The organism is Serratia sp. 1D1416 (genome assembly GCF_003641105.1).
Lineage (GTDB): Bacteria > Pseudomonadota > Gammaproteobacteria > Enterobacterales > Enterobacteriaceae > Serratia > Serratia ficaria.
In genome coordinates this window covers 5003257-5233942 of the sequence record NZ_CP032738.1, presented here as the reverse complement: position 1 = coordinate 5233942, position 230686 = coordinate 5003257, and the positions used below count along the sequence as shown (strand labels likewise).

205 protein-coding genes, 2 tRNA genes and 10 pseudogenes (1 of these 217 cut by a window edge) are annotated in these 230686 nt (G+C 56.8%); 111 read left to right on the top strand and 106 right to left on the bottom strand.

The window, feature by feature from the left end; translation table 11 throughout:
• Positions 1 to 42 precede the first annotated feature (42 nt).
• The gene (locus D7I37_RS25355; protein ID WP_129544630.1) at positions 43 to 939 is read left to right on the top strand and encodes a LysR substrate-binding domain-containing protein; all 897 of its coding nucleotides are present in this window, start codon (positions 43 to 45) and stop codon (positions 937 to 939) included.
• Positions 940 to 1059: 120 nt separating this feature from the next.
• Here the strand turns inward: D7I37_RS25355 and D7I37_RS25350 are convergent, their stop codons facing one another.
• Positions 1060 to 1971 carry an NmrA/HSCARG family protein gene (locus D7I37_RS25350; RefSeq protein ID WP_129544629.1) on the bottom strand — a complete coding sequence of 304 codons (912 nt, stop codon included), beginning with the start codon at positions 1969 to 1971 and terminating at the stop codon, positions 1060 to 1062.
• 128 nt (positions 1972 to 2099) lie between these two features.
• Here D7I37_RS25350 and D7I37_RS25345 point away from each other — a divergent pair, with 128 nt between their 5' ends.
• Both D7I37_RS25345 and D7I37_RS25340 read left to right on the top strand, forming a co-directional pair.
• Entirely contained in the window at positions 2100 to 2534 is a 435-nt protein-coding gene (locus tag D7I37_RS25345; RefSeq protein ID WP_129544628.1) for a helix-turn-helix domain-containing protein, read from the top strand.
• A 99-nt stretch (positions 2535 to 2633) separates the two neighbouring features.
• Positions 2634 to 3125, top strand: coding sequence for a DinB family protein (locus D7I37_RS25340; RefSeq protein ID WP_129544627.1), 492 nt, complete (start codon positions 2634 to 2636; stop codon positions 3123 to 3125).
• A gap of 188 nt (positions 3126 to 3313) precedes the next feature.
• Here D7I37_RS25340 and D7I37_RS25335 read toward each other — a convergent pair whose 3' ends face one another.
• Together D7I37_RS25335 and D7I37_RS25330 are read right to left on the bottom strand one after the other, a co-directional pair.
• Positions 3314 to 4060 carry an SDR family oxidoreductase gene (locus D7I37_RS25335; RefSeq protein WP_129544626.1) on the bottom strand — a complete coding sequence of 249 codons (747 nt, stop codon included), beginning with the start codon at positions 4058 to 4060 and terminating at the stop codon, positions 3314 to 3316.
• Between the two features lie 61 nt (positions 4061 to 4121).
• Positions 4122 to 5216 (bottom strand): NADH:flavin oxidoreductase/NADH oxidase, encoded by a 1095-nt coding sequence (locus D7I37_RS25330; RefSeq protein ID WP_129544625.1) that lies wholly within the window; start codon positions 5214 to 5216, stop codon positions 4122 to 4124.
• 181 nt (positions 5217 to 5397) lie between these two features.
• Here D7I37_RS25330 and D7I37_RS25325 point away from each other — a divergent pair, with 181 nt between their 5' ends.
• A complete protein-coding gene (locus D7I37_RS25325) occupies positions 5398 to 6315 on the top strand; it encodes an AraC family transcriptional regulator (RefSeq protein ID WP_165283124.1) in 918 nt (305 codons plus the stop codon).
• A gap of 421 nt (positions 6316 to 6736) precedes the next feature.
• Here the strand turns inward: D7I37_RS25325 and D7I37_RS25320 are convergent, their stop codons facing one another.
• The gene (locus tag D7I37_RS25320; protein ID WP_129544624.1) at positions 6737 to 7621 is read right to left on the bottom strand and encodes a LysR family transcriptional regulator; all 885 of its coding nucleotides are present in this window, start codon (positions 7619 to 7621) and stop codon (positions 6737 to 6739) included.
• A gap of 89 nt (positions 7622 to 7710) precedes the next feature.
• Between D7I37_RS25320 and D7I37_RS25315 the strand changes: the two genes are divergently transcribed.
• The 3 genes from D7I37_RS25315 to D7I37_RS25305 all read left to right on the top strand — a co-directional run bounded on the left by D7I37_RS25315 (position 7711) and on the right by D7I37_RS25305 (position 11448).
• Complete coding sequence (locus D7I37_RS25315) at positions 7711 to 8631, top strand: NAD-dependent epimerase/dehydratase family protein (RefSeq protein ID WP_129544623.1); 921 nt, start codon at positions 7711 to 7713, stop codon at positions 8629 to 8631.
• A 3-nt stretch (positions 8632 to 8634) separates the two neighbouring features.
• Positions 8635 to 9375 carry an SDR family NAD(P)-dependent oxidoreductase gene (locus tag D7I37_RS25310; protein WP_129544622.1) on the top strand — a complete coding sequence of 247 codons (741 nt, stop codon included), beginning with the start codon at positions 8635 to 8637 and terminating at the stop codon, positions 9373 to 9375.
• A 537-nt stretch (positions 9376 to 9912) separates the two neighbouring features.
• Positions 9913 to 11448: an FAD-dependent monooxygenase gene (locus D7I37_RS25305; RefSeq protein ID WP_129544621.1), complete on the top strand. Its 1536-nt coding sequence runs from the start codon at positions 9913 to 9915 to the stop codon at positions 11446 to 11448.
• 142 nt (positions 11449 to 11590) lie between these two features.
• Here D7I37_RS25305 and D7I37_RS25300 read toward each other — a convergent pair whose 3' ends face one another.
• Both D7I37_RS25300 and D7I37_RS25295 read right to left on the bottom strand, forming a co-directional pair.
• Entirely contained in the window at positions 11591 to 11884 is a 294-nt protein-coding gene (locus D7I37_RS25300) for a DUF1330 domain-containing protein (protein ID WP_061795916.1), read from the bottom strand.
• A 2-nt stretch (positions 11885 to 11886) separates the two neighbouring features.
• Positions 11887 to 12564 carry a GntR family transcriptional regulator gene (locus D7I37_RS25295; protein WP_061795918.1) on the bottom strand — a complete coding sequence of 226 codons (678 nt, stop codon included), beginning with the start codon at positions 12562 to 12564 and terminating at the stop codon, positions 11887 to 11889.
• 493 nt (positions 12565 to 13057) lie between these two features.
• Between D7I37_RS25295 and D7I37_RS25290 the strand changes: the two genes are divergently transcribed.
• The 7 genes from D7I37_RS25290 to D7I37_RS25260 all read left to right on the top strand — a co-directional run bounded on the left by D7I37_RS25290 (position 13058) and on the right by D7I37_RS25260 (position 20661).
• On the top strand, positions 13058 to 13660 hold the full coding sequence (locus tag D7I37_RS25290) for an amino acid synthesis family protein (RefSeq protein ID WP_061795920.1): 603 nt from the start codon (positions 13058 to 13060) through the stop codon (positions 13658 to 13660).
• Entirely contained in the window at positions 13632 to 14477 is an 846-nt protein-coding gene (locus tag D7I37_RS25285; protein WP_061795922.1) for an alpha/beta fold hydrolase, read from the top strand. The genes D7I37_RS25290 and D7I37_RS25285 overlap by 29 nt, the downstream gene beginning before the upstream one ends.
• Positions 14464 to 15384: a flavin reductase family protein gene (locus D7I37_RS25280; protein ID WP_061795924.1), complete on the top strand. Its 921-nt coding sequence runs from the start codon at positions 14464 to 14466 to the stop codon at positions 15382 to 15384. Before D7I37_RS25285 ends, D7I37_RS25280 begins: the two co-directional genes overlap by 14 nt.
• Before the next feature lie 19 nt (positions 15385 to 15403).
• Positions 15404 to 16441: an LLM class flavin-dependent oxidoreductase gene (locus D7I37_RS25275; protein WP_129544620.1), complete on the top strand. Its 1038-nt coding sequence runs from the start codon at positions 15404 to 15406 to the stop codon at positions 16439 to 16441.
• An 11-nt stretch (positions 16442 to 16452) separates the two neighbouring features.
• Complete coding sequence (locus D7I37_RS25270) at positions 16453 to 17919, top strand: aldehyde dehydrogenase (protein ID WP_129544619.1); 1467 nt, start codon at positions 16453 to 16455, stop codon at positions 17917 to 17919.
• 207 nt (positions 17920 to 18126) lie between these two features.
• On the top strand, positions 18127 to 19530 hold the full coding sequence (locus D7I37_RS25265; RefSeq protein WP_061795928.1) for a cytosine permease: 1404 nt from the start codon (positions 18127 to 18129) through the stop codon (positions 19528 to 19530).
• A 231-nt stretch (positions 19531 to 19761) separates the two neighbouring features.
• On the top strand, positions 19762 to 20661 hold the full coding sequence (locus tag D7I37_RS25260; protein ID WP_061795929.1) for a LysR family transcriptional regulator: 900 nt from the start codon (positions 19762 to 19764) through the stop codon (positions 20659 to 20661).
• Here the strand turns inward: D7I37_RS25260 and D7I37_RS25255 are convergent.
• The 3 genes from D7I37_RS25255 to D7I37_RS25245 form a co-directional block, all read right to left on the bottom strand.
• Entirely contained in the window at positions 20636 to 21442 is an 807-nt protein-coding gene (locus D7I37_RS25255; protein ID WP_129544618.1) for a substrate-binding domain-containing protein, read from the bottom strand. The genes D7I37_RS25260 and D7I37_RS25255 overlap by 26 nt on opposite strands.
• A 14-nt stretch (positions 21443 to 21456) precedes the next feature.
• Positions 21457 to 22731 (bottom strand): MFS transporter, encoded by a 1275-nt coding sequence (locus D7I37_RS25250; protein ID WP_129544617.1) that lies wholly within the window; start codon positions 22729 to 22731, stop codon positions 21457 to 21459.
• Between the two features lie 387 nt (positions 22732 to 23118).
• Entirely contained in the window at positions 23119 to 23913 is a 795-nt protein-coding gene (locus tag D7I37_RS25245; RefSeq protein WP_095098422.1) for a helix-turn-helix transcriptional regulator, read from the bottom strand.
• A 77-nt stretch (positions 23914 to 23990) separates the two neighbouring features.
• On the opposite strand from D7I37_RS25245, the pseudogene D7I37_RS25240 reads away from it, so the two are divergent.
• From D7I37_RS25240 to D7I37_RS25230, 3 genes and pseudogenes are all read left to right on the top strand, one after another.
• Positions 23991 to 26035: pseudogene (locus D7I37_RS25240) on the top strand (FUSC family protein).
• Positions 26025 to 26240 (top strand): DUF1656 domain-containing protein, encoded by a 216-nt coding sequence (locus tag D7I37_RS25235; RefSeq protein WP_095098416.1) that lies wholly within the window; start codon positions 26025 to 26027, stop codon positions 26238 to 26240. Before D7I37_RS25240 ends, D7I37_RS25235 begins: the two are co-directional and overlap by 11 nt.
• Positions 26237 to 27100, top strand: coding sequence for an HlyD family secretion protein (locus D7I37_RS25230; RefSeq protein ID WP_095098412.1), 864 nt, complete (start codon positions 26237 to 26239; stop codon positions 27098 to 27100). The genes D7I37_RS25235 and D7I37_RS25230 overlap by 4 nt, the downstream gene beginning before the upstream one ends.
• Positions 27101 to 27301: 201 nt before the next feature.
• On the opposite strand, the gene D7I37_RS25225 is transcribed toward D7I37_RS25230, so the two are convergent.
• Both D7I37_RS25225 and D7I37_RS25220 read right to left on the bottom strand, forming a co-directional pair.
• Complete coding sequence (locus D7I37_RS25225; RefSeq protein ID WP_061795984.1) at positions 27302 to 28333, bottom strand: methionine synthase; 1032 nt, start codon at positions 28331 to 28333, stop codon at positions 27302 to 27304.
• Positions 28334 to 28359: 26 nt separating this feature from the next.
• Entirely contained in the window at positions 28360 to 29337 is a 978-nt protein-coding gene (locus D7I37_RS25220) for a DUF1852 domain-containing protein (protein ID WP_061795933.1), read from the bottom strand.
• A 432-nt stretch (positions 29338 to 29769) separates the two neighbouring features.
• Here D7I37_RS25220 and D7I37_RS25215 point away from each other — a divergent pair, with 432 nt between their 5' ends.
• Positions 29770 to 32544, top strand: coding sequence for an autotransporter domain-containing protein (locus D7I37_RS25215; protein WP_129544616.1), 2775 nt, complete (start codon positions 29770 to 29772; stop codon positions 32542 to 32544).
• A gap of 220 nt (positions 32545 to 32764) precedes the next feature.
• On the opposite strand, the gene D7I37_RS25210 is transcribed toward D7I37_RS25215, so the two are convergent.
• Positions 32765 to 32840 (bottom strand) — tRNA-Asn (locus D7I37_RS25210).
• Positions 32841 to 33305: 465 nt separating this feature from the next.
• Here D7I37_RS25210 and D7I37_RS25205 point away from each other — a divergent pair.
• From D7I37_RS25205 to D7I37_RS25185, 5 genes are all read left to right on the top strand, one after another.
• Positions 33306 to 34424, top strand: a complete 1119-nt coding sequence (locus D7I37_RS25205) for a branched-chain amino acid ABC transporter substrate-binding protein (protein ID WP_061795935.1) — start codon at positions 33306 to 33308, stop codon at positions 34422 to 34424.
• 162 nt (positions 34425 to 34586) lie between these two features.
• Complete coding sequence (locus D7I37_RS25200; protein ID WP_061795936.1) at positions 34587 to 35501, top strand: branched-chain amino acid ABC transporter permease; 915 nt, start codon at positions 34587 to 34589, stop codon at positions 35499 to 35501.
• An 11-nt stretch (positions 35502 to 35512) separates the two neighbouring features.
• The gene (gene livM / locus D7I37_RS25195; RefSeq protein WP_061795937.1) at positions 35513 to 36799 is read left to right on the top strand and encodes a high-affinity branched-chain amino acid ABC transporter permease LivM; all 1287 of its coding nucleotides are present in this window, start codon (positions 35513 to 35515) and stop codon (positions 36797 to 36799) included.
• A complete protein-coding gene (locus tag D7I37_RS25190) occupies positions 36796 to 37671 on the top strand; it encodes an ABC transporter ATP-binding protein (RefSeq protein ID WP_061795939.1) in 876 nt (291 codons plus the stop codon). Before livM ends, D7I37_RS25190 begins: the two co-directional genes overlap by 4 nt.
• Complete coding sequence (locus D7I37_RS25185) at positions 37668 to 38384, top strand: ABC transporter ATP-binding protein (RefSeq protein ID WP_061795940.1); 717 nt, start codon at positions 37668 to 37670, stop codon at positions 38382 to 38384. The genes D7I37_RS25190 and D7I37_RS25185 overlap by 4 nt, the downstream gene beginning before the upstream one ends.
• A 4-nt stretch (positions 38385 to 38388) precedes the next feature.
• Here the strand turns inward: D7I37_RS25185 and D7I37_RS25180 are convergent, their stop codons facing one another.
• Entirely contained in the window at positions 38389 to 39075 is a 687-nt protein-coding gene (locus D7I37_RS25180) for an aspartyl/asparaginyl beta-hydroxylase domain-containing protein (RefSeq protein ID WP_095098385.1), read from the bottom strand.
• A gap of 44 nt (positions 39076 to 39119) precedes the next feature.
• Positions 39120 to 40154 (bottom strand): LacI family DNA-binding transcriptional regulator, encoded by a 1035-nt coding sequence (locus D7I37_RS25175; protein WP_129544615.1) that lies wholly within the window; start codon positions 40152 to 40154, stop codon positions 39120 to 39122.
• 341 nt (positions 40155 to 40495) lie between these two features.
• Here D7I37_RS25175 and D7I37_RS25170 point away from each other — a divergent pair, with 341 nt between their 5' ends.
• From D7I37_RS25170 to D7I37_RS25155, 4 genes are all read left to right on the top strand, one after another.
• The gene (locus D7I37_RS25170) at positions 40496 to 41674 is read left to right on the top strand and encodes a Gfo/Idh/MocA family protein (protein ID WP_061795946.1); all 1179 of its coding nucleotides are present in this window, start codon (positions 40496 to 40498) and stop codon (positions 41672 to 41674) included.
• A gap of 276 nt (positions 41675 to 41950) precedes the next feature.
• Positions 41951 to 43141 carry a sugar transporter gene (locus tag D7I37_RS25165; protein ID WP_061795950.1) on the top strand — a complete coding sequence of 397 codons (1191 nt, stop codon included), beginning with the start codon at positions 41951 to 41953 and terminating at the stop codon, positions 43139 to 43141.
• A gap of 172 nt (positions 43142 to 43313) precedes the next feature.
• Positions 43314 to 44711, top strand: a complete 1398-nt coding sequence (locus tag D7I37_RS25160; protein WP_061795951.1) for an MFS transporter — start codon at positions 43314 to 43316, stop codon at positions 44709 to 44711.
• A gap of 204 nt (positions 44712 to 44915) precedes the next feature.
• On the top strand, positions 44916 to 45974 hold the full coding sequence (locus D7I37_RS25155; protein WP_095098382.1) for a nitronate monooxygenase family protein: 1059 nt from the start codon (positions 44916 to 44918) through the stop codon (positions 45972 to 45974).
• A 398-nt stretch (positions 45975 to 46372) separates the two neighbouring features.
• On the opposite strand, the gene katG is transcribed toward D7I37_RS25155, so the two are convergent.
• Positions 46373 to 48571 carry a catalase/peroxidase HPI gene (gene katG, locus D7I37_RS25150; RefSeq protein ID WP_129544614.1) on the bottom strand — a complete coding sequence of 733 codons (2199 nt, stop codon included), beginning with the start codon at positions 48569 to 48571 and terminating at the stop codon, positions 46373 to 46375.
• 368 nt (positions 48572 to 48939) lie between these two features.
• On the opposite strand from katG, the gene D7I37_RS27500 reads away from it, so the two are divergent.
• A complete protein-coding gene (locus D7I37_RS27500) occupies positions 48940 to 49209 on the top strand; it encodes a hypothetical protein (protein WP_242502744.1) in 270 nt (89 codons plus the stop codon).
• Here D7I37_RS27500 and D7I37_RS25140 read toward each other — a convergent pair.
• From D7I37_RS25140 to D7I37_RS25125, 4 genes are all read right to left on the bottom strand, one after another.
• Complete coding sequence (locus D7I37_RS25140) at positions 49153 to 50439, bottom strand: histidine-type phosphatase (protein ID WP_129544613.1); 1287 nt, start codon at positions 50437 to 50439, stop codon at positions 49153 to 49155. The two genes, D7I37_RS27500 and D7I37_RS25140, sit on opposite strands and share 57 nt — an antisense overlap.
• A gap of 20 nt (positions 50440 to 50459) precedes the next feature.
• Complete coding sequence (locus D7I37_RS25135) at positions 50460 to 51818, bottom strand: MFS transporter (protein WP_129544825.1); 1359 nt, start codon at positions 51816 to 51818, stop codon at positions 50460 to 50462.
• A gap of 102 nt (positions 51819 to 51920) precedes the next feature.
• The gene (locus D7I37_RS25130; protein ID WP_129544612.1) at positions 51921 to 52730 is read right to left on the bottom strand and encodes an inositol monophosphatase; all 810 of its coding nucleotides are present in this window, start codon (positions 52728 to 52730) and stop codon (positions 51921 to 51923) included.
• A gap of 125 nt (positions 52731 to 52855) precedes the next feature.
• Positions 52856 to 53836, bottom strand: coding sequence for a LacI family DNA-binding transcriptional regulator (locus D7I37_RS25125; protein WP_129544611.1), 981 nt, complete (start codon positions 53834 to 53836; stop codon positions 52856 to 52858).
• A gap of 150 nt (positions 53837 to 53986) precedes the next feature.
• Between D7I37_RS25125 and D7I37_RS25120 the strand changes: the two are divergent.
• Together D7I37_RS25120 and D7I37_RS25115 are read left to right on the top strand one after the other, a co-directional pair.
• Positions 53987 to 54420 (top strand): annotated as a pseudogene (locus D7I37_RS25120) (arylamine N-acetyltransferase); the annotation flags it as partial.
• A 99-nt stretch (positions 54421 to 54519) separates the two neighbouring features.
• A pseudogene (locus D7I37_RS25115) lies at positions 54520 to 54804 on the top strand (O-methyltransferase); the annotation flags it as partial.
• A gap of 139 nt (positions 54805 to 54943) precedes the next feature.
• Here D7I37_RS25115 and D7I37_RS25110 read toward each other — a convergent pair.
• A complete protein-coding gene (locus tag D7I37_RS25110) occupies positions 54944 to 56008 on the bottom strand; it encodes a LacI family DNA-binding transcriptional regulator (protein WP_095100214.1) in 1065 nt (354 codons plus the stop codon).
• 235 nt (positions 56009 to 56243) lie between these two features.
• Between D7I37_RS25110 and D7I37_RS25105 the strand changes: the two genes are divergently transcribed.
• On the top strand, positions 56244 to 59363 hold the full coding sequence (locus D7I37_RS25105) for a beta-galactosidase (protein ID WP_129544610.1): 3120 nt from the start codon (positions 56244 to 56246) through the stop codon (positions 59361 to 59363).
• Between the two features lie 181 nt (positions 59364 to 59544).
• Positions 59545 to 60810: an oligosaccharide MFS transporter gene (locus D7I37_RS25100; protein WP_095098366.1), complete on the top strand. Its 1266-nt coding sequence runs from the start codon at positions 59545 to 59547 to the stop codon at positions 60808 to 60810.
• Positions 60811 to 60966: 156 nt separating this feature from the next.
• Here the strand turns inward: D7I37_RS25100 and D7I37_RS25095 are convergent, their stop codons facing one another.
• The 5 genes and pseudogenes from D7I37_RS25095 to D7I37_RS25075 all read right to left on the bottom strand — a co-directional run bounded on the left by D7I37_RS25095 (position 60967) and on the right by D7I37_RS25075 (position 67147).
• A complete protein-coding gene (locus tag D7I37_RS25095; RefSeq protein WP_129544609.1) occupies positions 60967 to 61527 on the bottom strand; it encodes a DJ-1/PfpI family protein in 561 nt (186 codons plus the stop codon).
• 109 nt (positions 61528 to 61636) lie between these two features.
• Complete coding sequence (gene ompL, locus D7I37_RS25090) at positions 61637 to 62332, bottom strand: porin OmpL (protein WP_129544608.1); 696 nt, start codon at positions 62330 to 62332, stop codon at positions 61637 to 61639.
• A gap of 431 nt (positions 62333 to 62763) precedes the next feature.
• Positions 62764 to 63954 carry a glycoside hydrolase family 88 protein gene (locus D7I37_RS25085; RefSeq protein ID WP_129544607.1) on the bottom strand — a complete coding sequence of 397 codons (1191 nt, stop codon included), beginning with the start codon at positions 63952 to 63954 and terminating at the stop codon, positions 62764 to 62766.
• A 47-nt stretch (positions 63955 to 64001) separates the two neighbouring features.
• A pseudogene (locus tag D7I37_RS25080) lies at positions 64002 to 65278 on the bottom strand (oligosaccharide MFS transporter).
• A gap of 36 nt (positions 65279 to 65314) precedes the next feature.
• Positions 65315 to 67147, bottom strand: coding sequence for a DUF2264 domain-containing protein (locus D7I37_RS25075; RefSeq protein WP_129544606.1), 1833 nt, complete (start codon positions 67145 to 67147; stop codon positions 65315 to 65317).
• Between the two features lie 221 nt (positions 67148 to 67368).
• Between D7I37_RS25075 and D7I37_RS25070 the strand changes: the two genes are divergently transcribed.
• The 7 genes from D7I37_RS25070 to D7I37_RS25035 all read left to right on the top strand — a co-directional run bounded on the left by D7I37_RS25070 (position 67369) and on the right by D7I37_RS25035 (position 76236).
• Positions 67369 to 68217 carry an AraC family transcriptional regulator gene (locus D7I37_RS25070; protein ID WP_129544605.1) on the top strand — a complete coding sequence of 283 codons (849 nt, stop codon included), beginning with the start codon at positions 67369 to 67371 and terminating at the stop codon, positions 68215 to 68217.
• A 1511-nt stretch (positions 68218 to 69728) separates the two neighbouring features.
• Complete coding sequence (locus D7I37_RS25060) at positions 69729 to 69992, top strand: helix-turn-helix transcriptional regulator (RefSeq protein WP_129544604.1); 264 nt, start codon at positions 69729 to 69731, stop codon at positions 69990 to 69992.
• Between the two features lie 140 nt (positions 69993 to 70132).
• Positions 70133 to 71185, top strand: coding sequence for a hypothetical protein (locus D7I37_RS25055; protein WP_129544603.1), 1053 nt, complete (start codon positions 70133 to 70135; stop codon positions 71183 to 71185).
• 24 nt (positions 71186 to 71209) lie between these two features.
• Positions 71210 to 71623: a hypothetical protein gene (locus D7I37_RS25050; RefSeq protein WP_129544602.1), complete on the top strand. Its 414-nt coding sequence runs from the start codon at positions 71210 to 71212 to the stop codon at positions 71621 to 71623.
• Positions 71624 to 72104: 481 nt separating this feature from the next.
• Positions 72105 to 72479 carry a hypothetical protein gene (locus D7I37_RS25045; RefSeq protein ID WP_129544601.1) on the top strand — a complete coding sequence of 125 codons (375 nt, stop codon included), beginning with the start codon at positions 72105 to 72107 and terminating at the stop codon, positions 72477 to 72479.
• 606 nt (positions 72480 to 73085) lie between these two features.
• Positions 73086 to 74822, top strand: coding sequence for an ATP-dependent endonuclease (locus D7I37_RS25040; protein ID WP_129544600.1), 1737 nt, complete (start codon positions 73086 to 73088; stop codon positions 74820 to 74822).
• A complete protein-coding gene (locus D7I37_RS25035; RefSeq protein WP_129544599.1) occupies positions 74812 to 76236 on the top strand; it encodes a UvrD-helicase domain-containing protein in 1425 nt (474 codons plus the stop codon). Before D7I37_RS25040 ends, D7I37_RS25035 begins: the two co-directional genes overlap by 11 nt.
• A 58-nt stretch (positions 76237 to 76294) precedes the next feature.
• On the opposite strand, the gene D7I37_RS27770 is transcribed toward D7I37_RS25035, so the two are convergent.
• From D7I37_RS27770 to D7I37_RS24995, 7 genes are all read right to left on the bottom strand, one after another.
• Entirely contained in the window at positions 76295 to 76687 is a 393-nt protein-coding gene (locus D7I37_RS27770) for a 3-keto-5-aminohexanoate cleavage protein (protein ID WP_207205548.1), read from the bottom strand.
• A 579-nt stretch (positions 76688 to 77266) separates the two neighbouring features.
• Complete coding sequence (gene astE / locus D7I37_RS25020; protein WP_129544598.1) at positions 77267 to 78292, bottom strand: succinylglutamate desuccinylase; 1026 nt, start codon at positions 78290 to 78292, stop codon at positions 77267 to 77269.
• Positions 78293 to 78304: 12 nt separating this feature from the next.
• Positions 78305 to 79645 carry an N-succinylarginine dihydrolase gene (astB, locus tag D7I37_RS25015; RefSeq protein WP_129544597.1) on the bottom strand — a complete coding sequence of 447 codons (1341 nt, stop codon included), beginning with the start codon at positions 79643 to 79645 and terminating at the stop codon, positions 78305 to 78307.
• 11 nt (positions 79646 to 79656) lie between these two features.
• Positions 79657 to 81132 (bottom strand): succinylglutamate-semialdehyde dehydrogenase, encoded by a 1476-nt coding sequence (gene astD / locus D7I37_RS25010; RefSeq protein ID WP_129544596.1) that lies wholly within the window; start codon positions 81130 to 81132, stop codon positions 79657 to 79659.
• Positions 81132 to 82160, bottom strand: a complete 1029-nt coding sequence (astA, locus tag D7I37_RS25005; protein WP_129544595.1) for an arginine N-succinyltransferase — start codon at positions 82158 to 82160, stop codon at positions 81132 to 81134. The genes astD and astA overlap by 1 nt, the downstream gene beginning before the upstream one ends.
• Before the next feature lie 15 nt (positions 82161 to 82175).
• Positions 82176 to 83390 carry an aspartate aminotransferase family protein gene (locus tag D7I37_RS25000; protein WP_129544594.1) on the bottom strand — a complete coding sequence of 405 codons (1215 nt, stop codon included), beginning with the start codon at positions 83388 to 83390 and terminating at the stop codon, positions 82176 to 82178.
• Positions 83391 to 84185: 795 nt separating this feature from the next.
• The gene (locus D7I37_RS24995) at positions 84186 to 85109 is read right to left on the bottom strand and encodes a LysR substrate-binding domain-containing protein (RefSeq protein ID WP_207205547.1); all 924 of its coding nucleotides are present in this window, start codon (positions 85107 to 85109) and stop codon (positions 84186 to 84188) included.
• A 338-nt stretch (positions 85110 to 85447) separates the two neighbouring features.
• Between D7I37_RS24995 and D7I37_RS24990 the strand changes: the two genes are divergently transcribed.
• The 8 genes from D7I37_RS24990 (at position 85448) to D7I37_RS24955 (ending at position 92861) form a co-directional block, all read left to right on the top strand.
• The gene (locus D7I37_RS24990) at positions 85448 to 86629 is read left to right on the top strand and encodes an FAD-binding oxidoreductase (RefSeq protein WP_242502743.1); all 1182 of its coding nucleotides are present in this window, start codon (positions 85448 to 85450) and stop codon (positions 86627 to 86629) included.
• Positions 86532 to 86906 (top strand): (2Fe-2S)-binding protein, encoded by a 375-nt coding sequence (locus D7I37_RS24985; RefSeq protein WP_371415243.1) that lies wholly within the window; start codon positions 86532 to 86534, stop codon positions 86904 to 86906. Before D7I37_RS24990 ends, D7I37_RS24985 begins: the two co-directional genes overlap by 98 nt.
• The gene (locus D7I37_RS24980) at positions 86903 to 88306 is read left to right on the top strand and encodes an NAD(P)/FAD-dependent oxidoreductase (RefSeq protein WP_129544592.1); all 1404 of its coding nucleotides are present in this window, start codon (positions 86903 to 86905) and stop codon (positions 88304 to 88306) included. The genes D7I37_RS24985 and D7I37_RS24980 overlap by 4 nt, the downstream gene beginning before the upstream one ends.
• Positions 88307 to 88511: 205 nt before the next feature.
• A complete protein-coding gene (locus tag D7I37_RS24975; protein WP_129544591.1) occupies positions 88512 to 89285 on the top strand; it encodes an ABC transporter ATP-binding protein in 774 nt (257 codons plus the stop codon).
• 65 nt (positions 89286 to 89350) lie between these two features.
• A complete protein-coding gene (locus D7I37_RS24970) occupies positions 89351 to 90202 on the top strand; it encodes a lysine/arginine/ornithine ABC transporter substrate-binding protein (protein ID WP_129544590.1) in 852 nt (283 codons plus the stop codon).
• Between the two features lie 82 nt (positions 90203 to 90284).
• Positions 90285 to 90995, top strand: a complete 711-nt coding sequence (locus tag D7I37_RS24965; RefSeq protein ID WP_129544589.1) for an ABC transporter permease — start codon at positions 90285 to 90287, stop codon at positions 90993 to 90995.
• Positions 90995 to 91720 carry an ABC transporter permease gene (locus tag D7I37_RS24960; RefSeq protein ID WP_129544588.1) on the top strand — a complete coding sequence of 242 codons (726 nt, stop codon included), beginning with the start codon at positions 90995 to 90997 and terminating at the stop codon, positions 91718 to 91720. Before D7I37_RS24965 ends, D7I37_RS24960 begins: the two co-directional genes overlap by 1 nt.
• Positions 91721 to 91874: 154 nt before the next feature.
• Complete coding sequence (locus D7I37_RS24955) at positions 91875 to 92861, top strand: LysR family transcriptional regulator (protein WP_207205546.1); 987 nt, start codon at positions 91875 to 91877, stop codon at positions 92859 to 92861.
• Positions 92862 to 92969: 108 nt separating this feature from the next.
• Here D7I37_RS24955 and D7I37_RS24950 read toward each other — a convergent pair whose 3' ends face one another.
• Together D7I37_RS24950 and D7I37_RS24945 are read right to left on the bottom strand one after the other, a co-directional pair.
• Positions 92970 to 94961, bottom strand: a complete 1992-nt coding sequence (locus D7I37_RS24950; protein WP_129544587.1) for a hydantoinase B/oxoprolinase family protein — start codon at positions 94959 to 94961, stop codon at positions 92970 to 92972.
• A gap of 3 nt (positions 94962 to 94964) precedes the next feature.
• Positions 94965 to 97001: a hydantoinase/oxoprolinase family protein gene (locus D7I37_RS24945; protein ID WP_129544586.1), complete on the bottom strand. Its 2037-nt coding sequence runs from the start codon at positions 96999 to 97001 to the stop codon at positions 94965 to 94967.
• 657 nt (positions 97002 to 97658) lie between these two features.
• Here D7I37_RS24945 and D7I37_RS24940 point away from each other — a divergent pair.
• The 3 genes from D7I37_RS24940 to D7I37_RS27765 all read left to right on the top strand — a co-directional run bounded on the left by D7I37_RS24940 (position 97659) and on the right by D7I37_RS27765 (position 99213).
• Positions 97659 to 98108 carry a hypothetical protein gene (locus D7I37_RS24940; RefSeq protein ID WP_129544585.1) on the top strand — a complete coding sequence of 150 codons (450 nt, stop codon included), beginning with the start codon at positions 97659 to 97661 and terminating at the stop codon, positions 98106 to 98108.
• Positions 98109 to 98207: 99 nt separating this feature from the next.
• A complete protein-coding gene (locus tag D7I37_RS24935; protein ID WP_129544584.1) occupies positions 98208 to 98603 on the top strand; it encodes a hypothetical protein in 396 nt (131 codons plus the stop codon).
• A 373-nt stretch (positions 98604 to 98976) separates the two neighbouring features.
• Positions 98977 to 99213, top strand: coding sequence for a glutaminase (locus D7I37_RS27765; RefSeq protein ID WP_129544821.1), 237 nt, complete (start codon positions 98977 to 98979; stop codon positions 99211 to 99213).
• A 79-nt stretch (positions 99214 to 99292) separates the two neighbouring features.
• Here D7I37_RS27765 and mobH read toward each other — a convergent pair whose 3' ends face one another.
• Complete coding sequence (gene mobH, locus D7I37_RS24925; RefSeq protein WP_129544583.1) at positions 99293 to 101131, bottom strand: MobH family relaxase; 1839 nt, start codon at positions 101129 to 101131, stop codon at positions 99293 to 99295.
• Between the two features lie 335 nt (positions 101132 to 101466).
• On the opposite strand from mobH, the gene D7I37_RS24920 reads away from it, so the two are divergent.
• The 5 genes and pseudogenes from D7I37_RS24920 to D7I37_RS24900 all read left to right on the top strand — a co-directional run bounded on the left by D7I37_RS24920 (position 101467) and on the right by D7I37_RS24900 (position 103876).
• Complete coding sequence (locus tag D7I37_RS24920; protein ID WP_129544582.1) at positions 101467 to 102093, top strand: integrase; 627 nt, start codon at positions 101467 to 101469, stop codon at positions 102091 to 102093.
• A 15-nt stretch (positions 102094 to 102108) separates the two neighbouring features.
• A pseudogene (locus D7I37_RS24915) lies at positions 102109 to 102719 on the top strand (RES family NAD+ phosphorylase).
• 119 nt (positions 102720 to 102838) lie between these two features.
• Complete coding sequence (locus D7I37_RS24910; RefSeq protein WP_129544581.1) at positions 102839 to 103072, top strand: AbrB/MazE/SpoVT family DNA-binding domain-containing protein; 234 nt, start codon at positions 102839 to 102841, stop codon at positions 103070 to 103072.
• Positions 103065 to 103475 carry a PIN domain-containing protein gene (locus D7I37_RS24905; protein WP_242502742.1) on the top strand — a complete coding sequence of 137 codons (411 nt, stop codon included), beginning with the start codon at positions 103065 to 103067 and terminating at the stop codon, positions 103473 to 103475. Before D7I37_RS24910 ends, D7I37_RS24905 begins: the two co-directional genes overlap by 8 nt.
• A 29-nt stretch (positions 103476 to 103504) precedes the next feature.
• Positions 103505 to 103876, top strand: coding sequence for a DUF3742 family protein (locus D7I37_RS24900; RefSeq protein ID WP_129544580.1), 372 nt, complete (start codon positions 103505 to 103507; stop codon positions 103874 to 103876).
• Positions 103877 to 103889: 13 nt separating this feature from the next.
• Here D7I37_RS24900 and D7I37_RS24895 read toward each other — a convergent pair whose 3' ends face one another.
• The 5 genes from D7I37_RS24895 to D7I37_RS24875 are packed head-to-tail and all read right to left on the bottom strand — an operon-like array spanning position 103890 to position 108569.
• Complete coding sequence (locus tag D7I37_RS24895) at positions 103890 to 105407, bottom strand: conjugal transfer protein TraG N-terminal domain-containing protein (RefSeq protein WP_129544579.1); 1518 nt, start codon at positions 105405 to 105407, stop codon at positions 103890 to 103892.
• A 10-nt stretch (positions 105408 to 105417) separates the two neighbouring features.
• Entirely contained in the window at positions 105418 to 105777 is a 360-nt protein-coding gene (locus D7I37_RS24890; protein WP_129544578.1) for a hypothetical protein, read from the bottom strand.
• Positions 105774 to 107165: an integrating conjugative element protein gene (locus D7I37_RS24885; RefSeq protein WP_129544577.1), complete on the bottom strand. Its 1392-nt coding sequence runs from the start codon at positions 107163 to 107165 to the stop codon at positions 105774 to 105776. The genes D7I37_RS24890 and D7I37_RS24885 overlap by 4 nt, the downstream gene beginning before the upstream one ends.
• 7 nt (positions 107166 to 107172) lie before the next feature.
• On the bottom strand, positions 107173 to 108120 hold the full coding sequence (locus D7I37_RS24880) for a TIGR03756 family integrating conjugative element protein (protein WP_129544576.1): 948 nt from the start codon (positions 108118 to 108120) through the stop codon (positions 107173 to 107175).
• Entirely contained in the window at positions 108117 to 108569 is a 453-nt protein-coding gene (locus D7I37_RS24875) for a TIGR03757 family integrating conjugative element protein (RefSeq protein WP_242502741.1), read from the bottom strand. Before D7I37_RS24875 ends, D7I37_RS24880 begins: the two co-directional genes overlap by 4 nt.
• A gap of 449 nt (positions 108570 to 109018) precedes the next feature.
• Between D7I37_RS24875 and D7I37_RS27760 the strand changes: the two genes are divergently transcribed.
• Entirely contained in the window at positions 109019 to 109453 is a 435-nt protein-coding gene (locus D7I37_RS27760; RefSeq protein ID WP_371415242.1) for a YkgJ family cysteine cluster protein, read from the top strand.
• 83 nt (positions 109454 to 109536) lie between these two features.
• Here D7I37_RS27760 and radC read toward each other — a convergent pair whose 3' ends face one another.
• The 11 genes and pseudogenes from radC to D7I37_RS24815 all read right to left on the bottom strand — a co-directional run bounded on the left by radC (position 109537) and on the right by D7I37_RS24815 (position 118679).
• Positions 109537 to 110040 (bottom strand): DNA repair protein RadC, encoded by a 504-nt coding sequence (gene radC, locus D7I37_RS24865; RefSeq protein ID WP_129544574.1) that lies wholly within the window; start codon positions 110038 to 110040, stop codon positions 109537 to 109539.
• A gap of 197 nt (positions 110041 to 110237) precedes the next feature.
• Positions 110238 to 110984, bottom strand: coding sequence for a thioredoxin domain-containing protein (locus tag D7I37_RS24860; RefSeq protein ID WP_165283123.1), 747 nt, complete (start codon positions 110982 to 110984; stop codon positions 110238 to 110240).
• A 10-nt stretch (positions 110985 to 110994) separates the two neighbouring features.
• Positions 110995 to 113862 (bottom strand): conjugative transfer ATPase, encoded by a 2868-nt coding sequence (locus D7I37_RS24855; RefSeq protein ID WP_129544573.1) that lies wholly within the window; start codon positions 113860 to 113862, stop codon positions 110995 to 110997.
• On the bottom strand, positions 113862 to 114269 hold the full coding sequence (locus D7I37_RS24850; protein WP_242502930.1) for a TIGR03751 family conjugal transfer lipoprotein: 408 nt from the start codon (positions 114267 to 114269) through the stop codon (positions 113862 to 113864). The genes D7I37_RS24855 and D7I37_RS24850 overlap by 1 nt, the downstream gene beginning before the upstream one ends.
• Positions 114270 to 114285: 16 nt before the next feature.
• A pseudogene (locus D7I37_RS24845) lies at positions 114286 to 115718 on the bottom strand (TIGR03752 family integrating conjugative element protein).
• The gene (locus D7I37_RS24840; protein WP_129544571.1) at positions 115708 to 116604 is read right to left on the bottom strand and encodes a TIGR03749 family integrating conjugative element protein; all 897 of its coding nucleotides are present in this window, start codon (positions 116602 to 116604) and stop codon (positions 115708 to 115710) included. The pseudogene D7I37_RS24845 and the gene D7I37_RS24840 overlap by 11 nt, the downstream one beginning before the upstream one ends.
• Positions 116601 to 117281, bottom strand: coding sequence for a PFL_4703 family integrating conjugative element protein (locus tag D7I37_RS24835; protein ID WP_129544570.1), 681 nt, complete (start codon positions 117279 to 117281; stop codon positions 116601 to 116603). The genes D7I37_RS24840 and D7I37_RS24835 overlap by 4 nt, the downstream gene beginning before the upstream one ends.
• The gene (locus D7I37_RS24830; RefSeq protein ID WP_207205575.1) at positions 117278 to 117697 is read right to left on the bottom strand and encodes a TIGR03750 family conjugal transfer protein; all 420 of its coding nucleotides are present in this window, start codon (positions 117695 to 117697) and stop codon (positions 117278 to 117280) included. Before D7I37_RS24830 ends, D7I37_RS24835 begins: the two co-directional genes overlap by 4 nt.
• A gap of 12 nt (positions 117698 to 117709) precedes the next feature.
• Positions 117710 to 118048 (bottom strand): TIGR03745 family integrating conjugative element membrane protein, encoded by a 339-nt coding sequence (locus D7I37_RS24825; RefSeq protein ID WP_371415267.1) that lies wholly within the window; start codon positions 118046 to 118048, stop codon positions 117710 to 117712.
• Positions 118049 to 118086: 38 nt separating this feature from the next.
• Positions 118087 to 118320, bottom strand: coding sequence for a TIGR03758 family integrating conjugative element protein (locus tag D7I37_RS24820; protein WP_129544567.1), 234 nt, complete (start codon positions 118318 to 118320; stop codon positions 118087 to 118089).
• On the bottom strand, positions 118317 to 118679 hold the full coding sequence (locus D7I37_RS24815; protein WP_129544566.1) for an RAQPRD family integrative conjugative element protein: 363 nt from the start codon (positions 118677 to 118679) through the stop codon (positions 118317 to 118319). The genes D7I37_RS24820 and D7I37_RS24815 overlap by 4 nt, the downstream gene beginning before the upstream one ends.
• Before the next feature lie 135 nt (positions 118680 to 118814).
• Here D7I37_RS24815 and D7I37_RS27755 point away from each other — a divergent pair.
• From D7I37_RS27755 to D7I37_RS24800, 3 genes and pseudogenes are all read left to right on the top strand, one after another.
• Positions 118815 to 118967 (top strand): annotated as a pseudogene (locus D7I37_RS27755) (IS110 family transposase); the annotation flags it as partial.
• A 201-nt stretch (positions 118968 to 119168) separates the two neighbouring features.
• Positions 119169 to 120167, top strand: a complete 999-nt coding sequence (locus D7I37_RS24805) for a DUF4238 domain-containing protein (RefSeq protein ID WP_129544565.1) — start codon at positions 119169 to 119171, stop codon at positions 120165 to 120167.
• 35 nt (positions 120168 to 120202) lie between these two features.
• Positions 120203 to 121210, top strand: a complete 1008-nt coding sequence (locus D7I37_RS24800) for a DUF4238 domain-containing protein (protein ID WP_129544564.1) — start codon at positions 120203 to 120205, stop codon at positions 121208 to 121210.
• A gap of 208 nt (positions 121211 to 121418) precedes the next feature.
• On the opposite strand, the gene fhuE is transcribed toward D7I37_RS24800, so the two are convergent.
• Positions 121419 to 123638, bottom strand: a complete 2220-nt coding sequence (gene fhuE / locus D7I37_RS24795) for a ferric-rhodotorulic acid/ferric-coprogen receptor FhuE (RefSeq protein ID WP_129544563.1) — start codon at positions 123636 to 123638, stop codon at positions 121419 to 121421.
• A gap of 368 nt (positions 123639 to 124006) precedes the next feature.
• On the opposite strand from fhuE, the gene D7I37_RS24790 reads away from it, so the two are divergent.
• From D7I37_RS24790 to D7I37_RS24770, 5 genes are read left to right on the top strand one after another with little or no spacing between them, the layout of a single operon-like run.
• Entirely contained in the window at positions 124007 to 125512 is a 1506-nt protein-coding gene (locus D7I37_RS24790) for an SAVED domain-containing protein (RefSeq protein ID WP_129544562.1), read from the top strand.
• Between the two features lie 5 nt (positions 125513 to 125517).
• Positions 125518 to 126663, top strand: coding sequence for a hypothetical protein (locus D7I37_RS24785; protein ID WP_129544561.1), 1146 nt, complete (start codon positions 125518 to 125520; stop codon positions 126661 to 126663).
• A complete protein-coding gene (locus D7I37_RS24780) occupies positions 126660 to 127115 on the top strand; it encodes a hypothetical protein (RefSeq protein WP_129544560.1) in 456 nt (151 codons plus the stop codon). Before D7I37_RS24785 ends, D7I37_RS24780 begins: the two co-directional genes overlap by 4 nt.
• Entirely contained in the window at positions 127079 to 128461 is a 1383-nt protein-coding gene (locus tag D7I37_RS24775; protein ID WP_129544559.1) for a ThiF family adenylyltransferase, read from the top strand. Before D7I37_RS24780 ends, D7I37_RS24775 begins: the two co-directional genes overlap by 37 nt.
• A complete protein-coding gene (locus tag D7I37_RS24770) occupies positions 128403 to 128885 on the top strand; it encodes a Mov34/MPN/PAD-1 family protein (protein ID WP_129544558.1) in 483 nt (160 codons plus the stop codon). The genes D7I37_RS24775 and D7I37_RS24770 overlap by 59 nt, the downstream gene beginning before the upstream one ends.
• A gap of 479 nt (positions 128886 to 129364) precedes the next feature.
• Here D7I37_RS24770 and D7I37_RS24765 read toward each other — a convergent pair whose 3' ends face one another.
• The 8 genes and pseudogenes from D7I37_RS24765 to D7I37_RS24730 all read right to left on the bottom strand — a co-directional run bounded on the left by D7I37_RS24765 (position 129365) and on the right by D7I37_RS24730 (position 135376).
• Positions 129365 to 130114 carry a TIGR03747 family integrating conjugative element membrane protein gene (locus tag D7I37_RS24765; RefSeq protein WP_129544557.1) on the bottom strand — a complete coding sequence of 250 codons (750 nt, stop codon included), beginning with the start codon at positions 130112 to 130114 and terminating at the stop codon, positions 129365 to 129367.
• A pseudogene (traD, locus tag D7I37_RS24760) lies at positions 130111 to 132266 on the bottom strand (type IV conjugative transfer system coupling protein TraD). The gene D7I37_RS24765 and the pseudogene traD overlap by 4 nt, the downstream one beginning before the upstream one ends.
• A gap of 15 nt (positions 132267 to 132281) precedes the next feature.
• Positions 132282 to 132809, bottom strand: a complete 528-nt coding sequence (locus tag D7I37_RS24755) for an integrating conjugative element protein (RefSeq protein ID WP_129544556.1) — start codon at positions 132807 to 132809, stop codon at positions 132282 to 132284.
• Positions 132806 to 133351, bottom strand: coding sequence for a lytic transglycosylase domain-containing protein (locus D7I37_RS24750; protein ID WP_371415241.1), 546 nt, complete (start codon positions 133349 to 133351; stop codon positions 132806 to 132808). The genes D7I37_RS24755 and D7I37_RS24750 overlap by 4 nt, the downstream gene beginning before the upstream one ends.
• A gap of 41 nt (positions 133352 to 133392) precedes the next feature.
• On the bottom strand, positions 133393 to 134127 hold the full coding sequence (locus D7I37_RS24745; RefSeq protein WP_371415240.1) for a TIGR03759 family integrating conjugative element protein: 735 nt from the start codon (positions 134125 to 134127) through the stop codon (positions 133393 to 133395).
• A gap of 3 nt (positions 134128 to 134130) precedes the next feature.
• Positions 134131 to 134448, bottom strand: coding sequence for a hypothetical protein (locus D7I37_RS24740; RefSeq protein ID WP_129544554.1), 318 nt, complete (start codon positions 134446 to 134448; stop codon positions 134131 to 134133).
• A 20-nt stretch (positions 134449 to 134468) separates the two neighbouring features.
• Positions 134469 to 134783, bottom strand: coding sequence for a hypothetical protein (locus D7I37_RS24735; protein ID WP_129544553.1), 315 nt, complete (start codon positions 134781 to 134783; stop codon positions 134469 to 134471).
• Complete coding sequence (locus tag D7I37_RS24730) at positions 134780 to 135376, bottom strand: PilL N-terminal domain-containing protein (protein ID WP_129544552.1); 597 nt, start codon at positions 135374 to 135376, stop codon at positions 134780 to 134782. The genes D7I37_RS24735 and D7I37_RS24730 overlap by 4 nt, the downstream gene beginning before the upstream one ends.
• A 157-nt stretch (positions 135377 to 135533) precedes the next feature.
• On the opposite strand from D7I37_RS24730, the gene D7I37_RS24725 reads away from it, so the two are divergent.
• Together D7I37_RS24725 and D7I37_RS24720 are read left to right on the top strand one after the other, a co-directional pair.
• A complete protein-coding gene (locus D7I37_RS24725; RefSeq protein ID WP_129544551.1) occupies positions 135534 to 136241 on the top strand; it encodes a hypothetical protein in 708 nt (235 codons plus the stop codon).
• Positions 136232 to 136708 carry a hypothetical protein gene (locus D7I37_RS24720; RefSeq protein ID WP_129544550.1) on the top strand — a complete coding sequence of 159 codons (477 nt, stop codon included), beginning with the start codon at positions 136232 to 136234 and terminating at the stop codon, positions 136706 to 136708. Before D7I37_RS24725 ends, D7I37_RS24720 begins: the two co-directional genes overlap by 10 nt.
• A 166-nt stretch (positions 136709 to 136874) precedes the next feature.
• Here the strand turns inward: D7I37_RS24720 and D7I37_RS24715 are convergent, their stop codons facing one another.
• From D7I37_RS24715 to D7I37_RS24565, 30 genes and pseudogenes are all read right to left on the bottom strand, one after another.
• On the bottom strand, positions 136875 to 137270 hold the full coding sequence (locus D7I37_RS24715; RefSeq protein ID WP_129544549.1) for a VOC family protein: 396 nt from the start codon (positions 137268 to 137270) through the stop codon (positions 136875 to 136877).
• A 310-nt stretch (positions 137271 to 137580) separates the two neighbouring features.
• The gene (locus D7I37_RS24710) at positions 137581 to 138408 is read right to left on the bottom strand and encodes a DUF932 domain-containing protein (RefSeq protein WP_129544548.1); all 828 of its coding nucleotides are present in this window, start codon (positions 138406 to 138408) and stop codon (positions 137581 to 137583) included.
• A 337-nt stretch (positions 138409 to 138745) separates the two neighbouring features.
• Positions 138746 to 138994: pseudogene (locus tag D7I37_RS24705) on the bottom strand (DUF3275 family protein); the annotation flags it as partial.
• 79 nt (positions 138995 to 139073) lie between these two features.
• Positions 139074 to 139622 carry an STY4534 family ICE replication protein gene (locus D7I37_RS24700; RefSeq protein WP_129544547.1) on the bottom strand — a complete coding sequence of 183 codons (549 nt, stop codon included), beginning with the start codon at positions 139620 to 139622 and terminating at the stop codon, positions 139074 to 139076.
• A gap of 489 nt (positions 139623 to 140111) precedes the next feature.
• Positions 140112 to 140453 (bottom strand): hypothetical protein, encoded by a 342-nt coding sequence (locus D7I37_RS24695; protein WP_129544546.1) that lies wholly within the window; start codon positions 140451 to 140453, stop codon positions 140112 to 140114.
• 103 nt (positions 140454 to 140556) lie between these two features.
• Positions 140557 to 140922, bottom strand: a complete 366-nt coding sequence (locus D7I37_RS24690) for a DUF3085 domain-containing protein (protein ID WP_129544545.1) — start codon at positions 140920 to 140922, stop codon at positions 140557 to 140559.
• Between the two features lie 322 nt (positions 140923 to 141244).
• Positions 141245 to 142057 carry a GTPase gene (locus D7I37_RS24680; protein WP_129544543.1) on the bottom strand — a complete coding sequence of 271 codons (813 nt, stop codon included), beginning with the start codon at positions 142055 to 142057 and terminating at the stop codon, positions 141245 to 141247.
• Positions 142058 to 142347: 290 nt separating this feature from the next.
• A complete protein-coding gene (locus D7I37_RS24675) occupies positions 142348 to 142623 on the bottom strand; it encodes a uridylate kinase (RefSeq protein ID WP_129544816.1) in 276 nt (91 codons plus the stop codon).
• Between the two features lie 219 nt (positions 142624 to 142842).
• Positions 142843 to 143598, bottom strand: a complete 756-nt coding sequence (locus D7I37_RS24670; RefSeq protein ID WP_165283122.1) for an ABC transporter substrate-binding protein — start codon at positions 143596 to 143598, stop codon at positions 142843 to 142845.
• Between the two features lie 330 nt (positions 143599 to 143928).
• Positions 143929 to 144213: a HigA family addiction module antitoxin gene (locus D7I37_RS24665; RefSeq protein ID WP_129544542.1), complete on the bottom strand. Its 285-nt coding sequence runs from the start codon at positions 144211 to 144213 to the stop codon at positions 143929 to 143931.
• 13 nt (positions 144214 to 144226) lie between these two features.
• Complete coding sequence (locus D7I37_RS24660) at positions 144227 to 144505, bottom strand: type II toxin-antitoxin system RelE/ParE family toxin (RefSeq protein ID WP_129544541.1); 279 nt, start codon at positions 144503 to 144505, stop codon at positions 144227 to 144229.
• A gap of 112 nt (positions 144506 to 144617) precedes the next feature.
• On the bottom strand, positions 144618 to 145175 hold the full coding sequence (locus tag D7I37_RS24655) for a hypothetical protein (RefSeq protein WP_129544540.1): 558 nt from the start codon (positions 145173 to 145175) through the stop codon (positions 144618 to 144620).
• 920 nt (positions 145176 to 146095) lie between these two features.
• On the bottom strand, positions 146096 to 148063 hold the full coding sequence (locus D7I37_RS24650) for a DNA topoisomerase III (RefSeq protein ID WP_129544539.1): 1968 nt from the start codon (positions 148061 to 148063) through the stop codon (positions 146096 to 146098).
• A 390-nt stretch (positions 148064 to 148453) separates the two neighbouring features.
• Positions 148454 to 148849, bottom strand: coding sequence for a single-stranded DNA-binding protein (locus D7I37_RS24645; protein WP_129544538.1), 396 nt, complete (start codon positions 148847 to 148849; stop codon positions 148454 to 148456).
• The gene (locus tag D7I37_RS24640; RefSeq protein WP_129544537.1) at positions 148846 to 149361 is read right to left on the bottom strand and encodes a DUF3158 family protein; all 516 of its coding nucleotides are present in this window, start codon (positions 149359 to 149361) and stop codon (positions 148846 to 148848) included. The genes D7I37_RS24645 and D7I37_RS24640 overlap by 4 nt, the downstream gene beginning before the upstream one ends.
• Complete coding sequence (locus D7I37_RS24635; protein WP_129544536.1) at positions 149358 to 150131, bottom strand: PFL_4669 family integrating conjugative element protein; 774 nt, start codon at positions 150129 to 150131, stop codon at positions 149358 to 149360. The genes D7I37_RS24640 and D7I37_RS24635 overlap by 4 nt, the downstream gene beginning before the upstream one ends.
• 262 nt (positions 150132 to 150393) lie before the next feature.
• Positions 150394 to 151536, bottom strand: coding sequence for an STY4528 family pathogenicity island replication protein (locus D7I37_RS24630; RefSeq protein WP_371415239.1), 1143 nt, complete (start codon positions 151534 to 151536; stop codon positions 150394 to 150396).
• 1 nt (position 151537) lies between these two features.
• Complete coding sequence (locus D7I37_RS24625) at positions 151538 to 152098, bottom strand: DUF2857 domain-containing protein (protein ID WP_129544534.1); 561 nt, start codon at positions 152096 to 152098, stop codon at positions 151538 to 151540.
• 13 nt (positions 152099 to 152111) lie between these two features.
• Positions 152112 to 153809 carry a ParB family protein gene (locus D7I37_RS24620; RefSeq protein WP_129544533.1) on the bottom strand — a complete coding sequence of 566 codons (1698 nt, stop codon included), beginning with the start codon at positions 153807 to 153809 and terminating at the stop codon, positions 152112 to 152114.
• On the bottom strand, positions 153802 to 154062 hold the full coding sequence (locus D7I37_RS24615; protein ID WP_129544532.1) for a type II toxin-antitoxin system HicA family toxin: 261 nt from the start codon (positions 154060 to 154062) through the stop codon (positions 153802 to 153804). Before D7I37_RS24615 ends, D7I37_RS24620 begins: the two co-directional genes overlap by 8 nt.
• A complete protein-coding gene (locus D7I37_RS24610; protein ID WP_129544531.1) occupies positions 154055 to 154345 on the bottom strand; it encodes a ParA family protein in 291 nt (96 codons plus the stop codon). Before D7I37_RS24610 ends, D7I37_RS24615 begins: the two co-directional genes overlap by 8 nt.
• 14 nt (positions 154346 to 154359) lie before the next feature.
• Positions 154360 to 154572, bottom strand: coding sequence for an AlpA family phage regulatory protein (locus D7I37_RS24605; RefSeq protein WP_129544530.1), 213 nt, complete (start codon positions 154570 to 154572; stop codon positions 154360 to 154362).
• A gap of 467 nt (positions 154573 to 155039) precedes the next feature.
• A complete protein-coding gene (locus D7I37_RS24600) occupies positions 155040 to 155939 on the bottom strand; it encodes a LysR family transcriptional regulator (protein ID WP_129544529.1) in 900 nt (299 codons plus the stop codon).
• Between the two features lie 219 nt (positions 155940 to 156158).
• The gene (locus D7I37_RS24595; RefSeq protein ID WP_129544528.1) at positions 156159 to 157574 is read right to left on the bottom strand and encodes a sucrose-6-phosphate hydrolase; all 1416 of its coding nucleotides are present in this window, start codon (positions 157572 to 157574) and stop codon (positions 156159 to 156161) included.
• A gap of 80 nt (positions 157575 to 157654) precedes the next feature.
• Complete coding sequence (locus tag D7I37_RS24590; RefSeq protein WP_129544527.1) at positions 157655 to 158590, bottom strand: aminoimidazole riboside kinase; 936 nt, start codon at positions 158588 to 158590, stop codon at positions 157655 to 157657.
• A 174-nt stretch (positions 158591 to 158764) separates the two neighbouring features.
• Positions 158765 to 159844 (bottom strand): porin, encoded by a 1080-nt coding sequence (locus D7I37_RS24585; protein ID WP_129544814.1) that lies wholly within the window; start codon positions 159842 to 159844, stop codon positions 158765 to 158767.
• A gap of 635 nt (positions 159845 to 160479) precedes the next feature.
• Entirely contained in the window at positions 160480 to 161541 is a 1062-nt protein-coding gene (locus D7I37_RS24580) for an aldose 1-epimerase family protein (RefSeq protein ID WP_129544526.1), read from the bottom strand.
• Positions 161534 to 162388 (bottom strand): inositol monophosphatase family protein, encoded by an 855-nt coding sequence (locus D7I37_RS24575; protein ID WP_242502739.1) that lies wholly within the window; start codon positions 162386 to 162388, stop codon positions 161534 to 161536. Before D7I37_RS24575 ends, D7I37_RS24580 begins: the two co-directional genes overlap by 8 nt.
• Positions 162369 to 163172, bottom strand: coding sequence for a glycerophosphodiester phosphodiesterase family protein (locus D7I37_RS24570; protein ID WP_129544525.1), 804 nt, complete (start codon positions 163170 to 163172; stop codon positions 162369 to 162371). Before D7I37_RS24570 ends, D7I37_RS24575 begins: the two co-directional genes overlap by 20 nt.
• Positions 163173 to 163284: 112 nt before the next feature.
• Complete coding sequence (locus tag D7I37_RS24565; protein ID WP_129544524.1) at positions 163285 to 164043, bottom strand: DeoR/GlpR family DNA-binding transcription regulator; 759 nt, start codon at positions 164041 to 164043, stop codon at positions 163285 to 163287.
• Between the two features lie 433 nt (positions 164044 to 164476).
• On the opposite strand from D7I37_RS24565, the gene ugpB reads away from it, so the two are divergent.
• The 5 genes from ugpB (at position 164477) to D7I37_RS24540 (ending at position 170562) form a co-directional block, all read left to right on the top strand.
• Positions 164477 to 165793 carry a sn-glycerol-3-phosphate ABC transporter substrate-binding protein UgpB gene (gene ugpB, locus D7I37_RS24560; RefSeq protein ID WP_129544523.1) on the top strand — a complete coding sequence of 439 codons (1317 nt, stop codon included), beginning with the start codon at positions 164477 to 164479 and terminating at the stop codon, positions 165791 to 165793.
• Between the two features lie 61 nt (positions 165794 to 165854).
• Positions 165855 to 166742, top strand: coding sequence for a sn-glycerol-3-phosphate ABC transporter permease UgpA (ugpA, locus tag D7I37_RS24555; protein ID WP_129544522.1), 888 nt, complete (start codon positions 165855 to 165857; stop codon positions 166740 to 166742).
• Positions 166739 to 167584, top strand: coding sequence for a sn-glycerol-3-phosphate ABC transporter permease UgpE (gene ugpE, locus D7I37_RS24550; RefSeq protein WP_129544521.1), 846 nt, complete (start codon positions 166739 to 166741; stop codon positions 167582 to 167584). The genes ugpA and ugpE overlap by 4 nt, the downstream gene beginning before the upstream one ends.
• Positions 167585 to 167587: 3 nt before the next feature.
• Positions 167588 to 168664: a sn-glycerol-3-phosphate import ATP-binding protein UgpC gene (locus tag D7I37_RS24545; RefSeq protein WP_129544520.1), complete on the top strand. Its 1077-nt coding sequence runs from the start codon at positions 167588 to 167590 to the stop codon at positions 168662 to 168664.
• Positions 168665 to 168930: 266 nt separating this feature from the next.
• Entirely contained in the window at positions 168931 to 170562 is a 1632-nt protein-coding gene (locus tag D7I37_RS24540; protein ID WP_129544519.1) for a Na/Pi cotransporter family protein, read from the top strand.
• 248 nt (positions 170563 to 170810) lie between these two features.
• Here the strand turns inward: D7I37_RS24540 and D7I37_RS24535 are convergent.
• The 3 genes and pseudogenes from D7I37_RS24535 to dpiA form a co-directional block, all read right to left on the bottom strand.
• A pseudogene (locus D7I37_RS24535) lies at positions 170811 to 172106 on the bottom strand (tyrosine-type recombinase/integrase); the annotation flags it as partial.
• 228 nt (positions 172107 to 172334) lie between these two features.
• Positions 172335 to 172410 (bottom strand) — tRNA-Asn (locus D7I37_RS24530).
• A 261-nt stretch (positions 172411 to 172671) separates the two neighbouring features.
• The gene (gene dpiA / locus D7I37_RS24525; protein WP_095098355.1) at positions 172672 to 173358 is read right to left on the bottom strand and encodes a two-component response regulator DpiA; all 687 of its coding nucleotides are present in this window, start codon (positions 173356 to 173358) and stop codon (positions 172672 to 172674) included.
• A gap of 311 nt (positions 173359 to 173669) precedes the next feature.
• Here dpiA and citC point away from each other — a divergent pair, with 311 nt between their 5' ends.
• The 11 genes from citC to dhbA all read left to right on the top strand — a co-directional run bounded on the left by citC (position 173670) and on the right by dhbA (position 184742).
• Positions 173670 to 174740, top strand: coding sequence for a [citrate (pro-3S)-lyase] ligase (gene citC / locus D7I37_RS24520; RefSeq protein WP_129544517.1), 1071 nt, complete (start codon positions 173670 to 173672; stop codon positions 174738 to 174740).
• The gene (gene citD, locus D7I37_RS24515; protein WP_061797545.1) at positions 174740 to 175048 is read left to right on the top strand and encodes a citrate lyase acyl carrier protein; all 309 of its coding nucleotides are present in this window, start codon (positions 174740 to 174742) and stop codon (positions 175046 to 175048) included. The genes citC and citD overlap by 1 nt, the downstream gene beginning before the upstream one ends.
• On the top strand, positions 175032 to 175952 hold the full coding sequence (gene citE, locus D7I37_RS24510) for a citrate (pro-3S)-lyase subunit beta (RefSeq protein ID WP_129544516.1): 921 nt from the start codon (positions 175032 to 175034) through the stop codon (positions 175950 to 175952). The genes citD and citE overlap by 17 nt, the downstream gene beginning before the upstream one ends.
• Positions 175952 to 177457, top strand: a complete 1506-nt coding sequence (gene citF, locus D7I37_RS24505) for a citrate lyase subunit alpha (RefSeq protein WP_095098346.1) — start codon at positions 175952 to 175954, stop codon at positions 177455 to 177457. Before citE ends, citF begins: the two co-directional genes overlap by 1 nt.
• Before the next feature lie 3 nt (positions 177458 to 177460).
• On the top strand, positions 177461 to 178009 hold the full coding sequence (gene citX / locus D7I37_RS24500) for a citrate lyase holo-[acyl-carrier protein] synthase (protein ID WP_061797541.1): 549 nt from the start codon (positions 177461 to 177463) through the stop codon (positions 178007 to 178009).
• Entirely contained in the window at positions 177990 to 178868 is an 879-nt protein-coding gene (gene citG, locus D7I37_RS24495; RefSeq protein ID WP_061797570.1) for a triphosphoribosyl-dephospho-CoA synthase CitG, read from the top strand. The genes citX and citG overlap by 20 nt, the downstream gene beginning before the upstream one ends.
• Positions 178869 to 178886: 18 nt before the next feature.
• On the top strand, positions 178887 to 180350 hold the full coding sequence (locus D7I37_RS24490; protein WP_095098343.1) for an anion permease: 1464 nt from the start codon (positions 178887 to 178889) through the stop codon (positions 180348 to 180350).
• Positions 180351 to 180496: 146 nt separating this feature from the next.
• Positions 180497 to 181726 carry a bifunctional glucose-1-phosphatase/inositol phosphatase gene (agp, locus tag D7I37_RS24485; RefSeq protein ID WP_129544515.1) on the top strand — a complete coding sequence of 410 codons (1230 nt, stop codon included), beginning with the start codon at positions 180497 to 180499 and terminating at the stop codon, positions 181724 to 181726.
• 104 nt (positions 181727 to 181830) lie between these two features.
• The gene (locus D7I37_RS24480; protein WP_129544514.1) at positions 181831 to 182523 is read left to right on the top strand and encodes a 4'-phosphopantetheinyl transferase; all 693 of its coding nucleotides are present in this window, start codon (positions 181831 to 181833) and stop codon (positions 182521 to 182523) included.
• A 188-nt stretch (positions 182524 to 182711) separates the two neighbouring features.
• Positions 182712 to 183899: an isochorismate synthase MenF gene (locus D7I37_RS24475; protein ID WP_061797536.1), complete on the top strand. Its 1188-nt coding sequence runs from the start codon at positions 182712 to 182714 to the stop codon at positions 183897 to 183899.
• A gap of 84 nt (positions 183900 to 183983) precedes the next feature.
• On the top strand, positions 183984 to 184742 hold the full coding sequence (dhbA, locus tag D7I37_RS24470; RefSeq protein ID WP_061797535.1) for a 2,3-dihydro-2,3-dihydroxybenzoate dehydrogenase: 759 nt from the start codon (positions 183984 to 183986) through the stop codon (positions 184740 to 184742).
• 2 nt (positions 184743 to 184744) lie between these two features.
• Here the strand turns inward: dhbA and rarD are convergent, their stop codons facing one another.
• Complete coding sequence (rarD, locus tag D7I37_RS24465) at positions 184745 to 185626, bottom strand: EamA family transporter RarD (RefSeq protein WP_129544513.1); 882 nt, start codon at positions 185624 to 185626, stop codon at positions 184745 to 184747.
• Positions 185627 to 185764: 138 nt separating this feature from the next.
• Here rarD and alkB point away from each other — a divergent pair, with 138 nt between their 5' ends.
• Positions 185765 to 186412: a DNA oxidative demethylase AlkB gene (gene alkB / locus D7I37_RS24460; RefSeq protein WP_061797534.1), complete on the top strand. Its 648-nt coding sequence runs from the start codon at positions 185765 to 185767 to the stop codon at positions 186410 to 186412.
• On the opposite strand, the gene D7I37_RS24455 is transcribed toward alkB, so the two are convergent.
• On the bottom strand, positions 186395 to 187330 hold the full coding sequence (locus tag D7I37_RS24455) for a LysR family transcriptional regulator (RefSeq protein ID WP_061797532.1): 936 nt from the start codon (positions 187328 to 187330) through the stop codon (positions 186395 to 186397). The genes alkB and D7I37_RS24455 overlap by 18 nt on opposite strands.
• A gap of 84 nt (positions 187331 to 187414) precedes the next feature.
• Here D7I37_RS24455 and D7I37_RS24450 point away from each other — a divergent pair, with 84 nt between their 5' ends.
• A complete protein-coding gene (locus D7I37_RS24450; protein WP_061797531.1) occupies positions 187415 to 188044 on the top strand; it encodes a hypothetical protein in 630 nt (209 codons plus the stop codon).
• Positions 188045 to 188056: 12 nt separating this feature from the next.
• On the opposite strand, the gene D7I37_RS24445 is transcribed toward D7I37_RS24450, so the two are convergent.
• The gene (locus D7I37_RS24445; protein ID WP_061797530.1) at positions 188057 to 188305 is read right to left on the bottom strand and encodes a hypothetical protein; all 249 of its coding nucleotides are present in this window, start codon (positions 188303 to 188305) and stop codon (positions 188057 to 188059) included.
• Between the two features lie 295 nt (positions 188306 to 188600).
• Between D7I37_RS24445 and D7I37_RS24440 the strand changes: the two genes are divergently transcribed.
• The 6 genes from D7I37_RS24440 to D7I37_RS24415 are packed head-to-tail and all read left to right on the top strand — an operon-like array spanning position 188601 to position 195871.
• Positions 188601 to 190226 (top strand): TIGR04028 family ABC transporter substrate-binding protein, encoded by a 1626-nt coding sequence (locus D7I37_RS24440; RefSeq protein ID WP_129544512.1) that lies wholly within the window; start codon positions 188601 to 188603, stop codon positions 190224 to 190226.
• 9 nt (positions 190227 to 190235) lie between these two features.
• On the top strand, positions 190236 to 191180 hold the full coding sequence (locus D7I37_RS24435) for an ABC transporter permease (RefSeq protein WP_061797527.1): 945 nt from the start codon (positions 190236 to 190238) through the stop codon (positions 191178 to 191180).
• The gene (locus tag D7I37_RS24430; protein WP_061797525.1) at positions 191177 to 192067 is read left to right on the top strand and encodes an ABC transporter permease; all 891 of its coding nucleotides are present in this window, start codon (positions 191177 to 191179) and stop codon (positions 192065 to 192067) included. The genes D7I37_RS24435 and D7I37_RS24430 overlap by 4 nt, the downstream gene beginning before the upstream one ends.
• Positions 192064 to 193719: an ABC transporter ATP-binding protein gene (locus D7I37_RS24425; protein WP_061797524.1), complete on the top strand. Its 1656-nt coding sequence runs from the start codon at positions 192064 to 192066 to the stop codon at positions 193717 to 193719. Before D7I37_RS24430 ends, D7I37_RS24425 begins: the two co-directional genes overlap by 4 nt.
• The gene (locus D7I37_RS24420; RefSeq protein ID WP_129544511.1) at positions 193719 to 194762 is read left to right on the top strand and encodes a putative FMN-dependent luciferase-like monooxygenase; all 1044 of its coding nucleotides are present in this window, start codon (positions 193719 to 193721) and stop codon (positions 194760 to 194762) included. The genes D7I37_RS24425 and D7I37_RS24420 overlap by 1 nt, the downstream gene beginning before the upstream one ends.
• The gene (locus tag D7I37_RS24415; RefSeq protein WP_061797521.1) at positions 194759 to 195871 is read left to right on the top strand and encodes an alkylhydroperoxidase domain protein; all 1113 of its coding nucleotides are present in this window, start codon (positions 194759 to 194761) and stop codon (positions 195869 to 195871) included. Before D7I37_RS24420 ends, D7I37_RS24415 begins: the two co-directional genes overlap by 4 nt.
• Before the next feature lie 86 nt (positions 195872 to 195957).
• Here D7I37_RS24415 and D7I37_RS24410 read toward each other — a convergent pair whose 3' ends face one another.
• Entirely contained in the window at positions 195958 to 197865 is a 1908-nt protein-coding gene (locus D7I37_RS24410; protein ID WP_061797520.1) for an aliphatic sulfonate ABC transporter substrate-binding protein, read from the bottom strand.
• Positions 197866 to 198139: 274 nt separating this feature from the next.
• Here D7I37_RS24410 and ssuD point away from each other — a divergent pair, with 274 nt between their 5' ends.
• The 8 genes from ssuD (at position 198140) to D7I37_RS24370 (ending at position 207644) form a co-directional block, all read left to right on the top strand.
• The gene (gene ssuD / locus D7I37_RS24405; protein ID WP_095098323.1) at positions 198140 to 199312 is read left to right on the top strand and encodes an FMNH2-dependent alkanesulfonate monooxygenase; all 1173 of its coding nucleotides are present in this window, start codon (positions 198140 to 198142) and stop codon (positions 199310 to 199312) included.
• Entirely contained in the window at positions 199312 to 200694 is a 1383-nt protein-coding gene (locus D7I37_RS24400; protein ID WP_061797517.1) for an FAD/NAD(P)-binding protein, read from the top strand. Before ssuD ends, D7I37_RS24400 begins: the two co-directional genes overlap by 1 nt.
• An 85-nt stretch (positions 200695 to 200779) precedes the next feature.
• Positions 200780 to 202186, top strand: a complete 1407-nt coding sequence (locus tag D7I37_RS24395; protein ID WP_129544510.1) for an LLM class flavin-dependent oxidoreductase — start codon at positions 200780 to 200782, stop codon at positions 202184 to 202186.
• A 7-nt stretch (positions 202187 to 202193) separates the two neighbouring features.
• Positions 202194 to 203213: a methionine ABC transporter ATP-binding protein gene (locus tag D7I37_RS24390; RefSeq protein ID WP_061797515.1), complete on the top strand. Its 1020-nt coding sequence runs from the start codon at positions 202194 to 202196 to the stop codon at positions 203211 to 203213.
• Positions 203210 to 203914 (top strand): methionine ABC transporter permease, encoded by a 705-nt coding sequence (locus tag D7I37_RS24385; protein ID WP_061797514.1) that lies wholly within the window; start codon positions 203210 to 203212, stop codon positions 203912 to 203914. The genes D7I37_RS24390 and D7I37_RS24385 overlap by 4 nt, the downstream gene beginning before the upstream one ends.
• 2 nt (positions 203915 to 203916) lie before the next feature.
• Positions 203917 to 204792, top strand: coding sequence for a MetQ/NlpA family ABC transporter substrate-binding protein (locus D7I37_RS24380; RefSeq protein WP_061797512.1), 876 nt, complete (start codon positions 203917 to 203919; stop codon positions 204790 to 204792).
• Between the two features lie 183 nt (positions 204793 to 204975).
• Complete coding sequence (locus D7I37_RS24375) at positions 204976 to 206430, top strand: MFS transporter (RefSeq protein WP_061797510.1); 1455 nt, start codon at positions 204976 to 204978, stop codon at positions 206428 to 206430.
• On the top strand, positions 206427 to 207644 hold the full coding sequence (locus tag D7I37_RS24370; protein WP_061797509.1) for an acyl-CoA dehydrogenase family protein: 1218 nt from the start codon (positions 206427 to 206429) through the stop codon (positions 207642 to 207644). Before D7I37_RS24375 ends, D7I37_RS24370 begins: the two co-directional genes overlap by 4 nt.
• Before the next feature lie 42 nt (positions 207645 to 207686).
• On the opposite strand, the gene D7I37_RS24365 is transcribed toward D7I37_RS24370, so the two are convergent.
• Positions 207687 to 208322, bottom strand: a complete 636-nt coding sequence (locus D7I37_RS24365; protein ID WP_061797507.1) for a flavodoxin family protein — start codon at positions 208320 to 208322, stop codon at positions 207687 to 207689.
• Between the two features lie 119 nt (positions 208323 to 208441).
• Between D7I37_RS24365 and D7I37_RS24360 the strand changes: the two genes are divergently transcribed.
• From D7I37_RS24360 to D7I37_RS24345, 4 genes are all read left to right on the top strand, one after another.
• The gene (locus tag D7I37_RS24360; RefSeq protein WP_061797505.1) at positions 208442 to 209323 is read left to right on the top strand and encodes a LysR substrate-binding domain-containing protein; all 882 of its coding nucleotides are present in this window, start codon (positions 208442 to 208444) and stop codon (positions 209321 to 209323) included.
• 86 nt (positions 209324 to 209409) lie between these two features.
• Positions 209410 to 209997: a nitroreductase family protein gene (locus D7I37_RS24355; protein ID WP_061797504.1), complete on the top strand. Its 588-nt coding sequence runs from the start codon at positions 209410 to 209412 to the stop codon at positions 209995 to 209997.
• A 131-nt stretch (positions 209998 to 210128) separates the two neighbouring features.
• Complete coding sequence (locus tag D7I37_RS24350) at positions 210129 to 210422, top strand: DUF2623 family protein (RefSeq protein ID WP_095098314.1); 294 nt, start codon at positions 210129 to 210131, stop codon at positions 210420 to 210422.
• Positions 210423 to 210688: 266 nt separating this feature from the next.
• Positions 210689 to 213337 carry an autotransporter outer membrane beta-barrel domain-containing protein gene (locus tag D7I37_RS24345; RefSeq protein ID WP_129544509.1) on the top strand — a complete coding sequence of 883 codons (2649 nt, stop codon included), beginning with the start codon at positions 210689 to 210691 and terminating at the stop codon, positions 213335 to 213337.
• 154 nt (positions 213338 to 213491) lie between these two features.
• Here the strand turns inward: D7I37_RS24345 and D7I37_RS24340 are convergent, their stop codons facing one another.
• Positions 213492 to 214169 (bottom strand): Fe2+-dependent dioxygenase, encoded by a 678-nt coding sequence (locus tag D7I37_RS24340; RefSeq protein ID WP_061797501.1) that lies wholly within the window; start codon positions 214167 to 214169, stop codon positions 213492 to 213494.
• 51 nt (positions 214170 to 214220) lie between these two features.
• Positions 214221 to 216500, bottom strand: a complete 2280-nt coding sequence (locus tag D7I37_RS24335; protein ID WP_371415266.1) for a catecholate siderophore receptor Fiu — start codon at positions 216498 to 216500, stop codon at positions 214221 to 214223.
• Between the two features lie 840 nt (positions 216501 to 217340).
• Between D7I37_RS24335 and D7I37_RS24330 the strand changes: the two genes are divergently transcribed.
• On the top strand, positions 217341 to 218447 hold the full coding sequence (locus D7I37_RS24330) for an ABC transporter substrate-binding protein (RefSeq protein ID WP_129544507.1): 1107 nt from the start codon (positions 217341 to 217343) through the stop codon (positions 218445 to 218447).
• Between the two features lie 80 nt (positions 218448 to 218527).
• Here D7I37_RS24330 and D7I37_RS24325 read toward each other — a convergent pair whose 3' ends face one another.
• Complete coding sequence (locus tag D7I37_RS24325) at positions 218528 to 219121, bottom strand: TetR/AcrR family transcriptional regulator (RefSeq protein WP_129544506.1); 594 nt, start codon at positions 219119 to 219121, stop codon at positions 218528 to 218530.
• A gap of 146 nt (positions 219122 to 219267) precedes the next feature.
• Between D7I37_RS24325 and D7I37_RS24320 the strand changes: the two genes are divergently transcribed.
• Positions 219268 to 220050: an SDR family oxidoreductase gene (locus D7I37_RS24320; protein WP_095098304.1), complete on the top strand. Its 783-nt coding sequence runs from the start codon at positions 219268 to 219270 to the stop codon at positions 220048 to 220050.
• Between the two features lie 118 nt (positions 220051 to 220168).
• Positions 220169 to 221173: an NADP-dependent oxidoreductase gene (locus D7I37_RS24315; protein WP_129544505.1), complete on the top strand. Its 1005-nt coding sequence runs from the start codon at positions 220169 to 220171 to the stop codon at positions 221171 to 221173.
• A gap of 41 nt (positions 221174 to 221214) precedes the next feature.
• Here D7I37_RS24315 and D7I37_RS24310 read toward each other — a convergent pair whose 3' ends face one another.
• Both D7I37_RS24310 and D7I37_RS24305 read right to left on the bottom strand, forming a co-directional pair.
• Positions 221215 to 221949: an NADPH-dependent F420 reductase gene (locus tag D7I37_RS24310; protein ID WP_061797495.1), complete on the bottom strand. Its 735-nt coding sequence runs from the start codon at positions 221947 to 221949 to the stop codon at positions 221215 to 221217.
• Positions 221950 to 221979: 30 nt separating this feature from the next.
• Positions 221980 to 222414: a MarR family winged helix-turn-helix transcriptional regulator gene (locus D7I37_RS24305; RefSeq protein ID WP_174524356.1), complete on the bottom strand. Its 435-nt coding sequence runs from the start codon at positions 222412 to 222414 to the stop codon at positions 221980 to 221982.
• Positions 222415 to 223005: 591 nt separating this feature from the next.
• Here D7I37_RS24305 and D7I37_RS24300 point away from each other — a divergent pair.
• The 6 genes from D7I37_RS24300 to D7I37_RS24275 all read left to right on the top strand — a co-directional run bounded on the left by D7I37_RS24300 (position 223006) and on the right by D7I37_RS24275 (position 228336).
• Positions 223006 to 223638 (top strand): DNA-binding protein, encoded by a 633-nt coding sequence (locus D7I37_RS24300; protein WP_095098301.1) that lies wholly within the window; start codon positions 223006 to 223008, stop codon positions 223636 to 223638.
• 350 nt (positions 223639 to 223988) lie between these two features.
• The gene (locus D7I37_RS24295) at positions 223989 to 224312 is read left to right on the top strand and encodes a PTS sugar transporter subunit IIB (protein WP_061797490.1); all 324 of its coding nucleotides are present in this window, start codon (positions 223989 to 223991) and stop codon (positions 224310 to 224312) included.
• Positions 224309 to 225634, top strand: a complete 1326-nt coding sequence (locus D7I37_RS24290; protein ID WP_095098298.1) for a PTS sugar transporter subunit IIC — start codon at positions 224309 to 224311, stop codon at positions 225632 to 225634. The genes D7I37_RS24295 and D7I37_RS24290 overlap by 4 nt, the downstream gene beginning before the upstream one ends.
• A gap of 13 nt (positions 225635 to 225647) precedes the next feature.
• The gene (locus D7I37_RS24285) at positions 225648 to 227039 is read left to right on the top strand and encodes a glycoside hydrolase family 1 protein (protein WP_129544504.1); all 1392 of its coding nucleotides are present in this window, start codon (positions 225648 to 225650) and stop codon (positions 227037 to 227039) included.
• The gene (locus D7I37_RS24280; RefSeq protein ID WP_061797486.1) at positions 227039 to 227356 is read left to right on the top strand and encodes a PTS lactose/cellobiose transporter subunit IIA; all 318 of its coding nucleotides are present in this window, start codon (positions 227039 to 227041) and stop codon (positions 227354 to 227356) included. The genes D7I37_RS24285 and D7I37_RS24280 overlap by 1 nt, the downstream gene beginning before the upstream one ends.
• A gap of 59 nt (positions 227357 to 227415) precedes the next feature.
• Positions 227416 to 228336 carry a LacI family DNA-binding transcriptional regulator gene (locus D7I37_RS24275; protein WP_129544503.1) on the top strand — a complete coding sequence of 307 codons (921 nt, stop codon included), beginning with the start codon at positions 227416 to 227418 and terminating at the stop codon, positions 228334 to 228336.
• Positions 228337 to 228490: 154 nt separating this feature from the next.
• Here the strand turns inward: D7I37_RS24275 and D7I37_RS24270 are convergent, their stop codons facing one another.
• The 3 genes from D7I37_RS24270 to D7I37_RS24260 all read right to left on the bottom strand — a co-directional run.
• Positions 228491 to 229264 carry an FCD domain-containing protein gene (locus tag D7I37_RS24270; protein ID WP_061797482.1) on the bottom strand — a complete coding sequence of 258 codons (774 nt, stop codon included), beginning with the start codon at positions 229262 to 229264 and terminating at the stop codon, positions 228491 to 228493.
• An 89-nt stretch (positions 229265 to 229353) separates the two neighbouring features.
• Positions 229354 to 229671: a PTS sugar transporter subunit IIB gene (locus D7I37_RS24265; protein WP_061797480.1), complete on the bottom strand. Its 318-nt coding sequence runs from the start codon at positions 229669 to 229671 to the stop codon at positions 229354 to 229356.
• Positions 229672 to 229681: 10 nt separating this feature from the next.
• A protein-coding gene (locus D7I37_RS24260) for a glycoside hydrolase family 1 protein (RefSeq protein ID WP_061797478.1) crosses the window boundary here: on the bottom strand, positions 229682 to 230686 show its 3' portion. The gene runs 423 nt beyond the window's last position; only the last 1005 of its 1428 coding nucleotides appear in the window; its start codon lies off the right edge, out of view; its stop codon occupies positions 229682 to 229684.

Genomic DNA, 230686 nt, shown 5'->3' with positions numbered 1-230686 from the left:
ACTAAAAGGGTGTTGTGCGTACCGAGCGAGGGGGCCGTTTATATGCGTAAAAAAATACCCAGCAGCGCTTCCCTGCAGGCTTTTGATGCCGCCGCGCGGCACGGCAATTTTGCCCGGGCGGCAGAGGAGTTGGCGCTGACCGAAGGGGCCATTAGCCGCCAGATTGCGCGTCTTGAATCTTTGCTGAACTGCCGACTGTTTGATCGGACGGGAAGCCGCGTAAGGCTTAACCCTGTCGGAGCGCGCTATGCGCATCACGTGCGCGAAACGCTCGAACGGCTCGAAAGGGATACGCAGTCCATCATGGGGATGCCTGCCGGCAGCAGGAGTCTGGATATTGCCGTTCTGCCGACGTTTTCCAGCCGGTGGCTGATACCCCGTTTGGCCGGCTTTAACGCCTTGTACTCGGACATAACGTTAAATATTGCGGCCAGAACGGACCCTTTTATTCTGACCGGAAGCGGCTTTGACGCCGTGGTTCATTTTGCACATCCCGCATGGACGGGCATGCGCATGCAGTTTCTGTTTCAGGAAAAACTGCTGCCCGTATGCCATCCTGACCTGCTAACGGATAAGAACGTCAGCGAGCCGTTAAACGAACTGCCGCGGATTCACCGCAGGCAGAATCCGGATGCCTGGCAGCACTATTCCCGGGAAAGCGGGATAAGCCTGGATAATCCCGCTCAGGGCGTGCGCTATGATCTGCATGAGATGGCCATCGCTGCCGCAACGGCGGGGCAAGGCGTCGCATTGGTGCCGCGTATGTATGTCGAAAATGAGTTGAGCAGCGGCGCGCTTGTTGCGCCCTGGCCAGAATCAGACAGCCTGAGCAAAAAATTCTGTTTGGTCAAACCGGCGGAAACCGGCGCCAATGAAGCGGCATTAGAGGACTTTGAGCGTTGGCTACTGGCTGAAATCAAGACTCTGGCAGGCGGATAGCGGTGAGATGCCGAGCTATTAATTGCAGGGGGAACTGGCGGCGCCTCTGCCGGCGGATAATTTTGTGCTACGGACATACAACGAGCAAGCAGCCGGAGGCGGGCAACTCCGGCTATCGACCTATCGCAGGACGAGATTGGCCTGTGGGGCGTTAAGCGCCGCGTTAAAGCTCTGCTTGGCGGGCCCGGCCAGCCATTGCTCTAGCGTCATCATCATACCGAACTCCCGTTCGAGCGCCGGTATATCCGCCGAGCCTGCGACAATGCCATTGTCTACCAACGCCGTGAGCTGGCGAAGAAAAGTGTTCTGCGCTAACAGCTTGTCAGTAAAGCGGTGATAATGAACAGGATGACCGGCGGCATCTGAGAAAGCACGCTGCAAGTCTTCACCGGTCAATGCCTGGCTGGCCAGTTCCAGCGTCTGCCCCCGATAACGTTCAGGAGCACACAGGATTTGGGCATTAATGCGCCCCAGGTCTTGCAGCGCAATCATCTGCATCGCCTGATGGCGTTGCATGAAGAAGAAAAAATTGCCGCTGTTAAGCCCCATGCCGGGCAGCAGCATCATTTCCATAAAGCTTGCCGGACGCGTGATGGTCGTGGAGAGCGGCAAGGCGCGAAGGTAATCTTCAATTTTTGATTTACTGTCAAAATGCCCCATGCCGGTAGGGCCTTTTCCTGCCGCCCCGGACGAAGAATAGACGAGATGGCGGACACCCGCCGCCAGGGCGCTATCGGCAATGGCTTTTCCCTGCATAACCTCCTGCTCGTCGCTTATCTCGCCTGCCGGAGAACTGGTCTGAACGCTAAATACGCCCTGGATACCTGCCATTGCACGGTCAATGGAGGGGCGGTCGAACAAATCGCCGACGGCGAGCGCGATACCTTCTGTCGTCAGCGCCCTGGCCATTTCGCCATGCGGATCCCGTACGAAAGCACGGACTTGCCGTCCGGCCCGCCGTAACGTGCGGGCCACTGCGCCACCTTGCTGCCCGGTAGCGCCAAAGATGAGGAATTCTGCGGTGTGTGTCATGGTGGTTCCTTAGGGTAACTATTGTCAGTCACAGTATGGAACCAGTGCTATTCTGTTCACAAGACGGCACATTTTTGGTCCTCAGTTACACAAAGATAACCATTGGGGATATCCAGCGGAGAAAAATTATGGCGCGCGAGATTAATGGCAGACCCGTGATCGAAACACCGGATGGACCAAAACTGACACCCTGCGCACCGGGGAGTGTGCTGGCAAGGCTGGGTGATAAATGGACAATCCTTGTTATCTCGCTACTGGCGCTTTCACCGGAGGCGCCTATGCGCTTTAGCGCCATCCGACGCGGCATTCCCGACATTTCGCAGCGTATGTTGACCCTGACCCTGCGTAATCTCGAAAGGGATGGCCTGGTTGCCCGGTATTATTACCCCGAGCTTCCACCACGGGTGGAATATCAACTCACTGACCGAGGCCGGTCGATGCTGGAGCCGCTGGCGGGATTCACTGACTGGATCAGGGATACCTGGCAGGATATTGAGGCATCCCGAAAAGCCTTCGATGATTCAGAGGGCAAGCGAGCTGCTGCGCCCATGGCCCGCTTGTAGCCGTTGGCACTGCGGTAGTCCGCTGTGCCAAAAGCGGAAGTTAGTAGAGAGCCCTACATGTTACTGATATGATCATAAAATAGATAAAAGAGGTGACGCATGGGTACTGACACGATAGTTACGCTGTTCAAATACAAGCGCTGGATAGATATTGAAACTCTACAAGCGATTAAAAGAATTGATGCTTCTGCTAATGCAGAAAAACGCCATCTGACGCTCAGGTTGATGAACCACATACATGTGGTTGATATGATCTTCAGAGCTAACATTACCGGTCAGAAACATTCCTACACTGCACTGAACACACCAGAGACCCCTTCTGCCGATGAACTTCTGATAACGATGACTGAATGCACAGACTGGTATATTCAACATATCAATTCTATGTCCCCCGCTGACCTTGCTGAAACAATTAAATTCCAATTTGTCGATGGCGGATCTGGAGAGATGAAGGCGGTGGACATGCTCAATCATGTGCTGTTTCACGGAACATACCATCGCGGTGCTGTAGGTTGGCTACTTTCAGAAAGTGGTACAACCCCACCCAAGGACGTACTGACTGTTTTTCTAAGAGATCATAACCACGAGTAAATGAGTGACAGGGCCATGTAAATTTAAAACTCCATTGGCCCTTTAAGCAAAAACGCGAGTGCATAAATGAATTTCCGCTCCTCGCTCATAGCAGCCTCTCTGCGCTACGCACTTTTCTTCCCAGCATGCTGGGTATCTTTGAATGCGGGAGAGTTGACAGCAAGGCTCTCCCGTTTTCACAGCTCGGTTTACAGATCCTGAGCTGTTGGTCGGAATATGATTTCGTTAACACCGACATCTTCTGGTTCATTGATGGCAAAAGCTACCATGCGGGCATAGGTTTCCGGCGGAACGCCGACTTTGCCAACATACTCCTGATTAACAGCCTGCACGTCTTTATCGCTGATATGTTCAAGCAACTCTGTAGAGACGGCTCCCGGAGATATGATGGTTGCACGGACGTTATAAGCGCTGGCTTCTTTTCTTAGCCCTTCAGTGAGCGCGCGTACGGCATATTTTGTGGCGGAGTAAACCGCGGATGCGGGGAAAACCAGGTGACCTGCAACGGATGCTGTATTGATGATGTGTCCCGACTTCTGGGCCTTCATATAAGGCAGGGCGGCCGCGATTCCGTGCAGAACACCACGGAGATTCACATCAATCATCTGATTCCATTCGCGGACCTTAACCTGGTCAAGCGGTGACAACGGCATAACGCCTGCATTATTAATCAATACATCAATACGCCCCAGTTGATTAACGGCGGTATCAACGAGCTTTTTAACGTCATTTTCGCGGGTGACATCTGTTGCTATAGCAATTGCCGTTCCGCCTTGCTCGTTGATTTCCCGAGCCAGAGTATCAATACGATCGGATCGTCGGGCGGCAAGTACCACTTTGGCACCATTTTTAGCCAGGTGGCGAGCTGCAGCTTCGCCCATACCGCTTGAAGCACCGGTGATTACAATTACTTTGTCTTTAATATTGTTTGTCATCTTCGTTTCCTTTAGTACCAAATCAATAGCTGCTGCGCCATCGGAAAACAACGGCGGTAAGTTATTCTGCCCAGCTTTGCAGCCAGTACGCGTACGGAACCGGCAAAACAGACTCTGGAGCGGGCAGGTTAAGCTCCCGTGCTGCCTGAAAAATCCAATGAGGATTGGCCAGCAGTGTGCGGGCGAAAAACACCAGGTCGAGTTTTGAATCCTGAATAAAGTGACTGGCATCGCTGGCGCGGGTGATCATCCAGCTTGTCGAAACGGGTATGCCTGTTTCTCTGCGCACCCGTTCAGCCCAGGGAACCATAAAATTCGGCCCCCACGGTACCTGCTCATCTGGCGTAGTTAGTGCCAGGCCAACATCGACAAAGTCGATACCTGCTTCTTTCAGCCAGCGAATCACCTGCAGAGATTCAGAAAAACTGTATTCGGGACAGGCATCAAACTCAACGACACCCAGGCGAACGGTGAGAGGCAGATGCGACGGCCATACGGATTTGACGGCCTCTACCACCTCAAGCATGAAGCGTGCACGGTTTTCCAGAGAGCCGCCGTATTGGTCATCCCGCGTGTTGGTCTTTGATGAAAGGAAAGTTTGCGCCAGAAAGCCGTGGGCAAAGTGAAGCTCAAGCCATTCGAACCCTGCGTCACAGGCGCGATGAGCTGCTTCCCGGAAGTCGTTTACCCCTTTTTGAATATCAGCCAGAGACATCTCGCGAGGAACATAGTCGCTCCCCTGAGCAAAGGGTATGGCACTGGCTGCGACCGGAGTCCATGCCTGCGGATCCTGACTATTCAGTGGCGTGCCGCCTTTCCAGGGGGGTGTGCATCCTGCTTTTCTACCCGCATGTCCAAGCTGGATGCCGGCGACCGAACCAGCCTGTTTGATTGCCGTGACGACTGAAGCAAAGCCTTCCGTATGCGCATCGCTCCAGAGTCCCAGATCCCCCGGAGTGATGCGTCCCTCCGGCGTAACGGCCGTGGCCTCAACGATAAGCAAGCCCACGCCACCACGGGCCAGCATAGAATAATGCGTCCTGTGCCAGTCGTTAACAAAGCCGCTTTCTGCCTGATACTGGCACATGGGGGACGCGACAATTCTGTTGCGCAGAGTAATGTCTTTAAGCGTATAGGAATCAAATAAACCCGGCATCGGATATCTCATTCATTCAGGTGACGTGTGAGCGTAATGATAGTCATTTCCCGGCGTATATCCTTGTCACATTCGCCGGAATGATTGCCTAAAATGATTTATAGCGATTGAAAGGTGCAGGATGGGCTTTAAGAGTGATAGATTTACCGTATGATCTTAATCCTCATTACGAGGCGCGCATATGGCCATGAACATGGCGTTTAATCCAGAATACGCCCGAAAATCTCTTGCGAAGAGAGTTTCTGAAATTGCCCAAAATGATGGTGATTACCCAACGGACATTCCTTCGCTTACCCTTCATCGCCGTAGCGTACCCACGTCGCCTGTGCACTGCATTTACCCGATGGGGTTGGGTGTTGTGGTACAGGGCGCAAAAGAGGTCATGTTGGCGGGGAGGCGAATCCGCTACAGCTCAGGTGAATCTATGCTGACCACAATAGATCTGCCTGTGCTCTCCCATGTGACTCAGGCAAGCCAGAGCGAGCCCTTTCTGGGGCTAGTGTTGACGCTTGATCCTCGTGCCGTGGTGCAGACTGCGGCGATTATGCCTTCGGCAAAGCCAGCGAGAGAAACCCCGCTTAATCCGCTTTCTGTCGAACCTCTGGATGAAGGGCTTACGGATGCTTTGCTGCGGCTGGTAAGGCTACTTGCCGAGCCGGATTTACTTGCCCAGCTTGAGCCGCTCATCCAGCAGGAAATTATTATCCGCTTACTGGCCAGTAACCATGGCTCCCAGCTCAGGCATCTGGCCACTGCAGGCTCTCCTGGACAGAGTATTTCCAGGGTGGTCGGCTGGCTAAAACAGAATTTCACGCATTCTGTCTGCATCAATGAATTAGCCGCGAGCGCCTATATGAGCCCGTCCACTTTTCGGCAGCATTTCCGGGCGGTGACGGGGGTAAGCCCATTGCAGTACCAAAAAAAGCTTCGGCTACAGGAAGCCAGGCAACAGATGCTGAGCAAAAGCCTGGATGCCAGCAGCGCGGCCTTAATGGTTGGTTATGAAAGTGCTTCGCAGTTTAGTCGCGAATATCGCCGGGAATTTGGCGACTCTCCGCAGCGTGACATCAAACGTATACGCCTGGATGGTCACGCATAACCTCTGAGCCGCAATCCAAAGCGGCAAAAAGCGTTGAGCGCCAGTGCTAATGTCATACAGCGGAGCATCGTGGGTTCATAGATGAGGGTATTACAGCAGAGGCATTTCATATGGATATGAATCCTAAAGAAATCACTATTATTCCCTTTGCCCTTATTGACGGTTTTACCGCTCGCAGGGCGATAAACATCTCCTTCACATTTAGTCGAGTTCTGCCAATGTTCTCTGATTTGATATCAAAATTACTAAAATAAAAGCTTCACAGCCTGAATAAGTTTTTTTTAATCGCCTATGTCCGCTTCTCGCTCATAGCAGCTCTGATGCTCCCTCAGACAGCTGCTTCGTGTCAGACGTCACTTACAGCCTGGAACGTTAATAAATAGGGGGCAGGTCAGTGAGTCAATCAAGGTCCCTTACACGGCTAAACCGGTTGAAATCGCTCTAATAACCACCTACCTGCGGGGCCGGGTAACCGATCGCTTGGATAGATAGCTTGAAAAGGTAATAGGCCTGCCGATGGTCCTTCCAACTCGATGCGTACAAGACGGCCTTCCTTTAAATCTTCACCGATCAGCCAGCGCGGCATATGCCCCCATCCAAGACCAGCACGCAAGAAAGCATGTTTCGAACCAAGGTCAGCAAGTCGCCAGATGTTCTTGCCTTGTACGCCGTAGTCCACCCCGTTGGTCAGCGAAGAACGGTCGGTCAACACGAGCTGTGTTTCATCCAACAGTTCCCGAAATGCAATGGGGCCATTTCTACCGGCCAAGGGTGAGCCCGGTGCCGCAACCGTTATCATTTCTTCGTTGAATAGTCGTTCAGCCGCAAGCCCCGGTGGTAGGAACGGCAGTGTTCCTGTAATGCCGAGGCTGCACTGCCCCTTGATCACCAGCTCCGCAACGCGGCCCAAAGCCTCGACATGGAGTCTAAGCGGAGTAGAAGGAAAATGCGCCTTGAAGCTGCCGAGAGCATCGGTAAGGCAGCGGTGCGGAAACATGACATCGACGACGATTGACAGTTCGGGCTCCAGGCCAGCGGAGAAGCTACGCGCTTTGGCTGTCAGTGCGTCAGCCCCCATGACAACGCGGCGCGCATCGGCCAACAGGTTTGTTCCCTGAACCGTCAACTTGGGGTAACGGCCGACCCTCTCAAATAATGTTACGCCGAGCTGTCCCTCCAGACTGGCGATGGTTTGACTTACCACCGACTGCGCCCGCCCGATCACTCGGCCAGCCGCTGAAAAGCTGCCGTGGTCTGCGGCAGCGACGAAAGTCCGCAAGTAGTCCAGGGAAATGCCGTTCAGCAAAGTATCTACTCCTTATATGGGTCGTATCTAATAATATAGGCTTTTCAGAGATATCGATAGGCCCTAGGCTACAAGCAAAGGAGCCATTCATGTCACAAAATATATTCATCATTGGCGCATCCGGATTTGTTGGCGGCACATTAGCAAAACATTTTCTGGCGGATGGGCAACGAGTGGTCGGTTTGGCGCGAACCGATCGCACCGCGGCCACTCTCAAAACTATGGGTATCGCGGTGGTTCGCGGTGATCTTGAGGCCGATGTCGCTCCCGTGCTCGCTGCGGCACGCTCGGCGGAAGTCACAATCTACGCCGCCCAGGTTGCCTTCGAGCACGAGCCGGCCATTATTCGGACGCTGTGCGGTGCACTTGCGGGAAGTGGCAAGACGTTTATTTTCTTGTCGGGTAGCGGCGTTTTCATGCAACGCACGGGCGGGGCGTGGAGCCCCGATAGCTTTGCCGAAGACGATCCTTTTTTGCCGGAGCCACTGGCACTTCCCCGGGTAGAAGCAGAGGGCATCGTCCGCGCTGCTGCCGAGCATGGCCTGCGAAGCATGGTAATCCGTCCCCCGGTGATTTGGGGGCCAGACGACAATGGCCCTGTAGCGAGCGTGTACCGCTCCGTTGCCGCCACCGGCGCTGCCTGTTACATCGGCTCCGGACTTGCCGCTTATACCCATGTGTACAGCGCCGATCTGGCCCAGCTATTTTCCCTTGGCGTCGAACGCGGACAGGCTGGCGCGCTGTACCACGCCGCAGCCGGGGAAATTCCATACCGCTGGATTGCCGAGGCCGTGGCACGTGACCTGGGGATTAACACGCGCAGCCTGACGATGGGGGAGGCGACCGAGGTATTTGGCCCATTTGGAGCTCTACTGCTGTCAGCATGCAGCCGCTCGCGCGATCCGCGGACACGAGCCGAACTGGGCTGGCGGCCAAACCAATTCGATTTTCTGTCACAGGTGGGCGAGCCACGGCTGCGTGCGCTCGCAAATCTACAACCGAGGAAATAACCCATGAAGACACATGCAAACAAGGTCGCCATCATCACCGGCGGTAAGCAGGGCATCGGGCGCGGCATTGCCAATCTTTTGGCGCAGCGCGGCGCGCAAGTCATCCTCGTCAATCGCCAGGATGCTACGGAGGAAGCAGCCCAGATTGGCAACGGTGCGATTGCCATCGCCGCTGACGTGACGAATGAGGCAGATTGGCGGCGGGTTGCCGCCGAGGTAGAGCAGAAATTCGGCCGTGCCGACATCCTGGTGCATGCGGCTGGCATTTACCCGATCGCCGGGCTTGACCAGATGACGCAGGATGAATGGCATCGTGTCATGGCCGTGAACCTCGATGCGCACGTGATCGGCGCCCGAGCGATTGTACCGCTGATGCGCAAGGCCGGTGGCGGGGCGATCGTCGCCGTTGGTTCCGACGCAGTCGGCATGGTGACACCGCCCGGAATGGGCTTTTCCCATTACATTACGTCTAAGATGGGCGTGGTCGGTTTGGTCCGCGCTCTCGCCAATGAGCTTGCGGCTGATAACATCATCGTCAACGCAGTCCATCCGGGGATTACCGACACGGAAGGTGCGAGCAGCATGCCGAACGAGCAGAAGGCACAGGTCTACATGATGCAGGCGATTAAGCGGCTCGGCACGCCAGCCGATATCGCCGGGCCGGTCGCTTTCCTCACCAGTGAAGATGCGCGTTTTGTTACGGGACAAACTCTGGTGGTTGACGGTGGCCTGATGCGGCTATGAAAAGGTAGCGCCTGTAATATGGCTCGGCCCATGCCAGCGTCATGAGGTTTAATTGGCAACGCCAGATATCTAAAAAGCCAATGTTGTGGCTATTAGCTGCAAGCGCTAATGGCCGTTCCTCGCTTAGAAGAACAGGCCCGCATGGATGGCGACAAGACATTGGCGACCTGGCTGCCTGAAAGGCCAGTCCGCTCGTGCGCGGCGGATCGGAGAAACCTACCGTGCCGTCAACTAAGCGTCAACTTCTGCAAGGATCCAGACAATGCAGGGCGGATACAGGCCTTGTAACGACCTTCGAGCGCACTTACAATACGGGTGTCGAAAATGGTGGACCGGTTTGGTAAGCCCCGGTCAGTCAGCGCGTATCCGGCGCTGACCATAATCCAGCCCGTAGGGCCACGGACCGCGACGAGGGCGGACGCGCGTCTTTTCCTCGTCGGGACCGGTATGGATTGACGACGTCGCCTGACCTTCCCTGCGAACATTTCTGCGTCCTGTGCCGTGCCCGCGGCGTCATAAGCGAAGGACGTTTTATCCGTGAAACATATTCCCGTAATCATCGTGGGCGGAAGCCTGGTCGGACTGTCAGCCTCTCTATTTCTCTCTTGGCGCGGTGTATCCAACATCGTGGTCGAAAAGCACCTGGGTAGTTCGCCCCACCCACGTGCGATGGGTTTCACCGAAACGACGATCGAGCATTATCGTGCGGTAGGCATAGCAGACTACATCCCCCAGACGCAGCCAGATACGCGATTGCGTCGGGTCAGAGTGAAGAACCTGGCCGCCGATTGGACAGAAGAGAGGGAGTGGACCCCTGGTGAGGCAGCCGAACGCTCAAGTCGTCTATCTCCCTGCTCAGGCGCTGCGATCGCGCAGGACAAACTCGAACCGCTCCTGCGCAAAACGGCAGAGGGTATGGGGGCCGAGCTGCGGCTAGGTGTCGAGCTGATCGGCTTCCGGCAGGACCAAAGCCGAGTGGTTGCTACGCTGCGCGAGCGCGATGGCGGCGCGCAGTACGAGATCAGCGCTGACTACATGATTGCAGCCGATGGGGCTACGAGCAGCATTCGGGAAGCACTCGCCATCCCGCGCAGCGGGGTCGGATATTTGCGCACGCTGCGTAGCGTGTTGTTCTCTTGCCCTGAGGCGGATGAGTACCTGGCACGCGGCCCGCAGCAATATGAGATCGAGCAGGAAAACTTTCGTGCGTTCCTGACAACCTACGGCGACAGCCGATGGGTGCTGATGTTCGATGATGACAAGAATCGGTCGCATAAGGAGCTGTGCAATGCGATCCGTCATGCGCTGGGGCGAGAGATGACGTTCAGCATCATCATGACCGGACGATGGGAAATGGCCGGCCGTATCGCGGACACCTACTCGAAAGGCCGCGTATTTCTTGCCGGCGACGCGGCACATCAGCTTCCGCCGACGCGTGGCGGGTTTGGCGCCAACACGGGCATCGATGACGTCTGGAACCTTGCGTGGAAACTGGAGCGCGTCCTCGCCGGAGGAGCGTCGCCCGTCTTGCTCGGCACGTATAGCGAGGAGCGCCGCCCGATTGGCTGGCTCCGTCATCAGCAGGCATTCTCCCGTCCAGACTATTCCCGCTGGGTCGACGGGGTTTTCACACCGGACCCGCTCCTGAGTAATGACGCTATGGAGTTCGGGCAGCTCGTCCGTTCGGCGGCTGTGATAGGCGCAGGGCCGCAGCTGCCTGCGGCTGCAACGCCGAGCGAATGGGCGGGGCAGCCGGGCACGCGGGCGCCGCACATTTGGATCATCCAAAACGGCGTGCGCATCTCGACGCTGGATCTGTTCGGACGCGATTTTGTTCTGATCGCAGCAGACCGTAGGTGGAAAACCACACTCGAGGGCGTGCCCGTCGCAATTTTTGAGGACGGTTCTGATGTGCTATTTCCCGCTGACCAAACCCTTGAGACGACATATGGTATAGGCCGTTCAGGCGCGTCGCTCATTCGTCCAGACGGCATTATCGCTTGGCGCAGCTCGGCAGAGCCTACCACCCAGTCCAAGGAGACGATCGAGCATCTGTTGTGCGGCGACGCGTGAACCTGTGTAAGCATACCCGTTTTAGTTCCATACGCTTTTTGAGATTTCCGGGGAGAGATCAATTTGTCCCGCGCCCCGAATATGATCCGACCCTAATCGGGAATAACCGGCGTTTGAAATCGCGATGGCGAACGGTCACGTCTTATGAGCCGGCCAACCCTTCGACAATGGTGATCATCGCCTCGGCGACGTCTGCGCGCGCGGCCCGCGCCTGCCGGTACTCTGCGGAGTGGTAGCAGGCCAGCGCGCTCTCCATATCCGCGAATTCAATCAGCACATGTTTAGCAAAGGATGGGCCCTCCAGCGTCTGCGCTTCGCCGCCGCGGGCGATAAAGCGTGCGTTGTAGCGTTTGAACGCCGCCGGGGCCAAATCCATATAGTGTTGATAGTGCTCGGGGTCGTGGATGTTCACGTGGGCAATCCAATATGCGGCCATATTTACTCCGGTCTGGAAAGGATCTGTTTTGCCAGTTGAGAAGCTTCGGTGAGGTGATCGTACACCGCTTGCTTGGCCTGCGCCGGGTCGTTGCCGGCAATGGCGTCATAGATGCGCGACATGCGTTCAAACCCTGCGACCTGCCGTTCTGGCGACGCCAGCGTCAACGCTCGTAAGCGGCTGATGCGGCTGTTCAGGCGCTGAACAATTTCCCAGGCGATAGTGTGTTTGGCGACGTGGAAAAGGGTTTCATAGAACGCCTGCGACGCTTCCACGCGCTTGATGTCGTCCTGCTCACGTGACGCCTGGGCAATTTGCAGCAGCTGTGTATGCAGGCGCTTTTTGTCCTCGTCATTGGCCAGCTTCGCGCAGTCCCGCGCCGCTTCCTGCTCCAGCAGCATACGGATGTTGTAGATCTGTTCGGCGCTTTCCCAGTTCAGTACGGCGACGATCGGCCCTTTTTTCGGTAACGTCTCGATAAGCCCCTCCGCTTCAAGGTAGCGAATCACTTCCCGCACGACGCTGCGGCTGACGCCAAGCTGCTCGGTGAGCTGGCGTTCCACCAGGCGATCGCCCGCCTTGAAATAACCGGCGATAATCGCCTGACGTACTTTGGTCAGCGCCAGTTCACGTAGGGTGACCGGGACGTTCTCAATTTTTAGCGAATGGTTATCAACCATCAAATCCCTCTGTGTTTATCTAATGAGTCAAAAGCGGCGGCACGGCCCGCAGAGGAGAATAGCTTTACTATTAGCACCCTTTTGTAAAGCGATGCAATGTGGATCCGTCAAGGCCGACTGCGCTTTTCGCCCTGGCGAAAAGGGGGGAAATTGCGCTGGCTCACAAATCTGCATTCTGCTGAAGAAAAAATCATCACTTTCCTGCCGCAATCCTAATGTCTTGATTTTAGTCCATTTCAACCTGCCGATTGACGGGTTGTCGTTGCCTCACCCGTTGCGTGCCGTTGCTGCTGCCGTTCGCGAAATATGATTTCATAATTCCCATTTAAATCATGTCGTTACGTTTTTTCTGCCGCTCGTTTCATTGAATGATTCAAGCTTATTGGTCTGTTTGTATGATGGTATACCATATTTTGACATGTTAATTTCGTCGATGCTATACCACTCCCGAAACATTTAATTAGCAATTCATTAACCTTGTTGAGGAGAGAGCATGCATCCCGCGATTCGTAAAACAGTAGTCACCACCGAAACGCTGTACGTTGATGGTGGAAAAGCGGCGGCAAAACCGCTGGTGATGATTGCCGCAGCGGCGGTGATCCGCAATCCATGGGCCGGGCTGGGGTATGTTGACGATCTCTCGCCGCAAATCCGCGAGTTCGCACCGATCCTCGGCGAGCTGCTGACCGGGCTGATCCTTAAAGAAGCGGGCGGCGGCGAGAAGGTGGAAGCGTTCGGCAAGAGTGCGATTGTGGGCTTGGAAGGTGAGCTGGAACATGCTTCGGCGCTGATCCACACCCTGCATTTCGGCAACCACTACCGCAGCGCGGTGCAGAGCAAAAGCTATCTCGCCTTCAACAACACCCGCGGTCCGGCGAATTCGCCGGTATTGATTCCGATGATGAACAAAAACGACGAAGGCAGCCGCGAACACTACCTGACCATGCAATTCAACATCAGCGACGCGCCGCGCCATGACGAACTTGTCATCGCGCTGGGCGCGGCGTTAGGGGGACGCCCTCATCATCGAATTGGCAACCGTTATTCCGATCTGAAAGAGTTAGGCCATGATGCGCAAAACCCAGCTGCTGTCTGATAGCCAGATGCGGGTCAGCTATCTGGAAGCGGGGGAAGGCGCGCCTCTGGTGCTGCTCCACGGCGTCGGCATGAACGCGGCGTCGTGGTACCCGCAGATAGAGGCGTTAAGCCGCGATTTTCGGGTCATTGCCGTCGATATGCCGGGCCATGGCGAAAGCGAGGCGTTTACCCGCCCCGTCACCTTAACGGATTACGTGGCGTGGCTGTCCGATTTTCTCCGTACCCGGCCGGAGGCGCGTTTTGCCGTCGCCGGCCACTCGATGGGGGCGCTGATTACCGCCGGGCTGGCCATTGACCATTCTGAACAGGTCAGCCACGCCATCGTCATGAGCGGCGTTTACCGCCGCAGTGAAACGGCCCGCCGCGCCGTACTGCAGCGGGCCCGGGAGCTGGCGGCAGGAGAAGCGCTGCTTGATTCGCCGCTTGCGCGCTGGTTCAGCGATGACGCTCATGAGGCCGCGCTGCGCGAGCAGGTTGGCGGCTGGCTCAGCCAGGTCAATCTGCAGGGCTATGCGGCAGCCTATCAGGCTTTCGCCGACGGCGACCGGGTCTACGCTGACCGATGGCAGGAAATGCGCTGCCCGGTACTGGTGCTGACCGGCGAACTGGACGCCAACTCCAATCCGCAGATGGCGCGTGAGATGGCCGCCGCAGCGCCGCAGGGGCGCGCGGTGATTATTCTCGGCGCGCGGCATATGGTCAGCCTGACCGATGCGCCGCGGGTGAACCATGAAATGCTGAGCTTTTTGCGGTACGGCTCGGCAGTACAGGGCAACAGAACTGAAATGGCAGGATTCTCTTATGCAAACAGATAAACGCAGACAACTTCGTGATGCATTCGGCGCATTCATGACCGGCGTCACCGTCGTCACCAGTCGCGACAAAGCGGGCGCATCGATTGGTTTTACCGCCAATTCGTTCTCGTCGGTATCGCTGGATCCGGCGCTGCTGCTGGTCAGCATCGATAAGCGCTCGGCCAATTTCGGCAACTTCACCGAGTGTCGGTTTTTTGCGGTCAATATTCTTTCTGAACAGCAGAAAGAGACCGCCAATATTTTCGCGCAAAAGGTAGAGGATCGCTTCGGCATGATTGACTGGCATGTTAGCGAAAACGGCACGCCGATTATCGACGATAGCTCGGCCTGGTTCGACTGCGCGCTGCATCAGGTTGTGGACGCCGGCGATCACGCGATTCTGATCGGTCGGGTCGAAGGCTTCGACTCTACCGGTACGGCGGGGCTTGGCTACTACCGCGGCGCGTATTTCACGCCGTATCACAATGCGGAAGCGCTGATTCATCGTCTGAGCGTGGAGGTGAGCGCGCTGATTGAGCTGAATGGCCAGGTGGTGATGGTGCGACAGGAAGGGAACTATCGTTTGCCGACTCGCAGCGTCGCGAAAGGCAGCGTGAGCGATACCCTCAATACCCTGATGGGCGAGCTGGGCGTCAACGCCAGCCCGGGCTTTGTCTACTCGGTGTATGAAGACCGGCAGAATCATAAACAGCACATCGTGTTCCTGTGCGCCCTGCCGACCGAAGCGGAACTGCCGACGCTGCAAAACGCGCAATGGTTTGATCTGGAAAACCTGTCGGCGTTACCGATTGGCGATTCGGCCCTGAAGTCGCTGATGAACCGCTTCGTTCGCGAAAATGCGGTGGGCAACTACAGCATTTACTACGGCGATGAGCAGAACGGCGCTATCAAACAATTCGCTAGCTGAAGCTAATCTGGAGCCTCTGATGAAACTGTCACTCTTTATCCATATGGAACGTATCTCGCCGGATGAGCCGCAGGATAAGCTCTACAACGAGATGATGGCGCTGTGCGAAATGGCCGACGAAGCGGGTATGCACGCAATCTGGACCGGTGAACACCATGGAATGAATTTCACCATCGCGCCGAACCCCTTTATCAACCTCGCCGATTTAGCCAACCGCACCAAAAATGTGCGGCTGGGCACCGGCACGATTATCGCGCCGTTTAACCACCCGTTGCGCCTCGCCGGGGAAGCGGCGATGACCGACATCATTACCGGTGGTCGCCTGGAGCTTGGCATCGCCCGCGGCGCCTACCACTACGAGTACCAGCGGCTGATGCCCGGCCTCGATGCCTGGCAGGCCGGGCAGCGGATGCGCGAGCTGGTCCCGGCGGTGAAAAAATTGTGGGAAGGCGATTACGCCCATCAGGGGGAATTCTGGCAGTTCCCTTCCGCCACCTCGTCGCCGCAGCCGAAACAGCAGCCGCATCCGCCTATCTGGATTGCCGCACGCGATCCTAATAGCCACGAATTCGCCGTGACCAACGGCTGCAACGTGCAGGTGACTCCACTGCATCAAGGGGAAGAGGAGATTGTGCGCCTGGCCGAGTGCTTCCATGAGGCGCGTCAGCGTCTGGCTCCGGGAGAACCGCTAAAAATCATGCTCCTGCAGCATGGTTTTGTGGCGGAAGACGAAGCGGACGCCCAGCTCGCCGCCCAGGAGTTGAACCGTTTTTACAACTATTTCGGCGCCTGGTTTAAGAACGAGCGCCCGGTCAGTAAGGGGCTGATTCAGCCGCTGAGCGATGAAGAGATTGCCGCCAATACCTACTATTCCGCTGAAGCGATGCGCAAAAACCTCGCTATCGGCACGCCGAATGAAATCATCGCCCGCCTGAAGAAATACGAGGCGCTGGGCTACGATGAGTTTGCGCTGTGGATCGATAGCGGCATGTCGTTTGAGCGCAAGAAAGCGTCATTGACGCGCTTTATTCGGCAGGTCATGCCCGAATTTCATTAACAGGTGCAGAGATGGAATCGTTCAAACTCTATATTGACGGCAATTTTGAATCCGGCGCGGCCTGTTTTTCGTCGCTGAACCCGGCGACGGCGCAGCCGTGGGCGGAAATCGCCGAAGCGCGCGGCGATGAAGTGAATCGCGCGGTGGCCGCCGCAACACGCGCTTTCCATGATCCGGCCTGGCGCGGCCTGACCGCCGGCGCGCGCGGCAAATTGCTGCTGAAGCTGGCTGAGCTGGTTGAGCGCAACGCCGATGAGCTGGCGCGTATTGAGACCCTCGATACGGGCAAGATCATCCGCGAAACCCGCGCGCAAATTGCCTACGTTGCCGAGTATTACCGTTATTACGCCGGCCTGGCCGACAAAATGGAAGGGCGCACGCTGGCGATTGACAAAGCGGATACCGAGACCTGGACGCGGCGCGAGCCGGTCGGGGTGGTCGCCGCGATTATCCCTTGGAACAGCCAGCTCTTTTTGTCGGCGGTGAAAATCGGCCCGGCGCTGGCGGCCGGCTGTACGCTGGTGGTGAAGGCGGCGGAAAGCGCGCCGGCGCCGTTGCTGGCCTTTGCACGCCTGGTGGCTGAAGCCGGGTTTCCGCCCGGGGTATGCAATGTGATTACGGGTTTTGCCGAAGCCTGCGGAACGGCGCTGACGACCCACCCGGATGTCGACCATATCGCCTTTACCGGCGGCCCGGAAACCGCGCGCCATATCGTACGCAATAGCGCGGAAAACCTCAGCAAAACCACGCTTGAGCTGGGCGGAAAGTCGCCGTTTATCGTCTTTGAGGACGCCGATCTGGATAGCGCGGCGAACGCGCAAGTCGCGGCGATCTTCGCCGCATCGGGGCAGAGCTGCGTCGCGGGTTCGCGCCTGCTGGTGGCGGAAAGCATTAAAGATAAACTGCTGGCGAAGCTGGTCGAGCGGGTTGAACGCATCGTGATCGGCGCGCCGGATGATGCGGCGACGCAGTTTGGCCCGCTTTGTACCCAGCGCCAAAAAGCGCTGATCGAGCAGGTGGTGAATCGCTCTCTGGCGCAGGGCGCGCGCCTGGTGTGCGGGAATCAGGCCATCGACTCTCCCGGCTATTACTATCCGCCGACCATCCTGGATTGCTCGAAGGTGCCGCAGGCTGAAAGCGTAGTGCGCGAGCTATTCGGGCCGGTGCTCTCGGTGGTGGCTTTCCGCGACGAAGCCGAGGCGATTCGTCTGGCTAATGCGACCGACTATGGCCTGGCGGCAGGCGTCTTTACCCGTAATCTGGCCCTGGCCCACCGCGCCACGCGCGACCTGCGCTGCGGCGTGGTGTGGATTAACACCTACCGGATGGTGTCGCCGCTGGCGCCTTTCGGCGGTTATGGCCTCTCCGGCCACGGCCGGGAAGGGGGAATGGAAGCGGCGCTGGAATTCACCACGACCAAAACGGTGTGGTTACGCACCAGCGACGAACCTATCGACGATCCCTTTATCATGCGCTGAGTCCCGCTTTCTCAGCCGCCGTCGCGCTATGGCCGGCGCGACGGGCAGCCGCCGAGTTCTCATGATGAGACGCGTCGTCGCGGCCTTAACGGAATAGCCCCCGAAGCCTGTTTTTCCAGGGATCATGATGATCTCGGGCCCGGCCGCGCTCTTTTAGCCATCTAACCCCTACATATAAAGAAAAAGTCCCCACTAACGGAGGATAAAATGTCCCGGAGTCAAGTAATCGAAAATAAGACGGTGGACTATGTGCCGGAAAGTGAACGGCACGGTCAGGCACGCAGCCTGTTCACCCTGTGGTTCTGTACCAATATCGCGCCGCTGGCCGTGGTCACCGGCGCGATATCGACCCAAACTTTCCATCTGAATGTTCTGTCGGCTATCAGCGCGATCGTTGCCGGCCATATGTTTGGCGGTCTTTTCCTGGCGCTGACCTCAGCGCAAGGGCCGCGCGTCGGTATTCCGCAGATGGTGCAGAGCCGGGCGCAGTTCGGTCGTTACGGCTCCCTGCTGGTGGTGGTTTTCACCACCGTCATCTATCTGGGCTTTTTTATTTCTAACGTCACGCTCTCCGGCAAGGTGATTAATAACGTTTTCCCCGCCATACCGCTGACCGGCGCGACGGTGGTCGGCGCGATCGCCGCTACGCTTATCGGCGTAGTGGGCTATCGGTTCATTCACCGAATTAATAAAATCGGTGCGTGGGTGATGGGGAGCGCGCTGGTATTGGGGCTTGGGATCATGCTCCTGCAGCCGCTGCCGGCGGCGTTCTGGCATCAGGGTACCTTCAGCCTGAGCGGCTGGTTCGCCACCTTTTGTATCTGTGCGGTCTGGCAGATGAGTTTTTCTCCTTACACCTCTGATTATTCGCGCTATTTGCCGGCGAACATCGGCGTGTTTAAACCCTTTATCTGCACCTGGCTTGGCGCGTGCTGCGGCACGATCCTGGCATTCCTGGTCGGCGTCGTGGCTATCAATGTCGTGGGCGGCGAGGGCGATGCGATGGCGGCGGTGCGTCAGGCGACCGGCTGGCTGGGGCCGATTTTGATGGTGCTGTTCTTGCTCAATATTATCTGCCATAACTCGATGAATTTGTATGGTTCGGTCCTGTCGTTGATTACCGCCGTACAGACGTTTCGTCCTGACTGGCGCCCGGATGCGCGCGTGCGGGTGGTGGTGTCGGCCATTGTTCTGGTGGGCGGCGTGCTGGTATCGGCGGTGGCGGCGGCCAATTTTGTCGCTTTTTTCCTCAATTTAATCTGGGCGCTGATCGGCGTATTGATCCCATGGTGCGTCATCAACCTGCTCGATTTTTACGTAGTGAACCGACAGCGTTATGATATTTCGGCTATTTTCAGCGCCGATGGCGGCCGTTACGGGCTGGTGAACACGCGGGCGTTGGCGATCTATTTTGGCGGCGTACTGGTGCAGGTTCCCTTTGTCGAGAATACGTTTTTCACCGGGCCGTGGGCACATCTGATCCCCGGCGCCGATATCTCGTGGATGATTAGCCTGGTGGTGACCAGCGCAGCATATTTGTATTTTTACCGTCGTGATACTTCGCTGCATGCGATGCGCGGCAAAGATCATCTGTTCTTCGGTGAATCGTGACTTTTCAGCGGCAGGCCCCTCGCTCGGGGAAGCGAGGGGCCTGCCGGAGCTCTGTTTCCGAATGGCGCAGGCGTTCTGATCAGGATCACGCTCTCCGTCGACCTCTGCGCCCCGCCAGCGTGCAGAGCCCCAGGCCACGCCGGCGACCGTCGAAAAGGTTGCCGCCGCGCAATAAGCGGCTATCATCTTTCCTTTACGCCCCTGGCGCCTCTGAAAGGATTGTCCGCCGCTATGCCCGTGAATTTTGATCTCAACGATCTCTATGCCTTCCGCGCGCTGGTTGAATACGGTAATTTTCGCCTTGCCGCGGAATCCATCTGCCTGTCGCAGTCGGCATTGAGCCGCAGGATAGAGAAGCTGGAATCCGCGCTGGGCATCAAGCTGTTCGACAGAACCACCCGGCGCGTCACGCTGACGCTGTACGGGCAGACCTTCGCCGAGCGTTCAGACCAGCTGCTGGCGAACGTCGAGTCGGTATTGGCGGATGTCAATAAGGCCAGCCAGGATCGCGTGGGGCTGGTCACCGTCGCTACGGTGCCCTCGGCGGCCTACTATTTCATGCCCGACGTGATCCGCCGCTTCCAGGCCCGCTATCCGCGGGTACGGGTTAAGCTTATCGACAGCAGTGCAGGCAACGTCATTGAAGCGGTTGCCAGCGGTCAGGCTGACTTCGGCATCTGTTTTGCCCGGAACCTGCAGGCCAATATCGAATTTCTGCCGCTGGTGGGGGATGTCTACGTGGCGGCCTGCAGGCGCGATCATCCCCTCGCCGGCAAGAAAAGCCTGACCTGGCGCGAATTTTACCAGCAGGATTACGTGGGGCTGGATAAGACGTCCGGTAACCGCAATCTGCTCGATAAGATGCTGGAACACATCATTCCCGAGCGGCCCAGCATCTGCGAAACCCGCCATGTGACGACCATGCTGGGCATGGTCGAAGCGGGCGTCGGCATCGCCGCCGTGCCCGCCATGTCGATGCCGCCGTCAGAGCATTCGGTGCTGACGCACCTGCCGCTGACCGACCCGGTGGTGAAGCGTACGGTCGGCCTGATCCGGCGCAGCGGGCGTATGCAGTCCTACGTTGCCGCCGAGCTGGAAAAGTTGATCACTGAACGGTATCACGCCGTTTAACCGGCAGTTCGGCCTTTACGGATCGCATGCCGGTGGCGCGAATGCTGTCTTGCGCCTCGGCGGAAGCCAGGAAATCCAGCAGCGCCCGGCCTTCCTGGCGGTGTTGTGCGTCGGCGGTGACCGCGCCGGCAAAGCGGGTAACGTACTGCACATTTTCCGGCAGTTCGCCAATGAAGGTGACGCCCGGCACGGGAAGCAGTTCACTCACCTGCTGGAAACCCAGCGCATATTTTCCTTTCGCCACCTCCGACGCCACCGGAATACGCTCAATCATATGCGCTTTCCCTTTCATCTTGTCTTCAATACCCAGCTTTTTGAACAGCTGGCCGCTGACGTAGCGGCCGCTGGCGCTGTCGGAATAGGCGATGGATTTGGCCTGCAGCAGGGTATTGCGCAGCTCCGCCTCCTGGTTGATATTGGGTTTGGCGTCGCCTTGTTTGACCACCATACCAATCGGCGAGTCGGCCAGTTCCACGCGTGAACCCGGCTGGATCCGGTTATCCTTTGCCAGATTTTTCAGCGCATCGCCCACCATAATCACCACGTCGGCGTTTTCGCCGCGCGCCAGGCGCGCTGGGATCGCCTCAGGCGTCTTGCCCATCGAAGGGCCGGAGACCACAATGATGTGGTCGCCGCTCCTGGCTTCAAACTGCGGGGCCAGTTTTTCCAGGGCGGCTTTAAAGCCGCCTGAAATCATGACGGTCACGTCTTTGGCCAGCGCGCCGGTGCTGATGCAAGACAGTGCCAGGGTGGCGAGGAGCGAACGATAAATTTTTTGCATGGCGTAATCCCTGATTAACGTGCGGTTTGTAGTGACAACGCGCTGCGACGGTACAGATAAAGCGTCGCCAGCAATGCGCATACGGCGGCAAAGCTCATCCAGTAGCCGGGTGAGGCCTTATCGCCGGTGTACTCGATCAGTGCGGTGGAAATAACCGGGGTAAATCCGCCAAAAACAGCGGTTGCCAGGCTGTAGGCCAGCGAGAAACCGGCCACCCGGACCTCCACCGGCATGATCTCGGTTAACGCCGGGATCATGGCGCCGTTGTATAGGCCATAGAGGAAAGACAGCCACAACAGTACCGTCAGCATCATGGAAAAGCTGGGGGCTTCGGCAAGCAGGCTAAGCGCCGGATACGCAGTGACCAGGGCCAGCAGCGCCATGGCGACCAACACCGGCTTGCGGCCAAAACGGTCAGACAGGGCGCCGCCTACCGGCAGCCAGAGGAAGTTGGATACCGCAACCAGCAAGGTCACCAGCAGGCTGTCAGAGGCGCTGAGCATCAGCACTTTCTTACCGAAGGTCGGTGCATATACGGTGATCAGATAAAACGCGGTGGTGGTCATGGCGACCATCAACATGCCGGCGATAACCACCTGCCAGTTCGCCAAGAGGGTTTTAAACACCTCGCGCATCGCCAGGTGGTTGCGGCGGGCGGTGAACGCCTCGGTTTCTTCCAGCTTGCGGCGCAGGAAAAAGATAAAGGGCACAATCAGGCAGCCGAACAGGAAAGGCAAACGCCAGCCCCATTCGCGAATGGCGCTTTCTTCCATCACGGCATTCAGCGCGAAGCCCATGGCCGCCGCCACCATAATGGCCACTTGCTGGCTGCCGGACTGCCAACTGGTGTAAAAGCCTTTACGGCCCGGCGTGGCGATCTCGGCCAGGTAAACGGATACGCCACCCAGCTCGGCGCCCGCCGAGAAGCCTTGCAACAAACGCCCGGCCAGCACCAGCAGCGGCGCCCAGAGCCCGATCGCTTGATAGGAGGGGATGAGCACAATCAGGAAGGTGCCGGCCGCCATGATCGACAGGGTAACAATCAGCCCTTGGCGTCTGCCGACTTTATCGATGTACGCGCCCAGCACGATCGCGCCGATAGGGCGCATCAGAAAGCCGGCGCCAAAGACCGCGAAGGTCATCATCAACGAGGCGAATTCACTGCTGGCCGGAAAGAATGTATGGGCGATGTAGGTGGCGTAAAAGCCGAACAGGAAGAAATCAAATTGCTCCAGAAAGTTGCCGGAGGTCACGCGCAGTATCGCGCCGGCTCTTGCCCGAGCCGTCATGGGGGGGTAGGGGAATGCATCTTTATCTCCAGTTGGTCATTGGCGTTTTTGCCGCGCCTGTTGCTGCAGACTGGATCAGGAAAATAAAGTAAATAAGCGCAATAAACTCATGGGCCGATGCGTTCGGCGCATGAATCGACGTTAACAATTGGATGCGATGGGCTGTAACGGGCCATTAACAAGTTTGCCCGGTGCAATCTTGTTGGTGACGGGCTAAAAACTTCCTGCGTGTTTTGTGACGGGGTTCATATAGGGCGCGGGGGGGAAATGAGCGCTTGGCCCCGCGGAGTCCCCCGGAATTGAGCGGGAGCAAGCAGGTTTCAATGTGCAATCATCAGCGCGTGTGGCTTTCGGCGAGGTCGTTACCTGATGCCGAAGCGCATCAGTCTAGCGTGCGCTGGTTTTCCGTTCGGCAAAATAGTGCGCGGGCGTGCTGCCCATGGTTTTTTTGAACATGGTGATAAACGCATTGACCGATTCATACCCCAGATTCGCCGCCACGTTTTGTACCGATATGCCACTGGCCAACTCCCGAAGGGCAATGATCAGATGCAGTTGCTGGCGCCAGCGTCCGAAGGTCAGCCCGGTTTCGCGCAGCATCAAACGCGCGAGAGAACGTTCGCTGAGCGCCAGCCGTTTTGCCCAGGCTTTGAAGGTGCTGCGATCGCCAGGGCAACTGACCAGCGCATCGGCCATGGTGCGGATTTTAGGATGCGACGAGACAGGCAGGCTCAGCTTCTGTTGCGGCATGGTGGCCAATTCATCAAGGGTCACTCTGGTCAGCCTGGCGACATGGCTTTCCGACGGGTAATCGACGCCCTCGCAGGTTAAGCGATCAACTAATTCTTTGATCAGCCCGGAAATCGCCAGGGTGCAGCATCGCTCCGGCAGTGCGGCGGCCCCGGGTTCGATAAACAAATAGTTGAGATGCGCATTCCAGGTGGCTTTGGCGCTGTGCGGAATTCCGCCGGGGATCCAGACGGCGCAATCGGGCGGCACGATCCAGATGTCATTTTCCGCGCGGCAAATCACCGCGCCATACAGGGCAATAATGAGTTGCCCTTTGCGATGCGTATGCACCGGCACTTCTGCGGCGTAGTCAACGAAATCCAGATGACGCGCTACCGCCGGGCAGGGGGTGGAGTCAGGGTCAAACAACGTATTGGCGAATTGGGATATCATGTCATTGGCAACATTTAGGTATTTTTTGACAGAATAGAGTATTTATTGGCATGTGCAAGCCGGTAATAATCACCGGCATGAGCAAAATCCACTTCAGACACTTTCCGTTTTTACGCGCGATTGGCCAGGCGTTCTGCCGCATGGGCCCGGCCTCGCCCGCGATGCTGAATGATGCCAATGCCTTGCTGTATTCTGCGCGGAGTTTTGCCGCAGCGATGCTTGCGTACTATATTGCCCTGTCGATTGGCTTGGAGCGGCCTTCCTGGGCAATTATCACCGTTTATATCGTTTCGCAAACATCGGTCGGCGCGTCGCTGAGCCGGAGCCTCTATCGCTTGGTGGGAACCGTGGTCGGTGCGGGCGCGACCGTTTTTATCGTGCCTGCCTTCGTGAATATGCCCATCTTTTGCAGCGTGATACTGACAGGCTGGATCACCTTCTGCCTCTATTTATCGCTGCTTGAACGCACGCCCCGCGCCTATGCCTTTGTGCTGGCCGGTTACACCGCAAGCCTGATTGGTTTTCCCGCCGTGTTCGATCCCGGCGCGATTTTTAACATTGCCATTGTGCGGGTGCAGGAGATCATGATTGGCATCTTCTGCGCTGCGCTTATCCACCGTTATGTGTTGCCCATGCGGATCTCAGGGCTGTTCAACAGCAAGCTATCGCAGACGTTGGACGCGGCGCGACGGCGGGTTGCCGACACCTTGGCAGGCAAACCCGATGCGGCCTCGGGGCCGTTGCACCTGGCGCTGGCGTTACAGTTCCTGCAGGGCATCAGCCATCACATTCCTTATGACTTCGCGCTCTCCGTACCGGTCAGGCAGGCCAGAAAAGAGATCCATGACCGGCTGGCGCGATTGGTCATCGTGAACTGCGAATTACGCGATCGGCTGCGGATGATAGCGGTGATGCCAACCGATCTGCAGTCATTGCTGGGCGATGTTCAGGCCTGGTTTGCCTGTGAAGACGCGGGAAAACGCCACCGCGCGACAGCTGCGCTTAAAGAACGCAGTGAACAATCGGCTCGGTTGCACCTGGCGCAGATGCTGACGTTTGAAGACGCGCTGCGGGTGAGTTTTGTGCGTTATCTGACAGAGGCCATTCTCATACTGCAACAGTGCGATCGCCTTTCTGACGCCATTCGTCATCCGCAATCCGCGTCAGCGCAGACGGAAGACCACGCGGTAAAAGGCTATGTTTTCCATCGCGATCCCCTTAGCGCCGCCCGCACTGCGCTGGGCGCTTTCACCATCATCCTGAGCGGCTGTCTGGTCTGGATTTACTCTGCCTGGCCTGATGGCGGCACGGCGGTCTCGATCCTCGGCGTCTGCTGCACGCTGTTTGGTAGCTTCGACACGCCGGCCCCGCATATTGTGAAATACATCATCGGCTCCGTCTGGGGGGGGCGATTAGTTTGATCTACAGCTTCGCCCTGTTGCCGCAAGTGAGTGATTTCACCGTGCTGGTTGCGGTCTTCGCACCGGTATATCTGCTTGCCGGATCGCTCCAGGCCAGGCCGCCCACCACGTTTATGGCGATGGGGATCACCCTGACGCTGCCCATTTTGTGCGAGTTGGGTGCGCACTACAGCGGAGACTTTGCCGCGGCTGTCAACACCGCCATCGCGTTATTTTCCGCGACCGGCTTCGCCGTCATCAGCATGAGCCTGCTGCAAACCGTGCAGGCAGATGCGGCGATAAACCGCCTGCTGAAACTTTGCCGGCGGGACATTCGGCGTAGCGTGAAAGGCACGCTGAAAACCGATGAAACCCGTTGGACCAACCTGATGATCGACCGGGCGGCGTTGTTGGTGCCGCGTTTGCAGCGCAGCGGGCCGTCATCCGAACTGGCGCTTAACCACCTGTTGCACGCGCTGCGTATGGGTCTTGGCGTGATGCATTTGCGCCGATGTAAGCCACACGCGGGCACTGAGATGAGCGAGCTGTTTTCTCTGATGATCCGCGCGACGGACACCGAAGCCTTGCGCATGCGTATTACCGCTATGACCGAGCGCTGTTTGCCTGCGTCAGATGAGCCCTCGCGCCGGTTTGTCGCCGGGCTGGTTGATCTGTACTGCGCGTTAAGCGAGCGGAAAAAGGAGCTCGCCGATGATAAATGACATCAATATCGGGGGTGTTTTTATTCCCGGTTTGCTGATGACTGCGCTCGCCACCCTCGTCTGCACGCTGTTACTCGGGCCGCTTTTTTCCTTCAGCAGGCTTTACCGCCGTTTGCCTTTTCGCCCGCTGATTGATTTCTCCCTCTATATAGTTACCTTTTTCCTGCTGTTGCAGAGTCTGACCACGCCGGGGTTATTTACATGAAATCTTTACTCTCCCTGTTAGGCCGATATGCGCTGACGCTAAGCGCGGCGGTGATGGCTACCTTTCTGGCTTTTATTATCTGGAAACATTACGCGCAAACACCCTGGACCCGCGATGGCCGGGTTCGCGCGGATGTGGTGCAGATTGCGCCGGATGTTTCCGGGCCGGTGATGAGCGTGGCTGTCCGCGACAATCAGTGGGTTAATCGTGGGGATATGCTCTATTCCATCGATCCGCACTGGCTGAAGCTGGCGGTGGTCAGCGCGCAGGCCGATGTTGAGGCTAAACGTCATGAAATGTTGATGCGCCAGGACGCGGCCAGCCGACGCGCCAAGATAAAAGGGATGATTTCCGGCGAAGATTTACGGCAAACAGGCAGCGCGGCCAGCGTCGCGGCGGCCAATTATCACGGCGCGTTGGCCGCGCTGGAGCTGGCGCAGCTTAACCTGTCTCATGCTACCGTCCGATCACCGGTTGCGGGCTATGTCACGCATCTGCGGCTTCGCCCTGGCGACTATGCCGCGGCGGGAGAAACCAAAGTCGCCATCATAGATGCGCACAGTTTCTGGGTGGTGGGCTATTTCGAAGAGACCAAGCTGCGCCATATTCGCGTGGGAAATACTGCGCATATTTCGCTGATGGGACGTGAGCCGGTGATCGTGGGGCATGTGGAGAGTATCGGGCGTGGAATTGGTGACAACAATGACGAAACGGGCGGGCTTGGCCTGCCAGAGGTCAATCCCACGTTCAGCTGGGTGCGACTTGCACAGCGAGTGCCGGTACGCATCCAGATAGACACATTACCTGAGGGCATTGTGCTGGTGGCAGGATTATCTGCGAGTGTTTCCGTCATGCCTTAAGGGCTCATCCGGGGTGGTTTTATCAATACGTCGCCACCAGACAATGCAATCGTATTTTTCATGGATAGCTGGGAAAGGGCACCGCGTCGCGTTCACCCATGAAGAACAACTCAGCCCGCCTGGCGGTTTGGCAGCGTTAGCGATTGATTGCAGCGCTAGCCGCGGACCGAGTTGTTTCAGGTTATCGACAGCTTGGCGACGTTATTTAGCCAGAAGCTCTTTTCGGACGATTTCCGCGCCTGCATGTAAAGCGTCCAGCTTGCCCCTTGCCACCGCGCGCGGCAAAGGGATCATGCCGCAGTTCGTACAAGGGTAGAGCTTGTCGGCGTCGACGAACTGCAGCGCTTTGCGCAGCGTGGCGGCAACCTGCTCCGGTGTTTCAATGGTATTGGTCGCCACGTCAATCGCCCCAACCATCACCTTTTTACCCCGAATGAGTTCCATTAGCTCCATGGGAACATGGGAGTTTTGACATTCCAGCGAGATGATATCGATATTGGATTTTTGCAGTTTTGGAAAAATCTCTTCGTATTGTCGCCACTCCGATCCCAGCGTCTTTTTCCAATCGGTATTGGCTTTGATGCCATAACCGTAGCAAATGTGTACGGCCGTTTCACATTTAAGCCCTTCGATGGCCCTTTCTAAGGTGGCGATCCCCCAGTCGTTCACCTCATCGAAGAAAACGTTAAAGGCGGGCTCGTCAAATTGGATGATATCGACGCCGGCGGCTTCTAATTCCCTGGCTTCTTCGTTGAGAATTTTAGCGAATTCCCAGGCCAGTTTTTCGCGGCTTTTATAGTGGTTATCATACAGCGTATCTATCATCGTCATCGGGCCAGGCAGGGCCCATTTAATGGGTTGGCTGGTTTGCCGGCGTAAAAACTTGGCATCTTCGACAAAAACCGATTTTTGACGGCTGACGGGGCCAACGACCGTCGGTACGCTCGCATCGTAGCGATTGCGAATTTTAACGATCTCGCGTTTCTCGAAATCAACGCCGTTGAGGTGCTCAATAAAGGTGGTGACGAAATGTTGGCGCGTTTGCTCACCGTCACTGACGATATCAATACCCGCCTGCTGTTGATCTTCCAGGCACAAACGCAGAGCATCTTGTTTGCCGTCGATCAATTCCTGGTCCTGCAATTTCCACGGGGACCAAAGCGTCTCAGGCTGGGCCAGCCAAGAGGGCTTGGGCAAACTGCCGGCGGTCGACGTCGGTAATAACTTTTTCATAATGGATGACCCTGTATCTTGGTTAATCAAAGAGCGCAATTAGCGGACCACTGCTCAAGAATGTTCTGGTATGGTTTAATAAATTTCTCTTCAGTGAACTTACCCTGTTCAATGGCCAGATGGCTACGTTCTTCCCGATCATAAACCACGCGAGTTAAAGAATAATCCTGTTGATTCAGGCTTGGCCGATAGCATTTTCCTGCCGCAGAGTTGGCATTGTAAATCTCGGGCCGGTAAATTTTTTGGAAAGTCTCCATCGTGCTGATGGTGCTGATAAGTTCCAGATTGGTGTAATCGCCGAGCAAATCGCCGTTAAAATAAAAAGCCAAAGGCGCAACGCCGTTGGGCGGCATAAAGTAGCGAGCCTGCAAGCCCATTTTATTGAAGTAGGCATCGGTCAATGAAGGCTCGTCTTGCTGATATTCCACGCCCAATACGGGATGCTCATTACCCGTCCGATAATAGGTGTTTTTACTGGAAACGCTCAGGCATATCACCGGCGTTTTAGTAAAGTTATCTCTGTACGCCTCCGAGTTGACGAAGTGCTTGAATATATTCCCATGCAAATCACCAAAACTATCGGGAATGCTGAATTCAGACCGGTTCTTGTTGTGCGCCGACAACAATACGCTAAAGTCATAGTCGCGCACGTAAGAAGAGAAGTTATTCCCTACAATACCCTCAATGCGCTGGTTGGTTTTTTTATCGACGATGTTGGTTTTTAATATTTCAATCACCGGGAAGCTATTGCCATTGTCTTCAAGACGCATTTCAACAGAAATGATTTCAAGCTCGACAGAGTAACGATCGCCTTTGGGGTTGTCCCAATGCGCCAAACTATTGAAACGATTGTTAATCATCACCAACGTGTTGCGCAGGTTCTCCTGGCGGTCTTTTCCTCTGGCCAAGTTGGCAAAGTTGGTGGTGATCCGCGTATTTTCAGATGGGTTATAATGCTCATCGAAAAGACTGCTCTTAATCGTAAATGTAAAATCGTTATTCATCGTAGTCTTGCATCCTGAGTTCTGATATGAAAACTGAATTTACTTATTTATTTTCCAGAGAACTGACTGGTTTTCTCATGCATCAGTCTTCATGTTGTCAATAAGTTAACATTGCATAATTTATGCCAGAGCCATTGGATGAGTGAAAGCGACTTAATTTCATTACCACATGAGTCATCTTCATGATCCGGGTGCGGCGGATGCCGCAGGGGCTGCAGCCCTTGGCGTCACGTCCGGCTGGCGATGTCGCTGGAGCAGTAACGCGAGGCCGTTTTCTCACCGCCGTTATCAGGTTCGGATGGTGTATGGCGAAGCGTAAGCCGCGTTTTATCTGAATTTCCGCCCCCTGAATGGCAGATTCCCGATTCCTATGTCAGCCTTATTTCGTCGCCGGTCGGCGACGAAATAATAATGAAAAGGCATGGAGGAGACATGGGCAAGCTCTGGGGGCAGCGCACGCTGCCGGTCAAAACACGGTTATCGCGACTGCATATTGCGTTGACCATGGCAACGCTGTCGATGGCCGGCGCGGCCGATGCGGTTTACGCTGACGAAGCTATTCTGGATGGCGATCGCCATATTTCTCATTCGGTTTCTTATGACGGGAAGGTGATCGTCGGCGCGGTGGATGTCAGCCATTTATTGATCGACGGCGGCACGTTCAGCGCCGATCAGCTGGTTATTGGCTCGAAAGGCCAGTCGCAGGCGAGGGTGCGGGTCAGCAACGGCGCCAAATTGGTGAATGACGAAGCGACTATAGCGTACGGTGTTGACGATACTCAGTATGAGCAACGGCCGCAAGCGGTGATTAGCGGTCAGGGCAGCGAGTGGCGGGTTAACAATAAGCTGGCTGTTGCGGGCGTGTTGGATGTGCTTGGCGGCGCAAAGGTCAGCGCCGGAGCTTTGGCGATCGCGTCTCAGCCCTGGGAGGGGAAAAAGGCGGCGGATATTTACGTCGGCGGCGCCGGCTCGCACCTGCATGTTGACGGGCGGGCGGAAATTGAGAGTCTCTCTTTGGCTGACGGCGGGCGCTTCAGTACCGATAGCAAGAAATTATATGCCTCGGGGCTGCTGGTGATCGGCAGTCGCGGCTCTTTTAATGGTTCTGACAAGTATAGTTATGACTTGAATATAGGGACCGACCTGACGCTGGGCCAGGCTCAGGCCCCCGGGGTTTTGGACTCCGATATTGTGATAGATACCGGCACTGATGGGATGTCGAGTTATTGGGCTAACGGGGTGGTTTTCAATCACACCTCGAATGATTACGAACTTGCCAACGTTATCTCCGGCTACGGCTCGCTGGTCAATGTGAGCGGCCAGACGACATTGACGGGCGATCTGCGAGATTTTATTGGGCACGTTATCGTTAAAGGCGGCAAGCTTACCGTCAACAGCGATATGGCGCTGGGGTATGAGGACGAGTGGCTGATCAGATACCAGGAACTGAGCGTAGAGAATGGCGGGACGCTGGTTCTGAACGGCACCATGGGCTTTTTGGGTACGCGCGGCACCGGGTTCTCAAGCCATGTCTTTGTGAGGCCGGGCGGCGTACTGGCCGGCGATGCGACGGTCGGCAGGACACGGGTGGAGCAAGGCGGCCATATTTCTCCCGGTGACGGCGGTATCGGCAAGTTTACGATAAAGGGCGATGCGATCTTCAATGACGGCGCGTTCTATGATGTGGATATTGCCGCAGACGGTCGCAGCGACAGCGTGGCGGTGGCCGATAAGACGACGATAGGCAAGGATGTCAAGGTGCTGGTGAATGCGCTCGATCCGCATACCAGTTACCAGAACGGGCAAAGTTACCGGATATGGACGACTAACAAAGGCTACGAGGGGATGTTCAGCGAAGCGGTGTTGGACTCCGCCTTTTTGGATGCGTCACTGACGAACGATGAAAAATATGTCGATCTGACTATCCGGCAGAAAAACGCCGATGGTAATACCGGCGGCGACGACGGTAACCACGATGGCGGCAACCACAACGGCGACAGTCATGCCGGAGGCGGTGATGGCGATAGCCACAATGGCGGCGGTAATGACGGCCATACCGACGGTAGCCCGAACGCGCCGGGCATCTTCCAGACGGTGGCGACCAACGACAACCAGTGGAACACCGCCGGTGCGCTGAGCTCGCTGGCGCAGCTGGGGCCGTCGCTCGGGCTGTACAACTCGCTGCTGATGCTGAATGCGACTCAGGCGCGCGAGGCGTTTAACCAGTTGTCCGGCGAGCAGTATGCGTCGGTGCAGTCCAGCCTGCTGCAGAGCGGCACGTTGGTCGGCAATGTGGTGAACCAGCATATGCAGACGATGTTCGACGACGACAGCCTGACGGTGCCGCCGCTGGCGATGAGCCTGGTGCAGGGGGCGGAGCGCGAGCGCAGCGGTGCCTGGGGACAGGTGTTCGGCAACTGGACGCGCAGCAAGGGCGACAGTAACGTCGGCAAGCTGGACAGCAACACCGGCGGTTTCCTGGTGGGCGCGGACCGTGAACTGAGCGAAGGGGTTCGCGCCGGCGCCTATGCAGGCTACAGCCGCACCCATTTCGACGTTGACAGCCGTGCGTCTTCGGGCCATAGCAACAACTACCATCTGGGTCTGTATGGCGCGGGGCAGCGCGACGCGCTGGCGCTGCGCGGCGGCCTGGGTTACAGCTGGCACCGGATTGAGAGCGAACGCAACGTCGGCTTCGGCGGCTATCGCGATCGGCTAACGGGGGATTACGACGGCAATACGCTGCAGGCGTTTACGGAGCTGGGCTACCGGCTGCGTTATGAGTCGGCGAGCGTGGAGCCGTTCGTCAACCTGAGCTATGTGCGTCTGCATACGGATGCGGTGCAGGAGCAGGGGGGCGCGGCGGCGCTGAGCGTGAAGGATGAGACGATGAACACCTTCTACTCGACGCTGGGCCTGCGCGGCGCGACGGATATTCCGGTATCGGGCGTTGATGTGACGCTGCACGGCAACCTGGGCTGGCAGCACGCCTACGGCGACACGGACACCTCGGCGCAGATGGCGTTCGCCACCGGCGACAGCTTTGCCACCAAGGGCGCGCCGGTGGATAAGGACGTGGCGGTGGTCGGCGTCGGTCTGGACGTGCCGCTGACGCGTTCGACGCGGGTCGGCGTGTCCTATCAGGGGCAGTACGGTTCGCAGCTGCAGGCCAACTCGGTCAATGCGCAGCTGACGGTCACCTTCTAACGCGCCGTTGCTCGCGTGCGGGCTGCCCGTTTCTCTGGCAGCTCAATCAACCGTGCTCTGAATTTCGCCGCCCGCGTGGCGCATTTCCCCTTATTGGGTCGCGATGGCGGCCCAATAAGGGGAATCTATGGTGTATGCAGAGGGTAAAAACGGGAGGGGGTAAATTGAGACCTATAGGCAAAAAGCCCGCTCAGGTTTCCCTGAGCGGGCTTCTCTAATATGGCTCCTCTGACTGGACTCGAACCAGTGACATACGGATTAACAGTCCGCCGTTCTACCGACTGAACTACAGAGGAATCGTGTGAACGGGGCGAATAATAGCGACGCCGCCGGGCTTTGTCAAAGCGCTAAACCGTGAAAAAAGCGCGTTTGCTGACAGAATGAGCACCTTGCGCTGTTTTTCGGCATTCATCGCGGTTATGCGGTGATTTTGCCGACAAAAAAGCGCTGCCGCGCCCTGCACCCGGCGCTGCACATTTATGGTGCGGCGCCGGCACTCCCCACGCCTTCCGCGCGTGTCTCCGCGCTGCCTGCCCGGCGCCACGGCCCCCGCATCGCGCCGGATCGCCGGGGCGGCAACTTATATGTACGATGAATAAGCAAAAAATATGTATTGGCCGTCACAATGGCTGGATTTTTGCTTACTTAATTTTGGGTAATGCGACTGTGCTCTCACGCAAATTATTTTCCCCGTCTACACATAAAGTGACGTGCTCTGCGCCCCCGGGCGTTCCGCTAAAACAGTGCTGAGGAAAACAACGATGTCATCAAAATTGATTAAAAGTCCGCTCGCTGCTCTGCTTATCGGTTGTTTAGGAACCGCTTTCACCGCCCAGGCGGATATCGTTATCGGCGTCGCCGGGCCGTTCTCCGGGCCTAACGCCACCTATGGCGATCAGTACTGGCGCGGGGCTTCGCAGGCGGCGGCGGACATCAACGCCGCCGGCGGGATTAAAGGGGAAAAAATCAAGCTGGTGCAGGGGGATGACGCCTGCGAACCGAAACAGGCGGTGGCGGTCGCCAACCGTCTGGTCGATCAGGACAAGGTGTCGGCGGTGGTGGGGCATTTCTGCTCGTCTTCCACCATGCCGGCCTCCGAGGTGTATGACGAGGCCGGCATCATCGCCATCACCCCCGGCTCCACCAACCCGCAGATCACCGAGCGCGGCATGACCGGCATGTTCCGCATGTGCGGCCGCGACGATCAGCAAGGGGTGATCGCCACCAACTACATGCTGGATACGCTAAAGGCCAAGCGCATCGCGGTGATCCACGACAAAGACACCTACGGCCAGGGGCTGGCGGACGCCGCCAGGGCGGCGATGAACAAGCGCGGGGTGAAAGAGGTGCTGTATGAGGGGCTGTCGCGCGGCGAAAAAGACTTCAACGCGCTGGTCACCAAAATCGCCTCGGTCAAGCCGGACGTCGTCTACTTCGGCGGCTGCCATCCGGAAGCCGGGCCGCTGGTGCGCCAGATGCGCGAGCAGGGCGTCACCGCCAAGTTCTTCTCCGGCGACTGCATCGTGACCGAAGAGCTGGTGACCGCCGCCGGCGGGCCGCAGTACACCAACGGCGTGCTGATGACCTTCGGCAACGACCCGCGCCAAATCCCGGACGGCAAGGCGGTGATCGCCAAGTTCCGCGCCAGCGGCTTTGAGCCGGAAGGCTACACCCTCTACTCCTACGCCTCCATTCAGGCGATCGCCGCCGCCTTCGGCGCCACCGGCGGCAAAGACAGCGCCAAGGCCAGCGAATGGCTGAAGTCGCACGACGTGGATACCGTCATGGGCAAAAAGGCCTGGGACCAGAAGGGCGATCTGAAAGTCTCGGATTACGTGGTCTATCAATGGGACGACAAAGGGAAATATCACCAGCTCTAACTTTCGCCTGCGTCTTTCAGGCTGCGGCGTCGTTGGCCGCAGCTTGGAATCCATTGGAGAAATGCCAGTTATGGATCCGCGCATCGGGCGGATCCGTTCCGATACTTCCTTTGGGCCGCGTCGGATTTCGTTTGCGGCCTCACCAGGCGAGACTGCTTATTTATGGACGTTTTCTTTCTGCAACAGATGATCAACGGCCTGACCCTCGGCGCGGTTTATGGCCTGATCGCCATCGGCTACACCATGGTGTACGGCATCATCGGCATGATTAACTTCGCCCACGGCGAGGTGTACATGATCTCCGCCTACCTGTGCGCCATCGGGCTGGCGCTGCTGTCCTTCTTCGGGCTGCAGTCGTTCCCGCTGCTGATCCTCGGCACGCTGGTGTTCACCATCGTCATTACCGGCGTCTACGGCTGGGTGATCGAGCGCATCGCCTACAAACCGCTGCGCAACTCCACCCGCCTGGCGCCGCTGATCTCGGCCATCGGCATGTCGTTGATCTTGCAAAACTATGCGCAAATCAGCCAGGGGCCGCGCCAGCAGGGGATCCCCACGCTGCTGAGCGGCGTGTTCCGCTTCGAGTTCGACGGCGGCGTGGTGCAAATCACCTACACCAAGGTGTTTATCCTGGTGGCTTCGCTGCTGGGCATGGCCATTCTTACCTATATCATCCAGCGCACCCGGCTGGGGCGCATTTGCCGCGCCACCCAGCAGGACCGCAAAATGGCGTCGATTCTGGGCATCAATACCGACCGGGTGATCTCGCTGGTGTTCGTGATCGGCGCCGCCATGGCCGGGCTGGCCGGCGTGCTGATTACCATGAACTACGGCACCTTCGATTTTTACGTCGGCTTTATCATCGGCATCAAGGCCTTCACCGCCGCGGTGCTGGGCGGCATCGGCTCGCTGCCGGGCGCAATGCTCGGCGGGCTGCTGCTGGGCGTGGCGGAGGCGCAGTTCGCCGGCATGGTGAACTCCGATTATAAGGACGTGTTCTCCTTCGGCCTGCTGGTGGCGATCCTGATTTTCCGCCCTCAGGGCCTGCTCGGTCGGCCGCTGGTCGCCAAGGTGTGAGGGAGAAAACCATGTCGCAATCTGTCATGAATTCCGGGCTGGATATTAAACGCAGCCTGTTGGACGCCGTATTGGCCGGGCTGATCGCCCTGATCGTGTTCGGGCCGATCGTCGGCATCGTGCTGAACGGCTACAGCTTTAACGTCGAACCGCACCGGCTGGTGTGGATCATCGCGGCGGTGGCGGCGGGGCGTTTGCTGCTGAGCCTGTTCCTGCAAACCGCCTCCGGGCGCAAGGTGCTGGCGCGCTTCGACGGCGGCAACGACGGCGTATACGTGCGGCCGCTGGGCTACAAGTCCAGCCTGCGCTGGATCATCCCGCTGATGGCGGCGATCGCGCTGCTGTTTCCCTTCATCGCCACCAAATACCTGCTGACGGTGGCGATCCTCGGGCTGATCTACGTGCTGCTCGGGCTGGGGCTGAACATCGTGGTCGGGTTGGCCGGGTTGCTGGATCTGGGCTACGTGGCGTTTTACGCCATCGGCGCCTACGGGCTGGCGCTGGGCTACCAGTATCTGGGGTTGGGGTTCTGGGCGATGCTGCCGCTGGGGGCGCTGATGGCGGCGCTGGCGGGCGCGCTGCTGGGTTTCCCGGTGCTGCGCATGCACGGCGATTATCTGGCCATCGTCACCCTGGGGTTCGGCGAAATCATCCGGCTGGTGCTGAACAACTGGATGTCGCTGACCGGCGGCCCCAACGGCATCTCGGTGCCGGCGCCGACCCTGTTCGGCCTGGAGTTCGGCCGGCGGGCCAAGGACGGCGGCGTGCCGATCCACGAGTTCCTCGGCATCACCTATAACCCCAACCTGAAGTTCGTCTTTATCTACGCGGTGCTGTTCCTGGTGGTGCTGCTGGTGCTGTACATCAAGCACCGCCTGACGCGCATGCCGATCGGCCGCGCCTGGGAAGCGCTGCGCGAAGACGAGATCGCCTGCCGCTCCCTCGGCCTGAACCACGTGCTGGTGAAGCTGTCGGCCTTTATGCTCGGCGCCTCCACCGCCGGGCTGGCCGGGGTGTTTTTCGCCACCTATCAGGGGTTCGTTAACCCGACCTCGTTCACCTTCTTCGAATCGGCGCTGATCCTGGCGATCGTGGTGCTCGGCGGCATGGGCTCAACCATCGGCGTGGTGCTGGCGGCCTTCGTGCTGACGGTGGCGCCCGAACTGCTGCGCAGCTTCGCCGAATACCGGGTGCTGCTGTTCGGCGTGTTGATGGTGGCGATGATGATCTGGCGGCCGCGCGGGCTGGTGCGCATCAGCCGCGCCAGCTTCGCCGCCCGCAAGGGGGTGGCGCCATGAGCGACGCCATCCTGCAGGTGGAACATCTGATGATGCGCTTCGGCGGCATCAAGGCGCTGAACGACGTCAATCTGGCGGTGGAGCGCGGCTCCATCACCGCCCTGATCGGCCCCAACGGCGCCGGAAAAACCACGGTATTCAACTGCCTGACCGGGTTTTATCGCGCCACCGGCGGGGCAATTTTGCTGAATACCCACAAGCGGCCGACCGACGTGATCCAGGTGCTGGGGCAGAAGTTTCGCGCCGGCGACTGGGTGAACCCGAAGCGGCTGGGCTCGCGGCTGTATTACAAGATGTTCGGCGGCACCCATCTGGTCAACCGCGCCGGGCTGGCGCGCACCTTCCAGAATATTCGGCTGTTCCGCGAGATGTCGGTGGTGGAGAACCTGCTGGTGGCCCAGCACATGCTGAGCAACCGCAACCTGATCGCCGGGGTGCTGAATACCCCGGGCTACCGCAAGGCGGAGAACGAGGCGCTGGATCGCGCCTTCTACTGGCTGGAGGTAGTGGATCTGGCGGACTGCGCCAATCGCCTGGCGGGGGAGATGTCGTACGGCCAGCAGCGGCGGCTGGAGATCGCCCGCGCCATGTGCACCACGCCGGAGATGATCTGCCTCGACGAGCCGGCCGCCGGGCTGAACCCGGTCGAAACGGCCACGCTGAGCCGCATTATCCGCTTTCTGCGCCAGCATCACGGCATTACGGTGCTGCTGATTGAGCATGACATGGGGATGGTGATGGAGATCTCCGATCGGGTGATCGTGCTCGATCACGGCGACGTGATCGCCCGCGGCACTCCGCAAGAGATCCAGCATAACGATGCGGTGATAGCCGCCTACCTTGGCGCGGACGAAGAGGAGTTGGCGGGATGAGTGAGGCGATGCTGGAATTTCGCGATGTCGACGTGTTTTATGGCCCGATCCAGGCGCTGCAGCAGGTGTCGCTGCAGGTGAACGAAGGGGAAACGGTGGCGCTGATCGGCGCCAACGGCGCGGGCAAATCCACGCTGCTGATGTCTATCTTCGGCCAGCCGCGCATCAGCGGCGGGCAGATCCTGTTTCGCGGCGAAGACATCAGCCGCCGCTCTACCCATTTTGTCGCCAGCAGCGGCATCGCGCAGGCGCCGGAGGGGCGGCGCATCTTCCCGGACATGAGCGTGGAGGAAAACCTGCTGATGGGCACCATTACCGTCGGCAATCGCTATCTGCAGGAGGATCTGCAGCGGATGTTCGAGCTGTTTCCGCGGCTGAAGGAGCGGCGCAACCAGCGGGCGATGACCATGTCCGGCGGCGAACAGCAGATGCTGGCGATCGCCCGGGCGCTGATGAGCCGGCCCAAACTGCTGCTGCTGGACGAACCCAGCCTCGGATTGGCGCCGATCGTCGTCAAACAGATCTTCGGCACCCTGCGCGAGCTGACCCGCAGCGGCATGACGCTGTTCCTGGTGGAGCAGAACGCCAACCATGCGCTGAAGCTCTCGGATCGCGGCTACGTGATGGTCAACGGCCAGATCCGCCTGAGCGGCAGCGGCGAAGAGTTGCTCAACAATCAGGAGGTGAGAAAGGCCTATCTGGGCGGCGGGTAACCGCCTAGAACGTGCGCTGGATCCAGCGCACGTTCAGCCGCACCAGCGCGATGATGGCGCGGGAAAGCAGCCGCAGCCCGCCGGGTAAATCGCGGCGGCGAACGTCCAGCAGCAGCACGGTGCGCACCCGTTCGCTGTCGTTCCACACCTCGTGTTCGAAGGTATCGTCCCACAGCATGAACTCCCCCTCGCGCAGGCGATACTCCCGCCCGTCGACCTTCAGCACCGCCGCGGGCGAACCGTCCTCGCGCGTGGGCATGTCCAGCACCAGATAACCGCGCAGGATGCCGCGGAACGGGCCGCGGTGCGCCGGCACCCGCTTACCGGGCGCCAGAAAGGACAGCGAAGCGGACAGCACGTCCGGTGAAGCGGCGATAATGCCGGCCAGCGCCGGGCAGCGCGCCAGATTGCGGGGAATGGGGTGGCCGTAGGCCTGCATGATGAACATGCGCCAGTCGCGCGCGTCGTTGGCGGAGATCGACGCCTGTTCGCTCATGATTTCGTGGAATCGCGGAATGTTTCGCAGATCTTCGGCGACGGTCAGCGCTTCGTCGCGGATCTGCCGCCAGTGGGCGATAAAGCGCTGCGCATCGGGGAACAGCGCGGTGCTGTCCAGCACCGGCGCGCTATGGATGCGGCGATCGTAAACCTTGCGCAACGCAAGCACCGACCAATCGTAAATAGCTGACATAGTGACCTCGAATCAGTAACCGGGCTTTCCGCCGTCTTTTGACGCTATTGCTTGTTAAGGTGCGAGCGCCGAATGACCAGCTCGCCGGCATACAGCCGCTGGCCGCCGGGTTCAAACGCCTGCGTCAGGCAATGGATGCCGTCGGCCACCAGCGCCTGCATCGGCTGGCGGTAGGTGGTCAGCTGGTAGCTGGGGGAGGCCGCCAGCTCGATGTCGTCGAAGCCGACCACGGCGATCGGCGCGGCGCCCGGCGTGGCGCGCAGGGCGTCGATCGCGCCGATCGCCAGAATGTCGTTCTCGCAAAAAATGGCCTCGACGCGTTGCGCCGGCGGGGTGGCGGTCAGATAATCGCTCACGGCATCCAGCCCGCATTGGCGCTGATAGTGCGGCGCCTGCAGCACCAGGCTGACTTCGCGTCGCTGCTCCGCCAGCGCATCGCGAAAGCCGTCGAGCCGCCGCAGCTGGGTCGATTCACTGATCGGCCCCGCCAGATAGCCGATGCGCCGGTAGCCTTGCTGCGCAAACAGTTCGCCGATCTCGCGCCCGGCCTGGTAGCCGTTGGTGGCCAGCACCTGAATATAGGGGCTTTCGCTGTAGCGGTAGAGCACCACCAGCGGAATGCGATGAATATCCTGCGCCAGCCGGATCAGCCGTTCGTTAAGCACCGTGCCGAGGAACAGCAGCCCGTCCACCTGCATCTGGTCGGCCAGGGTCAGGGCGGATTCATAATCGCCCTCCGAGGTGATATTCAGCAGCAGCGCCATGTAACCGCGGCTTTGCAGCTGGCGGGTGACCTCATCCAGCAACGGAAAGATGTGCGGATTCTTCAGCTCGTCCGCCACCAGCCCGATGATGCGGGTGCTTTTTTTCGACAGGCTGCGCGCCAGCAGGTTGGGGCGATAGCCGAGCTCGCGCGCCGCGGCCTGCACCCGCAGCCGCGCATGTTCGGAGATCGACGCGCCGTCGGTAAAGGCGCGCGATACCGTCCATTTCGAGACGCCGGCGCGGGCCGCCACGTCGCTGGCGGTCGCCTTGTGGGCCGTCGTTTGCGGGGTAGAACCGGGTTTCTTCGCCATCATCCTTCGCTCGCGGTGAACGCTTCGGGTCGCTGAAATACCGCTCTGAAAAAACGGTAAGGTTCAACAGATTAGCACAGCCTTTCGCCAAGCGGGAGACGCCGCCGCGCCGCGCCCTCCCGGCGTGAGAGCCGGCAGGCGCGGTGCGGCGTATTTTTGTGCGAATTGTGATCCTGGCGGGCAAATATCACTCGCTGAATTTGACTTATTTTTAGCCATCTCCAATAGTCCACGGCAAGTGGCTCTGGTTTTGCGGTCGATTTGCCACCTGATTTTGCACCCGGTTGCATCCAATTTTGCACCCGGGTGCAATTTGATTCAATCCCCGGAATTCAGGAGCAGACATGTTGAATGGCGAAAGAAAAATAGCCCGTCCGTTGCGGTGGGCGATGGTGGGCGGCGGGCGGCTCGGGCAGGTGGGGTATAAACACCGCTGCGGGGCCCTGCGGGATAACACCGCCTTTGCGCTGGTGGCCGGGGCGTTCGATATCGTGCCGGAGCGCGGCCGCGAATTTGGCGTCAACCTCGGCGTGGCGGCCGATCGCTGCTACGCCGATTACCGCCTGCTGTTCAGCCGGGAGGCGCAGCGCGAGGACGGTATCGAGGTGGTGTCGATAGCCACGCCGAACGGCACCCATTATGAGATTGCCCGCGCGGCGCTGCTGGCCGGGCTGCACGTCATCTGCGAAAAGCCGCTGTTCTTCACCAGCCGCGAGGCGCGCGAGATCAAGGCGCTGGCGGCGGAAAAAAACCGCATCGTCGGCGTGACCTACGGTTTCTCCGGCCACCCGCTGCTGCTGCAGATGCGCGCGATGATCGCCGCCGGCGAGATCGGCGAGATCCGCATGGTGGATCTGCAGTACACCCACGGTTTTAACGCCACCGACGACGGCGACCAGGTCAACGAAGCGCAGCGATGGCGCGTCGATCCGCGCGTCGCCGGGCCCAGCTTCGTGCTGGGCGATCTCTCTACCCACACCTACTACATGTCGCAGCTGATCATGCCGCAGATGCAAATCCGCGAGCTGCTCTGCGATCGCCAGAGCTTTATTCCTGCGCGCGCGCCGCTGGAGGACAACGCGCTGGTAATGATGCGTTACGCCAACGGCGCGGTAGGACGCATGTGGGCCTCTTCGGTCAACGCCGGCGCCATGAGCAGCCAGCGCATTCGCATCGTCGGCAGCAAGGCCAGCCTGGAGTGGAGCGACGTCAACCCCAGCGAGCTGCGTTATGAGGTGCAGGGGCTGCCGGGCCAGACCCTGCATCGCGGCATGCCGTATCTGAACGACGACTGCAACGCCTATGAGCGGCTGGGCGTGCTGCATACCGAAGGGCTGACCGAATCCTGGGCCAACATTTACCTGAAGTTCGCGCTGGCGATCGACGCCAGCGATCGCGGCGACCGGCAGGCGCTGGCGCAGCTGGTCTATCCGGATATCGACGCCGGGCTGGAAGGGGTGCGCTGGATCGAAAACTGCGTGCGTTCCGCCGACGGCGGCGCCCGCTGGGTCAACTTCGAGTGATTTAAGGAATAACCGATGAAACTGTCTTTCTGTACCGATAGCCTGGGGCATCTGCCGTTTGAGGCGATGCTCGACCATTTGTGTTCGCGCTGGAGAACTTCGGTGGCGGCCCTGCAGCAGAGCCTCAGCCGGTAGTCCCTGTTAATCCCCGTCTGCCCGGCGCGGCGGACGGGGATCACAAAATTCCATACAATAAAAATGTGACGCATATCGCATTTATCCCGCCAGTTGGTTAAAATATCGCTACTTGCCGCACCTGTCCGGACCCCGTTTACCATGGAACACACCAACGTCTCCCGCTCAACCGCCTGGTTGCGCGTGGTCATTCTTGCCGTCTCGGCCTTTATTTTCAACACCACCGAGTTTATTCCGGTCGGTTTGCTGAGCGATATCGCCGCCAGCTTCTCGATGCAAACCGAGCAGGTCGGGCTGATCATCACCATTTACGCCTGGATCGTCGCCGCCGCCTCGCTGGTGTGCATGTTGCTGACCAGCAAGATCGAGCGCCGCAAGCTGCTGATCGGGGTGTTCATGCTGTTTATCGCCAGCCACGTGCTGACCGCCGTGGCCTGGAATTTCACCACGCTGGTTATCTCGCGCGCCGGGGTGGCGTTGGCCCACTCGGTGTTCTGGTCGATCACCGCGTCGCTGGCGATCCGCGTGGCCCCGGCGGGCAAGAAGGCCCAGGCATTGAGCCTGCTGGCCGGCGGCACCGCGCTGGCGATGGTGCTTGGTCTGCCGTTGGGGCGGGTCGTTGGCCAGATCCTCGGTTGGCGCATGACCTTTATCGGCATCGCGGTATGCGCCACCCTGGCGCTGGCGCTGCTGTGGCGCCTGTTGCCGGAGCTGAAAAGCGAACATTCCGGTTCGCTGTCCAGCGTGCCGGTGCTGTTCAAACGCCCGGCGCTGGTCAGCCTGTATATGCTGACCATCATCGTGGTGACCGCGCACTTCACCGCCTACAGCTACATCGAGCCGTTTATCCAGACGGTGGCCGGGCTTTCCGAGAACTTCACCACCCTGATGCTGCTGCTGTTCGGCGCCGCCGGCATCGTCGGCAGCCTGTTGTTCAGCCGCTTCAGCGAACGTTTCCCTTCGGGATTCTTTATCGGCGCCATCGCGCTGCTGGCGCTGAGCCTGCTGCTGCTACTGCCGGCCTCCGGCGATGAAAACCACCTGACCCTGCTGTGCATCTTCTGGGGCATGGCGATCATGGCCATCGGCCTGTCGATGCAGGCCAAGGTGCTGAGCCTGGCGCCGGACGCCACCGACGTGGCGATGTCGATCTACTCCGGGCTGTACAACTTCGGCATCGGCGGCGGTGCGCTGCTGGGCAACCAGGTCAGCCTGCATCTCGGCATGGGCAACATCGGCTTCGTCGGCGCGCCGCTGGCGCTGATCGCCCTCGGCTGGTGCCTGCTGAACTTCTACCGCAGCGAACGGCTGCAGCAGCACCACAGCCGTTAATCCCCCTGCGGCGGCCGGGCCCGGCCGCCGCAGCTAAATTTTCTCTCTGTAAAACAGTCCGCTGCAGCGTTTTATGCTTAACTTTTTTTCATAGGCTGCTAATTAAAAATTTAACTCCGGCGCCGGATCGCTAGCATAGAAAGTCATCAAATATGTTAATGAGAGGTTAACGGTGAGTGACTCTGTGGCGGCTTCGCCTATCCATGAGCGGGATCTGTCGGCCAGGATCGACGCCTTGCCCGCGTCGGCCGGCCTGTGGCGCTTTATCATCCTGCTGTCGCTGGGCGGCTTTTTCGAACTCTACGATCTGTTTCAGACCGGCTATATCAGCACCGGCCTGATCGCCGACGGCATTTTCCACACCGGCGCGCAGGGAGTATTCGGCGTTTCGGACCAGGCGGCCTTCGCCTCGGCCACCTTCCTCGGCCTGTTCATCGGCGCCAGCCTGCTCAGCCCTTACGCCGACCGCTTTGGCCGCCGCACCACCTTTATGTTCGCGCTGGCCTGGTACGGCGTATTCTCGCTGCTGCTGGCGTTCCAGCAGCAGGCGGAGTGGGTTATCTTCCTGCGTTTTTTGGTGGGGGTCGGGCTGGGCATCGAGCTGGTGACCATCGACACCTACCTGACCGAATGGGTGCCGGCGCATCTGCGCACCCGGGCGTTCGCCTTCGCGTTTTTCATTCAGTTTCTGTCGGTGCCGACGGTGGCGCTGATGTCCTGGTGGCTGGTGCCGCAGACTATTCTCGGGCTGAGCGGCTGGCGCTACGTGGTGATCGCCGGCGCAGTGGCTTCGCTGGTGATCTGGCTGGTGCGCAAGGGGCTGCCGGAATCCCCGCGCTGGCTGGTGCAGCAACGGCGCTACCCGCAGGCCAGGCAGGTGATGCTGGCGATGGAGCGGCGCTGCGGCGTGACCGACGCGGCGGAGTTCCCGCAGCGCGGGGGCGACGAGGCCGAGCCGGTGCCGAAGCAGGGGCGTTTCAGGGATATCTGGTCGCCGCAGTATCGCGGCCGCACGCTGATGCTGGTGGTGATGAATTTCTTCCAGGCGATCGGCTTCTTCGGCTTCGGCAACTGGCTGCCGGCGCTGCTGTCCGGCAAGGGCGCCTCGGTCACCCACAGCCTGCTGTACGCCTTTTTCATTACGCTGGCCTATCCGGTGGGGTCGCTGTTGTGCAGCCTGTATGCCGACAAAATGGAGAACAAGTGGCAGATCGTTCTGTCGTGCCTGGTAACGGTGATTTTCGGGTCGCTGTTCGCGCTGCAGAACAACCCGCTGTGGCTGATCCTCTGCGGTTTCTTCATCACCTGGTCCAACGCCTGGCTGACCTACAGCTACCATTCTTATCAGTCCGAGGTATTCCCCACCTACATCCGCGCCCGCGCGGTGGGTTTTTGTTACTCGTTCAGCCGCCTGTCGACGGTGTTCAGCAGCATCATCATCGGCGTTATCCTGCAGTACGGCGGATCGTTGGGGGTGATTGCCTTTATCGTCGTCAGCATGCTGATCGTCATGCTGGTGATTGGGCTGTTCGGCCCGAAAACGCGCGGCATCGACCTGGAAAACATCTGACCCCCCCAGCCGGCGCCGATTGAAGCGCTGGGTTTTCGTATCGGCCCGGATCGGCCGGTGGCGCATCACTTCCTGCCGCTGGAGCGGCGGCAGATGAAGCACTAACTGAACGAAGGGGGCGCTGAGAGGGTGCTATGCTTTCCGTCGGGCTCCGGCGGCGCTGCCGGCGGAAAAACGAATTCACTGAGAACAGGCGAGAAAACGATGACGGCATCTTCTGTTTTTACCCGCGCGCTTGGGTTGCGCTATCCGATTGTCCAGGGGCCGATGAACGGCGCTTCGCCGCCGGAACTGGCGGTTGCGGTCAGCAACGCCGGCGGTCTGGGATCCTGCGGCGCGGCGGCGTACGCCCCCGAGGTGATTATCGAGCGGGTGCGGCAAATCAAGGCGCAGACCGCCGCGCCGTTTAATATCAATCTGTTTATTCTCGATGAGCAACACCCGGAGGCCGCCGCGCTGCAGCAGGCTCAGCGTCTGTTGCAGCCGTTCCGCGACGCGCTGGGCCTCGGCAGCGGCGGCACGCCGCAAAAATTTGCGGAAAACAGCCGCGACCAGATTGCGGCGTTGCTGGAGGCCGCGCCGCCGGTGGTCAGCTTTACCTTCGGCGTGCTGCCGCGCGAAACGGTCGCGCAGTTTAAAAGGGCCGGTTCGCGGGTGATCGGCACCGTCACCACGGTGGCCGAAGCCAAAGCCTGGGAGCAGGCCGGGGCGGACTTTATTTGCGCCTCGGGCTCCGAGGCCGGCGGGCACCGGCCCACCTTCCTCGGCGATTTTGAACAGTCCTCGGTCGGCCTGATGGCGTTGATCCCGCAGGTGGTTGCGGCGGTGAAAATCCCGGTGATCGCCGCGGGCGGCATCATGAACGGGCGCGGCATTGCGGCCGCTTTGCTGCTTGGCGCCCAGGCGGCGCAGCTGGGCACCGCTTTCCTCTGCAGCCCGGAGTCGGGCATCGCCGAAGCCTGGCGCAGCGCATTGCGCAGCGCCGGCGACGACAGCACCCGGCTGACATGGGCCTTCAGCGGCCGACCGGCGCGTGGCATCGTCAATCAGTTTATGGAGCGCATGCGTCCTTTCGAGCGGCAAATTCTGCCTTACCCGGTGCAAAACGCACTGACCGGCGATATTCGCCAGGCGGCGGCCAAAGCGGGGCGTGCGGAATTTCTGTCGCTGTGGGCCGGGCAGGGCGTGGCGCTGGCGCGGCCGATGCCGGCTGCTCAGCTGGTCGCCCTGCTGGCGGAAGAGCTGGAGGCGATCCACGCCTGAGGCCGGTTATGCCGCTTGGCGATCGCCGTAAGGGTTATATTGCATTGTTAGCGCATCGGAGCGGCGACGTTAGCATAACCCAATAAATTTTATCAATTTGTTGAGTGTTTTTTGTGCGCTGGCGCCAACACGGATCTGATAGCCGGTGACCGCCACAATGGCACCCAGAAGTCGCTTAACCGAAAGCATTCGCTATAAATGGCGCGACCTTTAAGCTCCTTCAGTGCGACTCAAACTGAATTTTTTCAACATTCATCGATGGAGGCGTTGGCAGCTAAAGCTTATACGGGCCTATAAACCTTTCGTTATCACTTCAGTGTATTGAGGAGCATGGGTCCCTTACTCGATGAAAAGCCCGCCTGGGTCACCCCGGGCGGGCCCGTTTAACGCAGCTCAGATCAGGCCAGATCGAAGCGGTCCAGGTTCATCACCTTATTCCAGGCGGCGACGAAGTCGTGCGCGAACTTCTCCTGCGCATCGGCGCTGCCGTAGACTTCGGCCAGGGCGCGCAGCTGGGCGTGCGAACCGAACACCAGATCGACGCGCGTGCCGGTCCACTTGACGGCGCCGCTGTGGCGATCGCGCCCCTCGAAGATCCCGTCATCACCGACCGGGTGCCAGGTGGTGCCCATGTCCAGCAGGTTGGCGAAGAAGTCGTTGGTCAGCGCCTGCGGCCGATCGGTGAAGACGCCGTGTTTGGCGTCGCCGAAGTTGGCGCCCAGGACCCGCAGCCCGCCGACCAGCACGGTCATTTCCGGCGCGGTCAGCGTCAGCAGTTGCGCTTTGTCCACCAGCAGCACCTCGGCCGGCACCTGATATTTGCCTTTGAGGAAGTTGCGGAAGCCGTCGGCCGCCGGTTCCATCGCCTCGAAGGAATCGACGTCGGTCTGCTCTTGGGTGGCGTCGGTGCGGCCCGGCGCGAAAGGCACCTGCAGCTGGAGACCGGCGTTTTTCGCCGCTTGCTCCACGCCCGCACAGCCGGCCAGCACGATCAGATCCGCCAGCGAAACGCGTTTGCCGCCCGGCTGGGCATCGTTGAACGCGCGCTGAATGCCTTCCAGCGTGGCCAGCGTCTGCGCCAGCTGAGCCGGTTGGTTGACCGCCCAGTCCTTCTGTGGCGCCAGGCGGATGCGCGCGCCGTTGGCGCCGCCGCGCTTGTCGGAGCCGCGGAACGTGGAGGCCGAGGCCCAGGCGGTGGCGACCAGCGTCGAAACCGGCAGGCCGGAGGCCAGCACCCGGTTTTTAAGCTCGGCGATGTCCCCTTGGTCGATCAGCGGATGATTGACCGCCGGAACCGGGTCTTGCCAAATCAGCTCTTCCGCCGGCACTTCCGGGCCGAGGTAGCGGGCGCGCGGCCCCATATCGCGGTGGGTCAGCTTGAACCAGGCGCGGGCGAAGGCGTCGGCCAGCTCTTCGGGATGCTCGTAGAAGCGGCGCGAGATCGGCTCATAGAGGGGATCGAAGCGCAGCGACAGGTCGGTGGTCAGCATGGTCGGGCGGCGCTTTTTGTTGGGATCGAAGGCGTCGGGAATGGTTTCGCCCACGTCCTTCGCCACCCATTGGTGCGCGCCGGCCGGGCTCTGCGACAGCTCCCATTCGTATTCGAACAGGTGGCGGAAGAAGTCGTGATTCCATCGGGTCGGGGTGGTGGTCCAGGTGACCTCAAGGCCGCTGGTGATGGCGTCCTTGCCGACGCCGGTGCCGAAGGTGCTGTGCCAGCCGAGACCCTGGGATTCCAGGCCGGCGCTTTCCGGATCGGCGCCGACGTTCGATGCCGGGCCCGCGCCGTGGGTCTTGCCGAAGGTGTGCCCGCCGGCGATCAACGCCACGGTCTCTTCATCGTTCATCGCCATGCGGGCAAAGGTTTCGCGAATGTCGCGCGCGGCGGCGATCGGATCGGGGTTGCCGTCCGGGCCTTCCGGGTTCACGTAGATCAGGCCCATTTGCACCGCCGCCAGCGGGCTTTCGAGGTCACGGTCGCCGGAATAGCGGCTGTTCGGCCCGCCGCTCAGCTCCAGCCAGATTTTCTCCGAGCCCCAGTAGACGTCATCCGGCTCCCAGGTGTCGGCGCGGCCGCCGGCGTAGCCGAAGGTTTTGAAGCCCATCGACTCGAGCGCCACGTTGCCGGTCAGCACCAGCAGGTCGGCCCAGGAGATATTGCGGCCGTATTTCTGTTTGATTGGCCACAGCAGGCGGCGCGCCTTGTCGAGGCTGACGTTGTCGGGCCAGCTGTTGAGCGGGGCGAAACGCTGCTGGCCTTCGCCCGCGCCGCCGCGGCCGTCACCGATGCGGTAGGTGCCGGCGCTGTGCCAGGCCATGCGGATAAACAGGCCGCCGTAGTGGCCGAAGTCCGCCGGCCACCATTCCTGAGAGTCGGTCATCAGGGCGTGCAGATCCTGTTTGACGGCGGCCAGATCGAGGCTGTTGAACGCGTCGGCGTAGTTGAAATCTTTATCCATCGGATCGGACAGGGGGGAGTGCTGGTGCAGCGGCTTCAGGCTGAGTTGGTTGGGCCACCAGTCGTGATTCGAAGGGCCGCGCTGGGGATTCACCGGCTTATTGCCGCCCGAAAATGGGCATTTGCTTTCAGTTGTCATAATGCGCTCTCTGCTTCCGTTGGTATGCTCTCTGGGCGCGGCCGGTTGCGCCGCGCGGGGAGCCGTTAACTTGATATGCGGATGATGCTCGCGTCGGGTGTTGCGCTAAGTAACTGAACGTGTTCGATAGTTATCGAGTTTGACTTCCGGGCCGCTAACGGGCGCAGGAAGACTCATCGATAAGCTTAGTCAGCGGCGGCGGATAGATAAAATAGGAATGGTTGAATGTTGTGATAGTTCACGGCTATTCAATAAGATGTGATTGATAGACGGAATGCCGGGATTAATGGCGGGATATCCCTGATTGCGGTTCCGCCGCGGCTTATTTAAGCTGAAACGGCAGCGCTAACCGCAAAAAGGAGATAATCATGACTGATTTACCGTCCGCAGAGCGTCGCCCCACGCCCGATATCGCCACGCCCTCGGGCGATTCGGTGAAGCTGAAGATATGGACGTTTCCCGGTGAAGATCACGCGGTTAAAGCCATTTATGAGAAATATCGCCATCAGCCTATCGCCCAGCGCGGCTCGATAGGGGATAGAAACAGCGGGCATCATTGCCCGCTGTTGATATTTCCACCATCAGAATGCCGGGTAGTTCACCGGCGTAATTGCGTGTCTATCGAGGTTTTTGCTTAATGCACGCACGGCCCCCTTCATCGGACACAGCGTGCCAACAGCCGTTATCCGGCAGTCTGCCTGCTTCCATTCTTCGCGCAATAACGAATGTGTTTTATCGACGACCTGGAGGTTGCGCAGGTCGTCGAGGCTCTGCCCCTGGAAATAGATGCGCAGGAATCGCTCGCCACTTCTGGTGTCGCGCCAGCGTTCAAACACGAGGCTGCTACCCGGTGGAATGTTACCGCGCGCATAACCCGGCAGAGACCAACTGAAGCCCATCAACGTTCGCACCATCGCGATGTTGGTGTCGTGTGCAACCAGCAACAGCCAGCGCGTTTCCGGCGTGGCGTCGGCGGTATGATTTACCCCCTGTTCGGCGCCTTGCAGCATTGCATTCAGCAGAATTGAGCCACGCTTGCGTGCGGTGTAGAGCACGTCATTGCCCAGATCGTAATTGGCCGTTAATAGCGGCAGCACGGCGGTTATCTGATGAGCCGAGGTGATCTTGCCCCACGCCAATTGGCTGACGGGCAGATTTTCATTCCAGCCAAGCCGCAGCGTTTCCACCATGTTCGCTAGCACACTTAACCCGTCAATGGATGTCTTGCCGTTTTTGCTTTGCTTGATTTTCCAGGTCTTTTCAAAAAATGAGCAGTCCGCATTCGGGTTGCACACGGCATTTTTAAGCGTCTGTACGGCAGGCTGCAGAGCCTGCTGGCGGGCGGCTAAATCCCCCGCTTTTTCCTTCACGGCCGCCAGTTGTTGACCGGGATCGGTATGGGTCGCCGGGAACGCTTCTGTCTGGAACAGCGGATCGTTTTCCCCCTCCACGTGATGGACAGCCACGCCACAACCGGGAAATGCGCCGTCCACCAGAGCCTGAGCCGTCGCACGGGTACGCTGCAACGGACTGGCCCGCACATAAACATCCTGAGGCCGCGGGCATCCCGGTGTGAGCAGGCCCAGCCGGCGATAATGCTCGCCTTCCCAACGCCCTTTGTTGGCCACGGCGGCATAGCCATGACCCGTAAGCTCACCATCGCGGGTGGTCCAAACTGCCCAAGAACTCTGGGTGGCCGCTTCGATATCTTTGCGGTTTCCCTGCGTCGGCGGACGAATACCGTGGCGACTGAGCTCGACGACTTTCTCCAACTGATACTGTGCATCCGCATGTGCCTGCGTTGCGCCTAACCACAGCGCGCCGGCAATAAACAGACGTGCGACGGCCCGATGTCTGCGTGGCATCATGATGTCTTCCTTTTGAGTAGTTAAGATGAATAGAGGGGGCGGTGTTCGCTGGCGTTACGCTTGGCCACTATCGCGGCGGTGACAAAGCATAATAACGCAGAAACGAGACCGGCAGCGACCCAGAACAGCGACAACGTGTGAAAATCGTAGATCTTTTTACCATTTTCGATAATCGAAGTTTTATCGATGATGATACCCGTGAGGAATTCGCCAAAACCGGCCCCCGCGTAGCTGACAATGCCGATGGTGCCGAGCGCCGCGCCGGCCGCCTTACGCGAAGAGATGTCTACCGCCAGTAAACCACCGAGGAAGCAGGTAAGTGCCCCGATCGTGGCACCGAAGATCACCATAGAGATGATATCAGTGGAGTAACGGTGCGGAGCCCACAGCATCAGGGCAAATCCGCCGGTGTTCAGCAGGCTGATGAACCCTGCCATGATGCTGCGGTTACGGGCAAAGAAGCGGTCTGACAGTACGCCGGCAAGAAGGGTACCGACAATGCCGGCAATGGCGTTCACGCCAATGATGGCTGAAGCTTCTACGGTGGTGTAGCCTTTGCCTTGCTGCAGGAAAAAGATACCCCAGGAGTTCACCCCATAGCGATCGATGTACATAAAGGCGGAGGCCAGCGCCAGCGTCCAGAGCGCGGGGTTGCGCAACGCCAGCAGTTGGCTTTGCAGGATGGAGCTGTTCGCCTCTTCCTCTTCCATCGGTTCATGGCTGATTTCATGGATGGAGGGAAAACCGCTGCTTTGCGGAGAATCACGCATAAACAGCAACATGAGCACTACGCCCGCAGCGCCCAGTGCCGCCGTTGAAAGATAGCCCATGTGCCAGCCGTAACCGGCAATAACAGCGGCGATCACCATGTAGGTTATGGCTTCGCCGATGTTATGTGCGGTCGACCAGATTGAGTAGAAGGTTCCGCGCTCTTTGGTGCCGTACCAGCGAGCCAGCGAAACGGCACAGGGGCCAACCCCCATCGATTGCGCCCAGCCGTTAATGCCCCAGAAGAGTGCCAGCAGCAGAGCGTTGGTGGTCATGCCCATCATCAGGTTCATACCCGCGCTAAGCAGGAGACCCAGACTCATGAAGCGCACTATGTTGGCGTGATCGGCGAGAAACCCGTTCACAAATTTGCCTATGGCATAGCTGAAGAAAAGCGCAGATCCAATCATGCCCAGTTCGGCAGGCGAAATACCGAGATCGACCAGGGCGCTTTTGGCAACGGTGAAGGAAAGACGACAGACGTAAAATGTTATGTAGGCCAGCGTCATTGCCAGAAACGTTTGCCACCTGACAATGCGGAAGCGTTGTTCATTGAAAGCGCCAGCGTGTTTCTCCGGGCTGGCGCGAAAAAAACTGAGTAATCCAGACATCATCTTGTCTCCGATAGGCGGAGGTGCCGCTGATTGCGGTATCATCCTTGATGGCCGGATCCATTTTGTAGAGTACAGAATCAGAAGCTCCGCCCGTGCAGGTTAGAGTAAGGGTTGTTTAACCCATTGTTGTAATTGTGGGTAAAGCGTTTTACTTGCCAGTAATACCGGGTTGCCGCATGTGATACCCTCGGCAGCCAGATAGTCGTTGGTGGTGCCGCCTGCTTCGCGCATCAGCACGATACCGGGTAAAGCGTCCCACGGGTTCATGTGCGGTTCGTAGTAACCAATCAGGCGACCGGCGGCTGCCCAGGCGCTCATAAGCGCACCGGACCCGTTGCGTACAAACATGCCACCCTGCTGCAACAGTGCGTCCAGGAATGGCAGAAAATCAGCGGCAGAAACGCGTTGTGAGGTTCCTACGCCCATCACGCCGCCCGCGATGACGGTTGCGGCATGCGGCGCTAACCGGCGATCGTTCAGCCATGCTCCATGCCCCTTCAGCGCATGGAAAAGTTCCTGATGGTTAGGGTCATACACGACGCCGATTACCGGTTCGCCATCGACGACTATCGCCAGTGACAAACACCAGGTGTGCAGACCGTTAAGAAAACAGCTGGTGCCATCAATGGGGTCTACTACCCACAGCACAGGCTTGTCAGAATCAACCTTGCCGCTCTCTTCCCCCAAAAAGCCATCCTCAGGGAATGCCTCGGCGATGCGCGACTGCAGAAAGGCCTCCACTTCACGGTCGGCTCGGCTTACTACATCCTGCAGGTCAGTTCCCTTATGATCGGTTTGCAGCGTTTCGCGCTGCTGATAAAACGCCTCAGCCAACTTTCCCCCGGACTCGGCAAGGCGGCAGGCGAAGTGGTAACGCGCCAAAAGCGAATCATCTTTATGGGTCGCCATAACATCTCCTTGAAATGCACACGTGTGCAAAAAAAGATAAAAAATTAGCCCCGTAGGGCAGGAAGGAGTGTGGCGATTTTGCGAAGGTTAATCTGTGACCGATTCCGCATAAAACTAATTTTTCATTAATTGCCATTACGAATAATTAATTTCACCGGCACGGCACGGTGCCGTGATGGCAAATCAAACTGAGCGATACGCGTTACTAAAAGATCTACCGCCTGCTGTGCCAGCCCGTCTGTATCCTGCTGGATAGTCGTGAGTTGGTAAGGATCCCAGCTGGCCTGTGGGATATCATCGAACCCAATAACAGCCGGAATGCGACGCGTGCCGCGAAGGGAGCGCAGGCCATCGATCGCCCCCAACGCCAGCATGTCAGTGGCGCATAGCAAGACCTGACAGTCGCTCAGTTCAAGTGAAGTCGCTCGGCCGGCGGCATATCCCCCGCCAGGGACGAAACGGGTTGAAATTGACAAGCCGGACGCAAACGAGCTCAAAGCTAAATAGCGCTCATTCGTACTGAAGTTGGAACGATCTTCACCAATAAAACCAATGTGTTGCCAACCCTGTTGACGACAATATTCCACCATCAGCCCCATGCCTTGCACATTGTCGCTCGCTACGCGATCGCAACCCTGCAAGTCGGCATGACGATTGATCAGGGTGACGGGAATTTTTCTCTCCAGGTACTCTTCTGCCAGCGACAGAGGGGGGGCGCCAGAAGTAATGATCACACCTGCCACATGGTAACTTAGCAGCTGTTTGAGCGAAGGTGCCAGTTGGTCAGGGTCATCGGCGTTCATCAGTAGTGGCATAAACCCATGCAAAGCCAACTGGTGAACCAAGGGGGAGAGCAATTTGCTGCGGAAAGGATTATCAAAACCTGCGGTGACGATACCAATAAAGTTACTATTGCCGGTGTTCATGGTACGGGCGATAATATTGACCTGATAGCCAAGCTGCTCTGCAGCATGCATGATCTTCGCGCGCGTTTTCTCCGCGACAGATGCGCCAGGCGTGAAAGCCCGCGATACCGCTGAGCGCGACACGCCTGCCAGTCGCGCCACATCCTCCGCCTTAACCCAGTTTTTCCCTTTATCGCTCATCAACCTAACTCACCTTGTCAATTTCCCTCGATGATTACACAATCAAAATAGAAAAAAACGCCAGCAGTTTTTCAGGCAACGCCTGCTGAATGAAACAAATATTTAGCCAGCCCTCAGGCGATTTCCTTCCTTTTCCCGCTCTGGTCGAACATTACTGAAGTCGAGGGCCGTCTGTGGCTTTGCGATTGGGGGGCGGCAGCTACGGCATCCGTGCGCCGCTGGCTTTGGACATGATCGATACCGACATCGAGCAAAATTTCGATATTTTCCGACTTGCCCGTGACGCTAACGGCGAATACCTGCTGCAGGCGAAAGTGGAGGGGGAATGGGCCAATCAATACGGTTTTGATTTGTCACCCCAGGAATGGATTGATTTCGTCCCGGCCAACGACCTCAACTCCACCCACCCTGACGCCATCTTTGTGCAGAAGCTGCTGATCGTGCAGCATCGCCCCGAGGGGCGCGTCATTTTGCTGGGCGATGTGCTGAAGACGGTCACTGCGGATGGAGTAGAAAAGCAGCAGCTGTCGGAAGACGAAATTGCCCATGAACTGAAAAACCGCTTTGCCCTGTCTGTCCCGTAATCAACCGGGGGGCGATTTAGCCCCGGCATAACCCGCCCTCGATGTATCCTGACTCGGCATACGGAGGGCGTGCGGGCATATCAGGTCGGCTCATACGGCATTACTGCCACTTTTGACTTTATTTTTATCGATGCCGACAAAGTGAATAACCCGCGATATCTGGCGTGGGCAATCAAACTGTCGGAACAAGGTACGGTCATCGTGGGGGATAACTCGGTCCGCGGCGGCGTGATTGATTCTGATAGCGATGATCCTAACGTGCGGGGCCTGAGAGAGTTCATTCAGATGATTTCAGAAGACGAGCGACTTGAGGCGACAGCAATACAGACTGTCGGTGAGAAAGGATGGGATGGTTTTGTCATGGCGGCGGTTAAAGCACGCTAATTTTCCATCTTATCTGCCCAGGGCGGAGGGGGAAATGAAAATCCATCAGGAAGATTTATATGCTAACTCATTGAATTTAAATTGTATAAAGATTGGTGAATATTCTGCTTCCGAACAGGGCAGAATTTCGGAGGGAATATTACAGCTGCTGCACCAAGGCTTTCAGTTGCCTGACGAGCGCGCTCTCCGAACCCGCTGCGTCCGGTTTGCCGGTGGACTGCCGGATAACCAGGGTGGTCGGTAGCAGATCGTTAAACGCCTCTTGTGGCTGACTCGCCATGCTCAATAAATGAGTGACCGCACGTTTACCGATAAGGTCAAAGTCCTGCCTCACCGTGGTCAGGGCCGGGTGGAAATACTGGCTGTCGGGGGTATCGTCATAGCCAATCACGGACACATCCTGCGGTATACGCTTGTTGAGTTGCCGCAAGGCGCTGATGACCCCTAACGCCATCTGGTCGCTGGCGACCAGCATTGCCGTGATATCCGGGTGTCTGCTGAACAATTCCACGGTTTTTACCCAGCCGCTGTTGGCGCTCCAGTCGCCGTATTCGGTATCTGTCTCCGCAATGCCTGCCTGATACAGGGTGTCGCGCCAACAGGCCAGACGCAGCCGTGCCGAAATGGAGCTTTCCGGTCCGGCCAGCAAACCGAATTTCCGATGCCCCAGCTCCAGAAGCAGGTTAACGCTGCTGGTCGTGCCGTCGCTGTGGAGAAAGCCAAGATGACAGACCTCTGCGGCGGGAGGCACGTCCAGAAACAGTTGCCGCATGTCCGGGTTATCCCGTACCAGGGTTTCTGCATCCGCTTTTTCCAGCGGCAGGCTCATGACCACGCTGTTGATCTTCTGCGCCCTAAATTCATTCAGCGCCGACTGAAGGACGCTCAACCGCCCGGTTTTCAGCATCGAGATGGCCACCTGATACCCCACCAATTCCGCATGGCGCTTGAACGACGAGGCGATTTGCGAAGGGGCATGCAGTGCAAGGGAGGTGGTGAGCAAGCCGAACGTCGGCAAGGTCTTGCCGGCCAGGATCTGTGCGGAGCGGTTAGGCACATAATTGAGCGTATTCATCGCGCCCAGCACGTTATTGCGCGTGCGCTCGGAGACGATATCCGGGTTGTTCAGCACCCGTGACACGGTCTGTTGGGAGACACCCGCCTGTTTTGCCACGTCTTCCAGCGTTGCCTGTCGTTTATTCATCAATTCCCTCTCGCAATAAAGTGCGGCCTTGGCCGGCAATGCGTCGTTCTGTCCGAAAATGTAGTAAAAAAACATTTGATGTCATGCGTAATACATTAAAGGAAACAATCGAGAAATAGCGTGATTGAACTCAAATATAACCACTAAATTCATTGCTGGCCAAGGCGTGGATCGTATTTACTCGAATGAAAATGTATAGCGCTATACATCCCTTTGGCAACAGGTAAGGATTGTTATGAAGCAGCCTCTTTATTCGGTAAACGACAACCCGCCGGACAGCCTTCTCCATCAGGTTCTGGCCCGGCAGGACTGGCAAAACCCGGCCGTCACCCACCTCAACAGATTGCCTGCCCACCCGCAATTTCGCAGTTGGCGCACGGTTGAGGAGGCCAGGGATAGCCGGCGCTCCGATCGGCGCGTTTCGCTGGATGGCGAATGGCAGTTTGTTTATCTGGACCGGCCCGAAGCGGTGGATCCGCGTTGGTTGGTGGAGGATAGCCGGGATAGCCGGCCGGTAACCGTGCCTTCTAACTGGCAGATGGACGGCTATGATGCGCCGATCTACACCAACGTCCGCTACCCGATCTCGACCGAACCGCCTTTTGTGCCGCAGGAAAACCCGACGGGGTGCTATTCGCGCGAGATCGAAATCCCCGAGGCATGGCTGAAGACAGGCAAAACCCGAATTATCTTCAACGGAGTGAACTCGGCATTCCACCTTTTTTGCAATGGAGTGTGGATTGGCTACTCGCAGGACAGCCGTTTACCGGCCGAGTTCGATTTAACCGATGCGCTTCGTGCCGGCGGGAACCGCCTCTGCGCGCTGGTGATGCGCTGGAGTTCGGGGACCTGGCTTGAGGATCAGGACATGTGGCGCATGAGCGGCATTTACCGTTCGGTGTCATTGCTGCACAAGCCGGACATCCACCTTACCGATTTCCAGTTGTCCGCCGGGCTGGATACGGAGTACCGGCATGGCACCTTGCGGGCCTCGGTCCACGTCGCTGCGGGGAAAGCCCGGCTGACGGGGCTGCAGGTGGATTTGTCCCTGTGGCGAGGCGACGAAAAAATCGCCGGCCAGCGCAAGCCGTTGGGCACCGAGGCGATCGACGAGCGGGGGACTTATGCCGATCGGGTAACCTTTGCGTTGCCGGTGCAGGCGCCGGATTTGTGGAGTGCCGAGCTACCCCATTGTTATCGGACCGTCATTGCGCTTTATGGCGCCGATGGGCAACTGATCGAGGCCGAGGCGGCGGACACCGGTTTTCGCCACGTAGAGATAAGGGACGGGTTGCTGAAAGTGAACGGCAAACCGCTGCTGATCCGTGGCGTCAACCGGCATGAGCACCACCCGGTGCGCGGCCAGGCGATCAACGAAGAGGATATGATTCAGGATATTCTGCTGATGAAGCAGAACAACTTTAATGCCGTGCGCTGTTCGCATTATCCCAACAATCCACGCTGGTACGAGCTTTGTGACCGCTACGGCCTTTACGTGGTGGATGAGGCCAATATCGAAACTCACGGCATGGTGCCGATGGCGCGGCTGAGTGACGATCCGAGCTGGTTCCCGGCTTACAGCGCCCGCGTGACCCGCATGGTGCAGTGTAACCGCAACCATCCCTCCATCATCATCTGGTCGTTGGGCAATGAGTCCGGGCACGGCAGTTTGCATGATGCGCTTTATCGCTGGATTAAAAGCAACGATCCCACGCGGCCGGTTCAGTACGAGGGCGGCGGGGCCAACAGTGCGGCAACGGATATCCTTTGCCCAATGTATGCTCGGGTGGATGAAGATCAACTCATCCCTGGAGTGCCAAAATGGTCGATAAAAAAATGGGTCGGCATGCCGGGCGAAAACCGCCCCCTGATACTGTGCGAATACGCCCACGCGATGGGCAACAGCCTGGGGAATTTTGACGAATACTGGCGCGCGTTTCGTCAGTATCCGCGGCTTCAGGGCGGGTTTGTCTGGGACTGGGCCGATCAATCTTTGCTTAAAGACGATGGAAATGGATCGCGCGTATCGGCCTATGGCGGCGACTTCAACGACACCCCCAATGACCGGCAGTTCTGCCTGAACGGCCTGGTGTTTGCCGACCGCACGCCACACCCCTCGCTCCATGAAGCCAAACATGCGCAGCAGTTCTTCCAGTTTTCGTTGGTGGGCCATGCGCCGCTCGAGGTGACTGTCGGCAGTGAATACCTGTTCCGCCGTACCGACAATGAAAGGCTGCACTGGCGGATTGAACAGGATGGGCGCGAATGGCGGTCTGGCGAGGAGGCGTTGGATATCCCGCCGCAGGGAAATGCCGTCGTCACCCTGGCGGAACGTATCGATTTGCCGGCGAATGCCCGCAATGTCACTCTGATCCTTGAAGTTATCCAACCGGAAGCCACCGCCTGGTCATCGGCCGGGCACCGCGTTGCATGGCAACAATTCCATTTGCCGACGGCTCTGGCGTTGCCGGATGCGCCAAAACCTGGCGTTCGCCCTGAACTGCAGCGCCATGACGACGGCTACCGGGTGCTGCATGGCGATCGGGAATGGTTTATCGACAGCAAGAGCGGTTTGTTGATGCGATGGACGGTGGCGGGTGAAAACAAACTGATGAGTCCGTTCACCGACCAGTTTGTTCGTGCGCCGCTGGATAACGACATAGGGGTCAGTGAAGTTGAACGATGCGACCCTAACGCCTGGGTGGAACGCTGGAAAAAAGCCGGGCTTTATGCCATGCAGCGAACCTGCACCCAGTGCACGGCGGCGGTTTACGAAGACCGCGTGGAGATCCGCAGCACCTTCCATTACCGGTATGACGATGAGGTTCTGATCGTCAGCCACTGGCAGATGAGCATTGATTGCCACGGCGCGCTGAAGATCGACGTAGCAGGAGAGCGTGCTGGCCATTTGCCGCCGCTGGCGCGTATCGGCATGGTTTTCCAAGCCACATCGGCCTCCGCAGATGTCGAGTGGTTAGGATTGGGGCCGCATGAGAACTACCCCGACCGCCAAAAAAGCGCCTGTTTCTCACGCTGGCGCCTGCCGTTGAGTGAGATGGTCACCCCGTATGTCTTTCCCACGGAGAATGGATTGCGATGCAACACCCATGAACTCAATTGGGGAGGCTGGCGTGTCGACGGGTTATTCCATTTCTCCATCATGCCTTACGGCAGCAAACAGTTGATGGATGTCGACCATTGGCATCTGTTGCGTGCTGAACCCGGTATCTGGATTACCCTGGATGCGCGGCACATGGGCGTGGGGGGAGATGATTCCTGGACGCCGAGCGTGCATAAAGAGTGGTTGTTAAAGGAAACGCAGTGGCGTTATCAGGTCAGTATTAAGCATCGGTAAACGTGGAGGGGGGATATGCCCGTCATACTTGAAGCTGCCTCTGTGTTGGCTGCGCTCACTTACCCGAATCGTTGGGGCCAGCGCAAGCGCAGTTCAACAAAATCGTTGGTTTTGTTGTGATGCAACTCCAATTTTTTTGGGTATGTTTCCCCCATTACAAAATAATAATCCAGGTGACACTATGAAATTGACTCAGCTCTCGGCGCAGGAAAGACATAACTTTATTTATTTCATGCTATTCTTTTTTTTCTATTATTTTATCATGTCGGCGTATTTCCCTTTTTTCCCGATATGGCTTTCGGATGTCAATCACCTCAGCAAAACTGAAACTGGGATGGTATTTTCATTTATTGCCTTGTTTGCCATTATTTTCCAGGTGGTTTTCGGTTTAATCTCCGACAAGCTGGGCCTGCGCAAACATCTGCTCTGGGCGATTGTCATTCTTTTGATTTTATTCGCGCCGTTCTTTATTTACGTGCTCGCGCCTTTGCTGCAATACAATATTTATGCCGGCGCGCTGGCGGGGGGGCTTTACCTGGGGTTTGTTTTCTCCGGCGGCGCGGGGGCTGTGGAGGCCTATATTGAACGCGTCAGCCGCACCAACCGTTTTGAATACGGCAAGGTTCGCGTTTCCGGCTGCGTGGGCTGGGCCATTTGCGCGTCGATAACTGGGCTGCTGTTCAGCATTAACCCCAACATTACGTTCTGGATTGCCTCAGGGTTTGGGGGGGTGCTGGCCGTCTTGCTGATTGTTTCCCGCCCGCAACCGAACCAGACGGTGCAGGTAATGGACAAGCTGGGAGCGAATCGGCGCGAGTTCTCGCTGGCCATGGCGCTGGATCTGTTAAAAATGCCGCGCTTCTGGGCCTTCCTGTTATACGTTATCGGCGTCGCCAGTATTTACGACGTGTTCGACCAGCAATTCGCCAACTTTTTCAAAGGATTCTTTTCATCCCCCCAAAGGGGCACCGAGATCTTCGGTTTCGTCACTACCGGCGGGGAGTTATTGAACGCCTGCATTATGTTCTGCGCCCCGTTTATCATTAACCGCATCGGCGCCAAGAATGCGCTGCTGGTGGCCGGCGTCATCATGTCGGTAAGGATTATCGGTTCGTCCTTCGCCAGCAGCGGCATTGAAGTGATTCTGCTGAAAACGCTGCATATGTTCGAGCTGCCTTTCCTGTTGGTGGGCACCTTCAAATATATCTCCTCGGTGTTTGACCCCCGGGTGTCGGCAACCTTGTTCCTGATTGGTTTTAATCTGTCCAAACAGCTTTCGGGCGTGGTGCTTTCCGCCTGGGTAGGAAGAATGTATGACTCGGTGGGTTTTCATCAGGCCTATCTGATCCTTGGCCTGATCACCACAACCTTTACCGTCATTTCCTATTTCACGCTGACAGGGCGCGGCCTGCGTGCATCGGCGGAGGCTAACGCCGCCACGCCGTAACGCCAACGCAGGGGAGCCGGCCCGACAACAAGCCCGCTAGCTGATTCCTGTTTCCAATAGTAAAGTGGCTGGATCTATTGATGAGATCCAGCTTAACCTCAAAGCAGCTATTGTCTTTATGATTCTGTGCAAACAGGTTTTTTGATTGAATTAATATCATCGAGTGAAATATATATGTTCTTTTTGCTTCTGTATTTTATTAGACTCCCTTGTCATAGCTTCAGCTATCGTGAAAGCGAATTCAAACGCCACACCAAGGCCTTTTCCGGTAATGAGGTTACCATCAACAACGATATTCTCACCGGTGTATTTTCCATCCGGACAGGTTTGCCATAACTCACCTGAACAGGTATAGTTGCGATCATGTAACAGATAATTCTGGCCAAGAACCCGTGCAGGTGCAGAACATAAAGCACAAATCCATTTTTCACGCAGATCATGTTGTTGAATAAACTCGATAACTTTGGGGGCACGCGACATATCTTCAGTTGAGGCTGGCCCACCCGGGATAATGACCGCGTCGTATAAAGTGAGTCGCGCGTTATCAATATGTTTTCCCGCGTTTACAGATAAGGAAAAATATGCGTCTACTGTAAGTATTCTCAGGTCAGTACAGGAGATAACGTCCACATCCACATCAAGCCGGCATAAGATATCATAAACAATGACAGCTTCTGCCTCTTCAAAACCTTCTGTTATTAATAAAGCTGCTTTCATTTAGCCTCCATAGCTTCCAGTATTTGTGCTTCGACTGTTCTATGATTAACTGAAACACAATCAATCTGTGGGCCATACAGCATAGTTCGCCCACAGTTTTTGTTTTTCATCAAAAATAATATCGGATCCCGACACGGAAGCGATACTGTTCTTTAGCATATTCAATAGAGCGATCTAGCCAGGAAGCCTCTACATAAGGTTTCCAGTGCCGATCGTATGTATAGACCAGTTTATTATTTAGTTCCCAGCTATGATCCTTTCCGTTTGGGCGATGATAGTCATTAATATTCATATAATAGTCCGGCTCAAATGTATATGCCCAGGTATTATTGATTTTATAGTTCCAGTACATGACAATTTGATGCGTGCTATCCCTGTCGTCTTTTTCATTGAGATCGGGGGTTTCGTAGCTCCTATGGTTGTAACGGTAGCGTAACGTAACATTAAAATCAGTTGTAAACTTATAATTCATATCAACATAGGGTGATACAGTGGAACCATTTTTATTATCGGTGATAATCAGGGCCGGAGAAATGGTGAGCTCCCGTGTGGGTTTAAACAGCGGGTACCATCCTTCCAGTTCATTATAACTATGTTTCAGTTCATCATATTTGTTTGTGTCATAGGCATTGGTCAGCATGATTCCCGCGCCATTTGCGAAATTATATGCTCCGCGTAATACAAATTCATGTTTTTTAGATGCGGTATTATATGCTTCCCTAACTTCAATCCAAGGACCGGCAGAGAACGAGTTGACAGAGTAAAGGGTGCTCAGAGATAAAATCGCCACTTTAATATTTTTCATATTTATACCTTATACATTCACGCTTCATCATGAAAAAATGATTTGTTGCAGTGAAGCTATCGGGAATAACAGTTTCATCAAATGATTGTGAGACATATTTTTTGTGAGCAATTTTTGAAGTGTTTCACCTCCTGTAGGTAGTATGCCATTATTCAATGGTTAATATGAATAAATAATAAATTATGATAATAATTTTGTCAGAAAATGGCATTTAAGTTTTAGCGATGGCTGAATGTCCGGACACCATGAAAAATAATGGTTGTCATCTGCCTGACTCAGGGTGGATATATTTTACATGGTTTACAATCACTGTTTTAATAAATGCCATCTGATTTTCAAACAGAAACTCCCGCCTGTCGATAAATTAAGCATCCTTGCTGTAGACATTCCACATAACCAGTGACAGAGACTGGTTCAACCTGTGCAGCACATCACCAGTATATATTCCATGGCTGCGTCATACGGACTAGCGCCTCCACGTAGAAGTAATCACCCCAGCTTGCACATTCATCTACACCTTTATTACTCGCCAAGTGATAGACGGAATGTTTGAGCAGGCCATTACAGCGATCTTCTTTGCGAGCGAGGTATTTCCGTGTCAGGGAACGCATTATCCGTCTAGATGCACTCAGATATTGATCTCGTTCAGGATCGGTCACCGGAAGGTGTTTACATAATTCAAGCAATCCGCAAAGGGCAATTGCCGCAGAAGAAGAATCACGAAGGGCATCGGTGCCCAGCAGGGCGAGATCCCAGTGACATACACCATCTTCCGGCAGGCGGTTCAGGAAATAATTGGCAAGTCTTTTTGCCAGCTCCAGCAGTTCCCGATCGCCTGTATAGAGGTAACTGAGTGTGAAACCGTAAATACCCCATGCCTGACCTCTCGACCAGCAGGAGTCATCTGCGTAACCCTGCTGAGTATTCCCATAGCGAGGTTCACCGGTGACAATATCCATATAGTAGGTATGGTATGTTGAGGCATCCTCACGGACCAGATAGCGGGCCGCCTGGCGCACGTGCTCATAAGCGGCCTGTGCAAAGCGCGGATCCCCCGTCTGTTCGCTGGCCCAGTAAAGCAACGGAAGGTTCATATTGCAGTCAATAATCATCCTTCCGGCCTGTGTCGGATCGGAAAGGTCTCCCCATGCCTGTATGATTCGGGCTTTTTTATGAAAGCGCTCCAGCAGCGCCTCAGCCGCCAGCAGTGAAAAACTACGCGCTTCCTTATTGCCGGTTAGTCGCCAGGCGGACACACACGAGAGGGTATACAGAAACCCGAGATCGTGAGTATTCGTGTCGTGTCGGCCGGCTATACGCAACCCGAACGAGCGAACATTTTTTTCCGCCATCGCACGGAACTGTTGTTCCCCGCTCATTTCCCACGCGAGCCACAGCTGACCGGTCCAGAAACTTGGCGTCCATTCCACATTTTCTGTCAATGGATAATAACCGTCGACGCAGGTTTCTGCAGGAAAGCGTTCACCGAAATCAGTTAAATTACGACTAATCAGTCCAAGAACATGGCCACGTGCTTGAGTTAGCTCATCGTAAAACTGACGGTCTTTCTTAGATTCATCCGCCATATCACGCAGCGACTCTTTAACAATATTATTTAACATATTCCTATTCCTGTATTTACTGCCAGGTTATTGATGACCTGTATTGATTAATGAATTTCTTCCAGGGAACTTCTGTTTTCGGTTACGATACCTGTGCGTAAATCTCTTTTACTCTTACAGGAAGAAAGTGTCATCGAGGATATCAGCGTAAAAACAAGCGCGATGCACCCCATGATGATATAGGTTTTTTCAAAGCCGATTTTGTCATAAAGCTGACCTGCGGGGGCTGAAACGACCATATTACCCACGTATAACATGGCCTGATAACCCAGCAGATACATGGTTGCGTTAACACGTTTGTCAAAGTGTTCGGCAATGTATTTGAAGATGGATACCAGCAGCAGGCAGATTTCCAGACCGTAAAGGGGTTTGAGCACGGAAATTAGCAGATGGGAATCACACAGACCGGAGACTATAAGGCGGGAACCCACCACCAGGCCGACAATCAGCAGACCTTTTTTAGCTCCAATATAATTAACGAAAGCTGGGATAATCATATACATGATAAATTCCATGCCGGACTGTACGGTGCCCAGATAACCAAACACCTCATTCCCCCGATGGACATCATCAAAGAAAGTAACAAAATAGCGGGAGAACTGTTGTTCCGCGATAAACATCATCCAGGCTACACCGGCGATATACATACAGAACGCCCAGAACTTTCTGGTTTTCAGTAGGGTAAGGACATCTGCCGGAACAATTTTTTGCTTTGAAAGCACTTCACTGGCATGCGCTGTGGCTGTATTTACCCTGAGACTGAACAATACAGCCAGCATAATCAGCGACGTGACGCTGCCCAGAATAAAGTTATAGGCCGGAGACAGATTAAACAGAATGCCGGAAAAGGAGGATGCGACAGCCCAGCCGAGTGAACCCCACATTCGGATTTGCCCAAATTCCATCCCGTTAAGGCGGCTATAGCGATCCGTGTAAGATTCACAAGCGGCCACACCTGCATACCAGGAAAAGCTTAGGTAAATAGCACCAGCGATAATACCTGTCATGGTGCTTGACAGTAGTAAAGGTTGGTAGACGTAAATAAAGAACGGTGCCATCAGGGCAGACATCGCGACCACAAAGTAGAGCAGATATTTCTTCATTCCAAACTTGTCAAGAATATACCCATATATAGGTTTAAGGATGACCGAAAAAATACCGTTTACCGCAAAGATGGTACCAATAACGGTGCCGCTGAGGTTGGAGGTTTGTCCTAGCCAGATTGCAAGTAAACCTATGCTTGCTGACCATGTAAAAAATACATAAAAATAAATGAGCTGATTTTATAATATTCAGACCTGCTTTCTTTTGTAATACTTTTCATAAATGCCTCGATAAAATGCTGTTATTTACTATAGGGTCAGATACTGAAAGGTATATTTTTTTCTTCGCCAGCATGCCTGACGCAAAGAGCGCCGTCTCGAACAGTGACTTGTGGTCTTCCGGAATATTTTTTGTTTACTTCTCGTGAGGCAGCTACCGTGCAGACAAGCCAGCTCATCCCTTTTGTCACTTCCCCTGTTAAGACGGGAATAGCCGCGCATTCAGCAAACATGATGCTGCTGTTAGGGGGGGTCACCACACAGCCCGGTTGTCTCGGGGTATAAGGGGACAAATCCTGAATAAGACTGGTGCCGTTTCCCGCGCAAAGCAGGCTTTCCCGATCATCACGCGGGATGACGATATCTGCTCCGTTCATGACGGCAAATCCCCCCTCAACCGTTTGCAGATCTCGTGCGCTGTCAAGCCGATGAATACGAACATGCCATTCGTCGCAGGGAATAAGCCAGGTATCTATATGAACGTCATGCCAGGGAGACCAGTGTGACCAGATGTAATTATCATGAATTAAGATTTGCTCACAGTCCCGCCTTCCACGCCAGTAATTATCGTGTTCGCACAGCAGCAACATAGAGTCGCAGGCCGCATGTTTAATACCGTAGCGACCCCGCTCAATGGTAAACCCGAATTCCGTGGAATAAGCGAATTTTGTATATTTCGCCTCCGTATTGACATAATTATTTAGTTCAAGCTGTCCGGATGTAAGCATATAGACATGCCCGCCATTCTGTGGGTGAAGAATAATCTGCGAAGCCTGTGGGATGACATGTTTTCCATTTGTTACGGGTAATGGCAGCTCAGCTTCTGTCCAGAACGAATTATTTTCAGGAATAGCAAGAATAAGGAATATTTTAAGCGCCCAGTAGGGAGAGCCCGGCGAATTATAATCTTCGCAGAACGCGAGGTTGGGGTAACTATAACCGAGCGTCAATATGCCGTTCCGATCCAGAAAAGGCTTATTCTGCCACCAGCGTAAATTTCGTAGAATAAGCCCCTTGATCTGCCCTGGGGAAAGAACATCCAGCCCGGAGAAGGCCACGGCACACCAGAAGGCGATGGTTGCAAAACGGTAGGTGAGGCTTCTGCCGAAAGGAATGGAGGAGCCATCCGCTGCAGACATATAAACAAAATCATTCGCAAAGTGTCGTGCCCTGTTGCGGAGCTCTTCAGCACGCTTTGGGTCATCCTCGCCGTTCAGCGTCGCGTAAATCAGACCGTAAAAGTGAAACGCCATGGAGATATAATAATCGCGTGGACGGCCTATACCGTCTGAATACCATCCGCCACCAAGATAATAGGCTTCCATCATGCCGAAACGCTGATTAATGACCTCATTGTCCCAGGGCAGACCCGCACGCTTAAAACCCAGTTGGACCATAATGGCAAAATAATTCCAGTTACTGTCCGGCATAACAGCGGTGGAGATCTGATTCAGCCAGCGATAAAAGTCAGAAAGCTCTTTTTCACTGAATTTACTGGTCAGCCGGTCCTGCAGTAGTGACAGGCCCAGACCATAGACAGCCATTTCTACAAGACGCTGATCGTAGGGACCTGTTTCTCCCCAGTATGTCGATGATTGCGGGTTGGTGCCTGCTTTAATCGCCGCAACATAGCAGTTGCTGAAATGTTCTTCCTCACCGGACGCCATTAAGGGGAATATTCCCCACAGCGCCCGGGATAAACCTTCCATGCGGGCGATTTCCGCACCGTAATGCGCACAGGTGTCCCCTAGTGAAAAACCGGCATCGTCCGGTGAAAAAAGGTCATTTAGCGGTTCCAGAAGCGCAGACAGGAACTGAATAACGTCCTGTCTCGAGGTCAAAGGATTTGATTTTATAGACTCAAAATTCATGCTGTTACCTCTGCTGTATATGACTTAATCTGTTCAATCTGATGTTCAAGGATCAAATTTTTGAGCGGAACAGACTGATGCACAGAGGATAAGGAGGCTCTAATACCTGAAATGTTATCACCGTCACATATGTATCATGATAATGACACCGCGGTGTTGAAAATTTAAAAAAACGGTTTATTAATGGTTTTACTCCTAAAAAAACTTAAAAATATTGCACTATGAAACCATCATCCATTACCGACAGACTTGAACCTATTAAGCTCAGGGAAAGTATTATTTCTTTCAGCCGCCTTAATGCAAATCCGGTTCGTTATCATCACTGGCATCAGTGTCTTGAAGTTCTGTATGTCGAAGAAGGCTACGGAGTGGTTATTGCTGATAACCGGCATTACACCATGCGACCGGGAAGGATTTTTATTTTCCCTCCCTTCAATCTGCATAAAATTATGGTGGAGGAAAGTGCCGCAAGTATTTACCGCAGGACAATCATCCATGTCGATCAGAATGCATTACTACATGTCTTTGATGCGTTCCCACATAATCAGAAGAAGTTTCGCCAGTTGTCCGCGCGTGGAAATGAGGCTTTTGTTGCTGATCTGGAAGGTTTGCACATCTGGATTAATACTTTATTCACGCATTATAGTACCCTTGCGGAAGAGCATGAACTGAACAGGGAGAATGTGGCAACTTTACTTCTTTCCCTTTTCAGTATGCTTCCGCCACCAAACAAAAGCAACCATGAAGATGAGTGCCGGATTTCCTGCCAGGTGATGTTATGGGTGGAAGAAAACTACACGAATAAATTTTGTCTGGATAATATCGTCGATGATTTGAAAAAATCAAAAAGTTATATTTCCAGAAGGTTTCATGCTGAAACCGGAGAAAAGCTAAATGCATATATTACTACTTTTCGGTTGAGAAAAGCCTGTGAATTACTCCTGCGAAGTGAGTTGAGTATCAGCGAAATAGGAAGAACGGTTGGTTTTTCAGAGCCTACTTATTTTATAACTTCCTTTAAAAAAAGGATAGGTGATTCTCCTCTTCGATACAGGAGGAAACATTTGTGATTTATTAACATTTTTTCATATTGATGCTCAGGCTTAAATGTGTAACTTTCAACTGAAGAAGAGGCATATATTTTACCCTATCAAGGATATGCCTGATAGCGTAGTGCCGCCACACTTCTGGATCTACGCAGTTATCAGTGCCAAAGATATAAGGCCCCAAAGCGGCCATCCTCATTGGCGTTGATACCGTTAAGGTGGCAGGCGCTGAAGAGTGAGTACAGGAGTGGGCAGCGAGCCGCCGGCATATCGGGTGATTTCAGGTTGCCCTCCCGGCATTGTTGCCATTGCAGTCCGATAGCCGCATTTATTTCTTCGTCCGGCTCAGGCGTTCGGCCATAAGGTGCATGGACGCCGGGGTGAGAATAAACAGTTCAACAAGTGATAGCCGATTGAGGGCATTCTTGAGCGATGAGGGTAACCTTCAAGGTTGCTCGGTTCTAAACCTGGTTTTACGTAACGTGTCATTGATTAATAAATCTGGATGTCAACGGCATGTTCATCACAAGATGTAGTGGCCAAGCAAAATTTTACCATTGATACGATAAGCTGAGATACCAGAGTCGTGAACTGCCTGCATTAACTACAGGGTATAGCTGAAGCGAAGCGAAAACGTTGAAAGCTTCAGACTGTATGCCAAGAAAGGCGGCAAGATCCCAGAAATCGAAAAGCCCGCTCAGGTTTCCCTGAGCGGGCTTCTCTAATATGGCTCCTCTGACTGGACCTGAATCCAGGCTCTAACCAATTGATGAAATAAAAGTTTCATGGATAAACCAAATTGGTTAGGACTTAATTATGGACTTATTTTATAGCGGTTGCCACCATTTTGTATGCTGAGTTTCGTCGAGGAAATTTCTTTGATCTGAACGAAGCGGGTAACTAAACAAAATTCGGGTCGCGTGCCCTTCAAGTATACTTCGTGCAGACTCAGTGCCAATCACGCACAGCCATTCGGCTCCCCTCATGTCCAAGATTTCACTTACGCCCTTTGTTGTTCTGCTTCGTTTTTATAAAGGTTACTGAGTGTTCGGCTTACTTTTTACTGTGGTCGCAGCCAGACACTTGTTTACACCGAAGGGGGATCTCATTCAAACGCGCATACTGCAAAATTGTTGTCCTTTTCGTTGGAGGATCTTGCCACACCTCTGACCTGGATTCTTCTCGTCTTAGGTATCAGGCTATTGGTGATTGGCTGGTTGAAAGCCATGCTTCTTTCCCGCTTACTTAGGCGCGATCACGGGCGAGATGAATTCTATCCATTAGGTGGCTGCAGGGGAAAGAGATGTTGGCCGAATAGCAAATCTACATTTTTGGCTACCTTGCCATTGGCTGCTCTATTTTACGCCCCGCACTATGAAACAAGGCTCCGTCTTGCGAACGGAGCCCATAAGCTTCAATCATTATAATGACGATTTCCTTGGTGTATGGCTGATGTAAAGGTTTTACTTTACAAATAAAATGTAAAGGAATGCTAGACAGACGTCAATGATAAAAATTGATTGTCTGGATTAACAATGATAGGGAAAAGACTGAAAGAAGCCCGGAAGATGTGCGGTATGACACAGGAAAGGCTTGGGGTGATGATTGGCATTGAAGAAGCTACCGCAAGGCAACGTATCTCACAATACGAGCTGGGAACTCATACGCCAAAATTTTCACTTGCGTGTCAGATGGCTGAGCTGCTGGGTGTGCCTGAGTGTTATTTTTATGTCAAAGATGATGAGTTTGCGAAAAAAGTCCTGGATTTGTACAGGGAAGAACTGAAACACAGAACCTGACGTAGCCAGGTAGTCGCGTAGCCAGGGGAGGCCCGAAACGCGTTTTCGACGACAAGATATCGCTCTTCAGCGTATCATTGCGTTCTGTCACATAATGACGGGCTAACCAGCCCAGTATCAATTGATACTTAGGTACTTGTATGAAACTAAAAAAAATGCTTGAAATGGATTTTATTAAAGAGTTTCGGGAGCACTTGGAAACAGACTTTGAGTATGAACTCCTGTACGCCAGTCTTCGTAACTACTGTTCTCACGGCAATCCTCTTCGCTTAAACAACTTTGCTTATGCAATGCGTGAGCTGATAAATCATGTGCTGAAACGATTGGCGCCGGATGAAAGAGTTATGGCGTCTCCATGGTTCACTAAAAACAAAAATAACGCCACTGTTACCCGTAAACAGCAAGCTAAATACATTGCCCAGAAGCATATACCCGATCAGCTTCTTGATGAGGCAGCTCTCGAAATTCTAGAGGCTGGTATAGGCTGGTTTAATAAAAACTATGCTTCGTTAAACGATTACACCCATATTAGCGAACATTCTTTTGATAGTAACCCCAAGCTGTTTTTTGAACGTGCCAAACTGCTCATACAACTGTGTAATAAAATATTCGATGATTTCGATGAGCTTGAGCGACTTATTACTGAATCAATAATTGAAGAAGTTCAGAATGAAGTTAATGAAGTCACAAGAAATAACATTCCGGACGAACTGGATATTTTATCATCACAGACAACTGTCGATTGGTGCAATGTAGCCTCCACTGAATTGCTCAGCCTTGATGAAGTGTATATCTATCTTCTGGTTCGCGGAACAGTTGAGATTACGAGGCAGTATGGGCGTGGGGAAGATTACTTTGCGCAGGGAGACTCGTATCCATTCAAGTTCGCTGTTTCTATTCGCACTGATAATTTCAACGCAATATCACCATTACTTAACACTGCAGTGGTGGATACAGGCTCATGGTATGACGATGGTGAAGGGTCTGCTCATTATGACACAATTTATACAACCAGACGTTTTTTAGCGATGATCTCACATGTACACATTAAACCAAGTACAAAGAGAAAATTATTTCCCGAGCTTAATACGATAGTTGCGTTAGACACACAAGAAACAGAAGGCATATCAGGCTCGTTGGTATCAGAAACATTATTTTCAAATCAAGAAAGCTTCAGTTTAAGTGAATTTTAGGGTTGGCGGCGGTAAGAGGAAAAAATGTTCGATAAGATACTGAGCCTACATAGAATGCCTATTGAGTCTTTCAAAATATTTGCAATGTCATTACCACATGGACCAAATTATGGTAATGCAGAATTCCTTTCAGCTTGGGAAAATGAAAAAGGGCTTGGATATGGCGCAGTGCTTCGATTCAGTGATAGCTTATATGGCCTTGTCGTGCTCAGGCGGCGAGAAGATTACGTTCTGGTACCTATCGAGCATAAAACCTGTTTTACTGAGCAGGAAGCTGTAGCGCAACTGGATAAGCATCTTTCAGAGGGAGGGGGACCATTACCTATTCCATCTGGGCAATCACCTAGAGCCCGACTGGATCAGGTTGGTGGGCGGAATATTTGTCAGGCATTTCTACAATTATCGTCCACGATAAAGTACCGAGGACATTTCATTTAATTGCCGAACTTTATCTGGCATTGCCCAAACCTGATGATAATTTCATAACCGATCTCCAGAGCCGGAGGTTCAACTCTAGAATCTGGGCGCTATATCTCTTCGCATGCTTTAAAGAGCAGGGGATTAAAGTTTTTCAAGATTACCCATCTCCGGACTTTATGCTTATGTGCGGTAATAACAAAGTTTGTGTTGCAGCAGTCACCGCGAATCCAACTGGCCCGGGTAGCCTGGAGTTACCTCAAACACAGCATCCCCCTGAAGATCGATTAGCCCGCACAGCAGGTTATATGGCTGCACGGTTCGCCAAGACTATCAGGTCTAAACTCCAGAGAAAATATGAAAAATTACCGTATGTTAGAGGGTTGCCATTTACAATCGCTATAGCTGATTTTAGCGGTGGAGGCACTATGCTCTGGTCTCGCGAGTCACTTCCTGCCTATCTGTTTGGGCAAACGGCACATACAGTCGAAACGTCCAGGGGATGAAGGCTGCTGCGTTACCGATTGACCAACTTATAGGCCATGAACATATACAGGCTGGACTGTTTAACAATCCAGAAATAGCAAATTTGTCTGCTATCTTATTTAGCAATGCTGGGACATTGCCAAAATTTCAACGGATGGCCATCCAGGCTGAATTTTCCCCACCAGTTGTGAAAGCCCGCAGAATTGGTATTTTATTTGACAGGACTGAAGGTGCTTTGGAACCAATCAACTTTGATCTTGATATTCAATCACCTGAATATATAAATCTTTGCGATGGCAAAGAATTTTGGTGTTTTGAACTTGAAGTATTTCATAACCCCAATGCTACTCATCCAATGTCCCACGATTTCCTACCAGGGGCAACTCATTGATTTGAACACAATGGAGAGATCACCTGTGAGACCCAATGGAAAAACCAAGTACTTGCATCAGTAACCAAGTTTCGTATTGATCCAGATATCGCCGACAAACTCAAAAGTAAGGAAGAATCGTGATTTGTTTGGTGCTTGGTGCTTGGTTACTCGGGGAAGAAGAAAATTGACAAGAATGGTGGTGGAATGAGGACGATAGTTGTCACGAGTTTGATGGTCACCTCTGTGTTACTCAATACCCGATAGGTAGGCTTGCTCCTCGCTCGCAACTGCCCATCATCCTTGCTTACGGCAACTTCGTGCCATAAGCAGACATGGTTAATACTACAGTGTCTTAATCAATGGTCAGCTTAAGTGAAACGAATAGTGCACGGTGGACAATACCGGTACACTTAACGAGCAAAAGACTGACAGTGTGTTCCCAGCATATGCCATCGGTTTGGGGTGTAGATCAGGAAACGAGCAGATAAAACAGCATGGTAGATATCCATGTTTAGCTCCTTGCTAATTGAGAGAGTAATATATTTCGGCGCGTTATATCTCTTTTGTGGCTGTTTTTTGCGATCATGCCGCAAGTGAGGAAAAAAATAATTAAGGAGCAGGTCTGTGGTCAGAATTTGCAAAGTCGAGATCCAGAATTTCCGAACCATCCGCTTACTGAACTGGCAACCTTCACCAGGTCTCAACTGTCTGATTGGCCCTGGAGATAGCGGCAAGACCACGATTCTCGATGCGATTGACCTTTGCCTTGGCGCCCGCCGCAATATCAGTTTCGCCGATACTGATTTTTATGGGCTGGATATCGCCCAGCCCATCAGCATTACGCTGACGCTTGGCTCGTTGCCCGATGCCCTGATGCGTCTGGATTCGTACGGAAATTATTTACAGGCCTTCAACCGTGCAAACGGACTGGTCACCGAAGAACCTGAACAGGGTCTGGAAACGGTTCTTTGCTTACGTTTGACGGTGGATAGCGAGCTGGAGCCTGTCTGGTCGCTGGTGTCACAGCGCGCTCAGGCACAAGGGCAGGAGCGCAACATTGCCTGGAAGGATCGGTTGCTGTTAGCCCCAGCTCGGCTCGGGACTTATGCCAGCTCCAACCTGTCATGGACACGGGGTTCGGTACTCAATCGCCTGACCGAGGAGCGTCCAAACCTTGGCGCTGAATTGGCCAATGCAGCACGCCAAGCCCGAACCAGTTTCGGCGGTCAGGCCGGTATACAGCTGGCTGCAACACTGCAAATCGTGACTCAGAGAGCCAATGAACTTGGCGTGCCTGTCGGTGGTAGCGCTCAGGCATTACTGGACGCGCACGCGGTATCCATTGGAGACGGTGCTATTGCGCTGCACGATGCGACAGGTGTGCCCTTGCGCTCACTGGGTACAGGTTCGTCCCGTCTACTCGTCGCAGGTATGCAGCGTGCAGCAGCACAGCTGGCGTCTGTCGCTCTGGTCGACGAAGTGGAGTACGGACTGGAGCCGCATCGTCTTACCCGATTGTTGAATTCCCTTGGTGCGAAGGAAAATCCCCCACCCCTTCAGGTATTTCTGACCACCCATTCTCCGGTTGCTGTCCGCGAGCTTAACGGCAATCAGCTCTTCGTGGTACGCAAGTCTCCGGATGGTGCACATTGGGTTCTCCAGGTAGGCGTCGCTGATGATATTCAAAGCACTGTCAGGGCTGATCCGGAAGCTTTTCTCGCCCGAAGCGTCATTGTCTGCGAAGGCGCTAGTGAAGTCGGCCTGATCCGTGGCCTGGACCATTTCTGGACAAGCGCAAATGGAGCGTCAATGCTGGCCGCTGGGACTGCGTATGTGAATGTCGGCGGCGGAGAGCCTGACAGATGCTTTGTTCGCGGACTCGCATTGCGCCAGCTTGGTTATCGGGTATTGGTCATGGTTGATGCGGATAAGCCGCCCACTGTGGCGACCGTGCAGGCATACGTGAATGCCGGTGGGGAGTACATCACTTGGCGAGAAGGACGTGCTCTGGAGGACGAGCTGTTTCTGAGCCTACCGGATGCGGGTGTGGATGCTCTGCTTCAGCGGGCCATAGACCTTGTGGAAGAAGATCTGGTGGCTGCGCATATCCAGACTCAGTCAAACGGACGACTGACTCTCGCCCAAATCCGGCAGCAGCGTCAACAGCTAGGTGTGCCATATTCTCTAGCAACGCGACAGCTACTGGGGCTGGCAGCGCGTAATCGTCGAAACGGCTGGTTTAAATCGGTCACCAAGTTCGAGGATGTGGCACGCGATATTCTCGGTCCCTATAGCCAAATCTCAGAGGCAGAATTTGTCGCTCTGATCAATCGCCTCTACTGGTGGGCCCATGCCGCCTAAGTACAATTTATTCACTTTTCGTCGAGGCGCGATCACGGCCCCTGCAGGTTGTGGCAAGACGCAACTCATCGCCGATACACTGTCCCAACATACCGGGGCAAAGCCGGTTCTCATCCTCACTCATACCAATGCGGGTGTCACGACACTGCGTCTGCGCATGCAAAAAGCCGGAGTGCCCGCTTCGGCTTACCACATTGCCACAATCGATGGTTTTTCCATGCGGCTGGTGGCGATGTTTCCGCAGCGAAGTGCTGTTGCCGCTGACGTCCTCCAGCTCCGGAATCCAGGAGCCGATTACCCGGCAATACGCCTTGCTGCCAGGCATTTACTGCAAAGTGGGCACCTCAATGAGGTCCTCGCGGCAAGTTATGCCCACCTGATTGTCGATGAGTATCAGGACTGCAATCTTGTGCAACACGCTCTGGTGACAGCACTTTCCATGGTGTTCCCCACCTGCGTCCTTGGTGACCCGATGCAGGCTATCTTCGGCTTTCGCGGTAACCAACTGGTGGACTGGAATACCGACGTACTTCCGTATTTTCCTGCTATCGGTGAGCTGAATGAGCCCTGGCGCTGGACGAACGCAGGCACGTCTGAGTTTGGCCAGTGGCTTCTGGAGTGCCGGCGAATACTCTTGGCTGGAGGTGGCATTGATCTGCGCCAGGCGCCAGCAGAAGTCGTCTGGGTCGCGTTGCAGCCGGCTACTGCCATTCAGCAACGGCTCACCGCTGCGTTAACACAGGCTGTTACGCAGGATGGAGACGTGCTGGTGATTGGTGACAGCCGCAATCCTCGTGGCCGTCGGCAAATGGCCAGTCAGACACCGGGGGCGACTGCTGTAGAGCCCGTTGACCTGGCCGATCTCACGTTGTTTGGAACGACGTTTAACCTGCAGGCTACCGACGCACTGACTCGTCTGGTGGAGTTTGCCGCGGAGGTGATGACGCAGGTCGGCGCTGCTGCCTTGCAACCCCGACTGGAGAGCTTACGCCGGGGGACTGCACGCAATCCTGCTACAGAGGCAGAAGCCGCACTGATCGCTTTCGCGAATGCCCCAAGCTTCACCCTGGCTGCCGAGGCTCTGCGCGCGTTGACCCGGCAAAACAATGCCCGGGTCTATCGTCCGGATGTTTTGTATTGCTGTCTACGCGCGATGCAAATGGCTGCAGGAGGCAGTTGCAGTTTTGCCGATGCCACGGTGCGGGAACGCGAACGAAACCGGCACGAGAGCAGGCCCCTTACGCGACGTGCCATTGGCAGTACTCTGTTGTTGAAGGGGCTGGAGGCGGAAGTGGCCGTCATAACTGCTCCTGAAGAGATGGATGCCCGGCATCTCTACGTAGCCTTCACTCGTGGCTCGAAGAAGCTGGTTGTCTGCTCGTTGACTCCCGTGTTGATGGCCCGCTATCGCTGACGTAAAGCGCCCTTGCTAATTCGACGGAGTACTGACCCTTTATAAGGAACTGAGTGTGTTAAACAAAAAGGTACTTTCCCTGATACGGGATGTCGCTGATAGCGGCAATATGTCTCTCGCAGAGCAGGTTTACAATCTCTGCTGAGTCGGCCTCAGAGAGATTTACTGAGGCATAGTCCGGTTTGAGTTTCCATGCAAAAATTGCACTTTTGGTATTTTCTGTGCAGCCTTCAATCCAGCCTCCGGTTGAGACCCCGATCAGGGTTCCCGGACATACCCTCCTGATAGCATTCACAGTTGTATCAACCGCCCACAGACTTTCTGTTCCTGTCTCAGATCTGGGGTGTACATGTATTTCGGCTGCGCCTGCAGCCACACATGCGAGGACATCTGCGATTATTTCATCCGACCGAAATACATGGATGCTCCTGCTTAGTTCTGGCACCGTCATAACCGGGGGATGCGGCTACATACTTGTGATACGGGCGATATGCCTGTCCTAGTTTGGAGAATGGCCCAGAAATCTGAGTTCGCCGAAGTCATGTCGCGTCAGGAACGTACCACTCTTGATATGGATAGACTCAAGAAGAAACGATTGAGTCCGATCAGGGGAGTGAATATTATGCCGGATTTCTGTTTCTGAATGGAGCAGGATTTTGGGTCAGGGTCGGTACCCTAGAAAACCGTGATTGAGCAGCGCTTGAGTAAACAACTCACAGCGACAGTGTGCGGTAACTGGGTATCTTGGGAAGTAGGATGTCAGTAAAATTTACATATATAGGCAAAAGAGCCTAATGTTCAGCATTTTTATACTGCATAAGCTGCGGTAGACTGCTTCTGGGATTGTTAACATCACGGCTCATCGCTGGGAAACCTGTTTTATGTATTTTTTTAAAATAAGCGCAATCTGACAGGTAATGTATTAATCCGGTGGTTTGTTTTCGTGTGAAACCACATGATCTTTTTATGTCAATACAGAGAGTGCTTATCTACCCTGATAAAACAAAACGAATTAATCATTATATAAATATCAAATTGTTATCGCCCTATAGTCTGCTGTTATTGGCAGTTTAATGCCCTCTACCTCCTTCAGCACTATGCCGGCGCGTAGTCCCGGCGCGACATTGGGGTTGGGAAACAGGATCCACTCTCGTTCGTGCTCAACGCGGTATTCTTCCCCAAGTTGCTCGCACAGCAGCGTACCACGCCCAAAACTCATAAAGTTGGGCGTGGTGGCTGGCAGATGCAGTTTGAAATCATCGCTGCGTTTAATCAGCGATCGGACAACGCTGAATAGCCGCATCGCCTGAATGTTTCGAACTGGCAGAACAGATTCGCTCACCACAGCCCGCAGGGCGTTGTCAATGGCGCGGAACTGCGACAGATCATTCTGGCCGAACGGCCATGCCTTGCCCAGCTCCAGCGTGCAACTGGCTGCCGACAACTGCTCACTGCTGAAGTGGCTAAAGGTACCGCCCGGTTCACGGTGTACTACCAAAGCATCCAGTTCCGCCGCGTCTAAACTGGTCAGCAGACTTTTGTTATAAGGTCGGGACTGAAATGGTAATAGCCCAAAACGCGGCAGCACCGATTCGCGGATGGCGGTGTGCAGGTCGTAGTGATAACGCTCCACGTTGTTCGGCGAAGGATTCACTGAGAAAAATGCCGTCAGCACCTGTTCCAGTTGCCGCGCCCGCGCCGTTTCGCCACTTGCGGCGAACTGGCGGTGACGGCCGCCAAACATCCGGTTCATATCGTCATTGAGATAGCGCTTGCCAGCGCACATCGCCGGCGGGTTGCCCAGGATCAGCAGCAGACGCACAGCCAACGGCAGGCGTCCAGTCAGTAGGTCGTCGGTCAGCTGGTTCAGCAGTTCGATGGGCGCGGTTTCATTGCCGTGCACCCCGGCGGATATCACCACCGTCCGCCGGTAGTCCGCTTGCGGCATCAGCTCCAGCAGCCCTTGCCCCAGCCAGCGCCAGCGCAGGCCGTGCTGCTCGCCGCTCTGCTGCGCCGGCGTTTCACCGCGCAGCGTCAGCGCCAGAAAATCGTTCATTGTTCACCTCGCTTATCGTTGGAACGGATAAACTGATCCCAGCCCTAAAATGGTTGTCAGCTCGTCCAGTGCTGTGCGGCTTTCGCGCAACAGTTGCTGATCGGCCAGATCCTCCTGCGTCAGGCGATCGCGGTAGTGCCTGTCTATCCACAGGTTAAGGGTGGAGAACAGTGCATCATTCATCATCACCCGTGGGTTCACCGACTCCAACTCCTGCTCGTTGAGCGCCACCCGCAGCCGCAGGCAGGCCGGGCCGCCGCCGTTGCGCATGCTTTCGCGCAGGTCGAACACCTTAATATCGTTGATCGGGCCGCCCGAGGTGGCCATCTCGGTCAGGTAGCGCCACACCCCAGCGTGTTGTCGAGATTCCTCCGGCACCACGATGGTCATGCCACCGTCAGGACGAGTCAGTAGTTGACTGTTGAAAAGGTAGGTGCTCACCGCATCCGCCACAGACACTTGTTCCTTTGGCACCTCAATTGCCATCAGTTCCAACTTCAGCGTCGCCATTTTGCGGCGTATTTCATCCAGCGCCTGGGTTTGATGAAGGAACGCTTGCTGATGGTGGAACAGTACCTGTTGGTTGCTGACGGCGATCACGTCGTTATGGAATACGCCCTGATCGATAACCTCAGGATTTTGCTGCACGAACACCGTGTGCGCCGGATCGAGCTGATGCAGGCGGGCTACGGCTTCACTGGCTTCCCGCGTCTGACGCGCGGGATAGCGCCGCGGCCCCGGTTCGCCGCCGAATTGCTGCTGACCGTAAACGAATACCTGCACGCTGCGGCTATCATAAGCACCGCCAAGACGGTTGTGGTTGGCTGCACCTTCGTCACCGAACAGTGCCGCCTGCGGCAGCGCCTTGTGATGGGCGAAATAGCGTTCATCGCAGAACATGGCGCGCAATACCGCGGTGGTCGTATCTGCCTCGATCGCGCGGTGAAATTTGTTATTGAGGTTGGCGGCTGTGAAGTGCACACGGCCGTCGGCGCTGTCCGCCGAGGGCGAGACGGTGGCGGCGTTGGCCGTCCACATCGACGATGCTGAACTGAGCGCCGAGAGCAGTTGCGGTGCATACTTCATCGCTTGCGCCAGCACCGATTCGTCGCTGCCGCTGAAGCCGAGGCGGCGCAACTGCGGCAGGTGCGGACGCTCCTGCGGCGCCAGTACTCCCTGTTGCAGTCCCATCTCAGTCAACGCCTTCATTTTCAGCAGTCCCTGTTTGGCGGCCAGTTTCGGGTTGGCGACGCTTCGCTGATGACGTGTCGAGGCTTCGTTACCGAAGGACAGTCCGGCGTAGTGGTGCGTTGGCCCCACCAGCCCGTCAAAATTCACTTCAAATCCAGACATTATGCTCTCCATTAATCCGTCAGCGACAGGCCGGGCGACAGTGCGGCGGGCAGCGTGAGGGTATCGCTTTCCAACGAGGACATCGGCCAGGCGCAGTAATCAGCTGCGTAGAAGGCACTGGCGCGGTGGTTACCCGACGCGCCAACGCCGCCGAACGGCGCGGCGCTGGATGCACCGGTCAGGGGTTTATTCCAGTTAACGATGCCAGCGCGCGCTTCCAGTAGCAGGCGGTCGAATAGTTCACGGTCAGGTGTTACCAGCCCCACCGCCAGCCCGAAACGGGTATGGTTAGCGAGGCGTAGCGCCTGGTCGAAATCGTCGTAGCGCGTGACCAAGGTCAGCGGACCGAAATACTCTTCATCCGGCACGCCGTCCACGTCGGTGACGTCGAGAATGCCTGGCATAAGCAACGCGTTGCCGCCTTCCGGGCGGGTCATGGCCAGCAGTGCTTTAGCGCCCAGCGCCAGTAGCCCCTGTTGCGCTGCCATCATATGGTCTGCCGCCAGGGCGGATATTACCCCGCCCATAAACGGCTGTGGCTCGGCATCCCAGCGCCCAACGAGCAATCGGCTAACTACGTCCACCAGTCGTTGCAGGAAGGCATCCCCTTGTGCGCCACGCCTTATGAGCATACGGCGGGCACAGGTGCAGCGCTGGCCGGCGGAGATGAAAGCGGACTGAATGGCCAGATGAACCACCGCGTCCAGGTCGGTAACTTCATCAATAATCAGTGCGTTGTTACCGCCCATTTCTAACGCCAGAATTTTCTCCGGCTGACCTGCCAACTGGCGATGTAGTTGATAACCGGTGCCTGCGCTGCCGGTGAACAGCAGGCCGTCGATGGCCGGACTGGCGGCCAGCGTTTCTCCGGTGCCGCGTCCGCCCTGAACTAGGTTCAGTACGCCGTCAGGCAGCCCAGCCTGTTGCCATAGCCTGACTGTTTCTTCGGCGGTGAACGGAGTCAGTTCACTCGGCTTGAACACCACACAGTTGCCTGCCAGCAGAGCGGGAACGATGTGGCCATTCGGCAGGTGGCCCGGGAAGTTGTAGGGGCCGAACACCGCCAGTACGCCGTGCGGACGGTGGCGCAGAGAGGCTGCGCCACCGTCCATCGACGTGTGGCTTTCGCCAGTGCGCTGCTGGTAAGCCAGCAAGGAGATACCAACCTTGCCGATCATTGACTGGACTTCGGTTAGCGTTTCCCAACGCGGTTTGCTGGTTTCACGGCTGATGACAGCCGCCAACTGCGCCTTGTGCTGTTTCAACAGCGCGGCGAAACGTTCCACTACTGCTGTACGCTGCTCCAGCGTGAGCCTTGCCCAGGCAGGAAATGCCGCACGCGCCGAGGCGCACGCATCGGAAATGTCCGTCGCATCTGCGGCATGTCCTTGCCACAATGGCTGGTTGTCCAGAGGATCGGTTTTGATAAATTCAGCGCCGCGGCCTTGCCGCCAGACGCCGTTGATAAACAAACCAGTATATGACATCAGTGTGTCTCCGGGGAGTTAAGGGGCACTGCACGTACCTGAGCGCCAGGGCGCACGCCCAGCACTTTGGCGGCAACGGCGCTCAGTCGCACCGTGCCAGTGCTCAGATCGTCCGCCACCAACAGAGCACGATAATTGAGGTAGTTGTCATTGGCCACCAGACAGACAGACATGTCTGCCGGGGCAGTTCCTAGTGTTACCTCTACCCGGCGGCTCTCTTTCACCGCCCGTAGTTCATCCAGCTCTGCTTCCAGCGTTGGACCGCCATCGAAAATGTCGACATAGCCCTGATAGCGCAGTCCTTCGGACTCCAGCACCCGGCGTGCCGGGGCGGTGTGTGGATGTACTCTGCCAATTACCTCTTGAGCATCGGCGGGCAGGAAATCCACGTACAACGGATGGCGAGGCATCAGCTCGGCGATGAACGTCTTATGTCCGGTGCCGCTCAGGTAGTCGGCGTTCGCGAATTCCATCGCAAAGAAGTGTTTTCCCAGCCCTTCCCAGAACGGCGAACGCCCCTGTTCATCGGAGTAGCCGCGCATTTCGGCCAATACCTTGAGGGCGAAATGCTGACGGAAGGCGGCGATAAACAGGAAGCGCACTTTGGACAGCAGTTTGCCGTTAAGGCTATGGCGATAGTCCGGGTCGAGAAATAACGTACACAGCTCGCTGTAGCCAGTGTGGTCATTGCTGAGATACAGCGTCGGCAACGCCTTGTAGATGTTGAGCTCTTTGGATGCATGCACCTGGGTACCGACGCGAAAGTTGTACCAGGGTTCGGCCAGGCCCAGCGCCACTTCCAGCGCACTGACGCCCACTACGCGCTCGTATTCAGTATCTTCCAGCACGAACAGGTATCCCTGCTCCCCTTGGGGCAGTTCGCCCGACAGCGTTTTGCGTGTCCGTTCAATACGTGCCGCCAGCATCTCTGCGTTGCGCGGCAGTGACGTCAGCCCGATACCGGATTTATCAGCCAGCGCCAACAGGTCGGCCAGATCGCGCGGTTCGGCGTGGCGAATGATCATCATGATGTGAACCTCTTCTTAATGGCAAAACCGCGCCAGTGCTCGTGCCAGTCGTGCCAGACCTGCGTCGATGTCCGCGAAAGGAATGATCAAAGACGGTGTAAAGCGAACCACGTCTGGTCCGGCTATCAAAAGCAGAAGACCTTCTTCACTGGCCAGTTGGGTTAACTGTTTGGCCTTACCGGTATATTCGGAGCGAAGCTGGCAACCCAGCAGCAGGCCGCGGCCGCGAATATCGACAAATACCGGGAATTGGTGATTGAGACGATTCAGGCCATCAACGAAACGCTGATGGCGCTCATGCACCCCATCCAGTACTTCCGGGGTATTGATGAAATCGAACACCGCACTGGCCACAGCTGTTGCCAGTGGGTTGCCGCCATAGGTCGTACCATGAGTGCCAACAGATAGCACCTGAGCCAGCCGTTCGGTGGTAAGCATGGCACCAATTGGGAAGCCGCCGCCCAGTGCTTTGGCTGTGGTCAGCACGTCGGGCGTTACGCCGTAATCCATGTAGGAATAAAGTGCACCGGTGCGGCCGACGCCAGTCTGAACCTCATCAAAAATCAGCAGCGCGTCGTAGCGATCGCACAGTTCTCGCAGTCCTTGCAGGAAAACAGTGTCCGCCGGCAGCACGCCGCCTTCGCCCTGGATGGGCTCGACAATCACCGCGCAGGTATGATCGTCGATCGCCAAGGCAGCGGCGGTTAGATCGTTGAACGGAATGTGGTCGATACCACCGGGCAGAGGCGCGAAGTCTTTTGAATATTTCGGTTGACCGCCAGCGCTGACAGTAAACAGCGTACGACCATGGAAGGCGTTGTTAAAGGCGATGATGCGGTTTTTGTCTGCCGCACCGCCATCGTGGGCCACTTTGCGCGCCAGTTTCAGCGCTGCTTCGTTGGCTTCCGCGCCGGAGTTGCAGAAAAACGCCTTGTCGGCGAAGGTGGCGTCGATCAGCTGTTTCGCCAGTCGCAGCACCGGTTCGTTGGTGAAGCCATTGCCCAGATGCCAAACCTTACTTGCCTGTTCGGTCAGCGCCTTCACCGCCACCGGGTGCGCGTGCCCGAGCGCGTTGACCGCAATCCCGCCCGCGAAGTCAATGAATTCTTTCCCCTGCTGGTCCCACAGGCAGGAGCCTTCGCCGCGTACCGGAATAAACTCGGCGGGGGCATACACAGGTACTATCCAGTCGTCGAAATTGCTGCGGGTTATTGGTGTTGCTTGTTTCATACAGACCTCTGCTATCTGAAATTGCTGTTATGAAAAACTGTTTATATGAGTTTTAAGCCCCTGTTTTTAACTGAACTGGACATAATCTGTTAAAACATAGGCTTGATGTTTTTTTTTTGCTGGTCTGACATCCTATGGTTGTTTGTTAATGCTATGTTTTAAAAGAATTTATTATGCATTCCTGGGCCGGTAATCTTTACTTCTGTCTCGTAGATGTCTGATGGTCAGTATAGAGCAGCTAACGTGCCATAAAGTGAATAAAATTTATAGTTACACTATTTATATTTTAAAAACAATGGCTTAAAATGCATAAATATGCAGTATTTATGCATTTACACTGAGGTGTGATTGGAAAACTATAATAAATCGTTTAAAAAAGAGAAATGTTATGCAAAAGCGATAAAAAAAGAATTTATTGAAAAGACATCACGAAGTAATGCCTGAGTTAGCCCTGAAAAGGGGAGGAGGGAACTATGTTGGTGCAATTAATGCTTTGATATGGGGCATTTTGGCAATTAAATGGCCCAGCCAGTTTGAAGGCAAAATAACCACACAGGCGTGGGCGCTGACTCACTCATCAGCGCTCAGGTCGACATAACGCTGAATGGATTTTAAGTTGATGATATTTTCGTTGTGTGCTTCCCGAAAAATCAGCTGGATAATCAGCAAGATTATTGTGTGGGTGAGTAATCATTTAAGCAAAACCACGTTCGTACAGAAAAATTAGCTCCAGGTAATGCTCGGTTTTTCTGAGTTCAGGTAAACTTCGAACGTGACACTAGTCCCACATTTTCCTCAGACAATCAGGTGAGCAGGTAATATCTTGCGGATTTCACGCCGTACATGATCAACAAATGGCTTTAGAATGAGAGTGGATGAATTGCGTTGTGAAATGACGAGTGCGTAAGAATCAATGATTGCGGGCTCAAAGGGGATGAACTTGAGCATACCTCCTGTATAGACACTTGCCGTCAATGCATCGATGATAGAAATACCGACTCCCGCTTCTGCCAGCTTGATAATCGCTTCGGAAATCTGAGTTTCAACATTGATGCGCCGATTGACGCCATGCGACAGCATTAGAGAATCGATCTTAGTGCGTTCAGCCATCAACGGTGAAAGAGAGATAAAACTCTCTCCCTCAAAATCTTCTGGAGACAAAATCCGTTTATTCGCCAGCCGATGGTTTACAGGCACGACTCCCACCATTTTTGCACGCAATATTGTCTCACTGTTTCCATTCTGGGTTGTCTTCATAGGCAACATAGCGAACCCTAAATCGCAGCGGTCACGCTGAATCATGTCCAGCACAGTCGCCGAACTGTGCATATGCATGGTAACCACAACATCTGGGTGTTCATTCGTGAAGCTTTTTATTGCGTGAGGCAATAATGACAAAGCCATAACGGGAGCTGCGGCAATTTCCAGATGTCCCATCTGCAGCGCCTTGATATTGCTGGCGGCATTAACGATCCGCTCTATACCTATCAATGACTGCTCAACATCAGTGCATAAAAGCATGGCTTCTGGTGTGGGCAACAGACGCCCTTTGGTTCGGGTGAAAAGAGGGATTGCAATTCGTTCTTCCAGATCAGAGAGCAGTCGGGTCACCACGGGTTGTGTGACCTCAAGCATGTCTGCCGCGCCGGTAACCGTCTTTCGCACCATAATGGCGCGGAACGCCTCAAGATGGCGCAAGGTAATTCTGTTCTCCATCATCTTTCCTTTAATATCTATAGTATTTAGACATTGTATCATGTTCAATGGCTATTGAAATCGTCATTTTGTGGATAGATATCACATATAAAGCAGTAGTTTATTTATTTATGGCACACCTATTGCTAAATAACATTGTACTGATTGGATTCTCAATTTTTTAACAATCTGCCTCTAAATTTTTAACGAGGCCGATCCCCGGGAATTCGACAGTTCCAGTGTCTTTTTGATTATTAACCGGAGGTCATTATGGAAATACTCCAAGCACGATTAGGAGGCATATCACTCAATACTAAAGCCGTGCGTCATGTGGCGTATCAGGCCAAAAAACGGAGTGAGCGATGATCCGTCAGGCCACACAGATTCGGTCCATGCCCATGAAGAACGTCTCTGGAAGGCGTCATGAGTACGATGTGATTGTGGTAGGTGGGGGAACAGTCGGTGCTGCCATAGGATATGGGCTGGCGGGAATGAACCGCCGAGTACTAATGCTGGATGGTGCGGATACTGATTTTCGTGCAGCCAAAGCTAACTTCGGCCTGGTCTGGGTGCATGGAAAGGGACTGGGGCATCCCGCGTATCAGCGTTTGTCTATCCAGTCGGCGCAGGCCTGGACCGAATTCGCAAAGCAGCTTGAAGAAGAAAGCGGCATCCATCTCGCGTATGAGTGCAAAGGCGGCCTGGACTTTTGCCTGAGTGATGATGAGTTCGTTTCGTGCACCGCGGAAATTGATGCATGGAATGCCCAGACACCGGAGTTAGCTCACTCAGCCCATATGCTTAACCGCGACGAGCTGCAAAGACGTTTTCCTTCTCTGTGTTTGGGTGAGGAAGTGGTCGGAGCCAGCTTTGGAGATCTGGATGGTCATGTTAACCCGTTACGCCTGCTGGTCGCTCTGCAAACAGCATACCTGCGTCGTGGAGGTGAGCTACGGAATAACTGTGCTGTTACCGCCATTAAACCGTTGCCGGGGGGTGGCTTTGAGGTCGTAGCTGGAGACTGCAGAATGCGAACCGAACGCGTTGTGATCGCGGCTGGCCTGGGATCATCAGTGCTTGCCCCAATGGTTGGGCTTGAGGCTCCCGTGCGGCCACAACGTGGCCAACTTCTGGTAACTGAACGTTGGGCACCGCTACTACCCGTGCCAGCCAGTGGGCTCCGCCAGACAGAAGAAGGCACTTTCATGATCGGAGTGACTCATGAAGAGGTTGGATATGAGCTTGACACGACCATTGAAGGTGCGGTGCGTATGGCCCGCAGAGCCTTGCGCATCCTGCCGGTACTCGCTAAAGCGAAGCTGGTGCGCCAGTGGTCCGCCTTGAGGATCATGACACCAGACGGCAATCCCGTATATGCAAGTTCTGTAATCCACCCCGGCGCGGATATTGTGCTCTGCCATTCCGGCGTGACGCTGGCTGCCTTTCATGCAGGCGTTTATGCAAGGGCGATCGCTGACGGTATGTTACCGACTACTTTGGATATCTTTCATTATGAGCGTTTTAATGTTCAAAAAACTCTATGAACCTGGCACATCCAGGCTGGTTCTTTATATAGATGGTCAGCCTGTCGAGGCGGAATCCGGTGAAACCGTCGCCGCGGTACTCTTGCGACAGCAAGAACCAGCCAGCAGGACAACCCCTGTTCATGAAAGCCCTCGGGCACCGTACTGCATGATGGGCGTGTGCTTTGATTGCCTGGCCATTGTCGATGGTGTGGCGTCAACGCAGTCCTGTTTGATCACGGTTAGGGAAGGCATGCGTGTGGAGCGGCAGTATGGCCGCCGGAGCGTGATGCCATGATCCGCAGGTTCGATGTGGTTGTTATTGGTGCCGGACCCGCGGGAATGAGCGCGGCCATAGGTATGTGTGAACTGGGGCTCTCTGTTCTGGTAGTGGATGAGCAACCCGCGCCTGGCGGTCAGCTCTGGCGTGCTGTTGAATCAGTGGCGCCCACGCCTCTGGGCTCGATTCTGGGCGATGAGTACCGTTCCGGTACTGGCCTGGCTGCACGTTTTCGTGCCAGTGGTGCGGTCTACGAAGCGCAGACTCAGGTCTGGCAGATCGAACCCGAGTGGCGTGTATTCATGAAACGTGACGGTCTGACAGAGATGGTTAACGCCAGTCAGGTTGTTCTTGCCACAGGGGCTCAGGAAAGACCGGTACCTTTTCCCGGTTGGACTTTGCCGGGAGTGCTGACAGTAGGTGCAGGCCAGATCCTGTTGAAAACCTCGCGACAGGTGCCATCAGAGCCGGTATGGGTTGTGGGCAGCGGTCCGCTACCCATCCTCTATATAGCACAGGTACTGCGTGCAGGCGGAACGGTTGAAGGATGGCTGGATACTTCGCCGCCGGGTGAATGGCGCCGGGCGTTGCCATGGGCCGGAGCTGCGATTAAGGGATGGAAAGAGCTCGCCAAAGGGCTTATCTGGCTGCATGAAATCAGGAAAGCGGGGACGAAACGGGTGAGGGGAGTGACATCCGTTCGGGCACTTGGCGATGGCCGTCTGCAGGAGCTGGAATATACACAGGACAGTGGCAAAACCACGCGCGTCGCAGCCACTGTTCTGCTGACACACGAGGGTGTCGTTCCCTCCATTCACATGACGCAGGCATTGGGTTGCGCGCACAGTTGGAATACCCAGCAGACCTGTCTCTCTCCCGTTCTGGACGACTGGGGGCAGACCAGCAGGCAGGGGGTGTATGTGGCGGGGGATGGCGCCGATATTGGTGGAGGGCAGGCGGCTTGCGTTCGGGGGGAGCTTGTCGCTCTGGGGGTTGGTCAGCGAGCCGGGCGTATCTCTGCAGAAACTGCGGAAAAACAAGCCGGGGCGCTTCGGGAAAAGTTGCTCCGGCTGCTGCGTCTCCGTCCTATGCTGGATGCGTTGTATCCGCCTCCGCCACGTATTTTCTCTCCATCTGACGAAACCATCGTTTGTCGCTGTGAGGAACTGACCGCAGGTGATATCCGTAGTGCGGCCGCCATTGCGTCACCAGGGATGAACCAGATTAAAGCTTTTACACGAGCCGGAATGGGGCCATGCCAGGGGCGGCAATGCGGATACACCATTGCGCATATCGTTGCGGCCGGGCAGAAACGACAGGTATCTCACTCGGATTTCTTCCGTATTCGCCCGCCACTGAAACCTCTGACACTGGGAGAACTGGTGTCGCTAAAAACTGAGGATGAACAAAACACATGATTGAGAAACGATGAGGCGTAATCAGGAACAAAATACATATGTAACTTTTGTGGGGACGATGCCTTCCATTAATAGATCGAGGTAATGCACGTGTTCATAGCCGATTGCTCACCCCTGGATGTATTTACTTTTGTACCGTTGATGGCAGCAGTTGCTTCACGGAATTCCATGGGTGATTGGAAAAATATAGCGAGGAGAAATCTCAATGAGCAGTGTTAAACCCACATTGGTGGCAGAAGATATACATAAAAACTTCGGATCTCTTGAGGTTCTGAAGGGGATTTCTCTCACCGCCAATAAGGGTGATGTCGTTTCAATAATTGGTAGTTCCGGGTCTGGCAAAAGCACATTCCTGCGCTGTATGAATTTGCTTGAGACCCCGAGTAAAGGCCGGATCCTGGTTGGAAATGAAGAAATTCAGGTAAGCACTGATTCAGCAGGCCGACTGGTCGGGGTCGATCGTCAGCAAATCGAACGTATGCGGATGCAACTTGGTATGGTCTTTCAGAGCTTCAATCTGTGGTCGCACATGACGGTGCTGCAGAATGTCATGGAAGGCCCGGTCCATGTGCTTAAGCGACCAAAGAATGAAGTGCGCGATATGGCTATGGATTTTCTGGAAAAGGTGGGCATCTCTGGAAAACATGCAGCCTATCCATCCGAATTATCCGGCGGTCAGCAACAGAGAGTTAGCATCGCCCGGGCACTGGCAATGCAGCCAACAGCACTTCTTTTCGATGAGCCGACTTCAGCTCTGGATCCTGAGCTGGTGGGGGAAGTTCTTAAGGTTATCAGAAAACTTGCTGAAGAAGGCCGAACCATGATCGTCGTCACGCACGAAATGGGCTTTGCTCGTGACGTATCCAGCAAAGTTCTCTTTCTTGAAAAAGGGGAAATTGAAGAACAAGGAACGCCAGAAACAGTATTTCGAAATCCTTCTTCACCACGGTGTCGCGCATTCCTGTCTGGTGTCCTGTGACTATGCAATGACGAGAAGTAATCGCTCCTAAGAACATAATACAATTTCAAAAGAGGATTAATATCATGATGTTATTTAAGCGAAGCGCGTTAGTGACAATTCTTGCTGGCACACTGATTACCACAGTACCAGTGCAAGCGAAGGATTATAAAAGTATTACTATCGCAACAGAAGGATCGTATGCGCCATACAGCTTCAAGGACGCCAGTGGCAAGCTTGTCGGTTTTGAGATCGAGCTGGCTAGCGATCTTTGTAATCGTATGAAAATTAAATGTACTGTCGTCGAACAGGCCTGGGATGGCATTATCCCCTCGCTTATCGCTGGTCGTTACGATGCGATTATGGCAGCTATGGGTATCCAGCCCGCCCGTGAAAAGGTCATCTCATTTTCTCGCCCGTATATCTTTACTCCAATACGCTTTGTCACTATGACCGATAGCCCACTGCTCAACATTGTCAGTCCAATGGATAATCTTGCACTGGATGACATCAATCCAGAGAAACAGGCGATCCTGGATAAATACATCACGGCATTCAAAGGGAAAAAAGTTGGCGTACAGACTAGCTCTTCTAATGAAATATTTATGAGACAACTGATGCCGAACGTTGAACTCACATCGTACGATACCATTGATAATATGATACTCGATTTAAAGGCGGGAAGAATTGATTTGGGTTTGGCTTCGGTAAGTTTTCTAAAACCGCTCACAGACAAACCAGAAGGCAAAGACTTGCGCATATTTGGCCCAAACATGACTGGTGGACCATTCGGTAAGGGCGTTGGTGTTGGTTTACGTAAGGAGGACAATTCGCTGCGCGGAATGTTCGACCAGGCGATCGATGCAGCAATAGCTGATGGCACAGTTCATAGCCTTTCCTTGAAGTGGTTTGGCTATGACTCTTCACCTAAGAAGTGAGTCTGTACCTGGACTAAAATGTCGCATGTACCTGTGCGGATTCATTATCTTTTCAGCACCTGCCAATTTTGGAGCGTAAATTGTGGATTTTACACTACTCGGATGGGGGGACGCAGGATGGGGCGACGAATTGGCGCGCGGCGCCTTGATGACTCTCGTTGTCGCTACCTGTTCCTATTTCCTGGGAATACTTTTCGGCTCGGTCTTTGCCGCAGCAAAACTTTCCCGTTTCAGATCGCTGCGTTTACTTGGTGATCTCTACACGACAGTAGTTCGCGGTGTGCCCGAGCTTCTTATCATTTTCCTCGTTTTTTTCGGTGGAGGCACACTGCTTCGCTACCTTGCTAACTCGCTTTTTGGATTTGACGGATACATTGAGCTTCCGATTTTCGCAATCAGCGTTCTATGTATCAGTGTAAGTGCCGGAGCTTATGCCGCAGAGGTCATTCGTGCCGCTGTAATCGCTGTTCCAAAAGGTCAGATCGAAGCGGCAAGGGCTGTAGGAATGGGACCTATGTTACTCTTGCGCCGAATTCTTATCCCCCAGGCCGCTCGATTTGCACTACCTGGTCTGGGAAATGTATGGCAGTTCACGCTGAAGGACACCTCACTGGTTTCGATTGTCGGCTTAGTCGAGATCATGCGTACGGCGGCAACCGCTGCCGGCTCGACGAAACAACCCTTCACATTCTATATTGCTGCATTTGCAATATTTCTTTTGCTTTCCTCTGTATCTAACCGGGGCTTTCTCAAAGCAGAGAAATGGGCTAATCGTGGTGTAAGGAGCCAATAATGGATTTTCAACTTATTGCGGAATCTTTTCCAAGATTGCTTGCAGCAGTACCTACCACGCTTACGCTGGCTTCTGTCTCGATCTTTATTGGATTCATCATTTCAGTGCCAATTGCCCTGATGAGACTTTCGAAGAATAAGATTTTGTTCTCAATTGCCTATGGTTATGTCTATATCATTCGGTCCACACCACTTTTGGTGCAAATGTTTCTTATTTACTATGGATCGGCTCAGTTCCGAGTTTTCCTCGATCAAATCGGTTTATGGTCGTCCTTCAGGGAACCATGGTTCTGTGCGATCCTTGCGTTGGCACTCAACACCGCCGCTTATACGAGCGAAATTATTCGTGGAGGCATTCAAGCAGTACCCTGGGGACAAATTGAAGCCGCACACTCTATTGGGATGCCCCGTATTCTCCAGTTCAGAAGGATTGTCTTTCCGATAGCAATTAGACAGGCGTTACCAGCCTATGGTAACGAGATAATATTGATGATCAAATCGACTTCACTTGCTTCAACGATAACAATAATTGAAATCACTGGCCTGGCGAAACAAATAATTTCGAACACTTATCGCCCTGTTGAAGTGTTTCTTGTCGCAGGCACATTGTACCTGGTTATCATCTTCCTGGTTAGCCGTATAGTCTTGCTGACCGAGTGGTGGCTTAACCCTCATTTGCGGCCCAGGACTATTTCTCGAACAAAAAAAAGGAGTGGGGCACAATAGACGGAGAAGTGACGGGGACAACGTCTTATCAAATCCCATCCAGTTAGCCCGATGAGTCCTGACACTTGTTATGGCTCCTCTTATAAATAAATCAATCGCACGGAAAAAGGCAGGGAAGCCAAGATTGTCCAGGTGTCAAAGGTGAGATGGCTCTGTGAATAAAACAGTGGCACTCGATTTAGTAAATTTGACGGTGGCAGGTCCGCATGGTGAAAGCACAATGTCCTATCAGATACAACTTGCGAACATCCGCTGTTTTGTCATAGCAGCGGAAGAATTACATTTCCGAAGGGCGGCAATGAGACTTAATATGTCGCAGCCAACTCTCACTCAGCAGATCCGCCGACTGGAAGATCTTACTGGCGTGCAACTGTTCATTCGCTCGACGCGTCGCGTTGAACTCACACCTGCTGGGATCGTATTCCTCCATCATTCACGCGAGATTTTGCTTAAGATTGATGAAGCCATACTCAATGCCAAACTTGAATCCGGAGGACTAAGTCCCGGCGGCGAAGAATTAATCATCGGCGCGATCAGTCCAGCGACAAATCGATTGCTTCCATTGGTGTTAAATCGTTTTCGCGGGCGGTTTCCCAGAACCCGATTGGTTATCAAGGAAGTTGCTTCAACCGAACTACTACGCGGGATCGAATGCGGTGATTTCCATGTTGGCTTAATGCGACCGCCAGCGAACAGAAATTTGTTGCGGTTTCGTCATTTGATTTCGGAACGATTTGTTGCGGTAATTCCTCGGCAGTCGATACTTGCGAAGAAATCATCGTTGCAATTGTGTGATTTCATTGGGCATAGTGTTTTTGCGTTAAAACGCTTCGATCTGTCGAGCTTTGAGACTATTTGGGAACAGCTTTCCATCGCTGGATTGTTAACCGAGAACCATATCACCGTCTCCGACACCATGAGTGCTCTCGCACTCGTGACTGCCGGCGTGGGCATCACTTTCTTGCCTGAATGGGTCTCTGCAGTGGCAGATGACAGCGTCGTTACGCGGTTTGTCGACGATCTGTCAGTAGAGATTTCTATGGTTGTAGGATGGAATCCTGATAGCCCGGTTCCGGGTATATTGCCTTTCGTTGAGTATGCGACTCTCGCAGCACAAAGCTTGATTTCAGAACAAAAATAATATCAATAAAATGAAATTAGCTTCAATTCAATTCCATTGTGCGTCACATTGGCGATACGATGCCCCTAAGAAGGGGCATCCATCCTGGTACAAAAAAATCAATCTAGATCATTGATCTGATAAAGGAGTATTCGCTTTCACCCCAGATAATCTTGCATATTCTTCACAAACAACCTGATTTAGGTTATTTTTTTCAACTGTCTTGCCTTCCGCCAACATACGATGATGGACATTTTCGACAAGTTGACTACGAAAGCGTTGTTCAAATGTGAGTACCAGTGAGGCGAGTTCCTGGCGTGTAGCTGAAGGCCAAACCCTGTCTTGTCGCTCACGTTCGCTGCAGAAATTGAAGTCTGTAAACGTTCTCTTCCCGCGTTCGCACCGTTGCTTTGCAGTTGCGATTGCATCAATGTGTCCGTCCTGATCAAATACGATAGCATAAGCCGCAGTCGCACGTTCCGGTGACAGCATGCCGCTCTCGATCTCGCGTGTGATCGGCGCAATATCCCGTTCGAGAGGATCACCGAAGGCCCCGCCTGTCGAGCTGGTGATCCGGAGAACGTCTCTCTGCCCAAGTTCCAAAACCGAGATTTTTCCGATCGAACGTTCATCGGACTGGCCAGGATTGACGATCACTTTGCCAAGCAGGCCGATCTCCCCGCCCCTGAACCCCCAAGGTGCGAACACAAACCGGTTCAGGTTTCTGACCGTTATGACAGCGCGTTGTGACGTGTTTTCCATTTCGATTTCGAGTGCCGCGCCACTGACGAACTTTCCCGCCCGCCGGCTATCCGGCACAAGCCGGATGGCCCGCATCACCAGCACAGTTTCAATCTCGATAATCTCAACAGGGACGCTGCGCTGTGAGTAACGTACTTCGGATCCATCAAGGCCATCTCGGCCGCGGCGGGCACCTCCACCGCCGTCGATCGTACCCACCACATTGACGCGGTCACGGCCTGTACGAGGATCAGGAGCCGAAACAACGATGACCCCGCTCATACCGCCGCCAGCCGCGGCAAGGCTCTCCGGTAGCGCCTGATTGAGGCAACCCAGGATGACGTCGTAGGCGCGTGTCGCAGACGCAGCACGCGACCCGCCGGATGCTGGATAGACCGCATTGAGGACCGTGCCGCGGGGAGCATGGCTATGGATCGCCCGCAATATACCGGAGTTGCGCGGCGTCAGTGGATCAACAGTAAGAATGTAGGCGTAGAGGCACTGGATAATGTAGGGATGGGTAGTCGCCCCTGTTACCAGATTATAGGCGGCCGCCAATTGCGGATCCGTGCCGGTAAAGTCGACCTCGATCTCGCTGTCCTTCACCGTCATGGTCACGCTGAAATAGGCGAGCTGACCATCATGGATCCCTTCAAGATAGTCCGAGAATGTATAGATACCGTCCCGGATCGTCCTGATGACCGCGCGAGTCTTGGTCTCCGCGTAGTTGATGACTTCCCGCATTCCCTCTTCGACATCCTCACGACCATACCGGTCACAAAGCTCGTTGACACGCCGGTCCATGCTCTTCAGGCCCGAGATCATGGCCTGGATATCGCCCCACAGCTCGGTCGGAATACGGCTGTTGTCCTGGAAGATCGACTTGATTGCCTCGTTTAGAAACCCACCTTCGTAGAGCTTAACCGGCCTGACTCGCAGACCCTCCTGGAAGACTTCCGTGAAGGCGGGCGAGATACTTCCCGGAACGGCGCCACCGATATCTGACGCATGGACGAAGGCCCAACCGATCGCGATCAGCTTCTCATCGTGGAAGATCGGATAAAGCAGCGTCACGTCCATCAGGTGCGTTACCAGGCCGTCGGTCGCAAAGGGGTCGTTGGTGATGATGATATCGCCAGGCTTCAGGTTCACCAGACCGATGGCGTCCAGTGTCGGCTTCAAAGGGGAGCCCACAAAGACATTGACGCCAGACAACATCGGATAAGCGAACATCTCTCCTTCGGCGGTCGCGATCGCGCATTGGTAATCTTGGACGATCTTGACGAAAGTCGTGTGAGCGGTGCGGTAGATCGCGGCGGAGGCTTCTTCGACAATCGCGTTGAAACGATTGCTCATAACGGCAGTACGAACGGCATCCATTTGTCAGCTCCGGGTCATGAGGATTGCGCCATAGGCTCCGACGCGCGCAACGAACTCCGGCGGAACGACGATCGTCGCATCACGCTGCTCGATGACGGCTGGCCCTTGGATCGCATCGTTGGGGGTGAGAGATTCGCGATCGAAGACGCTCACCTCGGGAATGAGTTTGTTGTGGAATCGCATCGAACGAACCCCTTTGAGCGCATCGCCAGCCCCGGACGTTTCCGATGTGGTGAGCTGAGGTATCGACATCGATCCACGCACGCGCATGCGCAGGTCGACGAACTCGACGGGCGCCAGTTTGTCGGCATGGCTGTAGATGCGTTCATGCTCTTCGTGGAAGGCGGCATGCATTGCGGCGATGTCTTCTGCTTCTATTGCACTATCGGGTAGACGCACATCCACCTGGAAGGATTGCCCCACATAGCGCATCTCTGCCCAGCACTCGAATGTCTTCGAAACGAAACATTCGGGCGGAACTTGCCGCGAGAGCCACTCGGCGCCTTGCTCACGGAGCACCTTAAACTTTCTGGCGACCAACGCCCCATCGACTTTCTGACCATGGACAGTTTCAAGAGTGTCATTACTCAAGTCTGAAACGAGGCCACCGAGCGCGCAAAATACCGACGGGGTGGTCGGAACCAGTATTCGCTTCACTCCAATTTCTGCCGCCAGCAGAGGACCTTGAATAGCGCCGGCACCACCGTAGACAAGCAACGTCAGGTCTTCCGGGTCTACACCTTGGCGTGCAAGATAGGGCAGTACGCCAGCCACCATGTTTGAACTTGCGACCGTAACGCACATCTCAGCGGCGCTGAGAACATCCGTGCCCAATGCCTCGGCAATCGGTGCCATTGCCCGCGCAGAAGCATCTCGGTTGAGTGACATTTCACCGCCGAGAAGTGCATCAGGCAAATAGCCTGCAAGCAAGAAGGCATCCGTAAGCGTGGGATCAAGTCCGCCGCGGCCAAAGCAGACAGGGCCTGGATATGAGCCGGCGCTGTGCGGACCTACCCGGAGTACCCCTCCATCCATTGTAACGATGGATCCACCGCCAGCACCGATCGCCTCGATCCCCGTAACGGGCATAACAACCGGAAAATCGCCCACTTCGGCAGCAGTCGAGGTCAGCGCCTCTCCGTCACGCACGAGCGAGATATCGGTGCTGGTTCCGCCTATATCCATTGTGAGAATGTTATATTCACCCAGGGCTCGGCCCAGATACTGCACAGCAGTTACGCCGGAAGCTGGTCCTGAAAGAAGGGTATGAACCGGAAAGTTTCGCGCTTCACTAGCGGCCATCGCTCCCCCATTGGAACGCGTGACAAAAAGTTGCGACCCTGGCAATCGTTCAGCCACATAGCTTTCTACAGCGCCAATATATTCGTTCATCCGTCGCTTGACGAAGGCATTGAGCACGCTGACGATGGCACGTTCGTATTCTCCAATCCGCGGCCAGATCTCACAGGACAAACTAACCTCTGCATCAGCGCCGACGGCATGACGGATAGCTCGCGCGACCGCTTGTTCATGTTGCGGATTGGCATAGCTGTGGAGTAGCGCTACTGCATATCCGACTGCGCCTGCGTCTGCCGCCCGGTTGGCCAGAGTTTCGACTGCGGCCTCGTCGATAGGAGTCCGCACTTCGCCGCCTCTCAGCAGCCGTTCTTCAACCTCGAAAACCATTTCACGATCGATTAGCGACTTGGTCCGACTTTCAAATATGTTTAAAGGGTTGCGGACTCCGATGCGTTGCAGTTCAAGCAGATCCTTGTAACCCCGTGTGACGAAGAACGCGATTTTTGGTCCTTTTCGCTCAATTACAGCATTTGTGCTGACCGTTGTTCCGTGCATCACAAAAGCTGCTTCGCCCGGTTCGGGTGAAAGTTGTTCAAGGAGGCTTTCAAATCCTTGACGAAATCCATTTTCAAAGGAAGGTGGAGTTGAAGGTACCTTTAGGGTGACAATCCTCTCCTCTCCCTCGCGCCATCCACAAAAATCAGTAAAAGTTCCGCCAATATCGACGCCGATTCTAAGCATAATCGGAACATACTCCTGCGTTTCAGTTCAATGAGTTTTAGGGTGAGACTCGGGGCGATTCTGAGTCTCATGAAATTCTCTCCATCCTGGAGCGACCATCTGATTGCATTGACGTAAACAATACTTTCCAACTTCCAAACAGAGAAATTACAAGTTCGAGCAATTGATTCGATAAGCAAATCAATCTTTACCTCATTTCATGTTGTAACCCTGAGACCCACTACAGTTGTTATAACTGCCACATTGCGCATATCCTGGTTTATATAAAAATTGCAGTTGAGTACCGGAAAGCGTGCAGTTCTCGACAGATCGGTAATCCCCCCGAAAAACCGGAGTACTCATGAGTAGAATTTTCTCGTAACATGAATCGAGGAGATTCGGATGAAAAAATCCCGTCTGATCTCAGCACAAATCTGGCTCAGAGATATTGATCGCGACTTCCATGGTAGAATCTGGCATGGGAAAATAGGTTGAAAAAAGTGCGGTGCCCCATTAATTTGTATTGGTACTGTTGCTCTTAGTGGTTGTAATTATCCCAAAAAGGCTTCAGCGAGCAATTTCAAAGCAGCTGCTCAACAATATCTGGATACTGTATATCCGTCATGTTATTTCAAGGCTAACTTTCCCTTAAAATCGGACGGGTATTCATTCAATAACTTGCCTGACATATTGCATGTTTTGGCAGGAAAGGGACTTCTTACAGAAAAAGAGCTTTCACGCAAGCACGTTGAAGCTTCATGGGGGAGTAAAGCACATGATGTGGTAGTTAACAGCCATGAACTGACTGATGAAGGTAAGAAATTCTACATGGTCGATGCATCGAAAAATATGCGCGGAGAAAACTTAGGGGGCTGCTTTGGTAAAGCTACCGTTTCGGCGGTCAGTAATTTCACGGAACCTTCAGATGCTATGGGTCAGAAAATTTCCAGAGTTTCTTTCTCCTACAAAGTAACTGATATACCTGACTGGGATAAGTCACCTGAAGTTGCCGAACTGAACAGACAGCTTAAAAAAGACGTTGATTCAGAACTGGAACCGCTTAAAGTAACAAATGTATTCCTGCTTACCAATAACGGTTGGCTCCATGAGAGGTTATTCGGGAAATAAATAAAATATCTCGCGCTGTTTTTTAATAAATCTGACAGCGTCAGATAAGCGCCGTGATAAAATTGTCATTGGTTTTGATGTTATATAAAGGAAAAGAAAATGCAAGAATGGTATCATGGCACGAATGTCTATTTTGATAACTGGGCTCTGGAAGAAACAACGTCAGTATTTAAGAGGGAACTTATTCCACACAGTTTTATTTCTTTCAGCGTTGACAATGAACTCCTTAAAGGTGCAGGGCACGGTCGCTGTAAAATTAAAATAAATGAGAGCGCCAGGATTGTAAATTTATTAGAAGACTCTATGTTTTCTGAAGAACTGTGGAGGAAAATAAGGGCTCACTCGTTTGGTGCCATGCATATTGCATCGGGCAGTCTCTCTGAATGGGAAAGATTTTGTTCCACAGGACAAATCTTGCGACCTTACATTACTATTAATGAGACGTATGCTAAGTGGGAAAAAAAGTTGAATGCTCTCCCGGATAACCCCCCATAGACAGAATTTTTAAAAACATGGTGCAGCAAAATTTTGTTCGGCACTGGATAGAATTTTTCATGAGAACTGTTCATAGTATGAACGTCGATGGCGTTATCTGTAATGAACACACAAATTACAGTACCAATGGCCCACGCACCTCATTGAATTTATATGTTTTCGATGTGGCGAAGATTTCCCCGCCAATATGGGTGTGTATCCCTGATAACAGGAAGAGCATTGATGAAAGAAGTATTTATGAACGCGATGATGTAAAAAACATTATTAAAAAAGTGCATGAATACCCGTATCCTTTTGATTATTAGAAACAGCATGTAAATGCCTTTCATTTTTATATGGTTGTTGAAAGGCATATAGAAAAGGTATGGGGTGAATATCCCGATACCTCTTTACTGTAAAAAACGTTAACGCCGCAGGTGAGGATGATGCCTGTGAAGTTTTCCCATTAAAGAGGGACGTTGACGGAGGTATTGTGGTTCTTATCCCAGCGGTAGGAAGTTTATGCGTATGGTCTCCTGGGTTGGATCAGATTGGTAATAGTATGGCGTGGGTCGGGCAATTGAGCTCTTTATCCGCCACTCAGGGGTTTCAATGTTGGATATGGGGATAGGGTCTCATTGAGCGTCGTCGTTCTGATGTTACAGATAAACCAATCCATATATGAATCAGTGTACACGCGTTATTAAATATTACTGTGTTTCCGTATGTTCTTGTTTCATCAAGCTCAGGTATGGGTTGTTTGGCGTAGTAATATTTAATACTCCCCTGGGGTCTTCCAGCATATACCCATGCAGGCGACGGGTCTTGCGAGGGCCTGTCACCATACAGGTCCAGATGTTAAGTCCATCCTGTTGCTTACGGTGGAGCTTCAGCTTCTCGAAACGTCGCTGCATCCACAGCCAGTTCTGCATTTCTTCCCTTTTTGCCAAAGCGTCGATTTGCGGGTGTTCCTGTGCATAGCGCTGGAACAGCCCCGGGCTGACGAGATAGAGCGTATCGTTGACGGTATGCACCAGCGCTTTTGCGTCGTTGATGATGAGTTTGTGCGACAGGAGTCCCTGCTTCAGCCAGGTCATGAAGTGCTCGCCGGATCCGATGGCGGGTGTGTCGTTGCTCCCATCAACTACCGACGACGAGGACTCACTGGCGTTCTTTGACGATGCGGATTGTGTCGTAGTCTGTGACGGCGGTGGTACTTCATCGGGGGAGTCGAACAAATCGAGCAGATCCTCGACGGCATTCAATACCATGGGCTGTCGGTAGCCTTCTATGGGGGACATCCTATCAGAACCCGGGCCAGTGACCACAGTTGAGGTTTCGGGGGGAGTTGTGTTCGGTACCGTACTGTCCTGCGGCGGAACGGCGCTGTCAGCAGCATCCTGCACGAGTTCTACGTTGCCTGAGAACAGAGAGGGGCGCTTGTCGTGCTCCCAGATGAGGGCGGGGGAAAGGCGCAGCAGTGTGAAGCTGTGCGACCAGCCAGTCTCACTGGTGATTGTTGCTTTCCAGATAGCTCTGCCTTCCGGTGTGGGCAACAGGATGCCGTGCTCCTGCAGCACGTTGAATACGGCTGTGTTGCTTGACGGGATGCCTTCGATGCCCTGCGATAACAGGTAAGCACGTAGCTTGTCCGAAACGGTCTTGCTGACCAGCCAGAGTGCGTCCTGGTCCAGCCACCCGTCCGATGGGCCTGCCTGGTTGAGCTTGAGCTCATCGCGCAGCAGGTAACGCAGGCCGTCGACCAGCTTGCGTTGCAGTGAGTTTTTTGGGGCGGTCATGGCGCGGGCAGGATCACCGCCAAGTGACTGAGCAACCGATGCCTGATCAGCCTGAACGACCAGTTCGCCCAGCACGCCAGCATGCTCGTACTGGCCAGCCAGTACGTAAATCAATGAGGCCCACAGGGTGGGGTAGTCGCTCAGCCAGTCGAGTATGCTGCAATCGAGCACCTGGCCGTAGAGCAGTCCTGTGGCGGCGCCATGCAGACGATACTCCCGGTCTTTCTGGTAGCGGAACCGATAGGGCCGCGTCAGCGGCCCATGCCAGGGGTGCCAGACCTTGCCGTCTTCGTATTCAATGTGCAGATCGACGGCAATCTTGCCGATGTCATGGAGCAATGCTGCATACGCGACAGCTGCAGTCCAGGGCTCGGCCTGTGAAACCTGATCTTCTGGTGTCGCGCCCGCGGGCAGCAGATGGGCCTGCCGTAGTTTCAGTGCGAAGGCGACGATCTCCAGACCGTGATCAAGCAGGCCGCCGGGGTAAGCATGATGGTGGCTCTCCGAGGCGGGCAGGAGCTGTACCAGTGCGGCGTAGCGCTCCAGCGGTTTGCGGTAGAGAGTGGTGAACTGGTTGCGCGACAGGGAGGTGCGTTGCCAGATGTGTTCAAGCAGACGCTGTCGCCGTGGCGTAGCCAGCAGCGATGCAGCCGGTTCGGGTCGCAGCAGCCCTTTGGTTAGCTCTACGGTGGATGCTGGCTGTCGGATGATAATGGGCTGAGCCTTTTTGCGCTGGAAGAGTGACAGCATGTCGTGTCCCCGATGATGGACTGGCAGGTGACCTTTTCGCCTTTTCAGGTAGGGCCTTTCCCCTTGCTGCCCGTTCCCTTATCCGGCCCTTTGGCCTTTTAACCTTTTGGTATAAAGCAAACTGAAAGGTGACTCATCTACCAATGTGGAGGTAGCCTGAACGGATTGTTCAGGGCATCGGCGCGCTGGACTGAACTAGGCTATGCAACGAATAATAGTGTTTCTTGGGACGGTGCTCTTAGTAATGAGAGTATTTTGAGTTGTCAAAGTTGACATAGTAGACAAAGGAGACTAAAGTTATCTCTATGTTCCAGCCTTGACTACGGGAGTTGACCATGCCCAAGACCCTTGAATTCATTGCCGACCATCTGCCACGTATCACCGAGGCGGATGTGCATCGCTTTTTCAAGACTGTTGAAATCCGGGATGCTCGCGCCTTTGCGGCAGAACTCCAGGTGTTCGTTCATAAAAGCGTCGAAGCGGTGGAGCTTCCTGCCACCCTGGAGGTCGACACGGTGGAGCAATCCCTGGCACGAAAGGCTGCGGCCCTGCGCGCCCACACGCGCTGGGAACCTGGCGAAACGGATATCCAGCGTGGCCGTATGCTCCAGCTGGAAGCCTTTAACCAGCCGCACAATCTGCCGCTACTTAAGTTCGCCAGTCTGGCAGACAAATCGCGTCAGCAAATTTACAAGGACATTGAGGCTCGCCGGCTACTGGCTTTAAATGTGGGGCCACGCGGTCAGAAACTACCCGACTGGCAGCTTGAACCGGTGAAGCAGCAGTTGACACAGGCCGTACTTCAGAAAGTCGATGGCGTTGACAACTGGACGATCTACCGTGCGCTGTCTGAGCCGCTCGAAGGCCTGGGTGAACGTTCGCCGGTAGAGGCGGTGACGGCTGATTCGCTCGATGATGTGGTCAGGGCAGTATGCAATGTGCTGGGTGTGCATTTGGGTTAATGAGAAGAGGTTGGAGTGAGTATTGAATTGCCAACGTTCCGGATAGACGCAGGTCAGTTGCTCCAGCACGTGAGTCGTATCACGTACCGGGGGAGCCCTCTGTATTATGGTCGCGATGGCACCAATCGCTACGACGATCCCGCAAAAACCTATGGCGTGCTCTACCTGGGGCGGGATCTTCCTACGGCCTTGATGGAGTCGATGTTTCACAAGCACCAGTGGCTCGCGGCTACCAAACGTTCAGTGGCATTGAAAGAAGTCCGGAGTCGTCTGGTGCGGGCTGTCGGTGTGCATGAAGAGCTACGTCTGGCCGATCTCACGGCACCGAATGTCATGGCGGGCTACTTTGGCCTGAATCTGGAGCAATTATCCAGTCGCAACTATACCCACACGCAGGGGTATCTGCCCGGGTACATAAGCTGTCAGGAGGAGACGATGATGCGCCACTATTTGACGGTGTGCTCTATCCGTCGCGGAACAACTATCCTTCTGCGAGTATCGCCCTGTTTGACCGGGCAAGGGAAAAAATCCGGGTCAGTGCGGATATCGAGCTGGTCGATCATGTGGACTGGCCTGAATTCGTGGCTGACTATCAAATCGGTGTGGAACCTGATCCAGGTCCGTAGGGATTGATTGAGCAAAAGTCCCCACCTCAGCAGCGTAGTGCGCCCTGGCCACCAGGCTCAGACTTGTTATTCTTGATGTGTGATATACAATTTAAAATGTATATCAATGGAGGTGGTTCATGCAGGTTGCAAAATGGGGTAACAGTCTCGCGGTCAGACTGCCCGCCAGTCTGGTCGAGGCACTGGAACTCCGGGAGGGTGACGATATCGAGATTATCATAGACGATCCGCGCACGTTTGCTGTCCGCAGAAAACCGGGTACTGAAGAGCTGCTGGCGCGGTTGCGTAATTTCCGCGGTAAGCTCCCGGCCGATTTCAGGTTCAGCCGTGAAGAGGACTCTGAGCGTGGCTAAAACGGGTGCATTTCTGGACAGCAATGTTGTGCTTTACCTGTTATCTGAGGATCCGGTCAAGGCCGATAGCGCTGAAGCTCTGTTGAAGACGCGTCCTGTCATCAGCGTGCAGGTTCTCAATGAAGTGACCAGCGTATGCCGTCGTAAACTCGCGATGAGCTGGGAAGATATCGGAAGTTTTCTGGAACTGGTCCGGAGTTTCTGTGATGTGGTGCCGCTGACGGTGGAGGTTCATGACAGGGCTCGTCAGGTGGCACTGCGGCACCAGTTGTCTTTTTACGATGCCTGTATCGTCGCTGCCGCAACCACGGCTGAATGCCTGACCCTGTACAGTGAAGATATGAATCATGGACAGATTCTGGAAGACAGCCTCACCATCAGGAATCCGTTCGTTCGTAGTTGACCGGGATGTCTTTATAGCAGGAGACGACCATGAGAACCGGAGACAGTTATAGCCGTTACGCAGAACGTTGGGGCCACCGTTTCGGCCGCGGGTGGCGGGCTTATACCCAAGGCGAACGCAAGGCGATTACCTGGCTGGTTTCCCGGGGATTCTCATCGGTCACGGCCTCGGTTTTGCTATGGTCGGGCAAGTTGGTTGTCTGGGTATTACTGCTGTATATCTCTTTCTGGCTGGCACTCCTGTTGATATTTTTGATCTTGGCCGCCTGCGCCGCACGCAATTTGGACGAGAATGATGAAGAAGAGGAGCAACCGCAATGGCGCGTTGGTCCCGCAGGATATGGCTTGTATCGAGGCGATATACGGGTCGATAGTGGAGATCCCTATGATGATGACGAGTAATAGGCAGGGAAATTTACCTGAGTGACTTGGAAATGGTTCCTGGTCCTTTTGATCCCGCCGATTTTGCTCCATCGGTCGCCATCGTCATCATCTGAACAAAGTTGCCAGCCCGTACTCCGGCCCAAGCCAAGGCGGTCACCCAAAAACCCGGTAGCATAATAAACATCGTCGCCGTGACGAAGTTGAGCGTCATGTCTCCGAAGGCATTGTTCAGGCCCATCAGCGGTTCGAAGTTGGTATGCGGGCGATCTGCGCCCCAGCCCCAGCCATACAGTGCGTCAAGAATGGTTGAGTCGAGCCAGCGCGCCAGCTGGAACCAGAAGTCCACGAAAAACAGCGCAAACTCAATGCAGCTCACGGTCACCATCGCCTTCAGCTCGTACGTGCCGATCATCAACACCAGTGGGAGGCAGATGACCAACGCCATCTTCAGCAGCGACAGCACCATCGGCAGTGCCTGGCGCACCACATCCATCGCCGGGAAATAGGCCAGCGACCCTATTGTCACGCCCACATCACCCGCTGCGCGGGTGACGATGTTAGGCAGGGTCTTGTCGATCTGCCCGCCATAATCGGAATAGACGGCACCCTGGTTCATTTTCTGCTGTCGGGGAGATACCACCGCCCGGATGACTGAATCGTCAACCTCGGTCTGTGACAGAAAGCCGGCCCATTTGGCGATGCGGGTCAGCAGATCGGCATCAACCTGCGCCAGCAGACGAGCGCGCAGACCACTGTCGCCATCGGTCCACCACTGCTGGCAGGTCGGGTAGCCCCCGCCGCTGTCGACCTGGGCCAGCCCCGCGTCGCGGGTGGCATCAAAGGGCCAGGCCGTGCGCGGCGTGCTGGAGTGGTAGGTGTCGTAGAAACCGCTGGCGGTAAGGAAATAGTTCGAACCGATCCAGGTGACATCGTTCATCTGCACCTCGGAAAGCGTCGGACGGTTCATGAACAGCCTCGCACGTGAGGGACCATAGCAGTCGTGGGTGAAGTCGGCGATTTCCTGGGCCAGTACGGGGTCATTGATACGGGTGGCATCGACGTCCATGCGGAGCTGGCGCAGGTCGGTACCACAGGGGATGGCGGCTATGGCCGCGCTGGTGAGCGCTTTTGACAGGCTGTGCATGAAAAACCACCAGACTGGCACCAGCGCGCTCTGGTTATTGAGCGTGGTGTAGACACCAGCCCAGCCGGTGTCTGCGGGCTTCGGAACACTGACCTGGCATTGTGTAGAGCGGGTGGTATCAAATTTGATAGTGCTCAAATCCGCCGGGATGAAGGGAACACCGGCGAACAGGATCACCATTATCGCGACAAATACCCGGTTCTCGATACGCAGGGACGAGAGCACGCCCTTGTTGCCTTCATCGGCACCTTCGGTGCGCGCGCGTAGCCATTCCTGGACGATAATGGCGATGAAGGGCAGGGCAAATACACCACTGGCAACCAGCGTAGCCCAGATGCCATTGTTGACGATCCAGCCCACCAGTGTCAGGTAATACTCCAGATAGTCGGTCGTGTAGAGTGTCATGCCTGTGTCCTCACCTTAATCCGTATTGCCACCAGGTGCTGCCTTCCATCAGCACGATGGCGGCGACCGCGGCAATCTCAATGCGCAACAGACGCTGGCGGGTCAGGGGTAAGGGTTCACGCTGTAGCACACGCTGGCGCATCCAGTGCCATCCCCAGGCTGTTGCCCCGTACAGGATCATCCGCCAGGCCAGGAACAGGCCTGCATGCGAATGGAGCCAGCGTTGCCAGTGTTCAATACCGCCTATGAGACTGATACCCACCAGGTTGACCAGTACAGCGATACCGATAATCAGTGCACACCAGAGCAGCGACATTCCGATGCGGCGGTTGAACAGCCGGGTGAGTCCCCAGCGGATCATCGTCCTCATTGGGTATTGCTCCGCGGTTTCTGGATCTCGTCAAGCCGGTCACGCGTGGTGTCCCCTTCGAAAATGCCTCGTGAGCCCGCAGCCCGCACGGCCTGGCGCTGGATCAACGACATGGCCGAGTTTCCTGCCAGTTCGCGCCGCAGCTCCAGTTCGGTCCTGAGATTGCTGATCTCCTGTTCCAGGGCGGTGTTCTCGGTCCCGATGGCATTGACGGCCAGTTCGTTAGACGCCACGTTGGGTTCCTTTGCGCCACTCAGTAGGGTGCGCTGTAACAGCAGGGCTTTTTCGAGGACGCTGGAGAGGGCGACCTCTGAGGCAAGGCGCTTGCCAAGCACATCCTGATCAGGCTCGTCGCGCAGCGCTTCGATCACACCGCGGGTGATGGGCAGTGCGTTACTACCTGCCGCATCAAGGTTCGCAGTAGTGGTAGGTTTCACGCCCGTGACCAGGTCCTGCAGTGCCTGCAGTTTGGTTTCGTACTCTTCCTGAATCAGAGGTGTCAGGCCGACACCCGGCGTGGTCTGCGTCTTGGTGCAGTTCTCGCAAGTCTGCTGCTCACGTTCTCCGAGCACTCGCGTGGCCCAGTCGGCCGCAGCCTGAGGCGATGACCAGGTCTGACACGTGAGCCGGGTGCTGCAGCTCTCTGCGGAGATGGATGATGTGTCGGTGGCGCTGCGCCCGTTGAGCAGGTTGTAGCCGGCTTTGGTGACATCGCTGACAACCCTGATTGCGCTCTGCCCCGAGCCGCCAGCATTGTTGCCGCCGACCCAGGGAACGCCATTGTTGCCCCTGCTGTTTTCGGCTTGCTCGACGGCAGACACGGCATCTCCACTTGTGACTGATTGTTTAAGCGTCAGACCTTCTGCCAGTTGATCCCAGCTCGCCTGGCCGCCAGCCATGTCCGCGAGCCGGTTGGCTATCGCGCGGCAGGTGGTTTTGCTGCGGTCAAAATCAAGTCTCGCCTGCAGGATGCCATTGGTGAGCAGGTTGTAGAGTGCCGGGTCTGCGCGCTGGATGATCAATGCCGGTAGCGAGGCGACTGCGCCGGTGGCATTCTGGATCACATTGCTCATGATCGACTGAAAGCCGTTAGTGATGCCGTTCAGCTGATTCTGGATCGTTGTGCTGATATCCATGTTTCCGCAAATGAGATTGCTGTTCCAGCCGGCGCCCACGCCCAGGCTCTGCATGTTGCCGGCAGGACCCATCGAAACAGCGCGGCCGCCGCCGATGCTGTAGAGCACATCGTCACCGATGACGTGACCGCTTGAGCTCATGCCGTTTGAGTCAATGAGGGTCTGCGCGTGGGCAACTGTGGGCATGAGTAGTGTGGCAGTCAACAGCAGGCCCGCAAGGCGAGGTGAGTGAGTGGCGTGGTGAATGTTCATGGGCGCCTCACTGGAAATCGGTGCTGCCGAGGAAAATCTGTCCCCGGCGCTGGCAACAGGCGTAGGGACGCCACAGGGCCCATGCGTAGTCACCTTGCTGTGCCTGCACCTGAGCATTGTCATGCGGAAACACTGCGCAGCTGCTGGACAGCGTTGGCGTCAGCTCCTGCCACTTGCCGGTTTTTGGATCGCCTTCAACCAGTTCGCCAGCGGGCCAGTAGCCGTCACGTGCGTTGGCGAGCAGGGGCTGGTAGACATGGATCTGGCCGTGTCGGGTGACGATGTCGCCGGCCCGCTGGGCGACGACAGCGCCGGCCTTGTAGTCATCGCTCTGGTGCACAAAACCGCCGCGGGGGTAGACGTTGCCCCAGAGATTGGCGGTGCTGCGCGCGCCTACTTCGCGCATGCCTGGCGTCAACGCTTCGGGGTAGACCATTTCGGGCACGTTGTAGCGCCATGCGATCGTATCCAGCGTGCTCAACAAGTAGGGCATGAAGGCGGTACCGGCACCGGCGCAGGTGTAGCCCGAGGCGCTGGCGAACCGACTGAAAATTTCGCCGCCGGGATGGCCGATGACATCGGCGTTCCTGAATCGGGAGAGGTTGTTTTCGCCGTCATGATTGGTGGTGCCGTCACCACCGGCCTGTGCGGTGGTGTTGGGCAGGCTCAGGGTGCGAACCTCGGCCCAGGGGGTCTCACCGGTATTGGCGTAGCTGGAGACCACCGCATCGGGAATGTAGTGGCGGATCTTGACCGAGGTGCGCACGCTGCACCCAAACGGCGTGCAGTAGAGCCAGTAGCAGATGCCCGCAACGCGGTACTCCAGGCAGTCGGGCGAGAGGCTGGAAGCGATGATGCTGGCGGTGTTCACGGCAAAGACAGAGCCGGCGGTGCCGAGCATAAATGTGGCAAGGGCCAGCCGCATGCGGCGGGTGGTAGAGAGAGGGCGATTCATGGATATGCCCTCCGGTATGCCTCGATGCGCTGGACGGCACGGGCGACATCGGGTTCGCCGTAGACCACGTAGCGGCGATCGACGACGACGGCGGGGAGCTTGGTGATACCCAATCCCCATGCTTCAGTGATCCCCTGGTAGGCTGCGGCAAGCTTGAGCTGCAATACCTGTTCCCCGTCTTGCAGTCGTTGTCGTAGCAATGATTCGGCCTGTACCGGGTCTACAGGTAGACCCGCGGTTAGTCCCGCTTCAAGTTCTTGCGCTGCATCCATGTAAATGACCGCGGCAGCATCCTGGGAAGCAACCAACGGAAAGTTTTTGTCGGTATACACGCGCACATCTGTTGTCGCGTAGGCATTTATGGTGAGCATCGATAAGAGCAACGCGATGCCAGCCACTTTGGGGCTCGTGGGGGAATGGAGAACTGGCGGGCTTAACGGCTGCAGCATGGACGGTGCTCCGGACTGTTTGGGATAGTCTCAGAGTTCACCTCGCAGGGTTACTTTTCGCAGCAGGGAATAGGTACGCGGCTCAAACCGTATTTGAAGGGATGGCCCCGGTTTGCTGAAGGAAAACTGGGGAACGGCAATGGAGCGGTACGGTCGGGTAGTATGAAAAAGTAGGTCAGTTCTGTACGATTTTTCCTTTCGAGAGTACATCTCTTTAGCACCCTGGTTCACTCGATGACTTCTGCTGCTCTGACTGCCGAACAAGCACGACTGGTCGAGGAGCAACGCGCCCGAGTACCCGTCGCTATGGGGCAAGATGGAAGCTCAGAACCAGAAACTACAATGGGAGCCGGTACAGAAGTTGTTGGACCGCGCTGCCGGCCTACCCGAAAGAAGCATGCGTATCCCCATGTTGCTGCACGAAGCCGCATCCGAATGGGTAGATCAGCTTGCACCTTGCCGCTTGTCGCAAGGGTTGCAGCCATTGTTGCCATCTACCCGTGATGATTTCGGAGGGAGAGGCGGAAGTTCTGGCCGCTTGCTCTGACCGTTCAATGCGGAGGCCGGAGTCGCCCATACGTGTCATCGACATCGTGGCAATGGGTGAGCAGCAACGATATATAGTCCTTCGCAGCAGGCAGAGACCCTGTCCTTTTCTCGGTAATGAAGGAGAGTGCGTTGTTTACGAGCATCGCCCCGTCGCATGCCGGACCCATCTGAACCTCGATGATGACGACCTTCTTTGTCGGACAGTTCCCAGCTATCCGGCGAGCGTGCCCTATGCTGATGCAACGCATATCTACCGGTACTCACTACTGATACAGCGCAACGAAATCGTGGCTGACATTCGGGATTTTTTTGAAGCAGAACAGCCCACTCCCTGAAAAAGCGGGAGCCAGGGCTCCCGCAGGGATCAGCTTCGAGCGATTGAATGCACGACATGACATTGGTTCGGACTTCGAAGGGCTTACAACAAGCCTGCCTGAGCGAAGGAGAACGGTTCGCTTTTGCCGACGACAACATGATCCAGCACCCTGACGTCGAACATCTCCAGCGCAACTTTCAGCCGTTGGGTGATTAGTTTGTCGGCCAGGGAGGGCTCGGTATAGCCTGAAGGATGTTGGTGGGCCAGTATCACGGCGGCGGCGTTGTGGATCAGACACCTTTGTGCGATTACGCGTGGGTGGACAGTAACCGCATCGATCGTGCCGGTGAACACGGGTTCCCAGGCGATGACTTCGTGCTGGGAGTTGAGGAACAGGACGGCGAAGATTTCGCTCGGCTCGCCGGCCAGTTGCAGCCGCAGGTAGTCAAAGACAGCGCTGGGGTTTTGCATTGCAGGACCCCCTTTGAAGATACGGTGCTCCAGCAGGTCAAGGGCCTGATGAATGAGATGATCCTCGTACTGGATTGCATGTTGCTCCAACGAGGGTGTGTTGGGGATAGCGGTTACAGCATGAAGAGAGGACATGGCACTGCTCCTATAGGCAAAATGGAGGGCGCATGCCCCGATGAGGGCGAACCCTCCAGGGGATGACAGGAAATCGACTGGAACGAAGGAGCATCCGCCACCGTTGAGGTTAAGCCGGTGGCCGCTCGCGTAGATGGATGCGAAGCGAGCTGGAGGATCAACGCGCACGAGGCGCGCCGTAGCCTTGAAGACCCTGGCTACCTGGGCATGTCGCCGACATCGTCGGCAGGCATGGGGATGTCCGTGGTTTCTGCCGCGGCGGTCTCGTTCGTGGACACCATGTCGAGTGCCGACAGCAGGGCGTCGCCTTCCACCGGTCCGTGCAACAGCAGCGTCTTGCCGGTCGTGTTGTCCTTCAACTGCAGGGTTGGCGTGGCGGTGATCCCGTCGCGTCCGGCTTGCTCGCTTTGTGCCCGGATCACCGTATCAGGGCGATCGCTATCCAGGCATCGTTGCATCGAGGCGGTGATGCCGGGGTACTGCGTGTTGTCCGGCAGTCCTTGACCCTCGCTGCGGGTGTGCGTGTAGATCCATTCGACGGCCTGCCAGAATGCGGCCTGTCCGCCCGCTTCGCCGGCACATTCGGCCAGGCGTGCCTCGCGGCTGGCCGCGGGTTCGTGCATCTGCAAGGGGAGATGGTGCCATTGCCAGTTCGCCTCGGGGTTGGCATCGATCCATTGTTTGAGCCCCGGGAAATAGGCCTGGCAAAACGGACATTCCAGGTCGGCATATTCCACCAGAGTGTAGCGTGCATCGGCCTTGCCGTAGCGCCAGGGGGGGCCGTTATGCGTCGATGGCGCTGTCGCATCTGTCGGCATGTCCGGCTCGGTCTGGGTCAGCGTCTGGAGTGCCCACATCGCCATGCCCGTGAACAGACAGGTTGCCAGGATGAGCACAAGACGCGTGGGCGATAAAGGGCGCTTGAGACGATTGATCAGGTTCATGGGCGCTCCTTCATTGCGTCAGGGCATCAAGCGGAAGGGATTCGATGCCGCGCGCCTGGTCGATCATTTCGGCGATCTTGAAGGCGGCATCCAGTTCGCTGATGCCGTACTTCTGCATCAGTGCAAAACGTTCGGCTTTTTCTTCGGGTTCGGTTTGGGCAAGTGCCAGATACAAGCTGGGTGGAACCGCGCGGAACAGGATTTCCATGGAGCGAGAGAGGATCACGCCTTCGGTGTACTTGCCCGATTCCTTGCGGGCAGAGAGCATCAGGGCCTTCTGCGCGGCCGTGAGTTCACGGAAGCGGGCGATCTTCTCCACTTCGTCCGGCGGCATGTTCAGGCAGATCCACCACTCGATCATATTCAACATCGGCTCTGCCTCCCTCGGCAGGTCGTCGATGTTCTGCGTTGCCAGCCAGTACCATGCCCCCAACTTTCGCCACATCTTAGTGATCTTCACCACATAGGGGGACAGCAGCGGATTCTTCGTAATGATGTGGCCTTCGTCGGTCACGTTAATAATTGGCCGGCCAAGGAACTGATCGCGCTCAGCGATGTTGTTGACCGTATTAATCAGGCTGATGTAGGCGATCGCGAGTTGCGCGCCGTAGCCTTCGCGCGCAAATGTGGCCAGGTCCACGATGGTGATATCGGCTTCGGGCCACGGAGTACCGGACCGGTCGAACATTTCGCCATCGGTTCCCTGGCAGAAAATGTCCATCGCGTCGGCCATCTCCAGCAGCCGGGCGCGGCGTATTTCCGGCAACGATGCATCGCCGCCGCGCGTGCGCAGGGCATCGCGTACGTCTCGGGTCAGTACCGTGCGTTGTTCGGCTACACAACGATTTGCTGCGTCGATGATGCATTGGCGGATCAGGCTGCGATCAGCGCGGGTCATGCGTGCTTCTTCCTTCTCCTCGCCGCCGGTGATCATCAGTCGTGCAGTGATCTCCAATTCGCCGAGCACATCGCGCTGCTCCTCGCCTTCAACCGCCGCAGCCGAAGGTTGCCGGTCTTCATCCAGCGCATCGGCGTCCAGGGTCTCTACCTGTTCGGGGGTATCCACCAGACGCCAGGCGTCGGCGAACGGCGCCAGGCTGACGCCTGAGCCCGGCGCAAGCTTGATCCGATGGACGCTGACACCCAGGCGTGCTGCGAAATCGCCGAGCAGGCCGAAACTGTTCCCGGCTTCAACGATGAACAGACGGGGACGGTAGACGGCCGTCATCTGGATAAGCAGGTTGTTGAGCGTGGCGCTTTTACCCGAGCCAGTGGGGCCGAACAGGAAAAGATGAGCATTCATCTGCCGGTCCAGCCGGTTCAGGGGATCGATCGTAATGGGCTCGCCACCGCGGTTGAACTGGGTGATGCCAGGGTGCCCGGTGCCGCGGCTGCGGCCCCACACGGCCGAGATATTGGCGGCGTGCTGGGCGAACATGAGCTGGGTGTGCCACTGCCGTTTGTCGGCGGCCGGGTCGAACACGCCTGGTAGCCAGCGCAGGTAGCTGTTGAGTGGGGCAACCTCATCCTCTTCCCGAACCGGTTGCAGGCCGGCGTTGAGCATCACGTTGACCAGTTGCAGGCCACGCGCATCGAGTTCGGCTTGATCGTGACCGCGCAGGTAGAACGCAAGCGCACCGCGATAGAGTTTGTGGGCGCTGCCGATCAGCCCGCGCGCCTGCTGCACATCCTGGCGGGTCTGTTCGGAGGCCAGTGTCTCGCCGACGGCTTTCTTCGACAGATGATTCAGATGCGCTTCGAGCACATCCTGCGGGGTGGCTACCAGGGTAAGGCACATCACCGTGTCTTCAGGCATCTGGTCGAACAGGGCGTTGCAGGCATCGCCGCCCTTGTGCGTTTCCCCGGTGATATGCCCGGTTTGTGGCGGTGTGCGCAGGCGGTCAAGCACGATGACGCGGTGCGGCATGCTGTCGAAGTACCAGGTGCCTTCCTCCACGTCAGAACGTGGCTGGCCGAAGAACAGGCGCTGGGCAAAATCGCCGCTGGTCAGTTCAAGCTCGCCGGGTTCGGTTTCGTCCGGGTAACGTGTCAGGGCGTAGAAGCGCTCACGGTCATCAGCAGAATCGCCAATGAGAGTGGGGCAGGGATTGAACCAGCGCAGCAGCCAGTCGTGGATATCTGCCGCATCCATGCGTCGTGCCCTGACGCCGGCATTCGCCAGGCCGCCGGTCAGCCGGTCGCAGATGGTGGTGAGCGCTTGTTCGGGCGACTGGCCGCGGCGCGAAGTCGCCGTGGGTACGCGCCGGTAGACCACCATGCGTACGCGCCGGTGCTGGCCGCGCCAGGGCAGGCGGCTGACGGTATTGTCCTCGAACAGTCCGCCAGGTTTTGCGATCGCCTGCAGGTGATGAGCAAAGAATTTCAGATAAAAATTGGTGAATTCACTGTTCTTCGCACGGGGCTGGATGTAGCTTTCCAGTGAGCGCAGATAACTTTCCCAGTTCGCTTCGTCCTGTGCATAGATCTGGACCACCCAGGGATGTTCGTCGTGTTCGTCGAACGAGTCCTGCAACGCGTTTTCCAGCGCATCACGCGCTTTCCACAACCATTCTGGATCTCGTCCCTCGGTGCCGACCGGCGTCAGTTCGAAGAATGCGGCGACTGACTGCCCGTCCTCTAACAGCATGCCCTGCGAGTCGGGAAGATATTCGACCCAGGGCAGCAGATCGGCAAATGATGGCGCGATGGCGTAGAGGCGCTGGGTATCCGCATCGGTAGCTGGGCGACCGTGCTTCAGTTGGCTGCCTGGCTCGGGGATGCCATGAGAAGCGAGTTCGGCGACATGCCGGTCCCATGCGTCCGCTGATCCGGGGGGCGACAGCGGAGTCTGCTGGTGCCGCTTTTTGAGCAGGACCATCAGTAGTCCTCCGTCCGTTCGCCGGGCATGGCGTACTGCACCCGCTGGTACAGCGGGAACACGGTGGTGTAGCCAGGAACGGGAACGGGGTCGGTGCCCGCAAGATGCGGGAATACGTACATCATCAGGTCGGGGTTTGGCAGCCGGTGGAACTGGCGGTAGATTTCGTTGGCGGCGGTACGGGTATATGCGGCACTGGCGCCCGGTGCCGCCTGCAGGTCGTCGGTGGTCAGCGGGCGGCGTAACACCTGACGCGCGTCGAGCAGTTGACGCGCGAGCTGACCTCCACCTGCGCTTCCGCCGGTTTGCTGGTTCCAGACATCAAGCATTGTGCTGTCGCCATGCGGAAGCAGCCTCTCCTTGCTGGTCGCACAGCCGCCCAGTGAGGAGAGGATTAACACGGTCATCAGGCCGATCGTGGTGTTAGTCCAGATCCGTAGCATGCAAGCCTCCGGTTTGATGGTTGACACGGCGTCCGCTGGCGTCGTAGTCGATTTTGAGTTGTTGTTCAAGATGGATGGCGACTTTTGCGCCTGGCGGTACGTACACGGCAGCAAAGGCCTGTCCATAAAGTTTGTTGACCCACTGAGACATCTCCTGCACCCCCCGGCCAGGATCCGTCCCATTGCTTCGTTGCCGGTGATGCCCACGGTACCGAGCGTGCCGTTACTGTTGCTGATGTAGGAGGCACTGCCGCCGTCAGACTTAATCAGCGACGCTGTGCCTGCGCCGGCCGCAGTGATGAGTGCCTGGCTGCCGAGATACTGCTGGGCATTGCTGCGCCTTTCGCCTGACACGCAGGGGATGCCATAAGGGTCACTGATCCAACCCAGACCGCCCTGGGTTGCGGTGCCGGTGTTCTGAGTGTTGTTACTGTTGCTCGTGTTACCAGGAGCATCTTCCGGCAGGGTTCGGATCGTCCCGTCGTTGAAAACGAACGTCATTGAGCGGATCTGCCCGCGCACACAGGAGAGCGTCCAGTCGCCGGAGGCTGTGCCGCTGATCACTGCGCCAGTCACGTCCGGAATATCGATGCCGTTCGCGGTCAGGTTGTCCGCACCAACCAGCACCTTGAACGGATACGGGTCATTCACGGTCCCGTCGATCGGCACGCGGCCGATCAGTGCCGTCATCGCAACAGAGCCCATCAATGTCGAATTGGTGGGTACCGTGTAGACGGGCGTGGAAGATGTACCGAGTGCGCGACTGCCCGCATTGGCTACCGATTCCGCTGTGGCCTGGAGGGTCTTTTGTGCGGGGCCAAAGCTGGTTGGGAACGGCGGAGAGCCACCCGTCCCCGAATTTTTGTCACCGTGCCGTGTATCGGCCGGTTCTACCCAGTGCAGGTTGTTGCCGAACTGCTGACCGTCTCCCTCTTCCAGCCCCAGTCCCACCGGCAGGTCAGCGTTGCTGCCCTTGCCGGTAAGCCCGTCCAGACGCTGCTGCAGGCCCTGGAGCAGGCCCTGTGTCTGTTGGCGGTCGCTGGCGACCTGGTCACGTTCCTGCTGCAACCGGCTGCGTTCGCCGTCCAGGGTCGTCCGGATCCGCTGATCGATGGCGCTTTCGCGTGCCCGCAACCGTTCGTTTTCGACCTTCTGATTCTTGTTGTCATTCAGGGCCGTATGCAGTTCGTTGCGCAGTTGTTTGACCTGAGCCACGAGGGTGGCCACCGTATCACGCGGGGTGTCGCCCTCAATGCCCAGTGCCTTCATTTCGTCAGGGCTGAGCTGACTGTTGGTGCTCCAGGTATCCGATGCGCCGGTAGTCTTTGCTCCGGAGAACAGGCGAATACCGACGAATACGACAAGTAACACGACCGGGATCAGCAGCCACTTGAGCAGTGGATTACTTTGCATCGGATGCACCCCCTTTGGCCGGTTCGGCAGCGGTAGCCGGAAGGTTTACCGTGGCGTCGACGGTCGATAGTGTTGGCAGCAGCACGTCAGCCAGGCCGCGGTTGCGGGTGACGAGATAAAGCACGGTGGTGTCAGTCGGGGCTCCGACCGGACCAAGATCCGGGTGCTGAAAGGTCGCAGCCACAAAATTGCCCTGTAATGCGCGTGGATCAAGTTCAATCCATCTCGCCGAGGTGTTGGTGAGTTGTATGGCCGCCACCTGGAAGTCTTCGAGCCGCCAGGCCGCCAGTGCGCGGGCGCGGACAGGGAGGGTGGACAGCAGTGTGTCCAGCGCGAGGCCGCGATGCAGGTTCACCCGGCCGATACCTGTTACCGGTTCGACGGTGCGTAGCGGGACATAGAGGTTCTGCGCTGCGTAGCGTGTCAATACGACAGGTACAGGAGTTTCGGGTTGTGTAGTTGTTTGTGCTGGTGAATTCTCCAGGAGACGAGGTGTCTGCGCTGTGCCGCCATAGCGGGTCTCTGGTCCTTCGCCATTGATGATACGCACGGGTTCCAGCGCGGCTTGACCTTCTTTAGCCGCTTCGGCCGCAATGTCGAGCAGGATGATTTCTCCTGACTCCACGTCCTGCAATTGCAGACGGGTAGGAGGGAGCGGCGTACTGGCACGCAGATAGACCGCGCCGCCGGCGCTTTGTACCCGAAGTTTCCCGGTGACCTCGGGCGGCACGCCAATACGAACATTGCGATCGATGAAGGCCACCCGTTCCTGATCGACATACAGGGGAATACCCAGTGGCATTCGGTCCCAGTGCAGGAGCTCGACGGCATGGGCAGTGGTTGCCAGACACAAGCCGGTCAGGAGAATCAGGACATATCGATTCATGGGGTATCTCCCTGCGGGGCCGCCAGCGCTTTATCAGCGGTGTCCGAGGCGCCCGGTTCGATGCGTTGTGGTGTGCTGGCGTAGCAATCCAGCGCAAGGCCGAATGGATTGCGCTCCGGATCGACATCCAGGCGGGTGACCTTCAGCGGGTAGCGCACCAGAGCACGCTTAACCTGCTCAGACCCGAAATATTCATCGGCGCTGACATCCAGCGTTACCAACCAGTCGCGGGGAGAGAGCACACGTACGCGTACGCCCGGATTGTCGCCATACCCGCGACCGGGGATCTCGTAAATGCCTCGTACACGCTGACGTAACTCGCCATTGTTGCGTCGGTATTCATAATCCTGTTGCAGGTATGCCTGGCAGCCCGGGGTCAGGTAGGCTGAGAGCGCATGCAGGTTGCGCGGATAGTCGTCTTCTCCGTTCGTGGGCCACCTGTTCAACTGTTGAAAGACATAGAAGGCAAAGGTGTAAACGCTTTCCGGCGGCACTTCCCACCATTTTCGGGTGCTGCCTGAACGCAGGTCCGGCGGGACATGGATGGTCAGGTCGCGTGGTGCACTCCACCACCCAAAGCCGAGCAGTACGGCGATGAGCAGAAGTGCGCCACTGGCAAGTCGCAGTGTTCTGACGTGCGATTGCAGGTGGTGTACCTCATTGCGAAAACGGCTCATGAGGTTTTCCTCCCTAGCCTGGCCATACGTCGGGTCGACCAGCATCCGGAGCGGGTGATCAGCGCGGTGCCGCCGACGTAACGCGCCAGTGAGGGATGGCGCAGCGTAATACGCCATTGCAACTGGCGGTAGAGCCAGGTCTCAGGCCGTCCGCGTTTTTGTCGGCGCAGGAAGGCACCTCCGGCGAAGACGCCGAGTGCGACGCCGGCCACAATCAGAGTGGGTAGCATGGCGATGCTTGAGGTCAGCCATGCCATCAGCAAGCCGGGTACAAGTCCGACCGCTGCCGACAGGCCGCTACAGATCCACAATTCGTCTGTCGTCAGGCCACGCACGACGACCGGCTGGCGATTCAGCCGGTGCGGCAGGAAAGTGACGAGACCGTCGCCGGTGCGCATGGATTGCGGGGCTTGCATCATGATATCGCCTTACAGAACACCGGTGGCTTTGGTGAGCAGCCAGATACCGACGACCAGCAGCACGGCACCGACGGCCACGGTCAGACCGAACTGCCCCCAGGTTGCGCGCCCGGTATGGATTTCTGAATAACGGGTGTAGGCGTGATAACAGACGCCGATAAACATCGATGCCACCACCAGAAGGGCAACAAGCAGGACAATGTCGTAGCCGTAATTACGCAGCGTTTCCATAATGCCGCTGCCCGCCCCACGTGATGGGTCTTCCATCGTGGGCAGACCGGCTGCCATCGTAGTGACTGGCGCCACAGACAGTGCGACAAAACTGGATCGCGTAACCGCGTGCCGCATTTTCAGAATCAGAGTCATGTTCATAATCGTGCCTTTGTTCAGGACAAAAGGAAAAAACTCAGCACGAGGTACAGCGCGAGGATCCGCACCAGGACAGCCAGGAACTGTCGTTGCGTCAGGCGGTGCTCCGCCCAGCCGACCCAGGCGGTGCGCAGAGCCCAGACGGCCCAGAGCAACAGCACGGCGAACAGGGTACTGAGCACAACTGTTGACACATCAGCAGGACTAAAGCCCCCTGTGGCCCGGAATGCGGCGGCGGAAGAAGACGTCACGGTGGCGGCTCCTCGTCGCTGGCTCGGCCGCCGTCGTGCGAATAGCTGCCGATGAGTGGCACGGGATCGCGTGGTTGAGCACGCTGCGGAACGAGGTAATCCTGGACACCGGCGCGAACACGGTGGAGGTCCGCACGCAAGGCGCTGTAGTCCAGGTGGTAGCGGCGGCGCGTATCGGGAGAGAGCGTGGCCGCCTGGGATGCAAGGCGATCGGCCAGGTCGAGCTGGCGGGCGAGTGCAGCCAGTTGCTCCTGTTCACTGGCGCTGTCTGCGCTACGGGCAGCAGACAGACTGGAAAGCAAAATCAGTACGCCGACAATAATATTCCGCGTTGCGTCATGGAGACGGGTGGTGTGCATCGTGCTGACCTCGGATGATTTGAGAGCGAATGGCACGATGTTGAAGCGATGTAAGAATATTCTCCGCAAACAATCAGTAGCTCATTATCACCGTTTTTATTTTGCCAGGTTAAGAAGACATCCATCAGGACAGCGAGAAAAGGAAAATCTCATCAATCCTAGAGCCGGGCTCAGGCGTTCAAATGGAAAAGGATCATTTACCGTTGCTGGAAGACCAGAACCTGCTACCACGAGGAAAAAAACTTCCTGGCGGCAGAAGAACGAAATTCGCTCTTACTGAAGACATAAAAAGATTGTCTGATGTCTCAGGGGGTGAAGCGGACGTAAATACTGTTCCCTTACAGTTAGGACATGCTCCCGCCACACCAGCCGACTTTTAAAACTGGAACGTTTTTTTGGAATAACTGACATGTGCGGTAACATAACCGGACCGACGATTGCGGTCGGTGAGGATTCTGTGTCCCTACACCCTGACTCCAGTGAGGTAGCATGGCCAGTCCGCTTCCAATAACCACCAACGTTATCAGACAGCATACAGTTCCTTACTTTCTTCTGAAGCTGTTTACCGGCACCGGTAAGCGCAGACGATTCTGGGGGTTTGACAAGACGAGGGGCCGTGCATATCAGACTAACCCCAGAGACGCGACGGTTCGCAACACGTTTTATAACCTGGACGACCATCCCGAAAGGATGAGCCTGGAACCTCTCATGGCGATCTACGAAACTGACGCCGCCCCCGTTATTCACGATTTGCTGGCACACCGGGATATAAGGCGGCTGTCTGCAGACGATCGCTACAGGCTGGCCGTCTTCGTCGCCGTTCAGCGCGCCCGCACCTATGGTGAACAGCAGCGCATTCACGGTTTTGTTCAGACCCTAACCAATAAGATTGGAGCAATGGGCGCGTCGCCGGACCAGTCAGCGGAGATGCTGGACTTCTCACCACAAAGGGGTGCTCGCAATCTTTTCCTCGGGCAACTTGTGCAACAGGACTCCCACATCGATCATATTCTGGCGAAGGACTGGTATCTCTGCGAAAGCACGCCCGATCACCCGTTCTACATTTCGGACAGTCCGGTAGTGCTGCATAACGATAAAACGTTTGGTCCGTACGGCAATCTGGGGCTTGCGCTGCCGGGTATCCAGATTTACCTGCCGCTGTCGTCCACGGTGACACTCGCCATGTTCTGTCCTTCAACCAGAGAAGAGAAGATGCGTGAGAAAAGGGAAATCCAGATTCGTATGGCATATGCGCCTCACACGATCCCACACGGGTACAATCCATTTTTGCGTATCGCTGCCGCCGACGTGTTTATCAATCATGAGCTGATAAAAGTTGAAGCCGATCAGGTCATGCGGTTCAACAGTCTTCAGGTCAGATTTTCCGAGCAGTATATTTTCTGTGAAAAGAACGATTTTTTACTCGTTGAAAGAATGATTGCGGACGATCCTGGATTTAAGTCTGGTATGAGAATAACGTTTGGATAAGGTTGGCCTTCCTTAATTATATACCGGAGCGCATTATGGAGAATAAGGGATTACTTCACACTGATGTTATCAGGCAGCATACCGTACCGAGATTTCTGCTTCAGAATTTCGCCATCAATACGGAGAAAAGAAAACGGGGCGGTCAGATATTCGCGATCAATAAACAAACCCGGCGGGTTATGAAAATGAGCGTGAATGATGCCACGGTCCATAACCGGTTTTACAATCTTCACGACCTGCCCACGACTGTCAGCCTGGAATCCCTGCTGTGTCTCTATGAAGGCCGAGGTGCGTCGGTGATCCAGAGGCTTATATCCACGAAGAACATACAGGGGCTCTCAGAGGAAGAAAAAATCAATCTGGCCCGGTTCGTTACCGTGCAATGTCTCCGTTCACGGGGTGAGTATGAGAACCAGAAGCACATAGCACAGGAGCTTTATAATTCGCTCAAGTCAAGAGGCATAACCAGTGACGAAGTCGAATGCTATTTCAGCGAAGAGCGCTTTGAACAAAATACCAAGGGCAACTTTCTGGATCAGATAACTAACTGCGATTTTGAGATGGCAGTGCTTATGGGCAAGGAATGGCTGCTGTTTGAAACAACGGCGGATAAACCCTTTTATATTTCGGATAACCCCGTCACCCTGTATAACGAAACTGAGTTCAGTGACAGGAGTAATACGGGAATAGCCCTGAAAGGCATCCAGATATATCTTCCCTTGTCCGCAACTCTGATGCTGGCCATGGTTTGCCCTTCGCTGAATGACGTCCTGAGAGAAGGGCGAGAATTAATCTATAAATTTATTTTGAATAACGTGAGCAGCAGAGGCTTAAATATTTTTGAAAGGCTCGACTTCCTAAAGTGTTTACTGGACAAACGGCTGGTTAATATTGAAGAATGGCGGCGGACCCACCTGAATAATTTACAGGTCTGGCGAGCAGAGCAGTTCATATTCAGCCAGAAGGATGATTTTGAGCGTATCGGAGCGCTGCTTGACGAATGTCCGGAGCTGACTTGTGGCCCACGGTCCACTGTTTCATAACTCTTACAGAAAAAAGGATACAGATTACAATAATTGAAGAGAATATTATGATAGAACTACTCGCCCTCATCTGGCCAGGTAACCACGGCATAGGGAAATTATGAGCAAAACGCGGAAGTTGGTGTTCACCGTTCATGGCTCCAGCAGCGGACTTAAAGATGACTACTGAAGCCGTGTCGATTCGCTCCCTTGAAAGGCCATGAGATAATCAGAAACTATAATTAAGGCTGACTGAATAATTCCGGGGTTCGTTGAATGCTACACCGCCCGAAGGATTAGTGTTGTACTCGCGATCAAACAGATTTTTGATGTTTCCCTGAACCGAGAGGTTTTTGTTAACCTGATAGCGGGCAAACAGATTGGCCAGCGGATAACTTCCCTGATAAATACGCTCAGTAGCGCCTGAAGGGTTAGTCGCTTCTTTATAGGTACGGTTCTGCCAGTTCATCCCGCCGCCTATTGTCAGTTCAGGCAAGATTGGCAGATTGTAGCTGGTAAACAGTTTCAGGCTGGTCTGTGGCATGTAAGGGTTGGTGCGTTCGCCAGCCGCATCCCGGGCAACATAGCGCGTAGCACCAAACGTCACCTTCAGGTTGTCCGTGACCGCACCATTGATTTCGAAGTCAACACCTTTGCTTACCACACCCTTAGCCGCTTTATAGGCATTTTCGCTGCTGTTATTAACGTACGTGTCGCTTTGGATCTGCCCCAGGTTTTCCTGTTCAATGCGGAAGACAGACAGGCTTGCCGTGATCCGGCTGTTTTCCCAGTCCCCTTTGATGCCCGCCTCATAGTCCTTTCCGGTCACTGGTTTCAGGTAATTACCCTGCTGGTCGCGGTAGGTTTGCGGCTGGAAAATCGAGGTGTAGCTGGCAAAGGCTGAATAATTTTCGTTGATGTCGTAAACCAGCCCACCATACGGCGTCAGGTTGTTTTTCTCCATATCCGCTGACGTGCCGTGTGCACTGTACTGGGTATAACGCGCGCCAATAATCAGTGAGAGTGGATCGGCAAGCGAGAAGCGCGCTGCTGCATAACTGGCTTTCTGACGAATGGTATCTTCAGATGAAAGCGCCCAGGCTGGCCAGTCAGGCTCCGCAACATCACCGTTCCAGCTGTTCCAGTCCCCAATGTCTGCAGGGGAGAGCATGGAGGAAGAGTAGATATAACGGTTGCGCTGACGGCTGTAGTCAACCCCAGCAACTAACTGATGCTGACGGCCAAAGAGTTCAAGCGGCCCGCTTGCATAAGCATCAACAGCAGTCTGGGTACGCAAACCTTTATACCAGCCCGCAAAGCCATATCCACTGCTGTTCATAATGCCGGTGGCCTGGTCAGGATACCCTGACACATACAGCAGCTTACTGTCGAAATCAGACCGCGTATGCGTGCCGTTCACGCGCACCTGCCAGCCATTATCAAAGTTAGTCGTCAGATTAGCGAATACCTTGCGCGACAAAATATTGTAATGCGTCCAGTCTGCTGAAGGGTTGTCACCGCGACCGTACTGAATACGGCTGCCATTGCTGTACCATGTCGGCAGACCGCCCCAGGTGGCACCGTCTGTATCTCGTGCCTGATAGTCGTAACCCAGGTCCAGCGTGGTGTTGTCAGTGATATCCGCTGCAACGGTGGCATACAGGAATTTCTTTCTTTTATGATAACGGTCTACATAACTGTCCTGATCCTGATAGCCCGTCACGACACGCCCACGCAGCGTACCTGATTCATTCAGAGGACCTGATAAATCGGCGACATAACGCTGATTGTTCCAGCTTCCATAGCTGGCAGAGAGATTGCCTGTAAAGGTTTTGCTGTCCGCTTTCTTGCGGATCATATTGATTGCGGCACCCGGGTTACCCGTACCGGTCATTAATCCGGTTGAGCCGCGTACCACATCAATACGTTCATAAATGGCCGAATCACCATCCGTTTCGCCAAAGTTCCAGGCGCCGGTCTGCGTGGATGGGATGTCATCGTAGGTATAATTGTTGATATAAAAACCGCGGGAATAAAAGTCAACACGCTCTGAGTCATTCTGCGAAGCAGAGATGCCAGTGACATTCGCAAGCGCATCGCCCACATCCTGCAAATCCTGGTCTTTAATTCTTTGCTGTGTCATTACACTAACAGATTGTGGAATATCACGTTGAGTCAGGTTCATTTTGGTTCCGGTTCGCGTCGCCGGCACGGTATAAGATCCGGCAGAATCCGCTGCAGTTCCTGCGCTGCCATCCGCTGTAACAACCAGTGACTCTTCAGTGTCGGTTTTACCTTCTATGCTGGTATTATCAGCCGCTCCAGCTATGTTAACAATAAGAGCATGGCTGATGCAAAGTGTTAATAACGAGTAAGAAAACGTGTTTTTAAACCCTGACGTGTCGGCGGCGATGCATCGTTTCTTGCAGCTTTTTTCTCTGAAAGACATTTTAATACCTCATCATTAATATTGTGTATGCGCATGCTTTCCTGTTTTTAATCGTCTTTCTCAGTGGGATGTGCGAAAGAACTTATGGTAATGAGGTTCAGCAGCACAATGAATAGTAAATGCAAATGAGAATGATTTCTATTATTGTGTTTGTATGGCGTGGTTTTTCATTGAATGGATAAATCCTGAGCAGCTTTCGTTTCAACATTCAGAGGTCACTCACTGTTTTGACTTCTTCCCCTTTATTGATAAATCGTGGTAGATGGCTCATTAATTTCGTTAAGATTGTCAGCGTTTACTGTCTGCTTGAACAGTATCCAGTTACGTGATAGTTTCAAAATATTGCTGTTTATTTTGGGATGAATCTTATGGCTAATGCTGTGGTTGCAGGTTGGCAGGGACATGATTATCAGGCTCGTTTATTCTGGTATTACGCTTCGTTTCTAAAAGATAGAAGCCGCTCTGATGTCATAGAAGTTTCGTATGAAGCCGATGCTCCTAAAGCATTTGATGACGTGGTAGCAAAATATCATCCCCCAAGACCAGGATATGGTTCTGAACGTATCGCTGCAGACTACTTCCAAATCAAATATCATGTTGTTTCAGGTGGCCGATTCGGGTTTAAAGATATGGTTGATCCTGAGTTCATCAACGCGAAATCCACATCTTTGCTTCAGCGACTCAGAGATGCCAAGCAGGTTGCTCTTCCAAATTCTGCTTTTATTCTTGTCACTACCGACACTATCAGGGATAGCGATGAGCTGGGGAAGATCCACCAAAATACTGATGGATCTTTAGATCTGAATAAACTGGCCGTTGGCAAAACTGATAGAAGCGAGATGGGTAAAGTTCGAAAGTTGTGGCGTGAACATCTTGAACTTAGTAACGATGAAGAACTTTATGAGATTCTCCGAGGGTTTCGAATTGAGTCACCTTCCTTATCACTCGAACGCCTGCGTTATAATGTCAACTTGCAATTCAAATTTGTCGGAATGATACCCTGTGAATCCAATTCCGATTTTCGCTATGACGGACTCATCAGAGCGCTAAAGGGGCAGGGGAAATATCAGTTTAACCGTACCCAGTTTGAAGAGATGTGTGCAGCAGAACAGCTTTTGCAGTCATCAACTCCAGAAGAGTTTCGCGCTGTCGCACTCCGCTCATACAGAGATGGCCCATTTGAAACGCTGGACGCTTCTCCTGAATATACCCTTTCACTACTGAAATATTTTGAGGGAAGGTTTCCTGCTCCAGGCGCGGAATGGGTGGGCTCAATACAGCCTGTCGTAACTGAGTTTCTTGTCAAAATCAGACAAGCTGAAAGGGGTAAACGGATCCGGATCTTTCTTGATGCGCATACGTCTATTGCCATGCTTGCCGGTAAATGCCTCGGTACTAAGTGTAATGTGGCTGTTGAATTAGTACAGAAAGGAAAGATTGAAACGTCTGTGTGGAACGCCAATGACGGTGGTGAAATCAGCTCCACAATTGTCAATGTAGAAACCCTCGGCAGCGGTCAGGACGTTGCGATCGTACTCAGTATCACGAGAAATGCACTCCTGGATGCACGGGAGTACATTGAGACTAACCTGCCTCAAGTCGGCCGTATTTTACATTTTACTCCGGAAGCTGGGTATGGTTTTCAGTCAATAAAGAGCGGCGCACATGCATCCGATCTTGCAGAAGTCGTTGCACGTGCATTCGGTGAAGCTCGCGTTAAATTTAAAGCAAATGTGCATATTTTTAGTGCGGCGCCCAATGCGGTTAATTTCTATGTGGGGCAGCAAACAGACTACATGGGATCCTGCGTATTTTACGAATTCGATTTTAATCGTCAGCGAAATGGTTCATATCTTCCTTCATTCAGGGTTTAATCACGATGGAACTTAATCCACAGTTTAATGAGTTTTTAGCAAATATCAGACCCACGGAGACGCAGAAAGAAGATTGGAAAGGTGGAGCTAAAACGCTACGTGAAAGGCTGAATAATTATGAGCCTTTAAAGGATATCGTTGTGTCTACTTTTCTGCAGGGTAGCATCCGTCGTTCAACGGCCATCCGACCATTAAACGGTAAGCGCCCGGATGTTGATATTGTGGTGGTGACCAATCTTGACCATAACCAGATTGCGCCCAGGGCGGCCATGGATCTATTCGTGCCATTTCTCGAAAAGTATTACCCGGGAAAATGGGAGCCACAGGGGCGGTCTTTCGGGATTACGCTCTCTTATGTTGAACTGGACCTGGTGATAACTGCAATTCCTGCCTCAGGGGAAGAAAAAAACCGCCTTGAACAACTCTACCGGTCAGAGTCGGTTATGACAGTAAACTCACTGGAAGAGCAAAAAGACTGGCGGCTTAACAAAAGCTGGATGCCGAGTGCGAGTGGCTTGTTTCAGTCAAACTCTGCAAACGTTCAGGATGCACCTGTATCTGAATGGAAGGCGCATCCCTTAGTGCTCCCCGACAGGGATAATAATGAGTGGGGCAGAACGCATCCGCTCGCCCAGATCAGGTGGACCGCAGAGAAAAACCGCGAATGCAACGGCCACTACATAAACCTCGTCAGGGCAGTGAAGTGGTGGAGACAACAAAACATTGACAACCTACCTAAATACCCCAAAGGGTATCCTCTGGAGCATTTGATTGGTAACGCGCTGGATAATGGTACACCTTCTATGGGCAAAGGTCTGGTTCAGCTCATCGATACCTTTTTGTCCCGCTGGGCTTATGATTACAACAAAAGAAGTAAACCATCGCTTTCCGACCATGGTGTTGAAGAGCATGACGTCCTGGCGCGGTTATCAGCTGAGGACTTCTGTTTATTTTATGAAGGATTAGCGGATGCAGCAGTCATTGCACGCAACGCGCTGGCATCTCAGGATCCAAAAGAAAGTGCTGAGCTCTGGCGTCAGCTGTTTGGCACCAAGTTTCCATTACCCGGTCCACAGGGCGGGGATCGTAGTGGTGGGTTTACTGCCCCGACACAGCCAGCAGAACCTCAGAAAACCGGGCGCTTCGCTTGAGTACAGTAATTCAACAGGTACCTGATGAACTACAAGCAGTCTTCGCACTGATCAATGCAGACCCCCGCATGAAAACGGACAATGTGTGGGGGCTTTCTGGAGACAAAAGATGGTCGCTTAAATTCACAGCGCAACTTTCCGTGCCGCCATCCTGTTTCATGCCCGACTTCAGCGTCTGGCATCTTGTGCTGTGGCAGGAAGGTGCTCACATCCGGATAGAAATGTATCCCGATAAAACAGAAGGCATATCGGCTACGTTTCAACATCAGAGCTACAATTCCGCGGGGGAGTCCCCACAGGCCTGGGCAACGGGCAATCCGTGCCTTGAAAATCCCCCGCTGTGTTTGGCCGTCATCAATGGGGGAATGAGCCAGAGGAGTTTCTTGCCAGAGTCAGCTGGCGGCTCAGCAGGCTGTTGCTCTGGATCGATGCTGCCGCGCAGGGAAAACTGACGACCGTTGGTGACCCTATGGAATTGCCCGCCTTCCCCGGTCAGTCTCCGTTTTCAGCCATCGGTTTCAACGAGCAGCCTGATGAACTGCCGTACTGGGAATCCAGGACTGGTAAATGGGGCTATGTGAGTACTAGCCTGTTGCCAGGCGCGCGCGGAACCAGTTTTATACGTGAGTTTTTTGATAAAGATGAGCGGTTGCTTCGAACAACGAAATGGTCTCCGTTTATGCGCAAAAGGGCCAGAGTCACAAATACAGTCTGGTTTATGTTGCCCAAACTGCCAGTTATAGCGCCTTGGCAGGCACCGCGGACTTGGAAAGAGCTTAATCAGTGCTTCGAAAACTGCGGGTTATCACTCCCCGATCTCTTTGCTGATATTGGTCGGTCTGTCAGAGGCAGGCGTCACCGACGCATGCCCGGCTTACTTTTGCTGGGATGCCCTCTGGAGGAGCGCGCTGGGGAGGCACCAATGCGTATTCACTGGCTGGCGCTGCGCTTAACGGGTCTTAGTGACAGAATGACGACCCGTAATGGGTTCCGCCCCACAGAGCGCAACCGTAGAGCCTGGGATCGTGAACTGCCAATGTCGCAAGAAGCCATAAAATGGGTTCGGACGCAAAACTGGGCTTCCGATCAGCTAAGAAGTCGGGGCGAAGCAGGTAACTATATCAGAAGCAAAAAGGTGCTGATTATCGGTGCCGGTTCGCTTGGCAGCGCAATAGCTGAAAACCTTATGCGCATCGGTGTCGTATGGCTGGGTATCGTTGACGCGGATTTGATGCAGGCCGGAAACCTGAGCCGTCACGCCCTGAGCATGACAACCGTCGGCAATAATAAAGCTGCTGCGCTGGTTGAATATCTGAACCGCATTTTGCCTGACGCAAACGCGCGTTCATTTGACTTGGATTTTCCGCCGGAAAATGAGGTTGTAAAATGCTCTCTACGTAAATATGACGTCATCATTGATTGTACGGGGGAAGACGCCGTACTCAGGGCGATGGCGGCATTTGACTGGCAAAGTGAAAAAGTATTCATCAGTTTAGCCATGACATGGCGAGCGGAAGGTCTCTTCGCTTATGCTGCCAGTGAAACAATGTTTCCGGTCCTTGATGCTACCAGCCGTTTCAGAAATTCTGCTTCGCCTGAAATCGACCTGGGTGATGCCAGAATTGAAGGTATAGGTTGCTGGCATCCAGTTTTTCCGGCCCGAGCAGATGATGTTCAGCTATGGGCGGCAGTCAGTACAAAATTCATCTGCAGGGTGATAAGCGCACCAGGGAGAGTCTATGAATATTTTAAGCAAATGCCTGATGGCACTGTCGAGCGGCAGTCCCATGAAAATTAAAGATGTGACGTTTTCCCGCACGGGGGCGGATTATAGGGCCACACTCTGTTCATCATCACTACAGCAGATGATTGATGAATGCATCAGAGCAGGTGCGAATGAAACGGGGGGTATTTTAATAGGCTCATACAGTGAAGACGGCTCTACCGCCATAATTGTGGAAGCCACAGCCAGCCCTGCTGATTCGCTTGCCGGAAGATCGACATTCCAACGCGGCGTTAAAGGACTAAAGCATTTACTCGATGCCCGTTGGAAAACAGGGCTGTATTACGTTGGTGAGTGGCATTTCCACCCTGGCGGGTCTCCAGAGCCCAGTGGTGACGATCTAGTGTCCATGAGAAACATAGCCGCAAACCCAAACTACCAATGCCTGGAGCCTGTGATGATCATTCTGGGGGGAATCCAACTGGATCATACAGCCTGAGTGCCAGTGTGTTTCCTCGGGGAAAAGCGCCTATAAGATTCCATGAAGAATTGGCCTGATTTAGGGAAATATTATATCCTCGCCTTCTCCCATTCGGTCAACTTCCTCAAATATTCTTAATGCCCGCTCACAGCACTTAGCAGACTTTCACTTCTGATTAGGCTCAGAATCGCAAGGGGGGCAGATCAAGTATGAATCAAAACAACTAAAGGTAATGAAATGAGCACCTCACCCCGATGCTGTTTCGAGGATCGCAAACATCCCCTGCAGGGATGATCGAACCTGAAGGTGGTTACTTTCCAGAGGAGCTTCAGACAAAGCCATTACCAGCAATACCTGTCCTCTTAGGCTACTGTTGGTCGCATAACAGGTCACCTCCATTCTGACAGCGAATGTTTGACAATAACTGGCAAAGTTTTTAGTTTATCCAATATCAAATAACGCATTGTTTTAATATAAAATAAACACTCACATCGAACTCATATATACTTCTTAAAGCTGCCCACGGCGATATCCGTCGCAAGTCCCAACAGCACGGCCGCAGGCAACAACACCAGCAGGGGATGTACGCTGAAAGGGACCGCCAGATAGACCACCCAGGGCAATACGGCCAGAGGTAACAACGACGCTTTAGCACGGTGATAGACGAAGCCTGATTCCCTGCCAGCCCCAAAACGCCGGATATCCCGGCGGACCAGTCCGTCAACCACACCCACTATGGCCGCCAATAGAAATAGCGGCAAGCTCAGCACCAGTACCAGCAGACGCACCAGAAACACCAATACAACGTAGGCGCTGGCGATCAGGTAATCCTCCAGATAGACATAGGTATGACTCAGGTAGTAGCTGAAATCCTGGGCTGTGCTAAAACCCTTAGCCCGGGACCGGATTGATGCATCGCGCATCCATTCGAGCAGTCCGCTCTTTACGAATAGCCAGGTATAGGCTGTATCTACCAACTGACGTACGGTGTGCCCGGGTTCCTGCACCACCACACTCTGGATGAAATGACCTGAGAACTGGTCCAGCTCGAAGTTCAGCATTCCTTGTGCATGTCGCCAGCCCTGTTCCGGCCAGAAAAAATGCATTCCCACACACTCGATCACGACGCACAGAAACAGCGATCCCAGCAGAACGCTGACGAAACGAAACGGCAGCGTCACCATGCTGGCAATCAGTCCTTGCTGGCGTACCTGTTGCTGTTGTGCGGCGACGGCAGGATCTTTCACTGGCTTGTGTCCTCCTCTGCAATATGCGGGAAGTCTTCAAGCAGTTCCGCTGGAAGATCAGCTTCTTGAAGCTCTGGGTCACCACTGTCATTCCACCAATCACCTGCTTCTGTATAGCGCTGGCGCATGTAGCCTGCCAGTTCCTGTAAGTCTTGCGGCATCATCTCATCCGGATCGGTCGCTGGAAGCGGCATACGTACCTTCCAGAGATTGCCTCCTTCGAGCAGGGCGAAGCACTGGCCTTTAGGTAAGCTGACGATATGCGCGGGCTCAATGAGTGGAACACTGGTGGTGCTTATCCGGTCCTGGGTGTTGGAGGTGAAATCAGTATTGCCGTGAGGATCGGAGCTATCCGTCGCGCCGCTCATGAGGGACGTCGCGTAGACCTCGACCTTGGGAAGCTGTTTCGTAAGCAGTTCGGCTGTTGCAGTTTCGCGAACACGCAGCATGAACAGATTGTTGAAGTTCCCCACCACCTGACCGGCTTTGGCACGATTACCGATACGTGCTTCGATGTCGCTCAGTGTCTGTGTGTAGGCGGTGATTTGCAGTCCGGCCCCCCGCCTTTATTAATCATCGGAATGAATTCATCCCCCATAAGTTCGTTGAATTCGTCCGCATGGACGTTGATAGCCACCTTCATATCATTGGACGATCCCGGGAGGCCGTCATCGATGCCGAATTTGTAGATGTGGCCGGCGACCGACACCAGATCGCTGAACATTGAGTTGCCGACTGCAGCAGCAACCTCGGCATCGGATAATGCGTCAAGGCCCACATAGACGACGGCGCGTTTTCGGATGATCTGCATCCAGTCGAAGATCGGCCGTGGGTCGTCCAGGTCAGCGTAGTTCGGCGCCAGCAATTGAGCGGTCTTGCCTGTAGTGAGTTTTTCCAACAACGGCAGCAGCGAAGCGACAATCTTGTCGAAATAGGTGCGGTCGTAGCGCACGGCACTTCTCAGCCCGTCGAGTACCGGGTCATACAAACGCGCCTGTGATAAATACTGCTCAATTGCTACCACGCGCTTCTCGCGACCAATCATGTGACGGGGGATGTTCTTGTCGTTCAAACGCCCTTCGAGCTGGACGATGACTTCCCAGGCTTTGGCTTCATGGGTAGCAAAGTAGTGCTGTGCGTACTCGATGAACAGTGCATCAATGTTGACCACGTGCCGCTGGATCAACAGGTAGTCGGGACGTTGTCCCAGCTCGACCAGGGCGCGGGCTATGATGTTGACGAAGCGCCAGGCAAACTCGCGGAACGCGGCGCTGTTACCTTCACCGGAAAGCTGGCCGGCGATGCGCGTGGCCACCTCGGAGATGCGTCCGAAACGGCCAACGGCATTGTAGCGGGCAGAGATATCTGGCCACCCCAGGTGAAAAACGTAGAACTCGCTTTCACGTCCGGCGCGTTTAGCCTCGACGTACACGCGTTTGAGCAGGTCGGCATCGCCCTTCGGGTCGAAGATGATGACCACCTCATGCTCGCCAGCGGCATTTATGCGGCGGATATCCTGGGTGATGAACAGTTCCGCAAGACGCGTCTTGCCTACGCGGGTCGTGCCCAGAACCAGGCTGTGGCCCACACGCTCATCCAATGGCAGAGTGACATCATCTTCGTCGGGTTCAATACCGTGAAGGCGGGGCATCCCCCCGACCGGCGGCAGGGGGCGCACAGGGTTGAGCGGGCTATCCCAGGTTGTAAGTCGCGCAAGCCCGGCAAGCGGGAAAGACGCGAATTCCAGTTGCTCTTCCAGACGCCGGGCACGTCGATAGGCCCGGGTCGGTTCGACATAGCGACGAAATTCCGGCCGGTATGTCTGCATCAGGCGATGGGTATGGCGTTGATCCCACTTGAACCCGCGGCCGATGAACAGCCGCTTCTGGCTCACCGGAATTTCGCCACTGGTCATCACATAGCGGGGCAGGCGACGAATGTTGCGTTGATAGCGAAGGATCGTCATCGCGTCGCGCAAACGGATCGCACCAAGGGCGAGGAATCCCAGTGCCGATCCGGCTCCAAGCAACGGGCTTAGCGCGAGCGACCACGGTGCCACCACGCACAGCGTCGCGGCTGCGGCACAGACCGCAACTGTATATAACTCCACCGCTGGACGCAGGAGGACTTCAACTGCATGCGACAAGGCCATGGCGAGCGCTTCACGTCAGGGTTCGATGCCGGCTGCGGTGATGAGCACCGGGTAATGATGTAGCCTCAGCCGCTGCGCCAGATCGTCTGCCGTGGACGGGGAAAGAGTGAGTCCGGAGGCGATGCGACGCAACGCCGCCAGTTCATCTGCATTGGTAACGTTGACGACCAGGCCAACGGCGTTCAGTTCTCTCAACCTGTTCCGGTTCTGTGCTAACCAACTACGCGAACGTGTGTCTTCACCGATAAGAAAAAGCGGGAGCATGCCAGGTGCATGGATAATTTGGCTGGGCTCATCACCGGGGGTCAGTAATGTTGAGCGTACTGGTAGCATGGCCGCTTCAGCTTCACTGTGCGTAATCATATGAGTAGGCGAAGTTATGGGTGATGCCCCGTCATGCTTTTGCGGGGTGAGTGCCTGATACCAGTGGAGTGCTGAAACGCCACCAAGGTCCTCCACAATGATCAGGGATGAAGACGCGGACTGTGCGATGGCAGTCGCAGACGAGAGTGACCAGAAAATGATGAATAGTAAATTCTTCATGGAGCGGAACTCCTGTTTGAGGACAGCGACAGGTCGGGGTCGAAAAGCCGCACCAGATGCTGGCTGACACTATGGCGATAACGCGCTGCTGGCGCGCCACCTGCAGGACGGTGGTAGCGGCCGATTGTCAGGAGCCAGTCCTGGCCTGCCCGGTGTTGTTCGTGAAGGATCTGCCCGGCGATCGCCAGATTCCGGTAAGGATCCAGTACTTCACAGTGGGCCTTGTAGCGGTGTGCGTGATAACCCAGATTGATCTGGGCGAGTCCGACATCAATGCGAGTGACTTTGACGCGGGACAGGGCACGCCGGATACCGGCACAAGCCTCCTGCCGTGTGGCGTAACGTTCGGCACGTCCGGCGACGTTAAGCGTCCATGGCCAGGGCACGATCCGGCCATTCAATTGTGTGCCGCTTTCCTGCAGAGCAACGGCGTACAGGACTGGAGACGGTACCCCGGCTTGTTGTGCCGCTAGCTGGTATGCAGGCGGCGGTATTTCGCTGGCCTGAGGCGAGTGTGAAGCAAGCGAAATTACTAGCATCATTCCTGACGTCAGTTTACGGAGCCATCCCCTTTCACGGGCTGCTACTGACGCTGCCATTGCCCATTTTCCTCACGAACCACCGCCGGGAGTTCACCCGCCAGGCCAAGCGATAGCCAGCGACCGCTGTCGTGGTTGAGCGTGATCGTGCGCAAACGGACCATCGCTGGATCAATGCCTGCCTGCGTTGCCCACTGACGGATGCGGGCATCATCCTGACGGCTGCCAACCATGTAGAGGTCGAAGGGTATTCCGGACGCCTGCAGATGCTGTACGCGCTGCACGCAGGCGATGCAGTCCGACTTAACGAAAATGGCCAGTCGCCCTGATCCTGTGTTGCTGGCAACAGGCGTCAGGGCTCCGGGCAACAATACTCGCTGAACACCAGGATCCAGCCGCTGCCAGGCCTCGTCATAGGCGCGCTGATACGCGAGGGTTTTCTCGACACGGTGGGCTTCAGCCTGGACCTGCAATTCCGCGAAGTGGCGGCGCTCATCATCCGAACGCGCTTCGATGCCCAGGGCCGTCAGTGGATCGAGGTTGGGCGAGTAGATGCCAAGAGGGCCTTGCATCAGTTCCCGATATCGGCCCCATTCTTCGGCTTTCAGTCCCCAGTTCCGCGCCAGTTCTTCATCGGTGGTTGCAATCTCAACACTGTCGCGTTGCTGACTGGCAGCCGTGCGGGATGATGCCGACGGCAGGAGTGGTGCGGCGACGGCGGTGTCGAACAACATCATGACTGCAAGTAATGTGGCAAGGCTTTGGTGATGTTTTGCCATATTTTACTCCCGCGGCAGCTGCACCCGCTGCGTTTGCCCATTGACACGGAACACGGCGGTATCGGCATCGAGGGATTCTAACCGCCAGCGCCCGACGGTTTCGCCAGGCCGAAGCAGGCGAAGGTCGTCAGAATCTGCTCCAGCCCGGGGAAAGAGCGAAAGGAAGCGTTCACCGCCGCGCAGTTCTACGCCAAGGATGCGGAATGAGCGCATTGGTACGCGACGGTTGGGAGAGGAACTTGTGCGGGTGACGGGGGAGACGGGGACGGGTTTCGCCAGTGCATTGATACGCTCCTGAACCTGTTCGAAGCGATTGTTCATTGCTTCGAGTTCATCTGCCTTCACGGTGTCGGCAAGTGTTTGCTCAATACCCGTGATTTTCTTCTGGAGAGACTGGCGTACTGCAATGAATTCCGACTGGGGGCGGGGGTCGGCCGTGCTTCGAACAGCCTGAAATGATTCTCCACTTCCTCAACTCGTTCGGCCAGCGCCTGCAGGCGGGCATCCAGGGCGGCGTTCTGGCGCAGGGAGTCCAGACGCGAAAGACCAACAGTGTTAATGACTGCCAGAATGCTGACGGCAAGCAGCCAGATCGCTGCGGCAATTTTGAGCAAGTTGGCATGGCGGGCATATCCGGCCTCAGTCGAAATATTCATTGATGCGACTCCTTGTGCACAGACCGTACTGCCGATTCGGTGGTAGTGGCTGGTTTGGGGGGGAAGGGATGAGCAGTTGTTGACGTGTCGAGGCGGAGAAGGGGAGATTGGTCGTGCCGGTTAAAGCACACGCGCCGGTTCACATCGTCAACAGACAGCTCCCAGGCAGGTCCTGCTAGAGTCAGCAGCGCATCGCGCAGTACCAACGGACCCAGGTGCTGGTGTGCTGCAGGCAGAGGCAACGCAAAAAGGGAGGCGGTACCCGGAGCCTGACAAAGTCGGTAACCGGTATGCATCAGAAGATGCTGCAAAGCACTTCCCACAGTTGCATTGGGCCGTGGAGGGATGGTCACTTCGACGACCTGGGCCAGTAGGTCGCGCTGAGCGGCGAGGGGCACCAGTTCCACCAGGGTGTAGCGCCCGTAGCGCACTACCGGGATCAGCTTTGGTTCCGTCGATTCAGTGGTGTGCGGAATCGACGCTGCGGCAGACGGAGTAACCGGCGCTGGAATTGTTGAGCAACCGGTTAGAGCGGCGATTACGGCAGGCAGAATGTAACCGACAGAGCGCTGTAGCGAAAATATGGCTGACATGGTTCAGCTTCCTGATGCAGATGCAATAAGCTGATACCTTCGCAGTTGCCAGGGGCTCGTTCAGCAAAGAATGTGTAGCACATGCAGGCCGTATTGTTGTGACTTGCAAGAAGCTGTGCTGGAATCTTGTTACATTGTAATTGGTTCCGGAAATGACATGAAAACAGAGGACAGGAAGACAGACGGACTGGTTCAACTTATCCCCGAGGGCGATCTGAGGCAACAAGTTGGCGAGGTATTGAAGTGGATCCATGACCGGGCATGGCCGCTGACCGGATGCTTACTTTTCGTGGCGGTAATGTATCTTTTCAGCTTTATCCACGAGGAAAATATCCCAGTCAGTATCACGTCGCCGGCACTGGTTGCCTCTGTACCCTGGCTTATGGGGTTTGTGATCCTGTTCATCGCCTTGATTGCCGGATTGCTACTGGTTCCAACGATGACACTCTTCGTTCCAGCAAAACGGGGGGAGGCATCGCGGATGATTGATGTCTGGATGCAGGAACATAGTGAAAATGCTAACGGACCACTTCGCGTAAGATGGCGCATGTTCCGGGCATGGATGCTGATGCTGTCTTGGTTCGCGTTTATCTTCATTATAATGGCATGTATCGTGCCATCTGACTGGTTTGATGTTCATCCTTTCTGGATGCTGGTATTCGCCTTACTTGGCGTTGGCGTTTCGGTCGCCATCTTGCGAATTCTGACGCTTCCAGGTTCGGATGAAGGCATGACAGAACGGCTTGCTGCAGGGATCTGGCGGGAAGTCCCCCCGAATTCTGGGTGGTCGCTGTCATTGGCGGCTTCGCACAATTTGTTGCTATGGGATCCCTCTCCAGTTCGCTATCAAAATGGATGGAAATAACCCAAGATGAGCCGGTCAAATTCACATTTTTGATGCTTGGGATAGCTGTCATGCTTGGGCTGATTCAAATTGCTGGAGCGAGAATTGTCTTATCATTGAGTGGCCCAAAAGTATCGTTAAAACAAGCGCTGATGAGTATTGGTATTCTTATCGCACTCCTGGGGCTATATTCGCCCACAGGATCAGCCTTAACGGGCATGGTTTTTGAAACGAGCGCATCAGGAGGCCGGCGGTGCGCTGTCCTGACCTGGACAGACGAAGTGCCAGCCGGACTTGGTGATCTTGTAAGTACGGTTCAGGGGCGATTGAGCCAACCGGTACGGCTGTTTATTGAACTGGACGGGTATTATCGTGTTCGTTTGCAGGGGCAGGCAAATAAGCGGGTATATTTAGTTCCCGTTGCTAAGATCGCTGCTATCGATGAATGCGAGGCGAACAGAGTTCAGGCAAAGTCAAAAAAATTATAATGGTTTCTATCACCGCCCCGACACAAGGATTTCTTGAATCATTTTAAGATTCGTTGCTGAACCTAACCTATCCACAGAAGGCTCAAGAGCTGCTATGAGCGAGGCGCGGAAGTGAAAGCGGTTACCGGCAAAATATTGACAAAGTAGCCGAAAGACAGTTTTAGCCTTACTTGTTCTGATAAAGATCCCAGCGGTTGCCATAAAGGTCCTCAAATACGACAACTGTACCGTATACCTCATCACGAGGTTCCTCAGAAAACTCTACGTCCTTTGATTTCATGGCGTTGTAGTCGCGCCAGAAATCATCTGTCTGGAGAAAAAGAAATACCCTACCGCCGCATTGGTTGCCGATGAAACCTTCCTGCCTCTCATTTGAAGCTCGTGCCAGAAGAAGATTGCAATCGCTTTCTGGGTTCGGGGAAACGACTACCCAGCGTTTTCCTGGCTGTGGAATATCCTCAACAAGGGTAAAACCCAGCTTTTCCGTGTAATACTCAATTGCTCGGTCATAGTCATCAACCACTATGGCTACATATCCCATACATCGTTTCTGCGTTCGCATTTCTGCTCCTATTAAAGCTTCAGGCATAACTGGCCAGAAACTTCTTTTTAACACAAGCAGTCCTGATTTGTCGTCTGGATTTTCCCCCAGGCACAGACGTCCGCTTTGGCACAGAGCTACCTGCCAGATTCGCTATATGCGAAGAAACTGCTGCTAAGATGTTGTATCGGTCATGGTCGAATCCTTTGGGCGTTCAAGGGGGGTGTACCAGCCCGTGAGGCGGGTACACCCCCTGGGGGGAGGAATGCTCCGTCAGGAGCGATGTGTGAAAACTGCGTGCATTACCCGAAACGGGCGCAGTCCGCGTAGATCAGCTTTTGAGTTGTCGCAGGCCTTCGGCCAGCAGCCAGAGCGCGCGATTGAGGCGGACGTTCTGATCTATGCCTTGCACAGGGCGCGTGCGTTGATGGCGGCCATTGGCAGTCCGCCCGGACAGACCTCCTTTGACGAGGTTTTCCTGAATCCGGTTGAACACCGACCACAAATCCGGCCGATTGTCATCGAATCGGCGTGTCGCCAGAACCTGGCTTTCAGTTATCGGCAGCACCTTGCTTGCGCAGTCATATTTGAGCGTCAGAGCCGACCTTGCGAAGACTTCCGCCTCGCCATCATCGAGCGTGATCGCTCGCATGGCTTCGCGGGAGTCCTGCACCTGGTCGAAGCCACTCAGTACCTTGTAGGCGCCTTCGATTACATGGTCTGTGACATTGCCCTTGTGAGGCACACGAACGTCACCGACGATATCGCCGCACACCAGACCGTTCTGGCACACGAAACGGAACATGCCAGCCAGCATTTGATAGCTGCTGGTGCCATCATGCGAATTGAGCAAGATGATTTCATTCGCCTCTTTGCTGTTGATCTGGCTTGCATGGCGAAGGCGGAGCATGTGTTTCGTGAAGTCGCGACGATCTTCATGACGCACACGGGTCTGGCACACCATGAAGGGCTCGAACCCTTCATTGCGTAGTTTAGCCAGCACGGCGGAGGTTGGTATATAGCTGTACCGTTCGGAGCGGCTTTCATGCGGTGTATCCGCGAAAATGGAGGGAGCGACTGCGATAATCTGGTCATCCGACAGCGGATGATCTGTACGCAGTATCGGGGTACGTGATGCGAAACGAGATGCGAGTTGCATGTCTATCTCCTTGAGGATTGGGCAAGCGACATCGACGGCTGGCACAACGTCAGACGCGCACGCATGCGTTGAAAATCTGCAATGCAGGGACAGTCAGAAGACTGGTGGACAGGAATTTCAGGGGGCTGGAATGGCAGATGCCGAACGCGCTATGTGCCTGTGATCGTAGTACTACCGTACACCCGCTCGCCATTTCGGCGATTAAGTGGATGCACGTTCCAGATAGCTGAGAGGGCAGCTGGAGTAAAAGGGATGAACAGATTCAACCATCGACTTGTCGCCCCACTCGTTGAGATAGCTCTGCAGCAAGGTACAGCCGCTGTTGGTGCGGTTAGGTTTCGTCCTTGTTCAGTCGTTCGATGTTCGAGAGGGTCATCCCGACCAGGTGGGCGCGGATTTCGATGACCATCCATCCACTGGTTTTGTAGATTGAGGGACGAATTTCGGTGATAACGCAATCACCGTCATATTTGCCTTCGTCATACTGGCTCAGTTCGACATTCTTGATGACGAACTCGCTAATGCTGGTTGTCAGGCGGTCGACATTGAAGTCGCCGTTCCTGCCGCGGATGGTCTTGATGGCCAACCGGGCCTTTCGGACAACACCGTGTCAGCGATGCTCGGTTGATGAAAAGAACAAGCCCCCGGTGAGGGGGCCTTGCGGATCAGAACGACTCGGACAGTGCTGGTGCTTGTGCATCAGCGGCTTCGTCTGCAGGTTCGGCAACCGACTCTGATAGTTCCGGAGCCGGCTCTTCCTGAGGAACAGGAGCCGGTGCAGCGGATTGCTCCGCAACATCCTGTTCGGACTTGACCGGCTTGGTTTCGGCCTTGTACTTCAGGACGCCATCGACCTTTATCCAACTGATAAACAGCAGGCGGGCCTTCAGGCTGACGCCCTGTTCACCGGTACGCTTCCCCTTTGAATAGGTGAAAGTGTCGGCCCACAGGTCGCCCATACGGAACCCGATCATCACTTTCTTTTCCGCCTCGACGGCATCGATGCAGCGACGCACCAGGTGCTGGGCATCTGTGCCTGAAACGCGCGTATCGAAGCGCACATACGAGACATCGTCGCTCGGACCATTGAGCGCAGCGATATCGCAGGCCAGGAAGGGATCACCTTTCTTCGGCTTTACTTCGCGGATGCGATTGAGATAGCCGAGGCCGGTGATGTGCAGGTCGAAAAAGGACTTTTCGGTGGAAGTGGTCATGGTGAATCTCCAGACTTGAGGACAAGAATGCGGAGACACACCGACCCCATTCGGGAAGTGTGTAACCCCCGCGCGGGTTGATAGATCGTGAGATCCGGCAACAACTAGGGTGGCATCACCGCTGATTGCTCGACGGTCGTTCGCGCTTGGATGCCGAGTGCGAACTGGTGCGATCACGCGGACGGAACCGCGACGTAGCCTTGAAGATCGTGGCTACCTGGGCATGTTGCTGACCGAGGTCAGCGCAGCATGGCGGTAGAGTGGCATCCGCTGCGCCGGCCAGCTATTCGGAATCGGTACTGGTTCGTAGCCCTATTGTTCGGTCAGCGCACTTGAGTGGGGGCTTGCGTGCGGACATCTTCGTGGGACACATCTCGCATGCTGCCGGCATCCAGGCCTTTCGATCGGGAAGGTGCGCCAGACAGGCCGTGCGGAACTCCACACGAAAAATAGCCCCCATCAAGGGGGCTTGGTTGGAGCAGTGTGTTGTTATGAACCGCAACCGGCAGGGCAACAACCCAGCTCGATTCCGTGCGTGCAGTAGCCGTGCTCGGCATTCCAGTCGTGGGTTTCCTGCCTCTCGGCAGATGTTGTGTAATCCCAGTCCTGCGCGATCTGCAGAGCTTGTGCCCGTTGGTTATCGGGCAGTCGATCGATGTGTCGTTCAATCTCCGAACTGAAGCGTTCGACGTAAAAGTCGTGAGACAGTCCACAGCCGTTGCTGGCTTGTACGGCGATCTTTTCGCAGACGGCCCGCCACGCGGTTTCATCAAACGCGAGACCGTTATCGCCGATAGGTTGTGAGGATGTGCTGCAGGTAATTGCTGGCATGATGGATATCTCCAGTAAGAAACCGGAGTCCTCCCTCGCTGGGACAGGACTCCGGCGGGTGAATGAAACGTCGCGACTGTGAGCAGCGCGATCGGTTCGTCGTTCAGTCGTCGCTCTGAGTGGGTGAAACGGCTTGCAGGAACAGTTGTGTCGGCGTGGCGGATAGTTTGAGATCGTCCTCGCTGCTCAGGATGCGTGCGAACACGCTGTCCTGCAGTTCGAAACGTTCTGCGAAATCGTCCCCTCCCAACTCGGCTTGGGCGAGTTCCCACCAGTCATCGAACGGGTCGATGTCAGGGTTGCAGCCGATGGCATAGGCCAGCAGCTTCTGACGCCCCTCTGGCGTTCGCTCACCACGCTCGGCAAGGAAGTAGACGCCGTGGTCCTTTACCAGGACGACGCGGCATTTGTTCGCCTTGGCTTCGGTGAGCACAGGGCGTAAGTCGGCACCTTTGAAACGTAGTGACATGGACGGAATCTCCTGTGTGGAATAGTGAAAGCTCCCCAACCCTCTGGATGGAGAGCCGCTGCGGTACATGACCGGTTGATGGAAAGCCGGGGCTGGAAGTCTTGAGGTCAGCTGTAGAACTGTTGGGCCTCACGCCGGGGAACGAGCCGCGCGTCGTGGCCGACCGATATCGGCAGCACTGCGTCACGGGCCTTATCGGCTGTGAAACATGTCGCCTGATCGAGCGGGACCCAACCGAACTTGTTGGACCAGAAGCCCGTGCTGCCACTGATGGCCGACTCGTTGGGCGAATACACTACCCAGGAGTCGCTTGCCATGAACGTCACTCCAGCAACGCCTGGCGTCTGCGGGCGGGTCTGGCGTCGATCACGTTCACGTCGATCAGGCGCCAGCGCCCGTCGTCGATGAGGCGTTCGAGCACTTCGCCGAGGCTGTCGAAATACACCTCGTCGATGCGCTCGACCAGCTCGTCGCCCTGGCGTAGCTCGATCACGTATACGTCGCCAGCTCGGTCATAGAGCACGGTGACCCGGCCCACGAACTTTGCTGTTGAGACGGAGAAGCTGATCGCAGGCGGCGTTTCGATGATTTTGTCCGGCGTCGGATCGACCCAGGTGAAGTCCTTCGCTCCGGCATCGACCAGCAGATGCGTTATCTTGCGGAAGCGATCAGGCGCCGGCAGTTCTTCCAGTTGCCGGATGAGGTCGTGCAGTTCCGGGCATTTCGGCTCGGGGATGGGCAGTTTCGCCGGTGCTGAACCGAGGATGTGCGTCTTGATGGTGTAGGGCTTGCCATCCGACGAATACTCAGTTCGCTCCTCCGGCGTGTCCGCGCGTAATCCGTCGAAACGGCGCCGTGCATAGGGGCTGACATGCACGTGAGCGCCCTCGTCGGGCGTGGCGGTGACCAGTTGCTGATCGAGCACAGCGAATTCGGCACGGCCGGTCTTGAGGATGATCGCATCGTCGGTCCTGGCGATGACTTTGCCATCGAAGGGGGTGGGGTCCATACAGAAACCGAGCATGTTCGGCTGCGGCAGACCGTCGAAGATGCGGTACTTGAACGAACGGACGTTGCGTGGAACGTAGGCCGAAACGAGCGAGGATATTTGGCTCTCGATGATGGAACGGTTCATGGAAGTTCTCCTGGAAATAAAACAAGGGACTTCCAGCCCGTAAGGGATGGGTCCCTTGCGGTGAGGTGAATGGACGCGGGATGCGTCCGGCGATGAGGATGACCAGTGCCGAAACACCGCAGTCTCGAAGGTCTGGACTGCCTGGGATGCTGCTGGTTACACCAGCTGACATGGGGCCAGCATGGCCGGGGCAACACGACGGCGCGCGGAACAAATCATATCCCGGCGTTCCCGCATTGATTCAGCGCGGACAGGAAAAGGCCCCCGGGTGTCCGGGGGCTGCGGGTTGATCAGAGGTTTTCGTACACGAAGCAATGCGCCCGCTGCGCGGGGAAGAACACATGCTTCCAGCGGTCGCCGTGGCTGTTGCCGCCATCGAACAAAATCATCTCGTAGCGGTCGATGTCGGTATCAAGCAGGCTGAGGGGGGCGATCTCGTGCATGCGCAGTTCGGCGTCGTGGCGCTGGAGTACCAGTGTCTGTCCCACGGCATCATCCTGGCTCATGGCGTTGATGCAGGCCCCAAACTGCTGGTCGAAGTCCGGCTCAAGGCCGTGCTCGCCCATCAGACCATTGACGATGGCATCGAGGTTGAGGTTGTCGGGCAGTCTGCTCCTGTCGATTTGGTGCTGGCACAGGTCACGGACGATGTTTGTGAGTTGCAGCAGCAAGGTGTGCAAGTTCACGTTCTTATGAAGCATGATGAGTCTCCTGTAACAGGAGCGGGCTACTCACCTTTGCGGGTGTGGCAGCCCGCAACGTTGACAATGAAGTGAATCGGGCCGTCAGGCCCAGTCGTCGTAAAGCGGCAGGCCGTCGAGCACGGCAGCATCGGCATCGAAGATCAGCAACCGCACGTCCGCCCGGCCGGCCAGAGACAAGGCATTAACCAGGCATTCAGGCATGCCCTTGTCGTGGAACGTTTGTCGCAGTTCCTCGGCGGTGATGCCTTCCACATCCTGCAGATGGGTATCCGTCCAGGGAGTGGAGAGCAGCTTGACGCCGATTGCCGGGCTGTACGGCATATGAAACGCGATGAACAGTAAGTCGGTCGGCATGTTGATGTCCGCCCATTCCATCAGGCAGTTGCTGCCCTTTTGAGTGAGGTGAGCGCTGCTGATCTCCCAGGCGCGACTGTAAAAGCCCGTCTCGAATTGCAGATTGCGCACTATCGCCTGCGCGGTCTCCAGCGAGTAGCTGTCGCCAATGTGGATGAGGCCGTCTTCGGGGACCCTGCCGTAGATGCTGTGGACCACCGCCTGTATGGAGCCACTGCCGAAGCAGAGCGCATCGAGTTCGGCTGGCACGATTTGGTCTTCCGTGATCAGCGCGAACTCCTCGTTGAAGATGCATGCACGGTGGGCCACCTGTTCATTGGCCAGGTGTGCCTGCGATGGGTGTAGCGGCAGGAAAGTCTGGGGATGGCGATCGTCGTAGCTGATAACGACGGTGCGCCAGATCTCGAAACCGTAATACCCGCGTGCGAAAGGATTGGATGGACTATCTATGATGGGATTCTCAGATGAGGGGGAAAGGGCCATGGGAGATCTCCTTTGCAGATAAAAGGAAGGCAGCGCGAGATGTGCTGCGTCGTCGTTTCTGTTGGGGAAAAAGGCATCGACACCTGGGCTGGTGCGCGTCCGCGGACTCGATGCGTTGCGGACTGGAGGGTCGCGCGGTAAAACTGCGGCAGCCTCAGGACCCCGGCTGCAGGCATGGCGCTGACAATGTCAGCAACACATGCAGTCAGCTTCTTGCGCTGCTGTGGCAGAGTCAGCAAAAAATGGTAATCCTGCGCTGCCCGATTGATGCTGCGCGCATGAAAAAGCCCCGCAAATGCGGGGCTGCTGGTGTGCCTGGAAAAACGGAGATCAGGCGAACTGCAGGCGTGTGATCGGCGGGTGTTCTCTGTGCTCGGCCTGCCACAGGTCATAAGCCGCCTGCTCGGCGAGATATTGCCGCGCGCTGCCCAGTCCGGCCAACTCAAGCCGGTGGGCAAGATCTGCGCTGATCGCTGCGTGCCCGTTCAGCACGGTAGAGAGCTGCCCTCGCGAGTAACCGATGTGCCGGGCCAGGCCCGCCACCGTCATGTTGATCGCGGGCAGCACGTCCTCGCGCAACGCTTCACCCGGATGGGGAGGATTGTGCATAGCCATATCGACCTCCTGCTCAGTGATAGTCCAGGTAATCGATCAGCTCCACGTCGGAGCCGTCGAACCGGAAGATGACGCGCCAGTTGCCTGACACACTAACCGACCAGAAACCGGCGAGCTTCCCCTTGAGGGGATGCAGCCGGTTGCCGGGCCGGTCCAGGTCGCTTGGGATCTGCGCCACGTCCAGGGATGCCAGCAGACGCCGCAGGCGGGGAACATGACCGGCGTGAACGCCAGATGTGTCCCCACGCTGGTGCAGCGCCCGAAGCCCCTTGTGGCGGAAAGATCGGATCACGATAGCCAGAGTGTAAGGCCTGACCTTACACTTTTCAAGTGCAACGGTTGGGAGTCCATGCAGTTTGCTCCTTCTGGATCAGGACCGCACAAGGCGGCAGGGTGGTCAGGGATTATTTGCTGCCCAGGACGTGCTGCTTCCACAAGGCGAAAGCCTCATCCGGCGGTAGCTCGGCCAGGATGACGATGGGTTGCTTCTGCTGCTCGCGTAGCTTCGCGAAGTAGGTGGTGCGGTCGGCGATGGTCTTGAGCTTGACGCGTTTAAGGAACAGCAGCTTGCCGTCCTTGATGAACAGCACCTTGTTGTTGATGTCACGGGAATACGCGGTACGCAGCTTGCGATCGGCATGCTGTGCGGTGGCCAGGAGGTCGACCAGATAGTCGAGAGTGACGTCGATGATGAATGGTGCATCGGCATCGCCGGAGGCACTGCTTTCCAGTCTGTCGGGGGGCAGGCTCCTGGCAAACGCTTCAGCTTCGGCCAGCAGTGCGGCCTTGCCCTGGAGTGGGCTGACGTCGGTGGGGCCGCCGTAGCCGCCATTACTGGCTTCTGCAATGGCTGAGCCGTCGAACAGCACGGTGGCAGTGAAGCACAGCGTTTCTTCGCTGGCGAACTCGGCGACCTTGAGGTTCTTGAGGGCGATGCGGTCTTGCTTGATGGTGGTTTTCATAAGCATTCCTTGTGAGCTACAGGGAAAGGTAACGCGGCGGCCCTGCGGGGCGGGGCGTTCCTTCCGTGATTGGAGAAAGAGACATCGGTGCCTGTGAAGGCAGTGTCCGCCTGGGCGATGCGATGCGGACTGGTGGGAGCGTGGGTGGATACCTACGGCAGCCTGGAACCCTGGCTGCTGGCTGGGGCTGACGAATCAGCGAAACCGGGGCAAGAATGACGCCGGACGAGCTATCCGTCGCCCAACAAAGCGCTATGGTTTTCTTCCACTAAGAGAGGTGTTGCTGCAGGCGGCTTCAATACCCCCTACAGACGCTACCGTACTGCAGTGGCACCTTCGAAGAGGGATTAGGTGGCAAAGACATAGTTTCGATCTCCTGTTAACTGCCCGGAATTCTCGACATGTAGAAGAAGTAGCCGAAGGCCTGCAGGCCTTCGGCTCGGGAGGAGGAAACCACCCGTGGGCTGTTTCAGGATGCGGTCGTCGTCAAAACCGTTCGCTGTCCCAGCAATCGCACCCGGCCGTTTTCGTGGCTGTGGCCGATAACCTCTGGCGTGCATCCACACACAAAGGGAGCCCGGTTTTTCGCCGTCGGGCACGGCAATGAATACCGTCGTCCCCGAAAGGTCTCCTGATGGCTTGCTCTGGCTGGCCAGACAGCAGGGGACCCTTCGCAAAAGACGGAAGCATCAGAACGTCAGGGGAATCGACGGCGCGACTCAGGGATAAATATCCTTCTCGCCTGGTTGCCAGAACTGGCATGGTGTGGCGCGCGCGCATTTGCAGAAGGGTTAGCACGCTGGGTCCACGCATGACTGCGGGAGGAAAACCAGGCCGCCTCTGGGAGGCCGATATGGCAACGGAGAACGGGCATATCAGGATGCCTTTGTATGGACGCGACGCTTACGCGACGTACTGAGTCAGGTCGGGCCGGACTTGACCGACAGCGTGCCCCGGCATTCCGGGTAACGGGTACAGGACCAGAATGGTCCGTTCTTACCCGGGCGCTGGCGCATCGGTGATCCGCATTCGGGGCATGATGGCCCCTGGGGGAGCCGAATGGATAAGGATACGCTGCGGTATTGTTGTACAAGTTGCGCGATCCAGGCGGACTGTTTCTCGATGAACGTGTCGAGTGTGAGTTGGCCTGCTTCAATCATGTCCAGCGCCTGTTCCCAGACTGCCGTAGTGCCAGGGTTTGCAATCGCCTCAGGCACGGTGTCGATCACCGTGAAAGCGGTGTCCGATGCGCGGATTGCCCGGCCTTTCCTGAGCAGGTAGCCGCGTGCAAGCAGGCCGCTGATAATGCTGGCGCGCGTCGCTTCGGTGCCGATGCCGGTTGTCTCCCTGAGCTTCTGTTTCAGTCGTGGCTCCGAGACCAGTCTGGCGACGCTCTTCATTGCCTTGACGAGTTCGCCCTGCGTATAGGGCCGGGGTGGCAGCGTTTTGAGTGTCTTCAAATCTACACTAGCCACCTGGCATACCAGGTCGTCGTATAATGCGGGCAGTACCTGGCTGCGCGGTGAGGCGTCGTTTTCTTCCTCGCTCTGTGGCTCGGCCAAGATCGTGCGCCAGCCGGAGACGACGATCTGTTTTCCCCTGGCAGACAGTGCGTGCTGGCCGCAGGAAAGGTTCGCCACGGTGCGGTCAAACTCGTGGTTCGGCAGAAACTGCGCAAGATAGTGAGCCCGGATGAGTTTGTACACTGCCAGTTCCTTCTCGCTCATGGCTGAGAGGCTTGTCGGTTCAAGTGTTGGGATGATGCCGTGGTGCGCCGTGACCTTGCCGTCATTCCAGACCCGCGAGCGCTGGCTGTGGTCGAACTGGCCCATCATTGGACGCAGCATGGGATCGGTCTTGAGCAGGCTGTCGAGTACCGTGGGGACTTCGGCAAACATGTTCTCCGGCAAGTAGCCGGAATCCGAACGCGGGTACGTCGTGGCTTTGTGCGTCTCGTACAGGGCCTGGGCAATCTCCAGGGTTTCCTGCACGTCCAGCCCAAACTGCCTGGAGCACACTTCCTGCAAGGTGCCCAGGTCGAACAGCAGCGGCGGGCCTTCCCGTACACGCTCTGTCTCGACTGAGACGACCTGGACGATCCCGTTGATACGTATCTGCTGTACCACCTGCTGTGCCACCGGCTTCTGCAGGCACCGGCCCGCATCGTCGGTGCAGGATGCGGGCGGCACCCACTGCGCAGTGAAAGCCTGGTCGCCAGCGGACAGGGACACCTCGACAGCCCAGTACGGTACGGACACGAAGGCGGCGATTCCGCGGTCACGGTCTACGACCAGTTTGAGTGTCGGGGTCTGGACGCGTCCGACGGACAGTACTCCGTCGTAGCCAGCCTGCCGCCCCAGCACCGTGAACAACCGGCTGAGATTCATGCCCACAAGCCAGTCGGCCCGCGAACGCGCAAGCGCCGAGTGGTACATCGGCAGGGTCTCGGCCGAGGATCGCAGTTCGCCCAGCGCTTTCCGGATAGAGGCGTCGTTGAGCGCCGACAGCCAGAGGCGTTGGATCGGGCCGCGGTAGCCGCACAGTTCGATAATTTCCCGGGCGATCATTTCGCCTTCGCGGTCGGCATCTGTCGCAATGATCAGCTCGGATGCCTCACCAAGAAGCTGTTTAACCGATTTGAACTGACTGGCAGTTTTGGATTTGACCTCGACACGCCATTGCTGGGGAATAATCGGAAGCTGCTCAATATTCCAGCGCTTGAACTGGTCGCCATAGGCCTCTGGAGGTGCGGCTTCGATCAGATGTCCGATGCACCACGTGACCGCAATTCCAGCCCCCCTGTAGCAACCATTCCCGCGTTGCTTTGCACCCAGCACCCGGGCAATATCCTTACCCTGTGATGGTTTTTCGCACAGAAAAATGCGCATACGGACACCTTGCAGTCTGATAATGTGATGCGTACCAGTCTGCCGATGCTATGCTTATGTGACAGCAGAAAACCGGAGGCTGCTGGCCACCGTATTTTCGGTATATGCGTCAGGGAGTGTGTGGCTACGCTGAGCACGCGGAGGAAAAATTACCTCGTGATCGACAATATTGGCGGCACATGTCGGTCTTCGTCCGAACCAGCCAGCATGCGGCGAATGATCTGTACTACGCCAATTAGGCGTCGACGAAGCTGGTGATCTGATCCCCGCGACATCAACAGGATTACGGGAGATACGCTCGAGAGAATTAGGCTTGGGGGGCTGGACTGAATCACAAAAATCATTAAACGAGAGTGGTCATGTTTCAGAACAACCACTCCCTGCGTCCGATTATGATGCGTCCGATGGAGGATCCTCAACCGTTTTAGGGCTTACCGTCACTGCCTCAATTCGATAGGGAAGAATGCTGACGCTGCGGGCATTGATGCGGTAAGTGGTGCGAGGCTGACCGCTGTCATCTGTCCAGTCGTCCCGTTCCTCCCGTCCAACCACAACCACGCGCATACCCTTTTGAAACAACTGCGACCAATCTTCGGCATCCTTGTGCCACCAGTCGACGGGGCGCCAGAATCCGCCCCGGTCCGCGTAGCCATCCTTGACCGGTACCGGGTTGTCGAAATAGACATTCAGGCGTAAGACCCTGCGCGGTTCCTCGTTACCGTTGGGATATTCGCTAAATTCTGGCGCAGAGCCAATGTTACCCTCACCGCGAAAAAACGTACTCATGTGTGTGTCTCCTTCGGGTTGATGGTGCAGATACATCGTTGATAGACCTTGTCGGCATGGGCCAGTTTGTTGGCGCATTCCTCTGCCTGACGAGCAAGGGTATGGGTCAGGCTGACTTGCATATTCACCACGATGCGCTGCTGTTCGAAGGCATACAGCTCATTCAGTAGCGATCGCTGGGTGCTCGGTGAGGTGTTCTGTAACAGCTCTTCCCAGATAGCGACCCCCATACGAGACCTGTCCAGATTGCGCCAGCGCAGAAAGGTCGTGCCTGCGCCAGTCCTTTGCTGGGCAAGTTGAAGGGATAGCAGGTTGAAGGGAATCCGGTCCCACTGCTCCAATACCCGACGTTCTGCCAAACGGATCAAATCGTCGCGCAAGTGAAAGCACTTGCTGGCCCAGACTACCATCTCCCCTTTACCCTTAAAGGGTTTTAAAAGGCCTTTTAGATAGGCAGCATGTTCCAGACGTTGGAAGTCAGCCTGTTCCAGAGGTGAAAATTTCGAGTTCATATTGGCGCATTCTCCCCTGATAATTCGCTGGCACCCTCAACGTCAGTAACAGGGTCTTCTTCGTTGACCCTGGCATCGGCTTGGGCGCGCAACTGATCGAGGCGGGGAATAGGCGGCGCAAAACGAGACCGGCGAGTGCCATCCAGAACGTCCTGAGGAAGCGGTCCGAATTTCTCTGTGGCTGCTCGCGCTGCGGCATTATTAGCAGCAAAATCATCACGCGTTGCGCCGGAGTAACGGTATTGCTGCGCCAGCGCAAACAGGCTGCGAAGAGCATGTGCGCCATCATTGAGCCAACGCTCAAGGGTGCTGCGGTCAATCAGCGCGGCGTGATGCGCCAGCAGCAGACGCCTGGCAAGATCATCAAATTCGGCAAGCAGGTAAACGGCTGAAAAGCCGAGCTGGGAAGAGACGAACAGCGGCAGTTTCACCGGTTGTACGTTAAGATTTTCGCCGAGACTCAGGGCTGAGGGGACTCCGGCAAGGACCTGCTCGATCTGTTCGCTCAGGGCTTTGAGAATGGCGCGCGTTTGTTCCAGCTTTTCTTCAATCCTCAACATCCACCAGTCACTGTAGGGGTCGTCCTGTTCGGCGCCGCGCTTCATCTTGTTCATAACAGAAACGTACCCAGACAGTCCGACAATGCCTGGTCGGTCATCGCTGGGTGCCCGACCACGCCAGATGCGCGATGCATGATGGGTATGCAGGGTCAGCGACATGGCGCTGCGCAGTGACCCAAGGTTCAACTGTAAAGATTCTTCGCTAGCCATAGTCACGACTCCTGGTTTCATGGAAACAGAGTCGTCAGGATTACGACTTGGTGGAAGGCCGTCAGTTATCAAACCGTTACGGGAGTGCGCCTGATAGTTTCTGACGTTGCTACAAAAATTATACCAGTGGTATAGCCCTCTATAGCTGCTTGTGGACATATACATTAATGGTTGATGCCGACGAGTTACAGCATCGCGCAAAAACCTTGCGTTGAGCTATACCAGTGGTATAGGCGTCGGGGGAACACGGTGGAATATAAGGTCACGACGAGTTCAGCAGTTCGCGCAGCCTGGCAATATGTTGCCGGGCGATTTCGGGATCTGCCGTTGCCGGGGAATGTGGCACCGAAGGCCTGGTGTCTGGTTGTATCTGCTGCCCGGCCCAGATGTGAAACTCACCGCGCATGGCTTTCTGGATGATACCGAACAGGTAACCGGCAGGGTTTCGCACGATGGTTGAGCCGCAGCGGGCGTCCCATTCGTCAAGTACAGCCTGTTGAAGTGTGTTTTCCACGGCCTGTAATGCCGTCAGGGCTCCATTTTGTTGTTCAGCACTGAGGGACTCGAATCTCACCGGGATAGTCAGTTGCTCGTGCGTGCGCGGTACTGTACGTATTTCTTTTATTTTTTTTTCTTTACTTACTGTACTATCGGTCTTCGGATCCCGAAGAGTGCTGGTTTTACTGCTTTTGTTACCCACTTCGGAATCCGAACTGGGGGTATCACGATTCCGAAGAAAGGTGGGATCCCCGTCTTCGGAATCGTGATTATCCACAGGTTGTGGATAAGTAGCCCGGTCGTCCCACCCCCGATCTTGCATGCGCTGTATCATCAGGTGCAGCCGGCCTGGCAGCATGTTGTTGCATAGTAGGGGATCTTCGGAAAGCTCTTTCAGCGTGAAGGCCGCAACCCGTTGGATGGACTTACTCGTATGGATAAGAGACTGACTGATCAGCTCAAGGTAGTCAGCATCGAGCCGGATTGCTTCATACGGAGAAAGAGGCTCATCGTGCAGGACATACAGGTTGCCCTGTATACGACCCGTACGCTGTTCACGACGCCGTCGGACAAGGCTCAACCAGCGAGTCAGCCGTAAGACAACGAGAGCTCGCGCCACAGTTTCGTGGGAAGCTCGTTGGGTACAGGGCATTGAGGCAAGCCAGGGAGCGAGCTGATCGTAGGTCGGCAGGGCGGTGATGCCATCTTCATTGAGCTTAAGGCGAAATACCTGCCAGGCGTTGCGTTCGAGGGGAGTCAGTCTCTTATCAAGCAATAATGCGCGTGGCACGCTGTCGTGGGCATTGCCGCTGAAGATAATACCGTCTTCCATGAAGCCATTTCTTCGATTTGGCTCAGTCATTTCGCCCGGCGGTATCGGGATATGTGAGGAATCGAGCCTGCCCATCTCAGACAAGACCCTGGTCGATCCAACCTTGAATGGCATTCCAGATGACCGACAGGGGGAGTCCGGTGCCTTCGGCCAGTACGGCGGCGATATCAAGCATACCCATATCATCGGTCAGTGCAATGCCGCTCTTTTTCACACTAGCTGACCAACGATTCCAGAGATCTGCGTCCTGCGCCTCGCTCAATACCGGATGGCGACCTTTACGTTTTGGCAGACCAATCACATTGCGACGCAACGCAATTTCCTGATGGCTGAGGCCGAAGAACCTGCTGATCAACTCAGTGCTGGCTCCAAGGCACAGCAGCCGGTCAATTCGACTGACTTCTTCGGTGATGTCGTTAGCCTGATTCAGCAGTCGCTGGAGTACATTACGGTTGATGCAGACCGAACACCATGAGACGGTGGCATTGGCAAGGATGCTGGCCATTTGCGGGTGCTTGAGCGCATCCAGGTCGGTGTCGTCGAAGCCCATCGATTTTGCCCGACGCATTTGGCCGTTGCGCAGATCATGAAGCGCCTGCGCAATAACGGCTTGGTTGAGCGGATGCGGACCCGACATAGCGCAGCTCTCCTCATGTCCCTGGTTGGGCATCCACATGCCCGGCAATGGCGCTTTCAATATCCATCAAGCGCCGGCCAAGCCGGAGTAGGCGAAACAGTTTTACCAGACTGTTGTCGCTCAACCGTTCGGATTGTGTCTGCGATGTGCCTGCATGTGATGGGAAGCCCAGTAAAAGGAGGCCCAAATGTTCGGCGAGAAGCGATGTACTGATATGGGCTTCTGCAGGACTTTCTGATGCATAAGACGTGCTCAGTGAATGCAGTAACGCCAGCAGCGCGCTGGCAAGGGAAGGCAGTTCACGGTGCGGCAGCAGGCATCGGAAACCCAAACCTGCCTCGTACGTTTCGATGGCATCGCTCAGGTCTAACTCGCAGGCGATCTCCAGGGCGAATTGCGAGATGTGGGTGCGCAGTCGCACAGGCTCGTCGAGAGCAGGGTCGATGAACCAGACATCGGTGATGGGATAAAGGCCACCGGCCTGGACGGGGATTGCCTGCAGCACATTATTTTCGAAATCAGGAAGCTGCTCACCGGTGTGCCCGGCGATGAGACGCTGAATTGATTCCAGGCGTTCGGTCGTCCCTGCGGGGGACACGATATGCTCACTGATACGCGAGGTGTGCTGGGCGTCATTCTCATTATTTAAAGTCACGGACGAGGGTACTGATGATGGCGGTATGACTTCTGGTGATGTTCTTCCCGGTGCCGTGACAGGTTTTGCCGGGTGTAAGGCGGTTGTCGGCTGAGGAGGCGGCATCTCTGTCGTTTGCTGCGGCGATAATGCAGACATCATGGGTATGGAAGGTTCACTGCTCAGCACCTGCCAGCGTTTTTCCGTGTTGAGGATATCGATGGTCAGGGTGTCGTAATCGACGGAGAGCAGGTCAGACATTTGGCCTATCAGTTCATCCTTCACGCGCTGGATATTGAAATTCCCGGCGGTACCATCGAACCCGGTCAGAACATCCTGAAACAGAGAAGGGAAAGCGATATGTGCATGTTGTGATGCCGGGTGTGCCTCCCATATCCTTGCCGCCGAACGTCGCAGGCTGGTGAGTTGTTCGACCTGGGGACGCCCCATGCCAGCGTATAGTACAGTTGGGATGGCGGGCAGCAGGTACTGGATGGCTTCCTGCATCCGACTAATGCGTGGCTGAGACACCGGATAGCCGTCAGCTCGCAGGAGACGTGAGAGTTCCGACTGAGAAACCGTTTTGCCCGTTTCCTGTTCATAGAGTTCGCGTGCTCGTTCGACGCCAAGCGCCCGTTCGATGAAGGTGTGTTTGCCGTGTAGCTCGCCCTCTGCAAGATGACCGGTCAGCGCGATGATTTCGCCGCGTTCTGTCCAGGGCCGATACAAACATGAGATGCGAAAGAAGTGTTCGTCCTTCGTCTCTGACCAGAGTTCACGCAGGATGGCCAGCCGCGTGTTACCGCCGTTACGGATAATGTAATGGTGGGCGCCAGGGCGCCGTGTAATAGCAGGGGGGGCATCAAGTCCGCGTTCGCGAATCGAGTCTTTGATTTCATCATATAAGGGATTGCGGGTCAGCCGTGGATTGAGTTCGTAGGCTTGCAACTCATCCAGCGTCACCACCATCGGAGTGTCCTCAAGCGGGTCATTCAAGATATCAACGGCTGGACCATTTCGAATGAAGCCTTCGCTCACCAGCTCGTTGGCCTTCTCCTGTGGAGTGGCATCAGACATGGTCATCCCCTTCTTGCTCAGGCGCATCGAAACGGGCATGCTCGCGCTTTGTTCGCTGTAACATGGCTCGGGCATTGCGTCCGGCGCGGTGATCACTGGCTGTTGAACTGGTAAAGATTGGCGGAAGCCCTGCCTTGACGAACTTGAGGTGTCCGCCGGCTGTGCGGGAGATGAGCCAGCCTTCGCTCAACGCGTATTCGATCAGCGGCAGCAACACTTTGTGACCTCGGGCGAGTTTCCGGGCGTCAGACATGAGCGGCTCCCCTCACGGTTTTGCCGGTTACCATTACGAACTGTTCATGCCATTGTGGATAGAACTTCTGAGACAGGCTGCGTATCACCTCCAGGGTAGAAGCGGACAGCTGTTCGTAAACCCCGCATGGTACGTAAAAGCTCAATAGCGTGTGCTGCATGCCCATATCGAGTAGCGATATGCTCAGAACTGCATCCGCGATATATGTGCCAAGATTAGCCTCAGTCTCAACCGTCGTCTTCCCCACGTTGCCTTTAGTTGAAATTACAGAGATAACTTCCATATGAAATACTCCTGTCAGGTACGTTTTTCACCACGCTCGACGATCCATTGAGCAATTTCATCGGAATACCATCCGACAGCGCGCAACCCGATAGGAACGGCCTGAGGGAATTTTTTCTCCCTCATGAGCTTATAAATATAAGCCCGTTTCAGGCCGGTTCTTCTTTGGACTTCCGGGCGTCGAAGGATTATGCGCTCGTCTGTGGGCACATGGGTTTCATCTAACATACTGGTTACTCCTTAGCAGCCGGTGGCATTCCTGAGATTGACCCATTTAAAGTTCGCCAGCCCGGAAACTCAGCAAAGAATACGCAGTGCGCTTGCCCTTATTGTTACGTTCAGTTTGGTCGAATGAACCGCTCTGAAAGGTTGCTGCGACAGAGAAGCAACACCAACTAGACTCGAAATAGTTAGGGAAATGATTGAGTAACAAAAAATTAAAATCTAGTCCGCAGAAGAGAGTAGGTAGGACAGCCGTAGGAGCATGAAAAAAACAGAGGAGTGAGGAAAAAACTTCTGCTCATATTGTCTCTAAAAACTATAATATTTACGGTGGGTTGAGTAAAAAATGATATGCGCGTCTAGTTTTTTTAAGCATCAAAGGATATTTTATTGTTGTTTTTTTGCTCAGTTGGTGAAGAAAAAAAAGCATGGTCAGCGCCCTTGAACATGCGAAAAAATGGGTGTCCAAGGGTCTAACTCAAGAGAGGGTTATCGATTGTTCCGGCTCTTTGTATGAACCGGGCCACTGTAGGATCGAGCTCCCTGGCCTGTGTGATGAAATAGGTCGTAGTATCAGGGATTTCTTCGTGCAATGGCCTTACGATGACGTTGGGGTATGCGAAGATCCCCAACTGAGATGTTAATCCTATTCCGATACCGTAGCCTGCAGCTACCAGCATAAGCATTTGCTCATGTCCTGATGCGTACTCGGTGATGGTTGGAAGTGAAAGGTTCTCGCCGCAGAACCACCGGGAAACCACTTGGAATCCGCCTGCGCATTTCACCGGATGGAAAAGGATCAGTGGAAACTGCTTAACCTCCCGCAGTGTCACCTTGCTGGAAGCAAGCAGTGGATGATGAGTCGGTATAGCAACGGCGGGTCGTTCACCCCAGACCTTGTGTTTGATATAGCCACTTAAGGGGTCAGAATTGACTGTAATGCCAATATCAATTTGATCATGATGGAGAGCGCGCAGCATTTCGTCGGCTGTCATTTCAGTGATTCGAACTTGTGTGCTTGGTTCTTCTTCACGTGTTTTCGCCAGCAGGCTCGTTAATCTGGGCTGAGCAAGACTATCCGAGAGTCCGATACGAATTCTTCCCAGAGAGCCGTTGGAAGCGGCTTGAACCCTAGACTGTACATATTCGAAGAATGTCAGCATTTGGCGTACATCGTCAAGCAGTACTTCGCCAGACCATGTAAGCCGAATACCACCTTTGCTTCTATTAAAAAGGCGAACACCCAGTAGGCCCTCAAGGTCGTGTATAGCATGGGCCAGGGAAGACCGTTCTATATGTACACGCTCAGATGCGCGTACGAAACTCAGCTCCTCTGCAACGACCAGAAAATATCTAAGGTGGCGAATCCTCATGATAAATCTCCATATGTGAAGATGGAATCCAGTGGTCGTTGGAAGAGCCATCTCTGATTGTTGGTATATACGTTCTAATGGCTCACATCAGTACTTCAAGGCCCAAGGCTGAAATATTACCTTGACTGTCTGGATGCTGATTTTAGTCACTGTTTTCTGTAATTCTTATTTCTTTTCTGTATGGCATGCGTAACAAGGAAACTCGCGAAGTGCTTTTTCTTAATTCACAGAACTGGGGCTTAATACCCAATAGGTTGCATTGAGTTTAGCCTCTCCGCCAAATGTCAGCGTAGCCGGATTGTTGGGGAAGTAACGGTTGCTCATCACGCCTTCGCCGTCATTGATGAAAATTTCGATGCTGGAACGATCACAGAGAATATGCAGGTTGCGCACTTGCCCCGGCCAGTAACGATATTGCCATTCATCATTTTCAAGGCTGCAACGCGCTAATCTTAATCCATAGTCGTCCCAGCGTAATATTAACGTGCTGGCGAAATCGAGTGTCAGGGATTCAGGACTCTGTTTCTCAATGACCAGTTCCAATGATTGCGCGTTCAGTGTAGGGGCACTATCTGCGCCGCCACTCCACGATTGCCTGACGCCGCGAAGTTGCTGCAATTCCTGTACGGGTTGTTGATATAGTTTACCATTTCTGAAGGTCAGTTCTCGCATGCAGGTCATTTGGTGGATCCAACCGCAAGCAAGGGTCGGTTGTCGCATTTCTTCCCCATCCGGTACGCCCATCCAGCCCACCAGCAGGCGGCGACCGTCCGCAGTTAGCGTGGTTTGTGGCGCATAGAACTCGAATCCTGCATCCACTTCATTGACAGGCCCATGGCGGAAAGTGAAGGTTCCCATGTCGAAATCGCCGCACAGATAGGCGGCTGGATGAGTATTGAGGAATCGGCTGGCTTCGCGCGCGATCCCCTGAGGACAAAAGAGTAAGATGGTTTTGCCATCAAGCATAAAAAAATCCGGGCATTCCCACATATATCCCGTCTCTGCTAAACCGCCAAGCGTGCTACCCGCAATTTCACCGATGCGGGTCCAATCATGCAGATTGTCGGAACGTAGCAGAAGCACCTTGCCCCTGAGATTTTTATCCTGAGCACCTAATACCATGTACCAGCAGTTGGCATCACACCAGATTTTGGGATCCCGAACGTGCCCGGTATAACCCTCGGGGAGGGGGACCACTGGACCTAATTTATCGAAACCGCCGTCCGCATTTTGTATAGCCAGGCACTGCCAGGCGGTGCGGTTACCATCGTCGAATTCTACATTTCCTGTATAACACAGCGTAAGTTTGCCTTGATATTCCACAGCGCTGCCTGAATAACAACCGTTGCAATCGTATGTCTGGTCTGGCAACAGGGCTATGGGTTCATGTTGCCAGTGCAGTAAATCGTCAGAACTCCAGTGTCCCCAGTATTTATTCTGATGACTGCAAGACAACGGGTTCCACTGGTAAAACAGGTGGTATCTTCCCTGAAAGTGAATGAAACCATTTGGGTCGTTCATCAGACCAGTAACCGGAGCGAGATGCCAGCGCGGGTAGTGGTTATCGGCCAGCGTCCTGGGCTGACCTTTCATTACTGCCTGTAAGACAGAGGACAGCAGCGTTTGTGTGGTCATAATTGTATATCCAGGTTGTTTTTAAAAAGTAAAGAAATCATAGAAGTGAAGCGATGTATGCATTTTAAATAACTTCATAATTATCCCGTCACTCTATGTCGTTGAAGAGCTATGAAATCCGGCAGCGCCGTCATCGCGCCCAGGGCAGTTGTTGCCAGCGCGCCGCAGATTTGCGCTTCGGCGAGGCATTGCGCCAACTGCGGCTCGTTAAGTGGCAGACCACGCTCAGCCATTCCCCACAGTAATCCGGCCACGAAAGCGTCGCCTGCACCGGTGGTATCCACGCTTTTCATAATCTGGCTGGGGTAGTGCTGCACCTGACCCTGGTAGCAGACCAGCACACCGGCTTTGCCCAGGGTCACTATCAATAACTTGAGTTGATAGTCACGGCTCAGACGCTGGAGATTCTGTTGAGTCAATCCTGACTCACCACTGAAAAACAGCATCTCCTCTTCAGAGAATTTCACCACATCGGCGAATTGCAAAGCGCGTTCAACACAACAATGTAGCTCCGCCGGGTCCGGCCAAAAATCCATCCGGATGTTAGGATCGAAGCTTACCCAACCGCCGACCTGTTTCACCTCTGTCATGGCAGAGTATGCGGCGCTGCGGCAGGGTTCAGCAGAGAGTGCTATTGAGCAAACATGCAACCAATCGCCTGGTTGAAAAGTCGGCAGATCGGACGGTTCGAGAAACAAATCCGCGCTGGGGCGCACCATAAACGTAAAGTTGCGCTCCCCCTGGCTATCTAATGCCACTATTACGGTCGAGGTCCGTTGGGTCGGATCCAGCACCATAAACTCCGTATCCACTTTTTCTTGTTGCAGGGTTACCCGCATCAGTTGACCAAATGGATCATCGCCGACCCGGCCGATAAACGCACTGTTGCCTCCCAGTCGAGCGATACCGACCGCGACATTCGCTGGCGCGCCGCCCGGACATTGGCGCAATTTCCCCGGTTCATCGGAGATCAAATCAACTACAGCATCACCCAGCACCCATACTTTCGCTAACATAGGACCCTCCTGTTCGTCGTTAATATTGTAAAATTCAGTTGAACTGTTTTACGTCGCCTGAATGGCCGTAACGCGATGTTGGGATAACGGCCTGTTTCCGGCATCTAATCGACGGGGCAGATAAAAAAGAGTTCACTGTTTTTTATCTGCCCATTTCCTTTATATATCTGAACATCAGAACTGATAGATGAGATCTAAGGCAATGGCATTGTCAGTGTTGATGCCTGTAGCCTTAGTGAATTCATTATCTTTAAGTAAATTAATTCTGTAATCCACCCAGGTCAGGATATTTTTATTGAAGTAGTAGTAGGTACCAATTTGAATATACTTTTGAATAGTCTGATCCCCACCACGGAAGTTGCCGTAACCCTGGAGGTTTTCACCGCGCTGTGTCACAAATCCTATAGACGGACGCAGGCCATTCAGGAACAGGTATTGCGCAATGACTTCAAAATTTCGGGTTTTATCCGCTATCTGGCTCTGCCCATAAGGCGTCATATCTTTGGTCTGGCCGTAAATGGCACCAAAGTAAACCTGATTAGCGTCGTATTTTACGCCTGTTACCCAGGCCGACGCATCATCGCCCTGACCATCAGCCTGCTGAGTTAGTGTGCGGTTGGCTTTCATACCGGCAGCAGAGAGGGTGATCCCGTCGGTAATGGCATATGTCAGACCGGCACCGTATCCATCGCCGTTTGAGAGTTTGGCCGAACTTCGGTCATTTTTACCCTGATATTGTAGGGTATACTTCAGCCCATCCCAAGTCGGCGAGCGGTAGGTCAGCAGGCCGCCAGAGCGTTTGGACATGAAGTTGTCTGTGAAGGTCATGGAGCTGGCACCAAAACCCGGCGCCATGTCTGTGAATGACGCGGTATCAAACAGCACACCTAAATTACGACCATAATCGATCGAACCGAAGTCAGCATATTTAAGTCCAGCAAAGCCCAGACGTGTGGCGTTACTACTCTGCGCGTCGGCACCTCCTTCAGTGTGGTTTGCCATGAAATTATATTCCCACTGACCATAGCCCGTGAGTTTGTCGTTGATCTTCGTCAGCCCCCTGAACCCAAGCCGTGCCAGCGTGCCATCACCATCTTCAGATGTGTTATCAGAAATAACGTGTTTAGCTTCAACCTTTCCGTACAGTTCAACTTTGTTACCGTCTTTATTATAAATTTCAGCGGCCAGCGTCGGTGCTGAAATCAGAGTGCTTAATAAACCATAAACCCCCAGCCTTGAATTAAAATTACGCATCATATTTACCCGTATATTAATAGTGGTCACAGAGTTAAAATGAGGGCATCCTGGCCCAAATCGATAGGGCAAATTATAAAAAAACTATTTCCCCACACGAATCCTCTGGCGTGTATTAGCCAGTAATTTAAACGGTGGAACGTATTTTTTCCTGAATGAATAATCAGGATTGCAGAGTGATTTTTTTTATCAGTGAAATTTAACCTCCAAAATTTAAATGAATTTAATTTTTATCCCGATATTCACGAAGACATGTTGGGCCTATTTTTATTTCGTGAACTTTCATAAAGGACCAGTCAGTAATATTCAGCAGTAACCTACTTTCACCTCCAGAGAAAACGGTATAAACGGGAGCGCAAATCCGTGGGCATGAATATGCCTGAGGCCATGCTCCCTGGTTTTCAATGACTGACTGAACTGCCATGCCAGTCGTTGCAGCAGATGGTCATGACCCATTACAGCCATTTCGGGTTCTGCTGCTATAAAAATGCCATCAATACCGGTCAGCCCATCATGCTGAGGTAGGCACTCCACTCCCTTTTGCGTCTCTGTTCTGCAAGCCGGAAGACGCCCGTCTGAATATGTTTGCTGCCACAGCCCGGACAAAACGCACAGATCCAGAACTTCGGTTGCTATTAAGCGTCACTGTTGACCGAACCCAGTGCTATCACGATGTTGTATTTCACTACATCCCCGGCTTGCAGAGTGACTGAACCGTTCGCATGCGCCCCCTGCGGATCAAAGCGGCGTGCCGGTTCGATGCTCAGGGCATAGACGCCAGACTGAAAAGCCCGCCAGATGCCAAACGCAGGCAATTCTTCACGGGGATAACAGAGACGCACGCGCAATTCTCCGGCTGGCGTCTCACTGGTCAGACTGACGCTGGCGGTCTTACCGCTCGCCGTAATGGGGATATCCTCGTAGTAATCCCTATAATCATTATCCGGGCGCTTTTCATCGGTATTAAATGCCGCTGCCTTTTCCAGACAAACGTCACCCGATATCTGGGTACTTTCATTCAAAAAAGGATGCCCGAAATTAATGTGGTACAGGATGGCGTGCGGTGTTGGCCGGTATCCCTGATTTTCTACTCTGTCGCTGATGTGTATCGTTTCGCCGTAGACATCGAGCGTTATGCGGCGCGTTAGAACGAGGTTTTCACCGAATACTGCGCTCTGCCTGATAACGCCTTCAGCCCAGATGACAGGACCGTCTGCGCTCCAATCAATTCCATAGCCCGAAAGTACGGCTCGTTGACTGGAAATCCTCCCATGCAGGGGGTAGAAAACCTGCCGGCGATGTTTATGGATATAGTGGGCACCATCGTCCCGCCGGGCACCACCGATGTGGTCCAGGCCACATGTGGCAATGAAGCCATCAAAGTTTCGGTAAAAGCCTACGCCATCTTCCGCATCGACCGGATGCGGGGGCCATGGCATGCCGTTTGCGCTGTTCCATCCGATGTTAATACCGCGCCAGGTGGCACCGGAAATATCGAAACCGCGGTCAACGGCAATTTCAAGTCCGATCCCCCTCGCGTTCCGGACCACGAGCAGCCGCTGTCCCCGTCCAGGCCCGTCTTCCACCTGCAACAGACGGATATCTGCAACACCCCGACCATCCACGGTACGTCGCCGCAGTTCAGTGGGCGACATTTCATCAACAGCGCGAAACGCAGCCTTTGCCGGATCAGTCATGGGTGGCTCCGGTGGACGAGGAATTGCCACCAACCCTCTCCAGCAGTGGACGGACCTTTACCAGGAATGCTTCGCTTCCGCACGCAAACCGCAGCTTTGCATCCAGCCCGATGTTGTGCCAGTCAATGGTATGTGATGCACCAAGATTGGCGAGAATAGGCAGCGCCGCCATGACATCCCAGGTTGAGTCACCCAGCGAAATATATCCGTCGGTTTCGCCCATTGCGACTTCAATAAGGGAAAGTGTTGCTGAGCCGCCGAAGCGAAAGCTGAAATTCAATTCGTCGAAGATATAGCGCATGACTTCAAGCCGGTCATCGGTCGCAACGGAGGGATGCCAGCTCAGGCCCGTTGATGCCTGCGAATCATCAAGAGACGGCAGTGACATCATCGGGTTTCCGTTGAGTTTTGTTCGTAACCCATCGCCTCCGCTCAGCATGAGGTTGCGGACCGGCGCGTAAATGACGCCAAACACCGGACGATGATTTTCATACAGTCCGATGGATACGGCCCAGTTTTGACCGCCGCGTACGAAATTAAATGTGCCGTCGATGGGATCGATAACCCAGACTCGACCTGAACTTCCGGTAATATCGCATCCTTCTTCACCGAAAACGCCATCACGGGGGAATGCGTTGATCAGGCTGGTCATCAGAAACTGTTCAACCTGTCTGTCGGCTTGTGTTACCAGGTCGAGATGGCCTTTCTTTTCGACCTGCAGGGTTGCCAGAGAATGAAAATGAGCGAGAGCCATTTCACCCGCTTTTCGCGCGATGTCTTCAATTTCTGACACCATCGCCTGGACCGGCGCCAACGCAGTAGTTCTATTATCGGCCATAAATTTCATCCCTGATCCCTGCGACCAAAGCAACGTCGTTGCTCAAAATCTGATCCATCCAGCCACCGCGTATCCACTCAATAACCTGGGCACGGATATCAACACCATAGGTAAGAAGCGAGTCAAGATTATCCACGGGAATATATAAATGGGCCGCAATGCCTGCTTTCCTTAACTGGAGCGCTTCGCCGCGGGGGAAATGTTGGATTTCCAGATTAATGGCGTCGACATTTGCTTCACGAGCAATCGCCACCGGGTCAATGAGTCGTGAATGCGTGTGACCCACAGTCGGCACCTCCGGGATAGTCTTTTTGATATCCCGCAACTGAACAAAATCGAAAGAAGAGAACTGAAGCAGATCGGCACAGTCCAGCTCATCAATCAGTGCCCGGAGTTTCGGGAAAAGTTCATCGTTCCGATGGTGGATTTTCAGCTCAACCTGATAAACGATGTCCTGTTCACGAGCCAGCATAAGTGCATCTTTCAACTGGGGGATTTTCTCACCGGCAAATTCTGCACTGAACCAGCTACCGGCATCAAGACGGGACAGATCGGCATACGTCATGTCACACACAAGGCCACGTCCATCAGTGGTGCGATCAACCATGTCATCGTGAATGAGAACCAGCTCACCGTCGCGGGTCAATAGCAGGTCGGTTTCGCAGGTCACGCCTGCGCCACCCAGCTCGCGGGCTTTGCGAAAAGCGGCGAGGGTATTCTCTGGAGCACCGGCACTGTGGCCCCGGTGTCCTGCAACCCGGACCTGTCCGGGCTTCATCAACAATGGATTCATTCTATTTTCCTGTTTAACTGCGCAGATGCGCCTTTTAACCGTCGCACACACTGGCTTAAGGTTTTGTGGCGACTGACATATTGTGTTCCACAGGAAGGGTGGGCATATCCGGTCAACTGCGAGCCGGACTGGCTATCACGAACTTTCTGCGCAACTTATCAGGTACGTTATCAAGGAAGCTCTGGGCGCCCTTGTCAGTGACGATGACATCCACATCCTCAATTCGGGTGATGACCGAAAGGCTCGATTTCGTGAACTTTGAGTAATCAGCCACCACAATCACGCGGCTTGACACCTCCATCATTGCTTTCTCAACGCTGGCATTAACGGGGGTTGACGTACAAATCAGCCCACGCTCCAGATCCACAGAAGCGGCATTCAGAAAAAGCTTGTCCACGTTGAACTGGCGTATAAAGCTTTCTGCCAATGGTCCCCGGAATGACCTGTTCGCGTCGGTGTATTCGCCTCCGACGCTATAAAAATTATGCCGCTCCCCCCGGGTCAGCTCATTAATGATGTCCAGACCATTAGAGATGACCGTCAGGCTATTCCGGCCTGACAGCAGTTTGGCAATTTCGAGCGTTGTCGTCCCCGCATCCAGGAGCACGGCATCACCGTCAACTATCATCCCGGCAGCCACTGATGCAATCGCTGCTTTCTGTGGCAGCCTGGACACCGCGCGAGTCGCATGCGTCAAATCCTGTGCAACCTGATTGATGCTCACTGCACCACCATGTGTCCTGCGTAGCAGGCCAGCCTGTTCCAGCTCATCCAGATCCCGCCTGATGGTCGCAACAGAAACTTTCAGGCGACGGGTCAGTGTGGTGATATTCAGAAACAGTTCTTCCTGAAGTAACTCAACAATCTTCATCTGACGGTCTTTTGCAGTGTTTATCACAGTGTGTTCTCGCAATTAATATGATTTATTACGATCATACGAGCGAAATGCACACCCCGTCAATCGAAGCCAGCACGATACGCTTGATATGGCTAAACAGTAAGCGATTAATGGTGTGTCACGAGCATATGATCGAAATGCATCATTGGCAATACATGCAAGCGTGAAAAATTTGTGATGCATTGCACAGTTATGTAAGGATTTTTTATGAGGAGGTTTAATTTCGTACTCACAATATTTTTTACTATGAAATTTATTATGAACGATATCGATCATGTGAGCGTTGTCACTGAACCGTCATAAGTTTGTTGTGTACTGTCTCATAAAGTGATGCCATGTTACTTCGTGAACAAGATGTGCGTCATTTCGCTCGTGACTCTCATAACTCTTTACACAGGAAAACTCTATGTCCATGTTTACTTTTCGTTGTGGCTTGGTGAGTGCGATTGTGGGACTGGCGCTCAGCGGCAATGCATTGGCTGTGACAGAAATTACTTTTTGGCACTCAATGGAAAGCCAGGTAGGTCAGGAAACTAACGCTCTGGTCACCCGCTTTAACCAGACTCATCCCGATTACAAAGTTGTTGCATCTTATAAAGGAGGATATGAGCAGAGTCTGGCCAATGGCATCGCGGCAATTCGTAACGGCAAGTCGCCTGACATTCTGCAGGTATATGAAATCGGAACGACCACCATGATGGCGTCACGTGCCATCGTCCCGGTCCATCAGATATTTAAGGACGCAGGCATTCCGCTGGATGAAAAAGAGTTCGTGGCACCGGTAGCTGGCTACTACAGCGACTCAAAAGGCCAGCTGATTTCGATGCCCTTCAATAGCTCGACGCATGTCATCTTCTATAACAAAGATGCCTTCCGTAAAGCTGGACTCAATCCGGATCAGCCGCCTAAAACCTGGCAGGAGCTGGAAAAAGATGCCGAAGCGCTACGCAAATCGGGCATGAGCTGCGGTTACGGCACCAGTCGCCTGGGTATTCACCAAATTGTCAACTTCAGCGCCTGGCATGCGCTGCCGATCGCCACCAAAAATAACGGCTTAGATGGCTTCGATGCTGAGCTGAATTTCAACAATCCGACAGTCATCAGCCATATTCAGATGCTGGAAGACATGTATAAGAAAGGTGATCTGACGTATCTGGGGCGCCAGGACGAGGCGGCTACTAAGTTCTATAGCGGCGAATGCGGGATCGCTACCGGTTCATCAGGTGCGCAATCAGCAATCCAACGCTATGCCAAGTTCGACTGGGGTGTGGGCATGATGCCATACGACGAAACCGTACCGAATGCACCACAGAACGCCATGATTGGCGGCGCGAGCCTGTGGGTCATTAAAGGTAAAGATGCCGATACCTACAAGGGCGTGGCGGAATTCATGCAGTTCCTAGACCAGCCAGAAAATCAGGCGGAGTGGCATCAAAAATCGGGTTATCTGCCGGTAACGTTAGCGGCCTATGAACTGACTAAAAAAGAAGGTTTTTATAACACCCATCCCGGCATGGAAATTGCCATGCGCCAACTGATGAACAAACCCCCACTGCCTTACACCCGGGGTTATCGTCTGGGCAACATGACGCAGATCCTTACTGTGATTGATGAAGAGCTTGAAGACGTCTTTGCAGGTAACCAGACGCCGAAGGCTGCACTGGATAATTCTGTAAAACGCGGTAACGAATTGCTGCGCCGCTTCGAGCAGCAAGTGAAGTAATCGTTCTTTGTACAGGACCAGATCCGTTCTGGTCCTTATTCATTTTTACACGGAGTTAGCTATGTCTTCATCTCGACCGGTATTTCGCACCAGCCTGCTACCGTATCTGCTGGTGCTGCCGCAACTGCTTATCACCGCCATATTCTTTCTCTGGCCTGCCGGAGAGGCGCTGTTGTATTCACTGCAACGTGTTGACCCTTTTGGCATTTCCAGCACTTTCGTCGGGCTGGATAATTTCATCCGCCTTTTCGGGGATGCGCACTATCTCGAATCGTTCTGGATCACGATCAAATTCAGCGGACTGGTTACGGTCTTTGGTATGGTGTTGGCACTGCTGCTGGCGGCGTTGGTCGATTACGTGGTGCGCCTGCGCAAGCTGTATCAGACCCTGTTTATCTTGCCTTACGCGGTGGCACCCGCTGTTGCCGCTGTGCTCTGGATGTTCCTGTTCAGTCCCGGCCTTGGCCTGTTTAGCTACCTACTCAACAACATGGGGTATAGCTGGAACTACGCGCAAAACAGCGGACAGGCGATGTTCCTGATTGTGCTGGCGTCAGTCTGGCAGCAACTCAGCTACAACTTTCTGTTTTTCTTCGCCGCGCTGCAATCCATTCCACAATCACTGGTGGAAGCCGCCGCAATTGATGGTGCCGGGCCGGTGCGCCGTTTTTTCAATCTGTCGCTGCCGCTGATCACGCCGGTGAGTTTCTTCCTGTTGGTGGTCAACCTGATTTATTCCTTTTTTGGCACGTTTGCGGTTATTGACGCGGCGACCGCCGGCGGCCCGGTGCGGGCGACTTCCACTCTGATTTACAAAATCTACCAGGAAGGATTCGCCGGGCTCGATATTTCCTCGTCAGCGGCGCAATCGGTGGTGCTGATGCTGTTGGTTATCGGGCTCACGGTGATCCAATTCCGCTTTGTTGAACGTAAGGTGCAATACCAATGATTGAAAATCGACGTGGGCTGGATATCTTCAGCCATACCTTACTGGTGCTCGGTGCGCTGACTATCCTGTTCCCGTTGTATGTGGCTTTCGTCGCAGCCACGCTGGATAACGAGGCCGTCTATCAGGCACCGATGACGCTCGTCCCTGGCACGCATTTGTGGGAAAACATCAGCCGCATCTGGACACACGGCGTAAACGGCAGCGGTCCGGCATTCGGCATGATGATGCTCAATAGCCTGTTAATGGCACTCGGCATCACCGTTGGCAAAATCACGGTGTCGATTCTTTCAGCGTTCGCGCTGGTGTGGTTTCGTTTTCCACTGCGCTCACTGTTCTTCTGGCTGATTTTCGTCACCCTGATGCTGCCAGTTGAAGTGCGTATCTTCCCGACGGTGCAGGTGATTGCTGACTTGCATATGCTCGATAGCTACAGTGGCCTGACGCTGCCGCTGATGGCTGCCGCCACCGCCACTTTTCTGTTCCGTCAGTTCTTTATGTCGCTGCCTGATGAACTGGTGGAAGCCGCTCGCATTGATGGCGCGGGTCCGATGCGTTTTTTCTGGGACATTGTGTTGCCGCTGTCTAAAACCAATCTGGCAGCACTGTTCGTCATCACTTTTATCTACGGCTGGAATCAGTATCTCTGGCCTCTGCTCATCATTAATGACGCCAGCCTGGGCACGGCGGTGGCGGGGATCAAAAGTATGATCTCTAACACCGGTGCGCCGACGCAGTGGAATGAAGTGATGGCGGCAATGTTATTAACCCTGATCCCACCGGTAGTGGTGGTGCTGGCCATGCAGCGTGTATTCGTGCGCGGCCTAGTTGAGAGCGAGAAATAAGAAATGGCAGGCGTAAAACTTCAGGCAGTTACCAAGTCGTACGATGGGAAAAATCAGATCATTCATCCGCTGGATGTGACGGTGAATGAAGGCGAATTTATGGTGATAGTTGGCCCTTCCGGCTGCGGTAAATCGACGCTGCTGCGTATGGTCGCCGGACTGGAGCGCGTGAGCGCCGGTGATATCTATATTGATGGCAAACGGGTTACCGATGAGGAACCGAAGGATCGCGGGATTGCGATGGTATTCCAGAACTATGCGCTCTATCCGCACATGTCGGTGGAAGAGAACATGGCATATGGCCTGAAAATTCGTGGTATGGCTAAAGAGCAGATCCGCCAGCGCGTGCTGGAAGCGGCCCGCAGCCTTGAACTGGATCACCTTCTCAGCCGCCGCCCGCGTGAATTATCGGGTGGCCAGCGCCAGCGCGTCGCGATGGGCCGCGCGATCGTACGCGAACCGGCAGTATTCTTGTTCGATGAACCGCTCTCTAACCTGGATGCGCGTCTGCGCGTGCAGATGCGCCTTGAATTGCAACAACTGCATCGTCGTCTGAAAACCACCAGTTTGTACGTCACCCATGACCAGGTCGAAGCGATGACGCTGGCGCAGCGGGTGATGGTAATGAATAAAGGTATCGTCGAGCAAATTGGCACTCCGGTCGAAATATATGAACGACCCACTAGCCAGTTTGTCGCGTCGTTTATCGGTGCGCCGGCGATGAATCTGTTAGCCGGCCAGATCGACAGTGATGGCACGCATTTTAACCTTAATGCGTCGCACGCGCTGCCGCTCGGTGTGAGTAAAACCAAGTTAGCGAATCGTCCGGTGGTGCTCGGTATTCGCCCTGAGCACATTAAGATCTGCAGCCATGAGCAGGGCGGCAGCATTCCGCTGCTTGTGGAGACACTTGAGATGTTGGGGGCGGATAACCTCGTACACGGCCGCATTGGTGACGCACGTTTAGTGGTACGTTTGCCATATAGTGAACGTCCGCAAACGGGCAGCACGCTGTGGCTGCATCTGCCGTCAGATGCATTACATTTTTTCGATGCCACGCATGGGAAACGTCTGGATTGAGTCTGCAAAATTTCTGGGTTCTCTCATCAATACCCTCTGGAGAATGTTTTACGTTCTGATGGCTCACGATGTGCCCGTTTAATGGTGGGTTTTTTTATAGGGGACATTTATAGGCAGGCAGGGAAGATCGACATTCTAATAACATGACGTTCTCTGCCTCCAGCTTTTGAGCGGCCAGACAGAATTTCAGAAATATTTGACGAGTAAATAATATTGAACCGCCCCCGGGGATCCTGCAGGGAGTCAATAATTTATAAGGAGAAAGTGTGCTTACTCTATTGCATCTGCTTTCGGCGGTGGCGCTATTGGTCTGGGGCACGCATATTGTTCGTACCGGCATTATGCGTGTTTATGGTGCCAGGCTCCGGAGTGTGCTAAGCCGCAGTGTTGAGAAAAAACCGCTCGCATTTTGTGCGGGCATTGGTGTGACCGCGCTGGTACAAAGCAGCAACGCGACCACCCTGTTGGTGACGTCGTTTGTGGCCCAGGACCTGGTCGCCCTCACGCCTGCGCTGGTGATTGTGCTCGGGGCTGATGTGGGGACCGCGCTCATGGCGCGTATTCTGACGTTCGACCTCTCATGGTTGTCGCCGTTACTCATTTTCATCGGCGTCATCTTCTTCCTTAGCCGTAAACAGACTCGCGCCGGGCAACTGGGCCGCGTAGGCATTGGGCTCGGTCTGATCCTGCTCGCGCTGGAATTGATTGTGCAGTCTGTCACCCCGATAACTCAGGCCTCTGGTGTGCAGGTAATTTTCGCTTCGCTTACCGGTGACATCATACTGGATGCGCTGATTGGCGCGTTGTTCGCCATTATCAGTTACTCAAGTCTGGCGGCGGTGCTGCTGACGGCGACCTTAACCTCGACAGGGGTTATCTCTTTCGACGTAGCGCTTTGTTTGGTGATCGGCGCTAACCTGGGCTCTGGTTTGCTGGCGATGCTAAACAACAGTACCGCCAATGCGGCGGCCCGTCGTGTGGCGCTCGGCAGCCTGTTATTTAAGCTGGTGGGCAGTTTGCTGGTTCTGCCACTCATCCATGTTCTGGCGAAGACGATGGAGAATCTTCCCCTGCCGGAGTCAGAACTGGTTATCTATTTCCATGTTTTCTACAACCTGAGTCGTTGTCTGATAATGATTCCCTTTGTCGAAACAATGGCACGCTTTTGCCGTCGGATGATAAGCGAAGTCCCGGAAGTGGATGCCCGGATGAAGCCGAAGCATCTCGACACCACCGCGTTGGATACGCCCGCGCTGGGGCTGGCGAATGCTGCGCGTGAGACGCTGCGCTTGGGTGATGTTCTTGAACAGATGCTGGAAACCTGGCAGAAGGTCATGAACGGCGAGCCCAGGCAGGAAAAAGAGCTGCGTAAACTTGCCGATGATGTGGACATACTTTACACCGCAATTAAGTTGTACATGGCGCAAATGCCGAAAGAAGACCTGGCGGAAGAAGAGTCGCGTCGGTGGGCGGAAATCATCGAAATGTCGCTTAACCTTGAACAAGCGGCAGACATTATCGAGCGGATGGGCAGTGAAATGGCCGATAAATCTCTGGCCGCTCGCCGGGCGTTTTCCCAGGATGGTTTGGCCGAGTTGGATAATCTATTACAACAGTTAAACAGCAATTTGAAGCTTAGCCTGTCGGTGTTTTTTTCGGGAGATGTCAGCAGCGCCCGGCGCCTGCGCCGTAACAAACATCGTTTTCGTATTATGAACCGCCGTTATGCCCATGCCCACGTGGACAGGCTGCACCAGCAGAATGTGCAAAGTATCGAAACTAGCTCTCTTCACCTGAGTTTATTAGGGGATATGAAACGGCTGAACTCATTGTTTTGTGCGGTGGCGTATGGTGTTCTGGAACAACCGGAAGAAGACGATACGAGGGATGAGTATTAAAATTTGAAATGAATCGCCACGGGCAGTCTAGATATTTTCAAACATTACTGGACTGATCCCACCCCGGTAGACGATCCTGCCCTATAGTTGGACTAGCGTTTTCTGGGAAATTGTCTGCTAGTAGCCTGTCAGGTCTAATCTTGCTCTACTGTTGGAGCATTTCGGGTTGAGTGGTGAATAATCCAGTTAAATTCCCTGTTAGCACTATTTGTCCGAGAAGATTCGCGAGTTATGTCCAGACTCATGCTGGTCATCGTAGAGAGCCCCGCAATTTGTATGACCAGCTGACTATTTGCTGCTTCAACATGTCCTTTTTCTAACAAATCGAGACGGTCTGCCCAGTCCTGCATCATGACTCGCCGCTGTTCAACATAGGCTGCATGATTGTAGGCGGCACTGACTTTATTCGGTTCCGAATGAGAAAGTTGAGCCTCTATCCAGATTTTTGGATAGCCTATTTCATGCAGTGCGGTTGAAATGGTACCGCGGATACCGTGCCCGGTAAGGCGGTCTTTGTAACCCATTCGTTTGAGGGCCGCGTTAAGTGTATTTTCACTGATGCGTTTATTTAGGTCAGAGTTGCCCGGTAACAAAAATCGTTGCTTGGGCCTGACTTCATGCAAAAGGTGACGGATGATCTCAATCGCCTGAACAGATAGAGGGACGGTGTAAGGCGGGATGGTCTGTGGGCGCATGCTGTTTTTGTGCAAATGCCGTTTTAACTGCTTTACATTGTCTGGTGGAATTAGCCATAAGCCTCGCTCCAGATCAAACTGCTCTGGTGTCGCCAGACGTAATTCGCCAGTTCGCACACCAGTAAGAAGCAACAGGCGAATCCCCAACTGGGTATTCAGTTGTCCTTGGTAATGACGTAGCTTTTTTAAAAGAGTTGGGATCTCATGCATCCACAGAAAAGGATTATGGATTTCGGGTGGTTTGGGTAGGGCAACTACCTTCAGGTCGGTAGCTGGATTGTTTTCCAGCCCTTCAACTTTGACCAACGCAAAACGAAAAACTTGATTCAGCCAGCCTCTGACTTTTTGGGCAACGGTGAATGCTCCCCGCTGTTCGATTCTACTCAGTATTTGCAAGAGATCAGCGCGACGTACATCGTAAATAGATGTTTTGCCAATTCTCGGCAAGACGTCGTTTTTGAAAACACGCTTGCATTGAGAAAGGGAAGATTTTCTGCCTTCCTTCAAAGTCAGCGCCCGGTATTCAGTCCATTCCTTGAATACAGAGTGAAAGCTATTCCCAGAAGCAAGATGGATGGCATGACGTTGCTGCTCTCGGGCAACTCGTGGATTAATATCTTGTGCCAACAAAGCTGAAGCCTGATCTCTTGCCTGTCTGGCTTCACGCAGTGTCATCTCAGGGTATTGGCCCAGGGACATTCGCTTTTGTTTTCCGCACCAGTAATAGCGGAAGTGCCAGGATTTTCCACCTTTGGGTGCGACGGCAAGTGAAAGGCCGGAAACATCAGGGAGGGTGTAGGCTTTACCGGTTGCTTTGGCCCGGCGGACTGTCGTATCGGAAAGTGCCATGATCGTCGCTCCTGATTACAGGTCAGAGCTTGATTCTGGTTTCCGGTCGCAAAGACTTATAGCAAGAATGCGAACACAGTCCACCCGCTTTTCCGAAGGACTTAAAAATGGACTTAAAAGCATCGGATTCAGGTGGATTTCAGCGGACGTCAGTGGAACGTAGAAGAAGGAGTTTCACCCTTCTTTCAATGACCTGTGGACATCAGTAGACATCCAAAGAACAAGAAATGGCTCCTCTGACTGGACTCGAACCAGTGACATACGGATTAACAGTCCGCCGTTCTACCGACTGAACTACAGAGGAATCGTGTGAACGGGGCGAATAATAGCGACCCGCCGGCGGCATGTCAAAGGCGGATTGCGCATTCTGTGACTGTTTGCTTACAGAATGCGCAACCCGTTGAGCTTTTGGCAGATTTACACGGATTCTGCAGGTTTTAACCGCGGTCGATAGCGGTAAAGACCGTCGCTGAGCAGAAGGAATGGTATGCCAAACAAGATGCTGATGGACGATAAAAAAGTAAAGCGATTACACGCAGTCTTGCAAAGCCGATCAAATAACCGTCTATTGCCGTTCGGCGGCGTGGTAAATCCTCTGCGGGCGGCCCACCTTGCCGTAAATTATCTCGGCGCTCAGCTGTTGCGCGGCGGTGCAAAACTCCAGATAACGGCGGGCGGTGGTGCGGCTCAGCCCCATCTTTTGCGCAACGCTTTCAGCGGTATGGCGCGCCGCGGGCTCTGCGAACAGGGCGCGGATTTTCACCAGCGTCAGCGCATCGATGCCGGGCGGCAGCGCCGCCCGCTGTTCGCCGCGCGCATAGGTATTGAACATCTCGTCGATGCGGCGTTGGTTCAGGCGCGCCTTGTCCTTCAGCGCCGCGCGCCGCTGGCTGAACCTGTGCAGCGTGTGGCTCAGGCGATCGTAGGCCAGCGGCTTGATCAGGTAGTCGAACACGCCGTAGCGCAGCGCTTCGGCGACGGTGGCCATCTCGCTGGCGGCGGTGATGAACACGATGCCGCCGCGATAGCCGCTCAGCGTCAGCTCGCGCAGCAGCTCGATGCCCTGGCCGTCGGGCAGGAAGTTATCCAGCAGGATCAGATCCGGTTTGAAGCGTTCGGTCATCGCGCGCGCCTGCGCCAGCGTGCCCGCCAGCCAAATCTGCCGGCAGCCGCCGTTCTGGCGGATAAACTCGGCGTGCATCTCCGCCAGCGGCGTTTCGTCTTCGACGATCAGAATGTTCAGCCATTCCATAATGAAACCTGTAATTTAATTGCAAGAAAAATGCTAATTGATTGTGAGTGAATTGCGGCACCCAATAACCATTGTTTCAATAGTAAACACCATAAAAATAATTAAGCAAATAAACGACATTAAATAACTTATTTACCGGGCTTGGTTTGTGAAACAGGTCAATAATCGGAGGTTTTTTTCTGTTTACCATCTATCCATCAAACGTCGTTAATGTTTTTTATCTTTATGGTTTTTAAGGTTTTGATTAGCGTTAACCAAAGTGCGTTTTTGTATTTAATTTGTTATTCGTCAGTTAATTCAGAGAGCATATCATGTTGGGCGATGCCGTATTTAATCGGGTAAAAAGATCGGACCATAAAAGCATAGCGGCGATAAACGCATTTCTGCGCAGCAACGATCTGAATATAGATACCACGGTAGAGGTTTTTATTACCGTGACCCAGAACGATAAATTGGTCGCCTGCGGCGGCATCGCCGACAATATCATCAAATGCGTCGCCATCAGCCCGCAGCTGCGCGGGGAAGGGCTGGCGTTGGCGCTGGCGACCGAGTTGGTCAATCTGGCCTATGAGCGCCATCACACCCAGCTGTTCATTTACACCAAGGTGCAGAACGAGCCGCTGTTCCGCCAGTGCGGCTTCTACCCGATCGCCAGCGTGCCCGGCATCGTGGTGCTGATGGAAAACAGCCCGTGCCGGCTGAAACGCTATGCGGCCCGGCTGGCGGCGCAGCGCCGGCCGGGCGAGATCATCGGCAGCATCGTGATGAACGCCAACCCCTTTACCCGTGGGCACCAGTATCTGGTGCGCCAGGCGGCGAAGCAGTGCGACTGGCTGCACCTGTTTTTGGTCAAAGAGAACACCTCGCGCTTCAGCTATGAAGACCGGCGGCGGCTGGTGCTGGCCGGCACCGCCGACATCCCCAATCTGACGGTGCATGAAGGCTCGCAGTACGTGATCTCCCGCGCCACCTTTCCCTGTTACTTCATCAAGGATCAGGGCGTGGCCGACGACTGCTACACCGAAATCGATCTGAAAATCTTCCGCCGGCATCTGGCGCCGGCGCTGGGCATTACCCACCGCTTTGTCGGCAACGAACCCTTCTGCGCGGTGACCGCGAAATACAACCGCGACATGCGCTATTGGCTGGAAACGCCGGCGCTGCCCAGCCCGCCGATCGCGCTGGTGGAAATCGAGCGTTTGCAGTACCAGGGCACGGCGATCTCCGCCTCCTGGGTGCGCAAGCTGCTGGCTGCGGGGGATTTTCACGCCGCCGCGCCGCTGGTGCCGCCGGACACCCTGTACTACCTGCAGGATCTGCAAACGCAGCGCCGGGCCCGGCCGGCCCCGCATCCTCTTGAGTCCGCACAATCAGGTGAATGATGAAAATTATCCGAGAAGCAATGGCCGGCACGCTGGAATCCAGCGATGTCATGGTGCGCATCGCACCGGCCGAGGGGCCGGAACACGATCTGCTGATCGCCAGCAGCGTGGAGAAGCAGTTCGGCGCGGCTATCCGCCGCACCCTGCTGGAGGTGCTGCAGCGTTATGAGGTGGAACCGGTGCAGGTGATGGTCGACGACAAGGGCGCGCTGGACTGCGTGCTGCGCGCTCGCCTGGAAACCGCGCTGATGCGCGCGAGCGGCGGCGAGCCGCTGCCCTGGGAGGCGAAAGATGAAGACGCTGAATAAAACCCGGCTGCGCCGCAGCATGCTGTTCGTGCCGGGCGCCAATGCGGCGATGGTCAGCAACGCCTTTATCTACCAGGCCGATGCGCTGATGTTCGATCTGGAAGACTCGGTCATCCTGCGCGAGAAAGACGCCGCGCGGCGGCTGGTGTATCACGCGCTGCAGCACCCGCTGTACCGGGAGGTGGAAACCATCGTGCGGGTCAACGCGCTGGACTCCGCCTACGGGCTGGCGGATCTGCAGGCGGTGGTGCGCGGCGGGGCGGACATCGTGCGGCTGCCGAAGACCGACAGCGCGCAGGACGTTACCGACATGGCGCGGGAAATCGCCGCCATCGAGGCCGACTGCGGCCGCCCGGTCGGCAGCACCGGCCTGCTGGCGGCGATCGAATCGGCGCAGGGCATCACCAACGCGGTGGCGATCGCTCAGGCTTCTCCGCGCCTGATCGGCATTGCGCTGGGGGCGGAAGACTACGTGCGCAACCTGCGCACCGAGCGCTCGCCGGAGGGCATCGAGCTGCTGTTCGCCCGCTGCTCGCTGCTGCAGGCGGCGCGCGCCGCCGGCATTCAGGCGTTCGACACCGTCTATTCAGACGCCAACAACGAGGCCGGCTTCCTGCAGGAAGCGGCGCTGATCAAGCAGCTCGGCTTCGACGGCAAATCCCTGATCAACCCGCGGCAAATAGAGCTGCTGCACAACCTGTATGTGCCGACCGCCAAAGAGGTGGCGCATGCCCAGCGCGTGGTAGCGGCGGCGGAAGCGGCGGAGCGGGAAGGGCGCGGCGTGGTGTCGCTCAACGGAAAAATGGTCGACAGCCCGGTGATTGAACGCGCGCGGCTGGTGCTGGAGCGCGCGGCGCTGTCCGGCGTTCGCGAAGAACCGACACGGCGCGGGGAGGAAGCATGATGGATCGTCAACAACGGCTGTTAACCCTCAACAAGGCGGCGGCGCTGCGTTGTTATCAGGACGCCTCCAAGGCCAACCTGCAGGCGCGCAAGCCGCGCGATCTCAAACGCTGCGATTCGCTGCAGGAAGCGGTGCGCCGCAGCGGGCTGCAGGACGGCATGACCATCTCGTTCCACCATGCGTTTCGCGGCGGCGACCTGGCGCTGAACCAGGTGATGGAAACGCTGGCGGCGATGGGCTTTCGCAACCTGACGCTGGCCTCCAGCTCGCTGACCGATTGCCACGCGCCACTGGTGGAGCATATCCGCAACGGCGTGGTGAGCCGCATCTATACCTCCGGCCTGCGCGGGCCGCTGGCGGACGCCGTCTCGCGCGGCCTGCTGGCGGAGCCGGTGCAGATCCATTCCCACGGCGGGCGGGTCAACCTGATCGAATCCGGCGAGCTGAACATCGACGTCGCCTTCCTCGGCGTGCCGGCCTGCGATGAGTTCGGCAACGCCAACGGCTACAGCGGCGAGGCCTGCTGCGGCTCGCTCGGCTATGCGCGGGTAGACGCCGAAGCGGCCGGCGCCGTGGTGCTGCTGACCGAGCAAATTCTGCCGTATCCGCACCATCCGGCCAGCCTGGCGCAGGATCGGGTGGATCTGATCGTGCAGCTTGACCGGGTGGGCGACGCCGACAAGATCGGCGCCGACGCCACGCGCATGACCTCCAACCCGCGCGAGCTGCTGATCGCCCGCCGCGCCGCCGAGGTGATCGCCGGTTCCGGCTACTTCACCGACGGCTTCTCGCTGCAGACCGGCACCGGCGGCGCCTCGCTGGCGGTAACGCGTTTTCTGGAGGACAAAATGCGCGCGCGCGGCATTCGCGCCGGCTTCGCGCTCGGCGGCATCACCTCGACCATGGTGGACCTGCATGAGAAAGGGCTGATCGGCAAGCTGTTGGACGTACAGAGCTTTGACCGCGCGGCGGCGGTGTCGCTGGCGCGCAACCCCGGCCACCTCGAAATCAGCGCCAACCAATACGCCAACTTCAGCTCCAGGGGCGCCTCGGTCGACCGGTTGGACGTGGTGGTGCTGAGCGCGCTCGAGATCGACACCGGTTTTAACGTCAACGTGCTGACCGGCTCGGACGGCGTGCTGCGCGGCGCATCCGGCGGCCACTGCGATACCGCCGCGGCGGCGCGGCTGGCGATCATCGTGGCGCCGCTGGTGCGCGGGCGTATCCCGACGCTGGTGGAGCAGGTGACCACCTGCGTTACCCCGGGATCCAGCATCGACATTCTGGTGACCGACCACGGCGTAGCGGTCAATCCGGCGCGGCCGGAGCTGGCGCAACGCCTGCAGCAGGCCGGGCTGCCGGTGGTCGGCATCGGCTGGCTGCGCCGGCGCGCGCTGCAGCTGACCGGCGAACCGGCGCCGATCGCCTTCACCGACAAAGTGGTGGCGGTGGTGCGCTATCGCGATGGTTCGGTGATCGACGTGGTGCGCCAGGTGGCGGAGTAAGCGATGGCCGAAGTCGATCCGCGTTTAGCCGCCAACCGCGCGGTGAGCCTGCCGGCGCTGCTGGCCAGCCGCGAATGCCGCCAGGCCCGTCAGCAGGCGTGGCTGGCGCGCCACAGCTGCACGCTGCTGGTGCTGACGCTGGTGGTGCCGGGGCCGATAAAAGACAGCGCGTTGACGCGCGGCATCTTCAACCTGGGGTGGCGCGCGCTGCGACGGCTGTTGGCGGAGCAGGGCTGGCCCTGCCTGCAGGCCGAAACGCTGGCGCTGTCGACCGGCTGCGAAGGCTATCTGGCGCTGCCGGTCGACGCCCTGCGGGTCAAGGACTGCGCCATGCAGCTGGAAGTGCGCCGGCCGATCGGCCGGCTGTGGGACATCGATGTGCTCGATTCGCAGGGGCGCATCCTGTCGCGGCGCGATATCGGCCTGCCGGAGCGCCGCTGCCTGCTGTGCAGCCGACCGGCGAAGCTCTGCGCCCGCCAGCGGCGCCACGGCGGCGATGAGCTGCTGAACGAAATGGAAAGGATGCTCAATGATGCGCTCTCAGCCGATTGATGCCCGCGCGCGCCTGCCGCAGGAGATCCGCGATTTTGCCCGCGCCGCCTACCGCGCGCTGCTGGTGGAGGTCAATCTCACGCCCAAACCGGGGCTGGTGGATCGCCGCAACGCCGGCGCGCACCGCGATATGGATCTCGGGCATTTCTACCGCAGCGCCCGCGCCATCGGGCCGTGGCTGCCGCGCTTCATTCAGCGCGGGCGAGAGGACGCGGCGCTGCCGGCGGAACGACAGCTGGTGCGGCTGCGGCCGCTCGGCATGGCCTGCGAAAACCACATGTTCCGCGCTACCGGCGGCGTCAACACCCATAAAGGCAGCGTGTTTTCGCTCGGCCTGCTGTGTGCCGCCTTCGGCCGCCTGCACCGGCAGCGCCGTGCGATAAGCGCCGAAGCCTTGTGCGCAGAAACGGCGGCGATGTGCCGCGGGCTGGTCACGCGGGAGCTGCGGCGCAACAACGCCGGGCACACCGCCGGCCAGCGGCTGTTCGCCGCCCACGGCCTGAGCGGCGCGCGCGGTGAGGCGGAGTCCGGTTTCCGGCTGGTGATCGACGGCGCGCTGCCGCTGTATCGGCGGCGCATGGCGGCGGGACGGGGCGAGCAACGGGCGCTGACGGACAGCCTGCTGTGGCTGATGGCCCACAACGACGACACCAACGTCGCCTCGCGCGGCGGCATCGGCGGCTTGCGCTGGCTGCAGCGCCGCGCCGCGGCGCTGCTGGCGCACAGCGGCGATCAGGCCATCCGGCGCTTCGACGCCGAGTGCATCGCCCGCAATCTCAGCCCCGGCGGCAGCGCCGACCTGTTGATAGTGACCTGGCTGCTGGCGCAACTGCCGCAGCCGGGTGACCAGGAATCATAACCTTCAGGAGAAATCCCCATGTCCCAAACCCAGGAAAAAATCTGGAAAGCGATAGCGCCGCTGGCGGTGCTGGCGATCCTGTTACTGATACCGGTGCCCGACGGCATGCCGCCGCAGGCCTGGCGCTACTTCGCCATTTTCGTGGCGATGATCGTCGGCATGATTCTGGAGCCGATCCCCGCCACCGCCATCAGCTTTATCGCCGTGACCCTCAGCGTGCTGAGCGCCAACTGGGTGCTGTTCGGCGCGCAGGAGCTGGCCGAGCCGGGCTTCAAGGCGGGCAAGGAAGCGCTAAAATGGGGGCTGGCGGGCTTCTCCAGCACCACCGTCTGGCTGGTGTTCGGCGCCTTTATCTTCGCGCTGGGCTACGAGGCCACCGGGCTGGGGCGGCGCATCGCGCTGTTCCTGGTGAAGTTTATGGGCAAGCGCACCCTGACGCTGGGCTACGCGGTGGTGATCATCGACATTCTGCTGGCGCCGTTTACCCCGTCCAATACCGCCCGCACCGGCGGTACGGTATTCCCGGTGGTGAAAAACCTGCCGCCGCTGTTCGACTCCTTCCCCAACGATCCCTCTTCGCGACGCATCGGCGGCTACCTGATGTGGATGATGGTGGTGGGCACCAGCATCAGCTCCTCGATGTTCGTGACCGGCGCCGCGCCCAACGTGCTGGGCATCGAGTTCGTCGGCAAAATCGCCGGGGTGCACATCAGCTGGATGCAGTGGTTCCTGGCGTTCCTGCCGGTCGGCCTGCTGCTGCTGATCGTCGCGCCGCTGATTTCTTACTGCCTGTACAAGCCGGGGGTGACCCACAGCAGCGAGGTGGCCGCCTGGGCCAACACCGCGCTGGGCGAAATGGGCAAGCTGAGCCGCAAGGAGTACACCCTGATCGGCCTGGTGCTGCTCAGCCTGTGCCTGTGGGTGTTCGGCGGCAAGGTGCTGGACGCCACCGCGGTCTGCCTGCTGGCGGTGTCGTTGATGCTGGCGCTGCACGTGGTGTCGTGGAAAGACATCACCAAATACTCCAGCGCCTGGAACACCCTGGTCAACCTGGCGACGCTGGTGGTGATGGCCAACGGCCTGACCCGCTCCGGTTTTATCGACTGGTTCGCCCAGACCATGAGCACCCACCTGGACGGTTTTTCGCCCAACATGACGGTGGTGGCGCTGGTGCTGGTGTTCTATTTCGCCCACTACCTGTTCGCCAGCCTGTCGGCGCATACCGCCACCCTGTTGCCGGTGATCCTGGCGGTGGGGAAAGGCTTGCCGGGCGTGCCGATGGAGCAGCTGTCGATGCTGCTGGTGCTGTCGATCGGCATCATGGGCGTGCTGACGCCGTACGCCACCGGCCCGGGGGTGATCATCTACGGCTGCGGCTACGTGAAGTCGAAAGATTACTGGCGGCTGGGCGGCATTCTCGGCGTGGTGTACATCGCCGCGCTGTTGCTGATCGGCTGGCCGATCATGCGCCTGTGGTTCTAAATTAGCCTGCGGCGGCCATCGGCAGATGGCCGCCGGTACGATCTTTTCCCGTGAACCCCATCACACACTTGGGCGACCAACCCCTCCATCATAGCCGGGCGAAAGCTAACACATTCAAAACAATCACTTTCCGGGAGCCTCTGCGGATGAGAAAAAAAACGTTATTGCTGTGCCTGCCTTTGTTATTCACCGGGACCGTATGGGGGGCAACCAACGACTATCAGCTGGAGCAGGTGCTGGTGATGAGCCGCCACAACCTGCGCGCGCCGCTGGCCAATAACGGCAGCGTGCTGGCGCAGTCCACGCCGCGGGCCTGGCCGGCCTGGGAAACGCCGGGCGGGCTGCTGACCACCAAGGGCGGGGTGCTGGAAGTCTATATGGGGCACTACTTCAACGCCTGGCTGAAGCAGACCGGCCTGCTGCCGCAGGAAGGCTGCCCGACCGCCGGCAGCCTGTACGTTTACGCCAACAGCCTGCAGCGCACGGTGGCCACCGCGCAGTTCTTCAGCAACGGCGCGTTCCCCGGCTGCGACGTCGCCGTGCACCATCAGGAAAAAATGGGCGAGATGGACCCGACCTTCAACCCGATCATCACCGACAGCAGCGCAGCCTTCAATCAACAGGCGCTGGCGGCGATGAACGCCGAGCTGGCCTCGCTGAAGCTGGACGAGTCTTACCGGCAGCTGGCGAAAATCGTCGATTATAAAGACTCCAGCGCCTGCAAAACCGACCGGCACTGCGATCTGACCAAAGAGGCCAGCACCCTGAGCGCGGTGCCGGGCAAAGAGCCGGGCGTGACCGGGCCGCTGCGGGTGGGCAACTCGCTGGTGGACGCCTTTATGCTGCAGTATTACGAAGGTTTCCCGATGAAGGACGTGGCCTGGGGCAAAATCGCCACGCCGCACCAGTGGAAGCAGCTGGCGCAGCTGAAAGACGGCTATCAGGATTCGCTGTTCACCTCGCCGGTGGTGGCGCGGAACGTCGCCAAACCGCTGCTGGCCTACATCAACGGCGCGCTGCTCGGCGAGCGCAAGCCGGATGCGCCCAAGCTGACGGTGCTGGTCGGCCACGATTCGAATATCGCCTCGCTGCTGTCGGCGATGCAGTTCCAGCCGTATCAGCTGCCGCAGCAGTACGAGAAAACGCCGATCGGCGGCAAGCTGGTGTTCCAGCGCTGGCACGATCGGCAGAATGACCGCGAGCTGCTGAAAATCGAATACGTTTATCAGTCTACCGATCAACTGCGCAAAGCCACGCCGCTGACGCTGCAAAATCCGCCGCAGCGCGTGACCCTGGCGCTGAAGGGCTGCCCAATCGACAAGGACGGCTTCTGCGCCTGGAGCGATTTCGAAAAGACCATGAAAGGCATTCTGTAAGCCGCGTTCCTCTCCTCCGGCGGCGGGGGAGAGGAATAGTCGTTGTTGCCGGGGAGCGCGGGGGCTAAAATCGTCGCTCTGCGCACTGTTCAAGGAACCTCCCGTTGCCCGCTTTTATCCGCGATATCGAACTTTTTAACCTGGTTGATTACCCGGGGCAGGTGGCGCGTTGCCGTTTCTCGCTGGCGGACTATGGTGACGAACGCTTTCGCGAGGCGGGCATCACTCTGCCGGAGCACCTGGCGCGCGCGGTGCCCAAGCGCCGGGCGGAATATTTGGCCGGGCGCTGTCTGGCGCAGCGGCTGCTGGCGCCGTTGGGCTTCAGCGGTTTTATCCTGCTGCCGGGCGAAGATCGCGCGCCGCAGTGGCCGCCGGGCGTCGCCGGCGCGCTGAGCCACAATGCGGCTACCGCGCTGTGCGCGGTGCACGCCGAAAACGGCCTGGGCGGCATCGGGCTGGACGTGGAGACGCTGATGCCGCAGGCGCGCGCGGAGGAGCTGTGGGGCGCTATCGTCGGTGCGGAGGAGTGCGCAGAGCTGCGCCGCGGGCCGCAGGCGTTCAATCGCCTGCTGACGCTGACGTTCTCCGCCAAGGAGAGCCTGTTCAAAGCGCTGTACCCGCAGGTGCGCCGCTACTTTGATTTTTTGGATGCGCGCATGGTGGCAATGGATGCGCAAACCCAGACCTTTGAATTGGAACTGCTTAAGACACTCACCCCGCAGTGCCGTGCAGGCCGTCGTTTTTTGGGCCGCTACTGGCATGAAGGTGACGACGTAACGACATTTATTTACTTTTAAATCAGTGTGTTGATTTGCGTTGCACTGTAACGTGCATTTGCCATGCCTGAGCGTTTCATTCATTAATTATTACGCTAACGGTGATTGACCCGCGCCGGGCGGCGGTGTAATTTACCGGTCTTTATAACTAATGATAATCATTCGCATAACCATTATCATTAGTGCGGGCAACGCAAAGGAGTGGTCTTGTGGCTACACTGACAACGGAAAACCAAACCTTTCCCGGTTTTGTTTACTCAGAGCAATCTACCTTTTTATACCAGTCGGAGTTCCGCTCGCTGAGCGCGCAGGGCGTATTCGAACGCATCGAGACGCCGGCCTTCGGCGGCGAGCGGGCCGACAGCGCGCTGGCGCAGAACATCGGCCAGGCGCTGCAGCGCGCCAAACAGGCCGGCCAGGAGGCGCCGGTGGTGGTGGGCGCCATTCCTTTCGATACCCGCCAGCCCTCCTGCCTGTACGTACCGCAACAGAGCCGGTTCGTCGCCAATGACCATTACACCCGCGATGCGCGGCCAATGCTGCAGCAGCACCGGTTGGCCGCCTGCACCAGCATTCCGGACGAGCCGCGCTTCAAGCACGCGGTGGCGGAGGCGGTCAGCCGTTTTAAACAGGGCAGGCTGAGCAAGGCGGTGCTGTCGCGCATTCTGGAGATCGAGCTGGAGCAGCCGGTGGCGGGCCATCAGATCCTCAATAACCTGATGGTGCAGAACCCGAACGGTTACCACTTTTCCCTGCCGCTGCCCGACGGCGGCGTGCTGATCGGCGCCAGCCCGGAACTGCTGATCCGCAAGCAGGGCGGCGAGATCCACTCCAACCCGCTGGCGGGCTCGGCGCGCCGGCAGGCGGATGCGCAGCAAGACCGCATCGGCAGCGAACGCCTGATGCGGTCGACCAAAGACAAATACGAACACAAGCTGGTGATCGACGACATTCGCCAGCGGTTGGCGCCGCTGTGCGCGACGCTGAGCGTGCCTTCCGGGCCTTCGCTGATGAGCACCGGCACCATGTGGCACCTGTCCACCCGCATTCGCGGCGAACTGCGGGACCCGCAGCTTAACGTGATGCAGCTTGCCTGCCTGTTGCACCCGACGCCGGCGCTGTGCGGCTTCCCGACCGAAACCGCCCGCCGGCTGATCGCCGATCTGGAGCAGTACGATCGCGGCCTGTTCAGCGGCATCGTCGGCTGGTGCGACGCCAACGGCGACGGCGAATGGGCGATCGTCATCCGCAGCGGCATTCTGCGCGGCAACCGGGTGCGGCTGTTCGCCGGCGCGGGCATCGTCGAAGCCTCGACGCCGCAGTCCGAATGGGCGGAAACCGCCGCCAAGCTGGGCACCATGCTTAACGCTTTCGGCCTGAACAGCGGCGCGCTGTAAGGCCGGCTCTCTACCCCTTTTGCAGGAGAAACCGATTATGACAACGAATCACGCCGGCGCGAACGCGCTGATGGCGGTGCGCCCATGAGCGTACAGATGGATTTCAGCGGCAAGCGCGTCTGGGTGACCGGCGCGGCGCGCGGCATCGGCGAGCAGATCGCCCGGCATTTTATGGCGCAGGGCGCCGAGGTGCTGGGGTTTGACCGCGAGTTCGCCCAGCCGGATCTGCCTTACCCCTGCGTGACGCTGGATATCAGCCAGCCGCAACAGGTCGCCGAGGTATGCCGGGAGCAGCTGGCGCAAAATCCCCGGCTGGACGTGCTGGTCAACGCCGCCGGCATTCTGCGCATGGGCAATACCGAAGACCTGAGCCTGGACGACTGGCACCAGTGCATCAACGTCAACGCCTCGGGCGCGTTCTATTTGTTCCGCGCGCTGCTGCCGCACTTCAAGGCGCAGCGCCGCGGGGCGATCGTCAGCGTCGGCTCCAACGCCGCGCACGTGCCGCGGGTGCAGATGGCGGCCTACTGCGCCTCCAAGGCGGCGTTGACCAGCCTGAACCACTGCGTGGGGCTGGAGCTGGCGCCGTTTGGCGTGCGCTGTAACCTGGTGTCGCCGGGCTCGACCGACACCCCGATGCAGCGCGGCATGTGGCAAACCCCGGATGCCGAACAGCGCACCATCGCCGGTTTCCCCGAGATGTTCAAGCTGGGCATCCCGCTGGGCAAGATCGCCCGCCCGGACGAGATCGCCAACGCGGTGCTGTTCCTGGCCTCGGATCTGGCCAGCCACATCACCCTGCAGGACATCGTGATCGACGGCGGCGCCACCCTGGCTTCCTGAGGTCAAATGCGCCGGCGGCGCAGCAGGTGGCGGGTGCCTTCCGCCACCAACAGCAGCACCGCCAGCCAAATCGGCAGATAGGTCAGCCACTCGCTGCGGCTGATGCTTTCGCCGAGCAGCAAGGCGACGATCACCAGCAGCACCGGCTCCACGTAGCTCAGCAGGCCAAACAGGCTGAACGGCAACAGCCGGCTGGCGAGGATGTAGCACACCAGCGCCGCGGCGCTGATCACCCCCAGCAGCGGGATTTGCCAATAGAGCGCCGGGCTGACGCGCAGCGCCGCCGCAGCGCCGTCGCCGCCGAAGGCGAACCAGGCCGCCACCGGCAGCATCAGCGCCAGTTCGCACCACAGCCCGCCGAGGTTGTCGGTGCCGAAGCGCCGGCGCAAAATAAAGTAAACCGGATAACCCAGGGCCACCACCAGCGTGCTCCAGGAAACGCCGCCCACCTGATACAGCGCATTGCCCACGCCGAGCATGGCGCAGGCCACCGCCAGTTTTTGCAGCAGCGAAAGCCGATCGCGGAATATCACCCGGCCCGCCAGCACCATGGCCAGCGGCAGCAGGAAATAGCCGAGCGACACCTCCAGCGCCTTGCCGTGCAACGGCGCCCACAGAAACAGCCACAGCTGTACGCCCAGCAGCGCCGAGGTCAGCGGCAGAAACAGCAGCCGACGCGGCCGTTGGCGCACCCAGGCCAGCGTCTCTGCCACCTTGCGCCAGTCGGCGGAAACCAGCATAAACAGCGTCAGAAACGGCACCGTCAGCAGGGTGCGCCAGCCGTAGACCTGCTCGCCGTCGAGCGGCGCCAGCGTCGAGGTGTAGTAATACATCACGCCGAATAACACCGAGGCGATAACCGAAAGACCGATGCCTTTAATCACGCGCATTCCTTGAGAGTGACTGATTTCATTGCGGCTACTGTAGATAAGTTTGTCATAAACAACAATGAGGCCGCCGGGCGCTGGACATTCGGCGCGCGGCGTTTAAAATGAATACTGTGTATTCATACAGGTTTCGCGATGACTATCGATCTCTTTGAAGATTCGCCGCCGCCGCCGTGGCGCGAGCAGATCGCGCCGGGGGCGGTGGTGATGCATGGCTTCGTGCGCGATCACGGGCCGGAGCTGCTGGCGGCGGTGCGGGGCGTGGTCGCCCAGGTGCCGTGGCGGCACATGACCACCCCCGGCGGGCATGTGATGTCGGTGGCGATGAGCTGGTGCGGCAACGGCTGGAGCAGCGACAGCCGCGGCTATCGCTACTCGGCGCGCGATCCGCGCAGCGGCAAGCGCTGGCCGCCGATCCCGGAGATTCTGCTGGCGCTGGCGGACGAAGCCGCGCAGCAGGCCGGGTTCGCGCCCTTCGTGCCGGACTCCTGCCTGATGAACCGCTACGATCCCGGCAGCAAGCTGTCGCTGCATCAGGATAAGGACGAGCATGATTTCGGTTCGCCGATCGTTTCGGTGTCGCTCGGCCTGCCGGCGGTGTTTCAGTTCGGCGGCCTGCAACGCAGCGATCGGGCGCGGCGCATCCCGCTGGCGCACGGCGACGTGGTGGTGTGGGGCGGCCCGTCGCGGCTGTGCTTTCACGGCATCATGCCGGTCAAGGAAGGCTACCATTCGCTGGTGGGGCCGCACCGCATCAACATCACCCTACGCAAGGCGCTGTAGCTGCGGTTCTTTGGCCAGGCGGGCGACGAGGTAATCGATAAACACCCGCAGCTTGGGCGGCAGGTGCTGGTTGGGCGCATACAGCAACCACAGGCCGCCGTGATAGCTGCTGAGGAAATCCCATTCCGGCAGCACCTGCACCAGCTCACCGCTGTCCAGCGCCTGGCGCGCGGTGAAATACGGCAGGCTGCCGATGCCTATATGCTGCTTCACCGCGTCCAGCCGTACCCCGGTATGGTTGGCGGCGTAGCGGCCGCGCACCGCCACCGTGGTCGTTTTGCCGCCGCGGCGAAATTTCCAGCGCGCGTCGTTGGGCGTTTCGCCGAGATAAATGCAGCTGTGCGCCGTGAGATCTTGCGGCTGCCGGGGCGCGCCGTGCTGCGCCAGGTAGTGCGGGGTGGCGCACAGCAGATGATCTATCCTCATTAACTGACGGCCGATCAACCCGGGAGAAGGGCGATCGGTGATGCGCAGCGCCAAATCGACCCTATCGTCAATCAGATCCATATAACGATCTTCCAGCCGCAGCCGAACGTCCACCTTCGGGTAACGGCGCAGGAATTCCGGCATGTGCGGATGCAGCACGAATCTGCCCACCGCCTTGGGCACGCTGACGCCGATCGCGCCTTCCGGCTCCGCGGCGCCCTGGCCGTTGACGGCCATCACCGCGTCCGCCGCCGCCAGCATGCTGCGGCAGTGCAGCAACACCTCTTCCCCCGCTTCGCTCAGGCGCAGCTTGCGGGTGGTGCGGTGCAGCAAGCGCAGCGCCAGCGCCTGTTCCAGCCTGGCGACGCTGCGGCTGATAGCGGACGGCGAAGCGCCCAGGCGGCGGGCGGCGGCGGAGAAGCTGCCGCTTTCCACCACCTCGACGAAAACGGCCATTTCGGCCAGCAGCGAATGCGAAAGATTTGTGCTCATGGCGCAAAGGTCCATTGTGACGATGACGGATTATCCTGCGATTATGGCACGAATATAATAGCTCCCCCAACCAGGAGAAAAATGATGACCGAACGACGTTATTACTACAGCGATGATTTACAGGCCGAGGTACGGGTGCTGGCCTGCACCCCGGTGGAAGAAGGCGCCTTCGCGATTGAGCTGGACGCCACGCCGTTCCACCCGCAGGGCGGCGGGCAGCCCGCAGACGGCGGCACGCTGGGCGAAGCGGCGGTGCTGCGGGTGGCGCAGCAGGGCGATAAGGTGCTGCACTTCACCGCCGAACCGCTGCCGCTGGGGCCAGTGCTGGCCCGGGTGGATGGCGAACAACGCCGCCTGCACACCCGCTGGCATTCCGCCGGGCATCTGATCGGCTGGCTGGGCGAGACCCGCGGCTGGCAGCCGGTGAAGGCGCACCATTGGCCGGGTGAGGGGCGCATTACCTTCACGCCGGGCGCCGGCGCGCAAACGCTGGAGCAGGGCTATCTGCAGGCGGAGCTGGCGCGGCTGATCGCCGCCGATCTGCCGCGCCGCCAGCGGGAAGTGAACGGCATGCGTCAGGTCGGCTTCGGCGATTTGCCGGCCTACGGCTGCGGCGGCACCCACGTGGCCTCGCTGAGCGAGCTGGGCGAGGTCAACATCACCGCGGTGAAGATGAAGAAAGGGCAGCTGATCGTGCAGTATGAAATGGGCTGACCTGCGGCGGGTTTATTTCGCCGCGCCGGCCTGGCGCAGCTGGCTGCAGAACGCGCATTGGCACCCCGGCACCGGCACCGCCGCGCAGGTGCCGGGATTGACCGCCTGGGCGTCCAGCGCGTGAAAACCGTAGAACAGGCTTTCGATATTATCTTGCGCCGCGCGCGCCTGTTCGGGCTGCGGCTCCGGCACTTTGGACTGAAACGCCGCCGCCTGCCCGGCCGCCAGGCCAAGGAACAGCAGCGATAGCTGAATTTTCATCTTTTCACTCCCCTCGCTTATTCACGATACGTTATAACAAAACATCTTTTCTGCCAAGCCGCCTCGCCTTGTGCGATTTGCGCCATAGGTTAGCGAAAATAGTTCGTTCTACTCCCTGCCGATTTGGCTTGTTATATACCCGTCATCTTTCAAGCTGCAGCATTGTTGGCTGCACGCGCTCACCCCAGTCACTTACTTAAGTAAGCTCCTGAGGATCCTCGCGTTTGCCGCCTTGCTGCAACTTGAAAGCTATAGGGTACAACCCGTAACTTTCAAATAATAAGGGCAGACGGGCATGTTTAATTTTTCTTTCAATGGGTTAACCAGCGGGATCTCGGTGGCGTTAGGGCTGGCGGCGGGGATGCAACCGGCGCTGGCGGCGGTGCAGGGCGGCACGCTGGTCTACCTTGAACAGCAGGCGCACACCAATCTTTATCCGCCTTCCGGCGGTTTTTACCCCAACGGCGGCATTCTCAACCAGATAACCGACAAGCTGACCTATCAGAACCCCAAGACGCTGGAGATTGAACCCTGGATCGCCGAGTCCTGGAGCAGCAACGCCGACAAAACCGAATACACCTTCAAGTTGCGCCCCGGCGTGACCTTCTCCGACGGCACGCCGCTGGACGCCAACGCGGTGGCGAAGAACTTCGACACCTACGGGTTGGGCAACAGGGAGAAACGCCTGCCGGTTTCCGAGGTGATCAATAACTACCAGCGCAGCGAAGTGGTGGATCCGCTAACGGTGAAATTCTTCTTCACGCGATCGTCGCCGGGCTTCCTGCAGGGCACCGCCACCATCGGCTCCGGGCTGGTATCGCTCAGCACGCTGAACCGCAGCTACGACCAACTGGGCGACGCGCGCCATATCATCGGCTCCGGCCCCTTTGTGGTCAGCGGCGAAACGCTGGGGCGCGAGGTCGATCTCAGCGCGCGCAAAGACTACAGCTGGGGGCCGGCCCGCCTGGCTCAGCAGGGCCGCGCCAATCTGGACGGCGTTAAAGTGATCGTCACCGGGGAAGACAGCGTGCGCATCGGCGCGCTGCAGGCCGGGCAGGCGGATTTTATCCGCCAGATCCAGGCCTATGACGAGAAGCAGACGCAGGATCAGGGTTTTATCATTTATGCCGCGCCGACGCGCGGCGTCAACGACAGCATCGCCTTCCGGCCGGATAACCCGCTGGTGGCCGATCTGCGGGTGCGTCAGGCGCTGCTGCACGCCACCGACAGCAAACAAATCGTCGATACGCTGTTCTCCGCCAACTACCCGCAGGCCAAATCGGTGATCGCCTCCTCGGCCGCCGGCTTTGTCGATCTGTCCGACAAGCTGAAATTCGACCCGCAGCTGGCCAACCGGCTGTTGGACGAAGCCGGCTGGAAGAAGGGCGCTGACGGGCTGCGCGAAAAAGACGGCAGGAAGCTGTTGCTGACGGTGTACGAATCTTTGCCGCAGCCGCAGAACAAGGCGGTGCTGCAGCTGGTTTCGCAGCAGTGGGGCAAGGTGGGCGCGCGGCTGAACGTTCTGGCGGGCGACGCCGGCAGCCGGGTGGCGGATAACCTCGACCCGCAGAAAACCCCGGCGGCGGTGGTAGAGGTGGGGCGCGCCGATCCGGACGTGATCAAAAGCCAGTTTTACCCAACCAACCGCGACGGGCTGCTGCAGAAGGGCGGCGCCAGCAGCAACAGCGGCTTTAGCGACGACAAGCTGAACGCCCTGCTGCTCGGCATCGCCTCCGAGGTTGACGCGCAAAAACGCCTGCAGACAGCCGGCGAGGCGCAAAACTACCTGATTGACCAGGCCTACGCGATCCCGTTCTTCGAGGAGCCGCAGGTGTTCGCCGGCGCGCCTTATTTGAAGGGGGTGAGCTTCGAGGCGGTCGGCCGCCCGAGCTTCTACGGCGCCTGGTTAGAGAAACATTAAGGGGGGGCAATGAACCGATATCTGGCGGGGCGCATCGGGCAGGCGCTATTGGTGCTGTGGGCGGCCTTTACCCTGTCGTTCATCCTGCTGCAGGTGCTGCCGGGGGATGCGATCCTGATTAAATTTCAGAACCCGGACATGGGGCTAAGCCCGGCGCAGATTGCCGACATGCGCGCGGCCTATGGTGCGGACGTCCCCCTGTGGCGGCAGTATCTGCATACCCTGGGCAGCGTGCTGCATGGCGATCTGGGCTACTCGATGCAGGCCGGGGTGCCGGTTACCGCGCTGCTGGCGGCTAATCTGCCCGCCACGCTGCAGCTGGCGGTGCTGGGCTTTGCGGTGGCGTTGCTGCTGGCGCTGCTTATCGCTTTTGCTTCCAACCTGACCGGCTTCGGCTGGCTGCGTTCGGCGCTGCAGACGCTGCCGTCGCTGTTCGTTTCGGTACCCACCTTCTGGCTGGGCATAGTGCTGATTCAGATCTTTTCGTTCCGCCTGAAGCTGATCCCGATCATTAACCCCGGCGAGTGGCAGGGGTTGATCCTGCCGATCGCGACGCTGGCGCTGCCGATCTCCGCGCCGCTGGCGCAAATTCTGATCCGCAGCATCGACGCGGTGCAAACCCGGCCGTTCGTCGCGGTGGCGCGGGCCAAGGGCGCCGGCCGCAGCGGGGTGCTGTGGCGGCACGTGGCGCGCAACGCCATGCTGCCGGCGCTGACCATCGCCGGCATGCTGTTCGGCGAACTGATCGCCGGGGCGCTGATCACCGAAACCGTGTTTGGCCGCAGCGGCCTGGGGCAACTGACCCAGCAAGCGGTGGTCAATCAGGACGTGGCGGTGCTGCAGGCGATAGTGCTGATCTCGGCCGCCGCCTTCGTCACCATCAACTTGCTGGTGGATCTGCTGTTCCCGCTGCTGGATCCGCGGCTGAAAACCCAGGCAGGAGCATCCCTATGAGCAGTATCTCCTTTGACAAAGCCACGGTGCCGGAGCGCGATCTGTCCGGCGCGGAAAGTGAAGGCGCGCTGCCCGCCAGCCGCCCGAGCCGCCGCCGCGTCCCCCTGACGCTGCTGCTGGCCTGGGCGGTCATGGCGCTGGTGGCGCTGTGGGCGTTGGCGCCGCAGCTGTTTACCGCCTACAGCGGCACCGAAGGCATTGCCGGCGCGCAGCGGCTGGCGCCCGGCGGCGAGCACTGGCTGGGTACCGATCAGCTGGGGCGCGACCTGTATGCGCGCATGGTATACGGCGCTTCGCAAACCCTGGCCGGCGCGGTAGTGGCGGTGGCGCTGGGGTTGGTGTTCGGCACCGCGCTCGGCCTGATCGCCGGCGCGCTGGGCGGCGCGGCGGACGACGCCGTGATGCGCGTCGTCGACGTGCTGCTGTCGATCCCCGGCCTGCTGCTGTCGCTGAGCATCATCATTCTGCTGGGCTTCGGCACGGTCAACGCCGCCATCGCTGTGGGCGTCACTTCGGTAGCCAACTTTGCCCGCCTGGCGCGGGCGGAAGTGGTGCGAGTGCGCCACAGCGATTACGTCGAAGCGGCCTACGGCAGCGGCGGCAGCTTTTGGGCGGTGCTGTGGCGGCATATCCTGCCGAACTCGCTGACTTCGGCGATCGCCTTCTCGGCGCTGCAGTTCGGCAGCGCCATTCTGGCGATCGCCACCCTGAGTTTCCTCGGCTACGGCACCCCGCCGCCGACCCCGGAATGGGGGCTGCTGATCGCCGAAGGGCGCAACTACATTTCCACCGCCTGGTGGCTGACCACCTTCCCGGGCATGGTGGTGGTGGCGGTGGTGCTGGCGGCCAACCGCATCAGCCGTTCGCTGGGAGGAAAGGCGCGATGAGCGTGCAAGCGGCATGGCAACGGGCGGCGCGGCCGCCGGTACTGGCGCTGGACAAGGTTTCCATCGCCTATCAGGGCGACGAAGGCAACCGAAGGGTGGTGCATGAGGTGTCGTTCGCGATTGAGCCGGGCGAGGTGGTGGCGCTGGTTGGCGAATCCGGCTCCGGCAAAACCACCACGGCGCAGGCGATCATCGGCTTGCTGGCCGACAACGGCCATCTGGAACAGGGCGCCATCCGGCTGCACGGCACCGATATCGCCGGCTGGCCATCGCGGCGGCTGGATGCGGTGAGAGGGGCGCAAATCAGCCTGATCCCGCAAGATCCCTCCAGCTCGCTCAACCCGGTGAAAACCATCGGCGAGCAGGTGGCGGAGATCGTCAATATTCACCGTCGGCTGCCGCGCGGGCAGGTACAACAGCGGGTGACGGAGCTGTTGACCCGCGTGGGGCTGACGCACCCGGAACTGCGGGCGCGCCAGTATCCGCACCAACTTTCCGGCGGCATGAAGCAGCGGGTGTTGATCGCCATCGCCATTGCGCTGCAGCCGGCGCTGATCATCGCCGACGAACCGACCAGCGCGCTGGACGTGACGGTGCAAAAACGCATTCTCGATCTGATCGACGAACTGCGGCGCGAGTTCGGCACCGCGGTGCTGCTGGTGACCCACGATTTGGGCGTGGCGGCGGAACGCGCCGATCGGCTGTTGGTGTTCCGCCACGGCCGGGTGCAGGAACAGGGCGCTACCGCCGAGGTGCTGCGCGCACCCGCCAGCGATTACACCCGCCAGCTGCTCGCCGATGTGCCTTCATTGAGCGGCGCCGTCGCGCCGCCGGCGAAGCGCAGCGGTCAGCCGCCGGCGATCGTGGTTCAGGCGCTGGTGAAGGATTTTCGGCTGTCCGGCGGGCAGGGCTTTCGCGCGCTGGATCGGGTGTCGTTCAGCGTGCCGCGCGGCACCACCCATGCGTTGGTGGGAGAGTCCGGGTCGGGCAAAAGCACGCTGGCGCGCTGCCTGCTGGGCTTCGAGCGGCCGGATGCCGGGCAGATCCTGATCGACGGCGTCAACGTTACCGGCCTGAAAGGGGAGGCGCTGCGTCAGTTCCGCCGCCGCATTCAGCTGGTTTATCAAAACCCGTTCGGTTCGCTCGACCCCGCGCAAACGCTGTACCGAATCATTGAAGAGCCGCTGCTGAATTTCGAACCGCTCGACAAGGCCGAGCGCGATCGGCGGGTGCGCGAGCTGTTCGAACGGGTGGCGCTGCCGCCTGATTTGCTGAACCGCAGGCCGCACGAGCTGTCCGGCGGCCAGCGGCAGCGGGTGGCGATCGCCCGGGCGCTGGTGCTGCAGCCCCGGGTGCTGGTGCTGGACGAAGCCACCTCGGCGCTGGACGTCAGGGTGCAGGCGCAGATCCTGCGTTTGCTGCAGGAGTTGCAGCAGGAGCGAGATCTGACCTACCTGTTCATTTCTCACGATCTGGCGACGGTGCGGCGGATTTCGCACAGCGTGTCGGTGCTGCAGCGCGGTCAACGGGTGGACGGCGGCGCCACCGCCGAGCTGTTCGCCATGCCGGGCAGCGACTATACCCGCCAATTGATCGCAGCGATCCCCCGCCGCACGCCGCATGCCGGGCAGCCCACATTCGAGGAGGCATGATGAGCCACAAGAGACTCGGTTTTTTCACCCGTTTGCTGGATCAGGGCAGCGCTCAGGAGCGTTACCGACTGGCGACCGAACAGATCCTGCACGCCGAGCGAGCCGGTTTCGACGCCGCCTGGGTGGCGCAGCACCATTTCCACCAAGACGAGGGCGGCCTGCCGTCGCCGCTGGTGTTTCTGGCGCAGGTGGCGGCGCGCACCCGCCACATTCGGCTGGGTACCGGGGTGATCACGTTGCCGATGGAGTCGGCGGTGCGGGTGGCGGAAGACACGGCGGTGCTGGATCTGCTGTCCGACGGCCGGCTGGAGGTTGGGGTGGCCGCCGGCGGCACGCCGTCTTCCTTCGGCGCCTTCGGCATCGACGCCGGGCAGCGCAATGCGGTATTCGCCGAAAACTTGCGCATTCTGCTTGGCGCCTGGCGCGGCGAGGCGCTGGGCGGCGAGGAGAATCGCCTGTATCCGGCGGCGCCGCAGCTGGCGCAGCGCGTCTGGCAGGCGACCTTCTCGGTCGAGGGCGGCGAACGCGCCGGCCGGGCGGGGGACGGCCTGATGCTGTCGCGCACCCAGCCGCGCCCGGCGGACGCGCCGGACCTGCCGTTGGACGAACTGCAAAACCCGATCATCGACGCCTATCTGGCGGCGCTGCCGGCCGGCATCGCGCCGCGCATCATGGGATCGCGTACCGCTTTTGTCAGCGAGAGCGGCCAGCAGGCGCGCGATTTCGCCGCCGCCGGGCTGAATCGTGGCTTGGCGCGCCTGCGCGCCAGCGGTCATCAGCCGGCCGACGAGTCGCTGGACGGCCTGATCCGCGCTTTCGACGTGCACTTGGGCACGCCCGACCAGGTGATCGCCTCGCTGCAGCGGGACAGCGCGCTGGCGCGGGTCACCGATCTGGCGTTTCAGGTGCACTCCATCGATCCGCCGCACGCCCATATTCTGCGCTCTATCGACCTCATCGCCCGCCATGTCGCGCCCGAACTGGGGTGGCGGCGCAACACCCTCCACACCCCCAATGAACATCACGCTGAGGAAAAGCTATGACGACGTTATCGAAGACGGCCGACCTGCTGGCCGAACTGGCGGAAATCGCCGCAGACTCCGCGCTGGCGCAGGCCAGAACCACGCGTCAGGCGGCCACCGACGCCATTCAGGCCAGCTATCTGGCGCTGTTCTCCCCGGCCGACGCCGGTGATTTTCCGCTGGCGCAGCGGCTGCTGCTGGCCCGGCGCATCAGCGAATGGCACGGCGAGAGTCGGCTGGCGGCGCACTACGCGGCCTTGCTGGAACGGCAGGGCGAAGAGCCGCAAGGCGAGGGGCTGCGTGCGGCGCTGGATCACGCCGAGCGGCTGGCGTTTCAACCGGCCAACGCCGATGCCCAACATTTGCAGGCTTTACGGCAGGCCGGCTGGTCGCTGGACGCCATCGTTACGCTGTCGCAGCTGATTGCCTTCGTCAGCTTCCAGAGCCGCTTGCTGCAGGGTTACCGGCTGCTGGGCGGCAAAGCGGCCGCAGCTGCGGCGCATCCGCCGGTAACGGCCGGCCGCTGGCGCACCGGGCCGCTGACGCTGGACGGCCGTCAGGCACCGCCGGCCTTTACCCGGCAAGAGCTGGGGTGGGAGCCGTGGATCGCCGCCAAACCCCTGGCGGAGTTCGACGAAGACGGCAAGGCGCAGCTAACGCGCTTTGGCCACGCCGATTCGGACTACTTCCGCCTGCTGGCGCGCAACCACCCGGTGCTGGAGCAGCGCACGCTGGCCGACCGGGCGATTTTCTATACCCCCGGCGGCCTGGCGCGGCAGGAGCGCGAGCTGGCGGCGACGGTGGCCAGCAAGGTGAACGGCTGCATCTATTGCGCCTCGGTGCATGCGCGCAAGGCGGCGCAGCTGTCGAAGCGCGAAGCCGAGGTAGAAAGGCTGCTGGCGGTGGCGCCGGGCGAGGTATTGAGCCAGGGGCAGGATGAACGCTGGCGGGCGCAGATCGACTTCGCCGCCGCGCTGTCCGCCACGCCGCCGCGGGCCGATGGCGGGCAGCTGGCGGCGCTGCGCGCCCAGGGGCTGGATGAACTGGCGCTGCTGGATCTGGTGCAGTCGACGGCGTTCTTCGCCTGGGCCAACCGGCTGATGCTCACCCTCGGCGAACCCTATGTCTGATCCCCTTCATCTTTCAAGCTGCGGCCTTGTCGGCTGCAACTCGAAATCTACGGGCATATAACGTCGAGCTCTTCAGCAATAGCGGTTCACATCGGCCACACCGCGTCGCGCACGTTGATCGCTCTGGGCAGCAGGCCCAGGGCGTAAAAGCGGTCGGCGATGCTTTGCTGCTGGCGGATCACCTGCAGGTTCATCGCCCGGGTTTCGTGGCTGCGGCGCGACAGCGCCAGCTCCAGCGAGGCGGTCGCCAGCCCCAGCTCGCTGGAAAGATGACGCGCCGCCTCCACCGGCTGCGCGGCAATATAGCGGCCGGTGTGCTGCAGCGCCTGCATGATGTGCTGCAACAGATCGCCCGACCGTTCGGCAAAGCTGCGGCGCGCCAGATAAAACTGCTGATTCAGCACCCGTTGGGTGCCGTCGGCGATGACGCGCAGCTCGCCCGAACGCTGGGCGTCGCTGAGCAGCGGATCCCACATCATCCAGGCGTCGATCGCCTGATAATCGGTAGCCGACAGCGGGTATTTCGGCGGCGCGTAGACGATGCGCACGTCGTTCAGCGACAACCCCTGTTCATCCAGCATCTGCACCAGCAGATAATGCACGTTGGAGCCTTTGTTGACGGCAATGCGCTTGCCGCGCAGATCGGCGGCGCTGCGGATCGGGCTGTCGTTTGGCACCACCATCGCCACGCTCTGCGGCGCCGGCGGCTCGAAGGCCACGTACACCAGCGCATGGCCCTGCGCCTGGGCGAAGATCGGCGGCACTTCGCCGGTGGTGCCGAAGTCGATTTCGTCGTTGTCCAGCGCGTGCAGCAGCTGCGGCCCGGCGGGGAACTCGCTCCACAGAATGCTGATCGGCTGGTCGGCGAGGCGCTGCTCCAGGCTTTGCCGCGCCTTCAGCACCCCGAGGTTGCCGAACTTTTGATAGCCGATGCGCAGCTCGCGCTCGTGCGGCGGCGCGGCGTTCAGCGGGCGGGCCGCGCCGGCGGCGTTGCGACGCCGCGGCTTGATCAGCCCGAGGTGCGCCAGATGGGTGCGCAGGGTATTGCGGCTGATGCCGAGCAGCGCCGCCGCCTGCAGCTGATTGCCGTCGCAGGCGTCGAATGCGTTGCGCACCAGCGAGTCCAGCACCCGTTGGTAAAGCTGGCCGCCGTCGCCCTGCAGCTGTTGCCGTACAAAGTGGCCGATGGCGTCGTCGCCGGCGCCGGCCGCTTCCTGCAGGCTTTGGTTGAGCCGCAGCTGGTGGGGGGCGATCAGCGCATCCTTGCTCAGCAGCACCGCGTTGTGCAGCGTGTTTTCCAGCTCGCGCACGTTGCCCGGCCAGCGGTAATCCAGCAGCGCCTGCAGCGTCTCCGGCGCCAGCTGCAGCCGTGGCCGCCCGAGGCGGCGCGCGTACAGCGATAAAAAATGGTTGGCCAGCACCGGGATGTCGTCCGGCCGCTGGCGCAGCGGCGGCAGCGTCACCGCCGCCACGTTCAGCCGGTAATAGAGGTCTTCGCGGAACCGGCGTTCGCGGATGGCGCTGGCCAGGTCTACGTGGGTGGCGGCGATCACCCGCACGTTCACCTTCAGCGCCTTGCGCGATCCCACGCGGGTGATCTCGCGCTCCTGCAACACCCGCAGCAGCTTGACCTGCAGCTGCAGGCTCAGCTCGCCGATCTCATCCAGCAGCAAGGTGCCGCCTTCCGCCGCTTCGAACCAGCCCTGATGGGTGCCGATGGCGCCGGTAAAGGCGCCTTTCTCGTGGCCGAACAGCTCGGCTTCCGCCAGGCTTTCGGTCAGCGCGCCGCAGTTCACCGCCAGAAACGGCTGATGGCGGCGCGGGCTGTTGTGGTGCAGATAGCGCGCCACCACCTCTTTGCCGGTGCCGGTCTCGCCGACGATCAGTACGGTGGCGTCGGTCGGCGCCAGCCGGTCCAGCACGCTTTGAAAGGCGATCGACGCCGGGTCGATCAGCACCGGTTTGTCGGAGGCGTACGGCTGTGGGTTATGCATGGGCGGCTCCTGCGGTGAACGGAGGAAAAATCTTATCCCAGCGCAGCGGCGGCGGCGAGGGGGGCCGCCGCGGGCTTTGCTGCATTTGCAGCAGCTCATCAGCACCGGCTGTTGCCAACGCAACAGTTTTTCGCCGCCGATTTGTTTTCAATTGTTTGATTTTTAATGATTTTAAAAATAATCGGGGCTGGCATGCATCCTGCTATCAGATTTATAACCAAACAAAAACTTTCTATCGATAAAAATCAGTAATGGTTATATAGGAAATGCATAAATGACTGAGTCCGTGAAAGAGAGCATCAACGTCTTCTGGTTTTTGCCGACCCATGGCGATGGCCGCTATCTCGGCACCACCCAGGGCGGGCGCCCGGTGGATCTGCCCTATCTGCAACAGGTGGCGTTGGCCGCCGACAACCTCGGTTATTACGGCGTGCTGATCCCCACCGGCAAAAGCTGCGAGGACTCCTGGCTGGTGGCGGCGGCGTTGGCGCCGATCACCCGTCGGCTGCGCTATCTGGTGGCGGTGCGCCCCGGGCTGCAGCCGCCGAGCCTGGCGGCGCGCATGGCGGCGACGCTGGACCGGCTGTCGGAGGGGCGGCTGTTGATCAACGTGGTGACCGGCGGCGACCCGGTGGAGAACAAGGGCGACGGCATTTTCCTCAGCCACGCCGAGCGCTATGAGGTGACGCAGGAGTTTCTCGAGGTTTACCAGCGGCTGCTGCAGGGCGATAAGGTCGATTTCAACGGCAAGCATATTCGCGTCGAGGGCGCCGAGCTGCTGTTTCCGCCGGTGCAGGAAAACGGCCCGCCGCTGTATTTCGGCGGTTCGTCACCGGAGGCTATCGACATCGCCGCCAACCAGATCGATACCTACCTGACCTGGGGCGAGCCGCTGGCGCAGGTGGCGGAAAAGCTGGCGGTGGTGCGCCAGCGCGCCGAGCTGCAGGGGCGCAAACTCAGCTACGGCATTCGCCTGCACGTTATCGTGCGGGAAACCGAGGAGGAAGCCTGGGCGGCGGCCGATCGGCTGATCGCACACCTGGACGAAGACACCATCGCGTCGGCGCAGAAGATCTTCGCCCGCATGGACTCCACCGGTCAGCAGCGCATGAGCGCGCTGCACGGCGGCTCGCGCGACGGCCTGCGCATCGGCCCCAACCTGTGGGCCGGCGTCGGCCTGGTGCGCGGCGGCGCCGGCACCGCGCTGGTGGGCAATCCGCAGCAGGTGGCGGAACGCATTCGCGAATATCAGGCGCTGGGCATCGATAACTTTATCCTTTCCGGCTACCCGCACCTGGAAGAGGCGCACCGCTTCGCCGAACTGGTGATGCCGCTGCTGCCGCTGTCGCAACCGGCCAATCAGGCGGCGCGCACCGTGAATACCGGCCCGTTCGGCGAGACCATCGGCGGCGACAAACGCCCCGGCCAGACGGTGAAGGAGGGCTGATGACAACGCGTGCGCACGTCATCATCATCGGCGGCGGCTTCACCGGCGCCGCGCTGGCGATCCAACTGGCGCAGGGCGAGGTGGCGGTGACGGTGATCGAGCCGCGCGCCGCGCCCGGCTATGGGGTGGCGTACTCCACCGAAGAACCGGCGCACCGCATCAACGTGCCGGCCGACAAGATGCAGCTGGCCGGCGAGCCGCAGGGGGATTTCGAGCGCTGGTTTCGCAGCGGCGGCGGGCTGGAAACCGATCCCCAGGCGTTGTGGCGCGACGGCAAGATTTACCCGCAGCGCAATGCCTTTGGCCGCTACGTTGAGCAACGGTTTCATCAGGCGGCGCGTTCCGGCAGCGCCTCGCTGCGCCATCTGCGCGACCGGGCGGTGAGCCTGCAGCCGGATGCGCAGGGGGCGACGGTGACGACCGCCAGCGGCGAACGTCTGTGGGGCGACTATGTGGTGTTGGCGGTGAGTCATCCGCCGCCGTCGCCGCCGCGCCAGATTTCGGCCGGGCTGGCGCAGAGCGCCCGGCTGATCGCCAACCCCTGGGCGGCGGACGCGCTGGAACAGGTGGCGGCGGATGAGCCGCTGGCGATCGTCGGCGCCGGGCTGACCATGGCCGACGCGGTGGCGGCGCTGCGGCGGCGCGGGCATCGCGGGCAGATAGTGGCGTTTTCTCGCCATGGCCTGCTGCCGCGCCCCAACGCCGAAGGGGATTACCCGGCCTGGCCGATCGCGCCGGCGGCGCCGAAGCTCGGCCATTGGCTGCGACAGGTGCGGCTTGAGGTGGCCCGCGCCGCCGCGCAGCAGGTGCCCTGGCAGGCGGTGCTGGACGACGTTCGCGCCAACGGCCAGCGGCTGTGGCAAGCCTTCAGCCCGGTGGAGCAGCGGCGTTTTTTGCGCCATCTGCGCGCCTACTGGGACGTGCACCGCTACCGCATCGCACCGCAGGTCAGCACATTGCTGGAAGAAAAACGCGCGGCGGGCAGCCTGCGGGTGCTGGCGGCGCGTTTGCAACGTGCGGAGCTGGAACCGCAGGGCGTCAGGCTGGATTTGGCGCTGCGCGGCGGCGGTGCGGAAACCCTGCGGGTACAGCGGCTGCTGGTCACCACCGGGCCGGCGCACGCCGGGCTGCTCGCCAGCGGCCCGTTGCTTGGCGGGCTGGCGGAGCAGGGCGCGCTGCGCGCCGACCCGCTCGGCCTGGGGCTGTTGGTCAGCGCCGACAGCCAGGCGATTGACCGCCACGGCCGAGCCAACCCGCGCCTGCTGGTGGCCGGCCCGGCGGCGCGCGGCCGCTTCGGCGAACTGATGGGGCTGCCGCAGGTGGCGGAACATGCCCAAAGCGTCGCGCAATACCTGCTGGCGCGATGTCCGGCCTCACGCTGATCGTCCATTCCCGTTTTTAACATCCTAAAAAACCGATATCCGGCCCGGCAACGCCCGCGGCCGGCAGATAATTGTGGAGATCGTTATGTCATCGCAACGTGAAATTCGCCTTAACGCTTTTGATATGAACTGCGTCGGCCATCAGTCGCCGGGGCTGTGGGCGCACCCGCGCGATCGTTCCTGGCAGTACAAGGATCTTGAATACTGGACCGATCTGGCGCGCCTGCTGGAGCGCGGCAAGTTCGACGGGCTGTTTATCGCCGACGTGCTGGGCATTTACGACGTGCTGAACGGCAGCGGCGACGCGGCGATTCGCCAGGCCACCCAGGTACCGGTCAACGATCCGCTGGCGCTGGTGACGCCGATGGCGCTGGTCACCGAGCATCTCGGCTTCGGGCTGACCGCCTCGCTGTCGTTCGAGCATCCTTATCCTTTCGCCCGCCGGCTGTCGACGCTAGACCACCTGACCAAGGGGCGCATCGGTTGGAATATCGTCACCTCCTATCTGGAGAGCGGCGCGCGCAACATTGGCCATCAGGCGCAGACCGATCACGATGCGCGCTACGACTATGCCGACGAATACCTGCAGGTGGTTTACAAGCTGCTGGAAGGCAGCTGGGAAGACGGCGCGATCCTGCGCGATCGCCGGCGACGCATCTTCAGCGACCCGTCGAAGATCCATCCGATCAACCACCAAGGGGCGTTTTTCCAGGTGCCGGGCATTCACCTGAGCGAGCCTTCGCCGCAGCGCACGCCGGTGCTGTATCAGGCCGGCGCTTCAAGCCGCGGCAAGCGGTTCGCCGCCGAGCACGCCGAATGCGTGTTCGTCGCCTCGCCCTCGAAAGCGCTGCTGAAAAAAACCGTGGCCGACATTCGCCGCCGCGCCGCCGAGGCAGGGCGCGATCCGCGCAGCATTCTGATCTTCAACCTGCAGACGGTGATCGTCGGCGAAACCGACCGGCTGGCGCAGGAAAAATGGCGGGAATACAAATCCTATACCAGCTACGAAGGCGCGCTGGCGCTGGTGTCCGGTTGGACCGGCATCGATTTCGGTCAGTATCAGCCGGATCAGGTGCTGAAGCATCTGCACACCAATGCCATTCAGTCGGCGGTGGAAACCTTCTCCAGCGCCGATCCCAGCCGCGAATGGACGGTGCAGGGCATCGCCGAATGGGTCGGCATCGGCGGTTTCGGCCCGCTGCTGGTGGGCAGCCCGCAAACCGTGGCCGACGAGCTGCAGGCGTGGGTGGAGGAAACCGACGTCGACGGTTTCAACCTGGCCTACGCCGTCACCCATGAGACCTTCACCGACGTGGTGGAACTGCTGATCCCCGAGCTGCAAAAGCGCGGGGCGTACAAGCGCGACTACGCCGCGGGCACCCTGCGGGAAAAATTGTTCAACCAGGGGCCGCGCCTGGCGGAGCCGCACCCGGCGGTGGGCTACCGCTGGCCGGCCGGTGCGCCGTTGGCCGACGAACTGAGCGTCAAGTGAGGATGCGATGATAGAGATTGAGGGGTTGCACAAGGCGTACCGCGCGCCGGACGGGCGGCGGATTGAGGTGCTGAAGGGGGTTTCGCTCCAGGTGCCGGCCGGATCTATCACCGCGGTGGTCGGCCCCAGCGGGGCGGGCAAATCGACGCTGGCGAAATGCATCAGCCTGCTGGAACGGCCGAGCGGCGGCAGCATTCGGGTCAACGGCCAGGACTTGTCGCGGCTGTCGGGCGAGGCGCTGCGCCGGGAGCGGCGGGCGATCGGCACGGTGTTTCAGTCTTCCGCGCTGCTGCAGCGCAAAACCGCCTGGCAGAATATCGCGTTGCCGTTGGCCTATCTGGGCGTGGTGCCGCGCGATATCGACAGGCGGGTGAAGACGCTGCTGGCGGCGGTGGGGCTGGCGGACAAGGCGGCGTTTTACCCGGCGCAGCTGTCCGGCGGCCAGCGCCAGCGGGTCGGCATCGCCCGCGCGCTGGCGCTGAATCCGTCGGTGCTGTTGGCGGACGAAGCCACCTCGGGGCTGGATCCGGACGCCACCGGGGCCATTCTCGGCCTGCTTAAACAGCTGCGCGACGACTATGGCCTGTCGATCATCCTGATCACCCACGAGATGGACGCGGTGCGCGACGCCGCCGACGCGGTGGCCGAGATCCGCGACGGCGTGATTGTGCAGCAGGGGCCGGTGCGCGAGCTGCTGGCGGCGTCCGATTCCTTGCTGGGCCGCCAGCTGTTTCCGCTGAAGGCGCTGGCGTCCGACGCCGCGCTGCGGCTGCAGGTGACCTATTCCGCCCGCCAGCCGGCGGCCACCGACTGGATCAGCCGCATCAGCCGCCAGCTCGACGTGCAGATCGATCTGCTGGGCGGCCACGTTGAAGTGGTGGGCGGCAGCCTGGCCGGGCGGTTGGAAATTGCGGTGCGTTTTGGCGGCGGTTCGCGTTCGGTGGCCGAGCTGCAGGGCGAGCTGCGGCGGTTGGGCATTCTCGCCGAGGTGCTGGAACAGCGGTTGGCGCTGCGGGAGGCGGTATGAAGACGCTGCCTGACGGCGTGATGAGCCAGGACACTCCCTGGAACGAGATCCATCGGCTGATGCTGCCGGCCTACGGCGAAACCTGGCTGATGGTCGGTATCGTGATGCTGTTTGTGGTGACGATCGGCGGCGCGGTCGGCGTGGTGCTGTTCAACACTTCATCGCGCGGCTTGTTTCCGCGGCCGGCGCTGCACCGGGCGCTGAGCTGGCTGGTGAACATGGGCCGTTCGCTGCCGTTTCTGGTGCTGATGGCGGCGATTATTCCGTTCACCTTCTGGCTGACCGGTACCACTATCGGCATTCCGGCGGCGGTGATCCCGATGATCGTCGCCGGCATTCCGTTTTTCGCCCGGCTGGTGGAAAACGCGCTGCGCGAACTGCCGCCGGAGGTGACGGCGGTGGGGCTGGTGTCCGGCGGCTCGACCTGGCAGATAATCACCCGGGCGCAGCTCAGCGAGGCGCTGCCGGCGATCGTCGCCGCCATCACGCTGAACGTCATCTCGATGATCGAATATTCGGCCATCGCCGGCACCATAGGCGCGGGCGGCATCGGTTATCTGGCGGTGGTGTACGGCTACCAGCGTTTCGACAATCACATCATGATCGCCACCATTGTGGTGCTGATCGCCACTATTCAACTGATCCAGTTTATTGGTGACCGCCTGGTCGCCGCGTTGCGTCATCATCAGGAAACCTTTTAATCATGCCTAACAACGACTTTGAGATAGCGAAGAAGAAACGCTGGCCGTGGCCGGTGGGTATCGCGGCGGTGGTGATTATCGCCGCCGCGGTTTGGCACTTCACCGCCCGCCAGCAGCAGGCGGTGCAGTTCGGCAGCACGCTGCAGGTGCATTTTGAGCCGGCGATGGCCGGAGAACAGCGGGTGATCGAGTACGTCGGCGAACATATCGCGCCGGATTACGGCCTCCGCCTGGAGGCGGTCGGGCTGCAGGATCCGGTGCAGGCCGATCGCGCGGTGGCGCAGGGGCAGTACGCCGCCACTCTCTACCAGCACCAGTGGTGGCTAAAGCAGGTGGTGGACGCCAACGGCTTCAAGCTGACCCCGACGCTGCCGGTGTTCCAGTGGGCGTTCGGCATCTATTCCGACCGCTATAAGTCGATCGCCGCGTTGCCGGACGGCGCGGAGATCCTGGTGCCCAACGACGGCGCCAATCAGGGGCAGGCGCTGTGGCTGCTGCAGCGCATTGGGCTGATCGGGCTTGACCCGGCGATCGAGGCGCGCACCGCCAGGCTGAAAGACATTCGCGAGAACAAACGCCACTTCAACTTCAAAGAGCTGGACCTGCTGACCATGCCGCGCGCGCTGAACTCGGTGGATGCGGCCATTGGTTACGTGTCGCAGTTCGACGCCGGCAAGGTGCCGCGCGAGAAGGGCATTCTGTTCCCGCCGGCGCCGAAGACCTTCGCCTCGCAGCTGGTGATCGGCACGCCTTATCTGCAGGACGAAAACATTCGCAAGCTGCAGCAGGCGTTCGCCGACCCCCGGTTGCAGGCGTGGCTGAAAAGCACCGACGATCCGCTGGTGCAAGGCGTGCTGGTGCCGGTATCGGCAGAATAATCGCCGCTCGGGATGAGGGGGATGAGTTCCGGATTAACGCGGGTTAATCCGGCATTTTCGTTACGTCGTAACTTTATGTAATTAATTGATATTAATCATATTTATAGCGAAATTTGTTGTTTGTCGGCGTGCGTGTTTCACCCTATAAACGAGGTGTCACCCGCCAATTGCGACGAGGAAACTATGAGTACCTTAAATATTGATACCGCACCGCCGTTATCTGCGCCCATCGGCTCGGCCAGCGATGTGGCGCGTTTGATTAACCAACGCAGCGAGAAAAATACCCATGCGCGCATGATAGTGCTGTTGGCGCTGGGCGGCGTTTTTCTCGATGCTTATGACCTGACCACGCTGTCTTACGGCATCGACGACGTGGTGCGCGAATTCAGCCTCAGCCCGCTGCTGACCGGGGTGGTGACCTCGTCGATCATGGTCGGCACCATTCTCGGCAACCTGGTCGGCGGCTGGCTGACCGACAGGTACGGCCGCTACCAGGTGTTTATGGCCGATATGCTGTTCTTTGTGGTTTCCGCCATTGCCGCCGGGCTGGCCCCCAACGTCTGGGTGCTGATCGGCGCGCGCTTTTTGATGGGCATCGGCGTCGGCATCGATTTGCCGGTGGCGATGGCCTACCTGGCCGAGTTCTCCAAATTCACCGGCAAGGCCAACAAGGCGTCGCGCCTGGCCGCCTGGTGCCCGATGTGGTACGCCGCGTCGTCGGTGTGCTTTCTGATCATCTTCGCGCTCTATTTTCTGCTGCCGGCCGAACACGCCGACTGGCTGTGGCGCGCCTCGTTGATTTTCGGCGCCGTGCCGGCGCTGCTGATCATCATGGTGCGCAGCAAGTTCATGAACGAGTCGCCGCTGTGGGCCGCCAATCAGGGCGATCTGAAAGAGGCGGCGCGCATCCTGCGCGAGTCTTACGGCATCGCCGCCCATGAGGCGGAACCTGACGCCGCCAAACCGCCGCCGCCGCCGAAGGTCAGCTTCCGCGTGTTGTTTCAGAAGCCATACCGCGAACGCACCCTGGTTTCCAGCGTGATGAACGTTTGCATTTCCTTTGAATACACCGCCATCGCCTTCTTCCTGCCGTCGATTCTGGCGCAGTTTCTCGGCGCCGGGGTATTTGAAACCATCTCCGCTTCGCTCGGGCTGAACGTGCTGTTCGCCTTTACCGGCGGCCTGCTCGGCATGCGGCTGGCGTGGAAGTACCCGTCGCGCCACGTGGCGATCGCCGGCTTTGCGCTGCAGTTTATCGCGCTGATTTCGCTGGCGCTGATCGGCCACCCGCAGGCGGCGTTCGGCGTCGGGCTGGCGATTTTGATGCTCGGCCTGTGGCTGTTCGCCGAAGGCTTCGGCCCCGGCGCGCAGATGATGATCTACCCGGCGCTGTCTTACCCGACGGCGATCCGCGCCACCGGCGTCGGCTTCGGCCGCTCGCTGTCCGGCATCGGCAGCGCGCTGGCGCTGTTTATTCTGCCGATCCTGCAGGCGCGCTTCGGCACCGACATGTTCTGGATTGTTTCGCTGGCGGCGGCTATCCCCATCGCCTTCCTGCTGGCCATTCGCTTCGAGCCGACGGCGCACGACATCGACGACCTGGGCGAATCGCCCCAACCACAGAGGAAACTGCCATGACTCAGCATCTGTTATCCACCGGCGCGGACTATCAGCAATTGGCCGCGCGTTTTCGGCCCATTTTCGCCGACATCGCCGCCGGCGCGGTGGAGCGTGAGCTGTCGCGCACCCTGCCGCACGAGCCGATCCGCTGGCTGAAAGAGGCGGGCTTCGGCGCGCTGCGCATTCCGCGCGAGAAGGGCGGCGACGGCGCTTCGCTGCCGCAGCTGTTCGAACTGCTGACCGAACTGGCGGAGGCGGATTCCAACCTGCCGCAGGCGCTGCGGGCGCATTTCGCCTTTGTCGAAGATCGGCTGAACGCCCCGGACGACCCGCAGCGCGATCGCTGGTTCCGGCGCTTTCTCGACGGCGAGCTGGTCGGCAGCGGCTGGACCGAGATCGGCGACGTGAAGCTGGGGCAGGTCAACACCCGGGTGACGCCGCAGGCCGACGGCTGGTTGCTCAACGGCGAGAAGTTTTACAGCACCGGCAGCCTGTTCACCGACTGGATCGACGTCTACGCCGAGCGCAGCGACAACGGCGGCGCGGTGATCGCCGTGGTGAACGTCGGCCAGCCCGGCGTGGAGCGCGACGACGACTGGGACGGCTTTGGCCAGCGCACCACCGGCAGCGGCACCACGCGGTTTATCGACGCGCGGGTCGAGCGGGCGCACGTGTATGACTTTGCCGAACGCTTTCGTTACCAGACGGCGTTCTACCAGCACGTGCTGCTGGCGACGCTGGCGGGCATTGGCCGCGCGGTGTTGCGTGACGTCGGCGAGGGGGTGCGGCGGCGCAAAAGGGTCTACAGCCACGGCAACGCCGGCTGGGTGAAGGACGACGTGCAGATCCAGCAGGTGGTGGGGCACATCAGCGCCTGGGCTTACGCGGTGGAGGCGACGGTGCTGAAGGCGACCGCCTCGCTGCAGCAGGCTTACGAGGCGCATGACTCTGGCGATGAGGCGCGGCTGCAGGCGCTTAACGTGGCGGCGGAACTGGATGCCGCCAGGGCGCAGGTGATCGCCGGGGAATGGGTGCAGCGCGCCGCCGGCGAGCTGTTCAACGCGCTGGGCGCCTCGGATACCCGCACCGGCAAGGCGCTGGATCGCCACTGGCGCAACGCCCGCACGCTTTCTTCGCATAACCCGGTGATCTACAAGGCGCGCGACATCGGCGACTGGGAAATTAACCGCCATGCGCCGACCTTTATCTGGCAAATCGGCAGCGGCGGCTGAGGAACGGGCGAAAGTCAGGGGCGGCGAGGCCGCCCGGTCAGGTTACTCCGGCCACACCTGGGTGCTGCGCGGGCTGTCCATGCGGTAGTCGGAGTAGCTGCGGGTGAAGATCTCGCGTCCCAGCGCGCGCGCCGCCTGCAGCGGATCGCGCGGGTCGCGGGCGATTTCGCCGCGCTTGTTGCCTGCGCCGTGGACCAGGCCGACAAACTCGGAATGGGTGTAGCGGCTGAACTCCTGGATCTGATGCACGATGCCCAACGCCGCGCCGGGGTAAGTTTCTTCCGAAGCCACCGCCAGCCCGATGCGTTTGCCGCGCATGCGCCGATGTACCTGCTCCGCCTGCGGGTAGGCGTCGGAATAGAAGCTGAAGGAGCGGTCGAAGAAGGCCTTGGTCTGCGCCGACATGCCGTACCAATAAACCGGCGTGCAGAATACCGCCGCATCGGCCGGCAGAAAACGCTCCAGAAACAGTTCGGCGTAGCGATCGTCCGCCGGCGGCGCATGCCGCTCGTCGCTGAGAAAGCCGCTGACGTAGTCGTCGATAAAGTGCAGGCTGGCCTCGCTGCCTGCTGCGGTGGCGCCATCGATGACCGCCTGCCCGAGGGCGGCGCTGTTGCCGTCGCGGCGCGGGCTGCCGACCAGGACGATTAGGCGTTTCGGTTGATGAGTTGTGCTCATGTCAGTCTCCAGCGTTGCGGGTGAGGTTACCGGCCCTAATCTAGAAGATAACGGCGCCGGGCGACAAATGACGGCTTTTCTGCCAGGATGAGTTCAATTCATCTATTGGAGCCACCGTCATGTTCGCCACGCTGCCCGTCAATGCCTTGCGCACCTTCGAGTCCGCCGCCCGCTTGCGCAGCTTCAAGCTGGCGGCGGAGGAATTGGCGGTGACGCCAACGGCGATCTCGCATCAGATCAAAAGCCTGGAACAGCAGTTGGGTTTTGCGCTGTTTGAACGGGTGCCGCGCGGCGTACGGCTGACGCCGAAGGGCGAGCGGCTGTTTAGCGGCGTGCACGGCGCCTTGCTGGACGTCGCCAATACGCTGGAGACGCTGCGGCCGGTGCCCAGCGCCGGATCGCTGTGCGTTTCCGTTACGCACTCCTTCGCCGCGCTGTGGCTGGTGCCGCGGCTGGGCCGGTTTTATCAGGCCTATCCGCATTATCTGGTGCGGCTGGAAGCCTGCGCCGAGGTGATCGATCTGCAGCAGGACGCCAGCGTGGACATCGCGGTGCGCTACAGCCGCGCTCGGTATCCCGCCCTGCATCAGGCGGCGCGGCTGGAAGAGTCGTTTGGCGTGTACGCCGCGCCGGGCTTTGCCGCCGCTGAGCCGAAGAAACCGGTGCTGATCACCGTCAAATGGGGCGATTCCGCGTTGTACGATACCGGCTGGCGCGACTGGTGCCAGGCCGCGGGGGTGGACTGGTGGCGGCGGCATGCGGCGCTGCGCAGTTACGATGAGGAACATTATGCGCTGCAGGCCGCGGTGGCCGGGCAGGGGCTGGTGCTGGCCAGTTCGGTGATGGTGTCCGATCTGGTGAACAATGGCCTGCTGGCGGCGGTCAGGCCGGAGATCCGCGTGCCGGGCGCCGCTTACAGCGTGCTGTGCGCGCCCGGCCGCGAACGCCATCCGCCGGTCAGGGCGTTTTTGTCCTGGCTGCAGCAGGAACTGCCGCGCTGAATCAGCGCACAAAATAGAAGTTTTTCTGGCATAAGGTGTGGGAATATCAGATAACTTCCGTATTCACTTCAACGAGAGAACGCCCCATGAGTCAGCCCAGAATCCCTGATTACCCGATTGATGCGCAGTTTATCGAACGCTGGTCGCCGCGCGCGCTGGCAAACGATCCGCTCGACGATGAAACGCTGCTGAGCTTCTTCGAAGCGGCGCGCTGGTCGCCTTCCGCCTACAACATTCAGCCGTGGCGCTTCGCCTACAGCAAGCACGGCTCCGACAGTTGGGAAGACTACCTGGAGTTTTTGATCGAGTTCAACCGCAGCTGGGCGCAGCACGCCTCGGCGCTGGTGGTGATCATCTCCAAAACCACCAGCGTGAACGGCGAGCAGGAAGTCGGCAACCCGAGCCATTCCTTCGACACCGGCGCCGCCTGGGCCAACCTGGCGCAGCAGGCACACCTGAAAGGCTGGCTGACCCACTGCATGGGCGGCGTACACCACGATAAAATCAAGGCCGCGCTGAAGCTGCCGGACAACTACGTGGTGCACGGCATGGTGGCGATCGGCAAACCGGGCGATAAATCGCGCCTGCCGGACTTCCTGCAGGATAAAGAGATCCCTTCGGGCCGCCTGCAGCTGGAAAAAACCGTGATTGAGGGGCTGAATTTCAGCCTGTGACCGAATCCGATCGAGGCCCGCTTGGCGGGCTTTTTTATGCCTCAAATCCGCGGATAAAACCCGGAGGGTATGTTCCCTTGTCGTCAATCGCTGTATAATTATTTATATATCGGTATGAAATGGAGTCCACCATGGGCAATCACTTCGGCAAGGGGCTGCTGGCGGGATTAAAAGCGCAGAACCTGAAACCGGCGGCGGAACTGTCGAAGTTTTGCTCCGACTACAAACGCGGCTTCGTGCTGGGCTATGCGCACCGTCTGGCGGAAAGCACCGGCGATGAGAATCAGGCGGCGTTCGAAGCGGGAAGGCTGTGCCGGGATTATGGCCTCGGCGGTGAGTCAATGGGCGAGTTTTTCTCCGGCGGCGCCAGCCGCCTGGCGGAAAAGTTCTTTTGTGCCGGCTATAACCGGCCGGGTAAAAATTAACGGTTCCCCGCACTTTCCTGCCGGCAAACCGTACTGGATTGCCGGTTTTGGCTGACGATGATTTAACGGCAATGCCGGATTTGCGCCTGGAACACGGCTCTGGCAATGCCGAAATAATCTGAAAATTTCCGCCTGCATGGCGAGATCCCCCTGCCTATGCCAATCTTATTGAGCTTCTCAGAGCCGCTGCCGGCTCTTTTTTTGCGTTCGAATATCAGCAATGTATAAGGTTAAAAATTATTAACTGCCAAAATAACAAGGAGAAAATGGTGAATATACTCTGGGGGTATTATCCATCACCGGTAAAAACCCGGTTATCCAAACTCTATCTTGCATTGGCCATTGCGCCATTGACGATCGTCGGGAATATAGATCTTGCTCGTGCGGACGATGTCGTCTTTGAGGGCGATCATCGCATCACTGAAACGGTATCCTATGACGGCAATGTGACTATCGGTTCGGCAATGAATGATGGAAAATTATTGATAGACGGCGGTGGGTTAAATGCCAAAAACATATATATAAAGAACGTAGGGGTCGAGTCTTCGGCGTTGTTGGTTCTGCGCGGGGCAAATTCATTTGTAAATACCCAGGGCGGCAATATATACCTGAATCTTGGTGCGTTGGTCATTGGCAGCGATGCTCATTTTGAATATGACCCGAATGAGCCTGATTGGGCATACCCAGAAGTAAAGTTGGGTGCGGCGCAGGCACCCGGAGTCATTGATGACAATACGGTGATACATACCAGCAGTTTTGGATTTATTCCCGACGCCGATATTATTTTTAATCATAATTCAAATGACTATGAACTAAAAAATAAAATAGATGGGTTCGCGACGATCCTGAATTACGCGGGGAAAACAACTTTAAGCGGGGATATGCTTTTTTTCGAGGGGAACATTACTGCCAAAGGCGGGAAGCTGATCCTCAATAGCGACGTCAATACGGAAGTTGATACTGCTTACAAGTATCAGGCGTTGACCGTTGAGGATGGGGCTACCTTGATCATCAATGGAACGGCGGGCACATTTGCTTCTGGCTCCGGGTCCGGTAGCCTCGCGTTTTCAACGTCGGCATTCGTCAAGTCCGGGGGCGTTCTGGGCGGCAAAGGAACCTTTGGCAGAACCCTGGTGGAAACCGGCGGGCATATTTCCCCCGGTGATGGCGATATTGGCAAGTTGACGATTAGAAGCTGGCTGACTTTCCAGGACGGATCGTTTTATGACGTCGACATTGCCGCGGACGGCCGCAGCGATCAGTTGGGCATGCAGGGCGAGACGACGATCGGCAATAACGTTAAGGTGCTGGTGAATGCGCTTGACCCGCATACCAGCTACCAGAATGGGCAAAGCTACCGCATTCTGAGTTCGGGCGGCGGGATCAAGGGCATGTTCAGCGAGGCGGTGCTGAAGTCGGCATTCCTCGACGCAACGTTAACCCGCGACCGACAATATGTTGATTTGGCTATTAAACAAAAAGATACCGGTGGGGGTACGCCTGGCGGCGGCGACGGCAATACCGGCGGCGGCGACGGCAATACCGGCGGCGGCGACGGCAATACCGGCGGTGGTGACGGCAATACCGGCGGCGGCGACGGCAATACCGGCGGCGGCGACGGCAACACCGGCGGCGATGACGGCAATACCGGCGGCGGTGACGGCAATACCGGCGGCGGTGACGGCAATACCGGCGGTGGCGACGGCAATACCGGTGGCGGTGACGGCAATACCGGCGGCGGTGACGGCAATACCGGCGGCGGCGACGGCAATGCGGGGTCGACGGGGATCTTCCAGACCGTCGCCACTACGGGCAACCAATGGACTACCGCCGGAGCGCTGGGGACCCTGGCGCAGGAAGGTCCTTCACTGGCCCTGTACAATGGGTTATTGATGCTGAGCGCGTCGGAAGCGCGCGAGGCGTTCAATCAGCTTTCCGGCGAACAGTTCGCATCGGTGCAGTCCAGCCTGCAGCAGGGCAGCATGCTGGTCGGCAATGTCGTTAATCAGCATATGCTGACGATGTTTGACGATAACGGCGTCTTGCCGGTGCCGCCAATGGCCATGAGCCTGGTGCAGGGGGGCGAACGCGAACGCAACGGCGCCTGGGGGCAGACATTTGGCACCTGGACGCGCACTCAGGGCGACAGCAATATCGGCAAGCTCGACAGCGATACCGGCGGTTTCCTGGTTGGCGCCGATCGTGAGTTCAGCGACAACGTGCGGGCCGGCGCCTATGCGGGCTACAGCCGCACCCGTTTCGATGTTGATAACCGCGCCTCCTCCGGCCATAGCGATAACTACCACCTCGGTCTGTATGCCGGCGGCCAAAAGGATGCGCTCGCCTTGCGCGGCGGCCTGGGATATACCTGGAATCGCATTGAAAGCACGCGCAATGTCGGTTTCAGCACATTCTCGGATCGCTTGTCCGCTGACTACGACGCCAACGCGTTGCATGCGTTCACCGAGCTGGGCTATCGGCTGGGGAATGAGACGGTCAGCGCGGAGCCTTTCGCCAATCTAAGCTATATGCGCTTGCATACCGACAACGTTGAAGAACAGGGCGGGGCGGCGGCGTTGCGCGTCGAAGACGAAACCATGAATACCTTCTACTCGACGTTGGGGCTGCGTGGTGCAAGCGAGCTCCCGCTGGGCGGTGTCGATCTGACGCTGCACGGCACCCTGGGTTGGCAGCATGCCTATGGCGATACGGACACCTCGGCCAGGATGGCGTTTGCCACCGGCGACGCTTTCACGACCCAGGGAGCGCCGATCGATAAGGATGTGGCGATAGTGGGCGCGGGTGTCGATGTTCAGCTGACGCGCTCCACGCGTATCGGGATTTCCTATCAGGGGCAATACGGTGCGGATCTGCAGGCCAATTCGGTTAACGCCCAGCTGCAGGTTACCTTCTGACCGGCAAGGAATGGCCGAAGTGATAAACGCCGCGCATCCTTTTCGAGGTGCGCGGCGTCAAAATTTGGCTCCCGGGCGTCTTCGAAGCGGAGCGCGGGTTGCCTTTCGCCTACCACATTTCGCTAATTGTTGCGCCATTACGTCGGCAAGGGGGCTACACCTCGGCCCATTCGCGCAATAGGTTGTGGTACAGGTTCAGCAGCGACAGGATCTCATCCTGCTCGCCGAATGCGGTGCGCAATTTCTGGATATTCTGATCAAGTTCGAACAGTTGGGTGCGTTTCCGGTCGTCGCGCACCATGGACTGAACCCACAAGAAAGAGGCGACGCGGTGGCCTTTGGTGACCGGCGTGACGCAGTGCAGGCTGCTCGCCGGGTACAGGATCATATCGCCGGCGGGCAGTTTGACGCTGTGTTGGCCATAGCTGTCGTTGACGACCAGTTCACCGCCTTCATAGCCGCCGGGATCAACCAAAAACAGCGTGGCGGACAGATCGGTGCGCATCCAGCCGCTGGCGTCGTTTTGGCGCATGGCGCCATCGACATGAAAGCCGTAAAACTGCGCATTCCGGTAGCTGTTGAACAGCGGATTGGACAGCCTTGCGGGCAGCGCGGCGGCAAAGAACAGCGGATTGCGCTGCAGCGCCGCGCCGACCACGGCCTGCGCTTTTTTGTAGCCTGCGCTTTGCATGTCCAACTGCCGATTGTTTTTGACTTTGGCGCCTTGTTCTCCGGTGCTGACGCGGCCGTCGACCCACGGGGTTTCGGCCAGCGTATGCAGCAGGCAATGGACTTCTTCGGGGGTTAGCACTTCCGGGATATGCAGCATCATGATTGGCGTTCCTTGCCTCCCGCAGGACAGCCCCGCGGGACGGCGCGAAGATTAGAAATGCACGTTGGTGGTCAACATGAAGGTGCGCGGATCGCCAGGATGATAGCGATAGCCGCTTTTGTTGATCGACGATACGTAGTCTTTGTCGAAGAGGTTGTTGAGGTTAAGCTGGACATCGACGTGCTTATTGATCTTATAGCCCGCCATCGCATCCGCGACCCAATATCCCTCGGTGTAAGCCGGCGTGCCCACCGCGCCGTCTTTGCCGCGCTTCATCCCGCCGACGTAACGCGCGCCGCCGCCAAGGGTGAGCCGATCGGTGATTTGGTAATGGGTCCATAGCGTGAAAGCCCGTTTTGGCGTGTAGGTCAGCGCCGATGAACCGTCCTGTGCGGCATTGGCCCCGTCGCGGATGCTGGCGTTTTGCAAGGTGTAACCGGCGAACAGGCGCCAGTCGGGGGTGATATTGCCGACCATGCCCAACTCATAGCCTTGAACGCGTTTCTTGCCGTATTGAGAATAGGTTGCGTCGTCATTTTTCCCCACCTCGTTTTCAATATCGGTACGGAACAGCGCCGCCGTCAGCAGCAGGTGATTGCCCAACAGCGCCCATTTGGTGCCGATCTCGATGGTTTTCGCCTTTTGCGGCTTGAAGTCAGTTCGGTTGGCGCTGCTGCCTGAGCCGGACTCCGCCAGCGAAAAGTTGTTGCCGCCGGGCGGTTGTTGAGAAATGCCGTAGTTGAGGTAGGCGTTGCCGCGCTCGGTGATATGGTACAGCGCGCCGGCTTTCCAATTGAACAGGTTGCCGGTTTTGGCGATATCCAGCGTGTTGATGGGCGTATTGGTCGCTATGCCCGGCGGGCAGGCTACGGCTCGGCGCCCGGAACCGCCGCAGGCGGTGGCGCGATCGTATGAGGTACGGTAGCTGTCTAAGCGAACGCCGCCGTTAATTTCAACGCTTCTGCCCAGTTCAAGCGTGTCGAACGCGTACAGGCCGAAAGTCTCGGTTGTGCCGTTGGCGTTGGCGCCGTTGCGTGACACTGCGGGGGCGGAAACCGACGGATCGGGACGGTAGATATTGACGGCCGGCAGGGCGACGGCGTGCAGGCCATAATGGGTTTGGCGCTCGCGCGTAAACTCCACGCCGGCGCTAACGTCGTGGCGCACCGTGCCGGTACTGAATTTGCCGGTCAGGTTGGTTTGGTTGCTCAGCAAGGTGTTGCGCGCATCTTTGGTATTGGCCAGCCGTGAAGCGGTCCAGGTGTCGACACGATTAGCATCGACGATAACCACGTTTTTGTCGCCTATCATAAAGGCGCTCAACAGATAATCCTGTTTCACCTGGGACCAGCGGGTGGTATTGCGCAGCGTGAGGTTATCCGTAAGATCCCGTTCCAGGCGGAGCGTTGCCGTATCCGTGGTCGAGTTGTCGCGATCGTCTCGGGTGCCATAAAAATTACGGCTGTTCACTTTCCCCGCGTCGTTCAACGCGTCGGTTCGGGCACTCGGCGCGGAATAACCCGGTAAACCGAGGGTGGGAACGCCGCCGTCCGGCACGTTGTCCTGTTGCAGATGGAGGTAGTTCAGGTAGAGGCGGGTGGCAGTGCCAAGGCCGTAAGCGAAGGAGGGAGCAACGCCGAAACGTTCTTGCCGCACATGGCGACGGCCGGCCTCCGGCGCTTTCTCACCCAGCAGATTCAAACGGATAGCCGAGGTTTCGCCGAATGCCTGGTTATAGTCCAGCGTGGCGCGGCGGTAACGGGCGCTGCCCAGGCTGGCCGACGCGTCCAGGCCGGTATCCATGCGCGGTTGCTTGCTGACCTGATTGATCGAACCGCTGGGGGCGCTGCGGCCATAGTCTGCACCTGAAGGGCCTTTGAAAACTTCGATTTGCTCGGTATTGAAGGTGTCTCTGGAAACGCTGGCTATATTGCGCATGCCGTCCAGGTAGAGGCTGTTGGAGGTATCAAACCCGCGCATGTAGACGGCATCACCGGTCGTTGAGTTGCCGTTTTCGCCGGCGAAAAAAGCGCCTGCGCCGGCCACGTTTTTTAACGCCGCGGTCAGCGTAGTGGCGCCCTGTTCTTTGATTAGCGCTTCAGGGATCAGCACCATCGTACGCGTCGTATCTTTCTGCGGGCGGGTAAATTTGGGGTCGGCCGATGCCTGGATATAAAACGAGTCTGGCGCATCGGCGGTCACCAGCCTTTCTTCGCTCGCCGGAGCCGGGGGGGCGGTTTCGGCGAGGCTGGCGCCACTCGCCCCCATGCAAAGCCCGGTAAACAAGGTTAAGGAGCTAACGCCGGAGAATGAAAATCGGTCGTTCGAAATCCTGGCCGGTGAAGTTTTTACATTTTTTATATAGTTCATTTTTATCATCTTCCTGATGTAAATGGTAATGAGAACTATAATCACTGGTAGGTTATTGTGCAGCGATTTTATTTTCACTCTTACGTGAAAAGCTAATGATATTTAACTTTTTCTTTACTGTTTTTATTTGTTTTTTAGGCATTTACCTACAGAGTTTTGATAGGGGTTAATGTGTTTTATAATGATGTGGTTTTTACGAATTGATGGGGTGGGGGACAGGTTTATAAAATAACTCACAGAGTTATCTCTATAATGTAAATAACTCACGTTAATTGAATCAGTAAGTGATTGGGTTATAAAGAAGTGAATGTTTCTAATGAGTGGTATGAGTAGACACATTCATATTATTGTGATGTCAACGGTATGAAATAGGATTTAACCTTTTCTATCTTTTCTACGGTGGTTATCAGGGAATGGATCCCATAGCGGCGGCTTACACGCCCCTGACGTCGGCGTTTGGTCCGGTCATAGCCACAAAATACAGGCCCGGCTAGCGGGGGGAAACTGAATACAACCAGCAGCCTCCTTCGGAAGGCGGCATTTGGCCCTATGGCCCAGGCAGCCCCTGTCAGCGGTTAGCGGTAAAGAAAGGGGGTTGACCGTGCTGCTTTTATTTTTTTAGTTGGTTGTTAATGCTGTTGTTTCTCTCCTGACTGGTTTTTTTATACAAGATTTGAAACGGGGCCGTGATTGCGGTTGATGTTAATTTTAATAATAACTATTATCATTTTCATATCCATTTTGTTGATTTCAATATAAACTATTATTAGTTCAACCCCAGATCCTGAGGATTTTTATTTTATGGGTGCTCGAGACATACGCACGTTTATGATGTTCATTGTTTTTTTAACGGTGTCCGGCATCGCTAATGCAGCCAGCACGACTTTAACCGATGTCTTGGGGCGGCAGGTTACCCTTGATACTCCTGTAAAACGAGCTGTTTTAGGATTTAACTTTGAAGATTACCTGGCGGTGGGCGGAGAAGATGCGTTCAAACGCGTAATTGGCATTTCGCGTGAAGCATGGCGTGGGAAAGTACCCGCCAATTGGAATATGTATATAGAGAAAATACCCTACCTGGCGCAGATCGCCGATATTGGCGAAGTCGATCTCCATAATATCTCGCTTGAAAATATCATATCATTGAAACCTGACGTGGTCATCTTGGCTCAGTGGCAGTATGTTGCTTTGAAATATGAGGTTTCTCGACTCGAAGCTTTGAAAATACCGGTGGTTGTCATCGACTACAATGCTCAAACGGTTGAAAAACATGCGAGTTCCACAAAAATATTTGGGGTGCTTACGGGGCAGGAAAAGAGGGCTCAGGAACTCTCGGAGCTTTACGCCAATAACATTGCGGACATACAACATAGAATAAATAAAGCAGGTTTAAAAAAGCCAAAGGTTTATATCGAGTTTGGGAATAAGGGGCCTGATGAGTATTCATTCACCTATGGGGAGAATATGTGGGGAGCGATGTTGAAACTGGCCGGGGCGGATAATATTGCCGCATCACTTTTCGAGTGGTGGGGGGTTATTAACCCAGAGCAGCTTTTCGTCGCGAGACCCGATGCGATTTTTATCTCGGGAAGAGAAAACAACAAAATTTCTTCGGCATTGCCCATGGGTGTCGGGGTTGAGGAAAATATTTCTCGTCAGAAGCTTATCGCTTTCTCTACGCGTAACGGTTGGGGCTCCTTGCCGGCGATAAAGAGCAAAAAACTATTCGGTGTGTATCAAGGCGCATCAAGGACACTCTCCGATTTTGCCATGATACAGTTTATTGCCAAATCACTTTATCCGGAGCAGTTTAAGGATGTAGACCCGGTGAAAAATTACCTGGAGTACTACGACAGATACTTGCCCGTAAAACCCGAAGGAACATTCGCCATTTCCGCCTGGAAGTAAAATAAATTATATTTACTGGTTTTCTAATTATTCCTTTGTTGGCGACAGAAATAACCTGCATAAAACGGCAGGTTATTTTTTTAGGGTTTATTACGCATCCGCACAAACTCGCCGACATCTTCTTGAGCTTCCTGAGCGAGCAAGCGGGAACGGCAAACGTCCAGAATTTCATCCGCCAGGGTGGAATCATCAGGGCAGGCGCGAGACAGCACCAGAGCACCGACAAGATGCGCGAGGGTGTCGATCAGGTCTGCACGCGTTGCGTTTCCCGCGCCGTTTTCATCGGCTAAAAGGCTCAGCTGTCGTTCGATCCCGGCGGAAAATGTCGCCTTGATTGATTCTGATTGACGGGCTGTATCGGTACCCAGCGCCGACATCACGCAACCCTTACCCATAGCATCGCGATGCTGGCGGGAGAGGTAGTCTGCGATAAACTTTTCCCGCTCCACGCCTAACGAGCTTTCCGCCGATCGCCTAAAACCGCAGCTCATCGCCTCCGACAATAAATCCGCCTTGGAAGCGAAGTGCTTATAGAACCCGCCGTGGGTCAAACCTGCCGCCGACATCAATTCCGCGATGCCTACGCCGTCATAGCCCCGTTCACGAAACAACACCGAGGCGGCTTCAACAATACGCGCTCGGTTTTCGCGAACCTGCTCTTTAGACACTTTCACCCTTTCTGATCCCCACTGAAAACGCATGCTGCAATTATACATTGATGATGATCGTAATCAAACCGATTGACTTTTTAGATTATGATCATCATCATTAACTTCGTGACTTAGGCCCCTGTTTATTCATTGATAAAGAAGATTAACTCATGACCAAATCATCAGTCCTCATTACGGGCGCGTCTACGGGCATTGGCGCCGTCTACGCTGAACGGTTCGCACGCCGGGGCCACGACCTCGTTCTGGTCGCTCGCGACAAGGCAAAGCTTGAGAGCCTTGCCGAGCGTTTGCGGCAGGAAAGCGGCATTTCCGTCGATATTCTGCCCGCGGACCTCACGCAAGCGGATGATTTAGCGGCCGTCGAAGCGCGCCTGCGTAGCGATGAGCGGATAGGCATTCTCATCAATAACGCGGGTATCGCGCAGGCGGGCGGCTTTATGGAACAGTCTCCTGATGCGATCGAACGGCTTATCGCGCTTAACGTCACGGCCTTGACGCGACTCGCCAGCGCGGTGACGCCACGCTTTGCGCAAGCCGGCGAAGGATCGATAGTCAATATCAGCTCCGTTGTCGGTCTGGCGCCCGAATTTGCCATGTCGGTATATGGCGCCACCAAGGCCTTCGTTCTTTTCCTGTCGCAGGGAATGAACCTGGAACTGTCCGCCAAGGGCATTTATGTTCAGGCGGTGCTTCCCGCCGGCACTTACACGGAAATTTGGCAACGCGCAGGCATCGACATCAGTGCCTCACCCAAAATGATGGAGGCAGGGGCGTTAGTCGATGCGGCGCTGGTTGGCTTTGATCGCCGCGAGCTCGTTACCATGCCACCGTTACACAACGCGGCGCGCTGGGAGGCCCTCGACGCCGCGCGACAGGCGCTGCTTTCAGACATCAGGCAAGATGAACCCGCAGAGCGATATAAAACCCTTTAAAGGCCTTGTTTCAGCAGGGCAAATAAACCCGCAGCGCTTGTGGCGGGGCCCCCTCGGGTATTGGCGAGGCGACGGCAGGCAACGATTGAAACGGAAAGTACAGCGGGGGAAGAAGACGATGAAAGCCTTCAGGTTTAAACGCTATGGCAAATCGCCCGAATTGGGGTTCGATGACGTAGATTATCCGACACCCGGCGCCAATGACATTCTGGTTAAAGTGCACGCAGCGGGGCTGAATCCTATCGACAACAGGGTGCCGACCGGCATATTCAAGCCGATTTTGCAGTTTAAGCTTCCCGCCACATTAGGCAGCGACCTGTCTGGCGTTGTCGTTGCCGTGGGGAGCCGCGTGACGCGTTTTACGCCAGGCGACGAAGTCTTCGCCAGCATTTTCGATACGGGAACGGGCTCGCTTGCCGAGTTTGCGACGGTGCCCGAGAGCGCCGCCGCCTTGAAGCCGGCAAATCTGGACTTCGTGCAGGCGGCTTCGCTGCCGATGGTGAGCCTCACGTCCTGGCAAGCATTGACGGAGCGCGCCGGGCTGCGGCCCGGTCAGAAAATTTTCATTCCGGCAGGGTCGGGGGGAATTGGCACCCTGGCGATCCAGCTGGCTAAATACCTGGGGGCCAGGGTAGGCACCACCACCAGCACGGACAACGTCGCATGGCTTGAACGGCTGGGCGCGGACGAGGTGGTCGACTATAAAACGCAAGCATTCGAAAAGGTGTTGAGCGGCTACGACACCGTCCTTGGCACCATCGAAGGCGATACGATTGAAAAATCCATCCGGATCCTCAAGCCGGGAGGAAAGATTGTTTCTCTCGTCGGGCCGTTAGATGCCGCATTCGCACGGGCGCGGGGGTTAAACTTCTTGCTGACCTTGGCGTTTGGGATGATGAGCCGCAGGATAATGCGTCTGGCGCAAAAGCGAGGTATCGCCTATTCATTTCTGTTCGTTCGACCTGAAGGCGAACAGCTCGATCAAATCGGCAAACTGATCGAAGCTGAACGCATCGCACCGGTGATCGACAAGGTATTCCCCTTTGCCGAAACCAAGAATGCGCTTGCCTACCTTGCCCAAGGGCATGCGAAAGGCAAAGTGGTGGTCAAGATAATCGAATGACCGGCCTGTTAACGCGCCGCCTTGCTAAAGGTGGCGAAGGATTAAGCCGTCACCGCCCGGTTGCGCGCAATGATGGCATCGTGCGTGAGTAAACTGCCGGCGGCGATGAACTCATTGATTAATGCGTCTCGGTTCAGAGGCGCCCGCGCTTTATCCGCCGTTTGCAGGGCAAGGTTCAGCTCATCGATTTTCAGCTCGGTGCAGTACGCCGGGGTGCCGGGCTGCTGCCGCCATGATTCGTTCAGCGGGCCGGCGTCAACCGCATCGAAGCCGGTCTGATTAACCAACTCCAGCGCGATGGCTTTTGCATTGGCGCTGTCGCCGGCAACCGGGATGGCGAGACGGGATCCAGACCCGTCTGCAACGCCTTTCTCCGCCAACGTAGCCGCCAGAACGGCATTCCAGGCCTTAATCAAAGGCCGTTGAAGCACTTCACTGGCAAAGACGCTCTCCGGTTTCCCATTATTGATGTCAGCGATATCGCCATCGCGGAAGGGGTAGTAGTTAGAGGTATCGATAACAATCACGTTTTCGGGTACGCCAATTAACAGCGCCGCCAATTCTGCATGTTTGTCAAACGGCGTGGAGAGGATGATGACGTCCACATTGTGCACCGCTTCCTGACGCTCAACCGCGACCGCACCAGCTTCCCGCGCCAGCTCTGCAATGGTGTCCGGCCCCCTTGAGTTGGCCAGTTTGACCGCGTGCCCATGGCTTGAAAGTTTACGCGCCAGCGTTGCGCCTATATTTCCGGCGCCAATGATGCCAATTTTCATTTAATACCTCCGTATCCGAGTCGTAGGCGATTAACGGTCCGCCGGATGGGCAAAATCATTCAGGGTGTCGCGAAGTTCTTCCAGTTTGGCATCCGATAACCGGCAGGCTGATTTGATGTTATCGGTGATGCGCCAGAGTGCATCCTGCAGCGCCCTGCCTTCGTCCGTCAGGGTAATCAGCACCCGTCTTTCATCAGTGCGGTCACGCGTGCGGCGGACCCGCCCAGCGGCCTCGAGACGCTTGAGCACCGGGGTGATGGTGCCGGTGTCCATGCCGAGCTTGCCGCCGAGATCGCCGACGGTGCGGGGCGTTTCATTAAATAACTCCAGCATCACCAGGTACTGAGGGAAGGTGAGGCCCAGAGGCGCCAGAAAAGGTTTATGCAACCGGTTCATCCGGCTGGCCGCACCATAGAGCGCAAACGAAAGTTGTGTTCCGATTTCTCGGCGGGTCTGCGTTTTCATATCCGCTCCATTACCTTGTTGTTGATTGTCTAGTGCACTAGATAAAATACTAAGCCATTTTTTCCGCCATGAAAAGGCCGCGCACGGGTTAATTTGTGCGGCATAACATTTTCATACTCAGCTAAACCGGGGCGGAGTTGAAATTTCGCCAACTGACCCTATCTACAATCTGCTGCCCCGTTGCCGGCCTCGTTATGTTCGAAGCGGTTGAACATCGGCGGGGGCAGCGTCTTTCCCGCTGCGCAAACGCATACTGCGCATCACGCTCTAGCCGTTCAGCCAAGGCTGCTCACTGACATATTGCAAGAACAGCATCATGCTGATGCATACCAGTACCCCTATCACTATGATTATCGCCAGCCGCATAAATCCTCCCTCTTAATCATGGCCATGCGGGTCCCATCAGGTCAGGACATAGTAAGAAAAGACGATTCAATCATAAACCGATAATTCACCATAACGGCCGGGCGTGAAGGGGAAAGCGCGTCACTGCCGTTCCGTCGGCCTTCTCCCTGACAACTGACTTTCAGTTATCTCCGCCCGCTGATAAAGTGGGGCGGATACCGAAGAGCGATCGGGAGAGGCTTCAGCGTGACCGGACGAGTTGACTACCAGATTGAAAAGTATTGCTTTGCCGAAGCGACGGAAAGCCCCCGCCTGACCCGACAATGGGCCGATGTGATTGCCGAATGTCGGGAAAATAAGGCCGGAGCGGAGGAGCGCCTGCGTATCGCATTGCTGAACGTGGATTACGTTACGAGCTTTGAGCTTCCCTTCAGATTATTGCTCACCCGCGCCCCGCAATTGATAGCCGGCGTGCGCGATGAACTGCCGCTCAGCCAAAAAAACGTGCTGTTCAACGGTAAGCGTTTCGGCTGTATCTACAGCCTGAAGAGCGATCTGGCCGGAATACCGGACGAATTTCAGTACCGTCTGACGACCCGTATCCAGCGGGTCGACGCGGCGGGGATCACCGCGGCCCCTTACCGGCAAATCGCGCAAGAGGCGAAAGCGCCGCGGGAGCGCCTTAAATTGGCTCTGGAAAGCGGGCTGCCGGTCACGGCGCTGGACGGCCTATTCTGGCTCGGCATACAGCGGATCGCGGCGGAGGTGCGGCGGCTGAGAGAGGGCGGTATGAAGATAGCCACCTCGGTGGCTGAGGTCTCCGATACCCTGACGGGAACGGCGCGGCCGGTGCCCGTTTACCGGCACGACACGCGTTAACGCTGATATCCGGGGGGCTTGACGCCCCCTGATACTCGACGCGCGTTCGTTGTGTTCCGTATGCCGGCACTTGTCGGGCGGGCCTGTTTGCTCCCTGTCCATAATTAACTACCGCGCGCAGCTGACACATGCGGATTTATAACCGCGTCGCCATAGCAGTTCTTCCGCTCTTTTCCTGGCCTGGCCGCTAGCCTGCCGTTGAAATTGTGACCCAGCTCACGAGGTTTCCGCTATTTTATCTTTAATGCATGAGAACCCTCTCAAATCGATTTTTATTCATTGGAAACCGGTTTCCATTTTGTTTCCAATGAGGATCGGGAAGACCACGAATCGTCACTGGGGTAATCATAATGAAGAAAATCATGCTTTGTTGTTCTGCGGGGATGTCGACCAGTCTGTTAGTCAATAAAATGAATGCTGAAGCCGCCGGCCGCCAACTGGCGGTAGAGATCGCGGCGTTCAGCGCCAGCGAGTTCGATCAGCAGTTCCCGAACTATCACGTGGTGCTGCTTGGCCCGCAGATCAAATACATGCTGCCGGCGCTGTCAGCCCGCGCAGCGGAGAAGGGCGTGCCGGTCGCGGCCATCGACATGATGGATTATGGCATGCAGCGCGGCGACAAGGTGCTGGACTTCGCGCTGGCGCTGATCGCACGGCAGGGAGCGCGCGCATGAGTTCCCTTTATCAGGCGATGGTCAGGATCATTGAACAGCGGGTCACGCCGTTGGCCGGCAGCGTCGGTCAGCAACGGCATGTGATAGCCATTCGCGACGGCTTCGTATCGGCGCTGCCGTTCATGATTATCGGTTCGTTCATGCTGGTGTTTATTTTCCCGCCGTTCGCCGCCGACAGCAGTTGGGGGATTGCGCGCGGCTGGCTGAACTTTTCTCTCAAATACCGTGAACAGCTGATGTTGCCGTTTCACCTCAGCATGGGGGTGATGACCTTCTTTATTTCGGTCGGCATCGGCGCCAGCCTCGGGCGGCATTACAAGCTTGATCCGATCATGACCGGTCTGCTGGCGTTTATGGCCTTCCTGCTGGTGGCTGCGCCGTACCGTGACGGCGTGATCGATACGCAATATTTCTCCGGCCAGGGGATTTTTACCGCCATCATTACCGCGCTGTATGCCGGTGAGCTATACGCCTGGCTCAAACGTCGCAACGTCACTATCCGGCTGCCGAAAGAGGTGCCGACCGGGGTGGCGCGTTCGTTCGAGATCCTGATCCCGGTGGTGGTGATCGTGGCGACGCTGCACCCGCTTAACCTGCTGGTGCAGAGCTATACCGGCATGATCATTCCGCAGGCCATCATGCACCTGCTGGAGCCGCTGGTTTCGGCGTCGGACTCGCTGCCGGCGATCTTGATTTCGGTGTTTATCTGCCAGATCCTGTGGTTCGCCGGCATTCACGGCGCGCTGATCGTAACCGGCATAATGAATCCATTCTGGATGACCAATCTGGCGCTGAACCAAACAGCACTCGCCGCGGGCGCGCCGTTGCCGCATATCTACCTGCAAGGATTCTGGGATCACTATCTGCTGATCGGCGGCGTCGGTTCAACTCTGCCGCTGGCGTTTTTGCTGCTGCGCAGCCGGGCCGTCCACCTGCGCGCCATCGGCAAGATGGGCGTGGTGCCGAGCATGTTCAATATCAATGAACCGATTCTGTTTGGCGCGCCGATCATCATGAACCCGGTATTTTTCCTGCCGTTCATTCTGGTGCCGATGATCAACGCCACCTTCGCTTATATCGCCACCAAACTGGGCTGGATCGCGCAGGTGGTATCGCTAACGCCGTGGACCACGCCGGCGCCGATCGGTGCCTCCTGGGCCGCCAACTGGGCCCTCAGTCCGTTGTTCATGTGCCTGTTCTGCATGCTGTTGTCGGCACTGATGTATTACCCGTTCCTGAAAGCCTACGAACGCACCCTGCTCAAGCAAGAGCAGGAAAACAATCAACCGCAAAGCGACGTCGCCGCCGCCGCCAATTCCTGAACAAGGAGCAATAATGAAATATTCGTTCCCGCAAGATTTTTGGTGGGGCAGCGCCAGCTCGGCGCCGCAGACCGAAGGGGAAAGCCTGAACTTCGGTAAAAGCGCCACCGTTTGGGATGAGTGGTTTGCACAGCAGCCGGGGCGCTTTCACCAGCAGGTCGGGCCGCAGGATACCTCCGGCTTTTACCGGCACTGGCGCGAAGATATCGCCCTGTTGAAACAGCTGAATCACAACACCTTTCGCACCTCGATTTCCTGGGCGCGGCTGATGCCGATGGGGCGCGGCGGCGTTAACCAGCAAGCGGTGGCGTTTTATAATCAGACGATCGATGAAATGCTGGTGCAGGGCATTACGCCGTTTATCAACCTGTTCCATTTTGACATGCCGATGGCGATGCAGCGGCTTGGCGGCTGGGAAAGTCGTGAGGTGGTTGATGCCTATGCTGAATTCGCCGATAACTGCTTCCGGTTGTTCGGTGACCGGGTGAAGCACTGGTTTACCTTCAATGAGCCGATCGTGCCGGTGGAAGGCGGCTATCTGTACAATTTCCATTATCCGAACGTGGTGGATTTCAAACGCGCCGCCACCGTGGCGTATCACACCATGCTGGCGCACGCTCAGGCGGTGAAAAAGTACCGCGCTCGGCAACAGGGCGGGGAAATCGGCATCATTCTCAACCTGACGCCGTCATACCCGCGCTCCGACAACCCTGCGGACGTCAAGGCGGCCGAGGTCGCCGACCTGATGTTCAACCGCAGTTTCCTCGACCCGGCGTTGCGCGGCGCGTATCCGCAGGAACTGGTGGCATTGTTGCAACAGCACGGCCAATTGCCGAGCTGCCGGCCGGGGGATGCGCAGTTGCTGCGGCAGGGCGTGGTGGATCTGCTGGGCGTCAATTATTATCAGCCGCGCCGCATACAGTGTCGCGACAGCCTGGTAAACCCCGACAGTCCCTTTATGCCGGAATGGTTCTTCAGCAGCTATGAAATGCCGGGCCGTAAAATGAACCCGTACCGCGGCTGGGAAATTTACGAAAAAGGCGTTTACGATATTCTGTCCAACCTGCGCGAAAATTATGGCAACCCGCGCTGTTTTATTTCAGAAAACGGCATGGGCGTGGAAGATGAGCTGCGATTTGAACGGGGTGGGCAGATCCAGGATGACTATCGCATTGCCTTTGTGCGCGACCATCTGCGCTGGGTACATCGCGGCATTCAGGAGGGCAGCAACTGTCTGGGCTACCATATGTGGACCTTTATCGACAACTGGTCATGGTGCAACGCCTATAAAAACCGCTATGGTTTTGTGCAGTTGGATCTGGCTACGCAGAAACGCAGCGTCAAAAAAAGCGGTGAGTGGTTTGCCGCCGTCGCCGAAGCCAATGGTTTTGAAGGAGCGGAATAATGGACGATCTGGAAAGCACGGTGATGGAAATCATCGTCAATGCCGGCCAAACGCGCAGCCTGTGTTTTGAGGCGTTGCAGGCCGCGCGCGATGGCGACTTTGCCCTGGCGCAGGCGCGTTTGCAGGATGCGGATAGCTATTGCCGCGCGGCGCATCGGGTACAGACCCAACTGATTGAGCATGACGCGGGCGAGGGGAAGACGCCGATGACGCTGATCATGGTGCATGCGCAGGATCATCTGATGAATGCTATTCTCGCTCGCGAGCTGATCGCTGAAATGGTCGAACTTTATCAACGACAGCGGGCGGCGAGTTAAGGATAATCGTTAACGGGCCGGCGGCCCGTTTTTCAACATCAGCAGGAAGACCCGCAGTTATGGCCAATATCAACGATGTTTCCCGTCTGGCGCAGGTGTCGAAAGCCACGGTATCCCGGGTGCTGAGCGGCAGTCGCGGGGTAAAGGAAGAAAGCCGTCTGGCGGTGTTGCGGGCGGCGGAAACGCTCAACTATCGGCCGAACGCCGTTGCCCAGTCCCTGACCAGCCAATCAACCGGCTGCATCGGCGTGGTGTGCGCTACCGAACATATTCAGCAGTCCACCGGTTATTTGCAGGCGTTGGAAAAACAGCTTAGCCAACAGAGGAAGCACTTGCTGTTGCGTTTCGCCAACGACGCGCCGACGCTGGCGGCCGCGGTGGCGGAGCTGAGCAACGGCTGGTGCGATGCGCTGATTGTGGTCGGCGCGCGCTTTAGCCTGCCGCCGCTGCCGGATAGCGTGATGTGTCTGGACTGCCTGTCCGCCACCACCGGTAAAAGCGTCGGCTTCGATCATCAGTTTGCCGCCGAAACCGCGGTGCATTATCTCGCCAATCAGCAGCGACGGCAGATTGCGCTGGTCAATTTTGCCGGCGGCGACGCCGCGCAGCAGGTGCTGCAGGGCTACTGCAGCGCGCTGGAGACCCATCTGATCCCCTATAACCGGCAGTTGGTCGTGGAGGGCGAACCGTCAGCACGGATCGCATTGCAAAGCCTGTTGAACGGCAATATGCCGTTCAATGCCCTGCTGGTCACCGATGACTGCCAGGCGCAGGAAGCCCTCAGCGTCCTGCACCAGTATCAACGACAGGTGCCGGGGCAGGTGACGGTATTCAGCCTGGACGGTTCGTTGCAGTGGCCCGGCGCGCCGGCGGTGCCGTCGATCGAATATTCACTGGAAGCGCTGGCGCAGCGTGCGCTGGCGTTGCTGACCGGCGACGAAGACCATAGCCTGTTGCGCGGCAGCCTGACGGCGCGCTGACTTGCCGTTTCGCGAACATGGTCTATAAATCGACCCGCTTTTTACGCTAACGACGAAAAAGCGGGCCTGCGGTTAATGACCCGATTTGGTGTCAGGCTTTATATTTTTGGCATTGGCGATAGGCCGGCGGATATCCGTTCGCTGCTCTGGCTTATCACACCAATTTCCCCTGGAAGATCGGTATCGACTCAAATAGATAGCCGTCGAACTCCGGCGCATCGACGTCGGACAGCTCCATCAGCGTTCCCTTGATGTTTTCCATGTGTTGCCACATGGCCTGATACGATCCCATCACGTCGCGACGGCGCAGCGCCGCCAGAATGTTCTGGTGATCGGCCAGCCATTTCAGCCGATAGCCTTTAGTGGCAATGCGGCTGTGTAACTGCTGCCAAAGCGGGCTGGCATCCCGCCGCTGCCAGATGCTTTTTACCGTATCCAGCAGCATCTGATTCTGCGTCGCGCCGGCGATCAGCAAATGGAACATTTTGTCATTGTCGCCGCTTTCGTCATTGGCGATGATGGCGCGTTGCTCCTGTTCCAGCGTGCGCCGCAAATTTTCGATATCGGCCTTGGTGGCCATTTTGGCGGCAAACGCCGCAATATTGCTTTCCAGCAGTTGCCGCGCCTGGAGCATTTCGAACGGCCCGACTTCGCTTTGCAGCAGCGGATCGTCATCTTCCGCCGTTTCGCTCGGAATACGCATCACGTAGACCCCCGAACTTTGGCGAATATCCACCGTTCCTTCCAGTTCAAGCATCAGCAGCGCTTCGCGAACGATCGTGCGGCTGACGCCGTAGGTTTCGGCAATGTTGCGCTCGGGCGGCAGACGCGTGCCGATAGCGAAATGGCCCTGCTGAATTTTCTGCCGAAGGTCCCGTCCAATCTCCTGATACTGCTTTTTTTCCTGCGGAATCACGACTTTGCCCACCGTTTCACTCTGAAATACGCCTGGCCGATGCCATACCTTGCCTGCAAGAGGCTTTTAGCCCTGAAAAGTCCGTTGGGACGACAGCGGCGCTAGTCTACCAAATCCAACGCCTGATCGAGTACTTTTGCGCCGTTTAACGTGCCATAAGCCACAGAATCAATCACCGCGATGGGGATCCGGTGTTCGTCGGTGAGCTTTTTGTTTTCCGTCAGCTTGAAGCGCACCTGCGGCCCCAGCAGCACCGCGATGATGTCGTTGCCGTAACTTTGCAGCTCATCGCGCAGATTCTGTTCAGGGATGGCGTAGATCTGCAACGCCAGCCCGCGCGCTGTCGCTTCTTTTTCCATTTTGGTGACCACCAGCGAGGTGGACATGCCCGCCGAGCAGGCCAGAACGATTCGTTTCATCAGCAGGTCCTTATTTATTTTCGTCGTCAAGCGTCAGAAGCAGCCGCCGGCTGTCGCTCAGCGCGCGGAACCAGCGCGCTGATTTTTTTTGCCGCCGGTTGCGCCGGTTGTCCAGATCGATCTCAATCAGGCCGTAACGGTTCTTGAAGGCGTTCATCGGCGACAGGTTGTCGGTAAACGCCCACAGCATATAGCCTCGGCAGTTCGCCCCGGCCTCCACCGCTTTCAACGCCCAATAGAGATGCTCGCGGATGAACTCGATGCGGTAGTCATCCTGAATTTCCCCCGCGGCGTTTTTAAACCGCGCCTCGTCCTCGACGCCCATGCCGTTCTCGGCAATGAACCATGGAATGTTGCCGTACTCGTCGCGCATGCGCAGGCCCATGTCATAAACGATTTTCGGCAAGATTTCCCAGCCGCGCGATTTATTCATCCGCCGCCCCGGAAGTTCAAAATGCTCGTAGTACATCGCCGGGTGGAACGGCGTTGCGCTATGCCATGCGCGGCTCGGCGCCTTGACCCGGTGCGGGTAATACAGGTTGATGCCCACTTCGTCGACGGTGTTGTCGCGGATCAACGCCATTTCTTCCGGCGTCCAGGCGAAATTCACTTCATGCTTTTTCAGCAGCGCCAGCAGTTCCGCAGGGTATTCCCCCTTGATCGCCGGGTCGAGAAAAACCCGGTTGTAGAACAAATCATACAGCTCGGCGGCACGCCGATCGTGCGGCGCGCTGGAGCGGGGATAAGTCACCTCCGGGTTAAGTATCACCCCGATGCTGCCGGCGCAGTTCATTTGGCGAAACAGCTGCACCACCGAGGCGGTCGCCAGATTTTTATGGTGATTCCACTGCATCCATTTGGTGGTGTTCTGCTCGTACGGCCAGCGGATGGCGTCGAGATAAACCCGCGTCTGCACCACCACCGGTTCATTGAAGGTGAACCAGCGCGCCACCTTGGCGCCGAAGCGTTCGAACACCCGGCGGGCATACAGCACGAACAGTTCAACCACGCGCTT

What these genes read in the sequence shown, in the direction of transcription:
- D7I37_RS25355 (WP_129544630.1), top strand. Translation starts at nt 43, where the DNA reads ATGCGTAAAAAAATACCCAGCAGCGCTTCCCTGCAGGCTTTTGATGCC.
- D7I37_RS25350 (WP_129544629.1), bottom strand. Translation starts at nt 1,971, where the DNA reads ATGACACACACCGCAGAATTCCTCATCTTTGGCGCTACCGGGCAGCAA.
- D7I37_RS25345 (WP_129544628.1), top strand. Translation starts at nt 2,100, where the DNA reads ATGGCGCGCGAGATTAATGGCAGACCCGTGATCGAAACACCGGATGGA.
- D7I37_RS25340 (WP_129544627.1), top strand. Translation starts at nt 2,634, where the DNA reads ATGGGTACTGACACGATAGTTACGCTGTTCAAATACAAGCGCTGGATA.
- D7I37_RS25335 (WP_129544626.1), bottom strand. Translation starts at nt 4,060, where the DNA reads ATGACAAACAATATTAAAGACAAAGTAATTGTAATCACCGGTGCTTCA.
- D7I37_RS25330 (WP_129544625.1), bottom strand. Translation starts at nt 5,216, where the DNA reads ATGCCGGGTTTATTTGATTCCTATACGCTTAAAGACATTACTCTGCGC.
- D7I37_RS25325 (WP_165283124.1), top strand. Translation starts at nt 5,398, where the DNA reads ATGGCCATGAACATGGCGTTTAATCCAGAATACGCCCGAAAATCTCTT.
- D7I37_RS25315 (WP_129544623.1), top strand. Translation starts at nt 7,711, where the DNA reads ATGTCACAAAATATATTCATCATTGGCGCATCCGGATTTGTTGGCGGC.
- D7I37_RS25310 (WP_129544622.1), top strand. Translation starts at nt 8,635, where the DNA reads ATGAAGACACATGCAAACAAGGTCGCCATCATCACCGGCGGTAAGCAG.
- D7I37_RS25300 (WP_061795916.1), bottom strand. Translation starts at nt 11,884, where the DNA reads ATGGCCGCATATTGGATTGCCCACGTGAACATCCACGACCCCGAGCAC.
- D7I37_RS25295 (WP_061795918.1), bottom strand. Translation starts at nt 12,564, where the DNA reads ATGGTTGATAACCATTCGCTAAAAATTGAGAACGTCCCGGTCACCCTA.
- D7I37_RS25290 (WP_061795920.1), top strand. Translation starts at nt 13,058, where the DNA reads ATGCATCCCGCGATTCGTAAAACAGTAGTCACCACCGAAACGCTGTAC.
- D7I37_RS25285 (WP_061795922.1), top strand. Translation starts at nt 13,632, where the DNA reads ATGATGCGCAAAACCCAGCTGCTGTCTGATAGCCAGATGCGGGTCAGC.
- D7I37_RS25280 (WP_061795924.1), top strand. Translation starts at nt 14,464, where the DNA reads ATGCAAACAGATAAACGCAGACAACTTCGTGATGCATTCGGCGCATTC.
- D7I37_RS25275 (WP_129544620.1), top strand. Translation starts at nt 15,404, where the DNA reads ATGAAACTGTCACTCTTTATCCATATGGAACGTATCTCGCCGGATGAG.
- D7I37_RS25270 (WP_129544619.1), top strand. Translation starts at nt 16,453, where the DNA reads ATGGAATCGTTCAAACTCTATATTGACGGCAATTTTGAATCCGGCGCG.
- D7I37_RS25265 (WP_061795928.1), top strand. Translation starts at nt 18,127, where the DNA reads ATGTCCCGGAGTCAAGTAATCGAAAATAAGACGGTGGACTATGTGCCG.
- D7I37_RS25260 (WP_061795929.1), top strand. Translation starts at nt 19,762, where the DNA reads ATGCCCGTGAATTTTGATCTCAACGATCTCTATGCCTTCCGCGCGCTG.
- D7I37_RS25255 (WP_129544618.1), bottom strand. Translation starts at nt 21,442, where the DNA reads ATGCAAAAAATTTATCGTTCGCTCCTCGCCACCCTGGCACTGTCTTGC.
- D7I37_RS25250 (WP_129544617.1), bottom strand. Translation starts at nt 22,731, where the DNA reads ATGACGGCTCGGGCAAGAGCCGGCGCGATACTGCGCGTGACCTCCGGC.
- D7I37_RS25245 (WP_095098422.1), bottom strand. Translation starts at nt 23,913, where the DNA reads ATGATATCCCAATTCGCCAATACGTTGTTTGACCCTGACTCCACCCCC.
- D7I37_RS25235 (WP_095098416.1), top strand. Translation starts at nt 26,025, where the DNA reads ATGATAAATGACATCAATATCGGGGGTGTTTTTATTCCCGGTTTGCTG.
- D7I37_RS25230 (WP_095098412.1), top strand. Translation starts at nt 26,237, where the DNA reads ATGAAATCTTTACTCTCCCTGTTAGGCCGATATGCGCTGACGCTAAGC.
- D7I37_RS25225 (WP_061795984.1), bottom strand. Translation starts at nt 28,333, where the DNA reads ATGAAAAAGTTATTACCGACGTCGACCGCCGGCAGTTTGCCCAAGCCC.
- D7I37_RS25220 (WP_061795933.1), bottom strand. Translation starts at nt 29,337, where the DNA reads ATGAATAACGATTTTACATTTACGATTAAGAGCAGTCTTTTCGATGAG.
- D7I37_RS25215 (WP_129544616.1), top strand. Translation starts at nt 29,770, where the DNA reads ATGGGCAAGCTCTGGGGGCAGCGCACGCTGCCGGTCAAAACACGGTTA.
- D7I37_RS25205 (WP_061795935.1), top strand. Translation starts at nt 33,306, where the DNA reads ATGTCATCAAAATTGATTAAAAGTCCGCTCGCTGCTCTGCTTATCGGT.
- D7I37_RS25200 (WP_061795936.1), top strand. Translation starts at nt 34,587, where the DNA reads ATGGACGTTTTCTTTCTGCAACAGATGATCAACGGCCTGACCCTCGGC.
- livM (WP_061795937.1), top strand. Translation starts at nt 35,513, where the DNA reads ATGTCGCAATCTGTCATGAATTCCGGGCTGGATATTAAACGCAGCCTG.
- D7I37_RS25190 (WP_061795939.1), top strand. Translation starts at nt 36,796, where the DNA reads ATGAGCGACGCCATCCTGCAGGTGGAACATCTGATGATGCGCTTCGGC.
- D7I37_RS25185 (WP_061795940.1), top strand. Translation starts at nt 37,668, where the DNA reads ATGAGTGAGGCGATGCTGGAATTTCGCGATGTCGACGTGTTTTATGGC.
- D7I37_RS25180 (WP_095098385.1), bottom strand. Translation starts at nt 39,075, where the DNA reads ATGTCAGCTATTTACGATTGGTCGGTGCTTGCGTTGCGCAAGGTTTAC.
- D7I37_RS25175 (WP_129544615.1), bottom strand. Translation starts at nt 40,154, where the DNA reads ATGATGGCGAAGAAACCCGGTTCTACCCCGCAAACGACGGCCCACAAG.
- D7I37_RS25170 (WP_061795946.1), top strand. Translation starts at nt 40,496, where the DNA reads ATGTTGAATGGCGAAAGAAAAATAGCCCGTCCGTTGCGGTGGGCGATG.
- D7I37_RS25165 (WP_061795950.1), top strand. Translation starts at nt 41,951, where the DNA reads ATGGAACACACCAACGTCTCCCGCTCAACCGCCTGGTTGCGCGTGGTC.
- D7I37_RS25155 (WP_095098382.1), top strand. Translation starts at nt 44,916, where the DNA reads ATGACGGCATCTTCTGTTTTTACCCGCGCGCTTGGGTTGCGCTATCCG.
- katG (WP_129544614.1), bottom strand. Translation starts at nt 48,571, where the DNA reads ATGACAACTGAAAGCAAATGCCCATTTTCGGGCGGCAATAAGCCGGTG.
- D7I37_RS27500 (WP_242502744.1), top strand. Translation starts at nt 48,940, where the DNA reads ATGACTGATTTACCGTCCGCAGAGCGTCGCCCCACGCCCGATATCGCC.
- D7I37_RS25140 (WP_129544613.1), bottom strand. Translation starts at nt 50,439, where the DNA reads ATGATGCCACGCAGACATCGGGCCGTCGCACGTCTGTTTATTGCCGGC.
- D7I37_RS25135 (WP_129544825.1), bottom strand. Translation starts at nt 51,818, where the DNA reads ATGTCTGGATTACTCAGTTTTTTTCGCGCCAGCCCGGAGAAACACGCT.
- D7I37_RS25130 (WP_129544612.1), bottom strand. Translation starts at nt 52,730, where the DNA reads ATGGCGACCCATAAAGATGATTCGCTTTTGGCGCGTTACCACTTCGCC.
- D7I37_RS25125 (WP_129544611.1), bottom strand. Translation starts at nt 53,836, where the DNA reads ATGAGCGATAAAGGGAAAAACTGGGTTAAGGCGGAGGATGTGGCGCGA.
- D7I37_RS25110 (WP_095100214.1), bottom strand. Translation starts at nt 56,008, where the DNA reads ATGAATAAACGACAGGCAACGCTGGAAGACGTGGCAAAACAGGCGGGT.
- D7I37_RS25105 (WP_129544610.1), top strand. Translation starts at nt 56,244, where the DNA reads ATGAAGCAGCCTCTTTATTCGGTAAACGACAACCCGCCGGACAGCCTT.
- D7I37_RS25100 (WP_095098366.1), top strand. Translation starts at nt 59,545, where the DNA reads ATGAAATTGACTCAGCTCTCGGCGCAGGAAAGACATAACTTTATTTAT.
- D7I37_RS25095 (WP_129544609.1), bottom strand. Translation starts at nt 61,527, where the DNA reads ATGAAAGCAGCTTTATTAATAACAGAAGGTTTTGAAGAGGCAGAAGCT.
- ompL (WP_129544608.1), bottom strand. Translation starts at nt 62,332, where the DNA reads ATGAAAAATATTAAAGTGGCGATTTTATCTCTGAGCACCCTTTACTCT.
- D7I37_RS25085 (WP_129544607.1), bottom strand. Translation starts at nt 63,954, where the DNA reads ATGTTAAATAATATTGTTAAAGAGTCGCTGCGTGATATGGCGGATGAA.
- D7I37_RS25075 (WP_129544606.1), bottom strand. Translation starts at nt 67,147, where the DNA reads ATGAATTTTGAGTCTATAAAATCAAATCCTTTGACCTCGAGACAGGAC.
- D7I37_RS25070 (WP_129544605.1), top strand. Translation starts at nt 67,369, where the DNA reads ATGAAACCATCATCCATTACCGACAGACTTGAACCTATTAAGCTCAGG.
- D7I37_RS25060 (WP_129544604.1), top strand. Translation starts at nt 69,729, where the DNA reads ATGATAGGGAAAAGACTGAAAGAAGCCCGGAAGATGTGCGGTATGACA.
- D7I37_RS25055 (WP_129544603.1), top strand. Translation starts at nt 70,133, where the DNA reads ATGAAACTAAAAAAAATGCTTGAAATGGATTTTATTAAAGAGTTTCGG.
- D7I37_RS25050 (WP_129544602.1), top strand. Translation starts at nt 71,210, where the DNA reads ATGTTCGATAAGATACTGAGCCTACATAGAATGCCTATTGAGTCTTTC.
- D7I37_RS25045 (WP_129544601.1), top strand. Translation starts at nt 72,105, where the DNA reads ATGAAGGCTGCTGCGTTACCGATTGACCAACTTATAGGCCATGAACAT.
- D7I37_RS25035 (WP_129544599.1), top strand. Translation starts at nt 74,812, where the DNA reads ATGCCGCCTAAGTACAATTTATTCACTTTTCGTCGAGGCGCGATCACG.
- D7I37_RS27770 (WP_207205548.1), bottom strand. Translation starts at nt 76,687, where the DNA reads ATGACGGTGCCAGAACTAAGCAGGAGCATCCATGTATTTCGGTCGGAT.
- astE (WP_129544598.1), bottom strand. Translation starts at nt 78,292, where the DNA reads ATGAACGATTTTCTGGCGCTGACGCTGCGCGGTGAAACGCCGGCGCAG.
- astB (WP_129544597.1), bottom strand. Translation starts at nt 79,645, where the DNA reads ATGTCTGGATTTGAAGTGAATTTTGACGGGCTGGTGGGGCCAACGCAC.
- astD (WP_129544596.1), bottom strand. Translation starts at nt 81,132, where the DNA reads ATGTCATATACTGGTTTGTTTATCAACGGCGTCTGGCGGCAAGGCCGC.
- astA (WP_129544595.1), bottom strand. Translation starts at nt 82,160, where the DNA reads ATGATGATCATTCGCCACGCCGAACCGCGCGATCTGGCCGACCTGTTG.
- D7I37_RS25000 (WP_129544594.1), bottom strand. Translation starts at nt 83,390, where the DNA reads ATGAAACAAGCAACACCAATAACCCGCAGCAATTTCGACGACTGGATA.
- D7I37_RS24995 (WP_207205547.1), bottom strand. Translation starts at nt 85,109, where the DNA reads ATGATGGAGAACAGAATTACCTTGCGCCATCTTGAGGCGTTCCGCGCC.
- D7I37_RS24990 (WP_242502743.1), top strand. Translation starts at nt 85,448, where the DNA reads ATGATCCGTCAGGCCACACAGATTCGGTCCATGCCCATGAAGAACGTC.
- D7I37_RS24985 (WP_371415243.1), top strand. Translation starts at nt 86,532, where the DNA reads ATGCAGGCGTTTATGCAAGGGCGATCGCTGACGGTATGTTACCGACTA.
- D7I37_RS24980 (WP_129544592.1), top strand. Translation starts at nt 86,903, where the DNA reads ATGATCCGCAGGTTCGATGTGGTTGTTATTGGTGCCGGACCCGCGGGA.
- D7I37_RS24975 (WP_129544591.1), top strand. Translation starts at nt 88,512, where the DNA reads ATGAGCAGTGTTAAACCCACATTGGTGGCAGAAGATATACATAAAAAC.
- D7I37_RS24970 (WP_129544590.1), top strand. Translation starts at nt 89,351, where the DNA reads ATGATGTTATTTAAGCGAAGCGCGTTAGTGACAATTCTTGCTGGCACA.
- D7I37_RS24960 (WP_129544588.1), top strand. Translation starts at nt 90,995, where the DNA reads ATGGATTTTCAACTTATTGCGGAATCTTTTCCAAGATTGCTTGCAGCA.
- D7I37_RS24950 (WP_129544587.1), bottom strand. Translation starts at nt 94,961, where the DNA reads ATGGATGCCGTTCGTACTGCCGTTATGAGCAATCGTTTCAACGCGATT.
- D7I37_RS24945 (WP_129544586.1), bottom strand. Translation starts at nt 97,001, where the DNA reads ATGCTTAGAATCGGCGTCGATATTGGCGGAACTTTTACTGATTTTTGT.
- D7I37_RS24935 (WP_129544584.1), top strand. Translation starts at nt 98,208, where the DNA reads ATGCAAGAATGGTATCATGGCACGAATGTCTATTTTGATAACTGGGCT.
- mobH (WP_129544583.1), bottom strand. Translation starts at nt 101,131, where the DNA reads ATGCTGTCACTCTTCCAGCGCAAAAAGGCTCAGCCCATTATCATCCGA.
- D7I37_RS24920 (WP_129544582.1), top strand. Translation starts at nt 101,467, where the DNA reads ATGCCCAAGACCCTTGAATTCATTGCCGACCATCTGCCACGTATCACC.
- D7I37_RS24910 (WP_129544581.1), top strand. Translation starts at nt 102,839, where the DNA reads ATGCAGGTTGCAAAATGGGGTAACAGTCTCGCGGTCAGACTGCCCGCC.
- D7I37_RS24900 (WP_129544580.1), top strand. Translation starts at nt 103,505, where the DNA reads ATGAGAACCGGAGACAGTTATAGCCGTTACGCAGAACGTTGGGGCCAC.
- D7I37_RS24895 (WP_129544579.1), bottom strand. Translation starts at nt 105,407, where the DNA reads ATGACACTCTACACGACCGACTATCTGGAGTATTACCTGACACTGGTG.
- D7I37_RS24890 (WP_129544578.1), bottom strand. Translation starts at nt 105,777, where the DNA reads ATGAGGACGATGATCCGCTGGGGACTCACCCGGCTGTTCAACCGCCGC.
- D7I37_RS24885 (WP_129544577.1), bottom strand. Translation starts at nt 107,165, where the DNA reads ATGAACATTCACCACGCCACTCACTCACCTCGCCTTGCGGGCCTGCTG.
- D7I37_RS24880 (WP_129544576.1), bottom strand. Translation starts at nt 108,120, where the DNA reads ATGAATCGCCCTCTCTCTACCACCCGCCGCATGCGGCTGGCCCTTGCC.
- D7I37_RS24875 (WP_242502741.1), bottom strand. Translation starts at nt 108,569, where the DNA reads ATGCTGCAGCCGTTAAGCCCGCCAGTTCTCCATTCCCCCACGAGCCCC.
- radC (WP_129544574.1), bottom strand. Translation starts at nt 110,040, where the DNA reads ATGTCCTCTCTTCATGCTGTAACCGCTATCCCCAACACACCCTCGTTG.
- D7I37_RS24860 (WP_165283123.1), bottom strand. Translation starts at nt 110,984, where the DNA reads ATGAACCTGATCAATCGTCTCAAGCGCCCTTTATCGCCCACGCGTCTT.
- D7I37_RS24855 (WP_129544573.1), bottom strand. Translation starts at nt 113,862, where the DNA reads ATGGTCCTGCTCAAAAAGCGGCACCAGCAGACTCCGCTGTCGCCCCCC.
- D7I37_RS24850 (WP_242502930.1), bottom strand. Translation starts at nt 114,269, where the DNA reads ATGACCGTGTTAATCCTCTCCTCACTGGGCGGCTGTGCGACCAGCAAG.
- D7I37_RS24840 (WP_129544571.1), bottom strand. Translation starts at nt 116,604, where the DNA reads ATGAATCGATATGTCCTGATTCTCCTGACCGGCTTGTGTCTGGCAACC.
- D7I37_RS24835 (WP_129544570.1), bottom strand. Translation starts at nt 117,281, where the DNA reads ATGAGCCGTTTTCGCAATGAGGTACACCACCTGCAATCGCACGTCAGA.
- D7I37_RS24830 (WP_207205575.1), bottom strand. Translation starts at nt 117,697, where the DNA reads ATGCAAGCCCCGCAATCCATGCGCACCGGCGACGGTCTCGTCACTTTC.
- D7I37_RS24825 (WP_371415267.1), bottom strand. Translation starts at nt 118,048, where the DNA reads ATGCGGCACGCGGTTACGCGATCCAGTTTTGTCGCACTGTCTGTGGCG.
- D7I37_RS24815 (WP_129544566.1), bottom strand. Translation starts at nt 118,679, where the DNA reads ATGCACACCACCCGTCTCCATGACGCAACGCGGAATATTATTGTCGGC.
- D7I37_RS24805 (WP_129544565.1), top strand. Translation starts at nt 119,169, where the DNA reads ATGGCCAGTCCGCTTCCAATAACCACCAACGTTATCAGACAGCATACA.
- D7I37_RS24800 (WP_129544564.1), top strand. Translation starts at nt 120,203, where the DNA reads ATGGAGAATAAGGGATTACTTCACACTGATGTTATCAGGCAGCATACC.
- fhuE (WP_129544563.1), bottom strand. Translation starts at nt 123,638, where the DNA reads ATGTCTTTCAGAGAAAAAAGCTGCAAGAAACGATGCATCGCCGCCGAC.
- D7I37_RS24790 (WP_129544562.1), top strand. Translation starts at nt 124,007, where the DNA reads ATGGCTAATGCTGTGGTTGCAGGTTGGCAGGGACATGATTATCAGGCT.
- D7I37_RS24785 (WP_129544561.1), top strand. Translation starts at nt 125,518, where the DNA reads ATGGAACTTAATCCACAGTTTAATGAGTTTTTAGCAAATATCAGACCC.
- D7I37_RS24770 (WP_129544558.1), top strand. Translation starts at nt 128,403, where the DNA reads ATGAATATTTTAAGCAAATGCCTGATGGCACTGTCGAGCGGCAGTCCC.
- D7I37_RS24755 (WP_129544556.1), bottom strand. Translation starts at nt 132,809, where the DNA reads ATGAAGAATTTACTATTCATCATTTTCTGGTCACTCTCGTCTGCGACT.
- D7I37_RS24750 (WP_371415241.1), bottom strand. Translation starts at nt 133,351, where the DNA reads ATGATGCTAGTAATTTCGCTTGCTTCACACTCGCCTCAGGCCAGCGAA.
- D7I37_RS24745 (WP_371415240.1), bottom strand. Translation starts at nt 134,127, where the DNA reads ATGGCAAAACATCACCAAAGCCTTGCCACATTACTTGCAGTCATGATG.
- D7I37_RS24740 (WP_129544554.1), bottom strand. Translation starts at nt 134,448, where the DNA reads ATGAACAATCGCTTCGAACAGGTTCAGGAGCGTATCAATGCACTGGCG.
- D7I37_RS24735 (WP_129544553.1), bottom strand. Translation starts at nt 134,783, where the DNA reads ATGAATATTTCGACTGAGGCCGGATATGCCCGCCATGCCAACTTGCTC.
- D7I37_RS24730 (WP_129544552.1), bottom strand. Translation starts at nt 135,376, where the DNA reads ATGTCAGCCATATTTTCGCTACAGCGCTCTGTCGGTTACATTCTGCCT.
- D7I37_RS24725 (WP_129544551.1), top strand. Translation starts at nt 135,534, where the DNA reads ATGAAAACAGAGGACAGGAAGACAGACGGACTGGTTCAACTTATCCCC.
- D7I37_RS24720 (WP_129544550.1), top strand. Translation starts at nt 136,232, where the DNA reads ATGGAAATAACCCAAGATGAGCCGGTCAAATTCACATTTTTGATGCTT.
- D7I37_RS24715 (WP_129544549.1), bottom strand. Translation starts at nt 137,270, where the DNA reads ATGCGAACGCAGAAACGATGTATGGGATATGTAGCCATAGTGGTTGAT.
- D7I37_RS24710 (WP_129544548.1), bottom strand. Translation starts at nt 138,408, where the DNA reads ATGCAACTCGCATCTCGTTTCGCATCACGTACCCCGATACTGCGTACA.
- D7I37_RS24700 (WP_129544547.1), bottom strand. Translation starts at nt 139,622, where the DNA reads ATGACCACTTCCACCGAAAAGTCCTTTTTCGACCTGCACATCACCGGC.
- D7I37_RS24695 (WP_129544546.1), bottom strand. Translation starts at nt 140,453, where the DNA reads ATGCCAGCAATTACCTGCAGCACATCCTCACAACCTATCGGCGATAAC.
- D7I37_RS24690 (WP_129544545.1), bottom strand. Translation starts at nt 140,922, where the DNA reads ATGTCACTACGTTTCAAAGGTGCCGACTTACGCCCTGTGCTCACCGAA.
- D7I37_RS24680 (WP_129544543.1), bottom strand. Translation starts at nt 142,057, where the DNA reads ATGAACCGTTCCATCATCGAGAGCCAAATATCCTCGCTCGTTTCGGCC.
- D7I37_RS24675 (WP_129544816.1), bottom strand. Translation starts at nt 142,623, where the DNA reads ATGGGCGAGCACGGCCTTGAGCCGGACTTCGACCAGCAGTTTGGGGCC.
- D7I37_RS24670 (WP_165283122.1), bottom strand. Translation starts at nt 143,598, where the DNA reads ATGGCCCTTTCCCCCTCATCTGAGAATCCCATCATAGATAGTCCATCC.
- D7I37_RS24665 (WP_129544542.1), bottom strand. Translation starts at nt 144,213, where the DNA reads ATGGCTATGCACAATCCTCCCCATCCGGGTGAAGCGTTGCGCGAGGAC.
- D7I37_RS24655 (WP_129544540.1), bottom strand. Translation starts at nt 145,175, where the DNA reads ATGAAAACCACCATCAAGCAAGACCGCATCGCCCTCAAGAACCTCAAG.
- D7I37_RS24650 (WP_129544539.1), bottom strand. Translation starts at nt 148,063, where the DNA reads ATGCGCATTTTTCTGTGCGAAAAACCATCACAGGGTAAGGATATTGCC.
- D7I37_RS24645 (WP_129544538.1), bottom strand. Translation starts at nt 148,849, where the DNA reads ATGAGTACGTTTTTTCGCGGTGAGGGTAACATTGGCTCTGCGCCAGAA.
- D7I37_RS24640 (WP_129544537.1), bottom strand. Translation starts at nt 149,361, where the DNA reads ATGAACTCGAAATTTTCACCTCTGGAACAGGCTGACTTCCAACGTCTG.
- D7I37_RS24635 (WP_129544536.1), bottom strand. Translation starts at nt 150,131, where the DNA reads ATGGCTAGCGAAGAATCTTTACAGTTGAACCTTGGGTCACTGCGCAGC.
- D7I37_RS24630 (WP_371415239.1), bottom strand. Translation starts at nt 151,536, where the DNA reads ATGGGCAGGCTCGATTCCTCACATATCCCGATACCGCCGGGCGAAATG.
- D7I37_RS24625 (WP_129544534.1), bottom strand. Translation starts at nt 152,098, where the DNA reads ATGTCGGGTCCGCATCCGCTCAACCAAGCCGTTATTGCGCAGGCGCTT.
- D7I37_RS24620 (WP_129544533.1), bottom strand. Translation starts at nt 153,809, where the DNA reads ATGTCTGATGCCACTCCACAGGAGAAGGCCAACGAGCTGGTGAGCGAA.
- D7I37_RS24615 (WP_129544532.1), bottom strand. Translation starts at nt 154,062, where the DNA reads ATGTCTGACGCCCGGAAACTCGCCCGAGGTCACAAAGTGTTGCTGCCG.
- D7I37_RS24610 (WP_129544531.1), bottom strand. Translation starts at nt 154,345, where the DNA reads ATGGAAGTTATCTCTGTAATTTCAACTAAAGGCAACGTGGGGAAGACG.
- D7I37_RS24605 (WP_129544530.1), bottom strand. Translation starts at nt 154,572, where the DNA reads ATGTTAGATGAAACCCATGTGCCCACAGACGAGCGCATAATCCTTCGA.
- D7I37_RS24600 (WP_129544529.1), bottom strand. Translation starts at nt 155,939, where the DNA reads ATGAGGATTCGCCACCTTAGATATTTTCTGGTCGTTGCAGAGGAGCTG.
- D7I37_RS24595 (WP_129544528.1), bottom strand. Translation starts at nt 157,574, where the DNA reads ATGACCACACAAACGCTGCTGTCCTCTGTCTTACAGGCAGTAATGAAA.
- D7I37_RS24590 (WP_129544527.1), bottom strand. Translation starts at nt 158,590, where the DNA reads ATGTTAGCGAAAGTATGGGTGCTGGGTGATGCTGTAGTTGATTTGATC.
- D7I37_RS24585 (WP_129544814.1), bottom strand. Translation starts at nt 159,844, where the DNA reads ATGCGTAATTTTAATTCAAGGCTGGGGGTTTATGGTTTATTAAGCACT.
- D7I37_RS24580 (WP_129544526.1), bottom strand. Translation starts at nt 161,541, where the DNA reads ATGACTGATCCGGCAAAGGCTGCGTTTCGCGCTGTTGATGAAATGTCG.
- D7I37_RS24575 (WP_242502739.1), bottom strand. Translation starts at nt 162,388, where the DNA reads ATGAAATTTATGGCCGATAATAGAACTACTGCGTTGGCGCCGGTCCAG.
- D7I37_RS24570 (WP_129544525.1), bottom strand. Translation starts at nt 163,172, where the DNA reads ATGAATCCATTGTTGATGAAGCCCGGACAGGTCCGGGTTGCAGGACAC.
- D7I37_RS24565 (WP_129544524.1), bottom strand. Translation starts at nt 164,043, where the DNA reads ATGAAGATTGTTGAGTTACTTCAGGAAGAACTGTTTCTGAATATCACC.
- ugpB (WP_129544523.1), top strand. Translation starts at nt 164,477, where the DNA reads ATGTCCATGTTTACTTTTCGTTGTGGCTTGGTGAGTGCGATTGTGGGA.
- ugpA (WP_129544522.1), top strand. Translation starts at nt 165,855, where the DNA reads ATGTCTTCATCTCGACCGGTATTTCGCACCAGCCTGCTACCGTATCTG.
- ugpE (WP_129544521.1), top strand. Translation starts at nt 166,739, where the DNA reads ATGATTGAAAATCGACGTGGGCTGGATATCTTCAGCCATACCTTACTG.
- D7I37_RS24545 (WP_129544520.1), top strand. Translation starts at nt 167,588, where the DNA reads ATGGCAGGCGTAAAACTTCAGGCAGTTACCAAGTCGTACGATGGGAAA.
- dpiA (WP_095098355.1), bottom strand. Translation starts at nt 173,358, where the DNA reads ATGGAATGGCTGAACATTCTGATCGTCGAAGACGAAACGCCGCTGGCG.
- citC (WP_129544517.1), top strand. Translation starts at nt 173,670, where the DNA reads ATGTTGGGCGATGCCGTATTTAATCGGGTAAAAAGATCGGACCATAAA.
- citD (WP_061797545.1), top strand. Translation starts at nt 174,740, where the DNA reads ATGAAAATTATCCGAGAAGCAATGGCCGGCACGCTGGAATCCAGCGAT.
- citE (WP_129544516.1), top strand. Translation starts at nt 175,032, where the DNA reads ATGAAGACGCTGAATAAAACCCGGCTGCGCCGCAGCATGCTGTTCGTG.
- citF (WP_095098346.1), top strand. Translation starts at nt 175,952, where the DNA reads ATGGATCGTCAACAACGGCTGTTAACCCTCAACAAGGCGGCGGCGCTG.
- citX (WP_061797541.1), top strand. Translation starts at nt 177,461, where the DNA reads ATGGCCGAAGTCGATCCGCGTTTAGCCGCCAACCGCGCGGTGAGCCTG.
- citG (WP_061797570.1), top strand. Translation starts at nt 177,990, where the DNA reads ATGCGCTCTCAGCCGATTGATGCCCGCGCGCGCCTGCCGCAGGAGATC.
- D7I37_RS24490 (WP_095098343.1), top strand. Translation starts at nt 178,887, where the DNA reads ATGTCCCAAACCCAGGAAAAAATCTGGAAAGCGATAGCGCCGCTGGCG.
- agp (WP_129544515.1), top strand. Translation starts at nt 180,497, where the DNA reads ATGAGAAAAAAAACGTTATTGCTGTGCCTGCCTTTGTTATTCACCGGG.
- dhbA (WP_061797535.1), top strand. Translation starts at nt 183,984, where the DNA reads ATGAGCGTACAGATGGATTTCAGCGGCAAGCGCGTCTGGGTGACCGGC.
- alkB (WP_061797534.1), top strand. Translation starts at nt 185,765, where the DNA reads ATGACTATCGATCTCTTTGAAGATTCGCCGCCGCCGCCGTGGCGCGAG.
- D7I37_RS24455 (WP_061797532.1), bottom strand. Translation starts at nt 187,330, where the DNA reads ATGAGCACAAATCTTTCGCATTCGCTGCTGGCCGAAATGGCCGTTTTC.
- D7I37_RS24450 (WP_061797531.1), top strand. Translation starts at nt 187,415, where the DNA reads ATGACCGAACGACGTTATTACTACAGCGATGATTTACAGGCCGAGGTA.
- D7I37_RS24445 (WP_061797530.1), bottom strand. Translation starts at nt 188,305, where the DNA reads ATGAAAATTCAGCTATCGCTGCTGTTCCTTGGCCTGGCGGCCGGGCAG.
- D7I37_RS24440 (WP_129544512.1), top strand. Translation starts at nt 188,601, where the DNA reads ATGTTTAATTTTTCTTTCAATGGGTTAACCAGCGGGATCTCGGTGGCG.
- D7I37_RS24435 (WP_061797527.1), top strand. Translation starts at nt 190,236, where the DNA reads ATGAACCGATATCTGGCGGGGCGCATCGGGCAGGCGCTATTGGTGCTG.
- D7I37_RS24430 (WP_061797525.1), top strand. Translation starts at nt 191,177, where the DNA reads ATGAGCAGTATCTCCTTTGACAAAGCCACGGTGCCGGAGCGCGATCTG.
- D7I37_RS24425 (WP_061797524.1), top strand. Translation starts at nt 192,064, where the DNA reads ATGAGCGTGCAAGCGGCATGGCAACGGGCGGCGCGGCCGCCGGTACTG.
- D7I37_RS24420 (WP_129544511.1), top strand. Translation starts at nt 193,719, where the DNA reads ATGAGCCACAAGAGACTCGGTTTTTTCACCCGTTTGCTGGATCAGGGC.
- D7I37_RS24415 (WP_061797521.1), top strand. Translation starts at nt 194,759, where the DNA reads ATGACGACGTTATCGAAGACGGCCGACCTGCTGGCCGAACTGGCGGAA.
- D7I37_RS24410 (WP_061797520.1), bottom strand. Translation starts at nt 197,865, where the DNA reads ATGCATAACCCACAGCCGTACGCCTCCGACAAACCGGTGCTGATCGAC.
- ssuD (WP_095098323.1), top strand. Translation starts at nt 198,140, where the DNA reads ATGACTGAGTCCGTGAAAGAGAGCATCAACGTCTTCTGGTTTTTGCCG.
- D7I37_RS24400 (WP_061797517.1), top strand. Translation starts at nt 199,312, where the DNA reads ATGACAACGCGTGCGCACGTCATCATCATCGGCGGCGGCTTCACCGGC.
- D7I37_RS24395 (WP_129544510.1), top strand. Translation starts at nt 200,780, where the DNA reads ATGTCATCGCAACGTGAAATTCGCCTTAACGCTTTTGATATGAACTGC.
- D7I37_RS24390 (WP_061797515.1), top strand. Translation starts at nt 202,194, where the DNA reads ATGATAGAGATTGAGGGGTTGCACAAGGCGTACCGCGCGCCGGACGGG.
- D7I37_RS24385 (WP_061797514.1), top strand. Translation starts at nt 203,210, where the DNA reads ATGAAGACGCTGCCTGACGGCGTGATGAGCCAGGACACTCCCTGGAAC.
- D7I37_RS24380 (WP_061797512.1), top strand. Translation starts at nt 203,917, where the DNA reads ATGCCTAACAACGACTTTGAGATAGCGAAGAAGAAACGCTGGCCGTGG.
- D7I37_RS24375 (WP_061797510.1), top strand. Translation starts at nt 204,976, where the DNA reads ATGAGTACCTTAAATATTGATACCGCACCGCCGTTATCTGCGCCCATC.
- D7I37_RS24370 (WP_061797509.1), top strand. Translation starts at nt 206,427, where the DNA reads ATGACTCAGCATCTGTTATCCACCGGCGCGGACTATCAGCAATTGGCC.
- D7I37_RS24365 (WP_061797507.1), bottom strand. Translation starts at nt 208,322, where the DNA reads ATGAGCACAACTCATCAACCGAAACGCCTAATCGTCCTGGTCGGCAGC.
- D7I37_RS24360 (WP_061797505.1), top strand. Translation starts at nt 208,442, where the DNA reads ATGTTCGCCACGCTGCCCGTCAATGCCTTGCGCACCTTCGAGTCCGCC.
- D7I37_RS24355 (WP_061797504.1), top strand. Translation starts at nt 209,410, where the DNA reads ATGAGTCAGCCCAGAATCCCTGATTACCCGATTGATGCGCAGTTTATC.
- D7I37_RS24350 (WP_095098314.1), top strand. Translation starts at nt 210,129, where the DNA reads ATGGGCAATCACTTCGGCAAGGGGCTGCTGGCGGGATTAAAAGCGCAG.
- D7I37_RS24345 (WP_129544509.1), top strand. Translation starts at nt 210,689, where the DNA reads ATGGTGAATATACTCTGGGGGTATTATCCATCACCGGTAAAAACCCGG.
- D7I37_RS24340 (WP_061797501.1), bottom strand. Translation starts at nt 214,169, where the DNA reads ATGATGCTGCATATCCCGGAAGTGCTAACCCCCGAAGAAGTCCATTGC.
- D7I37_RS24330 (WP_129544507.1), top strand. Translation starts at nt 217,341, where the DNA reads ATGGGTGCTCGAGACATACGCACGTTTATGATGTTCATTGTTTTTTTA.
- D7I37_RS24320 (WP_095098304.1), top strand. Translation starts at nt 219,268, where the DNA reads ATGACCAAATCATCAGTCCTCATTACGGGCGCGTCTACGGGCATTGGC.
- D7I37_RS24315 (WP_129544505.1), top strand. Translation starts at nt 220,169, where the DNA reads ATGAAAGCCTTCAGGTTTAAACGCTATGGCAAATCGCCCGAATTGGGG.
- D7I37_RS24310 (WP_061797495.1), bottom strand. Translation starts at nt 221,949, where the DNA reads ATGAAAATTGGCATCATTGGCGCCGGAAATATAGGCGCAACGCTGGCG.
- D7I37_RS24305 (WP_174524356.1), bottom strand. Translation starts at nt 222,414, where the DNA reads ATGAAAACGCAGACCCGCCGAGAAATCGGAACACAACTTTCGTTTGCG.
- D7I37_RS24295 (WP_061797490.1), top strand. Translation starts at nt 223,989, where the DNA reads ATGAAGAAAATCATGCTTTGTTGTTCTGCGGGGATGTCGACCAGTCTG.
- D7I37_RS24290 (WP_095098298.1), top strand. Translation starts at nt 224,309, where the DNA reads ATGAGTTCCCTTTATCAGGCGATGGTCAGGATCATTGAACAGCGGGTC.
- D7I37_RS24285 (WP_129544504.1), top strand. Translation starts at nt 225,648, where the DNA reads ATGAAATATTCGTTCCCGCAAGATTTTTGGTGGGGCAGCGCCAGCTCG.
- D7I37_RS24280 (WP_061797486.1), top strand. Translation starts at nt 227,039, where the DNA reads ATGGACGATCTGGAAAGCACGGTGATGGAAATCATCGTCAATGCCGGC.
- D7I37_RS24275 (WP_129544503.1), top strand. Translation starts at nt 227,416, where the DNA reads ATGGCCAATATCAACGATGTTTCCCGTCTGGCGCAGGTGTCGAAAGCC.
- D7I37_RS24265 (WP_061797480.1), bottom strand. Translation starts at nt 229,671, where the DNA reads ATGAAACGAATCGTTCTGGCCTGCTCGGCGGGCATGTCCACCTCGCTG.